Origin of the sequence: Streptomyces sp. NPDC002935, assembly GCF_040611295.1 — a bacterium.
Taxonomy (GTDB): domain Bacteria; phylum Actinomycetota; class Actinomycetes; order Streptomycetales; family Streptomycetaceae; genus Streptomyces.
Genome location: NZ_JBEXNW010000002.1, coordinates 170,015 through 400,700, shown reverse-complemented (window position 1 = coordinate 400,700; position 230,686 = coordinate 170,015). Strand labels below are relative to the sequence as shown.

Here is a 230,686-nt window from a genome sequence, read left to right as displayed (position 1 = left end):
CGAAGCGGTCAACGAGGCTGAGCTGAATGTCCTCGGCCAGCCCGAGGTCGACATCACCGAGCTGAAGGACGGCGAAACGCTGAACTTCACCGCCGAGGTCGACGTCCGCCCGACCATCGAGATCCCGGACTACTCCGGCATCGAGGTCGAGGTCGACGCCGTCGAGGTCAGCGACGAGGACATCGAGAAGGCCGTCTCCGACCTGCGCGAGCGTTTCGCCTCGACCTCCCCGGTCGAGCGCGCCGCCCAGGACGAGGACGTCGTCACCCTCGACCTCGAGGCCAAGGTCGACGGCGAGATCCTCGAGGACGGCGTCGCCAGCGGTGTCTCGTACACCATCGGCTCGGGCGAGCTGCTCGAAGGCATCGACGACGCCGTGAAGGGCCTGGAGGCCGGTGGCGAGACCACCTTCACCTCCGAGCTCAAGGGCGGCTCCGCCGCCGGCAAGGAGGCCGAGGTCACCGTCAAGGTCACCCAGGTCGCAGCCCGTGAACTGCCCGAGCTGGACGACGAGTTCGCGCAGCTCGCCTCCGAGTTCGACACCCTCGACGAGCTCAGGGCGGACAGCCGCAAGCGCCTCGAGAACATGAAGCAGTACGACCAGGCCACGCAGGCCCAGGAGCGCGTCCTGGAGAAGCTGCTCGAGCTGGTCGAGGTGCCCGTCCCCGAGAAGCTGCTCGAGGACGAGATCAACACCCGCAAGCACAACCTCGAGCACCACCAGCTCGGCCAGATGGGCCTCGACCTCGCGAAGTACCTGGAGATCCAGGGCAAGACCGAGGAAGAGTTCGACGCCGAGACCAAGGAAGCCGCGGTCAAGGGCATCAAGACGCAGTTCGTCCTCGACGAGCTCGTCAACAGGGAGAAGCTGAACGTCAACCAGGAGGAGCTCACCGAGCACCTCATGCGGCGCGCGGCCTCCTCCGGCATGTCCCCCGACCAGTTCGCCCAGGCCGTCGTCGAGGGTGGCCAGGTCCCGATGCTCGTCGGCGAGGTCGCCCGCGGCAAGGCCCTCGCGGTCGTCGTCGAGGCCGCCACGGTCAAGGACACCAACGGCGAGGTCGTCGACCTCGACGACGAGGAGGACGAGGCGGCCGAGACCGTCGCGGCCACCGAGGGTTCCGCCGTGGCCGAGGCCGAGGTCGAGGCCGAGGTCGAGGAGAAGCCCGAGGCCTGATCGCCTCACTTGTACGCCTGAATGCCGATGGGCCCCGGGGACGTTTTCGTCCCAGGGGCCCATCGGGCTTTTCAGGGGCGCGGGGAACTGCGCGAGCGACCCCCACCGGGCGGCAGCCGCGTTCCCGGCCTCAGGAGCCCCACGGGTGCGGCTTTCGGGGGCGCGCGGCCGACCCGCGCCGGTGAACAGGGCCGGCTTCAGCGGGTCGGGCACAGAGTCACCCCGGCCCCGTGAGAGGCGCCCCCGAGAGCCCGGTCGGGCCAGCGCAGCGCATGCGCTCACAGCGAACAGTTCCCTCTGCGGGATTCTCCGGAGGGACCCGCGCGTTAGGGTCCATGAATACGAGGGCAGGGGAGTCCCCGGACGCCGTCGGGAGGCGGCGCGGAACCCGGGGTCCCAGGTCCCTGCAGAAGACGTGAGACGGCCCGGCGCCGTCGTAAGACGAGCAGGTGGATACGTGACGAATCTGATGCCCACAGCTGCCGGCGACCCTATCGGTGGTGGCCTCGGCGACCAGGTCTACAACCGACTGCTCGGCGAGCGGATCATCTTCCTCGGCCAGGCGGTCGACGATGACATCGCCAACAAGATCACGGCGCAGCTGCTGCTCCTTGCCTCCGACCCGGACAAGGACATTTACCTTTACATCAACAGCCCCGGCGGATCGATCACGGCCGGCATGGCGATCTACGACACCATGCAGTACATCAAGAACGACGTGGTGACGATCGCCATGGGCATGGCGGCCTCGATGGGCCAGTTCCTGCTCAGCGCCGGTACCCCCGGCAAGCGCTTCGCCCTGCCGAACGCCGAGATCCTGATCCACCAGCCCTCCGCGGGTCTCGCGGGCTCCGCGTCGGACATCAAGATCCACGCCGAGCGGCTGCTGCACACCAAGAAGCGGATGGCGGAGCTGACCTCCTTCCACACCGGTCAGACCGTCGAGCAGATCACTCGTGACTCGGACCGCGACCGCTGGTTCGACCCGATCGAGGCCAAGCAGTACGGCCTCATCGACGACATCATGCCCACCGCTGCCGGTATGCCGGGCGGCGGCGGCACCGGGGCGGCGTAAAGCCGCTCCAGCGCCCCCGAGGGCGGCGCAGGGCCCCTTTCCGCCCCCGGGCGGCGCCGGGCGCCCAGCGGGCCCTCAGCCGACCGCTCAGCCCTTTTCAGGCTTTTCAGGAGACACAGTGAACGACTTCCCCGGCAGCGGCCTCTTCGCCCGCACGCAGGCCGAGTACACCGGTCCTCGCGCGGAGTCCCGCTACGTCATCCCGCGCTTCGTCGAGCGCACCTCGCAGGGCGTGCGTGAGTACGACCCGTACGCGAAGCTGTTCGAGGAGCGCGTGATCTTCCTCGGCGTGCAGATCGACGACGCCTCCGCCAACGACGTCATGGCGCAGCTGCTGTGCCTGGAGTCGATGGACCCCGACCGTGACATCTCGGTCTACATCAACAGCCCCGGTGGCTCGTTCACGGCCCTCACGGCCATTTACGACACGATGCAGTTCGTGAAGCCGGACATTCAGACGGTCTGCATGGGTCAGGCCGCCTCGGCCGCCGCGATCCTGCTGGCCGCCGGTACGCCCGGCAAGCGCATGGCACTTCCGAACGCGCGTGTGCTGATCCACCAGCCCTACAGCGAGACCGGCCGCGGGCAGGTCTCGGACCTCGAAATCGCGGCGAACGAAATCCTCCGGATGCGTGCCCAGCTGGAAGACATGCTGGCCAAGCACTCCACCACGCCGATCGAGAAGATCCGCGAGGACATCGAGCGCGACAAGATCCTCACGGCCGAGGACGCCCTGGCGTACGGCCTGATCGACCAGATCATCTCCACCCGGAAGATGAACAACTCCGCGGTCGTGTGACGTATCGCTGTATCGTCTGCCGCTCCTTGGCGTGGTTCACGACAAAGTGAACCGTGCCAAGGGGGGCCCGAACGAGGGGCTCGGCAAGGTACCGTCGGACATAAGGCAGCACCAGGAGCCGCTGGACCTAGGCGTCTCCCAGGCGAAGGGGAAGCACACCGTGGCACGCATCGGTGACGGCGGCGATCTGCTCAAGTGCTCGTTCTGTGGCAAGAGCCAGAAGCAGGTCAAGAAGCTCATCGCAGGCCCCGGTGTGTACATCTGCGACGAGTGCATCGATCTCTGCAACGAGATCATCGAGGAAGAACTCGCGGAGACGAGCGAGGTGCGCTGGGAGGAACTCCCCAAGCCCCGCGAGATCTACGAGTTCCTCGAGGGGTACGTGGTCGGTCAGGAGTCGGCCAAGAAGGCCCTCTCGGTCGCGGTGTACAACCACTACAAGCGGGTCCAAGCCGGTGAGAACAGCGCGGGCCAGAACCGCGAGGACGCCATCGAGTTGGCGAAGTCCAACATCCTCCTGCTGGGCCCCACGGGCTCCGGCAAGACGCTCCTCGCCCAGACCCTCGCGCGCATGCTGAACGTTCCGTTCGCCATCGCAGACGCGACGGCGCTGACGGAGGCGGGATACGTCGGCGAGGACGTCGAGAACATCCTGCTGAAGCTGATCCAGGCCGCCGACTACGACGTCAAGAAGGCCGAGACCGGGATCATCTACATCGACGAGATCGACAAGGTGGCTCGCAAGAGCGAGAACCCGTCGATCACGCGCGATGTCTCCGGCGAGGGCGTGCAGCAGGCACTCCTGAAGATCCTCGAGGGCACGACGGCCTCGGTGCCGCCCCAGGGCGGGCGCAAGCACCCGCACCAGGAGTTCATCCAGATCGACACGACGAACGTCCTGTTCATCGTGGGCGGGGCCTTCGCGGGCCTGGAGAAGCTCATCGAGTCCCGGGCCGGCGCGAAGGGCATCGGCTTCGGCGCGACGATCCGCTCGAAGCGCGAGCTGGAGTCCAAGGACCAGTTCGAGGACGTCATGCCGGAGGACCTGGTCAAGTTCGGCATGATCCCCGAGTTCATCGGCCGTCTCCCGGTGATCACCTCGGTCCACAACCTGGACCGCGAGGCTCTCCTCCAGATCCTGGTCGAGCCGCGCAACGCCCTGGTGAAGCAGTACCAGCGCCTCTTCGAACTCGACGGCGTGGAGCTGGACTTCGAGCGCGAGGCCCTGGAGGCCATCGCCGACCAGGCCATCCTCCGCCAGACCGGCGCGCGAGGCCTGCGCGCCATCATGGAGGAAGTCCTCCAGGCCGTGATGTACGAGGTCCCGTCCCGCAAGGACGTCGCCCGCGTCGTCATCACCGCCGACGTGGTCCTGCGGAACGTCAACCCGACCCTGATCCCGCGCGACGCGCGGGGGAGGGGACCGGGGGAGCAGAAGACGGCGTAGTCACCCACTCACGACGAAGGGGCGCCCGGCGAGCAATCGCCGGGCGCCCCTTCGCCATAGACCGCAACGATCAAGCCAACTCCTGCTCATCACCCGCATTGTGCCGACGCCTTCCATTTAATGATCATGCAAGGCGGACCACCTTGCGACGGGTGAAACGGGAGGACCGGAAGATGAGATTGAGACGTGCCGTGACGGCGTTGAGCGTGGCTGCGGCGGCAGGGGTCGTTCCCCTGGTGATGGCCGCCCCGGCGTCCGCCACCACCGCGGAGTGTCGGTCCTACGTGGCCTGGATCGGCTACAACGTCGGGCCCAAGGTGACGGCGGCGTGCGAGCACCACCACATAACGACCCCGCTCGGGGGGAGAGTCGCAAATCCGGCCTGCTACGTCGCGCTCGTCAACGCAGGCCTCAAGGCCGACGAGGCCGACAGTGCCTGCCGCCGTGCATAGCGGAGAGTTGACGACGCCGAGGCGACCGGAAAAAGGGCTTTAGCGGGAAAATCAGGGGGCTCGACCAACAGGTCGAGCCCCCTCACCGTTTGAAGCGCTCCCGCTCGGAGCGCGCACGTCAGATCTTGACGCGGATGTCCTTGCGCAGTGCCGCGGTCACCTTGGCGGACTCGTTCAGGTCCACGCCCTGGCCGCCCTCGGCGACTACGCCGAAGCCGAGCGTGCTGTAGTCGGCCCACATGCACATGTACTGGGTGTCGGTCTTGCCGGTCGCCGCGTTGGGCGCCTTCGCCTGCTGGCACTTCATGATGGCGCCGTCGAGACCGGGCGGGCTCACGGACTGCGCCGCGCCGACGAACTCGACCTTGGTGCTGGAGTCCTTGGCGGAGTCCTTCTTGATGTTCGCGAGCGCGGCGTCGAGGGCCGCCTCGGGGTCCTTCACCTTGCCGTAGAGGCCGGAGAAGGTGATGGCCTTCGACCCGGCTATGGCGGCCGGGTCCTTCAGCGTCTCCGGGTCACTGAGGTCGACCGTGGAGTAGATCCCGCCCACGGACTTGGCGTTGGTGATGCCGCTGGTGGCCAGGTCCTTCGTGTCGCCGGAGGAGGGGTCCTGCGGGCCCTGGTCCTTACCCATGCGCTGGTACTGGCCGTCGATCACCTTCGCCGGCGTCGTCAGCTTGTGCGGGCCGTCGTCGGCCACGTCGGAGCCGCTGCTGCTCCCGGCCAGGACGAGGTACGCGCCCACCGCGATCGCCGCCACCACGGCGACGCCGCCGATTATCAGGCCCGTCCTCTTCTTGCCGCCGGACGGCTCGGGCGGCATCGGGACCGTGCCGTAGGGAGGCTGCTGGCCGTACGGGGGCTGGCCGTACGGAGGGGTCGGCGGCTGGCCGCCGGGGGGAGCCTGCTGGGGGTAGCCGTAGCCGGGCTGAGCGGGGGGAGCCTGCTGCGGGTAGCCGTAGCCGGGCTGAGGGGCCTGCGGCTGCTGGCCGTAAGGGCCCGGCTGGCCCGGCTGGCCTGGCTGGCCGTACGGTCCGGGCTGCTGGGGCTGCCCGCCGTACGGGCCCGGCTGGTTGTAGCTCATTCCTGGGTTCCCCTCCAGATACTTATGTGTTGCGAACATCCTGACGCACAGGCCACGCCCCCAAGTCCCCGGGGGCCGCACCGTTACGAAGTAATCCCGTTTCGGGACAGGGGCGTGACGCCTCTAAACTGACCCCGTGACCGAAAACGCTCAGCAGCAGCCATCAGAGCCCAACACCGAACTGCCGACCCAGTACGCGCCGGCCGATGTAGAGGGGCCGCTGTACGAGCGCTGGGTGGAGCGCGGTTACTTCGAGGCGGACGCGAAGAGCGACAAGCCTCCGTTCACGGTCGTCATCCCGCCGCCCAACGTCACGGGCAGCCTGCACCTCGGGCACGCCTTCGAGCACACCCTCATCGACGCCCTCACGCGCCGTAAGCGCATGCAGGGTTTCGAGACGCTGTGGCAGCCCGGCATGGACCACGCCGGCATCGCCACGCAGAACGTCGTCGAGCGGGAGCTGGGCAAGGAGGGCAAGTCGCGGCACGACCTCGGCCGGGAGGCGTTCGTCGAGCGCGTCTGGCAGTGGAAGGCCGAGTCCGGTGGGCAGATCTCCGGGCAGATGCGCCGCCTCGGTGACGGCGTCGCCTGGTCGCGTGAGCGTTTCACCATGGACGAGGGGCTCTCCCAGTCCGTCCAGACCATCTTCAAGAAGCTCTACGACGACGAGCTGATCTATCGCGCCGAGCGCATCATCAACTGGTGCCCGCGCTGCCTCACCGCCATCTCGGACATCGAGGTCGAGTACCAGGACGACGACGGCGAGCTGGTCTCCATGAAGTACGGGGAGGGGGACGACTCCATCGTCGTCGCCACCACCCGTGCCGAGACCATGCTCGGTGACACCGCCGTCGCCGTCCACCCGAGCGACGAGCGGTACAAGCACCTCGTCGGCAAGCTCATCAGGCTGCCGCTGACCGAGCGTTTCATCCCGGTCGTCGCGGACGAGCACGTCGACCCCGAGTTCGGCACGGGCGCCGTCAAGGTGACGCCCGCCCATGACCCGAACGACTTCGAGATCGGGCAGCGCCACAACCTGCCCAACATCGCCGTGATGGACGAGCACGCGGTCATCACGGTCCCGGGTCCCTTCCAGGGCCTGGACCGTCTGGAGGCCCGTTCCGCCATCGTCGGCGCGCTGCGCGCCGACGGCCGGATCGTCGCCGAGAAGCGCCCGTACAGCCACTCAGTGGGCCACTGCTCGCGCTGCAAGACCACCATCGAGCCGCGCCTTTCCATGCAGTGGTGGGTCAAGGTCGGTCCGCTGGCGAAGGCCGCGGGCGACGCCGTCCGCGACGGTCGCGTCAAGATCCACCCGCAGGAGATGGAGAAGCGGTACTTCGACTGGGTCGACAACCTCCACGACTGGTGCATCTCGCGGCAGTTGTGGTGGGGACACCGGATTCCGGTCTGGTACGGGCCGAACGGCGAGATCGTCTGCGTCGGTCCCGACGACGAGGCCCCGACGGGCGAGGGCTGGCACCAGGACACCGACGTCCTCGACACCTGGTTCTCCTCCGGCCTGTGGCCGTTCTCCACGCTCGGCTGGCCCGAACAGACCGAGAGCCTCGCGAAGTTCTACCCGAACTCCGTCCTGGTCACCGGCTACGACATCCTCTTCTTCTGGGTCGCCCGGATGATGATGTTCGGCCTGTACGCGATGGACGGCACCCCTCCGTTCCACACCATCGCCCTGCACGGCATGGTCCGCGACCAGTTCGGCAAGAAGATGTCCAAGTCCTTCGGGAACGCGGTCAATCCGCTCGACTGGATGGACAAGTACGGCAGCGACGCACTGCGGTTCACGCTCGCGCGCGGCGCCAACCCGGGCGTCGACGTGCCGATCGGCGAGGACTGGGTCCAGGGCTCGCGCAACTTCGCCAACAAGATCTGGAACGCCACCCGTTTCGCGCTGATGAACGGCGCGACGGTCGAGGGTGAACTCCCGCCCGTCGAGGAGCTGTCGGCCACCGACCGCTGGATCCTGTCCCGGCTGAACGCCACGGTCGCCGAAGTGGACGCCCTGTACGACGACTTCCAGTTCGCCAAGCTGTCGGACGCCCTGTTCCACTTCGCGTGGGACGAGGTCTTCGACTGGTACGTCGAGCTGTCCAAGACGACGTTCATGGCGGGCGGCGAGCCCGCGAAGGTCTCCGGCCGGGTCCTCGGTGAGGTCCTGGACGTCACCCTGCGGCTCCTGCACCCGATCGTCCCGTTCGTGACGGAGACCCTTTGGACCACCCTCACGGGCGGCGAGTCGGTCGTCATCGCGGAGTGGCCGAAGGCCGTGTCCGTTCCGGGTGCCGACGCGGCGGGCGGCTTCCGCGACACCGCCGCCGAGCAGGAGATCGAGAAGCTCCAGCAGGTCATCACGGAGGTCCGCCGCTTCCGTGCCGACCAGGGTCTCCAGCCGGGCCAGCGGGTCCCGGCCCGGCTGACCCTCGACGGGACCGCGCTGGCCCCGCACGAGGCGGCCATCCGTCAACTGCTGCGTCTCCAGCCGGAGGGCGAGAGCTTCTCGGCCACGGCGACGCTGCCGGTGGCGGGTGCCACGGTCGCGCTCGACCTGTCGGGCACGATCGACATCGCCGCGGAACGCAAGCGTCTGGCCAAGGACCTCGCCGCCGCCGAGAAGGAGAAGGCCCAGGCGAACGGCAAGCTCGGCAACGAGGCGTTCCTCGCCAAGGCCCCGGACAACGTCGTGGAGAAGATCCGCGGGCGGCTCGCCAAGGCGGACGATGACATCGCCCGCATCCAGGAGCAGCTGAACCGCCTGCCGGAGGCGTGACCGCCGGTCGTCAGCACCTGAACGCGTGAAGAAGGCCCCCGGGACCTCAACGGCCCCGCGGGCCTTCGCCGTGTCCCGCCGCCGTGTCCCGCCGTCCGGGTCAGCCGCCGTGTCAGCCGCCGTGTTCAGCGGCTGTGTCCCGGCGTCCGGGTCAGCCGCCGTGTTCAGCGGCCGTGTCCAGCCGTCCGGGTCAGCCGCCGTCTCCCGCCGCCCTGTCCAGCCGCCCTGTCCAGCCGTCCGGGCTTCGCCGTGTCCGTGTGGTCCGGGCTTCGCCGTGTCCCCGCCGCCCGGGCCACCCCGACCCGCCCCGCCCCCTCGCGTACGACCCGGACCCGGGCCCGCCCCGCCCCTGGCCCCCGCCCCCTCGCGTACGACCCGGACCCGGACTCGCCCCGCCCCTAGCACCCCGCCCCCTCGCGCCCGTCCGACCCGGATCCGCCCCGCTCCGCCCCGGACCGAGCAGTCCGGGGCGGAGCGGGCGAAACCGTCACACGCGCCCACACGCACCCACATGCACCCGCACGCCCCCACACCCTCGCCACCTCCGTAGACTGGCCCCGTGAGTGACCTCCCCCCGCACGACAGCAGCGCGTCCGACGAGCCGGAACCCCGTGACCCGCACGGTCTCTTCGACGAGATCGTGGCCGCCGAGGCCGCACGCGACCCCGACCTCGCGGTGATCGAGGCCGGCAGCCGCACCCTGCGTACCCAGGGCAGCGGCGACCCGCAGGCCGATGTCCCCGGGCGTCCCTCCGACCCCGAGGTCGACAAGGCTCTGCGCGAGGTGGAGGCCGAACTCGCCACCCGCTGGGGCGAGACCAAGCTGGAGCCGTCCGTCAGCCGCATCGCGGCGCTGATGGACGTCCTGGGGGAGCCGCAGCGCGCGTACCCCTCGATCCACATCACGGGCACCAACGGCAAGACCTCCACCGCCCGCATGATCGAGGCCCTGCTCAGCGCCTTCGACCTGCGCACCGGGCGCTACACCAGCCCCCACGTCCAGTCGATCACCGAGCGGATCAGCCTCGACGGGGCGCCGATCTCCGCCGAGCGGTTCGTCGAGACGTACAACGACATCAAGCCCTACGTCGAGATGATCGACGGGCAGCAGGAGTACCGGCTGTCCTTCTTCGAGGTGCTCACGGGCATGGCGTACGCCGCCTTCGCCGACGCGCCCGTGGACGTCGCCGTCGTCGAGGTCGGCATGGGCGGCAGTTGGGACGCCACCAACGTGATCGACGGCGACGTCGCCGTGGTGACCCCCATCGACCTCGACCACACCGACCGGCTCGGCGAGACACCCGGCGAGATCGCCACCGAGAAGGCCGGCATCGTCAAGCAGGACGCCACCGTCATCCTCGCCCAGCAGCCGGTCGACGCGGCCCAGGTGCTGCTGAAGAAGGCCGTCGAGGTGGACGCGACGGTGGCCCGCGAGGGGCTCGAATTCGGTGTCGTGGCACGCCAGGTCGCCGTCGGCGGGCAGCTGCTCACGCTGCGCGGCCTCGGCGGGGAGTACGAAGAGGTCTTCCTGCCGCTGCACGGCGCCTACCAGGCGCACAACGCCGCCGTGGCGCTCGCCGCCGTCGAGGCGTTCTTCGGCGTCGGCTCGGCGCACACCCAGCGGCTCGACATCGACACCGTGCGCAAGGCGTTCGCCGCGGTCACCTCGCCGGGTCGCCTGGAGATCGTGCGGCGGTCCCCGACCGTCGTGCTCGACGCCGCGCACAACCCGGCGGGCGCCCGCGCCACCGCCGAGGCGGTGAGCGAGGTGTTCGACTTCAGCCGGCTGATCGGAGTCGTCGGCGCGAGCGGCGACAAGAACGTCCGGGGGCTACTCGAAGCCTTCGAACCGATCTTCGCCGAGGTCGTCGTCACGCAGAACTCCAGTCATCGCGCGATGGACGCGGACGAGCTGGCCGGGATCGCCGTCGAGGTCTTCGGCGACGAGCGGGTGCAGGTCGAACCGCGGCTCGACGACGCGCTGGAGGCCGCGATCACGCTCGCCGAGGAAGAGGGCGAGTTCGCGGGCGGGGGCGTCCTGGTCACCGGATCCGTCATCACGGTCGGCGAGGTCCGACTGCTCCTGGGGAGGGGCTGACTCTCGTGCGTACGCTCTGTGCTTCGACACTGATCGGCGAGTTCTTCGTCATCGGCTTCGCCGGTCTCGTCGCCATGAAGGAACCCGACCTGTCCACGGCCACGGTCTGGACGGTCTGCGGGGTCCTGATGGCGCTGAGTGTGCTGCTGTGCGGCATGATCACCCGGCCCGGCGGTGTCCAGCTCGGCTGGGCGCTGCAGATCCTGCTGATCGCCGGCGGCTTCGTCGTGCCGTCGATGTTCGTCCTGGGCGCGGTCTTCGCCGCCCTGTGGTGGGCGTCGGTCCACTACGGGCGGATGATCGACGAGGCCAAGGCCAGGTTCGCCGCACAGGCGCAGCCGCAGCCTCAGGCCGAGGCGGGCGGCACCCCGGCGTAGCCCCGGCCGAGGCGGGCGGCACCCCGGTGCGGGCCGACGGCCGGGTGGTGGTGGCTGGTGCCGGTATCACCTGACGCTGCGTGACAGCCACCCGGACACGCCCTGTAGCCTCGGTCATCCGTACAAATGTGACCCGAAGGAGCCATCCCGTGAGCCAGCGCACCCTCGTCCTTCTCAAGCCCGACGCCGTCCGTCGCGGCCTGACCGGCGAGATCATCAGCCGTATCGAGCGCAAGGCCGGCTGGCAGATCACCGCGCTGGAGCTGCGGACCCTGGACCAGGAGACGCTGGAGCAGCACTACGGCGAGCACAAGGGCAAGCCCTTCTACGAGCCGCTGGTGGAGTTCATGGCCTCCGGTCCGGTCGTGGCGCTGATCGTCGAGGGCGACCGGGTCATCGAGGGCGTCCGCGCCCTGGCCGGCCCGACCGACCCGATCGCCGCCGCTCCCGGTTCCATCCGCGGTGACTTCGGCGTCATCGTCCGCGAGAACCTGATCCACGCCTCCGACTCCGAGGAGTCCGCCGAGCGCGAGGTGAAGATCTTCTTCCCCGGCCGCGTCTGAGCGTACGGACGGCGCGGTCTCGGCCGCGGTCGCGTGCACGGACGGTCACCGAGTCGCGTACGGACGGTCGCGTCCGAGGTCCCGGGCGGTCCCGGTGAGGCCGTTCGGACGCCTTCCCGGGCACGCCGGGCGGCACATTTCGAAGAATTTTTCTGAGACTGCGTCAGCGCCGCTCGGACAGCCTGACCTGGGGCGGCCGTGAAAAATCCGGCCGTCCCGTGGCATATGCGTGCTGATCGGGGGAACGCGTGACCCCGATGGCCCGTCTCCACAAGCGAGTCGGCTCGTCATCTGCTGACAATGGCGAAGACCCTCGCGCAGTGTTCGTGCAGGCGCGTCTACGATGGAAGCCTTCACGTCGCTGCACCCACCTCGCCGTCCTAAAAAGCCGTCAAAGCTCCACTTGGGAAGGCCAGACGAATCCTGATGGGGAACTCAATGTCGTTCATCGGCCGTGACATGGCTGTCGACCTCGGGACCGCCAACACGCTGGTGTACGTCAGGGGTCGCGGGATCGTACTCAACGAGCCGTCCGTCGTCGCGATCAACACCAACACCGGCGGGATCCTCGCGGTCGGCGCGGAAGCGAAGAAGATGATCGGGCGGACCCCGGGCAACATCGTTGCCGTGCGTCCGCTGAGGGACGGTGTCATCGCCGACTTCGAGATCACCGAGCGCATGCTCCGCTACTTCATCCTGAAGATCCACAAGCGGCGCTACCTCGCCCGCCCCCGTGTCGTCGTCTGTGTGCCCTCCGGTATCACGGGCGTCGAGCGCCGTGCCGTCATCGAGGCGTCGTCCCAGGCCGGCGCCCGCCAGGTGCACATCATCGAGGAGCCCATGGCCGCGGCCATCGGCGCCGGCCTGCCGGTCCACGAGGCCACGGGCAACATGGTGGTGGACATCGGCGGCGGCACCACGGAGGTCGCGGTCATCTCGCTCGGCGGCATCGTCACCGCCCAGTCCATCCGCGTCGCGGGCGACGAGCTGGACAACGCGATCATCCAGCACATCAAGAAGGAGTACAGCCTCCTTCTCGGTGAGCGGACGGCCGAGCAGATCAAGATCACGATCGGTTCGGCGTACGACCTCGACAATGACGAGCACACCGAAATCCGCGGCCGGGACCTGGTTTCCGGACTGCCCAAGACGGTCGTCATCTCCGCGGCGGAGGTCCGCAAGGCGATCGAGGAGCCGGTCAACGCGATCATCGACGCCGTGAAGACGACGCTCGACAAGTGTCCGCCCGAGCTCTCCGGTGACGTGATGGACCGCGGAATCGTTCTGACCGGCGGTGGAGCCCTGCTGCGCGGCCTCGACGAGCGACTGCGCCGCGAGACCGGCATGCCGATCCACATCGCCGAGGACCCGCTGGACAGCGTGGCGCTCGGCTCCGGCAAGTGTGTCGAGGAGTTCGAGGCGCTCCAGCAGGTCCTGGACGCCCAGCCCCGCAGATGAAGTAACACTTCGATTCCGCCGTACGAGATCACCCCTTCTCGTACGGCGGATCGTTGGCATGGAGGCATAAACTCCTGCGACATAGAGTCATAACCTCCCCCATAACAGCCTCCCCGTCACACCCCCCCACCCCAAGCCTCATCGCACCGTGGGCATCCTTTTCGCCCAGGGTGCGCCCCTGTTGACCCATTACAACGAGGAAGGCACGGCCGCCGCACGTGAGGGACACACGAGAGAGCCGGCTGCTCCTGGTGCTGCTGATCGCCATCGCGTTCGCACTGATCACGGTGGACATCCGCGGCGGGCAGGACTCACCGGTCGACGGTGCCCGCCAGGCCGCCGCGACGGTCTTCGGCCCGATCGAGAACGGGGTGTCGTCCGCGGTCGACCCCGTCGGCAACGCCATCGCCGCGGTCCGTGACTCGGGCACGCGCCACGATCGCGTCGCCCAACTGGAGCACGACAACGCGGCGTTGAAGGCGAAGCTCGGCAGCGACGACCGCAACCGCAGCCGCCTCAAGCAGCTCGACAAGATGATCAAGGTGGCGGGCGAGGGCCAGTACGGGATCAAGGGCGCCGAGGTGATCGCCATAGGGGCGGCCCAGGGTTTCTCCTGGACCGTCACCATCGACGTCGGCGCCAACGACGGCATCAAGCGCGACATGACCGTCCTGAACGGCGACGGCCTGGTCGGCCGGGTCACCACCGTCGGACCGGACACCGCGACCGTGCTGCTCGCCAACGACCCCGACTTCACCGTCGGCACCCGCATGGAGTCGAGCGACGAACTCGGCTTCGCCTCCGGGCAGGGCGACCGCCCGCTGCGCGTCGAGCTCCTCAACGCCAAGGCGAAGATCAAGAAGGGTGACCGGCTGGTCACCTTCGGCTCGCAGGCCGACAAGCCGTTCGTGCCCGGCGTGCCCGTCGGTGTCGTCTCCCGCGTCGACCCGTCCGGCGGTGACCTGACCCGCACGATCTACGTCAGGCCGTACGTCTCCTTCACCAAGCTCGACATCATCGGCGTCGTCGTCGCGGCTCCCAAGAGCGACCCGCGCGACACCGTCCTGCCACCGAAACCCAAACCGACGCCCACGCCGACCGTGACCGTGACGGTCACCCCCTCGGCGAACACGCCCGTCGACGGCCAGCAGCAGTAGCAGGAGGAGCCGAATCCCATGCGTTTCAACCGGATGCTGCTCTCCGTCACCCTGGTGGTCGTCGCCCTGGTGATCCAGGTGAGCGTTCTTGCCCGACTTCATCTCCCGGGCGCCGTCCCGGACCTGGTGCTCCTGACCGTGCTCGCCCTCGCCCTGGTCTACGGCCATGTCGGCGGCGCGCTCATCGGCTTCGGCGCGGGTCTGCTCTCCGACCTCGCCCCGCCCGCCGACCACGCCGCCGGACGCTTCGCCCTCGTGCTCTGCGTCATCGGCTACCTCGCCGGCCTCGCCAAGCCGGAGAACGGCCGGCTCAAGTCGGCCACCGGACCGATGGTCGTGGTCGTCGCCGCCGCGGTCGGCTCCACCCTGCTCTACGCGAGTGTCGGCGCCCTCGTCGGCGACACCGCCGCCCGCCATGTCGGGCTCGGCAGCCTGCTCTTCACGGCCGCCGTCTACGACCTGCTGCTCGCGCCCTTCGTCGTCCCGGTGCTGATGGCGCTGGCCCGGCGCGCCGAGAACGATCCGCTCGCCGAGGGCGGTTCGGCGTCCGCGGCCGACGTCTCCGCGGGGTGGCTGTCCTCCGGCACCGGGCTGCGCATCGGCAGCCAGCGCGGCGGACTGCGCGTGAAGGCCGCCAAGGCGCGGGTCGCCCGCGCCGGACGCATCAAGGGGGTCAAGCGGCTGTGACGACAGTGACGAGGGCCGTCCGGCGGACACCTCAAGCACCGCACGGGTCACGGAACTTGACCGGCCGCGGTGTCGCCGCGCACAGGTTCGTCGGGTACTCGTATGTCTCGTACACACACTGAGAGGGGGAGGCAGCAGCAGTGACCAACATTCCCGAGACCGGTCGGACTCCACGGGTCCAGATCCGACTCGTCGTCATCCAGATTCTCGTACTCTCCCTTCTCGGCACCCTGGGCGGACGCCTCTGGTATCTCCAGATCCGCAACGGCGACGAGTACGCCAAGGAAGCCTCCGGCAACCACGTCCAGCAGGTCGTGCAGCCCGCCGTACGGGGCTCGATCCTGGACGCGCGAGGCGTGCCGATCGCCGACAACGAGACCCGGCTCGTGGTCTCCGCCTCGCGCACCGACCTGCTGAAGATGGCGGACGACGGAAAGGCCGTCCTCACCAAGCTCGCCGGTGTGCTGGGCATGAAGCCCGACGACGTCATCCAGAAGGTCCGTCTCTGCGACGCCAAGACGCCGCAGCCCTGCTGGAACGGCTCGCCCTACCAGCCGATCCCCATCACCGACGAGGCCACCGCGCGCCAGGCCCTGCAGATCCGCGAGCGCTCCGAGGACTTCCCCGGCATCACCGCCGAACCGGAGGCGGTGCGCCGTTACGCGGCCCCCGGCAAGTCCAACACCGCGCAGGTGCTCGGCTACCTCTCGCCCGTCACCGACGACGAGATCACCCAGGCCAAGGACACCGACTCGCCCTACCTCCGCTCCGACCAGGTCGGCCGCTCCGGCCTGGAGCGCCAGTACGACAAGGCCCTGCGCGGCAAGGCCGGCGTCACCCGCTACGAGGTCGACAACCTCGGCCGCGTCATCGGCAAGGCCAAAAGCGACAAGGCCGAACCCGGCGCCAACCTGGTCACCAGCATCGACGCCCGCGTCCAGCGCGTCGCCGAGTACGAGCTGGACTACGCGATGAAGGTCGCCCGGACCCAGTTCGACAAGATCACCGGCGAGAACTACAAGGCCGACTCCGGCGCGGTCGTGGTGATGGAGGCCAAGACCGGCCGTGTCGTCGCCATGGCGTCCCAGCCGACGTACGACCCGAACGCCTGGGTCGGCGGCATCTCCGGCAAGGACTACACCGCGCTCACCGGCAAGAAGTCCAACTACCCGCTGCTGAATCGCGCCATACAGGGTCAGTCCGCGCCCGGTTCGACGTTCAAGGTGGTCTCCACGGCCGCCGCGGTCGAGGCCGGCTACGACTTCGACGGCCACTACCCGTGCACGAGTTCGTACTCCGTCGGCAGCCAGGTCTTCAAGAACTTCGAGGGGGAGAGCTTCGGCCCCATCTCGCTCGGCCGGGCGCTGGAGGTCTCCTGCGACACCGTCTTCTACGGCCTCGCCGACAACGAGTGGAAGAAGGACGGCGGCATCAACCCGAAGAAGACCCCCAAGGACTTCTTCTACAAGACCGCCCACCAGTTCGGACTCGGCAAGGAGACCGGCATCGACCTCCCCAACGAGGTCACCGGCCGCGTCCCCGACCGCAAGTGGAAGGCCGACTACTGGAAGGCCAACAAGGACTCCTGGTGCAAGACCGGTAAGAGGGGCGGCACCTACGTCCAGCAGATCGCGTACGAGAACTGCCTCGAAGGCAACAAGATGCGCGAGGGCGACTCGATCAACTACTCCATCGGACAGGGCGACACCCTCGTCACCCCCGTCCAGGAAGCCGCCATCTACTCCGCGGTCTCCAACGGCGGCACCCTCTACGCCCCCACCATCGGCAAGGCGATCGTCAGCGCCGACGGCAAGAGCGTCCAGGAGATCAAGCCGACCGTGAACGGCAAGCTGCCGGTCAGCAAGGCGACGCTCAAGGGCATGAACGAGGCCTTCGCGGGTGTCGTCACCCGCGGTACCGCCGCCTGGAAGTTCGGAGGCTGGCCGCAGGACAAGATCCCGCTGCACGCCAAGACCGGTACCGCCGAGGTCTACGGCAAGCAGACCACGTCCTGGCTCGCCACGTACTCCAAGGAGTACACGATCATCATGACGATCTCCCAGGCCGGTACGGGTTCCGGCGCATCCGGTGAGGCCGTGCGCAAGATCTACAACGCGCTCTACGGCGTCTCCGCGGACGGGGCCATCGACAAGAAGAAGGCCCTGCTGCCGACCCCGCAGAAGAGCCTGCCGAAGGTCCAGACCGACGGCACGATCGACTCCCCGGCCATCTCCAAGGATCCGGTCAAGGACCTGCAGGCCAGCCAGGCACCCAAGGACGGGACCGCCGACCAGCAGCTGCCCGCGGGCACGACGGCCTCACCCACCGGAGGCAACCGCGACACCCGCAGGCGCACGGCCCGCCCGCACAAGAGGCGGGGGAAGAGGATCCTGACATGACGACCGCGGCGACCAAGGTGCTGAGGATCCTGACATGACCGGAGCCAACAACTTCTCCGTCTCCGGGTACGGACCCGAGCGCGCGGGCTGGACACGTCTGCTCGCCCGCGACTCGCTCGCCCGCCGGCTCGACTGGCCGATACTCCTGTCGGCCGTCGCGCTCTCGATGATCGGCGCGGCCCTCGTCTACTCGGCGACCCGCAACCGCACCGAGATCAACCAGGGCGACCCGTACTACTTCCTCATCCGCCACCTGATGAACACCGGCATCGGCTTCGGCCTGATGATCGGCACGATCTGGCTCGGCCACCGCACCCTGCGCACGGCCGTGCCGATCCTGTACGGGCTCTCGGTCTTCCTGATCCTCATGGTGCTGACCCCGCTCGGCGCCACCGTCAACGGCGCCCACGCGTGGATCGTCTTCGGCGGCGGCTTCTCGCTCCAGCCCTCGGAGTTCGTGAAGATCACGATCATCCTGGGCATGGCCATGCTGCTCGCGGCCCGGGTCGACGCCGGCGACAAGCCGTACCCGGACCACCGGACGGTGCTCCAGGCCCTCGGCCTCGCCGCCGTCCCGATCATGGTCGTGCTGCTCATGCCCGACCTCGGCTCGGTCATGGTCATGGTGATCATCATCCTCGGCGTGCTGCTCGCCTCCGGCGCTTCCAACCGCTGGGTGTTCGGCCTGATCGGCGCGGGCGCCCTCGGAGCGATCGCCGTCTGGCAGCTGCACATCCTCGACGAGTACCAGATCAACCGCTTCGCGGCCTTCGCCAACCCCGAACTCGACCCGGCCGGCGTCGGCTACAACACCAACCAGGCCCGGATCGCCATCGGTTCCGGCGGCCTCTTCGGCACCGGCCTCGGCCACGGCTCCCAGACGACGGGCCAGTTCGTGCCCGAGCAGCAGACCGACTTCGTCTTCACGGTCGCCGGCGAGGAACTGGGCTTCGTGGGCGCGGGCCTGATCCTGGTGCTCCTCGGTGTGATCCTGTGGCGCGCCTGCCGCATCGCCCGCGAGACGACCGAGCTGTACGGCACGATCGTCGCCGCCGGAATCATCGCCTGGTTCGCCTTCCAGTCCTTCGAGAACGTCGGCATGACCCTGGGCATCATGCCGGTCGCCGGCCTGCCCCTCCCGTTCGTGTCCTACGGCGGATCCTCCATGTTCGCCGTGTGGGTCGCGGTGGGCCTCCTGCAGTCGATCAGGGTGCAGCGCCCGATGTCGGCCTAGATGGACCCCGGGTGTCGCCCCGGAAAACGCGAGGCGACACCCGGTCCAACGGGAAAAGACGGTCCCTGGCCAAGTCGGGGCCGATTGGGTACTGCCCACGGCCCGCAAACGCGTCTAGATTCGGTTCATGGCGGACACGAAGCGCGAGATCGAGCGTAAGTACGAAGGTCCCGCGACCGAGGGCGGCGCCGACCTGCCAGATCTGAGCGGCGTCCCCGGAGTCGCGGGGGTCGTCGACAAGGGCGTCGCCGAACTCGACGCCACCTACTACGACACGCCCGACCAGCGACTTGCCGCCGCCTCCCTCACCCTGCGCCGCCGCACCGGTGGCCACGACGCCGGCTGGCACCTCAAACTCCCCGTCTCCGAGGGCGTACGCGACGAGATCCACGCCCCCCTCTCCGACACCGTGCCCCGCGCGTTGTCGGGCCTCCTGCGCTCCCGCGTACGCGACGCCGAACTCGTCCCCCTCGTCCGCCTGCTGTCGGCCCGCGACATCCGCCACCTCGTCGACGACTCCGGCGCCCTGCTCGCCGAGGTCAGTCTCGACCGGGTCCGCGCGGAACGGCTCAGCGGGGGCGGAGGCACCGCCGCGTGGACCGAGATCGAGGTGGAACTCGCGGACGACGGCGACCCCGCCTTCCTCGACAAGGTCGAGAAGAAACTCCGCAAGGCGGGCCTGAACCGCTCCGCCTCGCCCTCCAAACTGGCGAAGGCCCTCGACGAGACCGCCAAGCGCGCCAAGAAAGCGGCCCCCGAGAAGGAGCCCGCCCCCGAGAAGGAGCCGGTCACCGCGGGCGACCACGTCCTCGCCTACCTCCGCGCCCAGTACGACGCCATCGTCGAACTCGACCCGGCCGTCCGCCGCGACCTCCCCGACTCCGTGCACAGCCTGCGCGTCGCCACCCGCCGGATGCGCAGCACCTTCCGCTCGTACGGGAAGATCCTCGACCGCGCCGTCACCGACCCGATCGGCGACGAGCTGAAGTGGCTGGCCGGCGAGCTCGGCGTCGACCGCGACCAGGAAGTCCTCACCGAGCGGCTCAGCGAAGCCCTCGGCCAGCTGCCCCGCACCCTGCTCTCCGGCCCCGTCCGCACCCGGCTGCGCACCTGGGCGCAGGCCCGCCGCGGCGGCTCCCGGCGCCGTCTGATCGCCGTCCTGGACGGAAAGCGCTACCTGGCGCTGCTGACCGCACTCGAAGCGCTCGTGACCGACCCGCCGCTGCTCAAGGCGGCCGCGGGCGACCCCACGAAGGTGATCGCGAAGGCCGTCCGCAAGGACTTCGGCAAGGTCGCCGACCTCGTCGGCGAGGCCCTGGACCGGCCGCCGGGCGCCGACCGCGACCACGCCATGCACGAGGCCCGCAAGAAGGCCAAGCGCACCCGCTACGCCGCGGAAGCCGCCACCCCGGCCCTGGGCGGACCGGCCGCCGGCCTGGTCAAGTCGATGAAGTCACTGCAGGGCCTGCTCGGCGATCACCAGGACAGCGTGATGACCCGCGAGGCCCTGCGGGAACTTGCGGCTCTGGCGCACGCGGCGGGGGAGAGCTCGTTCACCTACGGGGTGCTGTACGGGCGCGAGGAACAGCGGGCGGCGGCGGCCGAGGCGGTGCTGCCGGAGGCCTGGGAGGCGACCGAGAGGCAGGCGGCGGTCTGACGCCGCTGCCGGGAGCCGGGGCCCGGGCCGGTGTCCGGGGGCCGGTGTCCGGTCGGCGGTGCGGCGGGTGGCTCCAGCCGCGTTAGGCTTGATGGTCACCCGCCCCAGCCTCCGGCCGGGGGTACCCCAGTCAGCTCACGAAGGTTCGCAAGATGCCTGCCGAAACCGCCGTGTCGGTCTTCCCACAGCTCGAAGCTCTGCTCCCGCATGTGCAGAAGCCGATCCAGTACGTCGGCGGAGAGCTCAATTCCACGGTCAAGCCCTGGGACGCCTGTGACGTCCGCTGGGCGCTCATGTACCCCGACGCGTACGAGGTCGGCCTGCCCAACCAGGGCGTCATGATCCTCTACGAGGTACTGAACGAGCGCGAGGGCGTCCTCGCCGAGCGCACGTACAGCGTCTGGCCGGACCTCGAGGAGCTGATGCGCGAGCACCGGGTCCCGCAGTTCACCGTGGACAGTCACCGCCCGGTGAAGGCCTTCGACGTGTTCGGCCTGTCCTTCTCCACGGAGCTGGGCTACACGAACATGCTGACCGCCCTCGACCTGGCCGGCATCCCGCTGGAGTCCAAGGACCGCACGCTCGACGACCCGATCGTGCTGGCCGGCGGCCACGCGGCCTTCAACCCCGAGCCGATCGCCGACTTCATCGACGCGGCGATCATCGGCGACGGCGAGCAGGCCGTGCTCGACATGACGGAGATCATCCGCGCCTGGAAGGCGGAGGGCCGCCCCGGAGGCCGCGAAGAGGTCCTCTTCCGCCTGGCCAGGACGGGCAACGTCTACATCCCGGCCTTCTACGACGTCGAGTACCTCCCCGACGGCCGGATCGCCCGCGTGGTCCCGAACAAGTCGGGCGTTCCGTGGCGCGTGTCCAAGCACACGGTCATGGACCTCGACGAGTGGCCCTACCCCAAGCAGCCGCTGGTCCCGCTGGCCGAGACGGTCCACGAGCGCATGTCGGTGGAGATCTTCCGCGGCTGTACGCGCGGCTGCCGCTTCTGCCAGGCGGGCATGATCACCCGCCCGGTGCGCGAGCGCTCCATCACGGGCATCGGCGAGATGGTGGAGAAGGGCCTGAAGGCGACGGGCTTCGAGGAGGTCGGCCTCCTCTCCCTGTCCTCCGCCGACCACTCGGAGATCGGCGACATCGCCAAGGGCCTGGCGGACCGGTACGAGGAAGACAAGATCGGCCTCTCGCTGCCCTCCACCCGGGTGGACGCCTTCAACGTCGACCTGGCGAACGAACTGACCCGCAACGGCCGGCGTTCGGGCCTGACCTTCGCCCCCGAGGGCGGCTCCGAGCGCATGCGCAAGGTCATCAACAAGATGGTCTCGGAAGAGGACCTCATCCGGACCGTCTCCACCGCCTACGGCAACGGCTGGCGCCAGGTGAAGCTGTACTTCATGTGCGGCCTGCCGACGGAGACGGACGAGGACGTCATGCAGATCGCCGACATGGCGATGAACGTGATCGCCGAGGGCCGCAAGGTCTCCGGCCAGAACGACATCCGCTGCACGGTGTCCATCGGCGGCTTCGTCCCCAAGCCCCACACCCCCTTCCAGTGGGCGCCGCAGCTCTCCGCCGAGGACACCGACGCCCGCCTCACGAAGCTCCGCGACAAGATCCGCGGCGACAAGAAGTACGGCCGCTCGATCGGCTTCCGCTACCACGACGGCAAGCCGGGCATCGTCGAGGGCCTGCTCTCCCGGGGTGACCGCCGCATCGGTTCCGTCATCCGCGCCGTCTACGAGGACGGCGGCCGCTTCGACGGCTGGCGCGAGCACTTCTCGTACGACCGCTGGATGAGCTGCGCCGACAAGACTCTCCCCGCCTTCGGCGTGGACGTCGACTGGTACACCACCCGCGAGCGCACCTACGAGGAGGTCCTGCCCTGGGACCACCTCGACTCGGGCCTCGACAAGGACTGGCTCTGGGAGGACTGGCAGGACTCCCTCGACGAGACCGAGGTCGAGGACTGCCGCTGGACCCCGTGCTTCGACTGCGGTGTCTGTCCGCAGATGGACACCCAGATCCAGATCGGCCCGACGGGCAAGAAGCTGCTGCCTCTGACGGTCAAGAACGCGGGTCCGACTCCGGCCGCGAGCGGTCACTCTCACTGACGTGAGCGGGGCACTCGATCGGGTAATTGAGGTGTTGGCGGGGGCTGGCGAGGACGAGGTGACGACTGCACTGTCCGCGGCCGGCGTCTCGCCCCCTCGCCCGGCGGCGTCGTCAGCGCCCCTCCGGACGCCCCGGCCGGACCCTGAGGCTTCGCTGTACATCGTTTCCGAGGTGGAGTGGGTCTGAGGCCCGTATCGGCTTGTGTGTGACTGTGTGTCGCGAGCCCCCTTTCTCGCCGGGAAGGGGGCTCGTTGACGTCTGGCGGCACGTGAATTCGTGGGCTTGACGCTGCGGAGTGCCCCGCCGCGGTGGCTGGCCCGCCGAGACAGCGATCCGATGAGATGACAGTCGGATGGGCGGGTACAATCCCACGGCTTACGCTCCGGGGCATGACCAAGTTCTACGCCACTGTGTGTCTGCCGCCGACTGCGCCGCGGAAGATTCCGCAGGCTGTAGCTGCCGCCATGGCGCCCTATAACGTCAACCTCACCGAGGAATGGAATCCGGTCGGCCATTGGGACTGGTGGGCCATCCACTCCAGCCCGGGCAATGCCTACCTCGTATTGCCTCAGCACGACGGTGACCGCAGGCTCGTCACCGCCTCAACGGTGCCGCGCAGGAAGGCCAAGCTCGATGGCCTCGGGCCGCTGGAATGCTATGGCGGGCCTCGGGGCCTGCTCGACTTCGACGGTATGCGGGACCGAGCGGCGCGCGCGCATGACGCCCTGCTCACCGCTTGGACCGAGCTGGCCGCGATACACCCGCCAGCCCGCCCGCTCGCCGACTTCCTCGCTCGCCACGAGGTCGACCCTGAGAGGTACTCCCCGGCAGACGCCAGGAAGGAGCATCTGGCCCAGCCACTGGTGCAGGACGTGGCCCAGAGGGCCGTCGCGGGAGACCCGCACTTTGATACGTCGTTCCTGCTCAACGACCCAGTCGCCTACTTCGCGCAGGAACATGAGGAAGCCCGGCTGTGGTCGGTCCGGTGCGCCGTGCCCGGCTTCGCCTTGGTCACCCTTGATGGCACGTGGATGGACGCGGACACAGACGGCCACTGGGAACAGGCCAACCGCTATCTCGACGCCCTCGACGTCGAGGCCGTCGTCCTCGACCTGCTCTGTCACTCTTGAGTCGTCAGTCCGGCCGTCCCGCGGCTGTGTGGCGGGACCCCAATGATCGCCCGGACAGGCTCTAGATGCGCAGACTCAGGGCGACTCGGCGACAACAAGGCAGCACGAGCGTGCACTTGCTGCGGCGCACCGCTCCGTAGCTCATTCCACCCACCGCCCAACCTCGTTCCCTAAAGCGGTAGTCGGCGGTTCGACACGGTATGGGTGGCTCCCTGTCCGCAGATGGACACCCAGATCCAGATCGGCCCGACGGGCAAGAAGCTGCTGCCTCTGACGGTCAAGAACGCGGGTCCGACTCCGGCTGCCAGTGGTCACTCTCACTGACGTGAGCGGGGCACTCGATCGGGTGATTGAGGCGCTGGCGGGGGCTAGCGAGGACGAGGTGACGGCTGCGCTGTCCGCGGTCGGCGCTTCGGAACCTCGCCCGTCGGCGCCGTCGAAACCCTTCAGGACGCCACTGCCGGGCCCTGAGGCTTTGCTGCACATCGTTTCCGAGGTGGAGTGGGTCTGAGGCCTGGATCGGCTTCTGCGTGACATGTACGACCCTGCGAGCTCCCCTTCCTGACCGGGAAGGGGAGCTCGTTGCTGTTCGCCGGGGAGCGAACCCGTGGGCCGACGGCTTGACTCGTCCGCTCAGGCCGAACCAGTTGCGTGCGTAGCCCGCAGGAACATGTCGGCCCCGAACCCCTCCCAGTCAACGGTCATGGTCTTCGCCGACAGCCCGTACACCCTTCCAACAGTCCGGTCGGTGTTGCCGTCATCGCACTTGAGCCTGATGACGTTCAGCCCGTCTTCTTTGGACACCTTGCCTCGACAGCGGTGAGACCCAATCAGTTCGACCCGCGGGCCATTGATGTGGAGTATGGCCATGCCTTCGGCGTCCGAGCTCATGGATGCGCGAGAGGAACCCCAGCTATCGGTGAGTGCGGCATCAGCCTTGCCGCTGTCCTTCTGAGGCTTAGGCGTGCTGGCCTCGCTGCTGGAGCTCGATGTCGGCCTCGGGGAGGACTTCACTTCCTTGGGCTTGGTACCGCTACACGCGGACAAGGCGACGAGTACCGCCAAGGTCACCCCGGCAATCTTCTGCACTCGCTTGATCACGTCACCCCTCCGAAGGACCAGCATCGGAACCGGATCCGAGACGACTGCGCTGGTCAGCGCGCTGAGGCTACAACATGCCGTCATCGTGTCGAGCACCCGCCGGGCACTGCCCAAGGGCCGGTGACGGGGGCTCGCTCAGTCGGCGCCCGGAGTTGCTGCCTCTGGCGGTCACGAGCGCTCCGAACCAATGGACTCGAGCACTGAGGTGAGGCGCCTCGTGGAGGCTCTGAAGGACGGCGGCCAGGAAGAAACAGCTGCCGTCCTCAAGGCTCTCGGCGCGCAGAGCAGATCGCAGGAGTGCCTGTGGGGAGACGCCGAGAACGCCCCTGCCGTCCCGTGGAGGCTCGACAACTATTCGTAATCGACGTTCGGCGGCGCATCGCCTCCTCGGCTGGCCTCGTACAGTCCCACTTTTCCCGGCACGCCCGTCTGTCTTTCGCCCGTGTTGCTGAGTATCAGAAGCGCGCGGTTGTCCATGTGCACGCGGTCGTCCGTCTCGACGGCCCGAACGGATCTGACGGCGAACCACCTGTCTGGGGTACCCCAGATGTGCTTCTCGATGCCGTACACGCTTCTGCACGGCGCGTTTTGGTCCGCACTCCAAACAGCTCGGCTGTAGGGGAGTTGATCCTGCAGTGGGGGGCTCAGGTCGATGCCCGACCCATACGCGTTGGTCTCGGCGAGCCTGACGATGACGCGGTTGCTGCATACGTGGCCAAGTACGTGACCAAGGGCGCGGGCGAGACGGGGGCTGGCGTCGACCACGCGCTTTCAACCTGGGGTGAGGTCGAGTCGGCACCTGTGAGTGAACACGTCCGTACGCTCATGCGGGCATGCTGGGGCCTGGGTAACCAGCCCGAGTACGCCCACCTTCGACTCCGGGACTGGACTCACACCCTCGGCTACCGAGGCCACATCTTGACCAAGTCCCGCGCTTACTCGACCACGTACGCAGCACTCCGCGCCGAACGCGCAGGCCATGTGGGCCACGCGGATCTGCCAGGCGTGGTCACTGAGAGGCAATGGTGCTACATCGGTGCTGGTCATGGTCCTGGTGCGGCGCTCATAGCGATGGGAATCGCCGACGACCTCACCGAGTCCCGGCGACTTGGTCTGGAAGCCAGACGGGCAGGGGAACAGGGGCGATGACTGCGCCGGTCGACCCCGAGCCTCAACCGCCTGGACGTTTGTTAGTGGCTCGGGAGGTCAGCGCCAGGACAACCAGTCTGGTCGAGAGCGAGATTGTGATCATTGACGAAGACGGTGCTGAAGAACCGTTCGATCCGGTCTCGTGGCTCTCGTGAAGCCGCAAGCTGCATCCCCTCCGGTCTGAGACGGCACTGCGCTCGCGAGCCGGGAGCGCTGTCCGGCAACACGGACTCAGCCATCGCTGGTAACGGTGGGTGCGTAACCTCCGTCTACGGCAACGACGTAGCGCTTCAACGCCGCCTTCTTGGACGCCGGGCCTGGTCAACGACGCCGACGTCAGACTGATGGCAAAGCCTTGGTAAAGGGATTGTCTGCGGTTAACTGCTTGGCGTGCTGTGCGGACTCTTCCCTCATGTGAGCGCTTTTGCCGGGGGTCCTCTCCGGCAACGTCCGCGTTCGCCGAGTCACATCCCGGTGAACGTGTGCGGCAACAGCATCGACGCTCCTCGGTGGTAGCGGCTGCATGTTGGGCTCCGGGCAAAGAGTCGCCGACGAGTGAAGCCGCGGGACAACCACACAGCTAGCGCACTTGCCGAACGGATCCTCCGGTCGGCAAGTGCGCTTGGCGTGCCCGTAGTCACAACTCGATTACGTAATCGGCATCACCCTAGAGTGACGTTGCGGTGACTCTCTGTTTCGTGTTTCCTCGGGTGCTAACCCTCGTTGGCGACCTGCCCGGAGCCCCGGGGGCCCTTCGCGATAGGCCAGTGGAAGGGCGGCGGCAGCGCCGACAACTGGCCAGTTGTCCCGCACCATCGCACAGATGTGAGGTATTGGCCGATGGCCGACACCAGTGAAAAGCCGCAGAGCGGTTTGATCCGCCGAACGGGTAAGTGGTCCCCGGTGGTCACTCTGACCTTGACAGAAGCCGTGCAAAGGATGGCTGGTACTTCGGGTTCCGGAGGTGCCTTTGAGTCGATCAACAGCCACGTCAACACGGCAGCCTTCGGCAGCTTGAGCCTTCAACTGCTGTTCGTAGCTGGCAAAGGTCTTGCTGATGCTTGGAAGCGAGGGGTCCTCATCGATTTCCGAGTTCGCTTCGGTGGAGGTGACAAGGCGCCAGACAGTGGGCCGGCTCTGCAGCCTTCTGTGACTCCTTCTGTAGTCTCGGAGGGTGCCACGCAGTCGACGGCAGATTCCTTGGCCATGTCGATGCCGTCCACTGCGCTGTTGGCCGGCGCAGCCTCAGGTGTGGGAACTCCCGCCGCCGTGCTTCAACAGGAAGAGCGTGGCTCCCTCTAAGCGGATTGATGAAGTCCGGTCTGGGTTCGCGGACTCCGTGAACCCGAGGCCGGACTTCGGCGAGTTCTTCGAGGCGTACTACGGGCGTGCGCTGAGGTTTGTGCGGCGACACGGCTTTCCGGTGGCGGAAGCCGAAGACGTGATCGCAGAGACGTTCACGGCGCTCCTCGTTCGTTGGCAGTCCCACGGAGAGCCTGAGCAGCCGGCAGCGTACCTGTACAGGTCGTTGTCCAATCAGATGGCTCGACGTCATGCCAAACGTGATCAACAAGCTTTTTCGCAAGCGCTTGATGAAACAATCGACGTTATAGACGCCCGGCAACTTGAGGCCTTCGACAGGGTCGAAACCATGCACGACGCCTGGCGACTGCTCTGCGCGCTTCCTGAGCGTCAGCGCGCGATCTTCTATATGCGCTTCTTCCTGGACATGTCGGGTCGTGAGATCGCCCAGCAGCTCGGGCTTGCCCCGGGATCGGTGAGCAAGCACCTGTTCATGGCGAGGAAGAGGTTGGCAGAACGTCTGCAGGAGGAGCAGGACTTCTCCAGGGCTGATCACTTGGACTGAGTCTGCGCCAGGGAACTGCTGGGCTACTGAAGTTGAACCCGTGATGTCGGCGACGGTGCTCCTGTGGCCGTCGCCGACATCACGGGGAGGCCGTCGGGTCGGTGTCAGTGGACCGGTTCGAGATGGTCGGCGCCCGGGCGGCCGGCGCTCAGGTGGGCGGTGAGGAAGCGGGCGGCGCGGTCGAGTGCGGCGTCCGCCTCGTCGAGGCGGCCGTAGTGGTGCTGGAAGACATGGGGGAGGCCGGGGCCGACTTCGAGTGTGACCTCGACGCCGTCGGCGCCCGCGCGGCCGGCCAGTCGGACCGCGTCGTCGAGGAGTACCTCGTTCGCCCCGACCTGTACAAGGAGTGGGGGCAGTCCGGTGAGGTCGGCGAACACCGGGCTGGCCAGGGGATGCGCCCGGTCGCCTGCGCCGACGTAGAGATCGGCGCAGGCGCGCACGTCGGCCGCTGTGAAAATGGGATCGGCGCTTTCCTTGGAACGGATGCTTCCCCCAGCGAGGGTGAGGTCGGCCCACGGGGAGAAGACGACCACGGCGGCTGGTTGCGGCAGCCCGGCTTCCCGGGCGGCGAGCAGCGTGGCGATGCTCAAGCCGCCTCCGGCGGAGTCACCGGCCATGACGAGGTCCCGTGGGTCGGCGCCCGACGCCAGCAGCTCGCGGTAGGCCGCGAGCCCGTCGTCGACAGCCGCGGGGAACGGGTGCTCGGGCGCCAGCCGGTAGTCCACCGACGTCGCGCGCAGCCCGGTGCGGCGGGCCAGTTCACCGACCAGCCCTGCGTGGGTGTCTGGTGAGCCGATGACGTAGCCACCGCCGTGCAGGTAGAGCAGCCGGCCGCGGCCGGAGGCTCCGGCCGGCTTCAGCTCCAGTGCCGGCCGCCCGCCCAGGACGGTCCTGCGGGTGACCACGCCCTCCGGCGCGGGGCGGGTGAGGGCCGCGGCGAAACCGCTGCGCTGCTCCTCGGGAGTGGGCCGCTTCTCGCTGCGAGGGGCGGAACGGAGTATGGCGTCCAGGGCGTCACGCTGCTGTCGGGACATGTGGGGCCTCCATGGTTCGGGGTGCGAGGATGGATTCCTGGGAATCCACCTGCCCGTCTCAACCGGATTCCAAGGAAGATGATTCCCGGGAATCTACTGGAAGGCCAATGTGAGCCACATCACCCCGATCTTCATCGACCTGGTCCGCGTCGAGACCCGGCTCTACAACGCGGTGAGCGCCCGGCTGCGCGCCGAACAAGGGCTGGGGCTGGGACAGTTCGAGCTTTTGGAGATCATCGACCGCGTGCCCGGGTGCCGCGTGCTCGACATCGTCGGCGAACTGGCGATCACCGTGGGGGCCGTCAGCAAGGCGGTCGACCGGCTGGTGGCTGCGGGCTGGTGCCTGCGGGTCGCGCACCCCCAGGACCGTCGCTCGTCCGTCCTCCGCCTCACATCCGCGGGTGAGGAGCGGTTGTCCGCATCCCGCCCCATTGTCGAAAGCGAGCTCATCTCACTGACCGTGGCGGTTCCCCCCGACGACCTGGCCCGCATCGGCTCAACCCTGGCCAGCCTTCGCGCAACCCTCGAGGCGGGCCCCCACGGCCGACCGGAATGACGGGACATGACCCGCGAATGACAGCCGACCTCCCAGAGTTGAGTGACACTGCTTGGCCGCAGATGGACACCCAGATCCAGATCGGCCCGACGGGCAAGAAGCTGCTGCCTCTGACAATCAAGAACGCGGGTCCGACGCCGGCATCGAGCGGTCACGCTCACTGACGTGAGCGGGGCACTCGATCGGGTGATGGAGGCGCTGGCGGGGGTGAGCGAGGAGGAGAAGGAGGCTGCGGCGCTGGCCGCGGCCGCCGCTTCGCCCCCTCGCCCGTCGGCGCCGCCGGCGTCCTCTCGGACGTCGCTGTCGGGTCCTGGCAGTGCCCTACACATCGTCTCCGAGGTGGAGTGGATCCGAGGGCTCGTTCCTGAGGGCTCGTTCCAGGCTTATGCGAGGCTGTGTGGCCTTTGAGCCCTTCCCGGCAGGTCAGGCCGGGGCGTCGGCGTCCTGTACGGAGGCTGCGAACGACTCGGGGCCCTGCTCCGCCGCCGCCGGGTCCATCCACATGACCTGCCAGCCGTGGCCGTCGAGGTCGAAGAAGCTGCGTGAGTACATGAAGCCGTAGTCCTCGGCTCCATCTGCCTCGGAGCCGCCCGCCGCGAGCGCGGCGGCGCTGACCGCATCGACCTCATCGCGGGACGACACGCTGAAGGAGTACAGCGCCAGCGTGTGCGTGGTGGGATCGGCCATCGGCAGTTTCGCGAACTCCGCGAACTTCTCGCGGCTGAGCAGCATGACGAAGGCGTGCTCGCCGACCAGCATGCAGGCGGCGGTCTCGTCGGTGAACTTCGGGTTGAAGCTGAAGCCGAGCTTGGCGAAGAACGCCTTGCTGCGCTCGAGGTCCGCTACGGGGATGTTCACGAACAGCATGCGGCCGGGGTGTGCGGGATTGGTCATCGTGGGTCTCCAGTCGGTGGCTCGATGGCGTACGTCCTGGTAGACCGGCGCAGCCGGCGGAACTCATCGGTGGATCTCGGCCAGGTCGCAGTCGCAGGGTTGATCAAGTCCACAACCACAGCTCAGAGACCCGGCCTTCACTTCTTCGGCTCCCGGTGGAGGTGGCCCGCCCGTCGACACACGTGCCGCGCCTGGGCGTGTTCTTGCCCGGCCGGGACCTTGCCCGTTGCGTGCCCGTTCCGGCGGGACGCAGCGGGCGGTGCGGGCGGTGCGGGCGGGGCGGGCGGTGCGACGCGGCCGGGAAAGGTACGCCGTTCGCGTGCACCCCGAGCCCCGTCCGCAGGTCCTGAGCATGGCTCCCGCTCCGACCGTGGTTGAGTCGCCGATATGACCAAGAGTGACGCCGAGGCTCTGTTCGGCAGCCGTTTCCTGACCGTGCCCGCTCCTTCGGAGACCTTCCCCGAGGAAGGCATGGCCGCGACGGATGCGATGAGGCTCGTGGATGTGGATCTCGCCATGGAGGGCGACCCGCAGCGCAACCTCGCCACGTTCGTCACCACTTGGATGGAGCCGGAGGCGCAGCGGCTGATCGCCGAGAATCTCCACCGCAATTTCATCGATCACGCGGAGTACCCGATTTCCGCCGAGATCGAGCAGCGTTGTGTGCGCATGCTCGCCGACCTCTTCAACGCGCCGGGCAGGACAACCGGATGTCGGACCCAGGGCTCGTCCGAGGCGATCATGCTCGGTGCGCTGTCGCTGAAGTGGAAGTGGCGAGAGCGCCGCCAGGCGGCCCATCTGTCGGTCGACCGCCCCAACTTGATCTTCGGCGGGGACGTCCACGTCGTGTGGGAGAAGTTCTGCCGCTACTTCGACGTCGAACCGCGGATCGTGCCGCTTGCCGAGGGCAAGTACACGATCGGCCCGGAGGACGTGGAGCCGCACCTCGACGAGAACACGATCGGCGTCGTCGCCGTCCTCGGCACCACGTTCACCGGCCACAAGGACGACGTCGTCGGGATCGACAAGCTCCTGCGGGACGTCCGCAAGGAGCGGGACCTCGACATCCCGATCCATGTCGACGGAGCCAGCGGCGCATTCGTGTGGCCCTTCCTGTACCCGGACTCGAAATGGGACTTCCGGCTCGACCAGGTCCGTTCGATCAACGTCTCGGGACACAAGTACGGCCTGGTCTACCCCGGCATCGGCTGGCTGGTCTTCCGCGAGGAGTCCGACCTGCCCAAGGACCTCGTGTTCGAGGAGAACTACTTGGGCAAGACCGACGCGACGTTCACGCTGAACTTCTCCACCGGCGCGTCGATGATGCTCGCGCAGTACTACAACTTCGTCCGGCTCGGTCGCCAGGGCTACACCTACGTCATGAAGATGTTGCAGGAGAACGCCCACGCGCTGGCGGACAACCTGCGGAGCAGCGGCCGCTTCGAAGTGATCGGGAGCGACCTGGAGCAGCTGCCGCTGGTCGCCTTCCGTCTCGCCGGCAAGCACGCCTACGACGAGTCCGACATCGCCTGGCAACTGTCGGCCGAGCGCGGCTGGATGGTGCCGGCGTACACGCTCCCGCCCAACGCGGAGCGGGTGAAGATCATGCGTGCCCTGGTCAAGGAGACCCTGAGCCGCGAGCAGATCGATCGCCTGGGCCAGGACATCGCCGACGCGTGTCGCACTTTGGACGACAAGGGTGCGACCCATGAGATCGAGCGGTCCCAGGTCAAGCGCGGCACCGGCTACTGAGGCACCTCCGCCCCCTGTCCGGCCCAGCAGAACAGCCGACTGAACGGGGGCAACCGTCAGTCGGCGACGGAGAGATGAGCGGTCGGCTCGTCGCCCCGGATGAGAACGCTTCAGCTCTGGGTGCGCGGCGGTTCAGGAGTCCTTGATCGCGGAGATCTCGAACTCAAGCACGATCTTCTCGCTGACCAGGACACCGCCCGTTTCGAGCGCGGCGTTCCAGATCACGCCGTAGTCCTTGCGGTTGATGGTGACCGACCCTTCGAGCCCCACGCGCAGGTTGCCGAACGGGTCGGTGGCGGTGCCCTCGTAGGTGAACGGGATGGTCACCGGATTGGTGACGCCTTTGACGGTGAGGTCGCCGGTGACATCGAAGCTGGTGTCGTCGCTGCGCTGGACGGAAGTGGAGACGAAGGCGATCTCCGGGTACTCGTCCATGTTGAGGAAGTCGTTGCTGCGCAGATGCTCGTCGCGCTGGGCGTTGCGGGTGTCGACGCTGGTGGCCTTGATGGTCACTTTCCCGGTCGACTTGGCGGGGTCCGCACCGTCGAAGTACGCGCTGCCCTCGAACTCGTTGAACGCGCCACGCACCTTGGTCACCATCGCGTGCCGGGCGACGAATCCGATCCGGCTGTGCGAGGCGTCGAGGGTGTAGTGGCCGGTCAGGGCAGTCAGGTCGGTCGGAGTCGTAGCCACGGGACCTCCCGAGATAAATGGGATATTAGCGACATAATCAAACCTAGCAGTCATTATTTGCGTATGGCGCGGTAGGTGATATTTGGGAAGGGGTGGCCGTACGCCGGCACTGTCCCGTCGCAGGTCAGCAGGGAATGTCGAGGCTGACGGCGGCGCCCTGTGTGGTGTTCTCGGCGCGCGCGGTGCCGCCGTGAGAGGTGACGACCGCGGCGACGAACGCCAGGCCGAGGCCTGAGCCGGGGCTCGTGCGGCTGGCCTCGGCGCGTGCGAAACGGTCGAAGGCCTTGGGCAGAAAGTCGGACGGGAAGCCGGGGCCCTCGTCGGTGACGGTCAGGCGCAGGTGCCCGTCGTCGGCCGTCGCGGTGACGTGGATGTCGCCCTGACTGTGGCGCAGGGCGTTGTCGACGAGGTTGCCGATGGCCGGGTGGATCCAGTTGGTGTCCACATTGACGGTGCCGGGCGCCACATCGACGCTGAGGTTGCGGTGTTCACGTCCGGCGGCCGCGCGGTAGGGGTCGATGGCCGAGGCGATCAGCTCGGGCAGGTCGATCGGGGAGCGGGCGAGCTGGTCGGTGCCACCGAGCTGTTCCAGGTCCAGCAGGGCGTTGGTCAGGTCGATGAGGCGCTGCACCTCGCTGTCCACCGAGCGGAGCGTGTCGGTGAGTTCGGCTGCGGGGCGTGGCCGGTGCAGGGCGACATCGACTTCGGCGCGCAGCAGGGACAGGGGGGTGCGCAGTTCGTGGCTGGCGTCCGCGAGGAAGCGCCGTTCACGTTCGGAGGCGGCTTCGAGGCGTTCGAGCATTTCGTTGAGGGTGTGTCCGAGCCGGGTGAGTTCGTCGTCACGGTCTTCGGGAACGGGGAGCCGTACTCCGGAAGTGCCGTCGGCCAGGCTCGCGGCGCGGCGGCGGTAGCGCTCCACCGGATCCAGGGCCGCGCGGGCGGTGCGGTAGCCGACGTAGGAGGCGGCGACCAGGGTCAGACTCATGGCGATGGCGAGCTGGGCGAGCAGTTCCCGCAGGGCCTCGTCGCGGTGGCCGCGGCGCACGGCAGCGACCGCGATCACGGTGCGGTCGGGCAGCTTGACCCGCTGGGCCCTGAGCCGCAGTGTGCGCGGGTCGAGCGAGGCCAGGCCTCCGATGTCGCGGCGGACCGAGGCGCCGGCCGCGACCGATCTGAGGTCTGCGCCGTTCAGCAGATGCTCGGTCCGGACCAGGTCGCTGGCCTCGATGATCTTCCCCTGCGGGGTGAGGGCCTGGTAGGCGCTGCCGTCGGGGCCGCTGAGCTTGCGGCCGGTGAGGAGGTCGCTCCGCAGGTCGTGGGAGTAGGCGGCCAGGTCCGCGTCGAGCTGTTCGTCCAGGGCCTGCTCGACCCGCCAGTACACCAATCCGGCCGCGCCGCTCAGGACGAGGGACATGGTGACGGCGACGGCCAGGACCAGGCGCAGCACGATGGGCAGGCGGTGCCAGCGACCCAGAACCCGGGGGCGCCCGAGGGTCGTCCCGGCTGCGGGCTGCGCCGGCGGCGTCATATCCGGGTTTCCAGACGGTAGCCCGTACCGCGCAAGGTGGTGATGCTGTTCCGGCCGAAGGGCTTGTCGATCTTCGCGCGGAGTTTGGAGATGTGGACGTCGACGGAGTTGCTGTTCAGGTCGGCCTCACCGTCCCATGCCTCCTCCAGGAACCGGGTTCGGCTGACGACCCACCCGGAGTTCTCCATGAGGATCTGCAGGACGGCGAACTCGCGCCGGGACAGGTCCAGTTCGACGCCCGCCCGCCAGGCGCGCTGCTCGTCAGGATCGAGGACGAGGTCACCGACCTCCAGGCGGGTGTTGAGGGCGGGCCGACGGCGGGCAGCCGCGCGCAACCGGGCGCTGAGCTCCTCCATTGCGAAGGGCTTGACCAGGTAGTCGTCGGCGCCGGCGTCCAGCCCCGCGACCCGTTCCTTGATCGCGCTGCGGGCGGTCAGGAGCACGATGGGGACGTCGTTCGCCTCGCGGCGCAGGGTGCGGCACGCCTCCACGCCGTTCATGCCGGGCAGCATCACGTCCATGATCACGGCGTCCACCCGCGGGTCACGTGAGGCGTCGAGCCCGCTGAGTCCGTCGTGCCGGGCCTCGGCGGTATGCCCTGATTCGCTCAGGTACTGAATGATCAGGCCGGCGAGCCGGACCTCGTCCTCGACGACCAGAATGTGCACCTTGGAAGGTTAGCTCTCCGCGCGGAAGGCGCCGTGCGCCCCGGGCTCGCCCGAGGCCTCGGCAAGGCTTCATGGTCTGTTAATGCGACCTCCCTAGCGTGCGTCACCTTGCGGCAGCACCGGCCCCCGACCGCCACGGGCGGCGGCCGCTGCCGGGAACGGAGACCACGACGATGCATCCCTCGATGTCCCTGCTGGCCGGCAAGTCGCTCGCCTCGGCGCTGACCGTCGGCGACCTGACGGCCCGCGCCGGTCTGGACGTACTGGCGATCCTGGTCCTGGTCGGCTGGCTGTACCGGCGACGGCGCAGCGTGGCGGAGATGCCGCTCGCGCTGACCGCGCTCAACCTGGGGTTGTTCGCGGCGATGACCGCGATCAGCGCGGGCAAGTTCCCCGCCGGGGTCGGGTTCGGCCTGTTCGGCATTCTCTCCCTGGTCCGGCTGCGCAGCGCCGCCTTCACGGTCAGGGATGTCGCGTACGCCTTCATCGCGCTGGTGATCGCGCTGAGCAACGGTCTGCCGCAGCGCGAGACGTGGATGATCATAGGCATCGACGCCCTGCTGCTCGTAGCGGTGCTGCTGGTCGACGACCCGGCCTCGTACCGGCCCACCCGCACCATGAAGGTGACCCTCGACCGCGTCTACCGTGACGCCGACGACCTGCGCGCCGACCTGAGCGCCCGGCTCGGCAGCGCGCCCCTCGCGGTCGAGGTCGACGAGATCGACTACGTACGGGAGACGACACGTGTCTCGGCCCGGTACGCGGTGGAGGAGGGCGGACAGGTCTTCCTTCCGGGGCAGCGGGATCCGCAGGATGCCTCGCCGCTCGCCGCCGATCTCCCCGGCGCAGGGAAGTCGCTGTGACCCTCACCGTCACCGCGGCGACGCCCGCGGGCACAGGGTCGGTGACCGGAATCGGCGAGGGGTTCGCACAGCTGCTGGGACTGGACGCGCTGCGCGGAGTCCCGCTCGCCGAGGTGGACGCCGTGGCCGCGCTCCAGCACCGGGTGGACCGCAAGTACCTGATAACTGTCGCGTCGGCGGCCCGGCTGGTGGGGGAGCTGGCCGGCTCCCACCACGTGCTGGACATCCGTGGGCGCCGCACCACCGAGTACAGCAGCACCTATTTCGACACCGCTCACCTGACCGCCTGGCGCGCGCACAATCAGGGGCGCCGCCGCCGGTGGAAGGTGCGCACCCGGCTGTACGCCGAAGACGCGATCTGCCGGATGGAGGTCAAGACCAAGGACGGACGCGGCGCCACGGTCAAGCACGCCCACCCCGTCGAGGCGGATGAATACGGCCGTCTGGAGACCGGCACCGAGGCAGCCGACTTCGTCGACAGGGTGCTCGGGGCCGCCGGGGTCGAGGTGACCGCCGCCGATCTCGCCACGGCCGGCGAGGTCCGCTACCGGCGCGCAGCCCTCGCCGACCTCGAAGCCGGCACCCGGCTCACCCTGGACGGCCTGCTCGCCTGCCATCGCGACGGCCGCACGGCCGCGCTGGATGACGGCTACGTCCTGGTGGAGACCAAGGGCACGGCACGGCCCGCCCCCGCCGACCGGTGCCTGCTTTCCCTGGGCGCCCGTCCGCTCTCCATCAGCAAATACGCCATCGGAATCTCGCTGCTCGTGCCGAATCTGCCCGACAACAACATGCGCCGCCTCGCCCGCACCCGCTTTCACACGGGCCCGCGCCTCCAGACTCCAGCCGCCCGAACCGTAAGGACCCTCCCCGCATGAACCGCCTCCGCCGCATCACATGGCAGTACGCCGTGATCGCGATCCTCGCTGCCGCTGCCGCCGTCTTCGGCCTGGTGCACACCACCACGAGCACGCCCGTGGCCGCCACCACCGCGGGGAAGAAGAAGCCCGGCGCGACCGACCGGATCAAGAGCGACCCTCCGCCCGCGCTCTTCGCCGACGCCGATGTCGCGGCGCTCGCCAAGCAGCAGGCGGCGCAGAAGCACACCGCGGACGCCCTGTTCGCCCAGTGGAAGGCGGCGCACGGCTCCGCGCGGGACGACAAGACCTTCACCGCCTGGGTCGCCCAGCAGGTCCCCGCGCCTCCCGCCAAGGCCGTCCGCATCGCGGAACTGCACCAGGTACAGCAGCTCGCCAAGACCCGTACCGCTGCCGGCAAGAAGGCCGCGACCTGGCTCGAAGTCCACGGCAAGGGCGACATCTGGAAGCTCTACGGACACGACCAGCGCGAACTGCTCCCCAAGGACCAGGGGGCCGTTGACAAGATCCACCTCAAGAGCGCCCTGAAGATGGCCAAGGCGATCACCGAGCAGGTCGCCGCCCTCGACAAGCAGCCCGCCCCCTACGTCCTGGACCCCTCGCTGCGCCCTGACAAGCACATCACCGCCGGCCAGAAGGGCCCGTACTCCTATCCCTCCCGGCACGCAGCCAAAGCCGCCGCCGCCGTCACCCTGCTCGGCGACCGGTCCCCGCACCGCGCCGAGGACTACCGCGCGATGGCCGCGGAGATCGTCTACTCCCGCGTCTACATGGCAGGCCACGTGCCCAGCGACATCACGGCCGGAACCCTGGTCGGCGACCTCGTCGGCGACTACTTCGCCAACGCCGCCCCGGCCCCCGGCGCGAGCAAGTAGCCCCGGCGATGAGCCTGGTCGTGCCGAAACGAGTGCCGAAACGACCCCGCCCCGGCCGGGCGGGCGTCGCGGCCGGCAGCCCGCTTCCCCTGGCGGCGCTCGCGGTCGCCTTCGTCCTGATCCAACTGCTCTTCGTGATTCCCGGGTTGAACCTGAACTGGGACGAGTCGGTGTACGCCAGCCAGGTCACTCCCCACATCCCGGCCGCGTACTTCAGCGCGCCGCGCGCCCGCGGCATTCCGGTACTGCTCGCACCGCTGACCTTCCTCACCTCGTCCACGCTCGCCCTGCGGATCTATCTCGCGGTGCTGTCCGCCACCGGTCTCTCCGTCGCCCTGTGGGTATGGCGGAGGCTGCTGCCGATGCCGGTCGTCGCCCTGGCCGGCGTGCTCTTCAGCGGCCTGTGGGTGACCCAGTTGTACGGCCCGCAGGCGATGCCGAATCTCTGGGTGGCCCTGTGCGCACTCGCCGCGGTCGGTTGTTTCCTGCGGGCCGCCGGGGACCGGCGCGACCGGCGCGCGCTCGTCGGACTGTGCCTTGCCGTCGCGGCCGCCGCGCTGCTGCGGCCCTCGGACGCGGTGTGGCTGTCCTTGCCGATGGCTGCCGCCTGCCTCTTCGTACGGCGATGGCGGCGCCCGACACTGCTCGCCGTCCTGCTCGCCGGGCTCGCGCTGGGCGGCGTGCAATGGATCGTCGAGGCGTACTTGTCCTACGGCGGAGTGGCCGCGCGACTGCATCGTTCCAGCGCCATCGAGGGAGGCATCGGATGGCATCTCGCCGTCGGCGACCAACTGCGCACCCTGGCGGGAGGCCCCGAGCTGTGCCGGCCGTGTTCGGTGCCCTGGCGACACCGTACGAGCGCGATCTGGTGGCTTGCGACGCCGCTTGCCGCAGCGGCCGGTGTCGTGCTCGCCGGCCGTGTCCGACGACTGGCCACCGCCCTGCTGCCCGCCGTGTGCGGTGCATCGGTCGCCGTCCCGTATCTCCTGCTCATCGACTATGCGGCGCCCCGCTTCCTGCTCCCCGCCTACGCGCTGCTCTCTCTCCCCGTCGCGGACGCCCTGGCCGCCTCGGCCCGATCCGTACGTCCCCGCCTGCGGCTCGCCGCCACCGCCCTTGTCGCAGCTCTCGTCGTGGCGCAGTTGGTGAGTCAGCACGTCATCCTGGACCGCGCGGTGCGGACGGCCGCCGACGGAACCGGCGACTACGCCCGCATCGCCGCCGACCTGCGCAAGCACGGCGTACGGCCGCCCTGCCTGATCACCGGCCGCCTCGCCACCCCCGTCGGATACCAGGCCCGCTGCGCCTCCGGGCAGATCACCGGGCACAACCGGAACACCACGGTCGCGGAGATCCTCGCCACGGCCCGGCACGAACCGGTCGCCGTCCTGGTCGAGCCCCACCACAAGCCGCCCGCGTACGCCCGCCACTGGAACGTGCACCGGCTGCCCGGACTGCGCGTCCATCACGGCTATCGCGTCTACCTCTCCCCTTCCGAGTCACAGAAGAAGATGTAACGCCTGATACGTTCTGCCGCGTGACGAATCGGACCCGTAGGGTGCGCTGGCTGCTGCTCGTCATCAAACTGACCGCCGAGCCGACGCGGCACCGGGTGGCCGTGTGGCGGGAGCTGCGCAAGGTCGGCGCCCTCTCCCTGGGCCAGGGAATCTGGGCCGTACCCGATGTTCCCGCCTTCGCCGATGGGGTTCAGCGCGCCATCGCGTTGACCGAGCGGGCCGAGGGCGAGGCCGTGACCCTGGAAGCGGTGGGGCGCGGACTCGCTGACGCCGTGCGCTTCGAGGCGATGTTCACGGCGGCCCGGCAGGAGGACTGGGCCGAGTTCCTGGCCGACTGCGGCACATTCGAAGCAGAACTGGCCAAGGAGATCCACCAGACCACCTTGACCCTCGCCGAGCTGGAAGAAGAGGAACAGAGCCTGGAGCGCCTGCGGCGCCGATACCGCGACCTCACGGCGCGGGACGTCTTCGGCGCGCCGGCCGCCGCCGAGGCCGGCGAACGGCTGCGCCGGTGCACGACAGCGTGTGAGCACTACGCGGAACGCGTCTTCCGTGCCCTGCACAAGACCCCGCAGGACAGCCGATGACCACCCAGCCCGCACCCGGGCGGCAGATGTGGCCCCTGTACGCGGCCGCCTTCACCACCGCCTTCGGCGCACACGGCATCGCGGCCAACCTCGGCGCCCTCTCCGGCAATGCTGTGACCTCACTCATGGCCCTCGGCGGACTGCTCGCTCTGTACGACGGAGCGGAGGTCGTCCTCAAGCCCGTCTTCGGCACCCTCGCCGACCGGATCGGAGCCCGCCCCGTCCTCCTCGGCGGATTGATCGCCTTCGCGGCGGCGTCGGCCGTCTACGCGGTGGCGGACAGTCCGGGCTGGCTGTGGGCGGCCCGGCTGGGCCAGGGAGCCGCAGCCTCGGCCTTCTCCCCCTCGGCCTCCGCGCTGGTCGGGCGCCTCAACCCGGCCGCCAAGCACGGCCGGGCGTTCGGCAGTTACGGGTTCTACAAGTCCATCGGGTACACCCTGGGCCCGCTGCTCGGCGGCGTACTGGTGTGGGCCGGCGGCCTGCGACTGCTGTTCACCGTCCTGGCCCTGCTCGCCGCAGCCGTGGCGGCATGGGCCGTGCTCGTCGTACCGCACGTACCACCGCTGCCGCGCACCCGGCAGACCGTCGCGGACCTGGCCAGGCGTCTCGCCGACCCCAGTTTCCTGCGGCCGACCGCCGCCCTCGCGGGCGCCACCGCCGCGCTCTCCGTCGGAGTCGGCTTCCTGCCCGTCTCCGGCGCGGCGGCCGGCCTCGGCACCGTGGCCACCGGCGCGGCCGTCTCGGTCCTCGCCGCATGCGCCGCCGTTGTCCAGCCCAGGGCGGGACGAGCCCTTGACACCGGCCGTCTCACCGCGGCCACCGGCATCGCGGCCGGTCTGTTCATCACGGCGGCGGGCCTGGTCTGCGCCATGCTGCCTGGGCTGACCGGAGTGCTGCTCGCTGCCGCACTGATCGGCATCGGCACTGGCCTGATCACACCACTTGGCTTCGCCACCCTGGCCACGACCACACCCCCCGAACGCCTTGGCCAGACGATGGGCTCCGCAGAACTCGGACGCGAACTCGGCGACGCCGGCGGCCCCTTGCTCGTCGCCTCCATCGCGACCCTGACCACCCTGACCTACGGCTTCGCCGCACTCGCCCTGCTGCTGGCCGCAGGGCCACTGGCCCTGCTGATCGCGCACCGCCGCACACCACCCGCACCGTGAACAGGCCGCGTGCAACCGAAAAAGGATGACTGACCGTGCGGCACGCGGGGCGTGGGTCAGCGGCGGCGGAGCAGCATGACGACAGCGACGACGACGATGATGAGGACGACGGTACCCAGGCCTATGTACACGGGTTTCTCTTTCCTTCGGGGAACGGCACCCCTTGGTGCAGCAGGGACCCGAGTGCCCCGGCCTGGGCCTTTCAGTCCGCCAGGGTGATTCTGAACGAGCCCTCCCGCCGTACAGGGCGCTAGCGCTGGCTGTTGCGGAATCCGATGACCACGGCGCCCCACCAGCAGAGCTGAGAGATCAGGGCGGTCGACGCTCCCCAGGCGAGGAGGCGCGGTGTGGGGGCGGCGGTGCCCTGCCGCGTCATACGTCTGTTCAGGAGCCCGGCCTGCAGGCCGTTGAGGGTGAGGGCGAGCACCAGTCCGAGCTTGACGCGGGTGGGGGTGGAGTCCAGGTTCGGTGGAGCATCACGCCGCTGGCCACGAGACCCGCGAGGCCGGCCCAGATCGGGACATGAAGGCAGCCCGCGCTGGTCAGAGCATTGTGAAAGGTGCACCGGCCCGTGAGGTACAGGAGCGCGTAGTAGTCGGCCATCAGAACGGCCCCGAAGCCGAGCACGAGCGAGGCGAGGTGGACGAAGAGCGCCACGGCCTGGAGGTCGGCGTCCACGCGCAGGTGCAGGGAAATCCACGTGCAGGCCGAAAGTCCCAGGCAGGCGGCGATCACGGCGGCCGCGAGTGTCCACCACGTGTCGTACAGCCCCAGCGAGAGTGGTCCTCAGGATCCCGTTCGGACTGCCGGTCAGACCTCCGAGGGCACTGCCGCGGTCGGCAGGGCGCGCTCCAGCCTGCGAAGGAGCTGCCAGACGACGATGATCGACAGCACAGCGGCACAGATGTACAAGGCATCGCTGAACATGATCTGCAGCAGGGCGTGACGAGCCTGGCCGGCGGTGGCCGCCTTCTTCAGTTCCTTCGGGGCACCGCTGTACGCATTCGCCGCGACGAGGACGGACAGCCACCATGCCGTGAGCAGGGGATGTCCGCGACGACGCTGCGGTTCCGGCCGACTGGCCGCCCACAGGTCGTTGACGAACATCTTGGGTATGAAGAGCTGCGCCACCGGTGTCACCCAGCCGAAGACCAGCCACGCCCGGCGCCGACGCTGCCCCTGACGCCAGAGCACATCCGCGACGTCGCGCATGTTGGCGAGCCAGACGCTGAACTGGAGCAGGGCCACGAAGAACAGGCCCGTCCGCCAGCCCATCAGGTTTCTGAAATACGTGTCGACCCCGATGAACGGGTTGTCGACGTACGGCGCCGACGCCGACGGTCCCGCCAGCAGTTGGTACTTGTGCCACGCCGCCAGTCCGGCCGCGACAGTCACCAGCGCGAACGCGGCGAGCGCGCCGTAGGCGAACCGGGCCTGCCCGCGCGGCAACCTGACCGCTCCAGCCACTTCACACCCCCTGGGAGCCGCCCGGTCGGACTTCCCGCAGGTCGGCAGCGGATCTTAACTCCGGTCGGGCCGGGAGCTGTATCGGGCGGTGATGAGTGGCCTCACCTGGGCGTATGCGACCCCGTTGGGGGATTTCGGCCCCGCTCCCGACGGGCCCTTGGACAAACAAGGTGTGGTGTACTCATCCGGCGATCATCACGACACTGCGTGTGGGGGACTTGATGAGCACCGAGGACGAGATGCTCGACGCCTGGGTGGACGTCGAGGAGCGGCTGCCCTGGTTGCCGCTCGATCCCTATTTCGTGGGCGAGGACCGGCGCGACCTCCTGCTGGAGGAACTGGAGCGGTCCGGTTTCTCCGTGCTGGAGATCGACCTGACGACCGTGCGCGAGGAGCGGCAGTTCCAGTCCGCGCTGGGTCGGGCGCTGGTCAAGCCGGAGGGGTACGCCGACAACTGGGACGCGCTCCGCGACCTCCTCCAGCAGCGTGGCGAGAGCAGTCCGTGGCTCATCGCCGTCGTCTTCACGGCAGCCCACTCGTTCCTCCGCGCGGACGTCCACGCTTTCGTGCGGTCCGTATCGGTGCTGCACAGTCTGGCCGAGGAGCTGTCGAGCTTCGACGAACCGTACGGCCAGCTGGAGCTGTTCTACGTGGGGGACTGGACCGCGGCCTGACCCGCCGACTCGGTCGACCTTTCCGTGCGGGATGTCGCGAGGGGTGCCCGAGTGCCGGTGGTCGGCCCGTCGGACACCCCTTCTGTGTGTCGGCTGTCCGTCCCGGCTCAGGTCCGGGAGGCACGGGGTGCACAGGGTGCACAGGGTGCACGGGATGTACGAGGCGTACGGGACGTAGGGGAAACCGGAGGCGGAGAGCCGATGGTCATACGCCGCCGTTGACGGCGTCCGGCGTCGGCTGCCGGGCGACCAGGATCCAGGGCTTGGGACGGCCCGTGCGGTCGAAGCAGTTCAGGGTCGCGGGGTGGGTGGTGGTGAACGCGACGCAGGCGGCTTCCCAGATCTGACCCGTGGTAGTGATGACGTCGAACTTGATGCGCTTCACGGTGGTGCTCCGGTTGTGCGCGTTGACGGAGACGTCGCAGGGCAGGCCCGCCGCGCCGCCCGCGGGATAGTCGGGACGGGAACTGAGGTCCGTCCACAGGAAGTTCTGCGTCTCGCCGGTCCGCTGGTCCCGGATGCCCGCGTACGTTCTTCCGCCGGTCAGCGCGACACGGATCTCGAACTCCTCCGATTCCTGCGCGGCGTCGATGCCGACGCACGGGCCCGTCGCGCCTGTGGCGCCGGTCTGGCCCTGGGGGCCGGTGGGGCCGGTGGGGCCGGCGGCTCCCGGGGTCCCCGGCGATCCGGTCTCTCCGGTCGCGCCCCGTTGTCCCTGAGGCCCGGTCGGTCCGGTCGTACCGGCGGATCCCATCGGACCCGGCGCGCCCGTCGCCCCGGTGGCGCCCTGCGGGCCCCGCGGACCCCTCGGCCCCCTGCACCCGCTCCTGCCGTCGGCAGGTTCGCCCGGGAGGGCCGCCCGGTGATCATGGTGATGGGCGGGCCTGCACCAGTCGCCGCCGTACGAGGCAGCCGTCGCGCGATCCGTCACGCCGCGAGCCGCCGGTGTCGCCGGGCTGACCACTCCCGCCACCGCCACCACTGCCAGCGAGGCGACCATGCCGGCCCTCCTGAACCGGTCACGGGCCAGTGGGCCCAGCAAGCGGGCGGTCCTGGACTCAGGATTCATGCGGGCTGCTCCTTGAATCGATCGGTGGGGAATTCCTCGAAGCCGATCGCGAGCTTGACCCGCTGATGCCGAGCAGACCGCAGAACCCCCGCGAAACGCGCCCTATATATCATCAAATCAGACCAATTCCGGGCGGGCTGATGGGCCAACTGCCTGGCTCGTGTTCGGAGCCGGATTGGTCTGCGGCCAATCGGGCGCCGTTCGGCTCCGTGTCCCGCGCGGAGGGTTCCGGGGCGTCCGGCGTGTGTCACATTGACCGCCGTGAAGCCGCAGACCATCTGCCTCTGCATGATCGTCAAGAACGAGTCGCGGGTCATCGAACGGTGCCTCGGTTCCGTCCGCCACCTGATCGACACCTGGGTGATCTCCGACACCGGCTCGACCGACGGCACCCAGGAACTGATCCGCACGGCACTCGCGGGCATCCCCGGCGAACTCCGCGAGGAACCCTGGGTCGACTTCGGCCACAACCGCACCCGGAACATCCAGCACGCCCGAGGCAAGGCCGACTTCCTCCTCACCGTCGACGCCGACCATGTACTGCGCCAGGACGCCCCGCTGCCCCGGCTGACGGCGACCTCGTACATGCTGCGCTACGACACCCCGGGCACCCAGCACCGCTTCAAACACCTGATGCGGGGCGACCGGTCCTGGCGCTACGAGGGCGTCACCCACGAGTACCCGTGCACCGACGAGCCCGACGTCCAGGAGAATCTGGACGCGCTCGTGATCGAGGACCACGCCGACGGCGGCTGCCGCAGCGACAAGTTCGAACGCGACGCGCGCCTGCTGCGGGGCGAGTTGGAGCGCGACCCCGCCAACACCCGCACGGTCTTCTACCTCGCCAACACCGAACGCGACCTCGGGCACGCCGAAGAGGCGATCGCGCTGTACGAGCGGCGCGCGGCGATGGGCGGCTGGGTGGAGGAGGTCTACTGCTCGCTGCTGGAGGCCGGTCTCCTCAAGGCCGAGAAGACCGGGGACTGGCCAGGGGCGATGGACGCGTTCTCCCGTGCCTGGGAGGCGCGTCCGGAGCGGCTCGAAGCCTGCTATGAACTGGCCTCCCGGTTGCGCGTCCAGGGCCGTCACCACACCGCGCACGCCCTGCTCGGCGCCGCCCTGGACCGGCCCGAACCCGACGACCTGCTCTTCACCAAGAGCTGGGTGTACCGCTGGGGTCTGCTCTTCGAGTACTCGATCACCGCGTACTGGGTGGGCGACCACGCGGGCTCCATCCAGGCCTGCGACCGGCTGCTCGCTCTGCCCGACCTGCCCGAGGCCATCCGGCGCCAGACCGGAATCAACCGCGAGTTCTCCGTCCAGCGCCTCGCCACCGTCCCGCCGCCGGCCTCCACCCCGCGCGGAACGAAGGTCTCCCGGGCGGGCAGGGCCGCGAAGAGGTGAAGAGGTGGCGGGGCGACGCACCGGGCCGGGTCGAGGGCGGGCCCGGTTCGCCCGGCTTCACGCCGTGCCGCCCCGGCCCACCGGGCCGATACCGCGGCTGACCCGGCCTCATGGCCGAAGCGGGCGTGGGCAGTTCGGGCGGCCGGCACCGGGAGTCCGACGGCTGATGCGGGATGCGGGATGCGCGGGGTTGGGCGGCGGGCATGGGCGGACTTCGTGCCACTGGGGACGATATTTCGCATCCATCGCGGTGGCCCCTGCGTCTACGAAGGTATGGATCTGGAGAAGTTCCCCGCCGAGCAGCCCGCAGAGCGGCCCGGTGCGCAGGCCGAGGGGTGTCTCGCCGTCGCGATCCGCATTCCGGTGCGGATCGTGGTGTTCGTGCTTGTCGTTCCGGTACGGATGGCGTGGGACGCGCTCGTCGTCGGCGGAAGGTTTCTTCGGGACACCCTGCTGCGACCGCTGGGGCGGGCGCTCGAGTGGGTGGCACGGGCGCTGTTCGTCTGGCCCTGGGTGGCGCTGTGGCGGTACGCCGTCCTGCCGGTCGGCAGGGCACTGGCCTGGCTCGGGGAGGTGCTGCTCGTCGCGCCCGCGGTGTGGCTGTACCGCACGGTCCTGACCCCGCTCGGCCACGCGATCGCCTGGGCGGCCCGGGGGATCGGAGCCGCGATCGTTTGGCTGGTCACGGGTGTCGAGGCCGTGCTCACCTGGTTCTTCGGTGGCGTCGCGGCCGTACTCACCTGGGTCGTCGGCGGTGTCGCGGCGGTGTTCGGCTGGGTGTACGCGCGGTTGCTCACGCCCGTCGGACGAGTTGCCGCCTGGCTGTTCAAGGGCATCGGGCTGGTCCTCGCGGCCATCGGGATCGGGGCGTACACCGCCCTCGCCTGGCTGGCGCGGTACCTGCTCGTCATCCCCGCCCTGTGGCTGTACGCCTGGGTCCTCACGCCCATCGGCAGGGCGATCGCCCTGCTGGCCGAGGGGCTCGTGTCGATCGTACGGATGATCTTCGTGGGCATCGGCGGCGCGCTCTACTGGACGGCGCGCGTCCTGCTGGTGCTGCCCGCGCTCGCGGTGTGGCGCTGGGTGCTCGTGCCGGTCGGGCGGGCCCTCGCCGTCGTCGCCAGGGAGGTCGGCGAGGCCCTCGGGCACGCGTGGCGGGTCGCCGGGCACGTCTCGCTCGCCGTCGGACGGTTCCTCGCGCGCCTCTTCCGGTGGACCTTCGTGGAACCGGTGCGCTGGGCCTACCGCAGCGTCCTGACGCCGGTCGGGCACGTCGTACGCGACCTGGTGCTGAAGCCCGCGGCGGAGGCGGCGCGCAGCGTCGGGCGGGCGACACGGCAGGCCCTGGCCGCCGCCCGGGACAGCGCCCGCCAGGCCCGTGCCGATTTCCGGCGCATGCTCTTCGGGACGCCCCGGGACGCGCAGCCGGTCGAACGGCGGGAGGCACGGCCGACCGACCGGCGGGAACCACAGCCCGTCGCCCGGCGGGAACCACTGGCCGGTGAGACACGTACTCTAGGTAGCAGTACGACCGCACTCACGAAGGACTGAACGACACTGGGCAAGCGACAGCCCGAAGGCCCGCCGCCCGCACCCGCGGTGCAGCGCATCCGACTGCGCTACACCAAGCGCGGCCGCCTCCGGTTCACCAGCCACCGTGACTTCCAGCGCGCTTTCGAGCGTGCCCTGCGCCGTGCCGCCGTACCGATGGCGTACTCGGCGGGGTTCACACCGCACCCGAAAGTGTCGTACGCCAATGCCGCACCCACCGGCACGGGCAGCGAGGCGGAGTATCTGGAGATCGCGCTCACCGAGAAGCGCGACCCCGAGAAGCTGCGCGAACTCCTCGACGAGTCGATGCCCCGCGGGCTCGACATCATCGAGGCGGTCGAGGCACGCATCTCGGGTCTCGCCGACCGGCTCACCGCTTCCGTCTGGGAACTGCGCCTCGACGGCGTGGACCCGGCCGAGGCGGAGCGCGCGGTGGCGGCGTTCAACGCGGCCGAGACCGTCGAGGTCAGCCGCAAGACCAAGAACGGCATGCGGACGTTCGATGCCCGCAGCGCCGTTGCCAGCCTCGAGACGACCCTCGAGACGCACAGTCCACAGGCTGATAGGCCGACCGACCAGGCCTGTGCGATACTGCGGCTGGTTGTTCGGCACGTGACGCCTGCCGTTCGACCCGACGACGTCCTGTCCGGTCTTCGCGCCGTGGCCGACCTGGCGCCGCCGGTCGCCGCTGCGGTGACCAGGCTGGCGCAGGGGCTGTTCGACGAAGAGACCGGCATGGTGACCGACCCGCTCGCGCCCGACCGCGAGGCAGTCGCAGCCGCCCCAGCCGATCGCACAGGGGCCGCCGAAACTGCCGCCGCGAAGGCGTCGGCGTAAGGAAGGTCCCGCGAAGGGACGGATGTCGTAACGCCGCCCTCGTATCCGGGAGCCACCTGGGTCGGGCAGCGCACCGACCAGAAGACTTTCGCCAGGCCGTACGCACACATGGCGTACGGAACCGGCGAGACAGGACACAGAGAGCTCCCGTGCGGCGCCCGCGCCCCGGACGGCGGCACCGCGCATCGCGCGAGCCGCGGACGTCACCGGTACTGCCGGACCAGGCGCGGCGCCCGGGAGCCTGACGGGAGATCCACCCGCATGCTCGAGCCGACCGAACCCACTGAGGGTTCCGACACCAACAACACTCCTAGCGACACCCTGCCGCCGCGGCGCCGCCGTCGCGCCGCGTCGCGCCCTGCCGGTCCGCCGGCCGCCGCCTCCGAGGCCGCGGCCGAGACCACAGCTCCGGCCATACCGGCCGTGGCATCCGCCGACCTCGTGGCGGAGGAAGCCCTCGCGCAGACCGCTGCCCCGGTGAACGCCGAGGCCGAAGAGACGGACGAGGCCGACGAGGCTCTCGAGACGGTCGCGGTCGAAGAGGTCGAGGAGACTCCGGCCGAGGCCGAGGTCCCCGCCACCACCGCCACCACCGACACCACCGACAACGAAGATGTGGCACCGCGCCGCACGCGTCGCCGTGCCACCCGCCGTGTCTCCGCTCCCGCCGGTGCGCCCGATGCGCCCGATGCGGCCGAGACCGCCGGGATCGCCGAGACCGTGGTGCCCGCCGCCGCGGTCGCGGAGCCCGAGCCCCAGCCCGTCGAAGAGGCCCCGGCCGTCGTCGAGGAGACGGCGCCCGCCGGCCGTACGCGTCGTCGCGCCACCCGCCGTGTCTCCGCGCCCACCGGTGCGCCCGCCACGGCCGAGCCCGCCGAGGCCGTGACGGCCACCGCCGAGCCGGTGACCGCCCCCGCCACCGCGGAGACAGAGGCCGAGGCGCCCGTCGCCGAAGAGGCCGCCCCGCGCCGCACCACCCGTCGTCGTGCCACCCGACGTGCCTCCGCGCCCGCCGGTGCGCCCGAGGGCGACGCCGCCGACGAGCGTGTGGAGGCGCCCGTGACCAGCGAGAAAAAGCCCGAGGATGCCGCGCGGCCGGAGGCCGTGGAGGCCGAGGCCGCGCAGCCCGAGGACGGCGGCGACGGCGCCCCGCGCCGTACCCGCCGCCGCGCCACCCGCAAGGCCGCCGTCGGTTTCTCGGCCCCCGCGCCGAAGGAGACCGACGAGTCCTCGCGGCGCCCCGGCCGTCCGGCCGTCGCCGTGTTCCAGGCTCCGGTGTTCACCGAGCCGATGTTCCAGACGCCCGAGCGGGCCGCCGCCGCGGCTGCCGCGGAGGCCGCCGAGGAGGCCGAGGAAGCCGCCGAGGCTGTGCGGGCCCCCGAGCCGGTCGAGGCCGCCGAGGAGCCGACCACTGGGCGTCGCCGCCGCCGTCGCCGGGGCGTCGAGGACGAGCCGGTGACCGTGGCCGCCGAGGAGCCGCAGCCCGAGGAGTCCGTCGAGGAGGCCGAGGACGCCGACGAGGCGGAGGACGCCATCGAGGGTGACGAGGGCGAGGAGGAGTCCGCGGGCTCCCGTCGCCGTCGCCGTCGGGGCGGCCGTCGCCGCCGCCGTGGCGAGTCCGCCGAGTCGGACAGCGAGGCCGGCGAGGACGACTACGCCGCCGAGCAGGCCGCGCAGGACGCCGAGGACACCGCCGAGCAGGCCGAGGAGGACGCCGAGGAGGGCGACGAGCGCGAGGAGTCGGGCGGCTCCAGCAGCAGCCGTCGCCGTCGCCGTCGCCGCCGTCGTGCCGGTGACTCCGGTGGCGACACCGAGCTCGGCGACAGCGATCCCGAGCGCACCGTCGTCAAGGTCCGCGAGCCGCGTGCCAAGAAGGAAGAGCGGCCCGGCGACGCCACGGACGAGGTGCAGTCCATCAAGGGCTCGACCCGTCTGGAGGCGAAGAAGCAGCGCCGCCGTGAGGGCCGCGAGCAGGGCCGTCGCCGTGTTCCGATCATCACGGAGGCCGAGTTCCTGGCCCGCCGCGAGGCCGTCGAGCGCGTGATGATCGTCCGCCAGAGCGGCGAGCGCACCCAGATCGGCGTCCTCGAGGACAACGTGCTCGTCGAGCACTACGTCAACAAGGAGCAGGCCACCTCGTACGTCGGCAACGTCTACCTGGGCAAGGTCCAGAACGTGCTGCCGTCGATGGAGGCCGCCTTCATCGACATCGGCAAGGGCCGCAACGCGGTGCTCTACGCCGGTGAGGTCAACTTCGAGGCGCTCGGCATGGCCAACGGGCCGCGCCGGATCGAGTCCGCCCTCAAGTCCGGCCAGTCGGTCCTCGTGCAGGTCACCAAGGACCCGATCGGCCACAAGGGCGCGCGTCTGACCAGCCAGGTCTCCCTGCCGGGCCGCTACCTCGTGTACGTACCCGAGGGCTCGATGACCGGCATCAGCCGCAAGCTGCCCGACACCGAGCGCGCGCGTCTGAAGACCATCCTCAAGAAGATCGTCCCCGAGGACGCGGGCGTCATCGTGCGCACCGCCGCCGAGGGCGCGAGCGAGGACGAGCTGAGCCGCGACGTCGAGCGTCTGCAGGCCCAGTGGGAGGACATCCAGAAGAAGGCGAAGAGCGGCAACGCCCCGACCCTGCTCTACGGCGAGCCGGACATGACCGTCCGTGTCGTCCGCGACATCTTCAACGAGGACTTCTCCAAGGTCATCGTCAGCGGTGACGAGGCGTGGGAGACCATCCACGGCTACGTGTCCCACGTGGCGCCCGACCTGACCGACCGGCTGTCGAAGTGGACCTCCGAGGTCGACGTCTTCGCGACGTACCGGATCGACGAGCAGCTGATGAAGGCGCTGGACCGCAAGGTCTGGCTGCCCAGCGGCGGTTCGCTGGTGATCGACAAGACCGAGGCCATGATCGTGGTCGACGTCAACACCGGAAAGTTCACCGGCCAGGGCGGCAACCTCGAGGAGACCGTCACCAGGAACAACCTGGAGGCGGCCGAGGAGATCGTGCGCCAGCTGCGGCTGCGCGACCTGGGCGGCATCGTCGTCATCGACTTCATCGACATGGTCCTGGAGTCCAACCGGGACCTGGTGCTGCGGCGCCTGCTCGAATGCCTGGGACGTGACCGTACGAAGCACCAGGTCGCCGAGGTGACCTCGCTGGGCCTCGTACAGATGACCCGCAAGCGGGTGGGCCAGGGCCTGCTGGAGTCCTTCTCCGAGACCTGCGTCCACTGCAACGGCCGCGGTGTCATCGTGCACATGGAGCAGCCGACGTCCATCGGTGGCGGCGGCAAGCGCAAGAAGCGCGGCCGTGGCGGTGCCGAGCAGGTCCACGAGCACGAGCACGAGCTCACGCACGAGTCGGTCGATGAGCCGGAGACGGTCGAGACCGAGGCCGAGGTGGCCGCCGAGGTCGCCGCGCCCGTCGCGCTCGTCGACACCGAGTTCCAGCCGGACGAGGAGTTCTACGGCAGCGCCGCCGAGGCGGAGGCCGCGGCCACCCGTGGCCGTTCGCGGCGCCGGGCCACCCGGCGCGCGTCCGCTCCGGCGGGCGCGCCGAAGGCCGAGGAGCGCGCTCCCCGCAGCAGGCGCGAGGAGCGGGCCGAGCGGGCCGCCGCCAGGTCCCGTGAGGCCGCCGAGGCCGAGCCGGCCGCGGTCGAGGACCCGGTCGTCGAGTCGCCGGCCGCCGAGCAGCCGGTGATCGAGGCTCCGGTCGAGGCCGCCCCGGCCCCCGTGGCCGCCGTGGCGACGGACGAGGCCGCTCCCCAGGGCCGTACGCGCCGTCGTGCGACCCGCAAGGCCACCGCGCCCGCCGGTTCGCCCAAGGCGGCGGAGGAGGCCGCGGTGACGGTCACGGAGTCCGCTCCGGCGCCCGTCGCCGAGGCCCCCGCGCAGGCCGCCCCCGAGGCCGAGCCGACGCCCGAGCCGGTGGCCGAGAGTGCCGCCCCGGCCCGTCCGCGCCGCCGTGCCGTCCGCAAGGCCACCGCGCCCACCGCGTCCGCGGAGGCGGCCGTCGTGGTCGTCCCGTCGGCCGCAGCGGAGCCGGTCGCCGAGCCCGCCGAGCCGGGGGCCGCCGAGGCCGACGCCGAGGCCGACGCCGAGGCCCCGGCCGCCAAGAAGGCGGCCGCGCGCAAGACGGCCAAGAAGGCGACCGCGAAGAAGGCCGCCGTCAAGAAGACGGTGGCGGCCAAGAAGACGGTCGCCAAGAAGACCACGGCCAAGAAGGCGACCGTGAAGAAGGCGGCCGCCAAGTCCACGGCGAAGAAGACCGCGGCGGCGGAGCAGACGCTCTCCTCCGTCACGGCGTCCACCGACGAGGACTGAGCCTTCACCCGACGTCCCGGGCTCGCGCACACGCGGGGCCCGGGACGTCGCGTGACCGGTGGCACACCCGCGGAGCCCGGCCTGGTTTGACCCTTTCGGCCGTGGCCCCGTAACCTTGACCGTCGGCGTGTCCCCTGACGCGCTGCACCCCCGTAAACCTCTTCCTCCTGGTGTCGAGAGCTTCGCGCTCCGTGCTCCGGGAGAGGCCGCTCGCGCAAGTCGGCGGCTGGACTGCGGGGTCCGTTCCGAGCGAAAGAGAGATCCGCGTGTACGCCATCGTGCGCAGCGGTGGTCGCCAGCACAAGGTTGCTGTCGGCGACATCGTTGAGGTTGACAAGATTCCCACCGCCAAGGTTGGCGACACGGTCGAGCTCTCGACCCTGCTCGTTGTCGACGGCGAAGCCGTGACGAGCGACCCCTGGGTCCTCGCGGGCATCAAGGTCCAGGCCGAGATCGTGGACCACCACAAGGGTGTCAAGATCGACATCCTTCGCTACAAGAACAAGACCGGCTACCGCCGTCGTCAGGGCCACCGCCAGCAGTACACGGCGATCAAGGTCACTGAGATCCCCGCGGCTGCGAAGTAAGGGTAGGGACTGAGACATGGCACACAAGAAGGGCGCATCGTCCACTCGGAACGGTCGCGACTCCAATGCTCAGCGGCTCGGTGTGAAGCGCTTCGGCGGTCAGACCGTCAACGCCGGTGAGATCCTGGTCCGCCAGCGTGGCACCCACTTCCACCCCGGCGTGAGTGTCGGCCGTGGCAAGGACGACACGCTGTTCGCGCTGGCCGCCGGTGCGGTCGAGTTCGGCACGCACCGTGGCCGCAAGGTCGTGAACATCGTTCCGGTCGCCTGATCGAGTCCCGTCGAGGCTGACCCGGTTCCACGCGGACCGGGTCGGGTGCCTCGGGGCCCAGGCTCCGTAGAACAGAGTTCTTCGCGAGGCGGACCTCACTTCCCCCACGGGAAGCAGGTCCGCCTTTCGCGTGTTACGTAAGAGACATTCCGTACGTACAGAAGTAACCGAAGTGCTGGAGGCACCCCACATGACCACCTTCGTGGACCGCGTCGAGCTGCATGTCGCCGCGGGTAGCGGAGGTCACGGCTGTGCCTCCGTACACCGGGAGAAGTTCAAGCCGCTCGGCGGCCCGGACGGCGGCAACGGTGGCCGTGGCGGTGACGTGATCCTGGTCGTCGACCAGTCCGTCACCACGCTGCTCGACTATCACCACTCACCCCATCGCAAGGCCACCAGCGGCAAGCCCGGCGAGGGCGGCAACCGCTCCGGCAAGGACGGCCAGGACCTGGTCCTGCCCGTGCCCGACGGCACGGTCGTGCTCGACAAGGCGGGCAACGTCCTCGCCGACCTCGTCGGACAGGGCACCACGTACGTCGCCGCCGAGGGCGGCCGCGGCGGCCTCGGCAACGCGGCGCTGTCTTCGGCCCGCCGCAAGGCGCCCGGCTTCGCGCTGCTCGGCGTGCCCGGAGGCATGCAGGACATCGTCCTGGAGCTGAAGACCGTCGCCGACGTGGCCCTGGTGGGCTACCCGAGCGCCGGCAAGTCCTCGCTCATCTCGGTCCTGTCCGCAGCCAAGCCGAAGATCGCGGACTACCCGTTCACGACCCTCGTCCCGAACCTGGGCGTGGTGACCGCGGGCGAGACCGTCTACACCATCGCGGACGTGCCCGGTCTCATCCCCGGCGCGAGCCAGGGCAAGGGCCTCGGCCTGGAGTTCCTGCGCCATGTGGAGCGGTGCAGCGTGCTCGTTCACATCCTGGACACGGCCACCCTCGAATCCGAGCGTGACCCGATCTCCGACCTCGACATCATCGAGGAGGAGCTGAAGCAGTACGGCGGTCTGGACAACCGTCCGCGCATGGTCGTTCTCAACAAGATCGACGTGCCGGACGGCAAGGACCTGGCGGAGATGGTCCGCCCCGACCTGGAGAGCCGCGGCTACCGCGTCTTCGAGGTGTCGGCGGTCGCCCACATGGGTCTGAAGGAGCTGTCCTTCGCGCTCGCCGAGGTGGTCGCCGAGGCGCGGGCCGCCAAGCCCAAGGAGGAGGCGACCCGTATCGTCATCCGTCCGAAGGCTGTCGACGACGCAGGCTTCACCGTGGTGCAGGAGGAGGACGGCCTCTTCCGCGTGCGCGGCGAGAAGCCCGAGCGCTGGGTGCGCCAGACCGACTTCAGCAACGACGAGGCCGTCGGCTACCTCGCAGACAGGCTCGCGCGCCTCGGCGTCGAGGAAAAGCTGATGAAGGTGGGCGCCCACTCCGGCGACGGCGTCGCCATCGGCCCCGAGGAGAATGCGGTCGTCTTCGACTGGGAGCCCACCTCCATGGCCGGTGCGGAGATGCTGGGCCGCCGTGGCGAGGACCACCGCTTCGAGGCTCCGCGCCCCGCCACCCAGCGCCGCAGGGACAAGCAGGCCGAGCGGGACGAGTCGCAGAAGGAGTACGACGACTTCGAGCCGTTCTAGGCAGCAGGAACGTCAACAGTGCGGGCCCGACCTCTACGGAGGCCGGGCCCGCGCTGCTGTGTGGCCCCGTCCGATCTCTGCGGAGGCCGGGCCCGCGCTGCTGTGTGGCCCCGTCCGATCTCTGCGGAGGCCGGGCCCGCGCTGCTGTGTGGCCGTCCGATCTCTCCGGATACCGGGTCCGTCTCTCCGGAGACTGGGCCCGCATGCAGTGCGGCCGTCCGACGCGGGGCCGGACCCGTACCCGGGGCAGGGGCGACGAGCCGGCCTCCGCGGACGGCGTCGACGGCCGCGGGTCGTGGAAAACCCCAGGGGCCGGATCGCGTGGATCCGGCCCCTGGGGTTCTGCCCGGCCGCCGGCGAGGCGGCCGAGGCGCTACGCGTTGACCGAGTCCTCGGCCCCGCTGTCCTCCGAGTCGGAGTCCGAGTCCGGGCCGAGTCCCTGGTCGGACTCGTGGGCCGTCTCCTCGGCCGCCCCGCGCTGTGAGGGGATCTCCGCGGCGATGCGGGAGTTCATGCGCGTCCGCCGCTCGTCCGCCTTCGTGCACAGGTCCCTGATGGCAGCGTCGAAGCGGGCCAGGGACGGCGGGTCCGAGGGGCCCAGCAGGTGCTCCTTGAGCTCGGCGCGGGCCGCGGTGAACTCGTCGTGCTCCGGGTGGCGGACCGCGTTCAGGAGGGCCGGGACGCCGTCCGCCGCGGGCGTGAGGATGGCGCCCGCGGACACCGTGGGGAACCCGGCGCGGAAGGCCGCCTCAGGCAGGCCCGAGGTGTTGGCGACCGCGTACGGCTTCTCGCTGGACAGCCAGTCCGAGACGACCGACGAGACGTCGCTGATCAGCAGGTCGGCCCGGTTGAAGCAGGCGAAGATCGCCGGACGCGCGCCCGTGATGATCTGGTGCTCCCACTCCGGGAAGGACGCCCAGAAGGCGGACTCCCATGCCGTCGTCGCCCGGGCGATCTCCGCCTCGCGGTCGCCCCGCGGCGCGCCCTGCAGCAGCATCCGCTCCATTTCGTCCGCGCTCTTACGGAAGGCGGTCGAGGTCAGCGTGTCCAACTCGGCTGCACGGCGGGCCAGTTCGGCCGCGGCCTCCGGGCCGGGACGGGCGCCGGAACGCCGGGTGTTGGCCTCGCGGATCATCGCCATGATGCGCTCGTTCGCCCGACCCGCGCGCGGATCGACGGAGCCGGTCATCGGGTGCGGCTTGTACAGCAGGCGCACACCTTCGTCGGCGAGCAGGTGACGCACTATGTTCTCGCCGGCCAGGACCACGGACGTGTTGCCCGGGTTGCCGTCCCAGCCCTCCCAGGTGGGGGCGTACAGGACGGTCGTGTACGTGCCGGTCGGCGGGCCCGAGTACTGGCGTATCGGCGTCAGCTGCGGTCGGCCGACCTCGACGATGTCCTTGTCCTCGACGCCGACCTCGGCGAGCGCGTACCGCTCGCGTGCGGCGGGACCGGCGACCCACACCTCGTCGTAGGCCTTCGCGTACGGGTTGCAGGAGGAGAGCTTGTCGCTCTCGCCGTGATTGATGAAGGCGTGCTTGATCGTGGGGATGCGCAGCACCTGCGAGGTCTTCGCGGCGTTGGCCGGGTGCAGCATCATCTTCAGCGTCGAGTTCTCCAGCGAGAACATCGTGGAGACCTTCGGGAAGCAGATGATCGGGACGTCGGTCGCGTCGATCTTCTGCACCATGAAACGCTCACGCAGCACGATCAGCGGCTTGGCGTCGATCTGCGAGAGCGTGGAGAGCCACATGTTCGCCTGGTACGCGGACGTGCTGCCGCCCGAGAAGTACATGGCCACCGTCGGCTGGTAGTCGGCCAGCCACTGATCGACCCACTCCACGACCTTCGCCTCGCTCTTGGCGCGCTTCTTGGGAAGCAGCCAGGTGCCGAGGTAGACGGTGCCGCCGATGGTCAGCGCGATGGCGATGCCCTCGCCGATTGCGCCCCAGACGGCGTTCGTGGTGGCGGCGGTGACCAGCAGGCCGGTCGTCGCCGGGAGGGAGAAGGTCAGCAGCCGGCTGCCCTGGCGACGGGCCAGGATGCGCGGCGGTGCGGCGGTCAGCCTCAGCGAGGTCGCGTCGATGTTCCGGGTGACGATCGGCAGCGTGCGGGTGCGGCGCACCAGGACCGAGACGGCCTGGCAGGAGAAGTGCAGCGCGTAGAAGGCGCATATCCCGATCAGCAGGGGTGCCTGCTCGTGTGTCGGGTTGATGCCGTCGATCCGCAGCAGCCCCACCAGGATCAGCATGTCGCGCAGCAGCTGGCGGACGGTGACGACGAAGTGCACCTTCCCGAGAGCCGAGAGCAGACCGGGGTCGCGATACTGCAGATACAGGTCCAGAAGGAGACCTGCCGCGCTCGCGGCGACGAACACCTGGACGTTCGGCAACAGCGCCGAGGCGATCTGGGCCATGAAGAAGGCGAGCATCGCGAGCAGCGCGGAGAGCTGCACGATACGGCGGGGGGCGAGGCCTCTGGACGGCACGGGCTGGGCTCCTGCGAGGGGTATGCAGCGGATGGGGATCAGGTGCGGCCGAGCTGTCACCAACGGAAGGCCGAGGACTGACCGTATGACCTGCAAGTCCCGCCTAGCAATCTTCCGTGGGAACAATCACTGCATAGCGCACATATTGCCCGGAGACTCTCTGGGCGGGCTGTGAGAGGACGGTTCCGGAGTGGGCGGGCCCACATCGGAAAGTGGTCACGCTCACACTCCGGGCCGGGGTTCGCTCGCGCTCCGACCGGGGCGTCCGCACACCGGAGTCCGGCGTCGTCGCCGTACGGGAACCGCGGTCGCCGCCCTACGGGAACCCGGGTCGTCCGCCCGTCGAAACGGGGAGTCGCCCGGGGCCCCCGCTCGCGTAGATTGCACACACCGGGCTGGTCGGAACATTGGGGAATCGCGTGTCAGCGGCAAGGAAAGCGGTGCGAGCGGGCGTGGCCGAGGCCCACAGGGTCGTCGTCAAGGTGGGCTCCTCGTCGCTCACCACCGCCTCCGGCGGCCTCGACGCGGACCGGGTCGACGCCCTCGTGGACGTCCTCGCCAAGGCGCGCAGCGGCGGCGAGAAGGAGATCGTCCTCGTCTCCTCCGGCGCCATCGCCGCCGGGCTCGCGCCGCTCGGACTGCGCCGCCGTCCCAAGGACCTCGCCCGTCAGCAGGCAGCCGCCAGTGTCGGCCAGGGCCTTCTGGTGGCCCGCTACACCGCCTCCTGCGCCCGCCACGGCATCCGCGTCGGACAGGTGCTCCTCACCTCCGACGACACCAGCCGCCGCGCCCACCACCGCAATGCCTCACGCACCCTCGACAAGCTCCTCGCGATGGGCGCCCTGCCGGTCGTCAACGAGAACGACACGGTGGCCACGGACGAGATCCGCTTCGGCGACAACGACCGTCTCGCCGCCCTCGTCGCCCATCTCGTACGCGCGGATCTGCTCGTCCTGCTCTCCGACGTGGACGGGGTCTACGACGGCGACCCCAGCAAGCCCGGCACCTCGCGGATCGCGGAGGTGCGGGCGCCCTCCGACCTCGCCGGCATCGAGATCGGCAGCGCGGGCAAGGCGGGCGTCGGCACCGGCGGCATGGTCACCAAGGTCGAGGCGGCCAGGATCGCCGCCGCGGCCGGCATCCCGGTGGTGCTGACCAGCGCGATCCACTCCGCCGACGCCCTCGCGGGCCGGGACACCGGCACCTTCTTCCACGCCACCGGCAAGCGGTCCGCCGACAGGCTGCTGTGGCTCCAGCACGCCTCCACCCCGCAGGGCGCGCTCACCCTGGACGACGGCGCCGTGCGCGCGGTCGTCCAGCGGCGCACGTCGCTGCTGCCCGCGGGCATCGCGGCCGTCGAGGGCGAGTTCACCGCGGGTGACCCGGTCGAGCTGCGCGACAGCACGGGACGGGCCGTCGCGCGAGGACTGGTGAACTTCGACGCCAAGGAGATCCCGCAGCTGATCGGCCGCTCCACCCGGGAACTGGCGCGTGAGCTGGGCCCCGCGTACGAGCGCGAGGTCGTGCACCGCGACGACCTCGTCCTGCTGAATCCGTGAACCGCGCACGCCACCGCCCGCACCGGTAGGACGCGCGTCCGGACGTCCGGATCCGCGAGACACGCATCCTGTGCCCGTATCAGCACCCATCCGGCGCTCGCATCAAGGGGACGCGCGAACCGCCGTACGCACCCGTAGGACGTCCCTCCCACCGCCCGCGTCCATGAGACGCGCGTCTCATCGAGCGGATGTCACGCAGTCCTCATCTGCCAGACAGCGGCTCCCGAGTCCCTGCCGCATCCCTGAAACAGCTGTCCACTACACCCGTAAACGGCCGATTCCCCCGCCCCCGCCGGGGGACGTTCCGTAAAACCGCCACACGGCGGCTTCTCACCTGCTCAACTTTGTGGCAGGGAGAGTCCGGGATCCGGTACGACCATTGGGTAAAGGAGGCCGTCGTGAGACGAGTGCGCCCTGGGGCGGCGGCGTCCCGCGGTGGTCCCGCCTCCCGAGCCGCGGGCGAGGAACGGGCCCTGACCAGTGTCGCGGCCGGTGACACCTACGAGGGCGAGCGGCCGGCCGAACAGCCCCGCTTGTGGCACGTCACGCTGAGCGTGTCGGGCGGTGAAGCTCCGCTGGGCGAGGTCAGGCGCGCTCTCGAACAGCTCGCGCACGACCACCCCTTTCTGCTGACCAGCCGCTACGCCAACGACCACGCGGAGATCCGCTACTGGGAAGAGGCCCGCGACCTGCACGACGCGGCGGCCGTCGCGCTGCGCCTGTGGGGCGAGCACCGCCAGACCGCCAAACTCCCGCCCTGGGAGATCGTCGGCCTGGAGGTCATCGACCGCGAGACGTACCACCAGCGGATCGCGGAGGGGTACGGGCCGCTGCCGGCGACACCCGTCGGAGTTCACCCCTTTTGAGCCTGTCTCGCCGTATGGGACAACCGCTGGACGGTCCCGCCGGGCCCACTACCCTTCCCTCATGACCACGCTCTCGCCGTACGACTCGATGTCCCCGGTCACCCAGGCCGCCTATCGCGCGAAGTCGGCCGCCGCCGACCTGGCGCCCCTGCCGCGGGCCGAGAAGGACGACGCGCTGCTCGCGATCGCGGACGCGCTGGAAGTGCGTACGAGCGAAATCGTCGCCGCCAACGCCAAGGACATCGAGCGCGCCCGCGAGGCCGGGACCAGCGAGACCGTCATCGACCGGCTCACGCTCACCCCCGAGCGGGTGCGCGCGATCGCCTCCGACGTCCGCGACGTCGTGGCGCTGCCCGACCCGGTCGGCGAGGTCGTCCGCGGCTCGACCCTCCCGAACGGCATCGACCTGCGCCAGGTCCGTGTCCCGCTCGGCGTCGTCGGCATCATCTACGAGGCCCGCCCGAACGTGACCGTCGACGCGGCCGCCCTGTGCCTGAAGTCCGGCAACGCGGTCCTGCTGCGCGGCTCGTCCTCCGCCTACGAGTCGAACACGGCCCTCGTCCGCGTCCTGCGCGACGCCGTGGGCGGCGCCGGACTGCCCGCCGACGCCATCCAGCTCGTGCCCGGCGAGGGCCGCGAGTCGGTCCGTGAACTGATGCGCGCCCGCGGCCTGGTCGACGTCCTCATCCCGCGCGGCGGCGCCTCCCTGATCCGCACGGTCGTCCAGGAGTCCACCGTCCCGGTCATCGAGACCGGCACCGGCAACTGCCATGTGTACGTCGACGCGCAGGCCGACCTCGACATGGCCGTCGACATCCTGATCAACTCCAAGGCCCAGCGGCCCAGCGTCTGCAACTCCGCCGAGACCCTCCTGGTCCACCAGGACATCGCCGCCGACTTCCTGCCGCGCGCCCTGGACGCCCTCGCGGACGCCGGGGTCACCGTGCACGCCGACGAGCGAGTCCTCGCCTACGCCAAGGACTCCAAGGCCACCGTCGTGGAGGCCACGGCGGAGGACTGGGACACCGAGTACCTGTCCTACGACATCGCGGCGGCCGTCGTGGACTCGCTCGACAAGGCCGTGTCGCACATCCGGCTGTGGAGTTCCGGCCACACCGAGGCCATCGTCACCACCTCGCAGCAGGCGGCCCGTCGGTTCACCCAGCTGGTCGACTCGACGACGGTCGCGGTGAACGCCTCGACCCGGTTCACCGACGGCGGCCAGTTCGGCTTCGGCGCCGAGATCGGCATCTCCACGCAGAAGCTGCACGCGCGGGGCCCGATGGGGCTGCCGGAGCTGACCAGCACGAAGTACATCGTCACGGGCGACGGCCACATCCGGCGCTGAGAGGCGCTGAGACACCGGCAGGAGCCAGGAGCCAGGAGCCAGGAGCCAGGAGCTACGGGCTATGGGCTCCGGGGCTGCGTGCCCCGGGGACACGGGGCGGGCAGTCGGGCGGCTCCGTGAGCGGCGGAGCCACGCTCCGGGCGGGCCGGGGCTCCCGGAGACCCAGGAGCACCGGGAAAGCCCGGAGGCGGGCTTGTGGGGGCGCACGAACGGCGTGCGCAGGGCGCGCGGCAGGCATCGCGTCGGGCGCCGGGGCGTGCGGTGGGCGGTGCACGGCCCGCGATCCGCGCGAGGCGCGTCTCGTCAGGTGGATGAATTTCCATACCGTCTGCCCAAATTGACCCCCCAGGTCTACTCTGGATCCGTGCCGGAGGACGTGGGGGGCACGCCGTTCCCTGACGGCTGGGAGCCCGACGACGACCACGACCGCGGGGGCGCGGACGAAGAGTTCGCCTCCGTGGTCTTCGACGAGGACTTCGTACGGGCGGCGGTGATCCACGAACCGACCGCCGTGGAGAGACTGCTCGCAGCCGCCCAGGCCCGCGCGGAAGCCTCCGAGGCCGAGGCGCAGGCGCGCCGGGCGCACGCCCGCGGCCTCCGTGGTGACGACGATCGCTACGAGGACGGCTTCGGCCCCGACGACCACGGCGATTTCGGCCACGATCCCGATCTGGACGATCTGGACGACACCGAGGTCCTGGAAGGTCGCTACGGCGCACTGGGCCTGTACGGCCGGCCCTACGGCAAGCAGACCCGCTGGCACCGTCCCGTCGCCTGGATCCTCGCCCTCGTCATGGGCATCGGCATGGTCGCCCTCGCCTTCACGGCGGTCTATCGCGGCGCTTCGTCGAGCGGTGAGGAGCAAGTCCCCTCACCCGCCTCCTCCGGTCTCGAACAGGGCCGGGAGAAAGTCACCGGCACCGGCCCCTCCGCCTCGGCCGACTACTCCCAGCCGGCGGTGTCGGCGGTACCGCGGACACCCTGAGGCCGGTCTCCCCGTCGAGGCACCGACGATCCCTCGAACAGCGTGACCGTCCTGGTGAGAACCTGTCAGAACTTGTCGCGCACCACAGCGTTTACCAGGGCTCCCGGAGACCTACTCTGAATGTATGGGCGGGCCTGGAGACCCACCTGAGGGGACACCCGAGGGCGCTCCCACTGGTGGAGAGGACGAGTACCGATCCGTCGTCTTCGACGAGTCGTTCGTCCGTGCTGCCCGTCTCCAGGAGTTCTCCGCCCAGGAACGCATGGCCGACCACAGCCCGGCCGTACGCCGCCGCCCGCCCCTTCAGCGAGGGCTGTCCCGGCAGGCGCTGATCCTCGTCCTGCTGATCGCCATAGCCTTCGGCACCGCGATCTACATGGGCGTACGCCACCCGTACCAGACCCCCGTCACCCAGCCGGCCGAACCGCTGCGGATGACGGTGATCCCCCTGGCCCCACAGACCGCCGTGCCGGGCTCCACGAACACCGACGAGCTGTACGCCGACAGTCCGGCCGCCCAGTTCCGCATCGGTGCCGACGGCATCACGCTGCCCGCCTCCCGGCGCACCGCGCACTTCTCCGAGAGCCAGGTCGTCACCGCCCTGACCACCGCGAAGGACTACCTCGTCGAGTCGTCCCTCGACCCGAGCGTCCTGACCGGAGGCGCCACCCGGCCCGTGCGGATCCTGCTCGACCCGCAGCAGCTCGACCAGTTCGACCAGAGCTTCGAGCACCCCACCGCCGACGGACGGCACGCCCCGACCGGCTGGCTGGTCCGCTTCGACGCGACCCGGGCGCAGCTCGCCGACAAGAAGATCCGGGTGCAGGGCACCCTCCAGGCCGCAGAGTCCGACGCGAACACCCTGGAGGTCATCGCCGACCACACCTTCGTCTACGCGCTCAAGCCGACCGGCGCGAACGCCGAGGCCAAGGCGTCGCTGTTCACCGTCCGGCGCGAGCTGCACTTCCGCTTCGACCGTGACGACCTGCGCATGCACCAGGCCGAGCTGTTGATGTCCTACGTCCAGGCCGGTCCGCTCACCTGCTCGGAGGACTCGGTGAGTCGGCTCCGGCCGCTGCTCGCGGGCGAGACGGCCAAGGCGGGCGGCCCGGCCGGCACCGACCCGTACGCCACCGGCAGCGCGACCGCCCTGTGCGGTTCGCTGGCCAAGAGCGCGCAGCCGAAGGTCTAGGGGTGCCGTTCGGATCGTCCAGGGTCCGCGCGCGACGCCTGGCAAGGCACCTCGCCGCGCTGTCGCCTCATCTGAGTACGTCCATCCAGCACGTCCAGCACGCCCAGTACGCGGGTGACGCTCCGTTTTGCGATGCACCGCCCGGACGCCGCAGCCTGATCCGGCCTGATCCGGGGTGATCCGAGGTGATCCGAACGACACCCCAGCCGGACCGCCGGGCGGCGCCGTGAGATCAGGGCGGCGGCACCCGGGCGGTATCCGGCGGAGCGATCAGCCGCGGCCGTCGGTGTCGGTGTCCTCGTCGCCGGAGCGGTCCTCGCGCGGCGTCTCCTCGGCACCGGCGTCCTTGGGCGCGCTGCTCCCGAAGCCTCCGAAGCCGCGCCGTACCCGGCCTCCGAGGTCGCCCGCGCCGCCCGCGATGTCGCTGACCAGCTTCATCAGCGGGTCCTTGGAGTTCTTCATGTCGCTGGCGTAGCTGGCCGCAGACTGCCGGAAGGAGTCCGACACCGAGGTGTCCTTGTCCGCGTCACGCCGCGGGTAGTGGCCGTCCATGATCCGCTGGTAGTCCCGGGACTCCGCCCACTTCTTCAGCTCGGCCGCCCGGACCGCGGTGAAGGGGTGCGTGCGCGGCAGCACATTGAGGATCTTGAGAACGGAGTCCCGCAGGTCGCCCGCCGACTCGTACTCCTCGGCCTGCGCGAGGAACGCGTCCACGTTCATCTCGTGCAGATGGTTGCCGCCCGCGATCTTCATCAGGCCGCGCATCGAGGCCCGCAGGTCCTGGCCGACCAGGAGCCCGGCGCGGTCCGCGGACAGCTCCGACTTGCGGAACCACTCACGCAGCGCGGTCACGATCGCCATGATCGCGAGGTTCCCCAGCGGGATCCAGGCGACCCGGACCGCGAGGTTGGTGAGGAACAGCAGGATCGTGCGGTAGACGGCGTGACCGGACAGCGCGTGACCGGCCTCGTGGCCGATGACCGCCCGCATCTCCTCCTCGTCCAACAGCTCGACGAGCCCGGTCGTCACCACGATGATCGGATCGTCCAGTCCGATGCACATCGCGTTCGGCTGCGGGTCCTGGTTCACGTACATCGGTGGGACCTTCTCCAGGTCCAGGATGTAACAGGCGTCCCGCAGCATGTCGTTGAGGTGCGCGAACTGGGCGTCCGAGACGCGCACCGAGTCGGACAGGAACAGCAGCCGCAGGCTGCGCTCGGGCAGCAGACCGCTCAGCGCCTTGAAGACCGTGTCGAAGCCGCTGAGCTTGCGCAGGGCCACCAGGGCCGAGCGGTCCGCCGGGTGTTCGTAGGCCCGCGAGGAGATCCCCTCGAACCGCTTGCGCTGCCTGCTCGGCACCTTCTCGTGCCCGTTCTGGTCGTGGCCGTCGTCGGACATGTGTTCCCCCATGTGCGTCTGTGTGCCCTATGTGCCCCCAAGGCAGGGACCAGCCTAGGCGGAGATACCGTTGGCGGGCAGTACAGAGAAGGAGTCGTACGTCATGGAGCACATCCCCGCAGCCGCCTGGCTCACCGAAGCCGCGAACGCGGCAGGCAAGCAGGGCCCGGGCGATCTGCTCCGTGTCGTGCTGATCGTCATGATCATCGGCGTGGTCCTGGCCGCCTGGTTCCTGCTGCGCGGCTACAAGCGCGACGACTGAGACGACTACGGCCGAAGCGGTCACCACCTCGAACGAGCCCCTTCCGGCGAGGCGGTCACGGCGACCCGGCCGGCCCGGCAGGCCGGGACAGGCCACGGCGGACGATCCCGCGAGGCGGTCACGGCAACCGGCGTCCCCAACGGCGGAGTCGGCGTGTTCGCGGCCGAGGCGCCCGCATACGATGGGCCGACGTCTTTATCCCGCCCTTCCCCACTCTCGGCTTCGGTCGAGCGGGGGACACCCATCGGATAGGTCCTGCCGAGATGAGCTTCCAGAGCACCGCTGCACAGTTGGTCACCGTTGCCGCCGAGGGCGAGAACGGCGGCAACCACGAAAGCCTCAGCCCGTACCTGACCGGCGGCGGGGCCCTGTTCATCCTGCTTCTGCTGCTGTGGATCACCACGCGCTTCAACCGGGACCGCTGAGCCCACCGGGCCCGATCGGGGCCCCTCTCCGCCGGAGCCCGTCGGCCGGGCCGGTAGGGTCTGCACGCATGGGAGAGCAGGACATGCCTACCGGTCCGGCGAGTGACACGGAGAGCGGCGCCGACGGTGCCGCCACGGGCAGTGCGAGCGGGACGGCCGGCAGCACGGTGAAGCGCCTGACGACCGGCCCCGGCAACGGCCCCTCGAATCCGGGCAAGCGCCGCCTCGGCGTCATGGGCGGCACCTTCGACCCGATCCACCACGGACACCTGGTCGCGGCCAGCGAGGTCGCCGCTCAGTTCCACCTCGACGAGGTGGTGTTCGTACCGACCGGGCAGCCGTGGCAGAAGACCGACCGCAAGGTCACCCCGGCCGAGGACCGCTATCTGATGACGGTCATCGCGACCGCCGAGAACCCCCAGTTCTCGGTCAGCCGCATCGACATCGACCGCGGCGGCCCGACCTACACGACGGACACGCTGCGCGACCTGCGCTCGCTCAACCCGGACGCGGACCTCTTCTTCATCACCGGCGCCGACGCGCTCGGCCAGATCCTCACCTGGCGCTACACGGAAGAACTGTTCTCCCTCGCGCACTTCATCGGGGTCACCCGGCCCGGCCACACCCTGACCGACCCGGGACTCCCGGAGGGCGGTGTCTCGCTCGTCGAGGTTCCCGCGCTCGCCATCTCGTCCACAGACTGCCGTGCCAGAGTCGCGAAGGGCGACCCCGTCTGGTACCTGGTGCCGGACGGTGTGGTGCGCTACATCGACAAGCGTGAGCTGTACCGCGGCCAGTGAGCCGAGAGGGGCACCCGGTGAACGACCGATACGACGGATACACGGGCGGCGACCAGTACGAACTCGTCGGCTACGACGAGTTCGGGCAGCCTGTGTACCGGCAGGTGCCGCAGCAGCCTGCCCAGGGGTACGACGGCTACGACGCCCAGCAACAGGGCTACGGCTACGACCCCTATGCGGCGGGCCGCCAGGAACCCGTCCAGTCCTACGACACGGGCCGGCAGCCGCCGGTGTCGCCGTATGACACCGGTCAGCACGAAACGGTGTCGTCCTATGACACCGGTCAGCAGCCGTCCGTCCCCTCGTACGACGCCTTCGACCCGTTCGGCACCGGCACGCCCCGAGCCGGCGGGACCACCTCGACGTCGTACGACCCCTATGGCCAGACCGCCGGCACGGCGGGCGCCGCGAGCACCGGCCGGCAGCCCCGGGTCGCCGAACAGACCGCCCACATCCCGCAGCAGGCCGGGCCGGCGGAGAACGGCGCGCCCCGGGCCGACCGGGACTACCGCACCGAGCAGTTCGCGTTCGTCGAGGAGCAGGAAACCGAGTCCGAAGACGTCATCGACTGGCTGAAGTTCACCGAGAACCGCACCGAACGCCGCGAGGAGGCCAAGCGCCGCGCCCGCAGCCGCGTCGTCGCGCTGGTCGTGGTCGTCGCCCTGGTCGCGGTCGGTGGCGCCGGCTACCTCTGGTACGCGGGCAAGCTGCCCGGCACGACCGCGGCCGACAAGCCCGGGACCACGACGGCCGTGACCGCCCAGAAGCGCGACGTGGTCGTCGTCCACCTGCACAACACCAAGGGCGGCGGCACCTCCACGGCGCTGCTCGTCGACAACTCGACCACCCAGCAGGGCACCACCGTCCTGCTGCCCAACTCCCTTGCCCTGACCGACGACGACGGCTCGACGACCACGCTCGCCAAATCCGTCGACGGCGACGGCTCGTCCGGGACGCGGGACGCGATCGACACCGTGCTCGGCACGAACATCCAGGGCACCTGGCGGCTCGACACCCCCTACCTGGACAACCTCGTCGAGCTCGTCGGCAACATCGACATCACCACCAACGCCGACGTGCCGGACCCCGCCTCCAAGAAGAAGGGCGAGGCCCCCCTCGTCAAGAAGGGCGAGGACCAGACCCTCAGCGGCAAGATGGCCGTCGCCTACGCCACCTACCGGGCCTCCGGCGAGGCCCAGAACGCGCAGCTGGAACGGTTCGGACAGGTCATGCAGGGGGTGATGCGCAAGCTGTCCTCGGACAAGCAGGCCGCGACCACCACCGTGCAGACCCTGGCCCAGATCCTCGACCCGTCCCTGACCGACCAGGACCTCGGCGCCTTCCTCGCCAAGCTCGCCGACCTCGCCAAGGGCGGCGACTACAAGACCGCGCTGCTGCCCGTGCAGCAGGACGGCACCCTCAGCGAGAGCACCTCCAACAGCGTGATCAAGGACGTCCTGGGCGGTACGGCGAAGAGCCCCGACGCCGACGCCGCGGTCCGCGTCGGCATCAAGAACGCCACCGGCGACAAGGCGGCCACCAACCAGGCCCGAATCGTCCTGGTCAACGGCGGCTACACCTACCTGGACGCCGGCACCGCCGGTGCCGCCCAGAGCGTGTCGCAGATCACCTACAGCGACGCGGCCAAGAAGGACGACGCCGTCGAGGTCGCCAAGACCCTGGGTCTGCCCACCAGCACGGTGAAGAAGGGCACGGTCACCACCAACGCGGACGTGTCCGTCGTCCTCGGCCAGGACTACAAGATCGACAGCACTCCGAAGGGGTGACCTGCACCACGCCCGGGGCTGCCCGGGGCGTGGCCGGAGAAACGCGTGGGGTGTCCTCGGCGGTCCGTGAGACCCTTGAGTCATTACTGACCGCCGACGGAAAGCCGCGTAGTGACCGCCACGGACCGCTCCATCGAGCTCATCAACACCGCCGCACAGGCGGCCGCAGACAAGCTCGCGCACGACATCATCGCCTACGACGTCAGCGACGTGCTCTCCATCACGGACGCCTTCCTGCTGGCATCCGCACCCAACGACCGCCAGGTCAAGTCGATCGTCGACGAGATCGAGGAGCGGCTGAGCAAGGAGCTCGGCGTCAAGCCGGTACGCCGTGAGGGCGACCGCGAGGCGCGCTGGGTGCTCCTCGACTACGTCGACATCGTCGTGCACGTCCAGCACAGCCAGGAGCGTGTCTTCTACGCCCTCGAGCGGCTGTGGAAGGACTGCCCCGAGTTCGACCTGCCCGCCGAGGCAAAGGCGACCCGCGGCAAGGCCGCCGAGCACGCCAAGCTCCAGGCCGAGGAGGACTCCGCCGAACTGGGGGAGCTGCGGTGAGCACCGAGGCCCAGAAGACGACGGGCACGAAGGACGGCGGCAAGCCGGGCCGGGGTCGCCGCGTCATTTTGTGGAGGCACGGCCAGACCTCCTGGAACGTGGACCGCCGCTTTCAGGGCTCCACGGATGTCGAGCTGACCGAGACGGGCATCGGGCAGGCCCGTCGCGCCGCCCGGCTGCTCGCCTCGCTCAAGCCGGACGCCATCGTCGCCTCGGACCTCCAGCGTGCCGCCGCCACGGCCGCCGAGCTGGCCGAGCTCACCGGCCTCGACGTCACCCACGACGAGGGCCTGCGCGAGACCTACGCGGGCGTCTGGCAGGGGCTGACGCACGAGGAGATCATCGCCCGCCACGGCGACGAGTACGCCGCGTGGAAGCGCGGCGAGCCGGTGCGCCGCGGCGGGGGCGAGCTGGAGACCGAGGTCGCGGACCGCGCCGCCCCCGTGGTGCTGCGGCACGCGGAGAAGCTCCCCGACGACGGCACCCTGGTCGTCGTCAGCCACGGCGGCACGATCCGCACCACCATCGGCCGGCTGCTCGGCCTGGAGTCCCATCACTGGGAGAGCCTCGGCGGACTTTCCAACTGCTGTTGGTCGGTCCTCGGTGAAGGCGCCCGCGGCTGGCGGCTCCTGGAGCACAACGCCGGCACGCTGCCGGAGCCGGTGCTCGGCGACGACGACTGAGGGGGCGCCGGACGGCCCCCGTCCGGTCCCGCGGCCCTGTCGGGACCGGATTTCACTTTCCGGCTGGTCGCAGGCTAAAGTTCTTCTTGTTCGGCCCGCAGGGCGGGGAGAACGCAAGGGGCTATAGCTCAGTTGGTAGAGCGCCTGCATGGCATGCAGGAGGTCAGGAGTTCAATTCTCCTTAGCTCCACAGATCGACTCTCTATTGAGTTGTCAAAGATCAGTGATGAAGGATCCCGTTCCCGTCAGGGAGCGGGATTTTTCGTTGTCGTTGTTGGTGTCTTGACCGTGGTTGTCGTCGGCATGGCCGTCGTTGCCGTCGTTGCCGTCGTCGACGTCGCGTTCCGCGCGGTCCGGAGCCGCGTGGCGCGCAGGCGCGACTGCTCGTCGGCCGGCTGGTAGACGACGACCCGGCATTCCGGCATGCCGTGGATCGACAGTGAGACGGACGTCATCCGCATCTCACCGACCGCCGCGTGCCGGAACGTCTTCACCCGCGGTCCCGGCGGCGCCACATCGCCGCTGCGCCACAGCCGCGCGAAGAGCGGACTGGCCCGCGACAGCCGGGATATGAACCCCTCCCAGCCGGGCTCGCCGGCATGCAGCCCGTAGGACGAACGCAGCGTCGCCACCATCACCGGGAGTTCGCACTCGGGGAACACGAGTGGGCTGTCGGGCTCGGGCACCGTGAGCAGCGTCCACAGGGCGTTGTCCATCCCCGAGTTGAGGGACTCGGGGGTGAAGAACACTTCGCGGTAGGCGCAGTTGGTGGCCAGGATGTCGAAGCGCGCGTTGTAGACCACCGCCGGATGCGGGTCGACGGCGTCGAGGACGCCCTGGACCTGCGGGCCCACGACGCGTATCGACGTCGGGGGATCAGGCTCGTACGGCACCTCGGCCAGGTGGTACAGATGCTCGCGCTCCGGCTGGTCGAGGCGCAGCGTGCGCGCCACCGCGTCCAGGACCTGAGCGGAGGCGTTGATCGGGCGTCCCTGCTCGAGCCACGTGTACCAGGTGACGCCCACACCGGAGAGCTGCGCGACCTCCTCGCGGCGCAGGCCCGGCGTGCGGCGCCGGAAGCCCGGTGGCATACCCACGTCCGCGGGTGTCACGCGGGCCCGTCTGGTCCGCAGGAAGGCGGACAGCTCCGGCCTGCGGCGCTGTGTCGTGTTCATCGCATCACATCCCCCGTTCCCCATCGTCCGCGCCGGGCCCGTTCGCTGCCAGGTGCTGTCAGTACCAGCATCGGCGGGCTCTCGTCACCCGTATCCGGTCGGCATCACGCTCGATCGCATGACGACGACAACCCCCGCGGGAACAGGTCCCGCACGCAGTCCAAGCTCTGCGACCAGTAAAGACCCCGGCACTGACAATCGCCCCGGACGACTGCTCGCGGTCGTGCTCGTCGGCCAGTTCATGGCTCTGCTCGACGTCTTCATCGTGAACGTCGCGGTGCCCACGATCGGTTCCGAACTCCACGCGAGCGGCGCCGGCCTGCAACTCGTCGTCGCCGGATACTCCATCTCGTACGCCGTGCTCCTGATCACCGGGGCGCGGCTGGGCGACCGGCTCGGGCACCGGCGGGTCTATCTGACCGGTCTCGCGCTGTTCACGGCCGCCTCGCTGGCCTGCGGACTCGCCCGGGGCACCGGCGAGTTGATCGCCTTCCGGCTCGTCCAGGGCGCTGGATCGGCCGTGATGATCCCGCAGGTGCTCAGCCTGATCCAGCGCCACTTCACCGGTGAGGCACGAGCCCGCGCGCTCGGCGCGTACGCGGCCGTCCTCGCCACCGGCGCCGCGGCGGGGCAGGTGCTGGGCGGCCTGCTCGTCAGCACCGATCTGTTCGGCACCGGCTGGCGGCCGGTCTTCCTCGTCAACGTGCCGGTCGGCGCCGTACTCCTCGTCGTCGGCGGCCGCGTACTGCCGCGTGACGACGTACGGGCCACGGGGCGTTCACGCGGCCTCGACCTGCCCGGACTCGTGCTGCTCGCGGCCGCCGTGTCCCTCTTCACCGTGCCGCTGGTGCTCGGACAGGAGGAGGACTGGCCGCTGTGGTCCTGGCTGTCGCTGACGGCGGCCGCGGTCGTTTTCGCGCTGTTCTGTGGGTACGAGTCCCGGCTCGCCCGGCGGGGCGGGGCACCGCTGATCGCGCCGAGGGTGCTGCGCCACCCCGGCATCGCCCTCGCCGTCTTCCAGCTGCTCGCCGTGATGGCCGTCAACGCGGGCTTCCTGTTCTCGCTCACGCTGCACCTTCAGGGAGGCCTCGGAGACAGCGCCCTGCGCGCCGGGCTGACCTTCGCGCCGACCGCGGTGGTCTTCGGGCTGGTCGGTCTGACCTGGCGCAACTGGCCCGCCGTCTGGCAACGCGCTCTGATCCCCGGAGGATTCCTGCTCGCCGCAGCGTCCGTGGCCGGGGTCGGCGGCGTCCTGCGGAACGGGGGAGACGGCGGCCCGTGGCTGTACGTGGCGTTGGCCGGCGTGGGCGCGGGCCTCGCGCTCGGATTCGGGCCCACGCTCGCCGGGGCGCTGGCCACGGTGCGGCCGGAGGACGCCGCGGATGCCGGCGGGCTGCTCGTGACCGTCGCGCAGCTCGGTCAGCTCACGGGTGTCGCGGTCTTCGGCACACTCTTCTTGGACCGCCTTGAGTCACTTGGGGCCCCCGGGGCGTATACCTCTGCGGACGCGCTCCTGGCGTGCACGTATGCGCTGGCCGCGACAGCTGTGCTGGGTGCTGTGTCCGGACTGGTACGAAGGCGTCGCTGACCGTATTGCTCCGGCCGTGGCAGAATCAAACGGCCGGAAGGGGGCGCGGCCCGACGGGAGGGAGAAGCGATGCCTGCCAGCATCCTCGAGGAGGTCGACGATCTCCTCGAAGTGGCATTGAACCGGAAGAAAGCCACCCTCCTCGACTGCCCTTCCTGCGGATCGGTCCACGTTGCCCAGGTCCTTGGTGACAACGGTGGAATCTCCTACGTGTGCACGGCCTGCGGCCACAGCTGGAGCTGATTGATGGGTGCGCACAGGCGGAAATGCGATTGGTGCGGCAGTGGTACGCCGATCGTCCGCGACATGGAGCCGGTCAACCACGACTACCAGTACTGGTGTGAGGAGTGCGCGCGGGCGCTGATCATAAAAGGCGACCCGATCGAGACGTACCGCGAGCTGGAGGGCGAGCCGATCTACGGACGGCTCCTCGACGAGCACTGCACCCTCAAGCGGTTCTACTCGTTCGCCACTGCCTGACCCGGCGGGTGGCCGGGAAGGCACGGGTCGGTTCCTCCGTAGAGGGCCGACAACGTCAACCCGGTGCCGTTCCGCTGCAGTTCCTGCCTGCCCTGCCCTGCCCGGTCTGCCCCGTCTGTGTGGCCTGCGCCACGACGCGCCCGCGCGGAAATCCTGGGCCGCGCACGCCACCGCCGCCCAGGAGCGGCGTCCAGAGGGTTCGGCGACCCCGAAGGTGGTCCGAGCGCCGCGAGGCCCGTGAGGCCCACCAGAGGCCGTGTGGCGGCCCCGAAGGCGCCGGCCTCCCTGCCCGGCCCGGAGCCCCGTCGACGGCCTCCCTGCCCGGCCCGGAGCCCCGTCGACGCAACGGGCGCATGGCGGCAGCCATGGAGGGTGCCGAGGATGCCGCGGGTGCCAAAACTGTGATGAAAGCCGACATGAACACCCGAATCGGTACAGGCGGGAAAGGATTTGGTGGTGCACCAGGGGAACCGTGTAATGTTGGCGTCGCCGCCGGGGAAACCGGGCGACACGGCGAATACGCGGTCTTTCCGCGTGGCCGCGAGGGGCTATAGCTCAGTTGGTAGAGCGCCTGCATGGCATGCAGGAGGTCAGGAGTTCAATTCTCCTTAGCTCCACAGACGTTGAAAGCGGGCCACCCGATCAGGGTGGTCCGCTTCTTCGTTGTCCGGCGACTCTCCTGGAACGTGTTGAAGGCGGGCCACCGATTTCTGGTGGCCCGCTCCTTCGGTGTTCAGCGGCCGCTGCCGAGCGCGCGGCGACCGCGCCCCTGGGACAGGACCGGCAGGTTGTTGCGCGCCGGAGCGGAGGACCTGGTGTCCTCCTCGATGCGCAGGGCGAGCGCCGGGCAGCGGCGCACCGCACGCAGGGCCTTCGCCTCGGCGTACCGGGGTACTGAGGCCTGCGCGACGGTCGGGAAGCCGTCGGCGCCCAGTTCGAAGACCTCGGGGAGGATGTCGGCGCACAGGCCGTGCCCACGGCACAGCGTCCAGTCGACGTAGATCTTCTGGCGGCTGGGGCCCGACTCCTGCTCGCTCTGGCCGCCCGGGATGCCCGTGGGCAGCTGGCCGCCCTCGAAGAGCGGCAGAACGCCCTCCACGGGCCTTCCGCAGCCGTTTCCGAGGACATGCGCGGCCAGGTCGTCCGTGAACGCCTTGAGGGTCGACTCGATGAACATCGCCGAGCCGTCCGGGTGGGAGCAGGCGCCGCGCCGCTTCACGGACTTGGCGACCTGCTTCACGGCCTCGAGTGCTGCAGGACCGCCGCCGTTGAGGATGTCCTCCAGGCCGCGTGCCGCGGCGGGCAGGCCGAGGTAGCAGGGACCGCACTGTCCCGCGCTCTCCTCGGCCAGCCACTGCGCCACACGCAGTGACTCGCCCAGGGGGCATGTCTGCTGGGTGATCGGGAGGATCGCGCCGGCGCCGAGCGCACCGCCGACCGCGGCCAGGTTGTCGCGCGAGACGATCGCCTCGTTGACCGTCGCCGCGTCCAGCCACTTGCCGTGGTAGCCGCCGGTCAGCACGCCCTGCGGCATCGGCGGGGCGCCGGCCAGCTGGAGTACGTACCGCAGCGGTACACCGGTGGGGACCTCGATCACCATGGGGCGCGCGACCGCGCCCGAGACGGTGAGCATGACGGTGCCGGGCTCGTCGTACAGGCCTGTGTTGCGGTAGCGGTCGGGGCCGATGCGGGCGGCGATGGCCAGCTGCGCGAACGTCTCGGCGTTCGACAGCAGCGTGGGCGCACCCCCGACACCGGTCTGGGACGCGCTGACCTTGCGGCCCGGAGGGACGGCCGGACCGCCGTCGATCGAGCGGATCAGCGAGGCGGCCGCTCCGGTCACCATCCGTACCGGATTGCGCTGCACGCGCGCGCGAAGGGGCGATCCGCGCCGGTTGCTCAGCCCTCGCTCGGCCAACGCCGCCTCCATGGAGCGCTGCGTGGACTCGCGGGTCACGCCGATCACGAGCGTGCGCGCGCCCATGGCCTCCGCGGCCAGCAGGGCGCCGTCGAGGATGAGGTGCGGGGCACGGTTGATGAGCACCGTGTCCTTGCGGCAGGCCGGTTCGTCCTCACTTCCGTTGACGACCACCACCGGGCGGATGCCCTTCTTGATGGCGGATTCGGCGACTGAGCGCAGTTTCTTGGCGAAGGGGAAGCCCGCGCCGCCGCGGCCCTTCAGGGAGATGGCTTCGGCAAGGCTCGCGAGCTGTTCTCCGCCCAGAGGTTCGAGCGGCCCGTGCACTTTGAGGTGCATGGGGAGATCAAGACGTTCAACCAGGTCGAAGCCCGACGTGAGCTGCGGAAGTCCGACTACGCGGACTTCCGGGACGTCGGGCAGGGCCTCGTTCACTTAAAAGCCTCCGGAAGGGGCGTTCCATGATTCACCGGAGCCAGGAGCGTCGTAGGCGCCCGGCAGTACGTCAGTCGTGGGACCGCTGTCGTACGTGTCGTTGGTGTTGTACGTGCGGTAGGACGCGTTCGTCTCACCGGTGTCGTACACATCACTCGTCCCGTAGGCGTTGGCGGGCGGATTGCTGTAGACCGGGACGGTATATCCGGTGTCGTTCAGCGGGTCGTACGCCGACTGCGGCGCCTCGCCGACAGGCGGCGGCGTGGGGACGGGCCAGCTGCTCGACGTGCTGCCGTTGTCGACCCGGGCGTACGTCTCGGTGGGCTGCATGTTCATGGGCATCTGGAACTGCTGCGTCGAGGAAGGCGCGGAGCCGTCGCCGGGAGTGGACACGGCCCGGTAGGCCGCCGCGAAGCCGTTCGCACCGGTGTCCGCCGCTGCGGGCTCGGGCGCGGCGGCGTACTGCGGGGGCGAGGATTGCGCGCGCTGGGACGGGACGAAGTTGTCGCCCATGGGCTGCTGCGCGGAGCGCGACTCCATCGCGGCGGCGCGGGACGCCTCCAGGTCCTCGCGGAACCCTCGGGCATCGGGGTTGTTCTTGCCCATGATCGCCAGAACCCGCGCCGCGACCTTGCGCTTGACGGGGGAGGGCGCCGTTCGCAGAGCCAGAGCCGCCATGACCGCGACCAGGCACAGGCTGTAGAGGATGGTGAAGATCGGCTTCGCCGCGCGACCCGCGTAGAGGCCGTGGATCAGTGCGGCGCACCAGGCCGGGTAGGCCAGCATGTGCACGGCGCGCCAGCGGGCCGCGATCGGTGCCGGCGAGGCGAAGGCGCTGCGCAGCGCGCCGGTGATGGCCGTGAAGATCATGAGCAAGCCGGCCAGGGAGCCGAAGCCGATGAGCCCGGCCGTGCCGGTGACGCCGAGGCCGAAGGGGACCAGGGCGGCGAGCAGGGTCGTGTGGTCGAGTGCCAGCTTGACCGTGATGTGCAGCAGCAGGAAGGCGACCGAGGAGACGGCGGTCGTCCGGTGCACCGCCTGTGCCACCAGCCGCTGGCGGGTGTTCAGGAAGATCCGGTCGGTGGCGACCAGCCCCCAGATCACGGAGCAGGACAGGGCGACCAGCGACAGGACGCCGGCGCCGAAGTTCAGGAAGTCACGGACTCCATTGCCTCCTACCAGCACGACGACGGGTATGAGGAGCAGGACGGCAGCCGTGGCCATCCCGTAGGCCGAACGGCCCGCTCGGGGAAGCGAGCTGTTGTTACGACGAGGGTTCATGGGGGGTTACTCCCAACGGTTCGGGGAAGCGGTCCCGAAGCCGCACTCTAGGTCGAGACATACGGACGAGTTCGAGATTTGAGTTATTGCGTTGTTACCAAAGGGCAATGAGGTCTTTGTGTTGTCCCTATGCGTCCGTTACGCGAAGTAAAATTTGAACTTCATTCAACTTTTTTCCGTGGTCACGACGAGTGGCACGGGGTGCCGGGCGACCCGAAAGCTCGTCGCGGCTCGCGCGGGCGCTGCGGTACCCTGACGCCATGCGTGCCGTACGCCTTCTGCTTAGCGAGCCGCGCTGATCAGTCCCGACCACTGACGCATCGTGGTCGGCATCGGCGCGGCGTCCCCTCCTGTGCGAGGGGCTTTTTCATTTCTGCTGGCAGAGACGATCGATGGAGCTTTGAGGATCATGAGCGAGACGAACACCGCTGCCACCGCCGAGGTGGCCGCGCCGCACCGCTATACGGCCGCCCTGGCCGCTGACATCGAGGCACGCTGGCAGGACTTCTGGGACGCCGAGGGCACGTACGAGGCTCCGAACCCTATCGGTGACCTGGGCGGGGACCCCGAGCTGGCCGCCAAGCCCAAGAAGTTCATCATGGACATGTTCCCCTACCCCTCGGGTGCGGGTCTGCACGTGGGTCACCCCCTGGGCTACATCGCCACCGATGTATTCGCCCGGTTCCAGCGGATGACCGGCCACAACGTCCTGCACACGCTGGGCTTCGACGCCTTCGGCCTGCCCGCCGAGCAGTACGCCGTGCAGACCGGCACGCACCCGCGCGTGTCCACCGAGGCCAACATGGAGAACATGAAGGTCCAGCTGCGCGCGCTGGGGCTGGGCCACGACAAGCGCCGGTCGTTCGCCACGATCGACCCGGAGTACTACAAGTGGACCCAGTGGATCTTCCTGCAGATCTTCAACTCCTGGTACGACGACGAGGCCCGGAAGGCCCGTCCCGTCTCCGAGCTGGTCGCTCAGTTCGAGAGCGGTGAGCGCGCCGTCCCGACCGCCGGCGGCACCACGCGCGCGTGGAACGAGCTGAGCGCCACCGAGCGCGCCGACGTCCTGAGCGGCTACCGCCTGGCCTACGCCTCCGACGCACCGGTCAACTGGTGTCCCGGCCTGGGTACCGTCCTGGCCAACGAGGAGGTCACCGCCGACGGCCGTTCCGAGCGCGGCAACTTCCCCGTCTTCAAGGCCAAACTGCGCCAGTGGAACATGCGCATCACCGCCTACGCGGACCGCCTGCTGGACGACCTGGACGCACTGGACTGGCCCGAGGCCATCAAGCTGCAGCAGCGCAACTGGATCGGCCGCTCCGAGGGCGCACGTGTCGACTTCCCGATCGACGGCGAAGCGATCACGGTCTTCACCACCCGCCAGGACACCCTGTTCGGCGCCACCTACATGGTGCTGGCCCCGGAACACCCGCTGGTCGAGAAGTTCACCCCGGTCGCCTGGCCCGAGGGCACCCACGACGTGTGGACCGGCGGTTACGCGACCCCCGCCGAGGCCGTCGCCGCCTACCGCGCGCAGGCCGCCTCGAAGTCCGACGTCGAGCGGCAGGCCGAGGCCAAGGACAAGACCGGCGTCTTCACCGGCGCGTTCGCGACCAACCCGGTCAACGGCGAGAAGGTCCCGGTCTTCATCGCCGACTACGTACTGATGGGCTACGGCACCGGCGCGATCATGGCCGTCCCGGCGCACGACACACGCGACTTCGCGTTCGCGCGCGCCTTCGAACTGCCCATGCGCTGTGTGGTCGAGCCCTCGGACGACCGCGGCACCGACGCCTCCGCCTGGGACGACGCCTTCGCGTCGTACGACGCGAAGATCGTCAATTCCGCCGGCGACGACGTCTCCCTGGACGGCCTGGGTGTGGTCGACGCCAAGGCGCGCATCACGGAGTGGCTGGAGCGCCGGGGCATCGGCGCGGGCACCGTCAACTTCCGGCTGCGCGACTGGCTGTTCAGCCGCCAGCGCTACTGGGGCGAGCCCTTCCCGATCGTCTACGACGAGGACGGCGTCGCTCACCCGCTGCCCGAGTCGATGCTGCCCCTGGAGCTGCCGGAGGTCGAGGACTACTCGCCGCGCACCTTCGACCCGGACGACGCGAACACGTCCCCGGAGACCCCGCTGTCCCGCAACGAGGACTGGGTCGCCGTCACCCTGGACCTGGGTGACGGCCGTGGCCCGCAGAAGTACCGCCGCGAGACCAACACCATGCCCAACTGGGCCGGTTCCTGCTGGTACGAGCTGCGCTACCTGGACCCGCACAACGACCAGAAGCTGGTCGACCCGGCCATCGAGCAGTACTGGATGGGCCCGCGCGAGGGCCAGCCGACCGGTGGCGTCGACCTGTACGTCGGCGGCGCCGAGCACGCCGTGCTGCACCTGCTGTACGCGCGTTTCTGGTCGAAGGTCCTGTTCGACCTGGGCCACATCTCGTCGGCCGAGCCGTTCCACAAGCTGTTCAACCAGGGCATGATCCAGGCCTACGTCTACCGCGACAGCCGCGGCATCGCGGTGGCGGCGGCCGAGGTGGAGGAGCGCGACGGCGCGTACTACTACCAGGGCGAGAAGGTCTCCCGGCTGCTGGGCAAGATGGGCAAGTCCCTGAAGAACGCGGTCACCCCGGACGAGATCTGCGCCGAGTACGGGGCGGACACCCTGCGCCTGTACGAGATGGCGATGGGTCCCCTGGACGTGTCCCGGCCCTGGGACACGCGCGCGGTGGTGGGCCAGTACCGGCTGCTGCAGCGCCTGTGGCGCAACGTCGTCGACGAGGCGACCGGCGAGGTCACGGTCGTCGACACCGAGCCGGGCGAGGACACGCTGCGTGCTCTGCACAAGGCCATCGACGGCGTACGCCAGGACCTGGAGGGCATGCGGTTCAACACCGCCATCGCCAAGGTCACCGAGCTGAACAACCACCTGACCAAGGTGGGCGGCCCGGTCGCGCGTCCGGTCGCCGAGGCCCTGGTGCTGATGATCGCGCCGCTGGCCCCGCACATCGCCGAGGAACTGTGGCGCAAGCTGGGCCACACCGCATCGGTCGTCCACCAGGACTTCCCCGTCGCCGACCCCGCGTACGTCGTCGACGAGGCCGTGACCTGCGTCGTGCAGATCAAGGGCAAGGTCAAGGCGCGCCTGGAGGTCTCCCCGTCGATCTCCGACGAGGAGCTGGAGAAGGTGGCGCTGGCCGACGAGAAGGTCGTCGCGGCGCTGGGCGGCGCGGGAATCCGCAAGGTGATCGTCCGCGCGCCGAAGCTGGTGAACATCGTTACGGCGTAGTCGCTACGGGTCGGCGGCATCGGGCATCAGGTCTCGCCTGGTCCCTGGTCCCCGGTGTCTGGTGCCTGTGCCGGTCCGGGTCCGCGTGCCGGTCCTGGTCTGGCCCGGCCGGCTCGGGGTAGTCCCCTACAGGCAGGTTCGGGGTTCTTCTGGAACTCCGAACCTGCCCGCAGCGTTTACCGTTGAGAGTGCGGCGACAGCTGCTGCGACCGGTCCGAGGAGGAGTGTGATGGGTACCGTGATCACAGTGATCGCCCTGCTCTTCCTGCTGTTCGTGGTGTTCGGCGCGTACGCGACGGTGAAGGTGATCGGCGCCGCCAAGCGCGGCGTGGACCGCACGATCTCGCAGGCCCGCCGCACGGTCGAGGACACCACCCTGCGCGCGAAGACCTTCGCCCAGCCCGGTCCCCAGGGCGAGCTCGCCCAGCTCCGGCTGAGGCTGCGCACATCGATGCGGGCCACCCAGGAGGCGCTGCACGCGAGCGTGGCGGAGGACGAGTCCCTCAAAGAGTCTCTGAGCCTCTTCGAGCGCCTCAGCGCGCACGGGCACGAGCTGGACGCCGAACTGAAGCGCCTGGAGACCGAGCCCGACCGGGGAACGCTCGCCACACGGCTGCCCGGCCTGCGTGAGCGCACCGAGCGGATCACGCAGTCGGCGGACTCGCTGCGCTGGGCCGCGCGCGACCGGGCCAACCGCTTCGCGGACGACGACCTGGACACGCTGAGCGCCCAGATCGACGTGGAGGCCGGCGCGCTGCGCCACTGGACCAAGGAGCCGGGGACCGGCTCGTCCTGGCCCGACGCTCCCGCCGCGGACGCGAGCACCTCCGGCGGACAGACCTGGCCCCAGACCCCGGAGTCCAGTTCGGCGGATCAGCCGAGGCCGTCCGCCATCACACCGCCCGGCCAACGGCCCACCTACCCCTGGCAGAAGAAGCCCCGCCCTGAGAGCACGACGTGATCAGGCCGTCCCGGCCGCAGGTGGAAGGGGCCGGGCTGCCACCCACCGGCCCCGCCAGGTAACCTCCAGCTCATGTCCCGCCATGTCGCGATCGTCACCGATTCAACGGCCTACCTGCCGCCGCGGACGATGGAGCGCCACGGCATCACAGCGGTCCCTCTGACCGTGGTCCTCGGTGACCAGGCGCTCGAAGAGGGCACCGAGATCTCGGCCCGCTCCCTGGCGCTGGCGCTGCAGAAGCGCCGCCCCGTCACGACGTCCCGGCCCAGCCCCGAGCTGTTCGCCGCGACCTACCGCAGGGTCGCCGAGTCCGGCGCCACCGGCATCGTCTCTCTGCACCTGTCCTCCGAGTTCTCGGGCACCTACGACGCGGCGGTGCTCGCGGCGCGCGAAGCCCCTGTACCGGTGCGCGTGGTCGACACCGGGATGGTCGCTATGGCCCTCGGGTTCTGCGCACTCGCCGCCGCCGAGTCCGCCGAGGCGGGGGGCACCATCGACGACGCGGTCACGGCCGCGGAGAAGAGGGCCGCGGGCACCTTCGCGTACTTCTACGTCGACACCCTCGACTACCTCCGCCGTGGCGGCAGGATCGGGGCCGCGCAGGCTCTGCTGGGCTCCGCGCTCGCGGTGAAGCCGCTGCTGCAGCTGGACGACGGCCGCATCGAACTCCTCGAAAAAGTCCGGACGGCGTCCAAGGCGATCGCCCGCCTGGAGGAGATCGTGGCCGACCGTGCGGGCAGCGCGCAGGTCGACATCGCCGTTCACCATCTGGCGGCCCCCGAGCGTGCGTCGGCTCTCGCGGACCGTTTGCGGGCGCGGGTGCCGGGGCTTGCCGAACTGCACGTGAGCGAGGTGGGTGCGGTGATCGGAGCCCACACGGGGCCCGGATTGCTCGGGGTGGTCGTGTCGCCTCGGTGAGGCCGGCTTCTGTGCCACTCGCACGCGTCGCCCGTGCGGGTGGCTGAGTTATCCACAACTGAGCCGGTTTCCACCGGAATTGAGCAAGATCATCGCGAGAGTGGCGAGATGCCGGATTCTCGTCGCATGGCATTTCGATCAAGCTCACGCACTGCCACACCGACCAGCGGACCGGGCCGCGGCCCCGTCTCCGACAGCCGCAGCCGCCATCGCCGCCGCCACCCGCGAAGCCGGGCCCGTCGGCACGAGGCATCGGCCGGGGCCCTCCGCCTGCGCGCCGAGGCGCTCTTCACGGAACGTGCCCAGGGGCGCAGGGAGTTGGGGAACGCGCCGCCGGTGGCGGACCATGATGTAGGGGACAGCCCCCGGGCGAACACGGCACTGGGTACCGGGGTCATGGCCGATGTCCGGGCACCTGGGAACCGCCCGGGAGGTGCCCGCGGCCGCGGCACCGGGCCGGATGCGGGCAGCACTCCACGGGCCGATCCCTCGCGGGCCGACAGAGCGGCGCCTGTGAGTGCGCCGGCCTTGGACCCGGGCGCATGGCGGGATCGGGCCGGGCTCGCCGTGCGGGAGCGGCTGCCGTTGTGGCTGCAGTCGAGGTGCGGCCTTGAGCGCAAGAGTGTGGCCGCACTGACCGTGCTGCTCGTCGTGGCCGCCGTCTTCGCCGTGCAGCACTTCTGGGCCGGCAGGACACAGCCGGTAGCAGCCCCCGAGGTGGTGCGCGCGGCGGCACCGTACGGCGGGAAGAGCGGACCGGGGGAGCGGCCGGGCGCGGAATCCGATCCCTCCGCAGGAGCTCCGAGCCCCGTCGGCGCCGCCGGGAGCTCGATCGTCGTCGACATCGGCGGGAAGGTGCGCGACCCCGGACTCCAGCGGTTGCCGGCCGGCTCCCGCGTCGAGGATGCCCTGCGAGCAGCCGGTGGGGTACGGCCCGGCACGGACACCGACGGCCTCAACCGCGCGCGTCTCCTCGTGGACGGCGAACAGATCGTGGTCGGCGCATCCGCGCCCCCGAGGGGAGTCGGCTCGGGTGGTCCGGGGCCGGTCGGCTCCGGGGGATCCGCAGCAGGCGCGGCACCCACCGCTCCGATCGGCCTCAACACGGCCACCGTCGACCAGCTCGACAGCCTGCCCGGCGTCGGTCCCGTCCTGGCCCGGCACATCATCGACTACCGCACGACGCATGGCGGTTTCCGCTCGGTCGACGAGCTCCGCGAAGTGACCGGAATCGGCGACCGCCGCTTCGCCGATCTCCGGACCCTGGTGCGGCCATGAGCGGTTCCGGGAGGAGTGCTGAGCGGGCCGGGCGGAGGGCGAGCAGTCGGCATGGCGGGTCGGCGGCGAGCGAGTGGTCCGGCCGGCCGGTGACCGGAAATGGGCCGGACGGCTCCGCGGGGAGAGATCGTCCGGGTGGGCGGTTAGCGATGCGCGGGTTGCGCGGGTTGCGCGGGTTCGAACGGGGGCGAGGGCTGCGCGGGCTGGAGGGGGCACGAGGGCCGCGCGGGCCAGAGGGGTTGCGCGGGCTGGAGGAGTTGCGCGGGCTGCGCAGGCCGGAGGGGGCACGCGGGCTGCGCGGGTTGGAGGGGTTGCGCGGGCTGCGCGGGCCGGAAGAGGCGAGGGAAGTGGGTCAGCCGGAAGGCCGTGTGATGGGTCCGTCAGGTGGCCCCGGTGCCGGCAGTCGGGGGTCCGTGCACGTTGCCTCGGGGAGGCGGCTGGGGGCCTCGCACCCCAGGACGGAGGGGCCGACCGATCTCCGGCTCGTGGCGCCTGCCGCGGCGGTCTGGCTCACGGCGGCCGTGACGGTAGGGGTGGCGCCGGGTTGGGTCACGGGTGTCGTGGTGGTGTCCCTGGTCGCGGGCGGCGTGCTGCTGGCGGCGGGGCGGAGAGGCGTGCGTTCGGGGCGGGGACGCGTGGCCGGGCGGCCGGGTTCGTGGCCGTGGGTGTCCGTCGCCGCCGTGCTGCTCTGCGTCGGTGCGGCCGCGGCCTCCGCGGGGTTGCACGGAGCGGACCTGCGGCGCGGGCCTGTTCCCGCGCTCGCGAAGCAGTTCGCCGACGTGACCGCCGAGGTGGAGATCACCTCCGATCCACGGCTCACCCGGCCCCGGATCAACGGGGACCACGTCGCTCCGACGGCTCTGCTGTTCGACGCGGACGTCACGCGGGTAACACGGACGGACGGCACCGCGGTCGCCACACGGACCCCGGTCCTGGTGATCGTCGACGCGCGCTCGCGACGGAATGCGCCCCGGGAGGCCGGTGGGCGCACGCCCTGGCTGTCGCTGCTGCCGTCCACCCGGCTGCGTGTGACCGCGCGGGTCGTGCCCGCGTTGTCGGACGGGGACGACATCGCGGCGGTGCTGCGGGTACGGGGGAACGCGCCGCCGGAGGTGGTGGGGGAGCCGTCCGGTCCGCAGCGGTTCGCCGGCCGACTGCGGGAAGGGCTGCGAGAGGCGACCGACAGCCTGGAACCGGACGCGCGGGCGCTGCTGCCGGGGCTGGTCGTGGGGGACACCTCACGCGTCACGCCGGAGCTGGACGACGCCTTCAAGGCCACCGATCTCACCCACCTCCTCGCAGTCAGCGGAGGCAACCTGGTCATCATCCTCGCGCTGTTCATCGGGCCACCGGGCCTCGCCCAGCGCGTCGAGCGCCGGGGTCTCGCACCCCGGCTCGGGGTCCCGCTCCGGGCGACCGCCTTGCTCGGCGGAGGGCTCACCCTCGCCTTCGTGATCGTGTGCCGACCGGATCCGAGCGTCCTGCGGGCAGCGGCCTGCGGATCGATCGCGCTGCTCGCCATCGCGACCGGGCGCCGCAGATCGCTGATTCCGGCGCTGGCCACCGCGGTTCTGCTCCTAGTGCTGTACGACCCCTGGCTGGCCCGCAGTTACGGATTCCTGCTCTCCGTCCTCGCGACCGGAGCCCTGCTCACGCTCGCCCCGCGCTGGAGCGCGGCGCTTCAGCGGCGTCGTGTGCCTCCGCGTCTGGCCGAGGCGCTCGCCGCGGCCGCCGCGGCACAGGCGCTGTGCGCACCGGTGGTCGCCGTGCTGTCGGCCCGCGTGAGCCTGGTCGCGGTGCCGTGCAATCTGCTCGCGGAGTTCGCGGTCGCGCCGGCCACGGTGCTGGGTTTCGCGACGCTCGCGACGGCTCCCGTGGCCATGCCCGCAGCCAAAGCCCTGGCGTGGTGCGCGAGTTGGCCGGCTCGGTGGATCGCGGACATCGCGCGCACGGGGGCGGCTCTGCCCGGTGGGGGAGTGGACTGGCCGGGCAGTTGGACGGGCGCGTTTCTGCTGGCCCTCGTCACGGTGGTCGTCGTGGGCGTCGGTCGACGGCTGCTGAGACATCCGTTGTTGAGCGGTGCCTGCGCTGCGCTGTTCCTGCTGGTCGTGGTCCAGCCACCGCCGCTCACCAGGGTGATCACGGGGTGGCCGCCACCCGGCTGGCGGTTCGCGATGTGCGATGTGGGGCAGGGCGACGCCACGGTGCTCGCGGTGGGCGACGGGAGTGCGGTGGTGGTGGACGCGGGGCCCGACCCGGTGTTGGTCGACCGCTGCCTGAGCGCGCTCGGCGTCACCAGAATCCCGCTCGTCGTTCTGACGCACTTCCACGCCGACCATGTCGCGGGGTTGCCGGGCGTGCTGGACGGGCGTTCGGTGGGCGGGATCGAGACGACCGGCTTCGAAGAGCCTTCGGACCAGGCCGAGTTCGTACGAAGGGAGGCGGCCGCACGGCACATTCCCATGACGCGGGCCGTGGCCGGGGAGCGCCGGCGCACGGGAAGCCTCGACTGGCGGGTGCTGTGGCCACCCCCGGAGCCGGCCCCGACGCCGGACGGTCCGAACGACGCCAGCGTCACCCTGCTCGTACGGTCCGCGGGGCTGCGGCTGCTGTTGCTCGGCGATCTGGAGCCGCCCGCGCAGCAGGCCTTGTCGAGATCGCCGGCGGCCGCGGAACTGGGAGGCGTGGACGTGCTCAAGGTCGCCCATCACGGGTCGGCCTATCAGGATCCGGAGCTCATACGCAGGGTGGCTCCGCGGGTCGCGCTCATCTCCGTGGGCAGCGACAACCCCTATGGACATCCGGCCCCGAGTACGGTCGCGGCCCTGCGGGCCGGGGGCGCGGTGGTCCTGCGTACCGACGAGGACGGGGCGCTCGCCGTCACCGGTGAGGGCGAAGGGCTGAGAGTGGCGGGACACTGAACACATGAATTCCGCACAGGCCGACGCCTACCTTCGCCGCATCGGGGCCCAGCACCCGGCGTGGCCCACGTCCGATGTGCTCCGCGAGCTTCAACTGCGCCATCTGCAGACAGTGCCGTTCGAGAACCTGTCGATCCACCTCGGCGAGGAGATCGTGCTGGAGGAGAAGAGGCTGCTGGACAAGGTGGTCGGCGCTCGGAGAGGAGGCTTCTGCTACGAACTGAACGGCGCGTTCGGGGCGTTGCTGGGGTCGCTCGGCTTCGACGTGACGTATCTCGCGGCGCGGGTGTACGGGGACGAGGGGAAACTCGGGATTCCTTACGACCATCTCGCGCTGCGGGTGCGGACGGTGGACGGGGGCGACTGGCTGACCGACGTCGGGTTCGGGGCGCACAGCCACTACCCGTTGGCCTTCGGGGACCGGGCGGAGCAGCGGGACCCCGCAGGGATGTTCCGGGTCGTGGAGTCGGGTCCGGACGCGGCGGGGGTGCGGGGTGCCGGCGGATCGCGGGAACGAGAGGACCTTGACGTCCACCTGGGCGACAAGCGCCAGTACCGCCTGGAGGTACGGCCGCGCGTGCTCGGGGACTTCGTCGCCGGAGCCTGGTGGCACGGCACCTCGCCGCTGTCGCACTTCACTCAGTCATTGGTCTGTTCGCGGGTCACGGAGGACGGAGGGCGGATCACACTCAGCGGCCGCCGGTTCACGGTGACGACGGCCGACGGCGCCAAGGAGGTGTCGGAACTGGCCACCGACGAGGAGGTGCTGGCCGCCTATCGAGAGCGCTTCGGAATCGAACTGGACCGGGTGCCGGAGGTCAGGGGCGCTCGGTAGCTCCGGCCCGACGAGCCGTACGGGTCGTCGCACAGGTCGCACAGGTCACACAGGTCACAAAGACCCACCCCGGCGTCGGCCGCGTCGGGCGTATCGGAAAATGTTCACGTGAGCGATGTGAGACATGTGCTGGTGCTGCCCGACCGTGATGCCGCGGAAGAGGCGGCGGAGGCTGTCGGCGACCGGTTCGGGCTCTTCGAGGAGCCGCAGCTGGTCCGGGACGCACTGGCGGGCGAGGACGATGCCGAGGACGCGCAGTGGCTGGTGGTTCTGACGGACCCCGAGGCGCGGCTGGACCCGAAGGAGCTGGACGAGTTCGCGGCGGAGTGGGACGGCTGGCACGAGGAGCCGTAGCCCCAAGCTGGGGGAGGGGGAGGGCGAGGGCGAGGGGCGAGGGGCGAGGGGCGAGGGGGTAAGGGGGTAAGGGCAAGGGAGCCTCACGGGGGATGCGGCTCGCGGCACGGGTTGTCAGTGGCGCGTGGGATGCTTTCGGTGATGGCCAAGAAGACCGCACAAGACGACCCTCTCGCCCCTGTCACGCTGGCAGTGGGCCAGGAGGATCTCCTGCTCGACCGTGCCGTGCAGGAGGTGGTGGCCGCCGCCAGGGCCGCCGACGCCGACACGGATGTACGGGACCTCACCCCGGACCAGTTGCAGCCCGGCACGCTCGCCGAGCTGACGAGTCCCTCGCTCTTCTCCGAGCGCAAGGTCGTGGTCGTACGCAACGCGCAGGATCTGTCGGCCGACACGATCAAGGACGTGAAGGCGTATCTGGGGGCGCCCGCCGAGGAGATCACCCTGGTGCTCCTGCACGCGGGTGGGGCCAAGGGCAAGGGGCTGCTCGACGCCGCGCGCAAGGTGGGGGCGCGGGAGGTGGCCTGTCCCAAGATGACCAAGCCGGCGGATCGGCTGGCGTTCGTGCGCAGCGAGTTCCGGGCGCTGGGCCGGTCGGCCACGCCGGAAGCCTGCCAGGCGCTGGTGGACTCCATCGGGAGCGATCTGCGCGAGCTGGCGTCCGCCGTGTCGCAGCTGACCGCTGATGTCGAGGGGACGATCGACGAGGCCGTCGTCGGGCGGTACTACACCGGGCGGGCCGAGGCGTCCAGCTTCACCGTGGCCGATCGGGCGGTGGAGGGGCGGGCCGCGGAGGCGCTGGAGGCGTTGCGATGGTCGCTGTCGACCGGCGTGGCTCCCGTCCTGATCACCAGTGCGCTCGCGCAAGGGGTGCGGGCGATCGGGAAGCTGTCCTCCGCCCGGGGCGGCAGGCCCGCCGACCTCGCCCGTGAGCTGGGGATGCCGCCGTGGAAGATCGATCGGGTGCGGCAGCAGATGCGGGGATGGACGCCGGACGGGGTCGCCATGGCCCTCACGGCCGTCGCGGAGGCGGATGCCGGGGTCAAGGGCGGCGGGGACGACCCCGAGTACGCCTTGGAGAAGGCGGTCGTCGCCATCGCGCGGGCAGCCCGCTCCCGCCGGGGCTAGGGTCTGTCCGGCGATCATGCGGGAGACGCGGGGCCAACTCGAGCCCGCTGGGCCTCCCGAGCCCGCTGGGAGACCCGACCTGCTGGGCCCACCCGGGCCCGCCGGAGCGCACCCGGGCCACCCGGGCCACCCGAGCCCGCAGGGTCGCCCGCCGCCCCAGCCCGTCCGACCGGGGATGCTCACCTGATCGGTCGCGGGACTCGCGCGCCTGGGGCACCGCGTCGCGTCGCCGACCGTATCGAGCCGCAGCCACCGCAGACACCGCCTTCGTACGTGCACCGCGCCATCGGATGACACCGACGCCAACACCCTCACCACATACCGAAGGCCCCGCTCGTTCTCCCGGGGAAGGGAGGAGGCGGGGCCTTCGGTACAAGAGGGTGGATTCACGCCCGCGTGGCGAACGCAGATCGTGCGTGAATCCGGGGGTGTCGGTCGGGAGCGGGAGAGAGGGCCTGCTCGGGTCCGCCCGACGGTCAAGTCAGGGGTTGAGCTCCGGAGAGCTCAGCCGACTCAGCCCTTGAGGGCGGCGACCTTCGAAGCAAGCGCCGACTTCTTGTTGGCGGCCTGGTTCTTGTGGATGACGCCCTTCGAGACGGCCTTGTCGAGGGCGCGCGACGCGGCGCGCGTGTACTCGGTGGCCTTCTCGACGTCACCCGCGGCAGACGCCTCGCGGGCCTTGCGGATCGCGGTCTTCAGGGAAGACTTGACGGCCTTGTTGCGCAGCCGGGCCTTCTCGTTGGTCTTGATCCGCTTGATCTGGGACTTGATGTTCGCCACGAATGAGCCTTTACAGGTTCAGGCGCGCGAGACAGCACGTCTCACTCGCCGTTTGATTTTCTTGGGTGCGTCTCCTGCTGAGAGGGCACGAGACACAGCTACCCAGGCTACCAGCCCCGGTGCGACCGGCCCAAACCGGCCGCACGCCTGCTGATCGCACGCCCCAAACCGGTCGCCCGCCTGCCGTTCGCACGCCCCAAACCGGTCGCCCGCCTGCCGTTCGCACGGTCCGAACCCGTCGCCCGCCTGCTGTCGGTACCGACGGGACCGGTCGCCGATCCCTGTTCCCGGGGCCCCGAACCGGTTGCGCCTGCCCCGCTCACGCGGCCCAAACCGGTCGCAGGTCCCCGCGCGTGGGACCATGGAACCTACGTATCGATCCGACCCGAGGCGACAGGCGCCTCAAGAGACAGGACCCTGCGTGCCCGCGACCCCTAACAATGTGCCCGAGCCGAGCCGTACCGACCCGGCTCTGATCCGCAATTTCTGCATCATCGCGCACATCGACCACGGCAAGTCCACGCTCGCCGACCGCATGCTCCAGCTGACGGGGGTGGTCGACGCGCGGCAGATGCGTGCTCAGTACCTCGACCGTATGGACATCGAGCGCGAGCGCGGCATCACGATCAAGTCCCAGGCGGTCCGGCTGCCCTGGGCGTCGACCGAGGACCCGGGGAAGACCCACATCCTCAACATGATCGACACCCCCGGGCACGTCGACTTCACGTACGAGGTGTCCCGGTCGCTCGCGGCCTGTGAGGGCACGGTCCTGCTCGTCGACGCGGCCCAGGGCATCGAGGCGCAGACTCTCGCCAACCTCTACCTGGCGATGGAGAACGACCTCAAGATCATCCCCGTACTGAACAAGATCGACCTGCCGGCCGCCCAGCCGGAGAAGTTCTCCGAGGAGCTCGCCAACCTCATCGGCTGCGACCCCGAGGACGTTCTCAAGGTCTCCGCCAAGACGGGCCTGGGCGTCGAGGCGCTGCTCGACAAGGTCGTCGCCGAGATCCCCGCCCCGGTCGGCGTCCAGGACGCCCCCGCCCGCGCGATGATCTTCGACTCGGTCTACGACTCCTACCGCGGTGTCGTGACGTACGTACGTGTCATCGACGGGCAGCTCAACAAGCGTGAGCGCATCCGGATGATGTCCACCAACGCCACGCACGAACTGCTGGAGATCGGCGTCTCGGCCCCCGAGATGAAGGCGGCCGACGGTCTCGGTGTCGGTGAGGTGGGTTACATCATCACCGGCGTGAAGGACGTCCGCCAGTCCAAGGTCGGTGACACGATCACCACCCTGCACAAGGGCGCGACCGAGGCGCTCGGCGGGTACAAGGACCCCAAGCCCATGGTCTTCTCGGGCCTGTATCCGCTGGACGGGTCCGACTACCCCGAGCTGCGCGACGCCCTGGACAAACTGCAGCTCAACGACGCCGCGCTGGTGTACGAGCCGGAGACCTCGGCGGCGCTGGGCTTCGGCTTCCGCGTCGGTTTCCTCGGGCTGCTGCACCTCGACGTGATCCGTGAGCGGCTGGAGCGCGAGTTCGGGCTCGACCTGATCGCGACCGCGCCGAACGTGGTCTACCGCGTCGAGATGGAGGACCGCAGCGAGCACATCGTCACCAACCCGAGCGAGTTCCCCGAGGGCAAGATCGACAAGGTGTACGAGCCCGTCGTGCGGGCGACCATCCTCGCGCCCTCCGAGTTCATCGGCTCGATCATGGAGCTGTGCCAGACCCGTCGCGGCACCCTGCTCGGCATGGACTACCTGTCCGAGGACCGGGTCGAGATCCGCTACACGCTGCCGCTCGCGGAGATCGTCTTCGACTTCTTCGACCAGCTGAAGTCCAAGACCCGCGGCTACGCCTCACTGGACTACGAGCCCACCGGCGAGGCGTCCTCCAGCCTGGTCAAGGTCGACATCCTGCTCCACGGCGACAAGGTCGACGCCTTCTCGGCGGTCACGCACAAGGACCAGGCGTACGCGTACGGGGTCCGGCTGGTCGCCAAGCTGCGCGAGCTGATCCCGCGGCAGGCCTTCGAGGTGCCCATCCAGGCGGCCATCGGCTCCCGGGTCATCGCCCGCGAGACCATCCGTGCCATCCGCAAGGACGTCCTCGCCAAGTGCTACGGCGGTGACATCTCCCGTAAGCGGAAGCTGCTGGAGAAGCAGAAGGAAGGCAAGAAGCGCATGAAGATGGTGGGCTCTGTGGAGGTTCCGCAAGAGGCCTTCATCGCCGTGCTGTCCAGCGACGACAGCGGCCCCGCGGCCAAGGGCAAGAAGTAGTCAGGCCGAATGCCGCAATTCAGGGCCCGTCGCGCTTCGGCGCGGCGGGCCCTGTGCTTGTCTCAGGGGTGTGTCCTGGAGGAAGAGACGTGCCGTCGCCTCTTACGCACCGGCCGGACGCGCTCTAGTCTGATCTCTGCTCGGTAGTTACTCGCGAGTTAAACAACAGCCGCAATTGAGCCAGCCGCACTGCCGCGGGCCCCGGAGGATGTCGTGAGCGACACACAGACCCTGATCGAGAACCGTCCGCCGTCCGTCGCGGCCCTCTTCCTGGAGCGCGTGGCGGCCACACCCGACGCCGAGGCATACCGCTACCCGGTACCGGCCTCGGGCGGCCCGGACGAGTGGAAGTCGCTGACCTGGGCGCAGGCCGCTGAGCGGGTCTACGCCATCGCGGCCGGCCTGATCGAACTCGGCGTAGAGCCGGAGCAGCGCGTCGCGCTCGCCTCCTCGACCCGGGTCGAGTGGATCCTGGCCGACCTGGGCATCCTGTGCGCGGGCGCGGCCACCACGACCGTGTACCCGCAGACCAACGCCGAGGAGTCGGCGTTCATCCTCTCCGACTCCGCGAGCAGGATCCTCATCGCGGAGGACGCGGCCCAGCTCGCCAAGGCCCGGGAGAAGCGCGCGGAGCTTCCCGAGCTCACGCGTGTCGTGGTCATCGACCCGGAGGGCGTGGAGACCGACGACTGGGTCCTCACGCTCACCGAGCTGGAGGCGCGCGGTGCCGCGTACCTGGAGAAGCACCCCGAGTTGATCAAGGAGCGCGTCGGCGCGATCACCGCCGACCAGCTCGCGACCCTCATCTACACCTCCGGCACCACGGGCCGTCCCAAGGGTGTCCGTCTGCCCCAGGACAACTGGTCGTACATGGCGAAGGCGATCGCCGCGACCGGGCTGGTCAGCCAGGACGACGTCCAGTACCTGTGGCTGCCGCTCGCGCACGTCTTCGGCAAGGTCCTCACCTCCGGCCAGATCGAGGTCGGGCACGTCACCGCCGTCGACGGCCGCGTGGACAAGATCATCGAGAACCTGCCGGTGGTGCAGCCGACGTACATGGCGGCCGTCCCGCGCATCTTCGAGAAGGTCTACAACGGGGTCGCGGCCAAGGCGCGTGCCGGGGGCGGGGCCAAGTACAAGATCTTCCAGTGGGCCGCGGAGGTCTCCCGCGAGTACGCGAAGGCCAGCCAGGACAACTTCCGCCGTACCGGCTCGGCCTCCGTGCCCTTCGCGCTCGGCGCCAAGCACAAGGTCGCCGACGCGCTCGTCTTCGCCAAGATCCGCGAGGCCTTCGGCGGCAACCTGCGCGCCTGTGTCTCCGGCTCCGCCGCGCTCGCACCCGAGATCGGCTACTTCTTCGCCGGCGCCGGCATCCACATCCTGGAGGGCTACGGACTCACCGAGTCCTCCGCCGCCTCCTTCGTGAACCCGGGAGAGGCCTACCGCACCGGCACGGTCGGCAAGCCGCTGCCCGGCACCGAGGTGCGCATCGCGGACGACGGCGAGATCCTGCTGCGCGGCCCCGGCATCATGGAGGGCTACCACGGGCTGCCCGAGAAGACCGCCGAGGTCCTGGAGGCCGACGGCTGGTTCCACACCGGGGACATCGGCGAGCTGTCAGCCGACGGCTATCTGAAGATCACCGACCGCAAGAAGGACCTGATCAAGACCTCGGGCGGCAAGTACATCTCGCCCGCCGAGGCCGAGGGCCAGTTCAAGGCCGTCTGCCCGTACGTCTCCAACATCCTCGTGCACGGCGCCGACCGGAACTTCTGCACCGCGCTCATCGCCCTCGACGAGCCGTCGATCCTGGAGTGGGCGAAGGACAACGGCCTGGAGGGCAAGTCGTACGCCGAGGTCGTCGCGGCACCCGCGACGGTCGCCCTCGTCGAGGGCTACGTGAAGGAGCTCAACGCGGGCCTGCAGCGCTGGCAGACCATCAAGAAGTTCCGCCTCCTGCCCCGCGACCTGGACGTCGAGCACGGCGAGATCACCCCGAGCCTCAAGCTGAAGCGCCCGGTCGTCGAGCGGGAGTACAAGCACCTGATCGACGAGATGTACGCGGGCTCCCGCGAGGCGTAGTTCACGGTTCCCGGTTCCGCGTTCCCGGTTCCGCGTTCCCGGTTCCGCGTTCCCGGTCCTCGGCCCTCGGTCCTCGTACAGGGGCGGTGTCGTGCAGGGCTTCTCCGCGATCGCGCGGGGGAGTCCTGCACGGCCCGCCCCTGCCGCGGTTCCTGCGCGCCCGTCCCTGACCCAGCTCCTACACCCCCCGCCCACGCCGCATCTCCCTCAGCAGTTCTTCCATCCTCCGTATCTGGTCGCGGAGGCCGGACGCGTCCTCATGGGTGCCGGCCGCCAGGTGGGTCTCGATCTTCCTGAGACGGTCGGCGAGGTCGTCGAAGTGTCGCTGTTCGCGGGCGAGCAGGCGCTCCAGCTGCTGGTTCTTGCGGTGCAGGTCGAGGAAGACGGTGACCTTGGCGCGCAGGACCCACGGGTCGAACGGTTTCGTCAGATAGTCGGCGGCTCCGGTCGCGTACCCGCGGAAGGCATAGCCCGCGTCGGCGTCCGTGCCTGTCAGGAAGATGATGGGCACGTCCTTGGTCTGGTCGAGCCTCTTGATGTTCGCGGCCGTCTCGAATCCGTCCATGCCCGGCATCCGGATGTCGAGCAGGACGACCGCGAACCGCTGCCGCAGCAGCGCCTTCATCGCCTCCTCGCCCGAACGCGCGCGCACCAGCGGCTCGTTGAGAGACCCCAGGACGGCCTCCAGCGCGATCAGGTTGTCCTCCATGTCGTCGACCAGGAGGATGCTCGCGCGCTCGTCGGTCGTTGCCTCAGCGCTCATGATGACGGTGCCTCACTCGCTCTGCGCTGTCTCGGTGCCTCGCCTCCGCGGCGCCTCTGCCGTCGCCGTGGGGGCGTCCGCGCTCGCCGCCTCGGCATCGGCGCGTCCCTCCGGCTCCGCGGCGGCCGTCGCGACCTCGCCGGCCTCGTCCCCCCGGCCGCCCTGGCCACCCACGCCGCCCGTGCCGTCCGCGCCCTCGGGGTCGAGGAGGGCGCAGACGACGGTGAGGAGCTGGTCGACGTCCACCGGTTTCGGTACGTAGTCGTTGGCGCCCCGGGCGATGGATTTCTCGCGGTCGCCCGGCATCGCCTTCGCGGTGAGCGCGACGATGGGCAGCCCCGCCCAGCGAGGGGTTCGGCGGATCGCGGAGATCGTCTCGTAGCCGTCCATCTCCGGCATCATGATGTCCATGAGGACGAGCTCCACGTCGGGATTGCGCTCCAGCGTCTCGACGCCCTCGCGGCCGTTCTCGGCGTACAGGACGGGCATGCCCACCCGGCCGAGCACATGGGTGAGCGCGAAGACGTTGCGGATGTCGTCGTCCACGATCAACACCCGCCGCCCCGGCAGGACATGACCGGCCCGGCCGGACTTCCAGGCCTCCAGTTTGGTGGGCGCGGGCCAGGTGTCGTCGGTGTCGTGGACGCTGTAGGGCTCGCTGGACAACTGCTCGGGGATGGGCACGAGATGGTCCTCGTGCGTCGGCCCGGTCGCCGCGTGCCCGGGGCTCACCGCGGGCACGTACAGCGTGAAGGTGGAGCCCTTGCCGGGCTTGCTCTCGGCGATGATGCGGCCGCCGAGCAGCCCGGCGATCTCCCGGCTGATGGACAGGCCGAGGCCCGTGCCGCCGTACTTGCGGTTCGTGGTGCCGTCGGCCTGCTGGAACGCCTCGAAGATCACCGGGAGTTTCTCCGCGGCGATGCCGATACCGGTGTCGGAGACGGCGAAGGCGATCACATGGTCGCTGTTCTCGCGGGTGAAGGTGTGGTCCGGGTCCTTGACGCGGCTGACGCTCAGTTCGACGCGGCCGCTCGCGGTGAACTTGATCGCGTTGGAGAGCAGGTTGCGCAGGATCTGCTGGAGCCGCTGTTCGTCGGAGTACATCTCACGCGGCACGTCCTCGCCGACGGTCACCTCGAACGCGAGCCCCCGGTCGAGGGTGAGCGGGCGGAAGGTGGCGTGGACGTAGTCGAGCAGCTTGATGAGCGGCAGCTTCTTGGGGCGTACGTCCATCCGGCCTGCCTCGATCTTCGACAGGTCGAGGATGTCGTTGATGAGCTGGAGGAGGTCCGATCCCGATCGGTGGATCGTCGTCGCGAACTGCACTTCCTGGTCGGAGAGACGGCCGTCGGGGTTGTCGGAGAGCAGCCGGGCGAGGATCAGCAGGGAGTTGAGCGGGGTGCGCAACTCGTGGGACATGTTGGCCAGGAACTCCGACTTGTACTGCGAGCTGGTGGCGAGGAGGGCCGCCTTCTCCTCCAGTTCGGCGTTGGAGCGCTGCAATTCCGCCTGCTGCGACTGGAGTTCGTCCGACCGGTCCTGGAGCTGGATGGCGAGGCGCTGGGACTCGCCGAGCAGGGACTCCGTGCGGGAGTTGGCGATGATGGTGTTGATGGCGACGCCGATGGTGTTCACGAACTGGTCGAAGAAGGCCAGGTGGACGTCGGAGAAGCGGGAGAAGGAGGCGAGTTCGATGACGCCGAGCAGCTTGTCCTCGAACAGGATCGGGATGATGACGACACTGGCGGGAGCCGCCTCGCCGAGCCCGCTGTTGATCTTTATGTAGTCCGGCGGCGCCTCCTCGACGAGGATCCGTTTCTTCTCGCGCGCCGCCTGCCGGACCAGGCCGTGCACCGGCATGCCGCCCGTGTCGACGGTCGCACCCTGTGCCGAGCCGTAGCCGGCGATGAAGGCAAGTCCCTTGCTGGGCACGGCCGTACGCAGAGACGTTCCGTCCTCCTCCGGGTCGGCCAGGAAGAAGGCGCCGTACTGCGCGTTCACCAGTGGGGTCAGCTCGCGCAGGATCAGGTCGGCGACCTCCATCAGATCGCGGTGGCCCTGCATCAGCGCGGCGAGGCGGGCGAGGTTCGACTCCAGCCAGTCCTTCGCGCGGGTGGTCTCGCGGAGGTTGGCCACCATCAGGTTGATGTTGTCCTTCAGCTCGGCGACCTCGCCCTGTGTCTCCACGGTGATGGAGCGGGACATGTCTCCCTGGGCCACCGCGGACGCCACCTCGGCGATCGCGCGGACCTGGGTGGTGAGGTTGGAGGCGAGCTCGTTCACGTTCGTCGTCAGCCGCTTCCAGGTGCCGTACACACCCTCGACCCGTGCCTGGCCGCCGAGTTGGCCCTCCGAGCCCACCTCGCGGGCCACCCGGGTGACCTCGGAGGAGAAGGACGAGAGGGTGTCGACCATCGTGTTGATGGTCGTCTTCAGTTCGAGGATCTCGCCCCGGGCGTCCACGTCGATCTTCTTGGAGAGGTCGCCCTGGGCCACCGCCGTGGCGACCTGGGCGATGTTGCGCACCTGCGAGGTCAGGTTGTCCGCCATGTAGTTCACGTTGTCGGTCAGGTCGCGCCAGACGCCCAGGACGCCGAGGACCTGGGCGCGCCCGCCGAGCCGGCCGTCGGTGCCGACCTCGCGGGCCACCCGGGTGACCTCGTCGGCGAAGGCGCGCAGCTGCTCCACCATCGTGTTGACGGTGTCCTTCAGCTCCAGGATCTCGCCGCGGGCGTCGACGGTGATCTTCTTCGACAGGTCGCCGTTGGCGACGGCCGTGGTGACCTGGGCGATGTTGCGGACCTGCGAGGTCAGGTTCAGGGCCATGAAGTTGACGTTGTCGGTGAGGTCCTTCCAGACGCCGGAGACCCCGCGGACCTGGGCCTGGCCGCCGAGGTTGCCTTCCGTGCCGACCTCGCGGGCGACGCGGGTGACCTCGTCGGCGAAGGCGGAGAGCTGGTCGACCATGGTGTTGATGGTCGACTTCAGCTCCAGGATCTCGCCCTTCGCCTCGACGGTGATCTTCTTGCCGAGGTCGCCCTGGGCCACGGCGGTGGAGACGAGCGCGATGTTGCGGACCTGCGAGGTCAGGTTGTCCGCCATGAAGTTGACGTTGTCGGTGAGGTCTTTCCAGACGCCGGAGACACCCCGGACCTGTGCCCGGCCGCCGAGGTTGCCCTCGGTGCCGACTTCGCGGGCGACGCGGGTGACCTCGTCGGCGAAGGCGGAGAGCTGGTCGACCATGGTGTTGATGGTCGACTTCAGCTCCAGGATCTCGCCCTGCGCGTCGACGGTGATCTTCTGGCTGAGGTCGCCGTTGGCGACGGCCGTGGTGACCTGGGCGATGTTCCGCACCTGTGACGTCAGGTTGGACGCCATGAAGTTGACGTTGTCGGTGAGGTCCTTCCAGACCCCCGACACACCCCGGACCTGCGCCCGGCCGCCCAACTGGCCCTCGGTGCCGACCTCGCGGGCCACCCGGGTGACCTCGTCGGCGAACGCGGAGAGCTGGTCGACCATCGTGTTCACGGTGAGCTTCAGTTCGAGCAGTTCACCGGTCGCCTCGACCGTCACCGTACGGGTCAGGTCGCCGCGCGCCACCGCCGTGGTGACCAGGGCGATGTCCCGCACCTGGGCCGTGAGCCGGGAGGCCATCGTGTTGACCGCCTCGGTCACATCCCGCCAACTCCCCGACAGGCTCGTCACCTTGGCGCGGCCGCCGAGCCGCCCCTCGGTGCCGACCTCGCGGGCGACGCGGGTGACCTCGCCGGTGAACAGCGACAACTGGTCGACCATCTTGTTGACGGCCCGCCCCAGCCGTCGTAGGTCCCCGCGCAGTTGACGGTTGCCGTCGTGCAGATCGACGCGCTGGGTCAGATCACCGCCGGCCACCGCGTCGAGGACGCGGGTCGCGTTCGCCGCGGGCGCCACCAGGGCGTCCAGCAACTGGTTCACATCATTGACGCGGCTCGTCCACGCGCCCTGGCCCGGGCTGGCCGCGAGCCGCTCGTCGAGGCGCCCGTGCCGCACCAGCTCCCTGCGGACCCGCTGCACCTCGGAGTTGAAGTGGGAGCTCCGGTCCATGATCTGGTTGAACAGGGCGCTCAGTTCGGCGACCGGTCCGTGCCCCGCCTCGGGCACTTTGCTGAAGTCGCCGTCCCGTGCCGCGGTCATCGCGGCGAGCAGCGGACGCAGGTCCGATGCTCGAATCTGTCCGTCTTCGAGCACATGCATACCACTGTTCTCACTCATGACGGCCCACTTCGGTGACTCGGTGCTTATGGGCGCCGCCAGTCTGTCACCCTGGCCGCATCGTCTGAGGTGTATTCGTCCGAACTGCTCAGGGAGCCGCACAGTGGGGGCCATTCCGACGCAACGGGAGTCCATGGCGTGCGCCCCGGACGCGCCCGCGCACCACCGCGCCGGCCAGGACGCCGTGGCACGCACATCCCTGCCGGGCACCCCGCTGGCCCCCGGAGCTGCTCGCCGGTTCCTCCACGACACCCTCGTGAGCTGGGCCGAACTGGCCCTGCCCGGCGCCGAGATCATCGACGAACGGCTCACCGACGACGCCGCCGTGGTGGTCAGTGAGCTCGTCACCAACGCCGTCGTGCACGCGGGCACCGACGTGGAGCTGCTGTGCCGTCTGGAGAGCCCGGCCGACGGTCCGCCGGGCCCGCTGGTCGTCGAGGTCTCCGACCACCATCCCTCCCGCGCCATACGGGAGGACAGCGGCGAACCCCCGTACGGCACACCGGAGTACGGGCGCGGTCTGCGCCTCGTCGCCGCGCTCTCCGAGGCCTGGGGGATCACCTACCGCCCGGGCGTCAAAACCGTGTGGTCGCGGCTGCTGTCCGACGGGACCGCCGGCGCACCACCCTCGACGGACCTCTTCGCGGACGAGAACGATCTGCACCGGGCCACCGGATTCGCGGACGCCGAAGATCTCCACCGGGCCACGGGATTCGCGGACGCGGAGGATCTGCGTCGTGACGGCGGGTTTGCGGATGCGGATGCGGATGATTTCCATCGGGCCCCCGGATTCGCGAACGAGGACGATCCGCACCGCTCGGGCGGATTCGCGGACGCCGACGACCTCGACGGAATCGACGACCTCGACGACCTCGACGAATTCGACGGAATCGACGGAATCGACGGGTTCGCGGATAGGGACGGCCGTGCGGGCGCGGGCGCGATGGACGGGGCGGACCCGGCCAGGGCCGTCGCGTACACCGAGGGGCGCGCCCCGGGACAGGGTCCGCGGACCGGCGCCGACCCCCATCACGTGATATCCGGCCCCGGGGCGACGCGGAGCACCGCGCGGGGGCACGACTGGCTCGACCGGGGAGCCCTCTCCTTCCTCGCCGAGGCGTCCGACCTGCTCGCCGGGCAGCTCGACGAGGACCTGGTCGCCGCGCTCGCCGGGCAGCTCCTGGTCCCGCGCCTCGCCGACTGGTGCGCCGTGTGGCTGGAGGACGAGGCCACCGACCGGGCGGGCGGTCTCGGACTCGCCCTCGGACCCCGCCTCGCCCGCGTCTGGCACGGCAGCGAGAACCTCATCGAGGGGCTGCGCCGCTCCCTGGAGGAGGACCCGCCGCGGCTGCCCGACGCGGTGCGGTCCCGTGCCGTCCCGGTGCCCTGGCCCGGCGAGGCGCTGGGCGCCCGCGGCGCGAGCGGGGCGGCGCTGGCGTACCGGCTGATCGCGGGCGGCCGGCCACTGGGCACGCTCGTCATCGGGCGGGCCGGGCTGCCCGCCTTCCCGGACGAGGTCAACGGGCTCGTCGAGGATCTCAGCCGCCGCATCGCCCTCGCCATCGGCGCGGCCCGCCAGTACGCGCGCCAGGCCACCATCAGCCGGGTCCTGCAACGGGGACTGCTGCCGGGCGCGGTCGCCGAGATTCCCGGGGTGCGCAGCGCCCTCGTCTACGAGCCGCTCGACAAGGGCGGGCCCAGCGGAGACTTCTACGACGTGTTCCCGGCCGGCGACGGGCGCTGGTGCTTCGCCGTCGGCGACGTCCAGGGCAAGGGGCCCGAGGCCGCCGTCGTGATCGGCCTCGCCCGGCCCTGGCTGCGGCTGCTGGCCCGCGAGGGCTATGACGTCGCGGACGTCCTGGACCGCCTCAACCAGCTCCTCCTCGACGACGCGACGGAAGCCGCGGACGCGGCGGCCCGCGCGCTGGTGGCCGCGGGCGACCCCGGGCTCGGCACCGACCTCGGCCCCCAGACGCGCTTTTTGTCCATGCTGTACGGCGAGCTGGTCCCCTTCGACGGCGGAGTGCGCTGCACCCTGGCCTCGGCGGGGCATCCGCTGCCGCTGCTGCTGGGCCCTGACGGCGACGTACGGGAGATGGCCCGGCCGCAGACCCTGCTCGGCGTCTTCGAGGACCCCGAGTACACCTCCGAGTCCTTCGAGCTGTACCCCGGCGACACCCTGCTGTGCGTCACGGACGGCGTGACGGAGCGGCGCGACGGATCCCGTCAGTTCGACGACGACGACGGTCTCGCGCAGGCCCTCGCGGGCTGCGCGGGGCTGAACGCCGAGCTGATCGCGGAACGGATCCGCGGGCTCGTCCACGATTTCGGCACGCGCCCGCCGGAGGACGACATGGCCCTGCTGGTGTTACAGGCGGAGTAGCCCGGCGGCCGCCCACCGGGGAGGGCGCCGGCGGGCGGTACGGCCGGTCCGGTCGCGGGACGGAACACCTACCCCCGCCCGTACTGGACAATGGAACGCATGCCTTCCGCACTTCCCGACGGTGAGCCCGTCCCCGACGACGGGGCACTGCCCGCGCACGCCCTGGACGGGGCGGCCGATCGGCCCCTCGGGTTCTACCTCCACGTGCCGTACTGCGCGACCCGCTGCGGCTACTGCGACTTCAACACCTACACGGCGACCGAGCTGCGGGGCACCGGTGGTGTGCTCGCCTCCCGCGACAACTACGCGGACACCCTGACCGACGAGGTCCGCCTCGCCCGCAAGGTCCTCGGCGACGACCCGCGCCCCGTCCGCACGGTCTTCGTCGGAGGCGGCACGCCCACGCTGCTGGCCGCCGACGATCTCGTACGGATGCTGGGGGCGATCCGGGACGAGTTCGGGCTCGCGGACGACGCCGAGATCACGACGGAGGCGAACCCCGAGTCCGTGGACCCGGAGTACCTCGCGACGCTGCGCGCCGGCGGCTTCAACCGTGTTTCCTTCGGCATGCAGAGCGCCCGGCAGCACGTCCTGAAGGTGCTCGACCGCACGCACACCCCCGGCCGCCCCGAGGCCTGTGTCGCCGAGGCCCGCGCGGCGGGCTTCGCACATGTGAACCTGGATCTGATCTACGGCACACCGGGGGAGTCGGACGACGACTGGCGTGCCTCGCTCGAAGCTGCCCTCGGCGCCGGTCCCGACCACATCTCCGCCTACGCACTCATCGTCGAGGAGGGTACGCAGCTCGCGCGCCGCATCCGCCGCGGCGAGGTCCCGATGACCGACGACGACGTGCACGCGGACCGCTATCTCATCGCGGACGAGGTGATGTCGGCGGCGGGCTTCGACTGGTACGAGGTGTCGAACTGGGCCACCTCCGAGGCCGGCCGCTGCCTGCACAACGAGCTGTACTGGCGCGGCGCCGACTGGTGGGGCGCGGGCCCCGGCGCGCACAGCCACGTCGGCGGTGTTCGCTGGTGGAACGTGAAGCATCCCGGTGCGTACGCGGCGGCGCTGGCCTCGGGCCGCTCGCCGGGCGCCGGGCGTGAACTCCTCTCCGACGAGGACCGCCGGGTCGAGCGCATCCTCCTCGAACTGCGGCTGCGCGAGGGCTGCCCGCTCTCCCTGCTCCGCCCCGACGGACTCGCGGCCTCCCGCCGCGCGCTGTCCGACGGGCTCCTCGAAGCCGGTCCGTACGACGCCGGTCGCGCCGTCCTCACCCTGCGCGGCCGCCTCCTCGCGGACGCCGTCGTCCGGGATCTGGTGGACTGAACACCCGCTCGCGCCGGCGGGGGTTCACTCCGGAGCGGTGACGAAGTCGATCAGCTCCTCCACCCGGCCCAGGAGTTCCGGCTCCAGGTCCTTGTAGGAGTGCACCCGGGACAGGATGTGCTGCCAGGCCGCGCCGGTGTTCTCCGGCCAGCCCAGGGCCCGGCACACGCCCGTCTTCCAGTCCTGGCCGCGCGGTACCCGGGGCCAGCCCGGGATGCCCACGGAGGACGGCTTCACGGCCTCCCAGACGTCGATGTACGGGTGCCCGAGCACCAGGGCGTGATCGCTCGTGACCGCCCCGGCGATCCGGGACTCCTTCGAACCCGGGACCAGGTGGTCGACGAGGACGCCGAGCCGGGCGTCCGGGCCCGGCGCGAACTCGGCGACGATCGCGGGCAGGTCGTCGATGCCCTCCAGGTACTCCACCACGACGCCCTCGATGCGCAGGTCGTCACCCCAGACCCGCTCGACCAGTTCGGCGTCGTGGCGGCCCTCGACGTAGATGCGTCCGGCCCGGGCGACCCGGGCGCGGGCGCCGGGCACCGCCACCGAGCCGGATGCCGTACGGCTGGGACGTACGGGCGCCGCCGCCGTCGGGCGCACCAGCGTCACCACCCTGCCCTCCAGGAGGAAGCCGCGCGGCTCCAGCGGGAACACCCGGTGCTTGCCGAAGCGGTCCTCCAGGGTCACCGTGCCCGCCTCGCAGCGGATCACCGCACCGCAGAAACCGGTGCCGGGCTCCTCGACCACCAGACCCGGGTCCGCCGGGACCTCGGGCACGGGCTTCGGCTTCTTCCACGGCGGGGTCAGGTCCGGAGAGTACTGGCGCATTCGGATGACGATAGGAGAAGCCCGGGGGCGCTCACGGCGACACGCCGAAACGCGCGGCCAGGGCGTCCCGCTGTGACCGTACGAACGCGGCGTCCACCACCGCTCCGTGACCGGGCACGTACACCGCGTCCTCGCCGCCGAGGCCGAGCAGCCGGTCGAGGGCCGCGGGCCAGCGTGAGGGAACGGCGTCGGGACCCGCCTGGGGCTCGCCGGACTCCTCGACCAGGTCGCCGCAGAACACCACCGTCGGGTCGCCGGGCACCACGACCACGAGGTCGTGCGCGGTGTGTCCCTCGCCCGTCCGCACCAGCCGGACCTCGATGCCGCCGTCGAGTTCCAGGTGCCACGTTCCCCGGACGAACAGGCCGGGACGCACGAGCGTGTCGGCCGCCTCCTCCGCCGCCCGAAGATCCAGTCCGTTGCGCACCGCGTCCGCGCACAACTCCTCGCGACCGTTCTCGTACACCCCGGACGAGCCGCCAGCGGCGAAGATCTCCACGCCCGCGAACGCCGCCGCGCCGAAGACATGGTCGAAATGGGGGTGGGTGAGTGCGAGGTGCGTCACTCGGCGACCGGGGCCGAGGAGCCGCTCGGCCTCGGCGCGCAGCCACGCGCCCTCCGCGAGGCTCGACCCCGCGTCGACCATCAGTGCCGCGCCCTCGCCTACGACGAGCCCCACGGTGCAGTCCCAGTCCGGAAGCCGCCGCCGCCCGACCCGGGGCGCCACCCTTTCCCACCCCAGCTCTTCCCAAGTCAGCCTCATGCGGCGACGCTAGCGGTGACCGGGTGCCGTGCACGACATCGCAGGCCCGCCCTTGCCGGGGTCGTGCCTCACCGCCGTACACTGGGCCGGGGGACATTGGCACTCGCGTGCGTTGAGTGCCAGGCGAAAGCCGCGAAGGCCACGAAGACCACCGAGTCGAATTCTGGAGGTGTGCGCGATGCTCAGTGAACGCAGGCTCGAGGTGCTGCGCGCCATCGTCCAGGACTACGTGGGCACCGAGGAACCGGTCGGTTCCAAGGCGCTCACCGAGCGGCACCGGCTGGGTGTCTCGCCGGCGACCGTCCGCAACGACATGGCGGCCCTGGAGGACGAGGGCTACATCGCCCAGCCGCACACCAGCGCCGGACGCATCCCCACGGACAAGGGATACCGGCTCTTCGTCGACAAGCTCGCCGGCGTCAAGCCGATGACCGCGCCCGAGCGGCGGGCCATCCAGAACTTCCTGGACGGCGCCGTCGACCTCGACGACGTCGTCGGACGGACCGTGCGGCTGCTCGCGCAGCTCACACGGCAGGTCGCCGTCGTGCAGTACCCCTCGCTGACCCGCTCGACCGTGCGCCATGTGGAGCTGCTGTCACTCGCCCCCGCGCGGGTGATGCTCGTGCTGATCACGGACACCGGCCGGGTCGAGCAGCGCATGATCAACTCTCCGGCGCCGTTCGGTGAGACGTCGCTGGCGGATCTGCGGGCCCGGCTCAACAGCAGGGTCGCGGGCCGCCCCTTCGCGGACGTCCCACAGCTCGTGCAAGACCTCCCGGACGCCTTCGAGGCGGAGGACCGGGGTACGGTCTCGACAGTGCTCTCCACTTTGCTGGAGACACTCGTCGAGGAGACCGAGGAGCGGCTGATGATCGGCGGTACCGCCAATCTGACGCGTTTCGGACATGACTTCCCTCTCACCATCCGGCCGGTGCTCGAAGCGCTGGAGGAGCAGGTTGTGCTCCTCAAGTTGCTTGGAGAGGCCGGGGATTCGAGCATGACCGTGCGAATCGGGCACGAGAACGCGTATGAGGGACTCAACTCCACGTCCGTGGTCTCGGTCGGCTACGGTTCGGGCGGCGAGGCAGTAGCCAAACTCGGCGTGGTCGGCCCGACCCGCATGGATTACCCAGGAACGATGGGAGCGGTACGAGCGGTGGCACGGTACGTCGGACAGATCCTGGCGGAGTCTTAAGTGGCCACGGACTACTACGCCGTACTCGGCGTGCGCCGCGACGCGTCCCAGGACGAGATCAAGAAGGCGTTCAGGAGGCTCGCTCGCGAGCTGCACCCGGACGTCAATCCCGATCCGAAGACGCAGGAGCGGTTCAAGGAGATCAACGCCGCGTACGAGGTGTTGTCGGACCCGCAGAAGAAGCAGGTCTACGACCTCGGCGGCGACCCGCTGTCCCAGCAGGGCGGCGGTGGCGCCGGCGGCTTCGGCGCGGGCGGCTTCGGGAACTTCTCGGACATCATGGACGCCTTCTTCGGCACGGCGTCGCAGCGCGGACCGCGCTCGCGCACCCGCCGGGGCCAGGACGCCATGATCCGGCTGGAGATCGAGCTGGACGAGGCAGCCTTCGGCACCACGAAGGACATCCAGGTCGACACGGCCGTCGTCTGCGCCACCTGCAACGGCGAAGGCGCCGCACCCGGCACCACCGCGCAGACCTGTGACATGTGCCGCGGTCGCGGCGAGGTGTCCCAGGTGACGCGGTCCTTCCTCGGCCAGGTCATGACCTCACGGCCGTGTCCGCAGTGCCAGGGCTTCGGCACCGTGGTCCCGACCCCGTGCCACGACTGCGCGGGCGACGGCCGGGTCCGGTCCCGTCGCACCCTCACGGTCAAGATCCCGGCCGGTGTCGACAACGGCACACGGATCCAGCTCGCGGGCGAGGGCGAGGTCGGCCCCGGCGGCGGCCCCGCCGGTGACCTGTACGTGGAGATCCACGAGCTGCCGCACTCGACGTTCCAGCGGCGCGGCGACGACCTGCACTGCACGGTCACCCTCCCGATGACCGCGGCGTCCCTCGGCACCAAGGTGCCGCTGGAGACCCTCGACGGCATGGAGGAGGTCGACATCCGTCCGGGCACACAGTCCGGCCAGTCGATCCCGCTGCACGGCCGGGGCGTCACGCATCTGCGCGGCGGCGGCCGCGGCGACCTCATCGTGCACGTCGAGGTCACCACGCCGACCAAGCTCGACCCGGAGCAGGAGCGGCTCCTGCGCGAGCTCGCCATACTGCGCGGCGAGGAGCGGCCCACCGGCCAGTTCCAGCCCGGTCAGCAGGGGCTCTTCTCCCGGCTGAAGGACGCCTTCAACGGCCGCTGATCCAGGCGCGGCGCGGGGTGGGAAAGCCACCCCGTGCCGGCCCATCCCGGTGGCCTATGCCGGGTGGACGGCCGGATTCGGACTTGTACTGGGGACGTGACAACATGCCGTCATGTCCTCCGCACTGACCGATCTCTTCCCTCACCCGATCGTGCAGGCCCCCATGGCGGGCGGCGTCTCCGTCCCCCAGCTCGCGGCCGCGGTGTCCGAGGCGGGCGGGCTCGGATTCCTCGCCGCCGGGTACAAGACCGCCGACGGCATGTACCAGGAGATCAAGCAGCTGCGAGGGCTGACCGGCCGTCCCTTCGGCGTCAATCTGTTCATGCCGCAGCCCGAGTACGCGGACCCCGCCGCCGTCGAGGTCTACGCCAACCAGCTCGCCGGTGAGGCCGCCTGGTACGAGACCGAGCTCGGCGATCCGGACAGCGGCCGCGACGACGGCTACGACGCCAAGCTCGCCGTCCTCCTCGACAACCCGGTGGCGGTGGTCTCCTTCCACTTCGGCGTCCCGAGCCAGGACGTCCTGGACTCCCTGCGCCGCGCCGGCACGTTCACCCTGGTCACCGCCACCACGGCCGAGGAGGCCCTCGCCGTGCAGCGGGCGGGCGCCGCCGCGGTCATCGCGCAGGGCATAGAGGCCGGCGGACACCAGGGCACCCACCGCGACAACCCGGAGACGGACGGCACGGGCATCGGCCTGCTCTCCCTGGTCGCCCAGGTCCGCGAGACCGTGCAGATCCCGGTCGTCGCGGCCGGCGGCATCATGCGCGGCAGCCAGATCGCCGCCGCCCTCGCCGCGGGCGCGAACGCGGCCCAGCTCGGCACCGCGTTCCTCGCCACCCCCGAGTCCGGCGCGAACGTCGTGCACAAGCAGGCCCTGACCAACCCCCTCTTCGTCCGTACGGAACTCACGCGCGCGTTCTCCGGGCGCCCGGCGCGCGGGCTGGCCAACCGCTTCATGCGCGAACACGGCCCCTACGCCCCCGCCGCCTACCCCGAGATCCACCACCTCACCTCGCCGCTGCGCAAGGCGGCCGCCAAGGCGGGCGACGCGCAGGGCATGGCGCTGTGGGCGGGACAGGGCCACCGCATGGCCCGCGACCTGCCCGCCGCGCAGCTCGTGGACGTACTGAACGCCGAGATCGCAGCCGCCAAGACAGCGTTGTCGGCGCCCGAGGAGACCCCGGAAGAGGGTGCGGCCCGATGACAGCACCGGTGTTCCTGGTCGAGCACTTCGACGCGGACGGCGGCGGACGTTACGTCCTCGACGGCCCCGAGGGACGGCACGCCGTCTCCGTGAAACGGCTGCGGGCCGGCGAGGACGTCAGGCTCACCGACGGGGCCGGCCGCTGGGCGGACTGCGTGGTCCTCGACACCGAGGGCAAGGACCGGCTGATCGTGCGGATGGACTCCGTGACCGAGGAACCGGCGGAGGAGCCGCGCATCACGGTCGTCCAGGCCCTGCCCAAGGGCGACCGGGGCGAGCTCGCCGTCGAGACCATGACCGAGACCGGCGTCGACGCGATCGTCCCCTGGGCCGCCTCCCGCTGCATCACCCAGTGGAAGGGCGACCGGGGTCTGAAGGCGCTCGCCAAATGGCGCGCCACCGCCCGGGAGGCCGGCAAGCAGTCCCGCCGCGTGCGCTTCCCGGAGGTCGCGGACGCGATGACGACCAAGCAGGTTGCCGTACTTCTCGCCAAAGCCGATCTCGCCGCCGTGCTCCACGAGGACACCGAACTCGGCACCGAGCCGTTCGCGACGGCCGCGCTGCCCGGCTCCGGGGAGATCGTCCTGGTGGTCGGCCCCGAGGGCGGGATCTCCCCCGAAGAGGTCGCGCTCTTCGCCGAGGCGGGCGCGAAGACGTTCCACCTGGGGCGTACGGTGCTGCGTACGTCGACGGCCGGGACCGTGGCCGCCGCACTGCTGCTCGCCCGCACCGGCCGCTGGTCCTGACCCCACCACCCGCACATCCCCCGGGGAATCCATGGAACTCGCCCAGGTACGGCTGCTCGTCTCCGACTTCGCCGCCTGCTACCGCTTCTACTCCGAGGTCCTCGGCCTCAAGCCGCAGTCGGGCGCGGCCGAGGGCCCGTACGAGAAGTTCAGCCCCGTCGCCGGGTCGGCGGGCATCGCCCTCCAGGACCGCGCGATGATGGCCGAGGTCCTGGGGGAGATCGGTGAGGTGGTGACCGGTCACCGTTCCCTGGTCGTGCTGCGGGTGGACGACCTCGACACGTACTGCGAGCAGGTCGTCTCGCGTGGCGCGACCCTGTTGCACGGCCCCGCCCCCATGACGGACCGCATGCGCGTCGCCCACCTCAAGGACCCCGAGGGGAACCTGGTGGAACTCCAGGAGTGGCTGCTGATGCTCGGCTGAGGAGCGGCCCACAGCCGACCCGCCGGGGGACACGGAACTCCTTCGGGTGGTTGTGCGCCCGATGGCCGCTTGCGGTCTACCGCGGTACGCCGTGCGGTGGCACGCTGCCGTCCATGGGGGCTTTGAGGCGTATCAGGAGCCGGGTGGGGCGCAGGCGGGTGCTGATGGCCGTCGGGCTGGGCGCGGCGGGCGTGTTCGGAGTGGCCGCGTGCGAGCCCGGGGACGGACTCAGCGCCGCCACCGTGGCCTACACGACCGACCAGACGGCGACCAAGCAACTCGAGCGGCAGAACGTGGACGTGCGCTGGCTCAGCTGCACCGCCCACTACGGCGGCGCCAACAAGGTCTACACACCCGGGAAGTCGTCCTCGCCGACCGAGAACACCGTGGCGACCGTCGACTGCCGGGGCCAGACGGGTGACGGCCGGGACATCGTCGTCAAGGGCAAGGTCACCCGCGCCGTCAACGGCGCCTGTGTACGGGGCGACCTGCGCGCCACCGTCGGAGGCAAGCAGTGGTTCCACGTGAGCGGCCTGGGCGACTGCAACGCGACCCACGGCCCCACCCCGCCGGTCACCTACAACCCCCCGAACGGACAGCCCGACCCCACCGTCACCGTCACCGTGACGAAGACCATGTGGTGCAAGGGCGACCCCACCTGCTGGCCCGCGCAGGGCAAGTGACCTGCCCGGCCGTACACCCATCAAGTGATCCAAACCCCTGTCGGGGCACGCGTCCGCTGCGTAGGGTGACCGGGTGACAGAGTCCGCACCCTCCGCGTATCTCCGGTTTCCGCATCTGCACGGCGAGTTGGTCGTCTTCACGGCCGAGGACGACATCTGGGCCGCCTCCCTCGACGGCGGCGGCCGCGCCTGGCGGGTCAGCGCCGACAACGTACCGGTGAACCATCCGCGCATCTCCCCGGACGGCACGACCGTCGCCTGGACGTCCACGCGCGACGGAGCCCCCGAGATCCACATCGCACCCCTGGCGGGCGGGCCCGCCAAACGGCTGACGTACTGGGGCAGTTCGAAGACCCAGGTACGCGGCTGGACCCCCGACGGACAGGTACTCGCCCTCAGCAGCCAGGGCCAGCCCAGCCTGCGCCGCACCTGGGCGCGGTCCGTCCCGCTCGACGGCGGCCCCGCGACCACCCTGCCGTACGGCCCCGTCGGTGAGGTCGCCCACGGCGCGCCCGGCGTCGTCCTGCTGTCCGCCCCGATGGGGCGCGAGGCCGCCTGGTGGAAGCGGTACCGCGGCGGCACGGCGGGCAAACTGTGGATCGACCGGGACGGCCAGGGCGAGTTCGTCCGGCTGCACGAGGACATCGACGGGAACCTCGAATACCCCTTCTGGGTGGGCGAGAGGATCGCCTTCCTGTCGGACCACGAGGACGTCGGGGCCCTGTACTCCTCCCTCGCCGACGGCTCCGACCTCCGGCGCCATACGCCGGGTGGGGGCACCTCCGGTTCGAGCGAAGCCGGGAGCGGGGGCACCTTCTACGCCCGCCACGCGGCCACCGACGGCACCCGCGTGGTGTACGCCTCCGCCGGCGAACTCTGGCTCCTCGACGACCTCGACAGCGCCGAGCCGCGCCGGCTGGACATCCGGCTCGGCGGTCAGCGCGTCGACCAGCAGCCCCACTCCGTGAGCGCCTCGCGCTGGTTCTCCGCCGCCGCGCCCGACCACACCGGACGCGGCAGCGCGATCTCCGTGCGCGGCGCCGTCCACTGGGTCACCCACCGCTCCGGACCGGCCCGCGCGCTCGCCACCGAACAGGGCGTCCGCGCCCGGCTGCCCCGCACCTTCCGCGCCGAGGGCGAGGAACACGTGGTGTGGGTGACGGACGCGGAGGGCGACGACGCCCTCGAATTCGCCCCCGCCACCGGCATCGCCCCCGGAGCCACCCCGCGACGGCTCGCCGCCGGCGCGCTCGGCCGGGTCCTCGGCCTCGCCATGGCACCCGACGGAAGCCGCGCCGCCGTCGCCTCGCACGACGGGCGCGTGCTGATCGTCGAGCGCGAGAGCGGCGAGGTCCGCGAGATCGACCGCAGCGAGGACGGCGAGGTCACCGGCCTCGTCTTCTCACCCGACTCGGCATGGCTCGCCTGGTCGCACCCCGGACCGCGCCCGCTGCGCCAGCTCAAGCTCGCCAACACCACCGACCTGTCGGTCACCGAGGCGACCCCGCTGCGCTTCCGGGACTACGCACCGGCGTTCACCCTCGACGGCAAACACCTCGCCTTCCTGTCGGCCCGCGCCTTCGACCCCGTCTACGACGAGCACGTCTTCGACCTGGCGTTCGTCGGCGGTTCCCGGCCGTATCTGATCACCCTGGCCGCGACGACACCGTCCCCGTTCGGGCCTCAGCGCCACGGCAGGCCCTTCGAGGCGCCCGACAAGGACGAGACGCCCGACAGCGAGGGCACCCCCAGCACCCGGATCGACCTGGACGGACTCGCCGACCGGATCGTGCCGTTCCCCGTCGAGGCCGCCCGCTACTCGATGCTGCGCGCCGCCAAGGACGGACTGCTGTGGCTGCGCCACCCGGTACGGGGCGTGCTCGGCGCCTCCCGCGCCACCCCGGACGACCCGGACCCGAAGACCGAACTGGAGCGGTACGACCTCGCCCAGCAGCGCATCGAGCACCTCGCCGCCGACGCCGACCACTTCACCGTCACCGGTGACGGCAAGCGGGTCCTGCTGTGGACCGACGGCAAGCTCAAGGTCGTCCCCAGCGACCGGCGCGCCTCGAACGACGACGAGAGCGACACGAACATCACCGTCGACCTGTCGCGGGTCCGCCAGACCGTCGACCCGGCCGCCGAGTGGCGCCAGATGTACGACGAGACGGGCCGCCTCATGCGGGACAACTTCTGGCGTCCCGACCTGGGCGGCGTCGACTGGGACGCGGTCCTCGACCGGTACCGGCCGGTCCTGGAACGGGTCGCCACCCACGACGACCTCGTCGATCTGCTGTGGGAGGTGCAGGGCGAACTCGGCACCTCGCACGCGTACGTCACCCCGCGCGGTGGATGGAGCGGCGGCGACCGGGCACAAGGGCTCCTCGGAGCGGACATCTCCCGTCACAAGGACGGCAGTTGGCGCATCGACCGGATCCTCCCCTCGGAGACCTCCGACCCGGACGCGCGGGCCCCGCTCGCCGCGCCCGGCGTCGCCGTGCGCGCCGGGGACGCGATCGTCGCGGTCGGCGGACAGCCGGTCGACCCGGTCGCGGGACCCGCGCCGCTGCTCGTCGGCACGGCGGGCAAACCGGTCGAGCTGACCGTCTCGCCCTCGGGCGGCGGCGATCCGCGCCACGCGGTCGTCGTCCCGCTCGCCGACGAGGAGCCGCTGCGCTACCACGCGTGGGTCGCCGACCGGCGCGCCTACGTCCACGAGCGGTCCGGCGGACGCCTCGGCTATCTGCACGTGCCGGACATGGTCGGGTCCGGCTGGGCGCAGCTCCACCGCGATCTGCGCATCGAGGTGGCCCGCGAGGGCCTGGTCGTGGACGTCCGCGAGAACCGCGGCGGTCACACCTCCCAGCTCGTCGTGGAGAAACTCGCCCGGCGGATCGTCGGCTGGGACCTGCCCCGTGGCCTGCGCCCCTACAGCTACCCGGAGGACGCGCCGCGCGGCCCCGTCGTCGCCGTCGCCAACGAGTTCTCCGGCTCCGACGGCGACATCGTCAACGCGGCGATCAAGGCGCTCGGCATCGGCCCCGTCGTCGGCACCCGCACCTGGGGCGGCGTCATCGGCATCGACAGCCGCTACCGGCTCGTCGACGGCACCTCCGTCACCCAGCCCAAGTACGCCTTCTGGCTGGAGGGTTACGAGTGGAACGTCGAGAACCACGGTGTCGATCCCGACGTCGAGGTCGTCCAGGCCCCGCAGGACCACGCGGCCGGCCGCGACACCCAGCTCGACGAGGCGGTCAGGATCGCGCTGGCCGCGCTGGAGGAGAACCCGGCGAAGTCCGCGCCCACGCTGCCGCCGCTGTGACCCGGCACGGGGCGTGCGGCGCCATGCGCCGCCCGCCCCGCCGGGCCGCTAGCATGCGGAGGTAATGATCGGCCGGCGTGAGGAGGCACACGCATGGTGCAGGAGCCGAGGCGGGACGAGGGCGGGGAGCCGCAGGACGACTGCCTGTTCTGCAAGATCGTGGCGGGGCACATTCCGGCGACGCTGGTGCGCGAGACCGACACGATCGTGGCGTTCCGCGACATCAACCCGCAGGCGCCGACCCACATCCTGGTCATCCCCAGGGTGCACTACCCGGACGCGGCCTCCCTGGCCGCCGCCGAACCCGCCGTCGCCGCGGAGCTGTTGCGCGAGGCGGGCGAGGTCGCGGGCGAGGAGAAGCTGGAGAGCTACCGCGTCGTGTTCAACACGGGCAGCGGTGCCGGACAGACCGTGTTCCACGCGCACGCCCACCTCCTGGGCGGCCGCGGCATGCAGTGGCCGCCGGGATAACCGGCCTTGTCCGCACGTGAACTGGTGGTCCTCGGCACCGCCAGCCAGGTCCCGACCCGGCACCGCAACCACAACGGCTACCTGCTGCGCTGGGACGGCGAGGGTCTCCTCTTCGACCCCGGCGAGGGCACGCAGCGCCAGATGCTGCGGGCCGGGGTCGCCGCGCACGATGTGCACCGCATCTGCGTCACCCACTTCCACGGCGACCACGCGCTCGGACTCGGCGGGGTGATCCAGCGCATCAACCTCGACCGCGTACCGCACGAGGTGACCGCGCACTACCCGCTCTCCGGGCAGCACTTCTTCGAGCGGCTGCGCTACGCGACGGCCTACCGTGAGACCGCCCGACTGACCGAGGCGCCGGTCGGGGACGACGGGATCCTCGCGACGACCCCGGCGTACACCCTGGAGGCCCGCAGGCTGTCCCACCCCGTCGAGTCCTTCGGGTACCGGCTGGTCGAACCGGACGGGCGGCGGATGCTGCCCGAGCGGCTCGCCGAGCACGGGATCAAGGGGTCCGACGTCGGAGTGCTGCAACGGGAGGGCTCGCTGCGGGGCGTCGCACTCGACGACGTCAGCGAGGTACGGCGCGGACAGCGGTTCGCGTTCGTCATGGACACCCGGCTGTGCGAGGGAGTGGACGCGCTCGCCGAGGACTGCGACCTGCTCGTCATCGAGTCGACCTTCCTCGACGGGGACCACCTGCTCGCCTCGGACCACGGGCATCTCACGGCGGGTCAGGCGGGCCGGGTGGCCAAGGAGGCGGGCGTACGGCACCTCGTGCTCACCCACTTCAGCCAGCGCTACGCCGATCCCGGCGAGTTCGAGCGCGAGGCCCGTGCGGCGGGGTTCGACGGGGAACTGACGGTGGCGCACGACCTGGTGAGGGTGCCGGTCCCGAAGCGACGGTGACGGCTCGACCGCTCCGGGTCCGCTCGGTGCCGCTCGGTGCCGCTCAGTGCCGCTCAGTGCCGCTCAGTGTCCCGGTGTCGGGAAGGTGCCGGTTTCGGTGTGCCGGGGAAGCGATCGTACGATGTTTCGATGTCCCTCCCCAAGGCTGAACTGCACCTCCACATCGAAGGCACTCTCGAACCCGAGCTGGCCTTCGCGCTCGCCGCGCGCAACGGCGTCACGCTGCCGTACGCGGACACCGAGGAACTGCGCAAGGCGTATCTCTTCGACGACCTCCAGACGTTCCTGAACCTGTACTACGAGCTCATGGCCGTCCTGCGCACGGAGGCGGACTTCGCCGACCTGGCCGACGCCTACCTCGCCCGGGCCGCCGCGCAGGGCGTGCGGCACGCGGAGATCTTCTTCGACCCGCAGGCGCACATCGCCCGGGGCGTGCCGATGGGGACGGTCGTCGAGGGGCTGTGGCGGGCGCTCGGGCGCAGCGAGGAGACCCACGGCGTCTCCACCCAGCTGATCATGTGCTTCCTGCGCGACGAGTCCGCCGAGTCCGCCATGGACACGCTGGAGGCCGCGAAGCCCTACCTCGACCGGATCACCGGCATCGGCCTCGACTCCGCCGAGGTCGGCCATCCGCCGGTCAAGTTCCGCGCGGTGTACGAGGCCGCCGCCGAGCTGGGTCTGCGGCGCGTCGCGCACGCGGGCGAGGAGGGGCCGCCCGCGTACATAACCGAGGCCCTCGACGTCCTCGGCGTCGAGCGCATCGACCACGGGCTGCGCTGCATGGAGGACCCCGAGCTCGTCGAACGGCTGGTCCGGGAGCGCGTGCCGCTGACCCTGTGCCCGCTGTCGAACGTACGGCTGCGCGCCGTCGACGTCCTGGCGGAGCACCCGCTGCCCGCCATGCTGGACGCCGGACTGCTGTGCACGGTCAACTCCGACGACCCCGCCTACTTCGGCGGTTACGTCGGCGACAACTTCCACGCGGTGCGCGAGGCACTCGGTCTCGGCGAGGAGCGGCTGCGGGAGCTGGCCCGCAACTCCTTCGAGGCGTCCTTCCTGGAGCACGACGAGGAGCGCCGGGCGCGCTACATCGCCGAGGTCGAGGCGTACGACTTCGGCTAGCCGGGCGAGCGCCCGCCCGTGAACCCGCCCGCACACCCGCACACCCCGCACACCCGGACGGGCGGACAGACGGACAGACGGACGTCAGACGGTCACCGGCCCCGGCGCGGACACGGTGACCGCCGGGTGCCGGGGCCCCGCCATGCCGTACGCCTCCCGCTGGGCGGGCACGCCCTCCAGCGGGAGCTCCATGACGGGGATCTCGACGATCTGGGTGGCGCGCCGGGGGCGCAGGGCCACGAGCGTCATCGGGACGCTGACCAGCAGCAGGCCGGCCGCCAGGATCGTGCCCATCGCCGGGTAGCCCGCCCGCGCGGACAGCAGGCTGCCGGTGAGCGGGCCGCACGCCGTGCCGAGCGAGGAGGCGGAACCGACGAGGACCGCCCACCGGCCGCGCGCGTCCATGGACGCCGCGAGGCCGATCACATACGAGAGCACGACCGGGTACAGCGCGTTCCAGGCGATCTCGCCCGCCGCGAAGGACGTCAGATCGGTGGCCGCCGCGCTGAGCGCGATACAGCCGGCGATCAGCGCCGTGCCCAGGCCGATCGGCAGCGCCCGGCCGAGTCGCGGGCCGAGGGCGCCCGCGCCGATGGTCCCGAGCAGTCCGGCGCCGAGCGCCACCGCGAAGACCGCGCCGACCGCCACCTCGGTGAGGCCCGCCTGTGTCAGACCTATCCGGCCGCTCACACCCCACAGGGAGTTCTGCGCGAGGGACCAGAAGAGCATCGCGGCGGCGAGGAACAGGCCGGAGCGGCGGTGCGGGAGCGGGGTGGCGACGTGCCGGGCGTGGGCGGCCGCCGTGCGCGCGGGCAGCCGTCCCGTCAGGAGCAGCGCGAGCAGGGCCGTGCACGCGATCGCGGCGAGCGGGGCACCGTGCGCCGGGCCCAGACGGGGGATCGTCAGATACAGCGCGCCCGCGAGGGCGGAGACGCCGAGCAGACCCAGGGTGGTGACCCGGTGCGGATCGCGCCGGCCCGCGATTCCGGTGGCGGCGACCGTGGTGGCCGTACCGGAACCGAAGCCGCCGACGATCGCGCCCGTGACCACGAGGGGAACGGACGCCGAGAGCGCGGCGGTGCCGTAGCCGACGGCCGCGAGGAGCAGACCGGCGCGGGCCAGCCTGCGCGGGCCGAAACGGTCGACGCGGGAGGCCAGCAGGAAGCCGGCCGAGGCCGAACTCAGCAGCAGGACACTGCCGACGGCTCCGGCCTGGGTGGCCGAGAGCGGGAGTCCCGCGTCCAGGCGGCCGACGGTGGTGGGGAGGAGATACGAGGCAAGGTACCCGGCCGTGAAAAGGGCGACGAGGGGCCAGGGCGTGGGGGTGCGGGCGGACACGGGCGTTCCCAGGGCATGCGAGAGCGGCTCAAGAAGGGGGGAGGGGGCGGCTGTCGACGGACAGGAACGCGCGGGCAATTTGTATCAAGGTGGGGGCTCCGCGAAAAAGGCGTAGCAGTGTGATCTGGGGCACTCTCCGTTTGGGGTGGGGACCCCGGGGTAAGCGAGTCCACTTTTCGTGTGCCGAGCGGAGCCGGTCGACGGCGCCGAGCGCCGGGGCGAGGGCTGGGGCGAGGGCGTTCCGGCAGGTGGGGGACCCACCCGTACCACGGACGACGGCCGCCCCGGCGTGACGCACGGCCCCGCCCGGCCGGGGTGGTGCACACTGGCCAGACCCGTACCACCCCAGGGAGCGCACCGTGATCGCGTCCAACGGCGAGGGACCGTTCCGTCAGGCCCATGTCGACCCGCTCGCCGGGCTGCGCACGCCGCAGGACCCGCCCTGGGACGTCTACCTCACGGGCACCGTCTTCCTGGACATCATCTTCACCGGGCTCGACTCCGCCCCCGTGCGCGGCACCGAGTCCTGGGCGCGCGGCATGGGGTCGAGCCCCGGCGGCGTCGCGAACATGGCGACCGCCCTCGCCCGGCTCGGGCTGAAGACCTCCCTCGCCGCCGCCTTCGGGGACGACCACTACGGGGAGTACTGCTGGGACGCCCTGGAACAGGGCGAGGGCATCGATCTGGCGCCGTCGCGGACCGTGCCCGGCTGGCACTCGCCGGTCACCGTGTCGATGGCGTACGAGGGCGAGCGGACGATGGTCAGCCACGGCCACGAGCCGCCGCCGCACGAGGAGCCGGCCCCGGACCGCCCGCCCCGCGCGCGTGCGGCCGTCGCCTCGCTGACCCCGGGAATCCGCGCGCCCTGGATCGCGCAGGCCGCCGACCGGGGCACCCGGATCTTCGCGGACGTCGGCTGGGACGACACCGGCCGCTGGGACCTGGCGGGCCTCGTCGATCTGGCGCACTGCGAGGCGTTCCTGCCGAACGCCGAAGAGGCCATGCGGTACACCGGCGCCGACTGCCCGCGCGCGGCGGCGCACGCGCTGACCGAGCACGTACCGCTGGCGGTCGTCACCCTCGGCCCCGAGGGCGCCTACGCCGTGGACGGCCGTTCCGGGGAGAGCGCCGAGGTTCCGGCGATCGACGTCGAGGCACTGGATCCCACGGGCGCGGGTGACGTCTTCGTCGCCGGATTCGTCATGGGGACCCTGGCCGACTGGCCGCTCGCCGACCGGCTCGCCTTCGCCGGGCTGACCGCCGCGCTCTCCGTCCAGGAGTTCGGCGGATCGCTGTCGGCGCCCGGCTGGTCGGAGATCGCAGCCTGGTGGCGCAAGGTCCAGTCGGTGGACGACCAGGATCCGGCGGCCCTGCGCCGCTACGCCTTCCTGGAGGGCCTGCTCCCGGAGGTCACCCGCCCCTGGCCGCTGCGGCGGGCGGTGCCGACGATCGGGTTCGGCCGCTCGGCGTGAATCCACCCGATCGTGAATCCACCCGATCGTGAGGTCACCCGCTCTCGGGGTCACCGGATCGTGAGGCCGCCCGGTCGTGCGGGGCGGCGCGTCCTCAGGTCACGGCGTCGTGACCTGAGGAAAAGCCCTACGGCTCCGCGTGTGCCGCGACGTACGCTGGGAATCGCAAGGCTGCCCGTGTGGCAAGCGTGCCGACCGAGGAGGATACGCAGGCCTACAGAGCCGGCCCATGACTCAGACACCCACAGCTCACGACCCCGCTCAGGGGCAGGCACGCGCGCACTTCACCGTCCCGGCCAAGCACCCCATGGTGACGGTTCTGGGTTCCGGAGACGCCCTGCTGCGCGTGATCGAGAAGGCCTTCCCGGCGGCCGACATCCACGTCCGGGGAAACGAGATCAGTGCGGTCGGCGACGCCGGTGAAGTCGCTCTCGTCCAGCGCCTGTTCGACGAGATGATGCTGGTGCTCCGCACGGGGCAGCCCATGACGGAGGACGCAGTGGAACGCTCGATCGCCATGCTCAGGGCGAGCGAGAACGGGGAGGGCGACGGCCAGGAGACACCGGCCGAAGTGCTCACGCAGAACATCCTGTCCTCGCGAGGCCGCACCATCCGCCCCAAGACGCTCAACCAGAAGCGCTACGTCGACGCCATCGACAAGCACACCATCGTGTTCGGCATCGGCCCCGCCGGTACCGGCAAGACGTACCTCGCCATGGCGAAGGCCGTCCAGGCGCTCCAGTCCAAGCAGGTCAACCGGATCATCCTGACCCGCCCGGCGGTCGAGGCCGGCGAGCGGCTCGGCTTCCTGCCCGGCACGCTCTACGAGAAGATCGACCCGTATCTGCGCCCGCTCTACGACGCGCTGCACGACATGCTCGACCCCGACTCCATCCCGCGGCTGATGGCGGCGGGCACGATCGAGGTCGCGCCGCTCGCCTATATGCGCGGTAGGACCCTCAACGACGCCTTCATCATCCTGGACGAGGCCCAGAACACGAGCCCCGAGCAGATGAAGATGTTCCTCACCCGGCTCGGCTTCGAATCGAAGATCGTGATCACGGGTGACGTGACGCAGGTCGACCTTCCCAGCGGTACGAAGTCGGGTCTGCGGCAGGTCCAGGACATCCTGGAGGGTCTCGACGACGTCCACTTCTCGCGGCTCACGTCCCACGATGTCGTACGGCACAAGCTGGTCGGCCGTATCGTCGACGCGTACGAGAAGTACGACAGCGAGAACGGCACCGAGAACGGCTCCCACAAGAGCCGGGGCCACAAAGGGAAGTAGACCAGCACCGCCATGTCGATCGACGTCAACAACGAGTCCGGAACCGAGGTCGACGAGCAGGCGATCCTCGACATCGCCCGCTACGCGCTCGCGCGGATGCGCATCCACCCGCTCTCCGAGCTCTCGGTGATCGTCGTGGACACCGACGCCATGGAGCAGTTGCACATCCAGTGGATGGACCTGCCGGGGCCGACGGATGTCATGTCCTTCCCGATGGACGAGCTCCGTCCGCCGTCGAAGGACGACGACGAGCCGCCGCAGGGGCTGCTCGGCGACATCGTGCTCTGCCCCGAGGTCGCCGAGCGGCAGGGCAAGGACGCCCCGACGCAGCACTCCATGGACGAGGAGCTCCAACTGCTCGCCGTCCACGGAGTGCTGCACCTGCTCGGCTACGACCACGAGGAAGCCGACGAGAAGGCCGAGATGTTCGGTCTGCAGGCCGCCATCGTGGACGGCTGGCGCGCGGAGAAGGGCATGACGGGTCCGTCTCCGGCCCCGACCGTGTCATGAGCCCTCAGCTGGTCCTCGGTGCCATCGCCCTGGTCGTCGTCGCCTGGCTCGCCGCCTGCGCGGAGGCGGGCATCGCGCGCGTCTCCAGCTTCCGCGCAGAGGAGGCCGTGCGCGCCGGCCGGCGCGGCAGCGCCAAGCTGGCGCAGGTCACCGCGGACCCGACGCGCTATCTGAACGTGGCGCTGCTCGTCCGCGTCGCCTGCGAGATGGCGGCCGCCGCGCTCGTCGTCTTCGCCTGCCTGAAGGAGTTCGACAAGACCTGGCAGGCCCTCGCCGTCGCCATCGCCGTCATGGTCCTCGTGTCGTACGTCGCCGTCGGTGTCTCGCCGCGCACCATCGGCCGCCAGCACCCGCTGAACACCGCGACGGCGGCTGCGTACGTCCTGCTGCCGCTGGCCCGGATCATGGGCCCGATCCCCTCGTTGCTGATCCTCATCGGCAACGCGCTCACGCCCGGCAAGGGCTTCAGGCGCGGCCCGTTCGCCTCCGAGGCGGAGCTGCGGGCGCTGGTCGACCTCGCCGAGAAGGAGTCCCTCATCGAGGACGAGGAGCGCCGCATGGTGCACTCCGTCTTCGAGCTCGGCGACACCCTCGTACGCGAGGTCATGGTGCCCCGCACGGACCTCGTCGTCATCGAGCGCTCCAAGACGATCCGGCAGGCACTCACCCTGGCCCTGCGCTCGGGCTTCTCGCGCATCCCGGTCACCGGGGAGAGCGAGGACGACATCGTCGGGATCGTGTACCTGAAGGACCTGGCCCGCAAGACGCACATCAGCCGCGACGCCGAGTCCGAGCTGGTGTCCACGGCCATGCGCCCGGCCACGTTCGTGCCCGACACCAAGAACGCCGGCGATCTGCTGCGCGAGATGCAGCAGGAGCGCAACCACGTCGCCGTCGTCATCGACGAGTACGGCGGCACGGCCGGCATCGTCACCATCGAGGACATCCTCGAGGAGATCGTCGGCGAGATCACCGACGAGTACGACCGTGAACTGCCGCCCGTCCAGGAGCTCGGCGACGACCGCTTCCGGGTGACCGCCCGCCTCGACATCGGCGACCTCGGCGAGCTGTACGGCTTCGAGGCCTACGACGACGAGGACGTGGAGACCGTCGGCGGACTGCTCGCCAAGGCGCTGGGACGGGTGCCCATCGCCGGTGCCTCCTCGGCGGTCGAGCTGCCCGACGGACGCGAGCTGCGGCTGACCGCGGAGGCCGCGGCCGGCCGCCGGAACAAGATCGTCACCGTCCTCGTCGAGCCGACCGGCCCGGCCGGCGGGCCGCCGAAGGAGGAGAGGACGAAGTGACCCCGCGGCAGCTGCGCGCCCTCTGTCTCTCCTTCAACGCGACCGTCGAGGACTTCCCCTTCAACCCCGAGACCTCGGTCTTCAAGGTGCTGGGCAAGCTCTTCGCGCTGACGAACCTGGACGCGCGCCCGCTGACGGTCAATCTGAAGTGCGACCCGCAGGACGCGATCCGGCTGCGCGACCAGCACCCGGGGCTGATCATCCCGGGCTATCACATGAACAAGCGGCACTGGAACACGGTGACCGTGGACGGCGAACTCCCGGACCGCCTGGTCCGGGAGCTCATCGAGGATTCGTACGATCTCGTCGTCGCCGGTCTGCCGCGGGCCGAGCGGCTGCGCCTCGACCGCCCCTGACCCTCAGCGGGTCCGGGTCGCGCCGCGGCGGCGCGGCGGGGCGAGGTATCCGGTGGCCGGGTGACCCGCCGCGTCCGGTGACCCGTCGGCGGGGGTGTCCGCCCGCACTTCGTATGCTCTGGTCATGACCGACAGCAGCGCGCTCGACCCCGAGGACCGCAAGATCGTCACCCTGGCCCGTTCCGCGCGGGCCCGCAACGGTGTGCCCGAGGGGGCGGCCGTACGGGACGAGACGGGGCGTACCTACGTCGCCGGGACCGTGGAGCTGGCGTCCCTGCGGCTGAGCGCCCTGCAGACCGCCGTGGCGATGGCCGTGGCGTCCGGGGCGAAGTCCCTGGAGGCGGCGGCCGTGGTGTCCGAGGCGGAGGCCGTCGCGGAAGCGGACCGTGCTGCCGTACGGGATCTCGGCGGGCCCGGGACGCCGGTGCTGCTGGCCGGGCTCGACGGTGTCGTCCACCAGACGCTGACGGCGGGCTGAGAAGACTTCCCCGCCCGGCCGCCCGCCCCGCCACCCCGCCGCTGCCCCACGCCGAGCCCTCGGCGTGGGCGGTGCGGCCGGGGCCGACGCGGGCGGAGGTTTCTCAGAAGCCGAGCTTGCGCAGCTGGCGGGGGTCCCGCTGCCAGTCCTTGGCGACCTTCACATGGAGGTCCAGGAAGACCGGCGTGCCCAGCAGCGCCTCGATCTGCTTGCGGGACTTGATGCCGACGTCCTTCAGGCGCTTGCCCTTGGGGCCGATGATGATGCCCTTCTGGCTGGGGCGCTCGATGTAGACGAAGGCGTGGATGTCGAGGAGCGGCTTGTCGGCGGGGCGGTCCTCGCGCGGCAGCATCTCCTCGACCACGACGGCGATGGAGTGCGGAAGCTCGTCGCGGACGCCCTCCAGGGCGGCCTCGCGGATCAGCTCCGCGATCATTACCTGCTCGGGCTCGTCCGTCAGGTCACCCTCGGGGTAGAGGGCGGGCCCCTCCGGAAGCAGCGGGACGATCAGATCGGCCAACAGACCCACCTGCGAGTCGCCCACCGCCGACACCGGCACGATCTCGGCCCACTCGAACCCCAGCTCGCGGCCGAGCTGGTCGATCGCGATGAGCTGCTCGGCGAGCGTCTTGCTGTCGACGAGGTCGGTCTTCGTGACGATCGCGATCTTCGGCGTCTTCTTGATGGACGCCAGTTCCTTCGCGATGAAACGGTCACCCGGGCCGAGCTTCTCGTTCGCGGGCAGGCAGAAGCCGATCACGTCGACCTCGGCCCAGGTGGTGCGGACGATGTCGTTGAGCCGCTCGCCCAGCAGGGTGCGCGGTTTGTGCAGGCCAGGGGTGTCGACGAGGATCAGCTGCGCGTCGGGCCGGTGCACGATGCCGCGCACGGTGTGCCGCGTGGTCTGCGGCTGGTTCGCGGTGATCGCCACCTTCTGGCCGACCAGAGCGTTCGTGAGGGTGGACTTGCCCGCGTTGGGGCGGCCCACGAAACAGGCGAAGCCGGCGCGGTGGTTCCCCACTGCCTCGAGGGCGGGAGAGGCGCCCCCGTCCTTGGACGGCTCGGATGACTGGTTGCGAACGCTCATGGCGCCCATTGTCCCTGATCGTCGGGTGCCCGCCGTACCAAGCTGTTCGATACCCGGGAAGCGAGTATTTCGACACCTGCGCACCGGGCGTTCAGGGACGCCCGCACCGGGCGGACGGGGACGCCCGCAGCGGGCGCACAGGGGCGCGCGCACTCGGCCTCCGCGGGCGCGCGAACCGGGCATTCCAGCTCCGCGCGCCGGTCTCCTCATCTGTGAGGATCCGGAAACCACGGCGCAATGAAACATGCCCGAAACGCGGGTGTACGCAACAGGAAATGCGGGCCCGTGACGCTCTGACGACGCCCCCACACCGTTGGAGAGACCGTGACTCTGGCCGCCGCCCGGATCGACACCGGCGACACAGCCTGGCTGCTCGCCGCCACCGCGCTCGTGCTCCTGATGACCCCCGGCCTCGCCCTGTTCTACGGCGGCATGGTCCGCACGAAGAGCGTCCTCAACATGCTGATGATGAGCTTCGTGTCGATCGCCCTGGTCACGGTGGTCTGGCTGACCGCCGGGTACTCCCTCGCGTTCGGCGAGGACACGTTCGGCGGGCTCATCGGCGGGCTGCGGCACGCGGGGATGGCCGGGCTCGGGCCGGACAGCGTGCAGGGCACCGTCCCCACCCTGCTCTTCGCCACCTTCCAGCTCACGTTCGCGATCATCACCGCCGCGCTGATCAGCGGGGCCATCGCCGACCGGGCGAAGTTCGGGGCATGGCTCGTCTTCGTGCCCGTGTGGACGCTGCTCGTATACGTTCCCGTCGCGCACTGGGTGTGGGGCCCCGGCGGCTGGATCCGCGACGGTCTGGGCGCGCTCGACTTCGCGGGCGGTATGCCGGTCGAGATCACCTCCGGTGCCTCCGGGCTCGCGCTGTGCCTGGTCCTCGGGCCGCGGCTCGGCTTCAAGAAGGACGCCATGCGACCGCACAACCTGCCGATGGTCATGCTCGGCGCCGGTCTCCTCTGGTTCGGCTGGTTCGGCTTCAACGCCGGGTCCGCCCTCGGCGCCAACGGTCTGGCCGCCGCGGCGTTCCTCAACACCCTCACGGCCGGCTGCACCGGACTGCTCGGCTGGCTCCTCGTGGAGCAGCGGCGCGACGGCCACCCGACCACGCTGGGCGCCGCCTCCGGCGCGGTCGCCGGTCTGGTGGCCATCACCCCGGCCTGCGGGGTGGTGTCCCTGCTGGGCGCGCTCGTCGTCGGACTCGCCGCCGGTGTCGTCTGCTCGTACGCCGTGAGCTGGAAGTTCCGCCTGAACTACGACGACTCGCTGGACGTCGTCGGTGTGCATCTGGTCGGCGGCGTGATCGGCACGCTGCTCATCGGGGTCTTCGCCGTGCACGAGATGACGGGCGGGACCGAGGGGCTGCTGTACGGCGGCGGGCTCGGCCAGCTCGGCCGGCAGCTCGTCGGTGTGCTGGCCGTCGGGGCGTACGCGTTCGCCGTCACGTACGGCCTCGGCCGACTGATCGACCGGCTCATGGGCCTGCGCGCGGACGAGGAGCATGAGCAGACCGGCCTGGACCTTACGGTGCACGCCGAGAGCGCCTACGATCACGGGGTCCTGGGCCACGGCGCCCCGGTTCCGTCGTCCCTCTCCACCGCGCAGAAGGTCAAGCCCCAGGCATGAAGCTCATCACCGCGATCGTCAAGCCCTACCGACTCGACGAGGTCAAGACCGCCCTGCAGGAGCTCGGTGTGCACGGGCTGACCGTCACCGAGGCCAGCGGATACGGGCGTCAGCGCGGGCACACCGAGGTGTACCGCGGCGCCGAGTACCAGGTCGACCTCGTGCCCAAGGTCCGGATCGAGGTCGTCGTCGAGGACGCCGACTCCGACGCGGTCATCGACGCGGTGGTGAAGGCCGCGCAGACCGGGAAGATCGGAGACGGAAAGGTGTGGTCCGTACCCGTGGAGACGGTCGTACGGGTGCGGACGGGCGAACGCGGGCCCGACGCGCTCTGATCGTCACCACCGCCGCGGCGAACGCGGCGACCACGACCACGGCCGCCAGCCACGGCAGCGCGAGGAACGACACACTCGCCGACTCCCGGGTCCCCGGCGCGCTGGCCGTCAACGTCACGTCGCCCCAGTCGAGTTGAGGTGCTCCGTCCCAGGGTGCGGTGAGCCGCACCCGCTGGCCCGGGAGCAGTTCCGAGGGGATGCCCGTGAGCCCGCGGGACAGCAGGGTCCGCCCGAAGAGGCCCTCGGCCCTCAGACGCACCTTCGGGTTCAGCGTCACGTTGCCCGTGTTGTGCAGGGTGTACGAGACGGTGGCCGCGGAGGCGCCCGTGCCGGGGATCAGCGGCTGGTGGTGGGTGAGGCGGACCTTCTCCACGGCGAGGGCGGGAACCGTCGGCCCGCCGACCCGGAGATAGACCCGGGCGGCCACGGCTCGTCGTACCCCGACCGAGAGGGAGCCTTCCCCCGTCTCGATCCGTTCGTCGAGCGCCACCAACGCGCCCGGATGGTCGCCGGGTTCGGCCCGCTCCGGGACCCGGAGCGTGAACGGCACGGTGATCTTCTCGTGCGCGGGCACGGTGACCCGGGAGCGGGCGGGCCGCGCCCACGCCCCCACCCCGCGCTGCTTCTCCTTCAGCGTGCGCACGGCGAAACCGCCGTCGCGCGCGGTGTTGTAGGCGTCGGCCGCGTACAGCCGGAACGTCAGGGGACGGCCGGTCTTGTTGGCGACGGTGACCTTGTCCCGGAGGGTCTGGCCGGGGTCGGCGGAGAGGTAGAAGTACGGCCGCGCGGCGATGCGCGAGGAGACGGGGTAGACCGACCAGCTTCCGTTGTCGGCCGCGTACGAGGGCGTCGCCAGGAAGACCGAGACGACCGAGAAGACGAGGAAGGCCGGGAGCAGGCTCAGGAGGAGGGCGTACGGCTTGCGCATGGGTGCGGACCCCCGCGGACGGCATGGGCGGCGTGGGCGGACGAGGTGGTACGAGATGTGGGGCGGGACAAGGTGGACGGGCGGGTGCGCGCCCGGCCACCGGGGTGCGGAGGGACCGGCCGAGTGGCGGACCGGTCAGCTGAGCGTCAGCGTGAGCACGCCGGAGTAGGAGCCGGGGGGCGTGAACTCCGGTACGTTCAGCGACAGTCCGGCGTCGACGGTGAACTCACCACCTGTGAGCGTCCCGTTGGGGGTGGACGCCAGGGTCGCTCCCGAGGTGCCCACCGCGCCGGACGAGCCGGCCTGGCAGGTGCTCGGGCTGCCGGCCTTGGTGGCGCAGGCCGGGCTCCAGCTCAGGGCACCGGCGTCGATCTTCGCGCCGGGGCCGGTGAAGTCGGTGACCTTGCCGGTCAGGGACCAGCCCGCGGGTCCGCCGCGGAAGTCCTTGACCGTCACCGTCTGCAGGGCGCCCGTGGAGGCACCGCCCTTGCCGAAGTCGACCGCCGACAGCGCGACGGCGTCCCCGGCCTGGGTCATCGACAGCGTTCCCGCCCTGACCGTCGTGGTGAGCTTCTGACTGCCGTCCGGGACGGGCGTGTTGTCGATGACGACATACGCGGCGGGACCCGCTCCGGTGTCCGCGTTCCAGCTTCCTCCCTCGTACGCGACCACGCCGGTCGTCGTCTTGTCGTTGACGACGAGCGAGCCGCTGAAGGAGCCCTGGGCGTTCGCGGTCACGGTCGCCGTGTCGGCGGTCTGGGTGGCCCCGGACCGTCCGGCGAGGGTGACGCTGGCGCCCGGGGTGAAGTCGCTGCCGGTGACGGTCACGCTGTCACCGGGGTTCCCGGAGGCCGAACCGAGCTGGATGGCCCGGGTGTTGGTCTGTCCGCCGCCCGTCGCGGTGACCGTCTCCGAGACCGGGGCGGGCGGGGTGATGACCGTGCACGGGGTGTCCAGTTCCATGATGTAGCTGGTGTGGATGTTGTAGTCGCTCGGCGACAGGGTGATCGCGCCGGGCGCGGTGACGGTGAACGTGCCCGTCATGCTGAACGACGGGAAGGCGCCCTTGCCGGGCACCGGGTCGTTCTTCTTGGGACCGGCGACGGTGACGCTTCCGGTCTGCGCCCCGCCGAGCGCGACCTTGCCGGTGGGCGTCATGATGTCCGCCGGAAGCGCGATGTCGACGGGGTTGCTGGCGGCCGGCTTGACCACCGTGTAGGTCACGGTGACCGTGTCGCCGACCTTGGGGCTCGCGTTGTCCACCGTGATCTTCGCGGTGGTGGTGCCGTCGATCGGCGGGATGCCCGCGATCGCCGGCGGGATGCAGTGCGTGGCGAAGTCCACGTTCGTGGAAGCGGCTCCGGCCGGGGCGGCCAGCGCACCTCCCGCGGTGAGCGCGAGGACGGTCGCCCCGAGCAGTGCCGCGAGGCGGCGTCTTCGGGTGGTCGGACCCGTGGTTGACATGGTTGTAGCCCCCTCCTGAGGGATGCGGGCGCAGCGGCTCGTCTGCGCCGACAGGGGGCCATTGATGTGCGGGTTGTGTGAGAAGTCAATGGAGTCCCGGCGCAGTGACTGATGGGCCATCAGTTTCTGTCATGGTCATCAACCGGGGCTCCTCGCGGGGGAGTTGTGGGGGGAGCCGGTGCCGCTGCGCGCGGGCGGCACCGGCCCTCACGTCGTGGCGCGGCGGGTCAGTCGAAGACGAACGGGCCAGGCGCCTGCGGCGCGTCCGCCGTGCAGGTGATGGTGATGCCGAAGACCACCATGCTCAGGGAGCCGCCGTAGGTCTCCAGGCTGTCGCCGGAGGCGACGGTGCCGTCCAGGGGGCCCACCGAGACTCCGCCGCCCGCGGCGATCGCGGGGTTCTTCGTGCCGCTGAAGGCGGTGGTCCCGCCGCTCGCGCTCACCAGGGTCAGGGTGGAGGTGACCGAGTTCTCGGAGATGGGGAGCGGGGAGGTGATGTCGGTGGAGCTGAGGGTGATGGTCGCGGCCGTGCCGTCCTGCGTGGCGGTGAGGGTGGCCGCGCCGCCGCCCCCGATGGTGCAGGTCGCGTTGATGGTGGCCGTCTGGGGAGTGACGGCCGCGGCGGCCGGCGCGAAGGCCAGACCGGTCGCGGCGAGGGTGCCGGCGGCTAACGCCGCGACGGTTCCGAGCTGCTTGCCTCTCATCGGATTCCCTTCCCTTGTGGGGGAATTGCCATGTGGGGATGGTCGGGACGGGACCGTCCGCCCTGGTCCGGGCACACGGGCTCCTCACCTCTGTGCTCGGTGAGGGTGCGGGGAGACGTGTACGCGGACCGTCCGCGCGTGGGGTGCGGGACGCCGTGCGGGGCGTATCTGACGGTCCGTCGGAATGTGCGGTTCCATTGAGGCGCGGGTGGCTCACGATTGCAAGGGAAGCGGACCCTTTCCTTCAACGGTCGGAGAAAGTGGCCGAAGTTGAACCCGGAACCGGGTCCGGCGCCCAGCACACGGGTCCGACGCGCGGGGTCACCTCTGCCCGGCGGCCGGAGCCATGTTCTGCAGGCCCACCACCCGCAGCAGTTGGAGGCGCTCGTGCGACTCGGTGCCGGGGCGTGCGGTGTGGACGAGGAGGAGCTGATTGTCGCCGGAGCTGAGCAGGAACTCGCAGTCGAGTTCCAGCAGACCCACCGTGGGGTGCAGGAACCGCTTCGTCGCGGAGCGGCGCACCGCGACCTCGTGGGATTCCCAGAGGTGCGCGAACTCCTCACTCGTGGAGCGGAGTTCGGCCACCAGGGCGGCGGGGGCCGGATCGTCGGGGCGGGCCGCCGTGACCGCGCGCAGGTTGGCGACATGGGAGCGGGCGAGCTCGGGGAGGTCCTCGGGCGGGCAGAGGGCCCGGGCCCGCGGGTCGGTGAAGAACCGCCGCACGAGATTGCGCCCGGGGCCCGTCTCGCCGGTCAGCGCCGCCGACATCGCGTTCTGCGCGAGGACGTCGCCGTAGTCGGTCATGACCAGAGCGGGCGCGTCGTGCAGCCGGTCGAGGATCAGCAGCAGCCCGGGGCGGATGTGCGACGAGGCACTCCCGGCGCGTGGCGGCTCCTCGCCGACCAGGTGGAAGAGGTGGTCCCGCTCGTCGCCGGTGAGCCGCAGTGCCCGCGCCAGCGCGCCCAGCATCTGACGGGAGGGACGCGGTCCCCGCGCCTGTTCGAGCCGGGTGTAGTAGTCCACGGACATGCCCACGAGCGCCGCCACCTCCTCCCGGCGCAGACCAGGGGTGCGGCGCCGGGCACCCGCCGTGAGCCCCACGTCGGAGGGCTCCAGACGGGCGCGGCCGCGGCGCAGGAAGTCGGCGAGTTCGGCTCGGTTCACCCCTCCAGCGTGACGCAGGCCGCCGGTCTTATCCAGGCACTGCCGGTCCCTGGATCAGGAGGTCTCTCCCGCCCGGCCCGGCACGGGGGGACGGTGGAGGGCGACGAGAGGAACAGATCATGCTGACATTGGTGACCGGAACCACCGGCGAGGTCGGACGACGCTTCGTACCCCGCCTCCTGCAGCAGGCGCCCCCCGGCGACACGGTACGGATCCTGGTCCGCGACGAGTCCCGGGCGACGGCCCTGGCCGGCCTCACCGGCCCGGCCGGCCGCGGCGTCGAGATCGCCGTCGGAGACCTGCGCGACGCCGAGACGCTCGGCAAGGCCCTCACGGGTGTCGACTCGGTCGTGAACATCGCGGCCGCCTTCCGCGGGGTCCCCGACGAGGAGGCCCGGGCGGTCAACCGCGACGCCGCGCTGGAGCTGGGCCGCACCGCCGTCTCCTCCGGGGTACGCCGGTTCGTGCAGGTCAGCACCAATCTGGTGTACGGGACCGGCCGGGGCCGCCCGCTGACCGAGGACGACCCGAGCAGGCCCGGCGGCGAGATGTGGGGCGCCTACCCGGAGTCCAAGGCGGAGGCGGAGCGCGGCCTGCTCGCCCTGGAGGGCGGCATGGACGTCCGGATCGGCCGCCTGCCCTTCGTCTACGGCGAGGGCGACCCGCATCTCGCCGCGTCGCTGCGGTGGGCCGCGCACTGGGCCGCCGGCAAGCGGCTCCAGATGGTCCACCACGCGGATGTCGCCCAGGGCCTCTGCCGTCTGCTGTACGCCCCCGGTGTGGGCGGCGGCCGGATCTACAACATCGCCGACGACGCCCCCGTCACCACCGTCGACCTCCACCTGATCAACGGCGTCGAGGTGCCGCCCGCCCTGTACGAGCGCAGCGACCCCGACCCCTGGAACGGGATCGTCTCCACCGACCGCATCCGCCACGACCTGGGCTTCCGCCCGGTGTACCCGTCGCTGTGGACGGCCAGGGACGCCGGAGCCCTGTGACCGGGCCGGGCGGCCCGCCCGAGGGGCCGCCCTGATCGCCCGGCCCGCTCAGTCCCCTCAGCTCGTCGGCTCCGCGATCAGCGCCGCGGCCACGCCCCGGGCGGATGGACCCGGACCACGGAGGCCACAACCATTCGGCGGCTTCGGCGGTCATGGTGGATGACAGCCGTACAAAGATCCGTCCGCGTGATCGCCGAGGCCCTGTGGCCGCCGTGCGAACCGATGTCAGGGAAAGGACACCGATGTCTCACCCCACCCGTCGGGCCGTTGCCGTCCCCGGTCTCTCCAAGGGAAGGGCAGGCGCACTCGCCACGGTGGGCACCTTGCTGACCGCTTCCCTGGCGGCGGTCGGCGGCCTCGCCACACCGGCCGTGGCCACGACCGCCTCGCCCGTCATCGACTTCAACGGCGACGGCTACGCGGACCTCGCCGTCTCCGCGCCCGGTGGCACGGTCTCGGGCATGGTGGAGGCGGGCTACGTCTCGGTCCTGTACGGCTCCGCGGCCGGTACCGACACGGCGCACCCGATGGTGATCACCCGGGCCACCGCGGGCGTGCCGGGGAGCGTCGAACCGTACGGCTCCTTCGGCCGTACCACCGTCGCCCGCGACCTCGACGGCGACGGCCGCACGGACCTCGTCGTGGGCGACTACACCGCACCGGCTGTGCTCTGGGGCTCCGCGAAGGGACTGACGGCGGGTGCCCCGCTCCCGGCGCCCGCCCCCACGGTCGCGACGGGCGACATCGACGGCGACGGCCACCCCGACCTGGTGACCACGACCGGGGAGGGCCTCCAGGTGCACTACGGCCCGTTCTCCCGCGCCGGAGTCCCCGCCTCCGTCCAGACGCTCCCCTTCACGGAGGGGGACGCGCCCAAGGCCATCGTCGTGGGCGACATGACGGGCGACGGCGCCGACGACATCGTCACGACCCACAGTTTCGACGACATTCAGGGAACGTCCCGCTTCTGGGCGGGCGGCCGGGACGGCCTCGGCCGCACCTCCCGCAGTTTGGGCTGGTCCACGACCGGCGGGGTCGTCGCCGATGTGAACCGCGACGGTTACGGCGACCTCGTCGCCGCGCAGGTCGACCAGGTCTCGGAGGACCGCGACTACGACGCCGGTACGGTCCGGGTCGTCTACGGCTCGGCGTCGGGTCCCTCCACCCGTACGGCGAAGATCACCCAGGACACTCCGGGCGTTCCCGGGGTGAGCGAGTCCGGCGACCACGACGTCGACTCCGGCGACCTGTTCGGCTACTCCCTGGCCGCGGGCGACGTCACCGGCGACGGCTACCCGGACGTCGCCGTGGGCGTGCCCGGCGAGAACGTCGGGTCGATCCGCGACGCGGGGGCCGTCGTCCTGCTCAAGGGCGGCGCGGCCGGTCTCACCGGCAAGGGGGCGCAGGCCTTCCACCAGTCGTCCCCGGGGGTGCCCGGCGCCTCCGAGAAGGGCGACTACTTCGGCCGGACCGTGCTCCTCGCCGACGTCAACGCCAACCACCGCGCCGACCTGGCGATCGCCACCCCCTACGAGGACGGGGCGTACGCGGACTCGGGCGCGGTGTGGGTCCTGCGCGGCTCCCGGTCCGGCCTGACCACCACCAACAGCACCGTGTTCGGCCCGCGGGCGCCGTACGCCCCGGAAAAGGACGCGCGGTTCGGGGACGGCCTCGCGCGGTAGCGGGTGACGGCCGGCGCGGGCGACGGTCCGGCGTCATCACCTCCGGCGGACCACCCGGCCGGTCGCGCCACCGCGTCCGGCCGGCAGCCGGACCTGGACTCGCCGGACTCGCCGGACTCGCCGGACCCGGCCGCCCCGGACCCGGACCCGGCTGACCCAGCCGACCCGGACCCGGCTGACCCGGACCCGACTGACCCGACCCGGCGCAGGGGCACCACCGCACACCGACGGCGCCTGCCCGGACGGCGAGAGCCGTCCGGGCAGCACTCCCGACAGAGCCCCCCGGGCCCGGACCGCCTCAGTCCACGCCCTTGATCCGCCTCACCAGCAGCGCCCCCGCGAGGCCGATCACCGCCGCGACCAGGTACAGCACCCGGTATCCGCCCAGGTACGTCACGATCGGCGCCGCCATCACCGGCGCCGCGACCTGAGGGAGGGCGTTGGCGATGTTGATGACGCCGAGATCCTTGCCGCGGTCGACGGCCTTCGGCAGGACGTCGGTCATCAGGGCGAAGTCGACGGAGGTGAAGACGCCGAAGCCGACGCCGAGGACGGCCGCGGCGGTGATCGCGCCGGGCCAGGTCTGCCAGCCGGCCAGCGCCGCCGTGGCCACCGCCATCAGGACGCCGGACCAGATCACGAACGGCTTGCGGCGGCCCAGCCGGTCCGACCACACCCCGCCCACCACGACGGTGGCCAGCAGCGTGACACCGTTCACCGCCGTGAGGATCAGAACACCCTGCTCGGGGTCGTCGTGGTGCAGCCGGTCCCGCAGGTAATAGAGCAGGTACAGCAGCACGAGGGCGTTGCTGAGGTTGATCAGGAAGCGGGTCAGCCAGGCCCACGCCAGGTCGGGGTGCTCGCGCGGGCTCAGCCGGAACGAGGTGAGGAACGTCCGCCAGGACCAGGGCGGGCGGGCCGACTCGGGCAACCGCAGGTCCGGGAAGCGGAGTACGTACGGCAGGACGCCCACCAGCGTGAACACCGCGCACGCCGCGTACCCGCCGCCGGTGCCCCCGGCCACCGTCGCGAGCCCCGTGCCGCCGACCACGCCGAGGATCTGAGCCGCGCCCAGCCAGCCGCCCACGGAACCGCGTTGCAGCCGCGGCACCCGGTCGGGGACGGCCGCGGTGACCGCGGCGAACGCGGCGTTCAGGGTCAGCTGGACCAGGCACCAGCCCGCCGCCATCGTCCAGACGCCGCCCGCTCCCGCGAGGAGCAGCAGGGACAGCGCGCCACCGGCCGCCCCGGCCACGATCCACGGCGTACGGCGGCCCCGGCGCGAGGTCGTACGGTCGGACAGCGCGCCGAAGAGCGGATTGGCGACCAGCGAGACGACCGCGCCCGCACCCGTGACCCAGGCCAGCATCGTCTCCTTGGACATGCCGGTGCCGGGCGCGAAGTCCTCCGCCTGGGAGGCGAGGAGGATCTGCAGGGGGCCGTACCAGCCCACCCAGATCGCCCCGTTGGCGAGCGAGAGCGCCGAGGTCCAGCCCCGGCCGACCCGCTCGACGGGCTCGGCGAGGGCCGTCACGGGTATGACCGCGTCGGCGGCCGTCATCTCTGCGCCCGCAGGGCGTCCCGCAGCCAGCCGTAGGAGGCCTTCGGAGTCCGTTCCAGGGTGTCGTAGTCGACATGGACGAGGCCGAAGCGGCGCGCGTACCCCTCCGCCCACTCGAAGTTGTCCATCAGCGACCAGACGAAGTAGCCGCGCACGTCGACGCCCTGCTCCAACGCCCGGTGCAGCGCCCGGACATGACCGTCCAGGAACGCGATCCGCTCCTGGTCGTCGATGCCGTCGTAACTGCAGCCGTTCTCGGTGATGACGACGGGCGGGAGCCGGTCGCCGTAGCGTTCGCGGAAGCCGACCAGCAGCTCGGTGAGCGCCTCGGGCACCACCGGCCAGCCGAAGTCGGTGACCGGGTATCCCTCCAGTTCCTTGACGGTGAAGGGCAGTTCGGCGGGCAGGGTGAGTCCGCTGAACTCGATCTCCGCGCCCTCGGGGGCGCCCACCCGCGTCGGCTGGTAGTAGTTGATCCCGTACCAGTCGACCGGCTCGCCGATGATCTTCAGGTCCGACTCGACGTCGCCGGGCATCAACTCGCCGATGCCTTCGGGGTACTTGCCGAGCAGGACGGGGTCGGCGAAGAGGCGGTTGAGCAGGAGGTCGTAGAAGTCGGCCGCCTCCACGTCCTCGGTGCGGTCCGAGGCTGGCCAGGTCGGGCCGTGCGAGTTGGCGATCCCGATGTCGCCGGCACCGGCCGCGCGCAGGGCCCGTACGGCGAGACCGTGGGCGAGGAGCTGGTGGTGGGCCACCGGCAGCGCGTCGAACAGGAGCTGCTTGCCGGGAGCGTGCGCGCCGAGCGCGTGGCCCAGAAGCGTGTGTTCGGCGGGCTCGTTGAGAGTGATCCACTTCTTGACGCGGTCACCGAGGCGTTCGGCGACGACCGAGGTGTACTCGGCGAACCGCTCGGCGGTGTCCCGGTCCATCCAGTCCAGTTCGACCGGCAGGTCCCAGTGGAAGAGGGTCGGCAGTGGCCGTATGCCTGCCGCGCACAGGGCGTCGACCAGACGGTCGTAGAAGTCGAGGCCGCCGGGGGAGTTCACCCGGGGCCAGGAGATGGAGAAGCGGTACGCGTCCACGCCGAGGCCGGCGAGGAGTGCCACGTCCTGCGGGTAGCGGTGGAAGTGGTCGCAGGCCACCGCCGCCGTGGAGCCGTCCTTGATGTGCCCGGGCCCGGCCGTGAAGGCGTCCCACACCGAGGGGGCGCGTTCGTCCGCGGCCCCCTCGATCTGGTGGGCCGAGGTGGACACGCCCCAGAGGAAGCCGGGCGGGAACTGCGGGAGGGGGTTCGTCGCCATGCGCGCGATCATCTGTACCGGCGGTAACGGAAGTCAACGGTTCGGCGTGAACCCGCGGTTTCCCGTGCCCGCCCCCGGGCGACCCCCTTCGGCGACCGTCGGGCTTCCCCCTTCGGCGGTTCCCGTCAGGCGCCCTCCTTCAGCACCCGCGAGATCAGTTCGCGCTGGTCCTCCGTGAGTCTCGGGTCGGCGGCGTACACCGTCCTCCCGTCCACGGTGATCCGGTAGCTGAAGCCGTCCGGGACGCCGGCCGGGGGCGTGCCCCGGCCGGCGTCGATCGCGCGCTCGGCCAGGGCGTGCCACTCGGAGGCGTCGGACCGCCCCGAGGTGTCCACCTCGGCACGGCGCTCGATGCCCGCGAACCCGCCCGTGCGCCTCACCTGAATACGCATGGGTCCTGTCTAGTACGACTCGGCCGCCCGCGGCTACGCGGACGGGACTCCGACCTGCTCCCAGGCCTTCGTCACGGCCAGCAGCTCCTCACCGTCGTTGTACCGGGACCGCGCCGCGGCGAGCGTGAGCCGCGCGAAGTCGGAGAACAGGGCCTCCTGGGGCAGCTCCCCGCCGGTGAGGACGTCGTACCAGATCTGTCCGGCCCGCTCCCACGCGTGGCCGCCGAGCGCCTGCGCGACGAGGTAGAAGGCGTGGTTGGGGATGCCGGAGTTGATGTGGACGCCGCCGTTGTCCCGGCCGGTGCGGACGTAGCCGTCCATCGTCCCGGGCTGCGGGTCCTTGCCGAGCGCGTCGTCGTCGTACGCCTTGCCCGGCTCCTTCATGGAACGCAGGGCGGTGCCCGTGATCCGCGGGGCGAGCAGCCCGGCGCCGATCAGCCAGTCGGCCTCGGCGGCGGTCTGGCCGAGCGTGTACTGCTTGATCAGTGAGCCGAAGACGTCCGACATGGACTCGTTCAGGGCGCCCGGCTGGCCGAAGTAGGTGAGGTTCGCCGTGTACTGGGTGACGCCGTGGGTCAGCTCGTGGCCGATGACGTCGACCGGGATGGTGAAGTCGAGGAAGATCTCGCCGTCACCGTCCCCGAACACCATCTGCTCGCCGTTCCAGAAGGCGTTGTTGTAGTTCGCGTCGAAGTGCACGGTGGCGTCGAGCGGCAGGCCCTCGCCGTTGATCGAGTCGCGCCGATAGGCGTTCAGGTAGAGGTCGAAGGTCGCGCCGAGCCCGGCGTACGCGCGGTTGACCGTGGCGTCCTTGCCCGGCTTGTCGCCCTCGCCGCGGACCTTCTTGCCGGGGAGGTCCTGGCGATGGCGGGCGTCGTAGATCGTGCGGTGCGGTTTCTGCTCGGCGGCCCCCGCGGGCGCGGCCACGGCGGGCGCGCCGATGACGGTGGTCAGCCGCCGGTGGGTGCGCTCGTACGCGTCGCGCTCCAGGGTCTGGCGCGCGGGACCGGAGAGCGCCGGGTCCTCGTGCCGGGCGAGCTTGTCGAGGACATGGGGCGGGACGATGGTGCAGTGGACGGGCTCGAAGCCCCCGGTGGTCGTCATGCCCGGCACCCTTGCACTGAGTGACATCAATGTCACTACGTGCAACCAAGATTGGTGAAATGCGGCAATGGGGAGCCTGGGATTCCGCCCGGAAGTGGTATGGCGCACGTTTTGTCCCTTTCGGGGTATGCGATCCCGCATACTGATACAGCCCCCCGTACGGAGCGCGGCTCGGCTAGGCTGCGGAGCATCATGCGTTTCGGGCTGCTTCTCCTTAGCTGCCGCGGCGAGGGCCTGTAGTCGAGGCCGACCCCCTCCCCGCGGAGTCTGGCGTTGCGCCGTCGGCCGTCCTTTCGGACATCCTGAGGAGCCCACGCATCATGGCGAACAGCCACAGCAGCGAGCAGACCCGCGCCAACCGTCAGCGTCCCACGTCGATGCCCGTCCACAAGTACGGCCGGTACGACCAGGTCGACATCCCCGACCGCGACTGGCCGAACAACCGGATCACCGTCGCCCCCCGCTGGCTCTCCACGGACCTGCGCGACGGCAACCAGGCCCTGATCGACCCCATGTCGCCCGCGCGCAAGCGTGAGATGTTCGACCTGCTGGTGAAGCTGGGCTACAAGGAGATCGAGGTCGGTTTCCCGGCGTCGGGCCAGACGGACTTCGACTTCGTCCGCTCGATCATCGAGGACGAGACCGCGATCCCGGACGACGTCACGATCTCCGTACTGACCCAGGCCCGCGAGGACCTGATCGAGCGGACCGTCGAGTCGCTGAAGGGCGCCAAGCGCGCCAACGTGCACCTGTACAACGCCACCGCCCCGGTCTTCCGCCGCGTCGTCTTCCGCGGCTCCAAGGACGACATCAAGCAGATCGCCGTCGACGGCACCCGCCTGGTCGTCGAGTACGCGGAGAAGCTGCTGGGCCCCGAGACCGAGTTCGGCTACCAGTACAGCCCCGAGATCTTCACCGACACCGAGCTGGACTTCGCCCTGGAGGTCTGCGAGGCGGTCATGGACGTCTGGCAGCCCGGCCCGGGCCGCGAGATCATCCTCAACCTGCCCGCCACGGTGGAGCGTTCGACCCCCTCCACGCACGCGGACCGCTTCGAGTGGATGGGCCGCCACCTGTCCCGCCGCGAGCACGTCTGCCTGTCGATCCACCCCCACAACGACCGCGGTACGGCCGTCGCCGCCGCCGAGCTGGCGCTGATGGCCGGCGCCGACCGCGTCGAGGGCTGCCTGTTCGGGCAGGGCGAGCGCACCGGCAACGTCGACCTGGTCACCCTGGGCATGAACCTGTTCTCGCAGGGCGTCGACCCGCAGATCGACTTCTCCGACATCGACGAGATCCGTCGTACGTGGGAGTACTGCAACCAGATGGAGGTCCACGCGCGCCACCCGTACGTGGGCGACCTGGTCTACACGTCCTTCTCCGGCTCCCACCAGGACGCCATCAAGAAGGGCTTCGACGCGATGGAGGCCGAGGCGGCCGCCAGGGGCGTCACCGTCGACGACATCGAGTGGGCCGTCCCGTACCTGCCCATCGACCCGAAGGACGTCGGCCGCTCCTACGAGGCCGTCATCCGCGTCAACTCGCAGTCGGGCAAGGGCGGTATCGCGTACGTCCTGAAGAACGACCACAAGCTGGACCTGCCGCGCCGCATGCAGATCGAGTTCTCGAAGATCATCCAGGCCAAGACGGACGCCGAGGGCGGCGAGGTCACGCCGAAGGACATCTGGTCGACCTTCCAGGACGAGTACCTGCCCAACCCCGAGAACCCGTGGGGCCGTATCCAGGTCAGGACCGGCCAGTCCACCACGGACAAGGACGGCGTGGACACCCTGACCGTCGAGGCCACGGTCGACGGCGTGGACACCGTCCTGAGCGGCACCGGCAACGGTCCGATCTCCGCCTTCTTCGACGCCCTGCAGTCCATCGGCGTCGACGTACGCCTGCTCGACTACCAGGAGCACACGATGAGCGAGGGCGCCTCCGCACAGGCCGCCTCGTACATCGAGTGCGCGATCGGCGACAAGGTCCTGTGGGGAATCGGCATCGACGCGAATACGACACGCGCCTCGCTGAAGGCCGTCGTCTCCGCCGTCAACCGAGCGGCCCGCTGACCTCGTTCACCTGCTTCTTTCCGGCCCCGTCCGCCTTTCGAGGCGGGCGGGGCCGGGTCGTGTCCCGGCCAATCTGTGTGCAGGTCACGAGCAGGTCTCGTCCTAGGTACTGACTCAGCCTCAACTATGTGGCTAACATCACGCCAGCGCGGCGATGTTGCCGTGGCGTTACGGAGGTGTGCGACGTGCTGCCAGGATGGGGACGAAACGGTCGTGCAGTTCAGGTTCCCCGCATCCTGGGCACCCGTACGGCATGGAACGCCGTCGGCGACGGCGAGTTCTTCTGCCCGGGCTGCGGAGGCGACCGCAACTACCAGCGGCTCGCCGGCCGTCGCCGCTTCACTCTTCTGGGTGTTCCCGTGCTCCCGCGCGGCGAGACCGGGCCAGTCGTCGAATGCGCCGCCTGCCGCCGCCACTACGGCGCCGACGTCCTCGACCACCCCACCACCACCCGCTTCTCCGCGATGCTCCGCGACGCCGTCCACACCGTCGCCCTCGCCGTTCTCGCGGCGGGCGGCGGCTGCGCCCGCTCGTCCCTGGAGACCGCCGCCGCGGCCGTCCGCTCGGCCGGCTTCGACGACTGCACGGAGGACCAGCTCAGCGCCCTCGTCGAGGCGCTCGCCGCCGACACGGGCCGCTTCTTCGGCGAGCCCTGCGGAGCGAGCCTGGCCATAGAGCTCCACGAGGCCCTGGACCCGCTCGCCCCGCACCTCGCCCCGACGGGCCGCGAGGCGATCCTCCTCCAGGGGGCCCGCATCGCCCTCGCCGACGGGCCCTACACCCCCGCCGAACGGGACGTCCTGGCCACCGTGGGCGCGGCCCTGACGATCTGCTCGGACGATGTGACCCGCCTACTGGCAACGGCCCGGACACCGTCGTAGGCCGGCCGGGCCCCACCCGTCCGTTACTCCCTGGGGAGTAGTCCGGCCCCCGGGCCACCCCTCGCAGTACGCCCGAACTCGCCCTTCCGCGCGACGTAACCCGTCCGTCGCGCCGGAAGTCTGGTGCCTGTCCAGACAATCCGCGAGAAGGGGAGGACCCCGCCATGGGGCCCGAGAAAGCCGGAACGACGAGGAGAGGCCCAGGGCGCCGGACGGCCGTGCCCTGGCTGCTGCTCGGGCTGTGGGTGGCCGTGCTGGCCGCCGTCGGACCGTTCGCGGCGAAGCTCGCGGACGTGCAGCACGACCGTGCCGTGGACTATCTGCCGGCGAGCGCGGACTCCACCCAGGTCGCGAAGATCGAGGACCGGCTGCCCGGTGGCGAGGCCACCCAACTGGTGCTCGTCTACCACCGCGACGGGGGCCTCCGCGCCGCCGACCGGGCCACGGCGGCCCGCCAGGTCGCCGCGATCACCCGGGCGAACCCGCTCACCGACACCCCCGAGGCCGTGCCGTCCCGGGACGGCGGCACGCTGATGTACGCGGTCGCCAGCACCGCGCCCGGCTCCGACGAGAAGAAGCGCGACGCGTTCGTGAACGACGTACGCGACGTCGCCCGGGGAACGGACGGGATGAGCGTCGACGTCGGCGGCCCCGGCGCCCTGGCCACCGACGCCGGCGAGGTGTACAACTCCCTCGGCGGACCGCTGCTCTACACCACCGTCGCCGTGGTCGCCGTCCTGCTGATCCTCATCTACCGCAGCCCGCTGCTGTGGCTCGTGCCGCTCGCCGTCGCGGGCGTCGCCGACTATCTGTCGATGGGCGTCGCCTACGGACTCCACCAGGCGTTCGGCACCAGCGTCTCCGGCCAGAGCTCGGGCGTGATGACGATCCTCGTCTTCGGCGCCGGCACCGACTACGCGCTGCTGGTCATCTCCCGCTACCGGGAGGAGCTGCGGCGCGTGGAACGGCCCTACGACGCCATGAAGGAGGCCCTGCGCGGCTGCGGGCCCGCCGTGCTCGCCTCCTCCGGCACCGTCGCCGCAGGACTCCTCTGCCTGCTCGCCGCCGACCTCAACAGCAGCCGGGCCATGGGCCCGACAGGCACCGTCGGCGTGCTCTGCGCCCTCCTCGCCATGCTGACCCTGCTGCCCGCCGTACTCGTCCTGCTCGGGCGCCGGGTGTTCTGGCCGCTCGTCCCCGCCTACGGCACCGAACCCAAACAGCGGCGGAACCTGTTCGCCGCGATGGGGACCTCCGCCGGGCGCCGGCCGCTCGTCGTCCTCGCGAGCGGGGCCGTCCTGCTCGGGGCGCTCGCCCTCGGCGCGCTGAACCTGCCGGGCCCGCTCAAGCAGCAGGACTCCTTCGCCCACCGGCCCGACTCGGTCGCCGCGATGGAGACACTCGCCCGCGCCTACCCGGGCCAGGGCACCCAGCCGATCACCGTGATCGCTCCCACCGGGCGGGCGGACACCGCGCTGGCCGCCGTGCGCGGCCACGCCGGCGTCGCGAGCGCCGAACGCGGACGCAGTGGCGGCGGATGGACGGAGATCTCCGTCATCGCGCGCGGCGCGCCCCAGTCGGCCGCCGAGACCGCCACGATCAAGGCCCTGCGGGCGGACCTCGACGGGTCGTACGTCGGCGGCCCGAGCGCCCAGCAGATCGATCTCCAGGACACCAACGCCCGCGACCGGCTCGTCGTCGTACCCCTCGTGCTCGCCTCGGTGCTGCTGATCCTGGTCCTGCTGCTGCGGTCGCTCGTCGCCCCGCTGATGCTCGTCGCCGCCGTGATCGCGGTGTGGGGAGCCGCGCTCGGCATCGGCGGCCTCGTCTTCGGACCGCTGTTCGGGTTCGCGGGGACCGATCCCGGCCTCGGCCTGCTGTCCTTCGTGTTCCTGGTCGCCCTGGGCGTCGACTACGGCATCTTCCTCATGCACCGGATGCGGGAGGAATCCCTCTCCGGTGCCGAACCGGCCGCCGCCGCGCTCACCGCGCTGCGCACCACGGGAGGCGTGATCGCCTCGGCCGGCCTCGTCCTCGCGGCCACCTTCGCGGTGCTCACGAACATGGGGCTCCTCCAGCTCGTCGAGCTCGGCTTCGTCATCTCGGTCGGGGTGCTGCTCGACACCTTCCTCGTCCGTACGTACCTGGTGACCAGCGCGAGCGTGGCGCTGGGACGGAAGGTGTGGTGGCCGGGCGGCCTCTCGCGGAAGCCGGAGACCGAGGCGGCAGGACAGCAGGAGCCCGTCCCCGTCGGCTGACCGCCCGGCCGCTCACAACCGGGACGCCGGGCAGGTCCCGGCACCCCGCACGCCGGGCGGGCCGGCCCCCACACATCGGACATCGGGCGCCCCTCCTCTCCCGGAGGGGCGCCCCCTCACGGAGGATGAAGCGGTGGACGTCAAACGCATGCTGCACCTCACCGGCTTCGGACACCGGGGGATCGTCGACCCGGCGCGGATCCTGCGCCAGGACGCGCTGCTCGCCGGCGTGCTGCTGATCCTCGACGTCACCGTGGCGCTCACCGTGCACGCCGACGGCCGGCGACCGGACGCGCTCGGCTGGACCCTGCTGGTCGCCGCGCACCTCCCGCTCGTCTGGCGACGGCGCGCCCCGCTCGCCGCGTTCCTCGGGCTCGTCGCCTGTGTCGGCCCGTACCACGCGCTCGACTTCAACCACAACGCGCCGCTGCTCGTCTCGATGACCGCGCTGTTCACCGTCGCCGTCACGGGGCGCCCGCTGCGTTCCCTGGTCATCGGCACCGGCGTCATCGGCATCATGCTCGCCGTCAAGTTCGGGCAGGGCGCCGCCGAGGGCGCCCAGGCGCTGCGCGTCACCGGCTGGATCGTCGCGTTCATCGTCCTCGGCGTGTACGTCCGGGTGCACGGCCAGTACTTCGCCTCGGTCGTCGAACGCGCCGAACGCGCCGAACGCACCCGCGAGGAGGAGGCCCGCCGCCGGGTCGCCGAGGAACGCCTGCGCATCGCCCGCGACCTGCACGATCTGCTCGCCCACAGCATCACCCTGATCGGCGTGCAGACCTCCGTCGCCGCGCACGTCCTGGCCGCCGACCCGGACCGCCTGGACCGGACGGCCGTCGCCAGGGCCCTCGACGACATCTCCGAGACCTGCCGGACCGCGCGCGGCGAACTGCGGACCACGCTGGAGGTGCTGCGCGCCTCCGAGCACGGCGGCAGCGACGGGCGGGGCCCGCTGCCCGGCCTCGACGGGGTGTCGGACCTGGTGGCGGCGGCGCGTTCGGCGGGCGCGAAGGTGGAGGCGACGACCACGGTACGGGGCGACGGCGTTCCCTCCGCCGTGGGCGCCGCCGCCTATCGCATCGTCCAGGAGGCGCTGACCAACGCGGTACGGCACGCGGGCCCCGACGTGACCGTCCGGGTGGACCTGCGCACGGACGGCTGGGCCCTGCGCGTCACGGTCACGGACGACGGCATCGGCGACGCGGGCGGCCCGCCGGGCTTCGGCCTGATGGGAATGCGGGAGCGCGCTCGTAGTGTGGGCGGCACGGTGGAGGCCGGGACGCGGGAGGAGGGGGGATTCGCCGTGGTGGCGGTGCTGCCCCTGCGGACGACGGTGCCCGAGCAGCAGACGGCGGAGGACGGTGCGGGCCGGCTCGGATCGCCGGGCACTCCCGAGGCCGTACGGGATTCCGGGGTCGTACGGGATGCCGAGGCCGTACGGGATTCCCGGGCCGTACGGGATTCCGATGACGTACTTGGTCCCGAACCCCCGGGCGGTCCCGCGGCCGTACGTGATCCCCGCGCCGTGCTGGATTCCGAGGGCGTCCGTGAGGGTGATTCCGTGCCCGGGTCCGATTCCGTGGCCGTGTCCGAACCCGGAAAGGGCGAGCCCCGATGACCATCCGTGTGCTCCTTGCCGACGACCAGAACCTCGTGCGGGCCGCGTTCGCCATGCTCGTCGAGTCGGCGCGGGACATGGAGGTGGTCGGGCAGGCGGCCACCGGGCGGGAGGCCGTCGAACTGGCGCGCAGCGCGCGGGCCGACCTGATCGTGATGGACATCCGCATGCCCGACCTGGACGGCATCGAGGCGACCCGGCTCATCGCGGCCGACGAGAGCCTGGCCAGGGTCAGGGTGCTCGTCCTCACCACGTACGACACCGACGAGCACATCGTGGAGGCACTGCGCGCGGGCGCCTCCGGCTTCCTGGTGAAGGACACCCGGCCCGCCGAACTCCTCGACGCGATCCGCACGGTGGCCGCCGGGGACGCGCTGCTCTCACCGGGCCCGACGGCCCGCCTGGTCGCCCGCTTCCTGCGCACCCCGTCGGTTCCCGCGCTCGCGGTGGGCGGCCCCGAGGGGCTCTCCGAGCGCGAGCGCGAGGTGCTGACGCTGGTGGCGCGCGGCCTCAACAACACCGAGATCGCGGCGGCGTTGGGGCTCAGTCCGCTCACCGCGAAGACCCATGTCAGCCGCATCATGGGCAAGCTGGGCGCCCGTGACCGGACCCAGCTGGTCATCGTGGCGTACGAGTCGGGCCTGGTGACCCCGGGAGACGCGGCCCAGGCCTGACCCGGCGGCGCACGGTCCACGCCTCGCCCCGGCGGCGCGCAATCCAAGCCTCGCCCCGACGGCGCACGGTCCACCTACGGAGGCGGCAGGCCCGCCCCGCTCGGGTCCCGCCCCGGACCGCCCTCGGGCCCCGCCCCGGACCGCCCCGGACCCGCCCCGGAGGGGAACCCGGTTCCCGGACCGGTCGCCGCCGACGCGGGGTGCCGTTCGCGCTGATCTGACGTGACATCAGAACGAACTGACGTCTCATCAACACGCCGTGAGGGCACGGGTATTGCTGTGGCACCCGGGGCACATTAGGTTCTCCAGGACATCCCACGTCCCACGTTCCATGTCCGATGCAGTCGACGTAGTCCAGGGAGTGCCATGACCAGCATGAGCCGCATGGTCGCGTTCGCAGCCGCCGCCGGACTCCTCGCCACCTTCACCGCCCTCACCGCCACCGGCGGCACCGCCTCGGCCGCGCCCCTGGCCGGCCGGGGCTGCACCTCCTCCGTCCCGTACACGGCGGGCCAGGAGGGCTATGACACGTACCGCATCCCCGCGACCGTCACGACCCGGGCCGGCACGCTGCTCGCCTTCGCCGAGGGACGGCACAGCGGGGCCGGTGACACCGGGAACATCGATGTCGTCCTCAGACGTTCGTTCGACGGCGGCTGCACCTGGAGCCCGCTCCAGGTCGTCGCGTCGGGCGGCGGCGACACCCGCGGCAACCCCGCGCCCATGGTGGACCGCCGGACCGGCCGGATCGTCCTCCTCACCTCCTACAACAGCGGCGCGGTGACCGAGGCGCAGATCATGCGGGGCGAGGTCACGGCGGAACAGAGCCGACGCGTCTTCGTCCAGACCAGCCGCGACGACGGGCGGCACTTCTCCGCCCCGCGGGACATCACGGCACAGACCAAGCTGCCGGGCTGGCGCTGGTACGCCACCGGCCCCGGCCACGCGATCGCGCTGCGGCACGGACCGCACGCCGGGCGCCTGGTGGTGCCCGCCAACCACTCCGCCGCTCCGCCGGCCGGGTCCGCCGACACCGGTCAGGAGCCCAAGTACTACGGAGGGCACGCGCTCTACAGCGACGACGGCGGGTTCACCTGGCGGCTCGGCTTCGTCGACGACGCGTACGACGGGGCAGACAACGCCAACGAGAGCGCCGTGGCCGAACTCCCTGACGGGCGGCTCTACTTCAGCTCGCGCGACCAGAACGGCACAAGTCCCGGCAACCGCCTCGACTCCTACTCCAGCGACGGCGCCGAAACCCTGGACCGCCCCTTCGCCGTCCAGCCCACCCTGAACGAGGTCCCCGTCGTCCAGGGCAGCGTCCTCCAGCTGGCCGGCCGCTCCGCACCCCTCCTCTTCTCCGGTCCCTCCGTCCCCACCGTCCGCCAGTCCATGGCCGTCTGGCGCAGCACGACCGGCGGCGCGACCTTCGTGAAGGCGACCACCCTGTCCACGCAGCGAGCCGCCTACTCGGACCTCGTGCAGCTCGGCGCCTCCCGGGTCGGGATCCTCTACGAGACGGGCGTCACGGGACCGTACGAAAGCATCGAGTTCAGGCGCCTGCCGGTGAGCGGGCTGCTCGGATAGCGGTGTCCGGCCCCGCTACAGCAGCCCCGCCGCCGCCACGTACTTCCCGACCCGCTCGACCTCTCCCTGCGACAGCGGCACCTGGGGTTCCGCTGTCGCGGGGCAGCCGATGACACCGCGCAGGGACAGCGCGGCCTTGAAGGCGCCGAGGGCCGAGGAGCTGCCGCCCATCCGGGCGGGGTCGCCGACGCTCACCATGCCGAACAGCTCGCACAGCCGCTCCTGCTCCGCCCGGGCCCGCTCCCAGTCGCCCGCCGCGCACAGCTCGTACAGCCGTACGTAGCCCGCCGGGTCCACATTGGCCAGGCCGGGGACCACGCCGTCCGCGCCGAGGGCCAGCGCCGAGTCGACGACCACCTCGGAGCCGGTGAGCGCGGTGAAACCGGTGATGCCGGGGTGGTTGCGAGCGCCGGTGACGACCGTGCGGAAGGCACCGAGGTCGCCGCTGGAGTCCTTGAGGCCGGCCAGGACACCGTCGGCGGCGAGTTCGAGGACCAGGTCGGGGCCCAGTTTGGTGTGGACGGAGGCCGGCAGGTCGTACGCGAAGACGGGGAGCGACGCGCGGGCGGCGACGACGCGGAAATGGCGGGCGATCTCCGCGGGATGGGTACGGGTGTAGAAGGGGGCCGTCACGACGATCGCGTCCGCGCCCGCGGCGCGGGCGGCGCTCGCGTGGTCCAGGACGCGCGGCGTCGTCATGTCGATCGCACCGGCCAGCACGGGGAGCTGACCGGCGACATGCCGCGCCGTCGTCTCCACCACCAGCCTGCGTTGCGCGTCCGTCAGATACGCCACCTCGGACGTCGAACCGAGAACGAACAGGCCGTGCACCCCGCCGTCCACCAGATGGTCGATCAGCCGGGTGAGCGACAGGACGTCCACCTCGCGGTCCGGTGTCAGGGGCGTGCAGACGGGCGGTACGACACCGGTCAGCGGGGCGGGGAAGGTCATGAGGGCTCCCTGATGTGCTGCTGGAACGGAACGTCGGCCGTGGCGGCGGCCTCCGCGGCGGACTCGGCAGCCTGCGCGACCAGGGCGCGCGTCGACCGGCCCTCCTCCACAGGATGGTGACATCGGAAGCGGTGGCCGGGCGTCGACGCGGCCGTGAAGTCGGGCATCAGGGTGGCGCATTCCTCGTCCGCCTTCCAGCACCGGGTGCGGAAGGGGCAGCCGCTCGGCGGGCGCGTCGCCGAAGGGACGGGTCCGGTCAGCGGAATCGGGTCGATCGGATCCAGCAGACCCGGAGTCGCCGAGAACAGGGCCCGGGTGTACGGATGACGGGAGCGGTCGGTGACCTCGTCGGCCGGAGACTCCTCCACGATCCGGCCGAGGTACATCGTGATCACCCGGTCGCTCATCCGCCGCACCGTCTGGATGTCGTGGGACACGAACACCAGGGCCAGGCCGAGGCGCTCCTTCAGATCGAGGAGGAGGTTGAGGATCTGCGCGCGGACCGACACGTCCAGCGCGCTGGTCGGCTCGTCGGCCACCACCAGGTCGGGATCGAGGGCCAGGGCGCGGGCGATCGCCACGCGCTGGCGCTGACCACCGGAGAGCTGGCCGGGCAGAGCGTCCGCGAGGGCCCGGGGCAAGCCGACCAGGGACATCAACTCCTTCACCCGATCGGCCCGTTCGGCCGGGGTGCCGCGCCGGTGCACATCCAGCGGGTCGCGCAGGATCCGCTGCACGGGCAGCCGGCGGTTCAGAGCCGTCGACGGGTCCTGGAAGATCATGCCCGTGCTGCTGCCGACGGCCCTGCGCCGCTCGTCCGGTTTCAGGGACCACAGGTCACGGCCGCGGAAGGTCACGGTGCCGGAGGTCGGCCGCTGCACCCCCACCAGCACCTTCGCGAGCGTCGACTTGCCGCAGCCCGACTCGCCGACGACACCGATCGTCTCGCCGGGCACGATGGTGAGATCGACGCCGGTCAGGGCGTACACCCGGTCCCGGGTGAACACACCGCCGCTGCGCGCCTTGTGGACGACATGCGCGTCGGTCAGCCGGACCAGCGCGTCCGTCCGGCTGACCTCGGTCTCCCGCACCGGCGCGGTCATGTGACGGCCCCGGGCGCCGTCGGCGGAACCCTCATGTGACGGCCTCGCTCTCCGTGGTCACCAGGTCGACGGCCGGGTGGTGGCAGGCCGCCGTGTGCGTGTGCGTGCCGACCAGGTCCGGCGCCGTCGTCCGGCACACCTCGCTCGCCATCGGACACCGGTCGGCGAACCGGCAGCCGGCCGGGAAGTCGGCGGGGGAGGGGACGACTCCCCTGATCTGCGTCATGCGCTCCGCCGCCGACTCCAGGGACAGCACGCTGCCCAGCAGCCCGCGCGTGTAGTGGTGCGCAGGGGACTCCACCAGGTCCGCCGTCACCCCCGTCTCCACGATCTGGCCGCCGTACATCACGACCACCCGGTCGGTGACCGCCGAGATCAGCGCCAGGTCGTGCGAGACGAGGATCAGGGCGAAGTCCAGCTCCGCCCGCAGCCTCAGCAGCAGCTCTATGACCTGCGCCTGGACCGTCACGTCCAGGGCCGTCGTCGGTTCGTCCGCGACGATCAGCCGGGGCTCCCGGGACAGCGCCATCGCGATCAGGACACGCTGGCGCTGGCCGCCGGAGAGCTCGTGGGGGTAACTGCGCAGCGTGCGCTCGGGATCGAGGCCGACCAGAGCGAGGAGCTCGGCCGCCGTGCGCTTGCCGCCCCGTCGTATCACCTGCTTGAGCTGCGCCCTGATCGTCATCGCCGGGTTCAGGGACGACAGTGCGTCCTGGTAGACCATCGCCATCTCGTGGCCCAGCAGCCGGCGCCGTACCCGCATCGGCTCGCCCACCAACTGCCGTTGGTTGAAACGGACATGGCCGCGCACCCGGGCGCCCTTCGGCTCCAGGCCCATCACGGTCAGGGCCGTCAGCGACTTGCCGCAGCCCGACTCGCCGACCAGGCCCAGGACTTCGCCCGGATACACCTCGAAGCTGATGCCGTCGACGATGTCCACACCGCTGTGCCGGTTGTCGAAGCCGATGGCCAGGTGCTCGACGGCGAGGACGGGCTGCCGGCCCGTGGGGAGCGGCCGGGCCCGTGAGCGAAGCCGCGCGGCGGCCTCCGCCAGACCGGGCAGTTCGAGGACCGTGCCGCTGCCCGGCTCGGGGGCTTCGAGGCGGTCCTCGGCGGGGGGCACGGACACCTCACGGGCCGCCGGAGCGGCCCACGCGTCGGAGACACCTTCGGACAGGATGTTCAGCGACAGCACGGTGACCAGCATCAGCAGGCCGGGGAAGACGGTGGCCCACCAGCCGCCGGTCAGGACCATGTTCTTGCCGTCGGCGATGACACTGCCCCAGGACGGGTCCGGGGGCCGTACGCCCGCGCCGATGAACGACAGCGAGGCCTCGAAGACGATGGCCTCGGCGACCTGCACGGTGCAGAACACCAGGATCGGGGCCGCGCAGTTGACGGCCACGTGCCTGAGGACGATGTGCGGGGTGCGGGCGCCGATCACCTGCTCGGCCGTGACGTAGTCCTCCCCGTACTGGTCGAGGACGTTCGCCCGCACGACCCGGGCGACCGGCGGGGTGAACAGGAACGCGATCGCGCAGATCAGTACGGTGATGCCGCCGCCGAACACGGCGACGAGCACGGCGGCGAGCGCGATGCCGGGGAACGCCATCACGACGTCCAGGCAGCGCATCAGCGTCTCGTCGACCGCCTTGCGCGAGGTCGCGGCGAGCGCGCCGAGCAGGGCTCCCACGACCAGGGCGAGCGCGGTGGCGCCGAGACCGATCGCCAGCGACCAGCGCGCCCCGTACATCAGCCGGCTGAGGATGTCCCGGCCGAGACTGTCCTGCCCCATCCAGTGGCCGGCCGACGGATGCCCGGTGCTGTCCACCGGCGGCTGCTGGTCGAGCGGGTCGTGCGGCGCGAGCAGGGGGGCGAACAGCGCCGTCAGGACGACCACGGCCAGGAAGCAGACCGCGATCTTCGACAGCGGCGGCAGCCTGCGCCAGCCGCGCAGCCGGACACCGGGCCGGGCGAGGACCCCCGCCAGTTCCTTCCGCGTGAACATCAGGTCGCGTCCCTCAGTCGTGGGTTGACCAGCAGATACAGGATGTCGATGACGAGGTTCACGACCACGAAACCGACGGCCGTGGTCAGGACGACGCCCTGCACGACCGCCGGGTCACCGTTCTTCACGGCGTCGATCATCAGCTTGCCCATGCCGGGCAGCGAGAAGATCGTCTCGATGACGACCGCGCCGCCCAGCAGATAGCCCACGCGCAGGCCCAGCACGGTGAGCGGGTTCATCAGGGCGTTGCGCAGGACGTTGCGGCCGACGACCACCCGGGGCGGCAGCCCGCTGCCGATCGCGGTGCGCACGTAGTCCTTGTCGAGCTCCTCGACCACGGATGTCCTGACGATCCGGGTGAGCTGGGCCGCGACCGGCAGGGAGAGCGCGAGCGCGGGCAGCGCCATGGTCTTCAGCCAGCCGGACAGCGAGTCGGCCGGGTTGATGTAGCCGCCGGTCGGGAACCAGCCCTGGTCGACGGCGAGATACTGGATCATCAGCAGCGCCAGCCAGAAGCCCGGCGCCGCGACCCCGGTCAGGGACACGACCCGGATGATCTGGTCGGGCAGCCGGTCGCGGTAGATCGCGGCCGTGACCCCGCCGAGCAGCGACAGCACCACCGCGATGCCGAGCCCCAGGAAGGTGAGCTGGAGCGTGAGCGGTAGCGCGGTGGTGACCTGCTCGACGACCGGCGCCCGGGTCAGCGCGCTGGTGCCCATGTCGCCGTGCACCAGGTCCGCCACGAAGTGGAAGTAGCGCACGGGCAGCGGATCGAGCAGGCCGTTCTGCTCTCTGAAGTCGTGCAGCTGCTGCGGGGTCGGGTTGGCGCCCTGGAAGAACGCCGACGCCGGATCGACGTCCGAGAACCGCATCACCAGGAACACGAACAGGACGATCCCGAGCATCAGCGGCACGAGCAGCGCGACACGGCGCAGCAGGATCCTGACGATGGCGACCACGTATCAACTCCCTCGGCGACTAGACCCACTTGGCTTGCAGCAGGTTGATGCCCGGGTAGGGCTGGGGCCTTATCCCCGCGAGCCGCTGCGGATTCCACGCGGTCATCAGCTCGTTGTGCACGACCGGGTAGAGCACGGCCTGTTCGGCGACGACGTCGATGTAGTCCTGGATCATCGTCTTCTTCTTGTCGGCGTCCGGCTCCTGCGTCGCCCGGTCCATGTCCTTGAAGAGCTGCTTGGCGACCGGGTCGCCGGCCCAGCGGGCGTAGCCCATCCAGAGGTTCTGCGGGCCGTAGTTGTAGTGCATGATCAGGTCGGCGTCGAGGCCGAACTGGTTGGGGTTCGAGGCGGCGGCGACGACCTGGTAGTCCTGCTTCTGGTCCATCTTGGTGAACACGGCCGTGGTCTCCTGCGGGGACAGCGTCGTCTGCACGCCGATCGCGTCCCAGGACGCCTTGATGGTCGGCAGGCAGTCGACGATCCAGCTGACGTTCACCGACAGGATCTCGATCTTCAGCCCCTTGACCCCGGCCTCCTTCAGGAGCTTCTTCGCCTTCTCCGGGTCGTAGGCGTAGACGGTCTTCGCGGGCCGGTAGGAGGGGTTGGCCTCGTTGAGGAAGGAACTCGACGGCCTCCCGTGCCCCTTGAGCGCGACCTCGACCATCTTGCCGGTGTCGATGGCGTAGTGGAGCGCCTGGCGGACGCGTACGTCGTCGAACGGCTTGTGCCGGGTGTTGAACATGAGGAACAGGTTGTTCATGCCCGCGCCGCCCTGGACGGTCATGCCGCCCTTGCGGAGCTGCTCGATGTTGGCGTACGGGATGTTGTCGGCGATCTGGGCACCGGCGCTCGCCCCGGAGATCTTGGCGACGCGGGGCGCGGCATCCACTATGGTCAGCCAGTTCATCTTCTTGAAAGCGGGCTTGCGCGGTCCGTTGTAGGCGGCGAACGCCTCGAACGTCGTGTTCGACTTCGGGTGGTGCGCGGTCTGCCGGTACGGTCCCGAGCCGATCGCCTTGCCCTTGATCGCGTCGTCCCAGGCGCCCGGCTGGGAGAAGACGTGCTTGGGCATGATCTTCGCCAGGGTGAGCCGGGAGATCCCCTCGGGAAAGGGGAACTTGAGGACCAGCTCGACGTTCTGCGCGTCGATCTTGCGGACTTCCTTCAGCCAGCTCGCGAAGAAGCCCTTGGCGAGGGTCTGGGTCTTCGGATCCAGTATCCGGTCGAAGACGAAGACGACGTCGTCGGCGGTGACCGGCTTCCCGTCGTGGAACGTGGCACCCGCCCGCAGTGTGAACTTCCAGGACGTGCCGGTGAGGTCGGCGGGCACCTGGGTGGCGAGCGCGGCGTAGGGCTCGCGGGAGATCGGGTCGGTGTCGAGCAGGCCCTCGTAGATGTGGTTGTTGGCGGCCATGCAGAAGGCGGACGCGGTCTGCGTCGGATCCCAGCTGCCGTCGTTCCCGTAGCCGATCACGGCCGTCAGCGTGGCGTTCCTGCCGCTGCCCGAGCCGCCGGTGTCGTTCGTGGACTCCGGCCCGGACGAGCAGGCGGCGAGGGACGAGGAGAGGGTGGCGGCCGCGCCCAGGGCGCCGGTGTACTTCAGGAACGACCGGCGGTGCAGCGCCGGAGTGTGGGTCACGTCGCGCACGGTTCCTCCAGCAAGGAGTGGTCCAGTTGAGCGGTCCGGTGGGGCGGTGGAGCGGGCGGTGCGATGGCCCGGGAGCAGGAGATACGACGTCCTACGTCATAGGGGGCAGCGTGACCATAAGAGGGGGCGCGGAGGGGGTCAAGGGATCGCACACGAATGGCGTATCTTCCACAGGTGCGACCAATGGCGGTATGAAACAGGGGTAGTTGGCCGAACTTGGCGTTTAATCAGCCCGGAGGTGGGACGTCCGATGTCCAGCGAGCGTACGATGCGGCGCATGCCTGAGGAGACCGGGAACCGGCGTCGGCCCGAGCGCCGGGTGAGCAGTCAGATCCAGCGCGAGGTCATGCAGCTGATCCTCGACCAGGGGCTTCCGGCCGGTGCGCCACTGCCCACCGAGACCGAGCTGATGACCGATCTCGGCGTCAGCCGCAACTCGGTCCGTGAGGCGCTCAAGGCCCTCCAGGCGCTCGACATAGTCGAGATCCGGCACGGCTACGGCACCTATGTCGGCGAGGCGTCCATGACGCCGTTCGTCGACGGTCTGACCTTCCGCACGCTCGCCCGTCCGGACGATCCGACCGGGGCGCTGGCCGAGATCCTCCAGGTCCGCGAGGTGCTGGAGGAGGGTCTGATAAGCCGGGTGGTCGAGGTGCTGACCGAGGAGGAGCTGGACCGGCTCGAAGCCGTCGTCACGGAGATGGAGTCGGCGGGCCTCGACGGCCGCTCCTTCCCCGAACTCGACAGCGAGTTCCACGAGTTGCTGTACGCGTCGCTCGGCAACCCGCTCGTGCCCCAGTTGCTCGGCGCGTTCTGGACCGTCTTCCGGCGGGTCGCCGTGGTGCGCGGCTGGACCGACGACATCACCCCGGAGGTGACGGCCCGCCGCCACCGCGACATCCTCACCGCCCTGCGGGTGCGGGATGTCGAGGGGACCCGGCGCGCGATGGCCGACCACTTCCGCGGCATCGAGTCCCGGGCAGCGCAGGGCTCCCGCGGAGTGAGCTGACCCGAGCCTGGTGTTCGTGAGCCTGCTTTCCCGGGCCTGCTTTCCCCAGGCCTGCGCTTCCCTGGCCTGCTCTGTCCCGGCCCTTGACCCTCGGGGCGACCTGGTCCCGCCCTACGCTGGTCCCGTGGCCGAAATCGAACCCGACGCGGAACCCGACGCGGACCTCGGATCGCATCCCGGCGCGCGGCCCGGCACCGGCGTCGGCGGCGGTGCCGACAGTGCTGCCGGCGGTGGTGCCTGGGACCCGGGTGGCGCGGGTGTGCTGTTCCTGCCCTCCGGGCGGCTGATCCGGGGCCGGGCCCTGCGCCGGCCGCTCCCCGCCGACGGCGGCCCGGCGCCCACGTACGCCGTTCACCTGCTCGGCGGACAGCCGCCCCCGGTCCCCTGGGAAGCGCACTGGCTGCGCTGGCCGGACTTCCGGCTGCCCGCCGACCGCGCCGAGGCCCGCGCGGTCCTCACCGAGGCCTGGCGGCGGGCGGCCGGCGAGCGCGTCGAGATCGCCTGCCGCGGCGGCCGGGGCCGCACCGGAACGGCCCTGGCCTGCGTCGCCGTCCTCGACGGCGTACCGCCCGGGGAAGCGGTGGCGTACGTACGCCGGCACTACGACCGGCACGCGGTGGAGACACCGTGGCAGCGCGCCTACGTGCGCCGCTTCGGCGCCCAGGGCTGATCCGGACGGCCCCCTCCGGGCGCACATCATCCCCACGCGTCCCGGCTTCCTGCCGCAAGCGTCCCGGACTCGGCCCCGCAGGTCTCCGACGCCCGCCTCACACGTCCCGGCGGTCCACCGCCACGATCGCGACGACGGCCGCCACCGCGGCCCAGGCGGCGAACGTGATCCAGGCGCCCGTGACCGTCGCCTGATGTCGGGGGACCAGCGTGAACGGATCGTGGGCGTAGGCGATGTCCGCCAGACGGTTCCACGCGTTGACGGGCTGGGCGTGCTTCACCGTGGCCGCCCAGGCATAGCGGTCGGTGATGAAGGTGGGGATCAGCAGGAGCACGGCGGTGGCGGCGACCATCGTGGTCGCGCTGTGCCGGATCAGGGCCCCGAGCGCCATCCCGGCGAGCGCGCAGACCGGGGCGAGGAGCGCCGAGGCACAGACGACGCGCAGCGCGCCGGGGTGAGTGAGGGAGACGCCCGCGTCCCGGGTCGAGAGGATCGCCTGGCTGGAGGCGAAGGAAGCGCCCGCGACGAACGCGCCGTAGACCGTCATCACGGCGGTCAGCAGGGTCACCTTCGCCGCCATCAGCGCACGCCGGTCGGGAACGGCCGCGAAGGTCGTACGCACCAGCCCGGTCGCGTACTCGCCCACGATCGTGATCGCGCCGATGCTCGCCACCGCCAGGACCAGGATCATCGCGGAGCCGTCGGTGAAGGCGTCCCGCAGGGCCAACCGGGCGATCTGCGCACGCATCTGGTCGTTGAAGCGCGGGTGGTCGGCGGCGTCCACCCGTGCCGCGTTCGCGTTGAACGCGATCACCGCCAGTGCACCGGCGCCCAGCGCCCAGTACGTCGAACGCAGCGAGCAGAGCTTGATCCACTCGGCGGCGACGAGGTCGCCGAAACGGGGAGCGGGGGTGGAGGCGGGGGCGGCAGGCGCGGCGGTGGTCGTCATCGGGAGTCTCCGGCGAGGAATTCGGCACTGTCGGCGGTCAGTTCCATGAAGGCCGCTTCCAGAGAGGCGGCCTGCGGGGTCAGCTCTTCGAGCAGAATCCGGTGCTGGAAGGCGAGTTCGCCGATATGCGCCGCGCTCAGCGCCGACACCTTCAACGTCCGTCCGTCGTACGGCGCCACCGCCGCACCCTCGGCGGACAGCACCGCCGTCAGCCGTCCGACGTCCGGTGTGCGGACCGTCACGGTCTGCCGGGTGCCTCGCGCCGCGAACCGCGCCACGCTCTCCGCGGCGATCAGCTCACCCCGCCCGATGACGATCAACTCGTCCGCTGTGTTCTCCATCTCCGACATGAGGTGACTGGAGACGAAGACCGTGCGGCCCTCGCCCGCGAGTCCGCGGAACAGGCCGCGCACCCACAACACGCCTTCCGGGTCGAGGCCGTTGAGCGGTTCGTCGAACAGCAGCACCGGCGGATCGCCGAGCAACGCGCTCGCGATCCCCAGACGTTGCTTCATGCCCAGCGAGTAGCCGTCCACGCGGCGGCGGGCGGCCGAGCCCGAAAGCCCCACCTCCCGCAGCACCTCGTCGACCCGGCCCGCCGGGATCCGGTTGCCGCGGGCCAGAGCCGACAGATGGGCCCGCGCACTGCGCCCGCCGTGCACATCGCCCGCGTCCAGGAGCGCGCCGACATGGCGCAGTCCGCGCGGGCGGTCCCGGAACGGGCGTCCGTCGACGGTGGCCGTCCCGGCGGTCGGCGCGACCAGCCCGAGCAGCATGCGCAGGGTCGTCGTCTTGCCCGCTCCGTTCGGGCCGAGGAACCCGGTGACGTGCCCCGGGCGCACCTGGAACGTCAGCCGTCGTACGGCCGTCGTGTCGCCGTATCTCTTCGTCAGTTCGTCGACTTCGATCACCCCCACACCGTCCCGTCGACGGCCGGTCGGACGCATCGCCCCGGCGCGGACACTCTCCGGCCAGGCCTGTCGACCCCGGTTGTACGTCCACGGGCCGATGTCCGCGCCACACCGCCTGCCTACGATCGGCGCATGCATGTCACGCCGCCGATTCCCCCGCTCAAGCGGGTGCCGCCCGGCGCCTGGGTGGCCCTGGCCTGGTGCGCCAGCACTCTGTTCACGTTCCTCGCGCGGATCCGGCTGCCCGGCGAGCAGACGGCCAACGAGCTGGTCGCCGCCCAGTTCTACCGCTGGGACGGCCTGCTGATCCTCGCGGTGTCGTGCGCCCTGGCCCTGGCCGGCGGGCGGCTGCTCACGCGCCGGCCCCTGGCGGCCTTCACTCTGCTGCTCGCGGCGGCCGCCTTCATCACCATCAACCTCGCTGTGGGCGCGATCCAGCTCGCCCAGTACCTGGCCGTCGACATCGCCCTCTACTTCATCGCGGCCGCACGCCCCCGCCGTACCGGAGTCACCGCGCTCACCATGGCGCTCGCCCTCCTGGTCGCCTGGCTGACGGTACGGCTGCTGCACGGATGGGGTGTCGGCACACTCGTCGAACTGACCGTGGCCCTGACCGTCGTCGTCTCCTGGCTGCTCGGCGACTCCGCCCACCGCACCCGCGTCCACGCCGAGCAACTGCGCGTCCGGGCCGCGGGTCAGGCCGTCACCGACGAACGCCTGCGCATCGCCCGCGAGATGCACGACATGGTCGCCCACAGCATCGGCATCATCGCCCTCCAGGCCGGCGCGGCGGCCCGTGTCGTGCACACCCAGCCTGACGCCGCCCGCGAGGCGATGACAGCGGTCGAGACGGCCGGCCGCGAGACCCTCGCCGGGCTCCGCCGCATGCTCGTCGCCCTGCGCCAGGCCGACCAGGACCGGAGCGACCGGGCCCACCCGTCCGGGGCCCCGGGGAGTGGCGCCTCCGGCACACAGAGCGGCCTGCGCGAAGAGGGCGACCCCGACGCGCCGGGCCGGTCCAGGGAACACGACCCCGCGGAGCCGGACCGTTCCCCCGCGCCCGGCGGGAACCGGTCCCGCACCCCGCAGACGGCGCCGCTCCGTCCCGCCGAGGGGCTCGCCGACCTCGACCGGCTCGCCGCCGCGACGACGGCCGCGGGGGTCCGCGTGGACGTCCGCTGGAGCGGCGAGCGGCGTCAACTCCCGCCGGACATCGACCTGTCCGCGTTCCGGATCGTCCAGGAGTCCATCACCAACGTCGTACGGCACGCGGCGACGACCGCCTGCCGGGTGACCGTCGAGCACCGCGACACGGAGGTCGCCGTCGAGATCACCGACGACGGCCGGGGGAGGGGCGCCACCACGGACACGGGATTCGGCCTCATCGGTATGCGCGAGCGAACCGCCCTGCTGCACGGCGAGTTCACCGCGGGTCCGCGCCCCGAGGGCGGCTTTCGCGTGAGCGCCCGCCTCCCGCTGCCGGCCACGAGCACGGCGGCCGCCCGATGACGGTCCGCGTGGTCCTCGCCGACGACCAGCAGCTCATCCGCACGGCCCTGCGCATGGTCATCGCCGACATCGAGGACATGGAGGTGGTGGGCGAGGCGGCGAACGGCGAGGAAGCCGTGGCCCTCGCCGGACAACTCCGCCCCGATGTGGTCGTCATGGACATCCGCATGCCCGGCATGGACGGCATCGAGGCCACGCGCCGGATCACCGCGGCCGCCGCCGGACCGAGCAGCGAATCGAGGATCGTCGTGCTGACGACCTTCGACGATGACGACTACGTGTACGGGGCGCTGCGCGCGGGCGCGTCCGGATTCCTGGTCAAGGACATGGGCCTGGACGACATCATCGCGGCGATCCGCGTGGTGGCGGCCGGGGACGCCCTCATCGCCCCCGGTGTCACCCGTCGGCTCATCCGGGACTTCACTGCCTCCCGCCCCGAACTGGCCCGGGCACAGCGCGAGTTGAAGGGCATCACCGAACGCGAACGCGAGGTCCTGACACTGGTCGGTACCGGGCTGTCCAACACGGAGATAGCCGAGCGGCTCTTCATCAGCGTGGCCACGGCGAAGACGTACCTCACCCGCCTGCTCTCGAAGCTGGACGCGCGGGACCGCGTCCAGCTCGTGATCATCGCTTACGAGGCGGGGCTGGTGTCCGTGAACCGGTGAGCGCGGGAGGACCGCGTACCCGATGGCGCCGATGATGCCCGTGACGTCGGTGACGCGAGAGGGGCGAATCGATTCACCATGATCTATTCCCGTAGAATTGCGTGAAAGTCGCACAAGTGCGGTGTCTGGGCGGCAATATGGCCTGATCTTCCTCAGAACCACGAACCCGAGGCAGCTCCATGACCAGACCGCAGTCCCCGACGGATCCCTACGCGGGGCCGCAGCGCCCGTCCCGTCCGGCCCCGGGCGACTCCCATCGGACCGCGCTCGTCGTGGCCCTGATCGGCGCCGCTGCCACGATCGTCGCGGCTGTCATCGGACTGTTCGTGCAGCTGAGCGGGGAGGTGGAACAGAGCGGCTCCCGTCCGCCGCTCGGCGGCGCGTCACCCGCCTCCGACACACCCGGCGTGCCCGATGACCCCGGTGCTCCCCGCACGTCTGGGCCACCGAGCGCGTCCACGGCACCCGGAGTGTCCGGTCCCTCCGACGGGGCCGCCATCGCTCCGGCGGCCGTCGGCGTGCCGGAGGAGTTCCTCGGGCGCTGGCAGGGCTACGCCGAGGAGGTCGACGCCACCAGGACCGACCACTACCGCGTCACCGTGGAGCTGGGCGGCGGGACCCGGCGGGAACAGGTCGGCAGCATCCACTACGCGATGGAGTCCTCCGACTGCTACGGCGTCGTCACCCTGACGGCGGTCGGCGGCGGCGACCAGGTGACGCTCGGGGAGGACATCCAGTCCGGCAACTGCGTCACGAACGGCCGCATCACCCTCACGCTGAACCCCGGGGACAGCATGGACTTCGCCTACGAGTCGACCAAGCGGGACGGCACCCGGCAGTCCGTGGAGGCCGGCCTGGAACGCGTCGCCTGACCGGTGACGAAGGCAGCCGGCCGGGCGCCCGGCGGGCAGGCCGGGACCATGCCGGGGCGGGGCCGCACACAGCCGCCGCGACGCGCCCCGTGGAGGTGCCCCGGCGCAAAGAGCCCCATCGGGGCCGGGGGGCGGGCGCCGTAGGCGAGAATGGGCCGCATGAGTCTGTTCCGCGACGACGGCATCGTGCTGCGCACCCAGAAACTGGGTGAGGCGGACCGGATCATCACCCTGCTCACACGCGGTCACGGGCGGGTGCGGGCGGTGGCGCGCGGCGTCCGGCGGACCAAGTCCAAGTTCGGGGCGCGCCTCGAACCCTTCTCCCACGTGGACGTGCAGTTCTTCGCGCGGGGTAGCGAACTGATCGGACGCGGCCTGCCCCTGTGCACACAGGGTGAGACGATCGCTCCGTACGGTAGCGGGATCGTCACGGACTACGCGCGCTACACCGCGGGCACCGCGATGCTGGAGACCGCCGAGCGGTTCACCGACCACGAGGGGGAACCCGCCGTGCAGCAGTATCTGCTGCTCGTCGGCGGCCTCCGTACGCTCGCCCGGGGCGAGCACGAGCCGCACCTCGTCCTCGACGCCTTCCTGCTGCGCTCCCTCGCCGTCAACGGCTACGCGCCCAGCTTCAGCTCCTGCGCCAAATGCGGCATGCCGGGACCGAACCGGTTCTTCTCGGTCGCCGCGGGAGGTTCCGTCTGCGTCGACTGTCGGGTGCCCGGCAGCGTCGTACCCTCGCCTCAGGCCCTCGAACTCCTCGGCGCGCTGCTCACGGGAGACTGGGAGACCGCGGACGCGAGCGAACCGCGGCACGTCCGGGAGGGCAGCGGGCTGGTGTCGGCCTATCTCCACTGGCATCTGGAGCGCGGACTGCGTTCCCTGCGGTACGTGGAGAAGTAGGCGCCACCCGGGCGCGCGAGAGCGGCAGCAGCGCACAAGAGCGGCAAGAGCACTTAAGAACAGCAAGAACAGCAAGAACAGTAAGAACAGCAAGTAGAGCAACACGAGCGCCGAGCGCACGCGAGAGGGAGACGAGAAGCACATGGTCGTACGCGGGATCCTGGGACGCCAGCGCCGCGAGTACAGGACGCCGGAACCGCACCCGTCCGGTGCCCGCGCGCCCAAACTCCCCGGCGAGCTCATCCCGAACCATGTGGCGGTCGTCATGGACGGGAACGGCCGGTGGGCCAAGGAGCGCGGGCTGCCGCGCACCGAGGGGCACCGGGTCGGCGAGGGCGTCGTCATGGACGTCCTCAAGGGCTGCGTCGAGATGGGTGTGAAGAACCTCTCCCTCTACGCCTTCTCCACCGAGAACTGGAAGCGCTCGCCCGACGAGGTGCGCTTCCTCATGAACTTCAACCGGGACGTGATCCGGCGCCGCCGCGACGAGATGGACGAGCTCGGCATCCGGATCCGCTGGGTCGGCCGTATGCCCAAGCTGTGGAAGTCCGTCGTCCAGGAGCTCCAGATCGCCCAGGAGCAGACGACGGACAACGACGCCATGACGCTGTACTTCTGCGTCAACTACGGCGGGCGTGCCGAGCTCGCGGACGCCGCCAAGGCGATGGCCGCCGACGTCGCCGCCGGCCGGCTCGACCCCGACAAGGTCTCCGAGAAGACCATCCAGAAGTACCTGTACTACCCGGACATGCCGGACGTCGACCTGTTCCTGCGCCCCAGCGGTGAGCAGCGCATCTCCAACTACCTCATCTGGCAGTCGAGTTACGCCGAGATGGTGTTCCAGGACGTGCTGTGGCCCGACTTCGACCGACGTGACCTGTGGCGGGCCTGCGTCGAGTACGCGCAGCGCGACCGCCGCTTCGGCGGCGCCGTCCCGAACGAGGACCTGCTCGCCATGGAGCAGGGCATGCGGGGCGACGGCTCGTAACACCTGCCGCCCGGGGCGTTGTCACAACCTGGCCTTACGATCATGGCTCATCACTACCGAACCGGGGAGGGGCCGTGATCGAGGGCCAGGGTGCTGCGCCGCAGCAGGAGTTGCCGGGGCAGCCGCAGGGGCACGGGGCGGATGCCGTCGAGCTGGAGTACCGGCCTACCGTCCGCGATCTGTCGTCGGCGCTGAGAGCGCGCAGAGGCGTCAGCAAGGCGGGCCGAAGGCAGTTCTGGGTGCTGGGTGGCGCCGCCGTCGTGGTCGCCCTGGAGTTCGCGCTCGCGCTGTCCGGACAGGACGCGTCCACGCTTCCCGTGATCTGGCTTGTCCTTTTCGCGCCCCTCTTCTTTCTGACGCCCTGGCTCCAGGCCCGCCAGGTGCAACGCTTCGCGGAGGTCCAGGGCACCTTCCGGGTGACCGTCACGGACGCCGGGGTGACAGTGGCCACGGACAACACCACGATGACGCTCAACTGGGTCGCACAGCCCCGCTACCGGGAGACGGCTGACACCTTCGTCATGCTCAGCCCCGACAAGAACGCCGTCGGCTTCACCGTGCTGCCCAAGCGCGCCGCGCACACCCCCGCGGACGTGGACAGGCTGCGGGCGATCCTCGACCGCAGCCTGACCCGCGTCTGACGCCCTGGGGCGTCCGCGCACAGTGGGCTCAGCCCTTCGCCGCCGCGCAGTCCGCGCACGTACCGAAGATCTCGACCGTGTGCGCCACGTTCACGTAGCCGTGCTCCGCGGCGATGGCCTCCGCCCACTTCTCGACGGCCGGGCCCTCCACCTCCACGGCCTTGCCGCACACGCGGCAGACGAGGTGGTGGTGGTGCTCGCCGCTGGAGCAGCGCCGGTAGACGGACTCGCCCTCCGACGTGCGCAGGACGTCGACCTCGCCGGCGTCGGCCAGGGACTGGAGCGTGCGGTAGACCGTGGTGAGCCCGACCGAGTCGCCCTTGTGCTTGAGCATGTCGTGGAGCTCCTGCGCACTGCGGAACTCGGCCACCTCGTCGAGCGCGGCCGCCACGGCGGCACGCTGCCGGGTGGAACGGCCCCGGACGGGCGATCCAGCGGTTGTCACCGTTGCCTCCTCGCGTCTGCCCTTGCCCGGCCATTGTGCCAGTCCGGGCTGTGCCCGGTCAGACGCCGACCGTGCTCTCCGAGCCGCGCGCGGCCGGAATGGCGCACTCGGCCGGGTCCCCGGCCGCCTGCGCCGCGGCCAGGGCACGGGCCCGGCGGCGGGCCACCGGCGCCGCCAGCGCCGTCAGCGCGATGAACGCGCCGATCGTCAGCAGCACGATCGTCGCGCCGGGCGGCACGTCCTGGTAGTACGACGTCACGGTGCCGCCGATCGTCACGGTCACCCCGATCGCCACCGCGATGGCGAAGGTCGCCGCGAAGCTCCGGGTGAGCTGCTGGGCCGCCGCCACCGGCACCACCATCAGCGCGCTCACGAGGAGCAGGCCGACCACCCGCATCGCGACGGTCACCGTGACCGCCGCCGTGACCGCCGTCAGCAGATTCAGGGCCCGCACCGGCAGACCGGTCACCCGTGCGAACTCCTCGTCCTGGCTGACCGCGAACAGCTGCCGGCGCAGCCCCAGCGTGACGAGCACGACGAAGGCGGCCAGCACACAGATCGCCGTCACGTCGGACTCGCTCACCGTCGACAGCGAGCCGAAGAGGTACGAGGTCAGGTTGGCGTTCGAGCCGCCCGGCGCGAGGTTGATGAACATGACGCCGCCCGCCATGCCCCCGTAGAAGAGCATGGCCAGCGCGATGTCGCCGCGCGTCCTGCCGTACCAGCGGATCAGCTCCATGAGCACGGCGCCCAGCACGGACACGGCCATCGCCATCCACACCGGCGACGTGGACAGCAGGAAGCCGAGGCCGACACCCGTCATCGCCACATGGCCGATCCCGTCGCCCATGAGGGCCTGGCGGCGCTGGACCAGGTAGATGCCGACGGCGGGCGCGGTGATGCCCACCAGGACGGCGGCGAGCAGAGCCCGCTGCATGAAGGCGTAGTCGAGGATGTCCATCAGCTCAGCAGTCCCGTCCGGATCGGTTCGGCGTCATGAGCCGCGTGGGGGTGTACGTGGTCGTGGCCGGGCAGGGCGTGCTGGCCGACCGCCCGCGGCGGCGGGCCGTCGTGCAGCACACAGCCGTCCCGCAGGACGACCGCGCGGTCGATCAGTGGCTCCAGGGGGCCCAGCTCGTGCAGCACGAGCAGGACGGACGTGCCCTGGGCGACCTGGTCGCGCAGCGTCGCGGCCAGCACCTCCTGGCTGGCGAGGTCCACGCCCGCCATCGGCTCGTCCATGATCAGCAGTTCGGGTTCGCAGGCCAGCGCGCGGGCGATGAGCACCCGCTGGTGCTGCCCGCCCGACAGGGCGTTCACGGAGTCCTTCGCGCGGTCCGCCATCCCGACGAGCTCCAGGGCCCGCCGTACGGCCGCGTGATCGGCCTTGCGCAGCATGCCGAAACGGGCACGCGACAGCCGTCCCGAGGCGACGATCTCGGTCACCGTCGCCGGTACACCGCCCGCCGCCGTGGTCCGCTGCGGGACGTACCCCACCCGGTGCCAGTCGCGGAAACGGCGCCGCGGAACGCCGAAGATCTCGATCTCGCCGGCGCTGACGGCGACCTGGCCGATGACACTGCGCACCGCGGTCGACTTGCCGGAGCCGTTCGCGCCGAGCAGCGCGACGACCTCCCCGCGGCGCACCGTGAGATCGATGCCGCGCAGGACCGGGCGCGAACCCAGCTCCGCCCGGACACCGCGCAGGGATACGACGGACTCGTTCACGACGTCCTCCACACTGGTCACTTGGCGCCGAGAGCCGTCTGCAGCGCCTTCAGGTTCGACTCCATGACCTGCATGTAGTCGCTGCCCCTGGACTTGTCGGTGATGCCCTCCAGCGGGTCGAGGACATCCGTCCGAAGACCCGCGTCGTCGGCGATCGTCCTGGCCGTCTTGTCGCTGACGAGCGTCTCGTAGAACACCGTCGTGACGCCGTCGGCCTTCGCCATCGCCTCCAGGCCCTTCACCCGGTTGGCGCTGGGCTCCGACTCCGGGTCCAGGCCGTTGATGGCCTCCTCGGTGAGCCCGTAACGCTCGGCGAGGTAGCCGAACGCGGCGTGCGTGGTGATGAAGGTCCTGGTCTTCGTGTCCGCGAGACCGTTGTGGAAGTCGGTGTTCAGCGCGACGAACTTCTTCCGCAGCGCCGACATGTTCTTCTCGTAGTCCGCGGAGTGCTTCGGGTCGGCCTTCTTCAGCGCGTCGGAGATCCCCTCGGCGACCTCGCCGAAGCGCACCGGGTCGAGCCAGATGTGCGGGTCGGTGGCCCCGCTCTCCTCGCCCGCGCTGTCGTCGTGGGCGGCCGCGTGCCCGCCGACCTCGTTGCCGTGCTTCTCCAGCGTCGTCAGCGAAGCGGCGTCGATCTTGGTCTTCACCTCGGCCTGGGCCACCGCGTCGTCGACGGCCGGCTGGAGGTTCTTGAGGTACAGGACGGCGTCCGCCTCCTGGAGCCGCGCGGTCTGCCGGGCGCTGATCTCCAGGTCGTGCGGCTCCTGGCCTGGCTGGGTCAGGTTCGTGACGTTCACATGCGTCCCGCCGATCTGCTCGGCGAGGTACTGAAGGGGGTAGAACGACGCCACCACGTCGAGTTTTCCGTTGTTCTTGCCGTCGGCCGAGGCGGAACCCGAGCAGGCGGTGAGAGCGCCGAGGCCGAGGGCGGTGGCCGCCACGACCGCGGACCCGGATATGAGGCGTCGTCGTACGTTCATGACACTCATTTTCAACAAATGTGGAAACGATTGTCAACAAGCCCTCGTCGAGGCGGTCGCGCACCCCCCCTGACAACAGGCATCAAGCGGATGTAAGCGGCAGTAAGCGGCCCACTCGGCGAACCGATTTGATACAGGGGTGGGCGACGCCGGTAACCTGAAGCATTCGCTGCCGTCCGTTCGTAATGAAGAGAGCACCGTGGCCGCCGACAAGATCGAGACCATCGTCAGCCTGAGCAAGCGCCGTGGCTTCGTTTTCCCCAGTAGTGAGATCTACGGCGGACAGCGTGCCGCCTGGGACTACGGTCCGCTCGGCGTCGAACTCAAGGAGAACATCAAGCGCCAGTGGTGGCGTTACATGGTCACCTCCCGTGAGGACGTCGTCGGTATCGACTCGTCGGTGATCCTGGCCACCGAGACCTGGGTCGCCTCCGGCCACGTCGCCACCTTCACCGACCCCCTCACCGAGTGCACCTCCTGTCACAAGCGCTACCGCGCGGACCACCTGGAGGAGGCCTACGAGGCGAAGCACCACCGCCTCCCCGAGAACGGCCTCGCGGACGTCAACTGCCCCAACTGCGGCAACAAGGGCATGTTCACCGAGCCCAAGCAGTTCTCCGGTCTCCTCAGCACCCACCTCGGCCCCACCCAGGACAGCGGCTCCGTCGCCTACCTGCGCCCCGAGACCGCCCAGGGCATCTTCACCAACTTCGCCCAGGTGCAGACCACCTCGCGCCGCAAGCCGCCGTTCGGCATCGCGCAGATGGGCAAGTCCTTCCGCAACGAGATCACGCCCGGCAACTTCATCTTCCGCACCCGCGAGTTCGAGCAGATGGAGATGGAGTTCTTCGTCAAGCCGGGCGAGGACGAGAAGTGGCAGGAGTACTGGATGGAGCAGCGCTGGAACTGGTACACCGGTCTCGGCATGAACGAAGAGAACATGCGGTGGTTCGAGCACCCGCAGGAGAAGCTCTCCCACTACTCCAAGCGCACCGCCGACATCGAGTACCGCTTCCAGTTCGGCGGCAACGAGTGGGGTGAGCTGGAAGGCGTGGCCAACCGCACCGACTACGACCTCGGCGCGCACTCCAAGGCCTCCGGCCAGGACCTCTCCTACTTCGACCAGGAAGCCGGAGAGCGCTGGACCCCGTACGTCATCGAGCCCGCCGCCGGTGTCGGCCGCGCCATGCTCGCCTTCCTCCTCGACGCCTACGTCGAGGACGAGGCCCCGAACGCCAAGGGCAAGATGGAGAAGCGCACCGTGCTGCGCCTCGACCCGCGCCTCGCGCCCGTCAAGGTCGCCGTGCTGCCCCTGTCGCGCAACCCGGAGCTCTCGCCCAAGGCGAAGGGCCTGGCCACCGCGCTGCGCCAGAACTGGAACATCGAGTTCGACGACGCCGGCGCCATCGGCCGCCGCTACCGTCGCCAGGACGAGATCGGCACCCCGTTCTGCGTCACCGTCGACTTCGACACCCTGGACGACAACGCCGTCACGGTGCGCGAGCGCGACTCCATGAAGCAGGAGCGTGTCTCGCTCGACCAGATCGAGGGTTACCTGGCCGGCCGCCTCATCGGCTGCTGACCCAAGCGCTCACGAAGCCCCCGGTTCCCGAGCAGGGAACCGGGGGCTTCGCGTTGTCCCGGACCATGGGGTGTCCGGGCGTCGGTGGCACCGGTGGCGTCGGTGGGCCGGGCGGCACCGGTGGCGTCATTGGCCGGCGGGGCCGGCCTCAGCGGCCCTGCAGTGCCTTCACGTTGTCGCCGAACGTCCAGTTCTTCGATCCGTCCCAGTTGACCGACCAGGTCATCAGACCCTTGAGGGCGGTGCCGTAGTGGCGCCAGGCCTGGGAGACGAGAGCCGGTGCCATGTAGCCGCCACCGGCGCCGGACTGCGCGGGCAGCCCCGGCACCTGCTTGTCGTAGGGAACCTTGATGGTGGTCCCCTGCACCACGAGCCCCTTGTTCAGGCAGTCGGTCTGGGCGGTGAAGCCCTGGACCGTTCCCGCGGAGTACGCGTCACCGGAACAGCCGTACATGCTCCCGTTGTAGTACTGCATGTTCAGCCACCACAAGCGCCCGTTGTCCGCGTACTTCTTGACGATCGGCAGATAGGCGCCCCAGATCGAGCCGTACGCGACGCTGCCGCCGGTGACATACGCCGTCTCCGGTGCCATGGTCAGCCCGAAGTTCGACGGCATCCGCGCCAGCACCCCGTCGATGATGCGGATGAGGTTGGCCTGGGAGGCGGAGGGCTGGGAGATGTTCCCGCTGCCGACGAGGCCCGTCTCGATGTCGATGTCGATCCCGTCGAAGTTGTACTTCTTCAGGATGGGCACGATCGTCGCGACGAAACGGTCGGCGACCGCGGACGAACTCAGGTCGATCCCGGCGGCCGCTCCGCCGATGGACAGCAGGATCGTCTGCCCCGACGCCTTGGCCGCGCACATCTCCGCGGGCGTCGCGACCTTCACGCCCGCCTCCATCCCGTCCTCCCACAGCGCGGTGCCGTCCGAGCGGATGACGGGGAACGCCGCGTTGATCACGTTGTAGCCGTGCGCGGAGATACGGGAGTCGGTGATCGGCGTCCAGCCGAAGGGCGGGTGCACACCGTTGGACGAGCCGTCCCAGTTCTCCCAGTACCCCTGGAGAACCTTTCCGGCGGGACGGGACTTCACGGCGCAGGTGTCCGCGGCGGAGGCGCCGGGGGCGCCCGCGATCGACAGGGGGGTGAGGACGGCCGCCGCCAGGGCGACGGCGAGCAGGCGCAGCTTGCGGCGAATCATGCGAGGCCTCCCGGTGGGGGTGCGGTGAGGTGTCGTAGCCATGACAGTCGCGCGGTCCAGACCTTTCGTCAATAGGTCTGGACCAAAGTGGCGCACGGCCCGGGCGGCGGCGTGAACCGAACGACAGCCCTCAGGCCCCTTCGACGACACCCCTCAGGAATCCCCTTCGACGACACCCCTCGGAAAGCCCCTTCGGCGGCAGCCCTCAGGCCTCTTTGGGGTCGACCGTCGCCTGGTGTTCCTCGGCCAGGTGCTCCTCCGCCTTCAACCAGGGGAGGAATTGGGCACTTTTGCGCCAGCCGCAGGTGTCGCATCTGATGGTGCGCTGTACGCCCGCTCGTTGGACGCGGACGGTGTGTTCGCGGCCGTGCTGGTCCCAGCGGCTCACTTTGCTCGTGTTGATCTGAAGCATGACACCTCCTGGTTCTCCCGCTTCGTCTGCGCAGCTAGGAGTGTGCAGCATGGTGAAGATCAACGGGGCTTCTTCAGAGGTGAGTTCGGTGACGGTGCGGTCGCGTTCAGGAGGGGGCGAGGTGTCCTTCGGCGGCCTCGACCGCGGCGGTCGTCACGTTGACCTGGTGTTCTATCTGCCGGTTCACCGGAACCCAGGTCGCCGTGAAACTCGCGGAGTAGGCGGCGCACCAGCGCGCGACGAGGGCTTCCAGTTCGGCGCGTTGGGGCGCTGTCCCCGGGGTGGGCGCGTACTCCTCCAGGAGGCGCAGCAGCATGGCGGCGGCCCGTAGCGGGGTTCGCCTGGCAAAGCCCTCGATGCTGGCCGTGCGGGCCCGGGTGAGGCCGGGAAGCGGGGTGAAGGACGGGTGCGCGGGGTCCCAGCTGTCGGCCAACGGGCTGCATACGCGCAGCGTTTCGGCCACCGCCCGGTGCATGCTGAAGCCGGGGTCCGGGCCGGGTGCCGGAAGGTGGGGGCGCGCTCGTTCGTAGTGGACGCGGACGGTGAGCGCGTAGGCCCGCAGGCGTTCCGCCCAGTGCTGCAACCGTTGTTCGGGAGCGGGGTGGGGGGTGAGGTCGGCGAACCTGGCCGCTGCCCAGACCGGGACTTCCACCACCGCGGTGACGCCACCGTGGGCGTGGGGGGCGAGCCAGGTGGAGTGGTGGGCGTTCTCCGGGAAGGCGGTGGGGCGTTCGGGTGCTCCCGGCGGTGGCAGGACGAAGACGCCGGGGGCGTTCGTGGGCCAGTGCAGGGCGTCCAGCGGGGCCCTTTCGACCGGGATGCCGAGCCGTTCGGCGGAGGCGGCCAGCGTCTGGTCGAGGCCGGGGACGTCCCGGGTGAGCTGGGCGAAGGTGCCGCCGATGTCCGTGCCGTGCAGGGAGATCTGGATGTAGGGCCGCAGCCGCTGGATGACGTCGAGCAGGGCGCGGCTCTCCGGCAGGAACCGAGGGCGGGGGAGGGCGGGGGCCCATTCGGGCTGCTCGTCGGCGGTGGGGCGGAAGAAGTGGCGGTAGTGGCCGAAGAGGGTTTCGGCGTGGTGTCCGCCTTCGTTGAGGCGGGCTCCGTCCGGGTCTAGGCACAGCATCAGGTGCCACACGGTGCCGGGCCGTTCGCCGGCCAGTGCCCGGTGGGCCAGCGCGAGGAGGGTGCCCCCGCCGACGTACTCGTTGGGGTGCGCGCCCGCGACCACGAGGGCGTGCCGTGGCCCTCTTCCGACGCTCAGCATCCGCAGGGGGACGCCGCGTCGGGAGTGGCCGACGGTGCTCAGCCGGCAGAGGTCGGGATGCCGGGCGGCCAGGGTTTCGGCGGTGCGGGTGACGTCGGCGGGTGTGGGATAGCTCAGAGTCCGGAACCGCTGTCGTCCCTGGTCTCCCTCGGGTCCAGCGCGCGGATCTTGATCTCGGACACGGAGCCTCCTCGGATCGCGGATCGGCCGGACGGAACGCACCGGGCCACCGCCGGGTGCGTTCTGTTCGACGTCAGTGCGACTCAGTACGACATGGTGCATCACCGGTGTCAACAGCCCCTGAAGAAAGGAGAGTTGGACTCATGGCCGGTGCATATGCCGGTGGCCGAGAGGGGGAGGGGCGGGTCCCGGCCGGTGCGGTCGCCCGCCGGGCCGGGGCCGGCCCCTCAGCTGATCCTGCGCGGCAGCCGCAGGCTCAGGGCCGTGGTCAGGGCCACGCCCGCCAGTTGGACCAGCAGGGTCGTCACCAGCGCGTTCCGCATGCCGTGGGCCGGGGCGAGGGACAGGAACAGGGTGCCGAGGGTGGCCACCCCGACGGCGAGGGCCGCCTGCTGGGTGGTGGCCATCACGCCGCTGCCGACGCCGGCCCGTCCGGCCGGCACCTCGGAGAGGATGATCCGGATGAGGACGGGGAGCTGGAGCGCCTGACCCGCGCCGGCGACCGCCGCGCCGGGCAGCAGTTCCAGCACTCCGAGGTCCGGCCAGGACCGCCAGGCGGCCAGTGCGATGAGGGCCACGCCCACCGCCTGGATCAGTCCGCCGGCGGTGACGACCCGGGTGCCGTAGCGGGAGATCAGCCGGGGGCCGCACAGGGACGTGACGAAGAAGACGGCCGCCATGGGCGCGAGGGCCAGCCCCGCGGGGACGGGACCGAGGCCCGCGCCGCGCTGCAGGGCCACCGCGATCACGAACATGAAACCGCTGAATCCGATCGAGAACGGCACGATCATGATCAGGCCCCGGCGCAGCGAGGTCAGCTCGAACAGACTCGGTGGGACCAGGGGGGTGCGGCCGCGGCGGTCGGCGCGGCGTTCGACGAGGTAGAAGGCGGCGGCCGCGAGCGGGAACAGGGCGAGGGACACCCAGGTCCACAGCGGCCAGCCCGCCGCCCGGCCCTCGGTGAGCGGGGCGAGCAGTGCCAGCAGGGCGACCGCGAGCAGGACGGTGCCGGGAGTGTCGACCGGCTCCGGGCGCTGCGAGCGGGTCTCGGGCACGGCGCGGGCGGCGAGGACCAGGCCGAGTACGACGACGGGCACGTTCACGAGGAACACCGAGCGCCAGCCGGTGCCCGCGATGTCGGCCGCGACCAGGATGCCGCCGAGGATCTGCCCGGCCACCATGGACAGGCCGGCCGTGGCACCGTAGAGGCCCATCGCCTTGGCGCGGCGGGGGCCGGAGGTCGCCGACTGGATGGTGGCGAGGACCTGCGGCAGCATCGCCGCGGACGCCGCGCCCTGGGCGACGCGCGCCGCCACCAGGGTCCACGCGGTGGGCGCGAGGCCGCAGGCCAGCGAGGTCAGGCCGAAGGCCGCCATGCCGCCGAGGAAGAGCCGACGCCGGCCGAAGAGGTCGCCGAGCCGTCCGCCGAGGACGAGCAGGACGGCGTACGCGACCCCGTAGCCGGCGACGACGAGTTCGAGGACGGCCTCACTCGCGTTCAGGTCATGCCCGATGGTCGGAAGGGCTACGTTGACGATGAAGAAGTCGATCAGGGGCAGTGCCGCGCCCAGCAGCACGGTGAAGAGTCCGAGGCTCCCGAGAGCGGGTGGCGCGGTGGGGGCGCGGACAGTCGTGGTGAGAGTTCCGGTTTCGGTCACGTCCTCCAGACTTCTCCTGGACTCAGGCTGGTACCAGAGTCTCCTTATCCTGGTACAAGCACTACCTGGCAACAGGCTGTGGTGAGCGGCAGGCTGGAGGCATGACGACCATGGTGCGGGACACGACGACCGGCCCGGACCCGACGCGACCGGCACCCGGGGGCGCGGAGCCCGAGGGTGCGCCCGAGCCCCCGCGGACGTCCGGCGCCGCGGCATCGCGCGGCAATGAGATCCGGCGGCACGAGCTGGCCACCTTCCTGCGCAGCCGCCGCGAACGCATCACGCCCGAGCAGGTCCAACTGCCCCGCGGCCGTCGCCGGCGCACACCCGGCCTGCGCCGCGAGGAGGTCGCCCAGCTCTCCGCGGTCGGGGTCACCTGGTACACCTGGCTGGAACAGGCGCGCGACATTCAGGTCTCCGAGCAGGTCCTCGACGCCCTGGCCCGCACCCTGCTGCTGGACACCAGCGAGCGGGCGCACCTCTTCCAGCTCGCCGGAGCCGTCGACCCCACGCCCGCCGCCCGGTGCCCGGTCATCACCCCGGCGCTGCGCCGGATCCTGACCCAGCTGGAGCCGGTTCCGGCCTGCATCCAGAACAGCCGGTACGACATCCTGGCGTACAACCGCACGTACGCGCGTCTGATGATGGGCAACCTCGACACGATCCCGCCCGCCGACCGCAACTGCATGATCCTCGCCTACACCAACGCGGAGTGGCGCGAGTCGATCGTCCTCCTCGACGAGACCATGCGCCTGATGGCCGCGCGGCTGCGGGTCTCGATGGCCGGGCACCTCGGGGAACCCGCCTGGAAGATGCTGCTGAAGCGGCTGCGGACGGAGTCGGCCGAGTTCCGCGAGATCTGGGACCGGTACGAGGTGGTCGGCACCCGCGGCAAGACCAAGAAGTTCCTGAACCCCTACGTCGGGCTCATCACCGTCGATCACACCGACCTGTGGCTCGCGCCCGACCTCGGCGCCCGCATGGTGACGTACGCGCCCTTTGACGAGGAGAGCCGCGAACGGCTGGAGAAGCTGCACGCGATCGCACTGGAGGCGGAGGCGGAGGTAGAGGTCGAGGCCGAGGTCGAAACGGCGTCGCGGGCGGAGGCGGCGGGGGCCGCCTGACCGGCGGCGGGGTCAGGCGGTGGAGGGGTCCTGGGCCCGTACGCCCGCTGTTTCCCGAATCTCCGGGGACTCCAGCAGGCGGGCCGTGCGTTCGGCCGACGCGCGGGCCCGGCGTCCGCTGGTCAGCGCGCCGAGGACGAGGACGGCGAGACCGCAGGCGGTGATGATCCACCAGCCGGGGCGGGACGCCGGGACGAAGCTGTCCCGGTAGGCGGAGGCCTGGATGCCGGAGGCGAGGGCCGCGCCGATGACGGCGACACCGAGGGTGCCGCCGATCTGGCGGCTGGTCGAGGCGACGGCGGCGGCGACGCCCGCCTGGGAGCGGGGCATGCCGGAGACGGCGGTGTTGGTGATGGGGGCGTTCACGAAACCGAAGCCGATGCCGAAGAAGACGTAACCGATGACGAGCGTGACGTTCGACGTCTCCGCCTCGAACGCGGCGAACAGCACGCCGCTCACCGTCATCGCGACACCGGCGATCAGCAGCGACGGGCGGGGGCCGCGGCTGCCGACCAGGCGTCCCGACAGGGGCGCGCAGACGAAGCACAGGGCGGCCATGGGCAGCATCCACAGGCCCGCGTGCAGGGCGTCGAGTCCGCGTACGTTCTGCAGGTACAGCGTCGACAGGAACAGGAAGCCGCTGAGGGCCGCGAACGCGCTCACCGCGATCAGGGTGGCTCCGCTGAACGGCGTCGAGCGGAAGAAGCGCAGGTCGATGAGGGGCTCGTCGCGCCGGGGCTCGTACCACAGGAGGCCGAGCAGCGCGCCGAGGGCGATCACGCCGAAGGCGGCCGTCCCCGCGGCGCCGGAGGTGGGCGCCTCGATGATCGCGTACGTGAGCGAGCCGAGCAGCGCGATGACGAGGAGCTGGCCGACCGGGTCGGGACGCCGGGCCTTCGGGGCGCGGGACTCGGGGACGAAGCGCAGGGTCAGCAGGAGCGCGGCGAGGCCGATGGGGAGGTTGATCCAGAAGATCGACCGCCAGCCGACCGTCTCGACGAGCAGTCCGCCCACCAGCGGCCCGGCGGCCATGGATATACCGACCACGGCGCCCCACACGCCGATCGCGCGGGCCCGTTCGCGCGGGCCGGTGAAGGTGTTGGTGATGATCGACATCGCCACCGGGTTGAGCATCGAGCCGCCGACGGCCTGGACCATCCGGAAGACGATGAGCATGTCGAGGTTCGGGGCGAGGGAGCAGAGCACCGAGCCGATGGTGAACAGGACCAGGCCCGCCATGAAGACCTTGCGCCGGCCGATGCGGTCGGCGGTGGAGCCCGCGAGCATCAGCAGGGAGGCCAGCACCAGGGTGTAGGCGTCGATGGTCCACTGCATGCCCGCGACGCTCGCGTGCAGTTCCCGCTGCATCGAGGGCAGGGCGACGTTCAGCACCGTGACGTCGAGGCTCACGATCAGCAGGCTCATGCAGCAGATCGCGAGCACCAGCATCCGGTGGCGGTGGCTGAGCTCAGGCATTCCCTCAGGGTACGCCGTTGTCGATAGTGCGTCTAACTAATGACCGCTACACGGTCTTCCGTGCGAGCACCCGGCGCCGTACGCCACAATGGGGGAATGTCCACGCCCACGTCCACCGTGAACCCCACGCTGTCGATCGGTCCCCACCAGGTGCAGCCGCCCGTCGTCCTGGCCCCCATGGCCGGCATCACGAACGCGCCGTTCCGCACGCTGTGCCGCGAGTTCACGGGCGGCAAGGGTCTGTTCGTCAGCGAGATGATCACCACGCGGGCGCTGGTCGAGCGCAACGAGAAGACGATGCAGCTGATCCACTTCGACGCGACCGAGAAGCCGCGCTCGATCCAGCTGTACGGCGTCGACCCCGCGACCGTCGGCAAGGCCGTCCGCATGATCGCGGAGGAGGACCTCGCCGACCACATCGACCTGAACTTCGGCTGCCCGGTCCCCAAGGTCACCCGCAAGGGCGGCGGCTCGGCCCTCCCGTACAAGCGCCATCTGCTGCGCGCGATCCTGCGCGAGGCCGTCAGCGGCGCCGGGGACCTGCCCGTCACCATGAAGATGCGCAAGGGCATCGACGACGACCACATCACCTTCCTCGACGCCGGACGCATCGCGGTCGAGGAGGGCGTGACGGCGATCGCGCTGCACGGCCGCACCGCGGCCCAGCACTACGGCGGTACCGCTGACTGGGACGCCATCGCCCGCCTGAAGGAACACGTCCCGGAGATCCCCGTCCTCGGCAACGGCGACATCTGGTCGGCGGACGACGCGCTGCGGATGGTGCGCGAGACGGGGTGCGACGGGGTCGTGGTCGGGCGCGGCTGCCTCGGCCGGCCGTGGCTGTTCGGCGACCTGGTCGCCGCCTTCGAGGGCCGCGCCGACGCCTACGCGCGGCCGACGCTGCGCGAGGTCGCCGCGGTCATGGTCCGCCACGCCACGCTCCTCGGCGAGTGGATCGGCGACGAGACGCGCGGAGTCATCGACTTCCGCAAGCATGTCGCCTGGTACCTCAAGGGCTTCGCGGTCGGCTCGGACATGCGCAAGCGCCTCGCCATCACCTCCTCGCTCGCCGAACTCTCCGACGGACTGGCCGAGCTGGACCTCGACCAGCCGTGGCCGTCGGGCGCCGACGGACCCCGCGGCCGTACCTCCGGCAACAACCGGGTCGTCCTGCCGGACGGCTGGCTGAAGGACCCCTACGACTGCGCCGGCGTGTCCGAGGACGCGGAACTGGACACGTCCGGCGGCTGAGCCGCCGGACGTGAGGTGCGCGCGCCGCCCCGCGCGCACCGGACCTTCCACCTACGGGCGCCACCCCGACTTTCTAGGCGCCGCCCACCGCCGTGAGCAGGGCCAGGGGGGCCGCCGCCGACCTCGACTCCCGTACGCAGGCGTGCGGGTAGGGCACCGGCTCGGCATGGGTGTCGCGGCCGTAGCCCGCGAGGACCTCGGGCAGGCGGTGACCGGCGGCCGTGGCGGCGTCCACGAGCGCGTGGGCCACCGTACGGGCCTCGTCGTGCAGGCCGTACCGCGCGAGCCCCAACGTGATGAGGGCGTTGTCGTGCGGCCAGACGGAACCCCGGTGATACGACAGTGGGTGGTACGCGGGCTGGCCGGAGGCCAGCGTGCGCACGCCCCAGCCGGAGAAGAAGTCCGGTTCGAGGAGCCGGCGGCCGACCAGCTCGCCGTACTCCTTGTCCAGCAGGCCCGACCACAGCAGATGACCCGCGTCCGAGGCGAGCGCGTCGACATGGCGGCCGTCGCCGTCCAACGCCAGGGCGGGGAAGGCGTGTTCGCTCATCCAGAAGTCCCGCTGGAAACGGTCGCGGAGGTCGGCGGCGGCCTGTTCGAGGAGCGCCGCGTAGACCTCGTCGCCCCAGACCGTGCGGGCCAGTTGCGCGGTCCGGCGCAGCGCGTCGTACGCGTATCCCTGCGCGCCCGCCGCCATCACCGGGCCGGTGGGGCGGCTGCCGTCGGCCGAGCAGATGGCGCCCGGGGAGTCCTTCCAGTTCTGGTTGGCGAGACCGCCGCCGTCCGCGCGGTACACGAGATAGCCGCGCGAGGTCAGCCCGCCGTGGTCCAGCATCCAGCCGATCGCCGCACGGGCGTTGGGCTCCAGCCGGCGGGCCAGGGTCACGTCGCCGGTCTGCTCGGTGTACGCGCCGAGCAGCACCAGGAACAGCGGCGTCGCGTCCACCGATCCGTAGTAACGCCCGTACGGCACCTGCCCGAAGTGCGCCAGCTCGCCGTGCCGCACCTCGTGCACGATCTTGCCGGGCTGGGCGACGGCGCCCAACCCCACCTCGACCGCCTGGGTGGCGGCCAGCGCGGGCAGGGTGGCGGCGGCGAGCTGGGGCCGGTAGGGCAGCGCGAAGAGCGAGGTGAGCAGCGCGTCGCGGCCCAGCAGGGTGAGGAACCAGGGGACTCCGGCCGCGGGGACCCGCAGCTCCTCGCCGTCCAGGCCCGTCGCCGGAACCTGGAGCACCGCCAGATCGGACAGGCCCCGCGCACAGGCCGCGGCCAGCTCCGGCCAGCCGGTCGGGAAGGGCACGCCTTCCGCGAACTCGCCCTCCAGAGCGAGGAGTCGCTCATTGGCCGCGGCGGGGGAGGCGGGTACCCGCGGCGCGTGCGCGGCGCCGTGCGGACGCGCCGCGACCCGCAGCGCCAGCTCCGCCGAGCCGTGCGGTTCGAGGTCGAGGGTCCATACGAGGCGGCGCGCGCCCGTGCCCGTCTCCTCCACCCCGTCCGGCGCGGGCTCGGAGGTGACCGTCGTACGGGACTGCCACTCCCCGCGCCGATAGCTGAACTCCACGCCGTCGTCCAGGACCTGGCGCTGGCGTACGACGCCCGTCTTGGCGTACGTGCGGTAGTCGGAGCGCAGCTCGAACTGGTCCGTGAAGTCGGCGTCCGCGGTGACCGCGATCCGGACCGTGGTGGTCGTCGGACGGTTGCTGGTGACGCGCAGCGCCTCCACGAACGCGCCCTCGGCGACGGCCTGTTCACGGAAGAGCGTGTACGCGGGCGGCTCGTTGCGGCCGCCCCGCGGCACCAGCACACAGCGTGCCGTGTCACCGTCCGCGACCGGCGTGAGTGCCTCGGGCACCGCGCCGTCCACCGTCAGCTGCCAGCGGCTGAGGTGCCGGGCGTCCCGGACGAATAACCCGTCCGGAGAGCTGCCGCCCCGTACTCCGCTGATGTCCCCGCCGTCGCCCACGGCGGCGAACGTCCCACCGTGCACGAGCAGATGATGCCGGTCCGTCATCCCCGGTCCCCTCCTTTGGCGCCCGTCTCGAACGCGAATGCGCGCTGTCCCGCAGTGCTGTGTGCCGTGTCGATCAACGCGTCGTGCCCCGTCGGGGACACGATCGGTGCCGCCCCGGAGGACTCGTGCAGCAGGTCGAGCGTCAGCGCCGCCGTCCAGCTGAAACCGAGTGCTCCGCAGGCTTCGCCGGTGTACGGGTCCACGTACTCCGCGAACCCCGACTCCCCGGCGGTGTCCAGCAGGGCGGCCCGCAGTCCGTCCGCCCGCCCGTGCTCCCCGTGCAGCCGCAGCCCGCGCTCCAGCAGCCAGTTGGTGTTGAACCAGGCCGGCCCCCGCCAGTACCGGTGCGGATCGAACGCCTCGCCGGTCAGGTCGTAACTGGGTGCGAGCCGTGTCGCCCCGCCCAGTCCGAAGTGCGGCCCGCCCGCGGTCCGTACGAGCGTGGCGGCGATGTCGCGCGGCAGCGCGGGGAGGATGAGGGGGAGCAGCCCGGCGACACTGCGCTCGGGGATCAGCGCGCTCCCGCCGCCGCCCACCCGCTCGTCGCGGCAGAAGAACATGCCCTCCGCCGGATCCCACAGCCGCTCCACGAGTGCCGCCGTCAGCCGCTCGGCGCGTGCGTGGCGGGCGGTCCCCGCCGCGCCCAGCTCCTGCGCGATACGGGCCAGCGCGTGTTCCGAGGCGATCAGCAGGGCGTTGAACGCCGGGTCCTCGACGGCGAACTCGCCGCCGCCGTCGGCGTATCCCCGGTCCCGGTAGTCCGTGGCCAGCCGCACGTACCGCCCGTAGTCGAGGTCCGTAGGCCGGTCCTCGGGGGCACCGTGGTCGAGGTCGGCGCGCCGGAAGGAGCGGGCCGGCGCCGGGGTGACACGGCCGAGCGGGGCGTCCCAGCACGGGCTGTTGTCCATGCCCTGCTCCCAGGGGTGGACCACGCTGGCGAGACCCCCGCCGCCCAGGTCCCGACGGTGCAGGAGATAGCGGTGCCAGGCCGCCAGCCGGGGATACATCCGGGAGAGGAAGGAGCGCGCCCGGGACATCCCCGGGTCCGCCCGGTGCACCAGCCACACGGCGAGCGCGTGCACCGGTGGCTGCACGATGCCCGACGTCTGTACGGTGCGCGGGGCGCCCGCGGCGCGCCCCGCGGTCGAGGAGCGCCAGAAGTCGGGGCTCGGGAAGTACGCGTCGAGCGGGACGGAGGGGTTGAACACGATGTGCGGGACACGCCCGTCGGCCCACTGGGCGCCGAGCAGGGTCTCCAGCTCCGTCTGCGCCCGCAGCGGGGACAGATGGCGCAGGCCGATCGCGATGAACGCGGAGTCCCAGGACCACTGGTGCGGGTACAGACCGCGCGAGGGCACCGTGGACGTTCCCGTCCAGTTGCCGTTCAGTACCCGGGACGCCCTGAGGTGCAGTGACCCCGACGGCCCGGCGGGATCGTATACGAGTGATCCGGTCCGGGTGATCTCGCCCGGACCGGGCGGAGAGGGCGGGCCGGAGGCATGCGCGGGTGTGCCGGAGGTACGCACGGGGGTGGTGAGCCCCGTGCGCAGTGCGGTGAGCTGGGTTGTGCTGTCCACTCAGGTCTCCCCGAAGACGTCCGACCGGCCGGTTCGGCAGTAGCTGCCGTAGGGTTACGTCTATTTAACACGCAAAACTCAATATGTAATGCAGAGTTGGGGAACGCAAGAGGGTGCGCATGACAGAAAGGGCGGGGAGGACCGTGAAGACCGGCAACCAGGCAAGCTCCGGAGAACTGCTCGAACTGGTGCGCAGCGGCCGGGCGACCACACGCGGGGCGCTCCAGCGGGCCACCGGTCTGTCGAGGGCCACGGTCGGCCAGCGTCTCGAACGGCTGTTCCGCGCGGGCTGGCTCCGCGAGGGGGCCGGCGGGCCCGTCGACTCACCGCTCGGCGGCCGCCCCTCCATCACCCTGGAGTTCGACGACGAGCACGCCATCGTCCTCGCCGCCGACCTCGACACCCGGCACGGCCGGGCCGCCGTCCTCACCCTGACGGGGGAGATCCTCGCCGAGCGCGCGGGCCTTCTGGTGATCGACGACGGACCGGAGGCCGTTCTCGACGAGCTCGGACGCTGGTTCGCCGAGCTGCTGGAGAAGTCCGGACAGGCCGCCGACGCCGTCTGCGGCATCGGGCTCGCGGTGCCGGGTCCGGTCGACAGCGACACCGGCCGTGTCGTGCAGCCGCCGATCATGCCGGGCTGGGACGGTTTCGACATACGAGGCAGGCTGGGCCGCGCCTTCGCCGAACACGCGGGCACCGGCGGCGGTGCCGCCGTACCCGTGCTCGTGGACAACGACGCCAACCTCATGGCGTACGGGGAGCAGCGCGCCGGCTATCCGGACTGCTCGGCGTTCGCGCTGGTCAAGGTCTCCACCGGTATCGGCGCGGGCATGGTCGTCGGCGGCACCGTCTACCGGGGGATCGACGGCGGGGCCGGCGACATCGGGCACATCCGGGTGGGCGTCGACGCGCTGTGCCGGTGCGGCTCGTACGGATGTCTGGCCGCCGTCGCCAGTGGTGGCGCGGTGGCGCGACGGCTCGCGGAGTCCGGGGTCCCGGCCGCGTCCGGCTCGGATGTGCGGGACCTGCTGACGGCCGGGCACCCCGAGGCGATGGCGCTGGCGCGGGAGGCGGGCCGGCAGGTCGGGGACGTCCTGGCCACCGTGGTGACGCTGCTCAACCCGGGTGTGCTCATGATCGCCGGGGATCTGGCCGGAACCCCGTTCCTCACGGGGGTCCGGGAGCTGCTGTACCAGCGGGCGCTGCCCCGCTCCACCGCTCATCTGGACGTGGTGACCTCCCGGCTCGGCGAGCGGGCCGGGCTCGTGGGCGCGGGGGCGCTGGTCGTGGAGTACCTGTACGCGCCGGAGCGGGCCGAGGAACGCCTGGCGGCCCTCGGCGTGTGACGGACGCCCGCGGTCCGGTGGGCCGGGAGTCCCGGTCTGTCCGGCCCGGAGGGGGCGACCTCCGGGCCCTTTGGCAGTCGGCGTCCGTGGCCGTTCGTGGCCGTCCGTGGCCGTTCGGGGTTCTCCGTCCCGTCGTCACCCGTGCGGGGCATCAGCGTGTGACATCCGTGTGTCGTGTCCGGATCGTGGTCCGCATGATGAAATCTGGCTCCACCAAGTGGCGTGATTCTCGCCACCCTTGATAGGGGTCACGCTCAGATGAGCGGATCTTGGGCGACTGCACTTCCCTAAGGGGTGGCACTCAGTGCCACGCTCTGATCGTTCATCGATTAAACTCAGACGTGCCGATGGTCGCTCACCTGAGCGTGCAAGGTGCTCCATGGGCATTGCTGTGTTCAAGAAGTGAAAACATCGCACCCCCATGGCTTGCCAAGCTTTGACTTTTGATCTGGTGGCGGACGAGTGGTTACAGGCGCATGACGCGCAAGTGGACGTACCCAGGCGCCTTCGATCTGGGTATGTTCCCCGTCGTCAGGGCAGCCACCGCGACGTCGAGGAGTCGAGACTCGTGTCGGAAAACAAAGATCCCCACGTAGCTGAAAGCGGCGAAAGCGGCGTCGGCGGAGCGAAGTTCGTTTACGACTTCACCGAGGGCAACAGGGACCTCAAGGACCTCCTCGGGGGCAAGGGCGCCAACCTTGCCGAAATGACCAACCTGGGCCTTCCCGTCCCGCCCGGCTTCACCATCACCACCGAGGCGTGCAAGACCTACCTCGGCAGTGGCGAGGAGCCGGTGGCACTGCGTGACGAGGTGAGTGCGCACCTCGACGCCCTCGAGGCGAAGATGGGCAAGAAGCTCGGCCAGGCCGACGACCCTCTGCTCGTGTCCGTCCGTTCCGGGGCGAAGTTCTCCATGCCCGGCATGATGGACACCGTCCTGAACATCGGGCTCTCCGACAAGTCGGTCCAGGGCCTCGCCAAGCAGTCCGGCGACGACCGCTTCGCGTGGGACTCCTACCGCCGTCTCATCCAGATGTTCGGCAAGACCGTCCTCGGTGTGGACGGCGAACTCTTCGAGGACGCGCTGGACGCGGCGAAGGACCTCAAGAAGGTCACCGTCGACACGGACCTCGAAGCGGCCGATCTGAAGAAGCTCGTCACCAAGTTCAAGAAGATCGTCAAGACCGAGGCCGGCCGGGACTTCCCGCAGGACCCGCGTGAGCAGATGGACCTCGCCATCCACGCGGTCTTCGACTCCTGGAACACCGACCGCGCCAAGCTCTACCGCCGCCAGGAGCGCATCCCGCACGACCTCGGCACGGCCGTCAACGTCTGCTCGATGGTCTTCGGCAACCTCGGCCCCGACTCCGGCACCGGCGTCGCCTTCACCCGCGACCCCGCCTCCGGCCACCAGGGCGTGTACGGCGACTACCTTCAGAACGCCCAGGGCGAGGACGTCGTCGCGGGCATCCGCAACACGGTCCCGCTCGCCGAGCTGGAGTCGATCGACAAGAAGTCGTACGACCAGCTCATGCAGATCATGGAGACCCTGGAGAACCACTACAAGGATCTCTGCGACATCGAGTTCACCATCGAGCGCGGCCAGCTGTGGATGCTCCAGACCCGCGTCGGCAAGCGCACGGCGGGGGCGGCCTTCCGCATCGCCACGCAGCTCGTGGACCAGGGCCTGATCGACGAGGCCGAGGCGCTCCAGCGGGTCACGGGCGCCCAGCTCGCGCAGCTCATGTTCCCCCGCTTCGACGACGAGGCGAAGGTCGAGCAGGTCGGCCGGGGCATCGCGGCGTCGCCGGGCGCGGCCGTGGGCAAGGCCGTCTTCGACTCGTACACCGCCGTGAAGTGGTCGCGCTCCGGTGAGAAGGTCATCCTGGTCCGCCGCGAGACGAACCCCGACGACCTGGACGGCATGATCGCGGCGGAGGGCATCCTGACCTCGCGCGGCGGCAAGACCTCCCACGCGGCCGTCGTGGCGCGCGGCATGGGCAAGACCTGTGTCTGCGGCGCCGAGGAGCTGGAGGTCGACACCAAGCGGCGCCGGATGACCGTGCCCGGCGGACGCGTCGTCGAGGAGGGCGACGTGATCTCCATCGACGGCTCGACCGGCAAGGTCTACCTCGGCGAGGTCCCGGTGGTCCCCTCCCCGGTCGTCGAGTACTTCGAGGGCCGCATGCACGCGGGCGCCGACGACGCCGACGAACTGGTCGCCGCGGTGCACCGGATCATGGCGTACGCCGACCGGGTCCGCCGGCTGCGGGTGCGCGCCAACGCCGACAACGCCGAGGACGCGCTGCGCGCCCGCCGCTTCGGAGCGCAGGGCATCGGCCTGTGCCGCACCGAGCACATGTTCCTCGGTGACCGTCGCGAGCTCGTGGAGCGGCTGATCCTCGCGGACACCGACGCGGAGCGCGAGGAGTCCCTGAAGGGGCTGCTGCCCCTCCAGAAGCAGGACTTCATCGAGCTGTTCGAGGCGATGGACGGCCTTCCGGTCACGGTCCGTCTCCTTGACCCGCCGCTGCACGAGTTCCTGCCGGACATCACCGAGCTGTCGGTGCGTGTCGCGCTCGCCGAGTCCCGCAAGGACTCCAACGAGAACGACCTCCGTCTGCTGCAGGCCGTGCACCGTCTGCACGAGCAGAACCCGATGCTGGGCCTGCGCGGCGTACGCCTCGGCCTGGTCATCCCCGGTCTGTTCACCATGCAGGTACGGGCCATCGCCGAGGCGGCCGCCGAGCGCAAGAACGCCAAGGGCGACCCGCGCGCGGAGATCATGATCCCGCTCGTCGGCACGGTCCAGGAGCTGGAGATCGTCCGCGAGGAGGCCGACCAGGTCATCGCCGAGGTCGAGGCGGCCACCGGCGTGCACCTGAAGCTGGCGATCGGCACGATGATCGAGCTGCCGCGCGCCGCGCTGACGGCCGGCCAGATCGCGGAGGCGGCGGAGTTCTTCTCCTTCGGTACCAACGACCTCACCCAGACCGTGTGGGGCTTCAGCCGCGACGACGTGGAGGCCTCCTTCTTCACCGCGTACCTGGAGAAGGGCATCTTCGGCGTCAGCCCGTTCGAGACGATCGACAGGGACGGCGTCGGCTCCCTGGTGAAGTCCGCGGTGCAGGCCGGCCGTGAGACGCGCCCCGACCTGAAGCTCGGCGTCTGCGGCGAGCACGGCGGCGACCCCGAGTCGGTCCACTTCTTCCACGAGGTGGGACTCGACTACGTCTCCTGCTCACCGTTCCGCATCCCGGTCGCCCGCCTGGAAGCGGGCCGCGCGGCCTCCAGCTCGCAGGGCAGCGACCACCGCTAGCCCGAACGGCGACAAGACCCCGGAGCCGCCGCCCGTCCCCGACCCTCAACACCGATGGGCGGCGGCTCCGGCCCACGAGAAGGGGCGGCACCCTGTGCGGGGGTGCCGCCCCTTCGGGCATGGTCTGCGGGGGCTGTCAAGGTATGTCGCTGACCAGGCAAGTTGACGTTTGCTCGCGTTGGTTGGCGCTGAACCCGAGTGAGGCCGTTGTGCCCTCGTTGTGCCCTCTGGGTGCGGCTGGGTTCCGTCCACGGCCCGTCTGTACAGGTCGAGACGAGGGTCCCAGCGTGACGCAACGCCATGGCCAGCCCGCACAGCAAACGGTCCGTGTGATGGCGCCAGGGTTCGAACCTGGGTAGGCGAAGCTGGCAGATTTACAGCGGGCCGACCCTGACCCACCTGAACAGGCGATACACCAACTTGTGGTCCTCTCGGGGGACGCCTGGGGACGCGGAGCGCCGTCTCAGGCTTTCTGATCACGTGCTGCTTCTGCCACGGCACGGCGAGCGCGGTCGAGGATGTTGCGGGCGCTGAGGGTTTTGGGATGGCCGGGTCCGAGGATGCGCTCTCGGTCGATGAGGACCCGCTCAGCGAGGCCGAGAGCATCCTGAACCCGCCCAACATCAGAACAGAGTGGCCTGCGAACCCGATGGACCGTCACGAAACTTCGCGGGTTAACTGCCTTGAACGCCTGAGGCTAAGGCGCGTCGACCGCTAGGCTCCCTCTCCACCTTCACCGTTTTCCACTGGAGCCCCTTCATGCCCGAGACCAACGAGACACCCGAGTTCTCCCCGAAGGATAGGGGCGCTCTCCTTGAGGCGAGGGCACAGAGACGACGTAGCACGGCGAACCAGCGGGTGGCAAGGGAAATGGTGAGGTCCCCGCTCAACGTTATCATCACAGGGGGGATGCTGTTCTTCGCCGTCTACACAAAGACTAGTCACGGCGGCGATACGCCAATCTGGGTATGGATCGCGGGCTCTCTGCTCGTGGTGTTGTCTCTACTGAGCATGGGCATGAACGCTTTCGAGCGGATTAAGACACTTAGACTCGAACAGAAGGAACGCGAGAGCTACTTTCAGCGCCGGGAAGCTCGCGACCGAGCTGCCCTCGACAGACTGGAAAAAGTCACTGAGCTGGCGAGCCTGCTCGACCTGAATCAGACACAGATCGAGCGCTATCACACCATTGCTACGGATCAGGCTGATCGCTCTTTCAATTCAGCCCAGAAGGCGATGACGGCAGGCATGGTCCTGATTGCCTCATGCTTCATCGCAGGATTCTGGGTCTCCACCGACGTGCGTTGGTTCATCGGCGCTCTCGGAACCGTAGGCGCGGCACTCTCGGCATACCTTAGCAAGACCTTCCTGTACCTCTACAAGGAGTCCCAGGCCCAGCTAAACCGCTACTTCGACCAACCTGTGCTCAACGGCTACTATCTGACGGCCGAGCGACTCGTCGACGGAATCAGCGACGACAATAAAGATGCGACGCGTCGCCAAATTATTTCCCAGGTCCTAGAGGCAAGCACTTTGGTCGGTAGTAACCCGACTGAACCTCGGCCCACGAAGCCGAAACCGCAGAAGTCAAAGCGCAAAACTGCTGTCCCGGCCCAGGCAGCCAGCGGCGCGTAGTCAGATGTTCTCAATCCCAGACAGTTGACACACAATGAGTTGCTCGTTGCCCTCGGGAAAAATCGCCACACGTCCGTCGGCAGTAAGCCGGAGTGGGGTGCCGGCGCCAAGGGCTTCGAACCCCATTCGGCTGTACCATCGAGCAAGTGTCGGTTTATCGAGGCCCACCTGAGCGTACAGAACCTCATAGTGGGCTGCGGTGTATTCGTTAATAAAGGCCTTAACAAGCGCCTCACCGATTTTGTCACCTCGGCGTTCAGGAGCGACGGCCACGGCCTTAAGCTTGGCAATGGAATGAGCAACATCTTTGACTATGGCGGTCGAGACTCCTGCCGCCTAAGGCAAGGCGAGCTGTTCGGTCTGGAGGACGAAGAGCCTGCCGAGACTGTGACGGTCAAACAACAGTTGATCGGTCCCGACAAGGGGGTGCCGTACCTCGGGGAACCGAAGACCAGGCAGAGCTATCGGTCGGTTCCTCAAGGACGTTCGGTCGTAGACGCGATCGCACGGCACCGTGAGGAGTTCCCGGCGCGGGTCGTGTACATCGAGGATCGGACGAACCCCCGGAAGCCCGCATGGCGCCATGCTCGGTTGCTGTACACCAGCGAGACCGGGGGAGCGATTCGGCGTGGGAGCTGGGCGAAGCTGTGGGCTCGCAACGTCAAGCGGGCGAATGCCCACCTGAAGAAGTCAGGCAGCAAGGTTCGTGTCCCCGAGGACACGACGCTGCACGATCTGCGGCACTTCTACGCCTCAGTTCTGATCAAGAACGGGGCGACGCCGAAGCAGGTGCAGATGAGGCTTGGTCATGCCAAGCCATCGATCACGCTGAACGTCTACACCCACTTATGGGAGGCGGAAGAGGATCGGACAGCCAGCATGATGGAGGCGGCTCTCAGCTAGGCCGTTTCGTTTGGATCAGCGGGCTGACCAGATGAAGATGCCTGCGAGGTGGAGTCGGGCGAGGTAGATGGTTGCGGTCTTGATGCCCCTATGGATGCCATGCAACCCCAGACCTGGCCCGGCTTAGGAGTCGAAGTGCGCCGCCCCGACTTCACCGACGCGACGGTGTCCGGCTGCCTCTTGTTCCTCCTGCATATCCAGCCCGACATGCCCGAACTCGCAGCCGTTGGCATCGGGTTCATCGCATTGCGTTGTATCCGGTACCGCCCCCGCGCGGCCCGGGGTCGAATCCCCGGGTAGTCACCGAAGGCTTCCGGCCTGGCCCTGGGGCTCCGAATCACCGCATCCGGAGCCGCGGGGCCCTCGGCATGTCGCCACCGAGACCCGCTTCCGTCGTCGGCTCCGAAGCGCTGCGATGCGCGACCCGCACCCCGCCCTGAGGCCACCAGTACGAGCGGTGCGACACCGACGTCGACCCGTCGGCCTCCAGCAGCACCTGATACGCCGTCCGCCCGTCCGGCCAGTCCTGCCGCGCCACCACCGACGCATGCCGCCACACGCCCGAGACGCGCACCCACAGTGCAGGCAAATCGTCAGGCGGCCACGTCCACACCCGCACCTTCGGGCCATCGCCCTCACGCCACGGCCGCGCCTCCACCGCGTCCTCAGGCGACGGCACGGCCGGCCCCCGGAGCGTCATCCGAGCCGCGCCGAACCAGCACAGTAATCGTTCACGCGTTCGATTCTAGGGCTCGGCAGGTCGGCGCCAGCGGGCCAGGTTGTCGATATATGTCGAAGCCCAGACAGGTGGCGCCGGAACTTGGACGGTGGTCACGCAAATGGCGCCAATTGGCTCCAGGGCAAGACGTTTTCCCGGTGGGCGGCGAAGAGCTGCTGTGAAGAGGCGCAAGAAACGCGTCTGGGCATGGTGACCTTGCTGCGGCGAGGATCCGTGTCAGCCCTGCCGAGCTTTCTACGGGGCCTTCTCTCTGTTCTGAGTGAGGGGTCAACCGGCTTCTCGACGTCGCACCCATGTGCACGGACATGAAAAGGCCTATCAATGCAAGGCAGCTCCAACGGTCCTGGCTGGTTCCACTTGGCCGTAACCGTCACCCTCGTCTTTGGCTGTTTGGCGTACGTCACGTACCAGCACCCAGCTCTCGCCCAGCCGCTCACCGTGGCTTCCGCGATGGTCGCGCTGTTGCTCACGGTGATCCTGGCCATCCGCAAATAGCGGGGCTGTGGCGACCCGGCCCCGCTTCGGGGCCGGGCAGCCGTCGACGGCCGGATATCACAGGGCGCGGATCGTCGCGGAGTCCCAGCGGTAGAACCGCTTGAACGCGACCCGCTCCCCCCAGTCCGGCCAGTCCGGCTCGAAGAACCGCACCGTCACCCACGCCACGGCCCGCCCGTCCGACCCCTCGAAGAAGTACCGCAACGTTCCCGGATGCCACCGGCCACTCACCCGCACCTCGGCATCCCGGTGCGGCCGGACCGGCGCGCCCTCACCGGTGAAACGGTCGGCCATTGCACGGTGCCCTGAGAGTGCCCTCGGGTACGAGGGAACGGCTGACTTCCCAGCTCAGGAAGTCAGCCATCCTCCCTGTGCGGGGGTGCCGCCCCTTCGGGCATGCGGCCGAAGCCGTTCGCGGTGAGCGTTGTCTCCGGGGCCACGTCCAGGAACGGTTCGGTCGTCGTCGGTGATGCCCCGGTGAGGAACAGCCTCGATCGGATCGCTCGGATGGCGGTTGCGGAGCGCTCCTGTGGGTGCGCTTGTCCACGCCGCGTGTTCCGATCGGATCGGCGGGGCCCCGTTCGTCAGAAAGGCTGGAATCCCATGTCAACGTCGACCGATCGCATGGCGGCACTCTCGGAGAAGGCGCGCGAAGCGCAGGAGCAGGTGCAGAACGCGATCTCCGAGGACAGGAAGCGACTGTCGGACTCGGTCACCAAGGCCAAGCAGGTCTCGATACAGAGGGCGGACAAGCTCCAGCACGATGTGTCGGAGAAGAAGGCCGAGGCCTCCGCCTCGCTGGCGGGTGTGGGCAACAAGTGGCAGGAGCACGTCCAGTCCGTGAAGTCCCGCATCGAGGAACGGAAGGCGGAAATCGACGTGAAGCGTGCCGACCGTGCGGCGGACGATGCGGAGTCCTACGCGTTGGACGCGATCGACTTCGCCGCCGCCGCGATCGAGGAGGCCGAGTACGCCACGCTCGACGCGGCGCTGGCCCGTACGGATGCCGACGCCAAACACACGAGGTAATCCGGAACATCAACACGACCCCTCCGAGAATCCTCGGAGGGGTCGTTTTCCCCTTTCAGGGGCTGTGGCTCGGGGCAGGGGTCGAACCCCGGCGACCTACGCCTTCCGCTGCTTGCGCCTCGGCTGACACCCAGGGCCCGTGGGGGCTGCTCGCCGCTCGGTTCCGGGGGCCGAACGGGGTAGCTCCGCGTGCACCGGGCCGTCGCGGGTTCCAGCCTGGGATCATGAGGAGCATCCGTCCCTGGGTCGTTGTCGAACCACCGGACAGCCGTGGGCTGCGGCGAGTCGTCGTGGGCGGAGAGCTGGTGGGCCGTGCCTGGTCGGCGGGCGAACTGCGGAGGATCCTCGGGCGCCTCGGTCACCCCGAGGACCTGGATCTGGACGATCCGGCAACCATCTGCTGGCGCGGAGGCGACAGCGGGACGTGGCCCGACCGCGCGGGGAGAAGGCACGCGGTCACCGTGCTCATGGTGGCCGGGCTGCTCGCGTCCATGGCCCTCAGCGCGGTCGTCGGGTGGCCGGACGCCTTCGGGGCCCTGACCTTCGCGCAGCGGGTCAACGGGGTTCTGTTCGTCCTGTCGGGGGCGGTGCAGGGTGCGGCGGCCGTCGCGGCATTCGACTACGGGGGGAAACGACAGGTCCGTGCCTCTGGGGCGATCGTCCTGCTCGGCGTGCTCATCGCGCTGGCCACCGACAGTCTGCTGCTGTTCATGTGGCTCGAAGAGATGGAGTTCACGCCCTATGTGCTGGTGTTCATGCCCCTGTGGTGCTGGTCTCTGTGGGCGCTGTGCCTGCTTGTGCGCGACAGATCGTGGAAGGAAGTCCCACAGCCCAGGAGGTTCGCGGCCGGAGTGGTCGCCACCGCGCTGCTGACCGGCGTCAGCCTGGCGTATTCGACCATGTACCAACCTGCGGCGGCCCCGATGCACGTCACTCTGAAGGCGGAATTCGGGAAGTCGCGGGTGGATCGTTCGCTCGGGTTTCTCCAGGTACCGGTGACGCTTTACATGAAGAACGCCGGAGGGATTCCGGTGTACATCCTGAACGACAGCTACACGGTCTCCGGCAGAGGGGGTGTCTACTCCAAGAACCCTGCCGACAGGGACCTGATGCGGGAGTGGCGGGAGAGCGCGGGCCAGCGGGGCGAGGACTCGGGGGAAGCGGAGCTCTATGTCGGTCGGCTCGCGTACACCACGATCAGCAGCGGGCATTTCTACGGTCCCGGCAACCGGCTCGAAATCGGGGAGGAATACACGCGCAAGCATGTGGTCCAGCTGCCCAAGGATGCCGGGTACGACATCCTGAGCGTCGACCTGACGATCTCCTACATGAGGAAGGACCGAGGGAAGCTCGGCGTGGAGGAGTTCAAAACCCCTCATTATTCATGGGACGCGCACGACAGGCGATACCACTGCGCCCCGGAAAAGGGGTGTTTCCAGCAGATCTTTTATCACGGGAGAGTGCGACACAACGACAACCTCGTCAATGTGACGCGCAGGCCGCGCTATGTGACGGCGATCTGGTCTCCGGGACGCGACCCCGAGTCGTTCATTTCCCCATTCGATTTCAAAGGGGAGACGGGTTTGGTGCAGGAGGAGAAGAGGGAGCTGGAAAGATATGGGGCCGCGAGGGCACACGTGAGTTTCGAGGTGTCCCTCGCGGAACTGCTGGCTCCTCCACCTGTTCTGCTACCGCCGGGTTACTCGAGCCAGGTCCCGACGCTGACCCCGTAGTCCTCGTCGAGGTAGACGGCGGTCGACTGGCAGTAGGAAGCCCGCGTGCCGATGGCGGGCCACAGGTCGCTCCTAGGGACGATCTTGGCGAGCTCGGTGATGAGCGGTGCGATTTTGATCGGTGCGCGGACGTTTTCGTTGTTCCCCAACTCGGCGAGCACGTCGAGCACGACGTCGCTCTTTTCCTTGGTCTTCCAGAAGTCCTTGACTCCTTCTGGGCCCCAGCTGTCGGGAACCAGGTCCGTCAGCCCCTGGGTGAGTTTGTGCTGTTCCGTCGATTCGAATATGGCGCTGGTGCAGATCTCGGCCGCCTTGCCGAGAGGGCCTTCCGGCCGCCCCTGGTCCGAGGCCGCATTCTCCTGCTGGTCACTCATCCGAGCGGACCGGTCCCGCATGTCGTTTTCGGCTGCGGCGCGGTCCGCCGGTGACGACTTGGGGTCGTTGAACACCTTCAGTGTCTCGTTTTGCTCGTACACGGTCTGAACGAGCTCTTCTCGGTTCTCCGGGGACATTTCCGGGGCGGCGGCGTCGGCCTGCGCGATGCTCATCTGCTTTTCGAACCAGTGAATCTGATCCGTCTGGTGACCCGCTCCGGCCGAGTCGGCCAGCCCTCCCGAAATCGACATCAGCTGTCCCTGCAGCTCCGCCGGCGTCTGGGGGTCACAGATCATGTCCAGCGCGGCTGTCGTGCGCTTCATGACCAGGAGGACAGAGGACCGCGTCTCGGACGGCACCTGCGAGTCGTAACCCACCTTCAGCGCGGAGGACACCTGCTCCACGAGTGCGGTCAGCTGTTCCCGAAGCTTCGGAGGTGTGCTGTCGTCACCGGTGGCTGTCAGCGCGGTGGTCAGGTGTCTGACGCTCTCGATGACCCCTTGCCTGTCCCGCAGCGACGTCCCGGGGGCCTTGACCGCTTCGAGAGTGGTGGCCAATTCGTCAACAGTCGGCGCGAGTTCCTCGGGAACGTCTCCCTTCGTCTCGTCCAGGAGCGTCATGACGTCTTCGATCTGTTCCGTCTGTTCCGCAGGGGGGGTGGTGCTCCCTTGGCCTGTGTCACCGGAACCCGGCGGCTGTGACGACTCGTCAGCGGTCGGTGTGTGCCCCGGATCCGACGACGACGCATCGCCCGGTGCGGACGTGGTGCCGGTGGGCGTAGGCGTGCCGTTCGGTGCGGAGGTGGTGCCGGTGGGCGTGGGCGTGCCGTTCGGCGTCGACGCGGGAGGCGGCTTGTCCCCCGGTGAAGGAGGCGGTGTTGTCCCAGCCGCCGTTCCGCTCGCGCCGGGGGCCTGAAGCGCTGATATCGCACTTGTCAGACCTGCGGGAAATGCGAGCGTCGCAGCCAGGAGGGATGCGTTGACGCTGTGGACGGCCCGTCGCCGGGAGGTTCTGGCCATGATGGTTCCAGATGCGCTTGGCGTGGTGCTTGCTTCATCCGTTGCGGACCGGCCCCTGTATCCACTGTTCACCCGGTCGGTGCACCCCGCAACGCGGACGCCGGGCCCGGTGTTGTCCTTCGGACCGCGTCCTGGTCGACTCCGATGGGAGTCGTCGGTCCCCGCCCGTGAGATATGCCGGGCGGGCCGGTGCTCGTAGGGTGGGGCCGAGGCAGCGGGAGGAGCAGGGCATGGGTGGCTGGAGCGCCAAGGACATACCCGGGCAGCGGGGGCGGGTCGCCGTCGTCACCGGGTCCAACAGCGGGCTCGGTTTCGTCACCGCGCGCGAACTGGCGCACCGCGGGGCCCGGGTGGTGCTCGCCTGTCGCAGCGAGACGCGCGGCAGGGCGGCGGCCGACCGTATTGCCGCCGAAGTGCCCGGCGCCGAGGTGGAGTTCGCCGCTCTCGACCTCGGGGACCTCGCGTCCGTAAGGGAGTTCGCGGACTCCTTCTCCTACGACCGCCTCGACCTGCTCGTCAACAACGCGGGGGTGATGGCGCTGCCGTACGGGACGACGGCGGACGGGTTCGAGACGCAGTTCGGCGTGAACCACCTTGGGCACTTCGCGCTCACCGGACTGCTGTTCCCGGTGATCGCCGAGACGCCCGGCGCGCGGATCGTCACCCTGTCGAGCATGGTCCACGCGCTCTCGAACATCGACATCGACGATCTCAACAGCGAGAAGGGGGCCTATCGCCGCTGGATCGCCTACGGCCGGTCCAAGACCGCCAACCTCCTCTTCACGCACGAGCTCGCACGGCGGCTGTCCGCCGCCGGATCCGACGTCGTCGCGGCCGCGGCGCACCCCGGGTACGCCTCCACCAACCTGCAGACCGCAGGGCCCCGGCTGGAGGGGCGCAAGGGCGCCGAGCGGCTGATGGAGATCGGCAACCGCGTCTTCGCGCAGAGCGCCGAGGCCGGGGCCCTGCCGTCGCTGTACGCGGCCACCGCGCCCGGCGTGCGGCCCGACACCTTCGTCGGACCGTCCTTCGCGATGTGGCGCGGCTCGCCCGCGACGTCCTGGCGGGCCCGCTGGACCCGCGACGACACCGCGGGAGAGCGGCTCTGGACCGCCTCGGAGCGGCTGACGGGCGTCACGTACGAAGGGCTCAAGGGCTGACACCCGCGACACCCGTCCCCGGGAGCCGAGGGGCGGGGTGGGGCCGAGGGGCGACGCGGTCCGGGTCCGGGGCGGTCCGGGTGGGTGCCCGGTTCAGGCCGCCCGCACCTCGTACGTCGCCACGCGTACATCCTCGTCGTCCAGGCACCGCCCCGACTCCAGGTCGAAGCGCTGCTTGAGCAGCGGGGAGGCCACGAACGGGCGGCCCTGGTGGGTGCCGGTCAGTCCGCGGGAGAGCACCGCGGCCCCGGTGAACGGATCACGATTGTCGATGGCGTACGTCCGCCCCGCGCGGTCGGTGAACAGGGCGGCCTGACGGCCGTCCGGAAGGAGGGCGGCGACGCCCCGTCCCGGGGTCAGCAGGGACAGCTCGCAGATCGTGAACCAGTCGTCCTCCAGCAGGAGTTGGAGGCTGAGGGCCGTCGTCCGGGTCGTCTCGGGTGCCAGGGTCATCGCTGGGCACTTCCTTCCAGGGCTTGCAGGACTGGGGTCTCCCCTGCTCGAGCGGAGCCGAGAGCTTGGGGACGGTGTCCGATGGTCAGCAGCGGCAGGTCGGGCTTGATCTGGTCGCGCTCGGGAACGAAGCCGACGACCGGGTCCGGGGTGTCCGGGGCGTTCACGAAGGACACGAAGCGGGACAGCCTCTCCGGGTCGTTGATGGTCTCGGCCCACTCGTCCCGGTAGTTCGCGACGTGCGCGGTCATCAGCGACTCCAGCTCCTCGCAGATGCCGAGGGAGTCCTCCACCACCACCTCCCGGACGTGGTCCAGGCCGCCGGGAATCCGCTCCAGCCAGGTCGAGGTGCGCTCCAGACGGTCCGCCGTGCGGATGTAGAACATCAGGAAGCGGTCGATGAGGCGGATCAGTTCGGCGTCGCTCAGATCCTGTGCCAGCAGGTCCGCGTGGCGCGGGGTCGCGCCGCCGTTGCCGCCGACGTACAGGTTCCAGCCGTTGGAGGTGGCGATGATGCCGAAGTCCTTGGACTGGGCCTCGGCGCACTCGCGGGCGCACCCGGAGACCGCCGACTTGAGCTTGTGCGGGGAGCGCAGACCCCGGTAGCGCAGCTCCAGGTCGATCGCCATCCGGACCGAGTCCTGCACGCCGTACCGGCACCAGGTCTGCCCGACACAGGACTTCACCGTCCGCAGCGACTTCCCGTACGCGTGCCCGGACTCGAAGCCGGCGTCCACCAGCCGCGCCCAGATCAGCGGGAGTTGCTCCACCCGCGCGCCGAACAGGTCGATGCGCTGACCGCCCGTGATCTTCGTGTAGAGCCCGAAGTCCCGTGCCACCTCGCCGATCACGATGAGTTTCTCGGGAGTGATCTCGCCGCCGGGGATGCGCGGCACGATCGAGTACGAGCCGTTCTTCTGGAGGTTGGCGAGGAAGTGGTCGTTGGTGTCCTGGAGCGCTGCCTGTTCGCCGTCGAGGACATAGCCGCCGGCGCCGATCGTCGGGGCCAGGGAGGCGATGATCGAGCCGACGGCGGGCTTGCAGACCTCGCAGCCGTCACCGCCCCGGGCGTCCTCGCGGCCGTACCGGTCGAGCAGTGTCCGGTACGAGGTGATCCGGAGCGCCAGGACGATCTCGTACAGCTCCTCGCGGGTCCGACCGAAGCAGCCGCACAGTCCGTGGTCGACCTCGACACCGCTCGCGGTCAGTTCCTCGTTGACGAGCTGACCGAGGACCTTGACGCAACTCCCGCAGCCCGTACCGGCCTTGGTGCACTTCTTGACCTCGGGGACGGTCGTGCAGGAGTGCTCGGTGACCGCACCTCGGATCGTGCCCTTGGTGACGTTGTGGCAGGAGCAGATGACCGCGGAGTCGGGGAGGGCGGAGGGGCCGAGGGCCACCGGGGCGCCCGCGCCCGCAGGCAGCACCAGCTGCTCGGGGGCGATCGGCGGCACCGTGCCGGTGAACGCGCGCAGGGTGCCGTAGGCGTCCGCGTCACCGACCAGGATGCCGCCGAGGAGCTGCCCGTCGCGGCCGATGACCAGCTTCTTGTAGGTGCCCGAGCGCGAGTCCGAGTAGACGACGTCGAGGCAGTCGGCGGTGGCCCCGTGCGCGTCGCCGAAGGAGGCGACGTCGACACCGAGGAGCTTCAGCTTCGTCGACAGGTCGGCGCCGGTGAAGCTCGCCTCGTCGGCGGCGATCGTCGCGGCGGCCGTCGCGGCCATCTCGTAGCCGGGCGCGACGAGTCCGTACACCCGGCCGTCGGCGGCGAGGGCGCACTCGCCGATCGCGAACACGGACGGGTCGGAGGTGCGGCACTGCTCGTCGACCGTGATGCCGCCGCGCTCGCCGACCGTGAGTCCCATGTCACGGGCGAGCTGGTCGCGCGGACGGACTCCCGCCGAGAACACCACCAGATCCGCGCCCAGTTCGGACCCGTCGGACAGTTTCATGCCGGTCACGGCGCCGTCGTCGCCGGTGACGATCTCCTGGGTCCCCGTGCCGGTGTGCACGCTCAGGCCCATGTCCTCGATGGTGCGCAGGAGCGCGGCGCCGCCGCCGTCGTCCACCTGCACCGGCATCAGACGCGGCGCGAACTCCACGATGTGCGTGGTCAGTCCGAGCCCCTTGAGCGCGCCGGCCGCCTCCAGGCCGAGCAGCCCGCCGCCGACGACGGCGCCGGTCGTCGCCCGCGCCTTCGCGTACTCCTCGATGGCGAGCAGATCCTCGATCGTGCGGTAGACGAAGCAGCCCTCGGCGTCCTTGCCGGGGACCGGCGGTACGAAGGGGTAGGAGCCGGTGGCGAGGACGAGGGTGTCGTAGCCGACCGTCAGACCGGACCGGGCGGTCACGGTGCGCGCGTCCCGGTCGATCGACTCGGCCGGATCGCCGAGATGCAGCTCGATGCCGTGCTCCTTGATGAACTCCCCGTCCGTGAGCGAGAGTTCGTCGGGCGTGCGGCCCGAGAAGTACGAGGTGAGCTGGACCCGGTCGTAGGCCGGGCGGGGCTCCTCGCAGAGCACGACCACGCGGTGCGTGGCGGTCAGGCCGCGTTCGGCGAGCGACTCCAGGAAGCGCTGGCCGACCATGCCGTGGCCGACGAGCACGATCGTGTGCGCGTTCCCGGCCGCGGCGTCCGGGGCCGTCGCCGTCCCTGTCGTCGCATTCGCCGCCGTCATCGTCGTCGTGTCCGGGGACATTCAGGAGCCTCCGTCGTTGGTGAGCAGGTGGAGCAGCGGTGCGCCGTCCGCGGGGAGCGGCTCCGCTCCCTCCCAGGCGCGGGCGAGGGCACCGACGGTGCCGAGTTCGCCGACGAGCACGCCACCGACCAGCCGGTCGTCGCGGACGACGACCTTGCGGTAGGTGCCGCGGGTGGCGTCGGCGAGCTGGACCACGTCGTCGCCGGGCAGGGGATCGGTCTCGCCGAACGCGGCGAGGTCGAAGGGGGCGGTGCCGCCCGCCAGGGTGAGGCGGGTGAGGGAACGGGTGCCGGTGTAGCGGGCGGGGGCGCCGGTGTCCGCGCGGTGCGCCGACAGGGCCTCGGCCGCTATCGACTCGGCGAGGACATCGGCCTGTTCGAGGGCAGCGGTCGCCAGGCCGTAGACCGTTCCGTCGTGCTGGGCGCAGTCGCCGACGGCCCGGATACGGGGGTCGGACGTCCGCAGTTCGTCGTCGACGAGGATGCCCTTGTGGACGGCGAGTCCCGCGTCCTGGGCGAGGCCCGTGCGGGGATGGACGCCGCAGGCCAGCACGACGAGGTCGGCGCCGAGGGCGTACCCGTCGGCCATCTCGACCGAGCGGACCGCGCCGCCGACCGAGCGCACGTCGCGTACCCGGCACTCGGTGTGCACCTCGACGCCCAGGTCCGTGAGGTGCCGGCGGACCAGACGGGACGCGGCCGGGTCGAGCTGGCGCTCCATGAGCCGTTCGGCCTGCTGTGCCAGCACCACCTGGGCCCCGCGCAGGGCCAGCGCCCGGGCGGCCGACACCCCGAGCAGGCCGCCGCCGATCACGACGGCTCGGGTGCCGGGCCGGACGGCCTTCGACAGGCCCAGGCAGTCGTCCATGGTGCGGAACGCGTGGACGCCTTCGGGGAGTTCGTGCCCGCCCTGGGCGAACAGGCCGCGCAGCGGCGGGAGTACGGGGTTGGAGCCGGTCGCGAGAACCAGCGTGTCGTATGCGATCACCGCGCCGTCCGCGCAGTGCAGGGTGCGTGTGGCGCGGTCGATGCGGGTGACCCGGGCCCGGGTGAGACGGTCGGCGCCGGGAAGGGCGATCACCTCGGGGGCGTACCGTCCCGCCAGGACCTCGGCGAGCAGCACGCGGTTGTACGGGGCGTGGTCCTCGTCGCCGATCAGCGTGACGGAGACGGGGGAGACGGCGGACCGGGCGCCGCCGGTCGCGCCGAGCTCGTCGAGCCGCCGGGCGAGCCGGACGCCCGCGAGTCCGGCGCCGATCACCACCACACGCGTATTCGAGGTCATGTCCACACCGTGCGGTGCCGGTGTTACCCGGTGGCATCACGTCTGTTTCCCGGGAGGAACGCTGCCCTCAGCGGGGGCGGGACCGCAGTGTGAGGGTTCGGGGGGCCGGTGCGGGGCGGGCTGTGAGGGTTCGGGGGCGGGGACGACGGCGGGACCCGGCCGGGCCGCGGGGTTCGGCTGTCTCCTCAAGGAACGCGTCGTCGACATCGGCGAGTTCGTGGACGCCATGGAGCGGGTCGCCGCGGGCGGTACGGCCCTCGACCCCGAGGTCGTCTCGCAGTTGTTCGGCGCGAGCCGTCGCGTGCGGGCCCTCGACGCCCTCACACCCCGCGAGCGCGAGGTCCTCGCCTGATGGCCGAGGGCCGCACCAACCACGGGATCGCCGCCGCCCTCACCGTCTCCGAACGCGCCGTCGAGAAACACATCGCCAACATCTTCCTGAAGCTCGACCTGCCCCCGTCGGACACCGGTCACCGGCGGGTCCTCGCGGTCCTGCGCTACCTGGACTCGGTGGGCTGAGAGCCCGGACCGGCGGACGCGCCCCCGGGAGGCCGCTGGTGCGAACCTCTGAACTCGCTCAAGGTTCCCAAGATCGATGGACGGCACATCTACCGTGTCCATAGGGTCGCGATCATGCCCGACATATCGCTGACCATGGTTCTTGTGCTCTGCGCCGCCGCCCTGGCGGCCGGTTGGATCGATGCCGTGGTCGGCGGCGGAGGGCTGCTTCTGCTGCCCGCCATGCTGCTCGGGCTGCCCGGTGGCACCCCGGCGGCGTACGCGCTCGGCACGAACAAGGCGGTGGCGATCGTCGGCACGACGGGGGCCGCGGTGACGTACGCGCGGAAGGCGCCGGTCGACGTGCGCCTCGCCGTACGGATCGGGCTCGCGGCGCTCGTCGGTTCGACGGCGGGGGCGTTCGTCGCGGCCGGGCTGAGCACCGAGGTGCTCAAGCCGGTCGTCATGGTCGTCCTGGTCGGCGTCGGCACCTTCGTGATCCTGCGGCCCGCCTTCGGTACGGCGCCGCCGACCACCCCGGTCTCCCCGCGCCGCGTCCTCGCCGCGATCGGCCTCGCGGGCCTCGGCATCGGCTTCTACGACGGGCTCATCGGCCCCGGCACGGGCACGTTCCTCGTCCTCGCCCTCACCGCCCTGCTCCACCTCGACCTGGTGACCGCCTCCGCCACCGCCAAGATCGTCAACTGCTGCACCAACGCGGGCGCCCTCGCGACCTTCGCCTGGAAGGGCACGGTGTTCTGGCAGCTCGCCGCCCTGATGGCCGTGTTCAATCTGGCGGGCGGCATGGTGGGGGCGCGGACCGCGCTCAAGAAGGGCAGCGGGTTCGTCCGGGTGGTGCTGCTGACGGTGGTGTTCGCGCTGGTGGCCAATATGGCGTACCAGCAGTGGCTCGCCTGAACGCTCAGCGGCTGCCGGTGAGGTGGGCGAAGACGACCACGTTCCCCTGGTAGCCCGTCGTCTCCGAGTAGCCGCCGCCGCAGGTGATGACGCGCAACTCGGGCCGCCGCGCGGCGCCGTACACCTTCGCGTCGGGGAAGGCGCGGGAGTCGTACACCTCGACCGCGTCGACGGTGAAGACGGCCGTTCTGCCGTCGAGCCGGTCCACCTCGACGGTGCTGCCTTTGCCGAGGGAGCCCAGGTCGTAGAAGACGGCGGGGCCGTCGGCGTTGTCGACGTGCCCGGCGACGACGGCCGTGCCGCGCTCACCGGGGCTGGTCCCGGCGTCGTACCAGCCGGCCAGGTTCTTCTTCTCGGCGGGCGGCACGTTCAGGCTGCCCTGCGGGGTGAGGCCGAGGCCCATCAGAGGGGCGTCCACACCGATCGCGGGGATGCGGATGCGGCTCGGCGGGGAGTGCGGCATCGCGGGGGCGACGGACCGCGCGCGGTCCCCGGCGGTCGCCGCCTGGGCCGCGGACGGCTGGGGTGGCGGGTGCGCCTCGGAGCCGCTGCGCAGCAGCCAGGCGCCGGAGCACAGGGCCACGGCGGTGACCGACGCTATGGCGACATTGCTGACCCGGCGCACGCGAGCCTCCTCACGGGGTCCTTTCCGGGGCCGGGGCCGGCCGGGCCCGACGGCTGGGTGCTGATGGGGATGCTGATGGGGTGCTGAGAGGGTCGGTCCCGTCCCCCTCCGGGCCGCGAGGGGCGTCGGGCCACGGAGGGGGAGGGACGGCGGTACCGGCGGACGGACGGCGGAGGGTGTCCGTCAGATCCCGTCGCCTCTCGCCCGGCGATGCAGGAGCCAGGTACCGCCCGCGGCGGCGACGGCCAGCGCCGCCACTCCCGCCGCGGTCTGTACGGGGTCGGGGCCCAGCGCGCCGCCGACACCGGTGTTCACATGCCCGCGCGGCTGGATCTGCTCGCGCGTGGAGGTCAGGGTCACCAGCAGGTCGCCGGTGACCCGCCGGCCCTGGGAGCACCTCGCGACGATCTCGTACGTCCCCGGCTGCGCGCTCGGCGGTACCCGGAACTGGCCGATCACGTCCTGCTCGTGGGCGCTGGCGGCGAGTGTGAAGGTACCGGCGCCCACCGCGCCGGCGTCCCCGGTCGCGGTGCCGTCCGCACCGCAGGCGGCCGTGTTGACCGTTACTTCGGCCCCCGGGACGACGGTGGAGGGGAACACCTCCAGGCTCCCGCTGTCATCGCCGTACACGGGCGCGGTGGCCAGACCCGCGGCGGCGACGGCCAGCGCGGTGCCGGTCAGCAGACGGGCGGTACGTCGCATGGTGCTAGCTCCTCCGAGGGGGCACGGCCCGCGACACCCCCAAGTGCCGCTGCGTCGGTCGTGCCCCTGCCCTTCCGAGGTAAGTGGCACATGACCGCGCCCGCTCTCTGATGGAGTGTCAGAAACGATGTGAACGGGTGTCAGGCGGGCGGCCGGAAAAGGCGGAACCCTCGGTATTCCGGCAGGTCATCGGTGTGTGCCGGGCGTGTCGTACAAGAGAACCCGAAGGGTGGAGGGCCGGGGGTGTGAACGGGTGACCGGTGCTCGCGCGAGGATCGGGGCCGACACGGCCCGGGCTTGACCTCAAGAAAGGTTGAGGTGTGAGGCTGTCCGTCATGAAGACAGTCACAGCCGAAAACACCGTCCCCGAGCCGATGTCCGAGCCGATGTCCGAGCCGATGTCCGAGTCGCCCGTACGGGTCGCCGTCGTCATCGGCAGCAATCGTGAGGGCCGTTTCGGTCCCGTCGTCGCCACCTGGCTGCTGGACCGGATCGGCGAACGGGACGACTTCCTGCCCGAGGTCCTCGACGTGGCCTCCGTCGAGCTCCCGACGGCTCTGTCCCACTCCCCGTCCCCCGCGGTGGCCGCCGAACTGGCGAAGGTGACCCCCGCCCTCGCCGACGCGGACGCCTTCGTCGTCCTCACCCCCGAGTACAACCACTCCTTCCCCGCCGGCCTGAAGAACCTCATCGACTGGCACTACGGCGAGTGGCGGGCCAAACCCGTCGCCCTCGTCTCCTACGGCGGTGTCTCCGGAGGTCTGCGGGCCGTGGAGCACCTCCGTCAGGTCTTCGCCGAACTGCACGCGGTGACCGTGCGGGACACGGTGTCCTTCCATGGGGCGGGCGCCGCCTTCGACGAGGCCGGCCACCCCCGCGACCCCGTGGGCCCCGCGGCGGCGGCGAAGACGATGCTGGACCAACTGGCCTGGTGGGCCAGGGCATTGAGGGATGCCAAGGGGAGGCGGCCGTACGGGGCCTGAGGGCCGCTCGGGCCCGGGTCGGCCCGTAGGGTGGCGAGGCGGAGCTGCGGCACGACCCGGGCGGTCGGCCCGAAGGCGCGCCAGAATGTGTGCCGCGTCACACCATGGCGTCGGCCGGGAGCGATGATTTCGGAGCGGTGCGCCGGTCTTCACCGACGTAACCGAACGCGAGAGAAGAACGACCGCGTGACGTGGTCGAGACACAGCGACGAGGAGCGAGTCCCCATGCGCATCGTGATCAGCGAGTTCATCAGCCTGGACGGTGTCGTGCAGGCGCCCGGCGGTCCCGAGGAGGACACCGACGGCGGGTTCGCGCACGGCGGCTGGTCCCACCCGTACTTCGACCCGGAGGTCGTGGGCGGCGCGTTCGCGGCGGGGCTCTCCAGCGCCGAGGCGCTGCTGTTCGGGCGCCGCACCTGGCAGACGATGGCCGGTGCGTGGCCCGAGCGGGCGGGAGATCCGTTCGCCGACCGGATGAACTCCCTCCCCAAGTACGTGGTCTCCAGCACCCTCGGGGAGGCGGAGCTGTCGGCCTGGGAGAACACCACGCTCATTCCCGGCGACGCGAGTGTCGCCCGCATCCGAGAGCTGCGCGCGACCGGTGACGGCGACCTCGCGATGATGGGCAGCCCCACCCTCGTACGCACCCTGCTGGCCGAGGGCCTGGTCGACGAGCTTCAGCTGATCCGTATGCCGGTGATGCTCGGCGGCGGCAAGACGATCTTCCCCGAGGACGGCATGAAGCGCCCGCTCGTCCACGTCTCCACGGTCACCGCGAAGACCGGCGTGGACGTGAGCGTGTACCGGCCGGCGGACAGGCCCTAGGACACGCCCTGGGGCGAGCCGTGGGCAGGCGAATCCGGCGGCGCCTGCCCACGGGGACCGGAGGGGGTGTCCGGGTCGAAGGGTGTCCAGGGCCGGTCAGGCCACGGAGACCGCCGACCAGGCCGCCGCCACGGCGTTGTACTCGGTGCTGCCCGCGCCGTACAGGTCCTTGGCCGCGTTCAGCGTGGCGGTGCGCGCGCCCGCGTACTTCGTCGACGAGGTCATGTAGACCGTCAGCGCGCGGTACCAGATCTTGCCCACCTTGTCGTGCCCGATGCCGGACACCGTGGAGCCGTTGCAGGTGGGGGAGTCGTAGCTGACGCCGTTGACGGTCTTCGCCCCGCTGCCCTCCGAGAGGAGGTAGGCGAAGTGGTTGGCGACGCCGGAGGAGTAGTGGACGTCGAGGTTGCCGACCGAACTGCTCCAGCAGTCGGCCGAGTTGCCGTCCCTGGAGGGCTTGTCCATGAAGCGGAGGGCCGGCTTGCCGAAGCCGGAGCGGACGATCTTCTCGCCGATCAGATAGTCACCGGCATCCGAGGCGTTGCCCGCGTACCACTCCACCATGGTGCCGAAGATGTCGGACGTCGCCTCGTTCAGGCCGCCGGACTCGCCCGAGTACGTCAGCGCGGCCGTCTTCGAGGTGACGCCGTGCGACATCTCGTGCCCGGCGACGTCCAGCGCGACCAGCGGCCCGAACGTCGAGCCGTCACCGTCCCCGTACGTCATGCAGAAGCAACTGTCGTCCCAGAAGGCGTTGTTGTAGTTGCTGCCGTAGTGCACGCGGTTGTACGACCCCTTGCCGTCACCCGCGATGCCGTTCCTCCCGTGGACGTTCTTGTAGTAGTCCCAGGTCTCATTGGTGCCGTACTGCGCGTCCACCGCGGCGGACGAGCGGTCCGCCGTGGCGCCGGTGCCCCAGTGGTTGTCCGCGTCGGTGAAGAGCGTCGCGGGCGCCCGGCTGATGCAGATCCCGAAGATGCACAGGTCCGTCTTGTTCGCCGCGTCGCCCGTGTACGTGTTCCCGCGCGTCGGGTCCTTCAGCTGGTACGTCGATCCGGACAGCGTCGTCTCCAGCGGAACCGTGCCGCTGTAGAGCGAGTTGCCGTCCCCCGTCGCCGTCTCGATGCTGTCCCACGCGTCGATCCGGGCGCCGGTGCGGGCGTCCGTCAGGATCGTGCGGGCGACCGGGTTGCCGAGCGAGTCCTGGGCCACCGCGTCGGTGCGCCAGGCGAGCCTCGGGGTCCCGTGGAGGGCGTCGACGACCAGGCGCGGCTTGGCCGTCACCTTCTTCAGCGGCTCGCCCGGGTTGGCGGCGCGCAGCGCGCTCACCGCCAGGCCGGCCGCCTCCGGGGCGGACAGCCGGGGGGTGACGCTGCTCAGGGAGATGGCCTTCCTCGTCGCGCGGTTCGCGCTGCGGTACGCGCCGTCCGGGGCCAGATGGACCACGAAGTCACCGCCGAGCACCGGGAGTTCACGGTAGGTCCGGTCGTAGCGCACATGCTGGGTGCCGTCCTTGTCGACGACGACGTCCCGCACGGAGGTGTTCTGCGCGGAGGTGAGGCCCAGGTTCGTGGCCTGGGCCACCAGCGCCGAGGCGGCACTCGCGATCGCGCTGGCCCGGTTCGGCCTGCTGTCGGCGTGCGCGCCGGGGGCGAGCGCGGCGGCCAGCAGGGTGGCCGTGATCACGGCTGCGCCGACGGCGGCGGGAGAGGAACCTCGGATGTGCCGTATTCGACTCATCGGTCTCCTTGGGAAGGCGCCTTGGGGAGGGCGCGCGTGGGGGGTGGCGCGTGGAGGGGCGCTGAAACTGACTTAGATTTAAAGGTCCATGACATGTCATGTCCATAGCGCCTGCTCGGTGCGTACCGGATGCGGCGAGAATCGTTTCCGTACCCTCACGAATGGAGACCAGCATGGAATCGCCGGCCTGCCTGGCCGTCCTGACCACGACGGATGCCGCCGAGAAGGCCGCGGAGCTGGCCCGAGGCGCGGTGGCCGCGCGGGTCGCGGCCTGTGCGCAGATCTCGGGTCCTGTCACCTCCGTCTACCGCTGGGAGGGCGCCGTGCGGACCGACTCCGAGTGGCAGATCCAGTTCAAGACGACCGCGGCGCGCTACCCGGCGCTGGAGGCGTATCTGCTGGACGCCCACGACTACGACACACCCGAGATCATCGCGACCCCGATCGTGGCGGGAAACCCGGACTATCTGCGCTGGCTGGAGGAGGAGACGTCCTCTTGAACACGCCGGACCCCTTGAAAGAAGCGGGACTGCCCTTCTTCGTCTACGGCACCCTGCGCCCCGGCGAGCACAACCACGACCTGTTCCTGCGCGGCCGGACCCGGTCCGAGGAGCCGGGGCGGATGCGGGGGCTCGTGCTGTACGCGGGGCCCGGATACCCGTACGCCGTCGAAGAACCCGGCGGCGTGGTGAGCGGCGAACTCGTGACCGCGCTGCCCGAGGCGTACGAGGAACTCCTCGCGGCGCTGGACGCGTTGGAGGAGTACGCGCCGGGTGATCCGCGCAACCTCTACGAGCGGGTCGCGCGCGACGTCGTACGAGCGGACGACGCCGCGGTCGTACGAGCCTGGGTGTACGTCGCCGCACCGGCGGTCGCGGCGCGCCTGCGGGCCGACGGCAAGCTGATCGAGGACGGGGACTGGCGCGGCGCCGGGGGGAGACACCCCGCCGCACCGGCCCGGCTGAGGGGCGCTCGCGCGGGCGTGCTGGCGTGGGCCGGTCGGGGTGCGGGGGGCCATGGGCCGGGGGGCGCTTGCGAGGGCGCTGGAGGATGACAATCGGCTCGCCGGTGGCGGGGGACGGGCCCGCGCGGCGGTGCGAGGCCGTGCCCACCGCGGCCCGGTGCACCCGTGCGGGTGGCCGCCCCGTGCGCCCCCGGTGCCGGGAGCGTCCTCGCCCCTAGGGTCCGGCCATGACCGACCGTGACTTGACCAGGCGACGTGTTCTCGCGCTCAGCGGGGCGGCCGTCGGCGCCGCCCTGGGTATCGGGCTCAGCTCCTGCTCCGCCGACCCCGAGCCGGGCAGGCCCACCGGTTCTCGCTCGGGGGAGGCCCCCAAGTCCGTTGAGCGGGCCGGGTCGGACGGCCAGAGAGGGGACTGACCGTGGGGGACCGACGCGCGCCCACACATCCGGGCACGGCGTCCGGCGCCGCTCCCGGCATGACACCCGGCACCGCGTCAGGCGCCGCGTCCGAGATCGCGCGCCCCCGGAAGCCGGACCCCGTCGTCAAGCGCGTCGTCACGCCCGTCCTCACCCCTCGCGGACGGCCTCCACTCGTACCGCGCACGCCTTGAACTCCGGCATCCGGGAGATCGGGTCGAGGGCCGGGTTGGTCAGCGTGTTGGCGCGGCCCTCGCCCGGCCAGTGGAAGGGCATGAACACGGTGTCGGGGCGGATGGCGGTGGTGATCCGGACCGGTGCGACGGCCCGGCCGCGCCGCGACACCAGCGCCACGGCGTCCCCGTCCGCCGCGCCGAGCCGTTCGGCCAGCCGCGGGTGCATCTCCACGAACGGGCCGGGCGCCGCGGCGTTCAACTCGTCGACGCGCCGGGTCTGTGCCCCCGACTGGTACTGCGCGACCACCCGCCCGGTGGTCAGCAGCACCGGGTACTCGTCGTCCGGCTCCTCCGCGACGGGCCGGTGCGAGACGGGCACGAACCGGGCCCGGCCGTCCTCGGTGGCGAACCGGTCGAGGAAGAGGCGGGGCGTGCCCGGGTGCGGCGCGTGGCCGGTGGTGCCCTCCCCCGCCGGGTCGTCCGGCAGGACGTCCGGAGAGACGCCCTCGGGGCCGATCGCTCCCGGGGCCAGGTCAGTGCCGGGGGCAGGGTCCGCCTTCGTGCCCGCCTCGGCGCCCGCCTCCGGGCCCACGCCCGCACCCCGCGCCTCGGGGGCCGGGCAGGGCCAGAACACCCCGTTCTCCTCCGCCAGTCGGCGATAGGTGATCCCCGAGTAGTCCGCCGGCCCGCCCGCGCTCGCCCGGCGCAGTTCCTCGAAGACCTCCTCCGGGTCGGTGGGAAAACCCTTCTCCACGCCGAGAAGGGCGGCGAGTTCGTGCAGGACATCGAGGTCGCTGCGGACCCCCTCGGGCGGGGTGAGGGCACGCCGGCGCAGCAGCACGCGGCCCTCCAGGTTCGTCGTCGTGCCCGTCTCCTCGGCCCACTGGGTGACCGGCAGCACGACGTCCGCGAGAGCGGCGGTCTCGGAGAGGACGACATCGGCGACCGCGAGGAAGTCCAGCGACTTCAGGCGTTCCTCGATGTGCCCGGCATGGGGCGCGGACACCACCGGGTTCGACCCCATCAGCAGCAGGGAGCGGATGTCCGTCCCCATCGCGTCGAGGAGTTCGTACGCACTGCGCCCCGGACCGGGCAGGCTGTCGGGGTCGATGCCCCACACCTCGGCCACATGCCGTCGCGCCGCCGGGTCGGTGAGCTTGCGATAGCCGGGCAACTGGTCAGCCTTCTGGCCGTGTTCGCGCCCGCCCTGCCCGTTGCCCTGCCCGGTGAGACAGCCGTAGCCGGACCGCGGCCTGCCCGAACGCCCGGTGGCCAGACACAGGTTGATCCAGGCGCCCACGGTGTCGGTGCCCTTGGCATGCTGCTCGGGCCCGCGCGCGGTGAGCACCATCGCGTCCTCGGGCTCGCAGAACATCCGCACGGCTTCGCGGAGTTGTGGAACGGACACCCCCGTGATCCGTTCCACGTACTCCGGCCAGTGCGCCATCGCCGCCGCCCGCGCCTGTTCCCAGCCGCTCGTACGGTCCCGGATGTACTCCTCGTCCGTCCGTCCCTCGGCGACCACCAGATGGAGCATCCCCAGCGCGAGCGCCAGATCCGTCCCCGGGCGCGGCGCCAGATGCAGGTCCGCCTGCTCGGCCGTGCGGGTGCGGCGCGGGTCGATGACGACGAGCGTGCCGCCGTTCTCCTTCAGCTCGGTGATGAAGCGCAGCGCGGGCGGCATCGTCTCGGCGAGGTTGGAGCCGACGAGGATCACACAGCCGGTCCGCGGAATGTCCTCCAGGGGAAAGGGCAGCCCCCGGTCGAGACCGAAGGCCCTGACACCGGCCGCCGCCGCGGACGACATGCAGAAACGGCCGTTGTAGTCGATCTGCGAGGTGCGAAGGACGACGCGGGCGAACTTCCCGAGGGAGTAGGCCTTCTCGTTCGTCAGTCCGCCGCCGCCGAACACCCCGATCGCGTCCGGGCCGTGCTCCCCGCGCGTGCGGTCCAGCCCCTCGGCGATCCGGGTCAGCGCCTCGTCCCAGCCGGCGGGCTCCAGGACACCCGCGGTGCGGACGAGCGGCGAGGTGAGCCGGACCCGGGAGGACAGCAGCGCGGGCGCCGTGCGCCCCTTGCCGCACAGAGCGCCCCGGTTCACCGGGAAGTCCGCGCGCTCGGTCACCACGACGCTTCCGCCGGGCGCGGGCGTCAGGTTCATCCCGCACTGCAGGGCGCAGTACGGGCAGTGGGTGGGCGTGACGGAGGCCTTCATGACGCCCAGCGTGCGGTGGGCGTGTTACGCGCCGGGGAGGGAGGCGTTACGTGGCCGGGGCGGAGACCTCCCGGCCGGGGCGGACCCGCGGTGAGGTCTCCCCACGAGGCGCGGACGCCCTGACGTGGCGGATCACGTGTCTCACGCCCGCCCGCGCCCGGAAGCCAGTCCGTCCCGCGCTCAGTACAGCGCTCAGTACAGCGCTCGGTACCGCTCCTCTAGCGAGCCGCCGCCAGCGCCCGGGTCACCCCGTGCTCCTTCGGGCCCAGGAAACGCGGATCCGGTTCGAACACCGCGTCCAGCGCGGCCTTGCCCGCCGCGAAGATCTCACGGGTGCCGCCGTAGTACCAGGTGGCGTCGTGCTTGGCGTCGACGCCGATGCCGTACGAGCGGACGCCCGCCGCCCGGCACAGGGCGAGAGCGCGGCGGATGTGGAAGTCCTGGCTGATCAGGACGGCCTCTTGGACACCGAAGATCTTGCGGGCGCGGACGCAGGAGTCCCAGGTGTCGAACCCGGCGTAGTCGCTGACGATCCGCCGGCCGGGCACCCCGCGCGAGGTGAGGTAGGTGCGCATGGCGTCGGGCTCGTCGTAGTCCTCGCGGCTGTTGTCGCCGGTGACGAGGACGACGTCGATCCGGCCGGCCCGGTACAGCTTCGCGGCCGCGTCCAGGCGGTGGGCGAGATACGGGGACGGCTCGCCTTTCCACAGACCGGCGCCGAAGACGATCGCGACCTCGGTGCGCGGTGCGTCCGCCGTCGTCCGCAGCCGGTCGCCCGTCGTCACGTACATCCACGTCGCCGGGAGCAGCGCCAGCACACACACGGCCATCAGCGTCTGAACGGCCCGCCGTTGTCCTTTGCGCGTACGCGGCATCCGCAGCATCCGCAGCATCCGCAGCAGGGGCAGCGGGCGGGGCAGGCGTGGGCTGCGGAAGCTCGGGCGCTTCGGGCGCGGCATGATCGATGTCCCCCAGGTGCTGTCACTCGCGGCGGTGCGCGGCCCGGTACGCGTGTCGGCGCTCGCACCGGGTGCCGTTCGGCCTCCGCAGCGGATTTCGGTTCGGTTCTCGCGTCGGTTCTCGCGCCGGACTTCGTGTTCCCCTTCGCCAGATCAGGACGCATCGTAAGGCCGTTCGGTTCATCCGGGTGCTTCGACCCGGGGCACCCGGCAGGAGAGAGCCGCAGGTCGGAACCGCTCACACCGTGCCGCCGCCGTGCGGTGAACCGCCGGAAAACACCCGTCATACCCGCGCAACGGCCCGGCAATCTCCTACCGCCAGGATCACCTCATGACGGCGTCGAACCCAGCTCGCGACGAGTCCTCCCACCGCCCCGGCGGCCCGCCGCCGCGCGGCGCGCACCTCGAAGGCCACCTCGACAGTACGGCGCAACTCATGAACCGGATCACCAGCCAGCTCGGCAGTCAGCTCAGCCTCGTCTCGCTCGACGGCACCCGCCGTCCGCCGCCGCCCGCGCTGGTCCTGGTCGCCCACGGCAGCCGCGACCCGCGCGCGCTCGCCACCGTGCGCACCCTGATCGAACGCGTCCGCGAGCTGCGCCCGCACCTGTCCGTGCGCCTCGGCCACATCGAGCTGAACGAGCCCCTGCTCCGGGACACGCTCGCCTCCCTGGCCGGTCAGGAGAACGCCGTCCTCGTACCGCTGCTGCTCGGCCGCGGCTACCACGTCCGGCGCGACATCCCCGAGACCGCGGCCGCCGTCCCCGGCGTGCGCACCCGCGTCGCCGCCCCGCTCGGCCCGCACCCGCTGCTCGTGGAAACCCTCTACGCGCGCCTCGTCGAGGCTGGATGGCGGACCAGGATGAACGACTCGGCCCGCCGTGCGAGCGCCGTCGTCCTCGCGTCCGCCGGCTCCCGTGCCCCCGACTCGGCCGCCGACACCCGCCGTACGGCACAACTGCTCGCCGAACGCCTCGGTGTGCCGGTCGTCCCGGCGTACGCCTCCGCCGCCGCACCCACCGTCCCCGCCGCCGTGCGCGCCCTCGCCGCCCGGGGCCGCCACCGGATCGCCGTCGCCTCGTACTTCACCGCTCCCGGCCGCTTCGCCACACAGTCCGCCGAGTCCGCCCCCTGGATCTGCGCCGAACCGCTGGGCGATCACCCGGCGATGGCCCGCCTGGTCCTGCACCGCTACGACCAGGCAATCGCGGCCCCCGAACCCGCCCCGGAGCGCACTCTGGTCCCGGCCTGAACCCGACGGTTCCCCCCTCGCCCGGCACGGTGCCCTCGGCGACCGTGTCCCGATTGTCATTGCCTGCGTCTACTGTCGGTGCATGGAAGGCATGGCACCGAACACCCAGGACACCGCACCGCAGACACCACAGACACCACAGACACCACAGACATACGAGAACCACACGGCTCACCACGAGTACGACGTGTCGGCCGTCGAGCGCTGGGCCGTCGAACCCGACAAACGCCCCGGCCGCACCGCCTTCCAGCGCGACCGCGCGCGCGTGCTGCACTCCGCCGCCCTGCGCCGCCTCGCGGGCAAGACCCAGGTGGTCACCCCCGGCACCCTTCCCCAGGTGCTCGGCTTCGCCGGATCGGGCGGGGCGCCCATCCAGGTGTGGGACGCCAGTCCGCGCACCCGGCTGACCCACTCCCTGGAGTGCGCCCAGGTGGGCCGCGAGCTGGGCGCCGCCCTCGGCTGCGACCCGGACCTGGTCGAGGCGGCCTGTCTCTCGCACGACCTGGGCCACCCGCCCTTCGGGCACAACGGCGAACAGGCGCTCAACGAATTCGCGGAGGACTGCGGCGGATTCGAGGGCAACGCCCAGTCGCTGCGCCTGCTCACCCGGATCGAGCCCAAGCGCTTCGTGCGCAGCGACATGGTGACGTCGGCCTCCGCCTCGGCGGGTGACGACCTCGTCAGCGTCGGCCTCAACCTCACCCGCGCCGCCCTCGACGCCGCCACCAAGTACCCCTGGCCGAGAGGCGCCCGTCCCACCGACCCGAAGTCGCCGAAATTCGGGGTCTACGAGGACGACCGGCCGGTCTTCGACTGGATCCGCAAGGGCGCCCCCGGCACCCGTACGTGCTTCGAGGCCCAGGTCATGGACTGGGCCGACGACGTGGCGTACTCGGTGCACGACTTCGAGGACGGCCTGCACGCCGGACACATCGACCCCGGCAGCCTGTACGCCGCACCGGAACGCCAGGAGATCTTCGCCGTCGCCCTCGGGCGGTACGTGCCCGAGGACACCGATCCGGCCGAGCTGTCCGAGGCCCTCGACCGGCTCCTCGACCAGGAGTGGTGGCCGCACGGGTACGACGGATCGGCCGTCACGCAGGCCCGCCTGAAGGACGCCACCAGCCAGCTCATCGGCCGCTTCTGCCTGGCCGCGGAGGGTGCCACCCGTGCGAGCTACGGCAGCGGTCGGCTCACCCGGTACGCGGCGGAGCTGGTCGTCCCGTCGGACGCCCGGCACGAGTGCGCCGTCCTCAAGGCGGTCGCCGACCGGTACGTGATGCAGCGCGCCGAGCAGGAGCGACTCCGCGCCGACCAGCGGATCGTCGTCGCCGAGCTCGCCGAGGCGCTCACCGCCCGCGCCCCCGAGGTACTCGATCCGCAGTTCCGGGCGCTGTTCGACCACGCGACCGACGACCGCGCGCGCAAGCGGGTGATCGTCGACCAGATCGCATCCCTCACGGATGCCTCGGCGCGTTCCCTGCACCTCAGGCTCACCACGCGTTCCCATGGGGGCGGAGGAGTGTGACCCTGCGTGGCCTGATCGGGCCACTCCCCCTTCCCGCATCACGCTCCGTGCGGGACGCTCGCATATGGCGACATCCTTACGAGGAGGCATCAAGTGGTCGACGCGGATCAGACATTCGTCATCGTCGGAGGAGGCCTGGCAGGCGCCAAGGCGGCCGAGACGCTCCGAGCGGAGGGCTTCACCGGCCGCGTGATACTGATCTGCGACGAGCGCGACCACCCCTACGAACGCCCGCCGCTGTCCAAGGGCTACCTCCTCGGCAAGGAGGAGCGCGACAGCGTCTTCGTGCACGAACCCGCCTGGTACGCGCGTAACGACATCGAGCTGCACCTCGGCCAGACCGTCGACGCGATCGACCGTACGGCCAAGACCGTGCGCTTCGGCGACGACGGCACCCTCGTCCACTACGACAAACTGCTCATCGTGACCGGCGCCGAGCCGCGCCGCCTCGACATCCCGGGCACCGACCTCGCCGGCGTCCACCACCTGCGCCGCCTCGCCCACGCCGAGCGGCTCAAGGGCGTCCTCGCCGCGCTGGGCCGGGACAACGGACACATCGTCATCGCCGGCGCCGGCTGGATCGGCCTGGAGGTCGCCGCCGCGGCCCGCGAGTACGGCGCGGAGGTCACCGTCGTCGAACCCGGGCCGACCCCGCTGCACAGCGTGCTCGGCCCCGAGCTGGGCCAGCTCTTCGCCGAGCTGCACCGCGAGCACGGCGTCCGCTTCCACTTCGGTGCCCGGCTCACCGAGATCGTCGGCCAGGACGGCATGGTGCTGGCCGCCCGCACCGACGACGGCGAGGAGCACCCCGCCCACGACGTCCTCGCGGCCATCGGCGCCGCCCCGCGCACCGGCCTCGCCGAGGCCGCGGGCCTGGAGATGGCCGAACGCGCGCACGGCGGCGGCATCGCCGTCGACGACCGGCTGCGCACCTCCGACCCCGACGTGTACGCCGCCGGTGATGTCGCCTCCTTCCACCACGGCCTCTTCGGCACCCGGCTGCGCGTCGAGCACTGGGCCAACGCCCTCAACGGCGGACCGGCCGCCGCCCGCTCGATGCTGGGCCGCGGGACGACGTACGACCGCGTGCCCTACTTCTTCTCCGACCAGTACGACGTCGGGCTGGAGTACTCGGGCTGGGCGCCCCCGGGGTCGTACGACCAGGTGGTGATCCGCGGCGACGCGGGCAAGCGGGAGTTCATCGCCTTCTGGGTGAAGGAGGGAAGGCTGCTGGCCGGGATGAACGTGAATGTGTGGGACGTCACGGAGCCGATCCAGCAGCTGATCCGCTCCCGGGCCCGGGTGGACACCGACGCGCTCGCCGACCCGCACGTTCCGCTGGAGAGCCTGGCCCCCTGACCGACGGCGCCGCCCGGCTCCCACACCGTTTCCGCGCCGGGATTCCCGGGGCGCCGCCCCGGACCCCGGCCGCGGGTCGTTCACCTGCCCCAGGAGTGTCGGTGCGGCCCCGTAGAATCACCACGTGGCAGGCAGGATCAATGACGAGGACGTGAAGGCTGTTCGGGACGCGGTCCCGATCGACGCCGTGGTGTCCGAGTACCTCCAGCTGCGCAACGCGGGCGGCGGAAACCTCAAGGGTCTCTGCCCCTTCCACGACGAGAAGTCACCGTCCTTCCAGGTCAGCCCCAGCAAGGGACTCTTCCACTGCTTCGGCTGCCAGGAAGGCGGCGACACCATCACGTTCGTGATGAAGGTCGACCACCTCACCTTCTCCGAGTCGGTCGAGCGCCTCGCCGCCCAGGCCGGCATCACCCTGCGTTACGAGGAGGGCGGGTACAACCCCGCCCACCAGCGCGGCGAGCGCATCCGCCTGGTCGAGGCGCACAACGCGGCCGCCAAGTTCTACATCGAGCAGCTCGACACCAGCCCCGAGGCCGACACGGGCCGCTCGTTCCTCGCCGAGCGCGGCTTCGACCAGGCCGCCGCCGCCCACTTCGGTGTCGGCTACAGCCCCCAGGGCTGGGACCACCTCACCCGCCATCTGCGCGGCAAGGGCTTCAGCGACAAGGAGCTGGTCCTCTCCGGCCTCTCCCAGGAAGGCCGCCGCGGCCCCATCGACCGCTTCCGCGGCCGGCTCATGTGGCCGATCCGCGACATCGGCGGCGAGGTCGTCGGCTTCGGCGCCCGCAAGCTGTACGAGTCCGACAACGGCCCGAAGTACCTGAACACGCCCGACACCGCGATCTACCGGAAGTCCCAGGTCCTGTACGGCATCGACCTCGCCAAGAAGGACATCGCCAAGAGCAGCCGGGCGGTCGTCGTCGAGGGTTACACCGACGTCATGGCCTGCCACCTCGCCGGCATCACCACGGCCATCGCGACCTGCGGCACGGCGTTCGGCGGCGACCACATCAAGATCCTCCGCCGGCTGCTGATGGACAACGGCTCGGCCCGGGTGATCTTCACCTTCGACGGCGACGCGGCCGGCCAGAAAGCCGCCCTGCGCGCCTTCGAGGACGACCAGAAGTTCGCCGCCGAGACCTACATCGCCATCGCGCCCGACGGCATGGACCCCTGCGAGCTGCGCCTCGCCAAGGGCGACGCGGCGGTCGCCGACCTGGTCGAACCCCGCACCCCCCTCTTCGAGTTCGCGCTGCGCCAGATCGTCCTGCGCTACGACCTGGAGACCCCGGCGGGGCGCGCGGCCGCCCTCGACGAGGCCGCCCCGATCGTCGCCCGCATCAAGAACAGCGGCGCTCAGCACGAGGTTGCCGTGCAGCTCGCCGGCATGCTCGGCATCCTCGACACCCAGTTCGTCGTCAAGAGGGTGTCCCAGCTGGCCCGTTGGGCCCGCGACCGAGGCGGCATGGGACCCGCGCCGGCCGGCGGCCGCGCCCAGCAGACCTACGCCGCCGCCCAGGCGCCCACCGGTGGCGGCCCGGCCCTCACCCTGCGCAACCCCGTCTTCGCCACCGAGCGCGAGCTGCTCAAACTCGCCCTCCAGCGACCGGAGTTGGTCGCCCCCGCGTTCGACGCGTACGGCATGGACGAGTTCACCGCCGCGCCCTACGCCGCCGTGCGCCAGGCGGTCATGGACGCGGGCGGCGCCGAGTACGGCGTCCAGGACCCCCAGGAGTATCTGATCCGGGTCCGCGACGCCGCCCCGGACGACGTGGTGCGCGCGATGGTCACCGAGCTGGCCGTCGAGGCGATCATGCGCAAGACCGTCGACGAGACCTACGCGAGCGACCAGCTCGTCGCGGTCCGCCGCCGCGCCGTCGACCGCCGCATCCGGGACGTCCAGGGCTCCCTGTCCCGCCTCAGCGCGGGCGGCGACCCGGCCCAGCTGGCCGCCGTGCAGAACGAGTTGTGGGTCCTCCAGCAGTACGGCCAGGCACTCCGCGAGCGGGGCGCCGAAGCCCTCTGAGGCCGGACGGCGGCGTTCCGGGGCTGTTCCGTGGGCGAACCGGCGTGACCGCTGGGACAGCGCGGGCGGTCGGAGCGGTCGGCAGGGCTCTGCGCACATGCCAATACCGGGCGCGCTTCCCCTGGTTTCGTCTTCGCTGAGCTGCGCACTCGTACAAGACAGTAACCACGCGGTCACGGACCGGACGCAAAAAGTCACCGCACGCCCCTCGTGGCAGCGATGTGTCGTACTCCACACTGGGTTCCGGTGCCTGAGTCCTCGGAGCGCGGCCGACCCGCACGCGACGGGTTCCCGATCCCCGCGGTTCCGCTAAACGACTACGGGATGGACAGCGGCGAGGCCGTCGACCCCATCCCCGACGTACCGCTGCCGCACGCCTCAGCAGCGACATTCCTGGAGGTCGCCCCCGTGCAGACCCAGACCCTCGCCCAGACCGACAACACCATCGACACGGACGCGGATACCGACGTCGTCGCGGCGGTCCCCCCGCAGCGCCGCGCCGCGCACCACCCCGAGGCCGAGCCGGAAGGTCCGCCCGAGGCTCCCGGGGCAGAGGTGGAAGTGGAGACCGAGGCCGAGGCCCCCGAACCCGTCGCACCGCCCCGAAGCCGCGCAGCCGACACCGGTGGCCCCTCGTCCGACCTGTTCCGCCAGTATCTGCGCGAGATCGGCCGGATTCCGCTGCTCACCGCGGCCGAGGAGGTCGATCTCGCCCGCCGCGTCGAGGCCGGGCTCTTCGCCGAGGAGAAGCTCCGGCTCGCCCCCGACCTGGACGACCGGCTCGCCCTGGACCTGGACAAGATCGTCGTCATGGGCCGGATGGCCAAGCGCCGGCTCATCGAGGCGAACCTGCGACTCGTCGTCTCCGTGGCCAAGCGCTATGTGGGCCGCGGCCTGACCATGCTCGACCTGGTCCAGGAGGGCAACCTCGGCCTGATCAGGGCCGTCGAGAAGTTCGACTACGCCCGCGGCTACAAGTTCTCCACCTACGCCACCTGGTGGATCCGGCAGGCCATGTCGCGCGCGCTCGCCGACCAGGCACGGACCATTCGCGTCCCGGTGCACGTGGTCGAGCTGATCAACCGGGTGGTCCGCGTACAGCGGCGGATGCTCCAGGAGCGCGGCTACGAGCCCAGCCCCGAAGAGGTCGCCGCGCACCTCGACCTGCCCAGCGAGCGGGTGAGCGAAGTCCTGCGGCTGGCACAGGAGCCGGTGTCCCTCCACGCCCCCGTGGGAGAGGAGGACGACGTGGCCCTCGGCGACCTCATCGAGGACGGTGACGCGACGTCCCCGGTGGAGTCCGCGGCGTTCCTGCTGCTCAGGCAGCATCTGGAGGCGGTGCTGTCCACGCTCGGCGAGCGGGAGCGCAAGGTCGTCCAGCTCCGGTACGGGCTGGCGGACGGGCGTCCGCGCACCCTGGAGGAGATCGGCCGCATCTTCGGCGTCACGCGCGAGCGCATCCGCCAGATCGAGTCCAAGACCCTGAACAAGCTGCGGGACCACGCCTTCGCGGACCAGTTGCGGGGCTATCTGGACTGAGACCGAGGGGGCTCGCCAGGGCAACGGCTTTCTTCGCCCCCTCCGCCCCTTCCCGTCCCGTATCGGGGGCGCTGCCCCCGGACCCCCGCTCCTCAATCGCCGGAGGGGCTGGGTTTTCCGGGAGGGCGCCGCCCCCGGACCCCCGCTCCTCAAACGCCGGAGGGGCTGAATCTCTTCAGCGGGGGTCCAGGGGAGGCGGGTGTCCTCAGTCGACCTCGGCGACCGCCTGGGCGAACTGGGCCTGGTACAGGCGGGCGTAGGCTCCGCCGGACGCCAGCAGCTCCGCGTGGGCGCCCTGTTCCACGATGGAACCGTCCTCCATCACGAGGATGGTGTCCGCGTCCCGGATCGTCGACAGACGGTGGGCGATCACGAACGACGTCCTGCCGTGCGCCAGCTTCGCCATCGCCTTCTGGATCAGCACCTCGGTCCGGGTGTCCACGGAGCTGGTCGCCTCGTCGAGCACCAGGATCACCGGATCCGACAGGAACGCCCGGGCGATCGTGATCAGCTGCTTCTCTCCCGCGCTGACCCCCGATCCCTCGTCGTCGATCACCGTGTCGTAGCCGTCGGGCAGGGTTCGGATGAAGCGGTCGGCGTGCGCCGCGCGCGCCGCCTCCTCGATCTCCCCGCGGGTGACGTCCCGCGAGGCCCCGTACGCGATGTTGTCGGCGATCGTGCCACCGAACAGCCAGGTGTCCTGCAGCACCATCCCTATCCCGGCCCTCAGCTCGTCCCGGGACATGGACGCCACATCGACCCCGTCGAGGGTGATCCGGCCGCCCGTGACGTCGTAGAACCGCATGAGCAGGTTCACCAGGGTCGTCTTGCCGGCGCCGGTCGGGCCGACGATGGCGACCGTCTGGCCCGGCTCCACCTTCAGCGAGAGGTCCTCGATGAGCGGCTTCTCCGGGTCGTACCGGAAGGAGACGTTCTCCAGTGCCACGCGCCCGCGCAGCTCCTCAGGACGGGCCGACACCTTCGGGTCCGCGTCCTGCTCGTCCGCGTCGAGGACCTCGAACACCCGCTCCGCCGACGCGACACCCGACTGCACCAGGTTCGCCATCGACGCCACCTGCGTCAGCGGCATCGAGAACTGGCGGGAGTACTGGATGAAGGCCTGCACATCACCGATCGACAGCGAGCCGGAGGCCACCCGCAGACCGCCGACCACCGCCACCAGCACATAGTTCAGGTTCGACACGAACATCATCAGCGGCTGCATGACGCCGCTGTTGAACTGCGCCTTGAACCCGGCCTCGTACAGCTTCTCGTTCTGCTCGGCGAACTGCGCCGCCGACTCGTCCGCCCGCCCGAACACCTTCACCAGGTTGTGGCCGGTGTACATCTCCTCGATGTGGGCGTTGAGCTTGCCCGTGGTGCGCCACTGCTGCACGAAGTGCGGCTGCGAGCGCTTGCCGACCCGGGTGGCGACGACGAACGACAGCGGCACCGTGACCAGCGCGACGAGCGCGAGCAGCGGCGACACCCAGAACATCATCGCGAGGACACCCACGATGGTCAGCAGCGAGTTGACGAGCTGGCCCATCGACTGCTGGAGGGTCTGCTGGATGTTGTCCATGTCGTTCGTGGCACGGCTGAGGACCTCGCCGCGCTGCCGCTTGTCGAAGTACGACAGCGGCAGGCGCGACAGCTTCGCCTGCAGGTCCTCGCGCATCCGGTAGACGGTCCTGTTGACGGCCCGGTTCACCAGGCGTGTCGCCACCGCCATCAGCAGGCCGGCCAGCAGGAACGTGCAGAGCGCGAGCAGCAGGACGTTCCCGACGGCGTTGAAGTCGATGCCCTCGCCGGGAGTGAAGTCCGTCCCCGAGAGCATGTCGGCGACGCCGCCCTTGCCCTGCGCGCGCAGCGAGTCCAGAGCCTGGGCCTTGGTGGCCCCGGCCGGCATCTGACGTCCGACGATCCCCGCGAAGACCAGGTCGGTGGCCCTGCCCAGGATCTTCGGGCCGACCACCGAGAGCCCCACGCTCAGAACGACGGCGACCAGCATCACGTACAGCGTGGCGCGCTCGGGCTTGAAGTGGGTGAGGAGCCTTCTGCCCGACACCTTGAAATCCATCGAACGCTGATCAGGGCCGCCCCCGGCCATCATCCGCCCCATCGGCCCGGCCATCAGGCGGCCTCCGCTTCCGTCAGCTGGGAGAGCACGATCTCCCGGTAGGTCTCGTTGTCCGCCATCAGTTCGTGGTGCCGTCCGCTGCCGACGACCCGGCCCTCGTCGAGGACGACGATCCGGTCGGCCTCCCGGATGGTCGACACCCGCTGGGCGACGATCACCACGGTCGCCTCGGCGGTCTCGGCGGAGAGCGCAGCGCGCAGCGCCGCGTCCGTCGCGTAGTCGAGGGCCGAGAAGGAGTCGTCGAAGAGGTAGATCTCGGGGCGCTGCACGAGGGTGCGGGCGATGGCCAGGCGCTGGCGCTGGCCGCCGGACACATTCGTCCCGCCCTGCGCGATCGGCGAGTCGAGACCGTTGTCCAGCTGCTCCACGAAGCCCTTGGCCTGCGCCACCTCCAGCGCGTGCCACAGCTCCTCGTCGGTCGCCTCCGGGTTGCCGTACCGCAGGTTCGTGGCGACCGTCCCCGCGAACAGATACGGCTTCTGCGGGATCAGTCCGACCGTCCTGGCCAGCAGCTTCGGCTCGATGGTCGCCACGTCGACGCCGTCGACGAGCACCTGCCCGTCGGTGGCGTCGAACAGGCGGGGGATCATGCCGAGCAGGGTCGACTTCCCGCTGCCCGTCGACCCGATGACCGCGGTCACCTCGCCGGGGCGCGCCACGAGGTCGACGGCCTTCAGGACCGGCTCCTCGGCGCCCGGGTAGCGGAAGCCCGCCCCGCGGAGCTCCAGATGGCCGTGGCGGCGCAGCTCCAGGACGGGCGCGACCGGCGGGACCACGCTGCTCTCGGTGGCCAGGACCTCCTGGATGCGCTCGGCGCAGACCTCCGCGCGCGGCACCATCATGAACATGAAGGTGGCCATCATCACGGACATCACGATCTGCATCAGGTAGGCGAGGAACGCGGTCAGATCGCCGATCTGCATACCGCCGCTGTCGATGCGGTGGGCGCCGAACCAGACGACCGCGATGGACGACAGGTTCACCACCGTCATGACGATCGGGAACATCAGGGCCAGCATCCGGCCGGTGGCCAGCGACGTCTCGGTGAGGTCGGTGTTGGCGCCCTTGAAGCGCTCCTTCTCGTAGCCGTCGCGCACGAACGCGCGGATCACGCGGTTGCCGGTGATCTGCTCGCGCAGCACCCGGTTCACGGTGTCCAGGCGCACCTGCATGGTGCGGAACAGGGGGCGCAGCCTGCGCACGATGAGCGTCACGCAGATGCCGAGGGTCGGCACCACGGCGACGAGCACCGCGGACAGCGGCACGTCCAGGCCGAGGGCCAGGATGATGCCGCCCACGCACATGATCGGCGCCGACACCAGCAGGGTGAACGTCATCAGGGCGAGCATCTGCACCTGCTGGACGTCATTGGTGGTGCGGGTGATCAGCGACGGCGCGCCGAACTGACCCAGCTCACGTGCCGAGAAGGACTGGACGCGGTCGAAGACGGCCGCCCGGATGTCCCGGCCGACGGCGGACGCCGTACGGGCGCCGTAGTAGACGGCCCCGATGTTGCAGACGACCTGGGTCAGCGAGATGGCGATCATCACGGCGCCGAAGGACAGGATGTAACCCGTGTCCCCCTTCACGACACCGTTGTCGATGATGTGCGCGTTCAGCGTGGGCAGGTAGAGCGTGGCGCAGGTCTGCAGGAACTGCAGCAGCACCAGCAGGGCGATGGGTTTCTTGTACGGACTGAGGTGGGTCCGCAGGAGTCGTATGAGCACGCGGGGTCTCTCGGAATCGTCGACGGGAGGGTGATCGGCGGGCGGTGGATGGTGCACCACCCCCTATCGTCGGACACTCCACCTGCGTTACCTCAACCGATTAACCCAAGTGCGGTCCAAAAAAGGAGCCTGCCTCCGTCTTCGGACGTACGCCCGCGGAGGGGTTACGCCCGGAACGCCCCGGGATGCGTCTGTTCGCGTACGGACACGTACTGCTGTCGTACGGCCTGCCCCACGGCGAGTTCGTCACCCGGCTCCAGCACCTGGGCGACCGGACCCTGCCAGGCGGGCGGGGTCCGCGGGTCGAGGGCGCCCTGCGAGACGCCGAGGGCCCAGGCGGCCTGCCGGGCCGCGCCGAGCGCCGCGTAGTCCGCGGGCTGCGGCACGACGACCTGCGCGCCGAACAGAGCGGGCGCCACGGCCTGGACGGCGGGCAGTTCGGCTGCCTGGCCGAGAAGGAAGATCCGTCGTACCTCGACACCTCGCCCGCGCAGTACGTCCAGCGCGTCGGCGAGCCCGCACAGCATGCCCTCGAAGGCCGCCCGCGCCAGGTGCTCGGGCCGCATCGACTCACGGCGCAGACCGGCCAGCGTCCCCGCCGTGTGCGGCAGGTTCGGGGTGCGCTCGCCCTCCAGGTACGGCAGCAGGACGAGTCCGTGGGAGCCCGGCGTCGACTTCATCGCCAGGTCGGACAGGCCCTCCAGGTCGGACACGCCGAGGAGTTCGGCGGCCCCCCGCAGGGCCCGTACGGCATTGAGCGTGGTGACGACCGGAAGATGCATGCCGGTCGCGTCCGCCAGGGAGGTGATCATGCCGGTGGAGTCCACCAGCGCCTCGGTGTGGACGGCCATCACGGAACCGGAGGCGCCGAGCGACACCACCGCGTCACCGAGCCTGATGCCGAGCCCGAACGCCGCCGCCATGGTCTCGCCGGTCCCGGCGGATATCAGCAGCCCCTCGGGCGTGGTTCCCGCGGCGTCGGACGGGCCGAGCACGTCCGGCAGCCCCGCCTGGTGGCCGAGCGCCAGTTCGACGAGATCCGGCCGGTACGCGCCGGTCGCCGCTGACCAGTAACCGGTCCCCGAGGCACCGCCCCGGTCCGTGGTCCTGCGCACCGGCCGCCCGAGAAGCTGCCACACGAGCCAGTCGTGGGCCTGCAGCAGCATGCTGGTGCGTCTCGCGGCCTCGGGCTCGGTCTTGTTCAGCCAGCGCAGCTTGGTCACCGGCTGCGCGGCCTGCGGGACACTGCCCACCGCCTGCGCCCACGCCTCGCGCCCGCCGAACGCGTCGATCAGATCGGCCGCCGCGACCTGCGCCCGCTTGTCGCCGCCGACCATCGCGGGGCGCACGGTGTTGCCCTGCGCGTCCAGCGGGACGAGCCCGTTCTGCTGGGCGGACACACCGATGGCCTGGACGCCTTCGAGCAGCCCGCCTCCCGCGGCCTCGCCCAGGGACAGCAGCCAGGCCTGCGGATCCACGTCGGAAGGACGACCGCCGCCCTCGACGCCGTCGACCGGATGTGGCGCATACCCCTGCCTCAGCACGGCACCCGTGTCGGTGTCGCAGACAACGATACGAGTGAAATCGGGCGAACTGTCCAACCCGGCGACTATCCCCATGGCGGAAATTCTGCCGTACGGCGAGGGGTGGCGGCGCCGGGCGGGCACACCGGACCCGGCGCGGCCTTGGTTTCCCTAGGTGTTACTGGTGCCCCAGTCGTCCTCGCCGGTGCCGCCCGCGTTCCGTTCCCGCAGTGAACGCACCCGGTCGGTGACCGAGTCGGGGACGTGGTCGCCCACCTTCTCGCTCACGGTGTGCAGCGCCTTGCCCGCGAGCTCGCGGCTCTGCTGGGCGGCGGTCTCCGCGGTGTTGCGCACCGCCGGGTTCTGGGAGACCTGGCGTGCGGACTTCTTCAGCTGTTCGTAGCGCTCGCGCCCGGCCCGCGTGCCGAGCACGTAACCCAGGGCCAGTCCGGCGACGAACGTGAGCCGGTAGCGCATGACGGCCACCCTTCCCTTGCGTCGGCATCGGTGCGGAGGGAACCGATTGGCGGAGCACCCCCCTGCTTGCGCTAATGTATGTGTCGCAGCAAGCGCACGCCCCCTGGCGAATACCCAGGTAGGTGCGTTCGATGCAAAGATCAATCCTCCGTAGCTCAATTGGCAGAGCAGCCGGCTGTTAACCGGCAGGTTACTGGTTCGAGTCCAGTCGGGGGAGCTCGATCTCCTGTAGCTCAATTGGCAGAGCAGCCGGCTGTTAACCGGCAGGTTACTGGTTCGAGTCCAGTCGGGAGAGCAACGGAAGAGGGCCCCTCGGGGCCCTTTTTCATGCCCCCGGGAGCCGCTCAGGGCACGCCGAAGTCCTCATGGTCGCGCGAAGCCGACCATCCGAAGCAGGAGATCGTATGAGCGGCTATGCTGCGGCAGACGGCGCGCACAAATGTGCGCGGCGCGCCGTAACGGGGCGGTAGCTCAGCCGGTTAGAGCAGCGGACTCATAATCCGCCGGCCGTGGGTTCGAGTCCCACCCGCCCCACTACGCGCTACGCGTGCAGAATCGATGTGACCAGCAACATCCCTGGCTGGTCAGGCGAGTTGAGGGCCCCTGGTGGCGCCTCCCCGATCGTGACTCGATGATCATCGGGGCCTTTCTGAGGCCCGCGCCCCCGCCAAATCCGTTGTCACCCGGATGGCCTGACCGTCCCTCGGGTGGAGCAGACCGTCACCGGCCCACCCCCTCTGCCTGAAGCGGTTCGCGGTGCGTCGAGGGGCCTGCCCCGAAGTGCGCGGTCGTGTCGCGGCCTCAGTCCGCCGTCAGCAGGTCCGCGGCCCGTTCCCCGATGACGACGGACGGGGCGTTGGTGTGGCCCCGGATGATCGTCGGCATGATCGAGGCGTCCGCCACCCGCAGGCCCCGTACCCCCCGCACCCGAAGCTGCGGGTCCACCACGGAGGCGTCGTCGCGGCCCATGCGGGCCGTTCCGACGGGGTGGTAGAGCGTGTGGGAGTGATCGGCCAGGGCGAGCGCGTCGCGCCGGTCCCGGGGCAGGTCCTCGGCCCCGGGCGGCATGAGGAAGCGGCCCGAGGACAGCCCGCGGTCGGTGAGCCGGCCGATGATCTCCTCGCAGACGTCGAGCCCGGCCAGCAGGGCCGCGCGGTCGGCGCCGCCCGGGTCCGACAGATAGCGCGGGTCGATGACCGGCTTGGCGAGGGGGTCCGCCGAGGCCAGCGTGACCGAACCCGTGCTCCGGGGCCGCAGCAGGATCGCGCCCACGGTCAGCCCGTGCTCCGGCGCCTTGACGAGACCCTCACCGAGGAACGGCACCGGCGCGAAGATGATCTCGATGTCGGGGAGCCCGAGGTCGGGCCGGCTGCGGACGAATCCGTACGCCTCGCCGATGTTCGAGGTGAGCATGCCCCGGCGGCGGGTGAGGTACTTCAGCAGCTCGGACGGTCGCTCGGCGGCGAACAGGGTCCGGTCGGCGGCGTCGACGGCGAGGCCTGAGATGAGATGGTCAGTGAGGTTCGCGCCGACCTGGGGGGCGTCCACGAGCACCTCGATGCCCCGTTCGCGCAGATGTCCGGCCTCACCGATGCCGGACAGCATGAGCAGCTGGGGCGTGTTGACCGCGCCCGCGCTCAGGACGACCTCGCGGCGGGCCAGCACCGTGCGCGTGACACCCCCGCTGACGTACTCGACGCCGATCGCGCGGCGGTCCTCGAAGAGCACACGGGTGGCCTGCGCGTCCGTGACGACCCGCAGGTTCGGGCGGCGTCGGGCCGGCTTGAGGTAGCCGTCCGCGGTGCTGCACCGCGCGCCGCGCCGCTGGCTCACCATGGTCTGGGAGAACCCGTCGGGCGTCGCGGTGTTGGCGGGTTCGACGGTGTGGCCGAGTTCCCGGACGGCGTCCAGGAAGGCGGCCGTGTGCGGGTTCGGGTCGCGCTGCGGTTCGACGCTCATGGGGCCGGAGCGGCCGTGGTCCGGGTCGGTGGCCCCGAGGACCCGCTCCGTGCGGCGGAAGTACGGCAGCAGGCCCTTCCACGACCAGTCGGTGCCGCAGAGGTCGCCCCACTCGTCGTAGTCGGCGGCGAACCCGCGTACCCACATCATGGCGTTCATCGAGGAGGAGCCGCCGAGCATCCGGCCCCGGGGCCAGTAGACGGGGCGCCCGGAGAGTTCGGGCTGCGGGGCGGTCGAGTAGTCCCAGTCGAGCTCGGTCCTGAACAGCTGGGAGAAGGCGGCGGGAATGTGCACGGCCGCCTTCTTGTCCCGGCCGCCGGCTTCCAGGAGGACGACCGAGGCCGTCCCGCTTCCGGTCAGCCGGCCGGCGAGCGCCGCCCCGGCGGAGCCCGCGCCGACGACGACGTAGTCGGCACTTTCCGGGGCGCTCACCGGGTCACCCCGGTCGTGCTCCGGTCCGTACGGTCGGGCGTGCCCGCCGTCGGCCGGGTGGCGAGGCCGGGGGAGGTGACGCCGGAAGCGGCGATCCACCTCACCCTCCTGCGGGGCCCGAACGGTGGTGCGGCCTGTGTTGCGGTGTACGTCATGACGTCCTCCTCGTCGAGGTCCGCTCCAGAGCTTCCGGCCGGGCCGGTGCCACGGGGTAGCCCCTGGAGGTGATGAGTTCGTGGAACCGGCCGTGGAACCGGCCGCCGACGGCCGCCGATGGCCGCCGAGCGGGCTCCGTGACGCCGGTGTGCCGCCGTCACGGAGCCGGGGGTGCGGCGGGCCCGGTCACGGAGCCGGGTGTGCGTCCCGCAGCTCGCGCTTGAGGATCTTGCCCGTGGCGTTGGTGGGCAGTTCGTCGCGGAACTCCACCAGGCGCGGGTACTTGTAGCCCGCCATCCGCTCCTTGCACCACGCGATGAGCTCCGCCTCGGCGAGTTCGGTGCCCGGGGCGAGGACCACGCAGGCCTTCACCTCCTCGCCGTGGGTGGCGTGCGGCACGCCGAGGACGGCCACCGTGCGCACGGCGGGGTGGGTGAGCAGGACCTCCTCGATCTCGCGCGGGTAGACGTTGAAGCCGCCGCGGATGATCAGGTCCTTGGTGCGGTCGACGACGTAGAGCCAACCGTCGGCGTCCCGGCGGGCCAGGTCACCGGTGCGGAACCAGCCGTCGCGCAGCACCTCGGAGGTCGCCTCGGGCCGCCCGTAGTACCCCTTCATGATGTTGTGCCCGCGCACGACGATCTCGCCGATGGCCTCCGGACCCTTCACCGGCGTCCCGTCCTCGGCGATCAGGTCCACCTCCACGCCCCAGACCGGACGGCCGACGGAGCCCGCGCGCGCCGGCTCGCCGCGCGGTGTGAACGTCACCGCGGGACTGGTCTCCGACAGGCCGTAGCCCTCCAGGACGGTGACCCCGAAGCGCTCCTCGAACCGGCGGTGCGTCTCGACCGCCAGCGCCGAACCCCCGGAGCCGGCGATCCGCAGATTCCCGGCGAGCTCCGCCCGTTCCGCCTCGGACACGTCCTCGGCGAGCAGCGCCCCGTACATGGTGGGGACGCCCGCGAAGAAGGTGACGGCGTGACGCCGCATCAGGGCCAGGGCCGAACCGGCGTCGAAGCGCGGCAGCAGCACCAGCGTCGCGCGGGCGGCGAGGCCGGCGTTCATCTGCACGGACTGGCCGAAGGAGTGGAACAGCGGCAGGGCGATGAGATGGACGTCGTGCTCGACCTCGCCGAACATCTTGTGGCAGGTCAGCGCGTTCAGCGTCAGGTTCGCGTGGGTGAGTTCGGCGCCCTTGGGCCGGCCCGTGGTGCCGGAGGTGTAGAGGATGACGGCAGTGTCGTCCGCCTCGGTGGCGACCGTCTCGAACGCGGTGCTCCGGCCGGCCAGCGCCGACGTCAGGGTCCGCGTGCCCGGGATCGGGGAGGTCTCGGTCGGGGCTGCGGTCAGCAGGAAGAAGTGGTCGCAGCTCTCCGTCTCGTTGAACCCGTCCCACCCCTCCTGGCCCGTCCGGAGTTCGGGGGTGCCCTCGAAGCAGAAGTACGCCTTGGCCTCGGAGTCGGCCAGGTGGTAGGCGATCTCACGGCCCTTCAGGAGCACGTTGAGCGGGACGACCACCGCACCGGCCTTCAGGATGCCGTAGTAGACGACCGGGAACCACGGGAGGTTCGGGCAGGACAGCGCCACCTTGTCCCCGGGCTCGATGCCGCGCGAGCGCAGCAGGCCGGCCACCTGGCGGGCGGCGGTGTCCAGCTCCGCGTAGGTCATGCGCCGGTCGCCCAGGACGACCGCCGTACGGTCGGGCACGGCGCGGGCACTGTTCTCCAGCATGACGGCGAGGTTGAGCATGGGCTGTTCTCCGTAGGGGTGTTGGCGTGGACCGGCGGGCTCAGCCGCGCAGCGCGGACGCGAAGAGGGCGGGCAGCCGCAGCGGATTCGGCGCGGTGGTGAAGCGGGTGAGATGCTCCACGGTGGTCAGCGCGGTGCGGTTGGTGACGAAGTACGGCGGGCGCGGGGACAGCGACGGGTCGCCCGTGACGAGGCCGCGTGGTGCGGGCGTGAACGGGGCGCGCAGCACGGTCTTCTCGATGTCCTCGCCCCGGAGCATGAACGCGTTGTGCACGAAGCCGATGCCGCTGCCGATGTCCTGGCGGGTGTGGCCGGGGAAGGCGCCCCAGGGAGTGAAGCCGAGCAGGAAGCCCACCCCGGACCAGCAGTTGACGCCCAGGGTGCCGTAACGCAGGTCTGCGACGGCGGTCTCCACCGCGGCCCGGTCCGACCGCTCGGTCCTCGGGTGCACGAGGAGGGTGGCCCCGAGGGTGCCGGGGAGGCGGTCGTTGGCGAAGTCGACGGCGTTGCGGAGGAACGCGGCCGTGGTCGCGCCGGGCAGCCGTACGACGCCCAGCGCGCTGGCGAAGACCTCGTCGGTGACCAGGACGTCGTCGTGGCCGGTGACGTCGGGGACGAGGAGGCGGCACCCGTCGCCGTACGGCTCCGCGCGAGGGTGGGCGGCGAGAACGGCGTCGAGGCGCTCGCGGGCCCCGGGGTAGTAGTCGGCGCGGGACGGCAGGGCGCGCAGCACCCGGCGGATCTCGTTCAGCAGCTTCTCGGTGCCGTCCCAGTCACGCGGTACGACGAGGATCTGGCCGGCGATGCAGTTGTGGCCGGAGTTGTTCATCTTGCTGGTGACGATGTGCTCGGCCTGGAAGCGGAAGTCGGCGTCGCTCCACGGGCCGGGAGCGACGACGCACGGGCTGACGCCGCCGAGTTCACTGCTGAAGGGCTTGGCGACCAGGGGCCGGTCGTCGTTCCGGCGCCGTCCGGCGTCCTCGCCCGTCCCCCAGACGATGGCGTCGTGCGTACGGTCGCTGCCGGTGACGTGGATCGCGTCGACGCCCTCGTGGTGGGCGAGGTATCCGCCCTCGGCCGCGCCGCCGTCGACGAAGCGGACCCAGCCGCGGGTGACGAACTCGGCGAAGACGTGCTCGAAGTGGGGGCGCAGATAGGCGTTGACGGGGTTCATCTTGGCGACGACGACCTGGCCCTCGGCGTACAGCTTGTGCAGGATGTCGAGCGCGGTGATGGCGGCGACGTTGCCGGCCCCGAGCACCAGGGCCACGGCCGAGGGCTCCGGCCGCCCCCGGTACGGTTTTGCCGCGCGGTCGCGTGTCTCGTCGACGGTGATGCCCGGGCGCATCCACACCTGGGCGCTGAAGCGGTTGAGCAGCAGCCGGTCCCAGCCTGTCGCGGGAAACACGTCGACGCGGGTGCGGCCGGCCGTCTCACGCACGGCCTTCGCCGCGAGCGGTTCGCGGCCGGCGGCGACGCGCCGCAGTACGTGCAGATACGCCGCCGCGTTCTGCGCGAGCGCCCAGGGACCGCCGATCCAGTCCTCGGCGGCCCACGGGGAGGCGGGGTCGTAGCCCTTGGCGCGGGCGCCGGCCGCGGCCAGTTCGGTCGCGCCGGAGGCCACCCGCGGCAGTAGCCGTTCGAGCAGCGCGATGCGTTCGGTGAGCGGGGCGGCCGACCAGGACGCGGCACTGCCGCGCAACTCGTCGACGGCCCGGTCCAGGCAGGAGGTGTCGAGGGTGCTGGGGTTCACGTCGTTCCTCTCGGTGGGGACGGAGTGGGGAGGCGGTGGGGCGATCGGTGGGAGTGGCCGTCAGGCGGGTCGCAGCGGGGTGTCGTGGTCCGGGGCGAGGGGGTCGGCCCGGCGGGCGGACAGGAGGCGGGCGTCGCGGGCCGGGTCGATCAGCGTGACGGCGGCGGTTCCGCCCAGCGTGAGCAGCACTCCGGTGATCAGGAGCGCTTGCCGGTAGCCCGCGGTCCCCTGGGTGTCCACGAGATGCCCGACCAGGGTCGGGGCGATCAGACCCGCGGTGGTCACCACGGCGTTCATGATGCCCAGCGCTCCGCCGCGCCGGTCGGCCGGAGCCAGCTCGGCGACGGTGGTGGCGGCGACGCTGCCCATCGCCCCGGCGCAGCCGAATCCGGCGACCAGGAGGACGACGGTCGCGACACCGGCCGGCGCCGCCGGCAGGGCGAGGCACGCCACGGCGCCGACGAGCATCAGGATGCCGCCGACCCCGCCGCGCGCCCTTCGGCTGGAGGTCCCGCGGCGCAGCAGCCATCCGGTCAGACCGGCCTGACCGAGCACCACGACGCCGCTCAGCCCCCAGACCAGCATGAGCAGTTGGGCGGACGTGGCGGAGGAGTACCCCAGGCCGTCATGCAGGTAGGAGGGGAGCCAGACCAGGCAGAAGGCGATCACCCAGTAGGTGCCGAAGTAGGCGGCCGTGGCGCCGATCCAGGTACGGGTCGCGAGGATCCGGCGGTACGGCGTCCCGCGCGCGGCGCCGCCCGTGCCGGTCACGGTCTCCGCCCCCTCGGCCGTCTGGTCGGTTCCGCGGCCGTCGGTCGTGGGGCCGGCTCCGGAGCCGTGGGCCGACCGGTCGGCACCGGGGTCGGGGCCGTAGGCCGGGACGGGTGCCGGGGTCCCGCTGTTCCGTGCCCCCGCGTAGGGCCCCTCTGCGCCGAAGGGGATCCACAGCAGCGCCCACACCGCACCGGCGATCGCGACCACCGCGACCGCGGTGCGCCAGCCGTGCTGGTGGATGACCCAGGTCAGCACCGGGGCGGCGACCAGGACACCCAGGGTGATCCCCAGCACGATCAGCGCCCCGGGCAGGTTGCGCCGGTGGTTGGGGAACCAGGACAGGGTGGTCTGCTGGGCCACCGGGAACGCCGGCCCCTCGGCCGCGCCCAGGAGAACGCGGGAGGCGACGAGCACCGCGAGCCCTCCGCCGAGGACCAGCGGAGCCTGGGACAGCGACCACAGGACGGCCATCGTGAGCAGCAGCCACTTGGGCCGTACGCGGTCGGCGAGCAGCCCCACCGCGGCGCCGCAGATCGAGAACAGCAGGAAGAACGCGCTGTTGGCGAGGCCGAAGGCGGACGCGGACAGGCCGAGGTCCTCGCGGACGGGGTCGGCCGCCAGGCCCAGTACGGACTTGTCGGCGAAGTTGACCATCATGAAGACGACGAGCAGCCCGGTGACGGTCCACGCACGGCGGCGCTGGTCGGGCGGCGTCTTCACAGGGTCGGCGGGCACAGCGGGTACGACATCGGTGTCGGTCACAGGGGCTCCGCGGGGGACAGGTTGGGAAGGGGAGAGGAGAGGCCGAGGGCACGCCCGCCCCGCGAGGGGACGCGGCCGGGCGGGGAGACGCCCCTCGGCGGGGCTGACGGGTCTCAGGACAGGGGCTCGCCGGCGATCGCGATGCGCTCCATGACGCGGCGCCGCGGGTAGTAGTCGTTGATCGCGTAGTGCTGCGTGGCGATGTTGTCCCAGATGGCGACGGAGCCGGGCTGCCAGCGGAAACGGACCTGGTACTCGGGGATGCGGGCCTGCAGGACCAGTTCGCCGAGCAGCTCACGGCTTTCGGTCTCCGACAGACCGGTGATCCGGGTGGTGAAGGGCTCGTTGACGTAGAGCAGCTTGCGGCCGGTGCGCGGGTGCCGCACGACCACCGGGTGCTCGACGGGCGGCAGGGCCTCCCGGTGCGCCGCGATCTGGCTCTCCGTCATCATCAGGCCCCAGCTGGGCACCCAGTCGTGCACGGCGGTGAGCCCCTCGATACGGGCCTTCGTCCGCTCGGAGAGGTTGTCGTACGCGGCGCCCATGTCCGCCCAGAGGGTGTCGCCTCCGGCGGCGGGGACCTCGACGGCCCGCAGGACCGAGCCGAGGGCCGGTGCGGCCATGAAGGAGTGGTCGCTGTGCCAGATGTTCTCGGTGCCGACGGCCATGGCGTCCTTGGCCAGGCGCGAGACACCGGCGGTGTCGCCGGCGGGGAAGAACGGGTTGGGCTCCGGCACGCCCCACAGGGCGGAGAGAGTGAGCTGGGAGTCCGGGTCGAAGGCGTGCTGGTCACGGAAGAAGATCACCTTCCACTCCAGCAGGGCCTGCTTCAGCTCCGCGGCGAGGTCCTCGCCGATCGGGAGCGAGAGGTCGACGCCGGCGATCTCCGCGCCGATGTGCGGGGTGAGCGGACGGATGTCCAGCAGGTGGTACTCGGCCGGGGCGGCACCGGGCGCGGTGCGCTCCAGCACCCGCTTCCCGTAGTGCATCAGGGGCTTGTCGAGGGCGGGCGCGGGAGGGGTGACGACGCTGTCCATGGGCTCTCCAGAACGACAACCGGGATTTCGTTACCAGGAGTATCGTTATTGGGGTGCGAGGTGGCAAGGGTCTGTCGCCATCGTTGTTGAAGGGGGCGGTCCGGCGGGGCCGCGACGGTCAGGAGGCCGAGCCCACCGCGCGGGCGACGAGGTCCACCAGGGCCTCCACGAACCGGGTGTCGGGCGGTTCCTGCTCGCCGATCAGCCGGAAGAGCAGCGGCGCGGCGACCAGGGTGGTCGCGGCCCGGACATCGGTGTCGGGGCGCACGTCACCCCGCGCGATGCCGCGCTCGAGGATGCGCCGGGTCTCACTCGTGATCCGCTCGGTGTACTGCGTGTACTGCGCCCTGCCCGTGCCCGCCTCGGCCGCCGCGCCGATCAGCCCCGCGAGCAGCCGGTCCGAGCCGGGCAGCCGGTACGCCTCCAGCCGGGCCGTGAGGACGACGCGCAGCTCGGCGCGGAAGTCGCCCAGGTCGGGCACCGACAGCTCGCCGATGCGGCTCTCGGCGGCGGCGATGACCAGGTCCTGCTTGGTGGGCCAGCGCCGGTAGATGGCCGGCTTGCTCACCCCGGCGCGTGCGGCGACGGCGTCCATCGTGAGGGCCCCCATGCCCTGTTCGACGACCAGGTCGACGACCGCGTTCAGCACCGCTCCGGTGACCCGCTCCTCGCGCGGCCGCCCCGGTCCCCGCTCCGTCCCCCGTGTCCGCGCACCTGTCATGCCCCGAGCCTACGGGGCTCGTGTACTGCCCAGGGGGGAGGGCTCACGCCGGAACATCCTGCTCGGAGGGTAGGAGGGGTGCCTCCGTGGGCACGATGCGGCTATGCGCGTCAGCGCGGGACGCTGGGCTCATCGTCATGAGGAGGGGTCATGAACCGTCAGATCCGGATTCGCGTCAACCGTCGGCCCGCCGCTCCGCGCGAGATGCCGATCGACCGCAGGACGCCGTCGGGGCGCCTGCTGCCGTACTGACCGCCCCACCGACCGACCCGTCACGGGCCGAACTCGCGGCGGACCGAGGGACGGGCAGACCGACGGACCGGCTCGCCCGTGTGGCCGCGTGGCCGTGTGGCCGTGACGGGGCTAACGCCCCAGTGCCGCACCGCCGTTGATGTGGAGAAGCTGGCCCGTCACGTAGGCCGCCTCCGGTGACGCCACGTACCGGATGGCCGCCGCGATCTGCGACGGGTGGCCGGGCTCTTTGGTGAGGGACTGCGCCACGCGGGCCGCGACGAACTCCGGGGTGGCGCGGGCGCCGAAGAACTCGGTGTCGCCGACGAAGCCGGGGGCGACCGCGTTCACGGTGATGCCCTCGGAGCCGACGCGCTGGGCGAGATCGTAGGTGTAGGTGTTGATCCAGCCCTTGGAGCCGCCGTACGAGCCGGGGCCGCGCAGCGAGGCGATCGAGGAGATCTGCACGATGCGGCCGCCGGGGCGGCGTACGTGGGGGAGCAGCGCCTCGGTGAGCAGGACGGCGGTCAGGACGTTGGCGTCGAAGTTGCGCCGGTAGCTGTCGGCGACGGAGGCCAGGCTCCCGTCGTGCGACACGGCGGCGTTCCCGCCCGCGTTGGCGACCAGCACATCCACCGGGGCGCCGTCCGCGACGATGAACTCCCTTGCCGCGCCGACCTGTTCGGGGTCGGCCAGATCCGCCGCGTGCCAGGACGCGGTGGCCTCGCCGTAGCGCTCGTTCAGTCCGTCGGCCGCCTCGCGCAGAACGCCCTCGCGGCGGCCGAGGAGCACCACCCGGTCTCCGTCCGCGGCGAACACCTCCGCCGTCGCCAGACCGATCCCCGTCCCGCCCCCGGACACCACCACACGCCGTCCGCCCATGTCCCGTCCCACCCGTTCTCGGTATTCCGGCATTCCTGGATATGAATCTCGGTCATGTACAGATACAGACGGGGAGGCTACGGAGCGCCTGAGGCGGCGTCAAGCGGTTGACCCGTTCACCCGGTTGACCTGCGGATTCGTTTCGCCGAACAGCTCGCCGGGCAGGGATCGGGCAACGTTGACCCAGGTCCGCGGGCTGAGGAAGGAGGCGCCGTGCACGATCATGTGCGGACGGCGGACGGGCGTCTGCTGCGCGTCGAGGTCACGGGGGACCCACGGGGCCGCCCCGTGTTCCTGATGCACGGGATGCCG

At 70.7% G+C, this 230,686-nt stretch carries 189 protein-coding genes, 5 tRNA genes and 4 pseudogenes (2 of these 198 cut by a window edge); 125 read left to right on the top strand and 73 right to left on the bottom strand.

Features of this window, described 5'->3' with window-relative positions:
- From tig to ABZX90_RS03880, 5 genes are all read left to right on the top strand, one after another.
- On the top strand, positions 1-1,177 hold the 3' portion of the coding sequence (tig, locus tag ABZX90_RS03900; RefSeq protein WP_355201254.1) for a trigger factor. The gene continues 230 nt to the left of window position 1, outside the view; 1,177 of the gene's 1,407 nt are visible here — the last part of the coding sequence; its start codon lies beyond the left edge, outside the window; the stop codon is at positions 1,175-1,177.
- Between the two features lie 469 nt (positions 1,178-1,646).
- Positions 1,647-2,252, top strand: a complete 606-nt coding sequence (locus tag ABZX90_RS03895; RefSeq protein WP_261708795.1) for an ATP-dependent Clp protease proteolytic subunit — start codon at positions 1,647-1,649, stop codon at positions 2,250-2,252.
- A gap of 118 nt (positions 2,253-2,370) precedes the next feature.
- On the top strand, positions 2,371-3,051 hold the full coding sequence (locus ABZX90_RS03890; RefSeq protein ID WP_266758730.1) for an ATP-dependent Clp protease proteolytic subunit: 681 nt from the start codon (positions 2,371-2,373) through the stop codon (positions 3,049-3,051).
- A 160-nt stretch (positions 3,052-3,211) separates the two neighbouring features.
- Positions 3,212-4,498: an ATP-dependent Clp protease ATP-binding subunit ClpX gene (gene clpX / locus ABZX90_RS03885; protein WP_351119812.1), complete on the top strand. Its 1,287-nt coding sequence runs from the start codon at positions 3,212-3,214 to the stop codon at positions 4,496-4,498.
- 173 nt (positions 4,499-4,671) lie between these two features.
- The gene (locus tag ABZX90_RS03880) at positions 4,672-4,950 is read left to right on the top strand and encodes a hypothetical protein (RefSeq protein WP_355201252.1); all 279 of its coding nucleotides are present in this window, start codon (positions 4,672-4,674) and stop codon (positions 4,948-4,950) included.
- A gap of 118 nt (positions 4,951-5,068) precedes the next feature.
- On the opposite strand, the gene ABZX90_RS03875 is transcribed toward ABZX90_RS03880, so the two are convergent.
- Entirely contained in the window at positions 5,069-6,034 is a 966-nt protein-coding gene (locus ABZX90_RS03875) for a hypothetical protein (RefSeq protein ID WP_355201250.1), read from the bottom strand.
- Positions 6,035-6,170: 136 nt separating this feature from the next.
- On the opposite strand from ABZX90_RS03875, the gene ABZX90_RS03870 reads away from it, so the two are divergent.
- The 12 genes from ABZX90_RS03870 (at position 6,171) to ABZX90_RS03815 (ending at position 23,706) form a co-directional block, all read left to right on the top strand.
- Positions 6,171-8,822: a valine--tRNA ligase gene (locus ABZX90_RS03870; RefSeq protein ID WP_351119664.1), complete on the top strand. Its 2,652-nt coding sequence runs from the start codon at positions 6,171-6,173 to the stop codon at positions 8,820-8,822.
- Positions 8,823-9,381: 559 nt separating this feature from the next.
- On the top strand, positions 9,382-10,920 hold the full coding sequence (locus ABZX90_RS03865) for a folylpolyglutamate synthase/dihydrofolate synthase family protein (protein WP_351119662.1): 1,539 nt from the start codon (positions 9,382-9,384) through the stop codon (positions 10,918-10,920).
- Positions 10,921-10,925: 5 nt separating this feature from the next.
- On the top strand, positions 10,926-11,297 hold the full coding sequence (locus ABZX90_RS03860) for a DUF4233 domain-containing protein (protein ID WP_351119660.1): 372 nt from the start codon (positions 10,926-10,928) through the stop codon (positions 11,295-11,297).
- 149 nt (positions 11,298-11,446) lie between these two features.
- Positions 11,447-11,860, top strand: coding sequence for a nucleoside-diphosphate kinase (ndk, locus tag ABZX90_RS03855; RefSeq protein WP_351119658.1), 414 nt, complete (start codon positions 11,447-11,449; stop codon positions 11,858-11,860).
- 438 nt (positions 11,861-12,298) lie between these two features.
- Positions 12,299-13,318 (top strand): rod shape-determining protein, encoded by a 1,020-nt coding sequence (locus ABZX90_RS03850; RefSeq protein ID WP_339129341.1) that lies wholly within the window; start codon positions 12,299-12,301, stop codon positions 13,316-13,318.
- A 218-nt stretch (positions 13,319-13,536) separates the two neighbouring features.
- Positions 13,537-14,475 (top strand): rod shape-determining protein MreC, encoded by a 939-nt coding sequence (mreC, locus tag ABZX90_RS03845; RefSeq protein WP_351119656.1) that lies wholly within the window; start codon positions 13,537-13,539, stop codon positions 14,473-14,475.
- Between the two features lie 18 nt (positions 14,476-14,493).
- Positions 14,494-15,162: a rod shape-determining protein MreD gene (mreD, locus tag ABZX90_RS03840; RefSeq protein ID WP_351119654.1), complete on the top strand. Its 669-nt coding sequence runs from the start codon at positions 14,494-14,496 to the stop codon at positions 15,160-15,162.
- 140 nt (positions 15,163-15,302) lie between these two features.
- Positions 15,303-17,561, top strand: a complete 2,259-nt coding sequence (mrdA, locus tag ABZX90_RS03835) for a penicillin-binding protein 2 (protein ID WP_351119652.1) — start codon at positions 15,303-15,305, stop codon at positions 17,559-17,561.
- Between the two features lie 34 nt (positions 17,562-17,595).
- Positions 17,596-18,795, top strand: a complete 1,200-nt coding sequence (gene rodA, locus ABZX90_RS03830) for a rod shape-determining protein RodA (RefSeq protein WP_351119650.1) — start codon at positions 17,596-17,598, stop codon at positions 18,793-18,795.
- 127 nt (positions 18,796-18,922) lie between these two features.
- Positions 18,923-20,452: a CYTH and CHAD domain-containing protein gene (locus tag ABZX90_RS03825; RefSeq protein ID WP_351119648.1), complete on the top strand. Its 1,530-nt coding sequence runs from the start codon at positions 18,923-18,925 to the stop codon at positions 20,450-20,452.
- A gap of 152 nt (positions 20,453-20,604) precedes the next feature.
- Complete coding sequence (locus ABZX90_RS03820; RefSeq protein ID WP_351119646.1) at positions 20,605-22,575, top strand: TIGR03960 family B12-binding radical SAM protein; 1,971 nt, start codon at positions 20,605-20,607, stop codon at positions 22,573-22,575.
- A 390-nt stretch (positions 22,576-22,965) separates the two neighbouring features.
- Positions 22,966-23,706 carry a hypothetical protein gene (locus ABZX90_RS03815; protein ID WP_355201244.1) on the top strand — a complete coding sequence of 247 codons (741 nt, stop codon included), beginning with the start codon at positions 22,966-22,968 and terminating at the stop codon, positions 23,704-23,706.
- A 633-nt stretch (positions 23,707-24,339) separates the two neighbouring features.
- Here ABZX90_RS03815 and ABZX90_RS03810 read toward each other — a convergent pair.
- Complete coding sequence (locus tag ABZX90_RS03810) at positions 24,340-24,807, bottom strand: hypothetical protein (RefSeq protein ID WP_355201242.1); 468 nt, start codon at positions 24,805-24,807, stop codon at positions 24,340-24,342.
- 217 nt (positions 24,808-25,024) lie between these two features.
- On the opposite strand from ABZX90_RS03810, the gene ABZX90_RS03805 reads away from it, so the two are divergent.
- The 4 genes from ABZX90_RS03805 to ABZX90_RS03790 all read left to right on the top strand — a co-directional run bounded on the left by ABZX90_RS03805 (position 25,025) and on the right by ABZX90_RS03790 (position 27,823).
- Complete coding sequence (locus ABZX90_RS03805) at positions 25,025-25,168, top strand: hypothetical protein (protein ID WP_355201316.1); 144 nt, start codon at positions 25,025-25,027, stop codon at positions 25,166-25,168.
- Positions 25,105-25,956 (top strand): replication initiator, encoded by an 852-nt coding sequence (locus tag ABZX90_RS03800; protein WP_355201240.1) that lies wholly within the window; start codon positions 25,105-25,107, stop codon positions 25,954-25,956. The genes ABZX90_RS03805 and ABZX90_RS03800 overlap by 64 nt, the downstream gene beginning before the upstream one ends.
- 840 nt (positions 25,957-26,796) lie before the next feature.
- Positions 26,797-27,258, top strand: a complete 462-nt coding sequence (locus ABZX90_RS03795) for a hypothetical protein (RefSeq protein WP_355201238.1) — start codon at positions 26,797-26,799, stop codon at positions 27,256-27,258.
- Between the two features lie 37 nt (positions 27,259-27,295).
- Positions 27,296-27,823: a sigma-70 family RNA polymerase sigma factor gene (locus ABZX90_RS03790; RefSeq protein WP_355201236.1), complete on the top strand. Its 528-nt coding sequence runs from the start codon at positions 27,296-27,298 to the stop codon at positions 27,821-27,823.
- 104 nt (positions 27,824-27,927) lie between these two features.
- Here ABZX90_RS03790 and ABZX90_RS03785 read toward each other — a convergent pair whose 3' ends face one another.
- Positions 27,928-28,857: an alpha/beta hydrolase gene (locus ABZX90_RS03785; protein WP_355201234.1), complete on the bottom strand. Its 930-nt coding sequence runs from the start codon at positions 28,855-28,857 to the stop codon at positions 27,928-27,930.
- Positions 28,858-28,966: 109 nt separating this feature from the next.
- Between ABZX90_RS03785 and ABZX90_RS03780 the strand changes: the two genes are divergently transcribed.
- Positions 28,967-29,413, top strand: coding sequence for a MarR family winged helix-turn-helix transcriptional regulator (locus ABZX90_RS03780; RefSeq protein WP_351119642.1), 447 nt, complete (start codon positions 28,967-28,969; stop codon positions 29,411-29,413).
- A gap of 423 nt (positions 29,414-29,836) precedes the next feature.
- Here ABZX90_RS03780 and ABZX90_RS03775 read toward each other — a convergent pair whose 3' ends face one another.
- Complete coding sequence (locus ABZX90_RS03775; RefSeq protein ID WP_351119640.1) at positions 29,837-30,307, bottom strand: VOC family protein; 471 nt, start codon at positions 30,305-30,307, stop codon at positions 29,837-29,839.
- A gap of 387 nt (positions 30,308-30,694) precedes the next feature.
- Between ABZX90_RS03775 and ABZX90_RS03770 the strand changes: the two genes are divergently transcribed.
- Entirely contained in the window at positions 30,695-32,059 is a 1,365-nt protein-coding gene (locus ABZX90_RS03770) for a glutamate decarboxylase (RefSeq protein WP_351119638.1), read from the top strand.
- Between the two features lie 132 nt (positions 32,060-32,191).
- Here ABZX90_RS03770 and ABZX90_RS03765 read toward each other — a convergent pair whose 3' ends face one another.
- The 3 genes from ABZX90_RS03765 to ABZX90_RS03755 all read right to left on the bottom strand — a co-directional run bounded on the left by ABZX90_RS03765 (position 32,192) and on the right by ABZX90_RS03755 (position 34,948).
- A complete protein-coding gene (locus ABZX90_RS03765; RefSeq protein WP_351119636.1) occupies positions 32,192-32,752 on the bottom strand; it encodes a YceI family protein in 561 nt (186 codons plus the stop codon).
- Positions 32,753-32,876: 124 nt separating this feature from the next.
- On the bottom strand, positions 32,877-34,280 hold the full coding sequence (locus tag ABZX90_RS03760) for an ATP-binding protein (RefSeq protein ID WP_355201231.1): 1,404 nt from the start codon (positions 34,278-34,280) through the stop codon (positions 32,877-32,879).
- A complete protein-coding gene (locus ABZX90_RS03755; RefSeq protein WP_355201229.1) occupies positions 34,277-34,948 on the bottom strand; it encodes a response regulator transcription factor in 672 nt (223 codons plus the stop codon). The genes ABZX90_RS03760 and ABZX90_RS03755 overlap by 4 nt, the downstream gene beginning before the upstream one ends.
- Before the next feature lie 173 nt (positions 34,949-35,121).
- Here ABZX90_RS03755 and ABZX90_RS03750 point away from each other — a divergent pair, with 173 nt between their 5' ends.
- The 6 genes from ABZX90_RS03750 to ABZX90_RS03725 are packed head-to-tail and all read left to right on the top strand — an operon-like array spanning position 35,122 to position 40,837.
- The gene (locus tag ABZX90_RS03750) at positions 35,122-35,811 is read left to right on the top strand and encodes a DUF4956 domain-containing protein (protein WP_351119630.1); all 690 of its coding nucleotides are present in this window, start codon (positions 35,122-35,124) and stop codon (positions 35,809-35,811) included.
- Positions 35,808-36,689 carry a VTC domain-containing protein gene (locus ABZX90_RS03745; RefSeq protein WP_355201227.1) on the top strand — a complete coding sequence of 294 codons (882 nt, stop codon included), beginning with the start codon at positions 35,808-35,810 and terminating at the stop codon, positions 36,687-36,689. The genes ABZX90_RS03750 and ABZX90_RS03745 overlap by 4 nt, the downstream gene beginning before the upstream one ends.
- Positions 36,686-37,564 carry a phosphatase PAP2 family protein gene (locus ABZX90_RS03740; RefSeq protein ID WP_355201225.1) on the top strand — a complete coding sequence of 293 codons (879 nt, stop codon included), beginning with the start codon at positions 36,686-36,688 and terminating at the stop codon, positions 37,562-37,564. The genes ABZX90_RS03745 and ABZX90_RS03740 overlap by 4 nt, the downstream gene beginning before the upstream one ends.
- A gap of 20 nt (positions 37,565-37,584) precedes the next feature.
- On the top strand, positions 37,585-39,081 hold the full coding sequence (locus ABZX90_RS03735; protein ID WP_355201223.1) for a hypothetical protein: 1,497 nt from the start codon (positions 37,585-37,587) through the stop codon (positions 39,079-39,081).
- Between the two features lie 20 nt (positions 39,082-39,101).
- Positions 39,102-39,668, top strand: a complete 567-nt coding sequence (locus ABZX90_RS03730; RefSeq protein ID WP_355201221.1) for a Chromate resistance protein ChrB — start codon at positions 39,102-39,104, stop codon at positions 39,666-39,668.
- A complete protein-coding gene (locus ABZX90_RS03725; protein WP_355201219.1) occupies positions 39,665-40,837 on the top strand; it encodes an MFS transporter in 1,173 nt (390 codons plus the stop codon). Before ABZX90_RS03730 ends, ABZX90_RS03725 begins: the two co-directional genes overlap by 4 nt.
- 250 nt (positions 40,838-41,087) lie before the next feature.
- Here the strand turns inward: ABZX90_RS03725 and ABZX90_RS03720 are convergent, their stop codons facing one another.
- Positions 41,088-41,264 (bottom strand): hypothetical protein, encoded by a 177-nt coding sequence (locus tag ABZX90_RS03720; RefSeq protein WP_355201217.1) that lies wholly within the window; start codon positions 41,262-41,264, stop codon positions 41,088-41,090.
- A gap of 383 nt (positions 41,265-41,647) precedes the next feature.
- Positions 41,648-42,304 (bottom strand): DUF4328 domain-containing protein, encoded by a 657-nt coding sequence (locus ABZX90_RS03715; protein WP_355201215.1) that lies wholly within the window; start codon positions 42,302-42,304, stop codon positions 41,648-41,650.
- Positions 42,305-42,525: 221 nt separating this feature from the next.
- Between ABZX90_RS03715 and ABZX90_RS03710 the strand changes: the two genes are divergently transcribed.
- Positions 42,526-42,978 (top strand): barstar family protein, encoded by a 453-nt coding sequence (locus ABZX90_RS03710; protein WP_351119614.1) that lies wholly within the window; start codon positions 42,526-42,528, stop codon positions 42,976-42,978.
- Positions 42,979-43,183: 205 nt separating this feature from the next.
- On the opposite strand, the gene ABZX90_RS03705 is transcribed toward ABZX90_RS03710, so the two are convergent.
- A complete protein-coding gene (locus ABZX90_RS03705) occupies positions 43,184-44,047 on the bottom strand; it encodes a hypothetical protein (RefSeq protein ID WP_355201213.1) in 864 nt (287 codons plus the stop codon).
- A 261-nt stretch (positions 44,048-44,308) separates the two neighbouring features.
- Between ABZX90_RS03705 and ABZX90_RS03700 the strand changes: the two genes are divergently transcribed.
- The 7 genes from ABZX90_RS03700 (at position 44,309) to obgE (ending at position 54,650) form a co-directional block, all read left to right on the top strand.
- On the top strand, positions 44,309-45,451 hold the full coding sequence (locus tag ABZX90_RS03700) for a glycosyltransferase (RefSeq protein ID WP_355201211.1): 1,143 nt from the start codon (positions 44,309-44,311) through the stop codon (positions 45,449-45,451).
- Positions 45,452-45,724: 273 nt separating this feature from the next.
- Positions 45,725-47,002: a hypothetical protein gene (locus ABZX90_RS03695; RefSeq protein ID WP_355201209.1), complete on the top strand. Its 1,278-nt coding sequence runs from the start codon at positions 45,725-45,727 to the stop codon at positions 47,000-47,002.
- 48 nt (positions 47,003-47,050) lie between these two features.
- Positions 47,051-47,839, top strand: a complete 789-nt coding sequence (locus tag ABZX90_RS03690; protein ID WP_355201207.1) for a TIGR03936 family radical SAM-associated protein — start codon at positions 47,051-47,053, stop codon at positions 47,837-47,839.
- Between the two features lie 261 nt (positions 47,840-48,100).
- The gene (locus tag ABZX90_RS03685) at positions 48,101-52,165 is read left to right on the top strand and encodes an Rne/Rng family ribonuclease (protein WP_355201205.1); all 4,065 of its coding nucleotides are present in this window, start codon (positions 48,101-48,103) and stop codon (positions 52,163-52,165) included.
- Between the two features lie 266 nt (positions 52,166-52,431).
- A complete protein-coding gene (rplU, locus tag ABZX90_RS03680) occupies positions 52,432-52,752 on the top strand; it encodes a 50S ribosomal protein L21 (RefSeq protein ID WP_164320786.1) in 321 nt (106 codons plus the stop codon).
- Positions 52,753-52,768: 16 nt separating this feature from the next.
- The gene (gene rpmA, locus ABZX90_RS03675; RefSeq protein ID WP_037618784.1) at positions 52,769-53,023 is read left to right on the top strand and encodes a 50S ribosomal protein L27; all 255 of its coding nucleotides are present in this window, start codon (positions 52,769-52,771) and stop codon (positions 53,021-53,023) included.
- 190 nt (positions 53,024-53,213) lie between these two features.
- Positions 53,214-54,650, top strand: coding sequence for a GTPase ObgE (gene obgE, locus ABZX90_RS03670; RefSeq protein WP_351119602.1), 1,437 nt, complete (start codon positions 53,214-53,216; stop codon positions 54,648-54,650).
- A gap of 373 nt (positions 54,651-55,023) precedes the next feature.
- Here the strand turns inward: obgE and ABZX90_RS03665 are convergent, their stop codons facing one another.
- Complete coding sequence (locus ABZX90_RS03665) at positions 55,024-57,138, bottom strand: hypothetical protein (protein WP_355201202.1); 2,115 nt, start codon at positions 57,136-57,138, stop codon at positions 55,024-55,026.
- A 452-nt stretch (positions 57,139-57,590) separates the two neighbouring features.
- Here ABZX90_RS03665 and proB point away from each other — a divergent pair, with 452 nt between their 5' ends.
- The 5 genes from proB (at position 57,591) to ABZX90_RS03640 (ending at position 63,088) form a co-directional block, all read left to right on the top strand.
- A complete protein-coding gene (gene proB / locus ABZX90_RS03660; protein WP_351119809.1) occupies positions 57,591-58,697 on the top strand; it encodes a glutamate 5-kinase in 1,107 nt (368 codons plus the stop codon).
- A 407-nt stretch (positions 58,698-59,104) separates the two neighbouring features.
- Complete coding sequence (locus ABZX90_RS03655; RefSeq protein ID WP_351119806.1) at positions 59,105-59,563, top strand: hypothetical protein; 459 nt, start codon at positions 59,105-59,107, stop codon at positions 59,561-59,563.
- A gap of 61 nt (positions 59,564-59,624) precedes the next feature.
- Positions 59,625-60,911 (top strand): glutamate-5-semialdehyde dehydrogenase, encoded by a 1,287-nt coding sequence (locus tag ABZX90_RS03650; RefSeq protein ID WP_351119598.1) that lies wholly within the window; start codon positions 59,625-59,627, stop codon positions 60,909-60,911.
- 364 nt (positions 60,912-61,275) lie between these two features.
- A complete protein-coding gene (locus ABZX90_RS03645; protein ID WP_351119596.1) occupies positions 61,276-61,896 on the top strand; it encodes a hypothetical protein in 621 nt (206 codons plus the stop codon).
- A gap of 124 nt (positions 61,897-62,020) precedes the next feature.
- The gene (locus ABZX90_RS03640) at positions 62,021-63,088 is read left to right on the top strand and encodes a hypothetical protein (protein ID WP_351119594.1); all 1,068 of its coding nucleotides are present in this window, start codon (positions 62,021-62,023) and stop codon (positions 63,086-63,088) included.
- Between the two features lie 270 nt (positions 63,089-63,358).
- Here ABZX90_RS03640 and ABZX90_RS03635 read toward each other — a convergent pair whose 3' ends face one another.
- A complete protein-coding gene (locus ABZX90_RS03635; protein ID WP_351119803.1) occupies positions 63,359-64,486 on the bottom strand; it encodes a M48 family metallopeptidase in 1,128 nt (375 codons plus the stop codon).
- A 70-nt stretch (positions 64,487-64,556) separates the two neighbouring features.
- On the opposite strand from ABZX90_RS03635, the gene ABZX90_RS03630 reads away from it, so the two are divergent.
- From ABZX90_RS03630 to ABZX90_RS03600, 7 genes are all read left to right on the top strand, one after another.
- Positions 64,557-64,748, top strand: coding sequence for a hypothetical protein (locus tag ABZX90_RS03630; RefSeq protein WP_351119821.1), 192 nt, complete (start codon positions 64,557-64,559; stop codon positions 64,746-64,748).
- Positions 64,749-65,011: 263 nt separating this feature from the next.
- Positions 65,012-65,173: a hypothetical protein gene (locus tag ABZX90_RS03625; RefSeq protein WP_266758661.1), complete on the top strand. Its 162-nt coding sequence runs from the start codon at positions 65,012-65,014 to the stop codon at positions 65,171-65,173.
- Positions 65,174-65,241: 68 nt separating this feature from the next.
- Positions 65,242-65,973, top strand: a complete 732-nt coding sequence (gene nadD, locus ABZX90_RS03620; protein WP_351119592.1) for a nicotinate-nucleotide adenylyltransferase — start codon at positions 65,242-65,244, stop codon at positions 65,971-65,973.
- Between the two features lie 17 nt (positions 65,974-65,990).
- Positions 65,991-67,760 carry an LCP family protein gene (locus ABZX90_RS03615; protein WP_355201199.1) on the top strand — a complete coding sequence of 590 codons (1,770 nt, stop codon included), beginning with the start codon at positions 65,991-65,993 and terminating at the stop codon, positions 67,758-67,760.
- Positions 67,761-67,871: 111 nt separating this feature from the next.
- Complete coding sequence (gene rsfS / locus ABZX90_RS03610) at positions 67,872-68,315, top strand: ribosome silencing factor (RefSeq protein ID WP_351119588.1); 444 nt, start codon at positions 67,872-67,874, stop codon at positions 68,313-68,315.
- Complete coding sequence (locus ABZX90_RS03605; RefSeq protein WP_351119586.1) at positions 68,312-68,998, top strand: histidine phosphatase family protein; 687 nt, start codon at positions 68,312-68,314, stop codon at positions 68,996-68,998. The genes rsfS and ABZX90_RS03605 overlap by 4 nt, the downstream gene beginning before the upstream one ends.
- A gap of 117 nt (positions 68,999-69,115) precedes the next feature.
- Positions 69,116-69,188 (top strand) — tRNA-Ala (locus ABZX90_RS03600).
- Positions 69,189-69,243: 55 nt separating this feature from the next.
- Here the strand turns inward: ABZX90_RS03600 and ABZX90_RS03595 are convergent.
- A complete protein-coding gene (locus ABZX90_RS03595) occupies positions 69,244-70,173 on the bottom strand; it encodes a helix-turn-helix transcriptional regulator (protein ID WP_351119585.1) in 930 nt (309 codons plus the stop codon).
- A gap of 118 nt (positions 70,174-70,291) precedes the next feature.
- Here ABZX90_RS03595 and ABZX90_RS03590 point away from each other — a divergent pair, with 118 nt between their 5' ends.
- From ABZX90_RS03590 to ABZX90_RS03575, 4 genes are all read left to right on the top strand, one after another.
- On the top strand, positions 70,292-71,761 hold the full coding sequence (locus ABZX90_RS03590) for an MFS transporter (protein WP_355201197.1): 1,470 nt from the start codon (positions 70,292-70,294) through the stop codon (positions 71,759-71,761).
- A gap of 69 nt (positions 71,762-71,830) precedes the next feature.
- Complete coding sequence (locus tag ABZX90_RS03585; RefSeq protein ID WP_261702676.1) at positions 71,831-72,004, top strand: hypothetical protein; 174 nt, start codon at positions 71,831-71,833, stop codon at positions 72,002-72,004.
- 3 nt (positions 72,005-72,007) lie between these two features.
- Positions 72,008-72,241, top strand: coding sequence for a hypothetical protein (locus ABZX90_RS03580; RefSeq protein ID WP_010986886.1), 234 nt, complete (start codon positions 72,008-72,010; stop codon positions 72,239-72,241).
- Between the two features lie 544 nt (positions 72,242-72,785).
- A tRNA-Ala gene (locus ABZX90_RS03575) sits at positions 72,786-72,858 on the top strand.
- Positions 72,859-72,974: 116 nt separating this feature from the next.
- Here ABZX90_RS03575 and ABZX90_RS03570 read toward each other — a convergent pair.
- Complete coding sequence (locus ABZX90_RS03570) at positions 72,975-74,594, bottom strand: NADH-ubiquinone oxidoreductase-F iron-sulfur binding region domain-containing protein (protein WP_351119579.1); 1,620 nt, start codon at positions 74,592-74,594, stop codon at positions 72,975-72,977.
- Complete coding sequence (locus ABZX90_RS03565) at positions 74,595-75,875, bottom strand: ferric reductase-like transmembrane domain-containing protein (protein ID WP_355201194.1); 1,281 nt, start codon at positions 75,873-75,875, stop codon at positions 74,595-74,597. It lies immediately after the preceding gene.
- A 409-nt stretch (positions 75,876-76,284) separates the two neighbouring features.
- Here ABZX90_RS03565 and leuS point away from each other — a divergent pair, with 409 nt between their 5' ends.
- The 8 genes from leuS to holA all read left to right on the top strand — a co-directional run bounded on the left by leuS (position 76,285) and on the right by holA (position 87,568).
- Entirely contained in the window at positions 76,285-79,173 is a 2,889-nt protein-coding gene (gene leuS / locus ABZX90_RS03560; protein ID WP_355201192.1) for a leucine--tRNA ligase, read from the top strand.
- A 229-nt stretch (positions 79,174-79,402) separates the two neighbouring features.
- Entirely contained in the window at positions 79,403-80,134 is a 732-nt protein-coding gene (locus ABZX90_RS03555; RefSeq protein WP_355201190.1) for a hypothetical protein, read from the top strand.
- 72 nt (positions 80,135-80,206) lie between these two features.
- Positions 80,207-81,052: a DegV family protein gene (locus ABZX90_RS03550; protein WP_351119571.1), complete on the top strand. Its 846-nt coding sequence runs from the start codon at positions 80,207-80,209 to the stop codon at positions 81,050-81,052.
- A 126-nt stretch (positions 81,053-81,178) separates the two neighbouring features.
- The gene (locus ABZX90_RS03545; protein WP_355201188.1) at positions 81,179-82,330 is read left to right on the top strand and encodes a ComEA family DNA-binding protein; all 1,152 of its coding nucleotides are present in this window, start codon (positions 81,179-81,181) and stop codon (positions 82,328-82,330) included.
- Between the two features lie 371 nt (positions 82,331-82,701).
- Complete coding sequence (locus tag ABZX90_RS03540; protein ID WP_355201186.1) at positions 82,702-85,251, top strand: ComEC/Rec2 family competence protein; 2,550 nt, start codon at positions 82,702-82,704, stop codon at positions 85,249-85,251.
- 4 nt (positions 85,252-85,255) lie between these two features.
- On the top strand, positions 85,256-86,086 hold the full coding sequence (locus tag ABZX90_RS03535; protein ID WP_351119565.1) for an arylamine N-acetyltransferase: 831 nt from the start codon (positions 85,256-85,258) through the stop codon (positions 86,084-86,086).
- Between the two features lie 108 nt (positions 86,087-86,194).
- Positions 86,195-86,440, top strand: a complete 246-nt coding sequence (locus tag ABZX90_RS03530) for a hypothetical protein (protein ID WP_351119563.1) — start codon at positions 86,195-86,197, stop codon at positions 86,438-86,440.
- A 141-nt stretch (positions 86,441-86,581) separates the two neighbouring features.
- Positions 86,582-87,568 carry a DNA polymerase III subunit delta gene (gene holA, locus ABZX90_RS03525; protein ID WP_355201184.1) on the top strand — a complete coding sequence of 329 codons (987 nt, stop codon included), beginning with the start codon at positions 86,582-86,584 and terminating at the stop codon, positions 87,566-87,568.
- A gap of 513 nt (positions 87,569-88,081) precedes the next feature.
- Here holA and rpsT read toward each other — a convergent pair.
- Positions 88,082-88,348: a 30S ribosomal protein S20 gene (gene rpsT, locus ABZX90_RS03520; protein ID WP_261702665.1), complete on the bottom strand. Its 267-nt coding sequence runs from the start codon at positions 88,346-88,348 to the stop codon at positions 88,082-88,084.
- Between the two features lie 421 nt (positions 88,349-88,769).
- Here rpsT and lepA point away from each other — a divergent pair, with 421 nt between their 5' ends.
- Together lepA and ABZX90_RS03510 are read left to right on the top strand one after the other, a co-directional pair.
- Positions 88,770-90,638: a translation elongation factor 4 gene (lepA, locus tag ABZX90_RS03515; protein WP_351119558.1), complete on the top strand. Its 1,869-nt coding sequence runs from the start codon at positions 88,770-88,772 to the stop codon at positions 90,636-90,638.
- A 213-nt stretch (positions 90,639-90,851) separates the two neighbouring features.
- Entirely contained in the window at positions 90,852-92,720 is a 1,869-nt protein-coding gene (locus tag ABZX90_RS03510; protein ID WP_351119557.1) for an AMP-dependent synthetase/ligase, read from the top strand.
- Between the two features lie 178 nt (positions 92,721-92,898).
- Here the strand turns inward: ABZX90_RS03510 and ABZX90_RS03505 are convergent, their stop codons facing one another.
- Together ABZX90_RS03505 and ABZX90_RS03500 are read right to left on the bottom strand one after the other, a co-directional pair.
- The gene (locus tag ABZX90_RS03505; protein ID WP_355201181.1) at positions 92,899-93,483 is read right to left on the bottom strand and encodes a response regulator; all 585 of its coding nucleotides are present in this window, start codon (positions 93,481-93,483) and stop codon (positions 92,899-92,901) included.
- Positions 93,484-93,495: 12 nt separating this feature from the next.
- Positions 93,496-97,734 carry a HAMP domain-containing protein gene (locus tag ABZX90_RS03500; protein ID WP_355201179.1) on the bottom strand — a complete coding sequence of 1,413 codons (4,239 nt, stop codon included), beginning with the start codon at positions 97,732-97,734 and terminating at the stop codon, positions 93,496-93,498.
- Between the two features lie 103 nt (positions 97,735-97,837).
- On the opposite strand from ABZX90_RS03500, the gene ABZX90_RS03495 reads away from it, so the two are divergent.
- Together ABZX90_RS03495 and hemW are read left to right on the top strand one after the other, a co-directional pair.
- On the top strand, positions 97,838-100,117 hold the full coding sequence (locus ABZX90_RS03495; RefSeq protein ID WP_355201177.1) for a SpoIIE family protein phosphatase: 2,280 nt from the start codon (positions 97,838-97,840) through the stop codon (positions 100,115-100,117).
- A 99-nt stretch (positions 100,118-100,216) separates the two neighbouring features.
- The gene (gene hemW / locus ABZX90_RS03490) at positions 100,217-101,449 is read left to right on the top strand and encodes a radical SAM family heme chaperone HemW (protein WP_351119553.1); all 1,233 of its coding nucleotides are present in this window, start codon (positions 100,217-100,219) and stop codon (positions 101,447-101,449) included.
- A 24-nt stretch (positions 101,450-101,473) separates the two neighbouring features.
- Here hemW and ABZX90_RS03485 read toward each other — a convergent pair whose 3' ends face one another.
- Both ABZX90_RS03485 and ABZX90_RS03480 read right to left on the bottom strand, forming a co-directional pair.
- A complete protein-coding gene (locus ABZX90_RS03485; RefSeq protein WP_351119551.1) occupies positions 101,474-102,280 on the bottom strand; it encodes a DUF3097 domain-containing protein in 807 nt (268 codons plus the stop codon).
- A 31-nt stretch (positions 102,281-102,311) separates the two neighbouring features.
- The gene (locus ABZX90_RS03480) at positions 102,312-103,043 is read right to left on the bottom strand and encodes an MBL fold metallo-hydrolase (protein ID WP_351119549.1); all 732 of its coding nucleotides are present in this window, start codon (positions 103,041-103,043) and stop codon (positions 102,312-102,314) included.
- Between the two features lie 178 nt (positions 103,044-103,221).
- On the opposite strand from ABZX90_RS03480, the gene hrcA reads away from it, so the two are divergent.
- From hrcA to ABZX90_RS03430, 10 genes are all read left to right on the top strand, one after another.
- Positions 103,222-104,238 (top strand): heat-inducible transcriptional repressor HrcA, encoded by a 1,017-nt coding sequence (gene hrcA, locus ABZX90_RS03475; RefSeq protein ID WP_351119547.1) that lies wholly within the window; start codon positions 103,222-103,224, stop codon positions 104,236-104,238.
- Positions 104,239-105,375: a molecular chaperone DnaJ gene (gene dnaJ, locus ABZX90_RS03470; protein ID WP_351119545.1), complete on the top strand. Its 1,137-nt coding sequence runs from the start codon at positions 104,239-104,241 to the stop codon at positions 105,373-105,375.
- 112 nt (positions 105,376-105,487) lie between these two features.
- Positions 105,488-106,582: a nitronate monooxygenase gene (locus tag ABZX90_RS03465; protein WP_351119543.1), complete on the top strand. Its 1,095-nt coding sequence runs from the start codon at positions 105,488-105,490 to the stop codon at positions 106,580-106,582.
- Positions 106,579-107,328 carry a 16S rRNA (uracil(1498)-N(3))-methyltransferase gene (locus ABZX90_RS03460; RefSeq protein ID WP_351119541.1) on the top strand — a complete coding sequence of 250 codons (750 nt, stop codon included), beginning with the start codon at positions 106,579-106,581 and terminating at the stop codon, positions 107,326-107,328. Before ABZX90_RS03465 ends, ABZX90_RS03460 begins: the two co-directional genes overlap by 4 nt.
- 31 nt (positions 107,329-107,359) lie before the next feature.
- Positions 107,360-107,752, top strand: coding sequence for a VOC family protein (locus ABZX90_RS03455; RefSeq protein ID WP_355201173.1), 393 nt, complete (start codon positions 107,360-107,362; stop codon positions 107,750-107,752).
- 164 nt (positions 107,753-107,916) lie between these two features.
- A complete protein-coding gene (locus tag ABZX90_RS03450; RefSeq protein ID WP_351119800.1) occupies positions 107,917-108,435 on the top strand; it encodes a hypothetical protein in 519 nt (172 codons plus the stop codon).
- 73 nt (positions 108,436-108,508) lie between these two features.
- A complete protein-coding gene (locus tag ABZX90_RS03445; RefSeq protein ID WP_355201171.1) occupies positions 108,509-111,757 on the top strand; it encodes a S41 family peptidase in 3,249 nt (1,082 codons plus the stop codon).
- A 93-nt stretch (positions 111,758-111,850) separates the two neighbouring features.
- Positions 111,851-112,228, top strand: a complete 378-nt coding sequence (locus tag ABZX90_RS03440) for a histidine triad nucleotide-binding protein (RefSeq protein WP_351119537.1) — start codon at positions 111,851-111,853, stop codon at positions 112,226-112,228.
- A gap of 6 nt (positions 112,229-112,234) precedes the next feature.
- Complete coding sequence (locus tag ABZX90_RS03435; RefSeq protein ID WP_351119536.1) at positions 112,235-113,140, top strand: ribonuclease Z; 906 nt, start codon at positions 112,235-112,237, stop codon at positions 113,138-113,140.
- Between the two features lie 129 nt (positions 113,141-113,269).
- Positions 113,270-114,262: an adenosine deaminase gene (locus tag ABZX90_RS03430; RefSeq protein ID WP_351119535.1), complete on the top strand. Its 993-nt coding sequence runs from the start codon at positions 113,270-113,272 to the stop codon at positions 114,260-114,262.
- An 84-nt stretch (positions 114,263-114,346) separates the two neighbouring features.
- Here ABZX90_RS03430 and ABZX90_RS03425 read toward each other — a convergent pair whose 3' ends face one another.
- Positions 114,347-115,600 carry an MFS transporter gene (locus ABZX90_RS03425; RefSeq protein WP_355201168.1) on the bottom strand — a complete coding sequence of 418 codons (1,254 nt, stop codon included), beginning with the start codon at positions 115,598-115,600 and terminating at the stop codon, positions 114,347-114,349.
- Between the two features lie 359 nt (positions 115,601-115,959).
- Between ABZX90_RS03425 and ABZX90_RS03420 the strand changes: the two genes are divergently transcribed.
- From ABZX90_RS03420 to ABZX90_RS03400, 5 genes are all read left to right on the top strand, one after another.
- Positions 115,960-117,072, top strand: a complete 1,113-nt coding sequence (locus tag ABZX90_RS03420) for a PfkB family carbohydrate kinase (RefSeq protein WP_355201166.1) — start codon at positions 115,960-115,962, stop codon at positions 117,070-117,072.
- Between the two features lie 229 nt (positions 117,073-117,301).
- A complete protein-coding gene (locus ABZX90_RS03415; protein ID WP_351119529.1) occupies positions 117,302-118,360 on the top strand; it encodes a PhoH family protein in 1,059 nt (352 codons plus the stop codon).
- A gap of 12 nt (positions 118,361-118,372) precedes the next feature.
- Entirely contained in the window at positions 118,373-118,870 is a 498-nt protein-coding gene (gene ybeY, locus ABZX90_RS03410; protein WP_351119528.1) for an rRNA maturation RNase YbeY, read from the top strand.
- Positions 118,867-120,174, top strand: a complete 1,308-nt coding sequence (locus ABZX90_RS03405) for a hemolysin family protein (RefSeq protein ID WP_351119527.1) — start codon at positions 118,867-118,869, stop codon at positions 120,172-120,174. Before ybeY ends, ABZX90_RS03405 begins: the two co-directional genes overlap by 4 nt.
- Positions 120,171-120,530: an MmcQ/YjbR family DNA-binding protein gene (locus ABZX90_RS03400; protein ID WP_351119526.1), complete on the top strand. Its 360-nt coding sequence runs from the start codon at positions 120,171-120,173 to the stop codon at positions 120,528-120,530. Before ABZX90_RS03405 ends, ABZX90_RS03400 begins: the two co-directional genes overlap by 4 nt.
- Before the next feature lie 3 nt (positions 120,531-120,533).
- Here the strand turns inward: ABZX90_RS03400 and ABZX90_RS03395 are convergent, their stop codons facing one another.
- Entirely contained in the window at positions 120,534-120,656 is a 123-nt protein-coding gene (locus tag ABZX90_RS03395; protein WP_351119525.1) for a hypothetical protein, read from the bottom strand.
- On the opposite strand from ABZX90_RS03395, the gene ABZX90_RS03390 reads away from it, so the two are divergent.
- Entirely contained in the window at positions 120,655-121,008 is a 354-nt protein-coding gene (locus ABZX90_RS03390) for a cytidine deaminase (RefSeq protein ID WP_351119524.1), read from the top strand. The two genes, ABZX90_RS03395 and ABZX90_RS03390, sit on opposite strands and share 2 nt — an antisense overlap.
- 103 nt (positions 121,009-121,111) lie before the next feature.
- Here ABZX90_RS03390 and era read toward each other — a convergent pair whose 3' ends face one another.
- A complete protein-coding gene (gene era / locus ABZX90_RS03385; protein ID WP_351119523.1) occupies positions 121,112-122,104 on the bottom strand; it encodes a GTPase Era in 993 nt (330 codons plus the stop codon).
- A 315-nt stretch (positions 122,105-122,419) separates the two neighbouring features.
- On the opposite strand from era, the gene ABZX90_RS03380 reads away from it, so the two are divergent.
- Positions 122,420-123,727, top strand: coding sequence for an ammonium transporter (locus ABZX90_RS03380; RefSeq protein WP_351119522.1), 1,308 nt, complete (start codon positions 122,420-122,422; stop codon positions 123,725-123,727).
- Entirely contained in the window at positions 123,724-124,062 is a 339-nt protein-coding gene (locus ABZX90_RS03375; protein ID WP_037746418.1) for a P-II family nitrogen regulator, read from the top strand. The genes ABZX90_RS03380 and ABZX90_RS03375 overlap by 4 nt, the downstream gene beginning before the upstream one ends.
- On the opposite strand, the pseudogene ABZX90_RS03370 reads toward ABZX90_RS03375, so the two are convergent.
- The 4 genes and pseudogenes from ABZX90_RS03370 to ABZX90_RS03355 all read right to left on the bottom strand — a co-directional run.
- Positions 123,959-124,990, bottom strand: a pseudogene (locus ABZX90_RS03370) (DUF916 domain-containing protein); the annotation flags it as partial. The gene ABZX90_RS03375 and the pseudogene ABZX90_RS03370 overlap by 104 nt on opposite strands.
- A gap of 135 nt (positions 124,991-125,125) precedes the next feature.
- Positions 125,126-126,454: a beta-xylosidase gene (locus tag ABZX90_RS03365; RefSeq protein ID WP_355201161.1), complete on the bottom strand. Its 1,329-nt coding sequence runs from the start codon at positions 126,452-126,454 to the stop codon at positions 125,126-125,128.
- 227 nt (positions 126,455-126,681) lie between these two features.
- Positions 126,682-127,158, bottom strand: coding sequence for a hypothetical protein (locus tag ABZX90_RS03360; protein WP_351119520.1), 477 nt, complete (start codon positions 127,156-127,158; stop codon positions 126,682-126,684).
- Between the two features lie 321 nt (positions 127,159-127,479).
- Positions 127,480-128,322, bottom strand: coding sequence for a helix-turn-helix transcriptional regulator (locus tag ABZX90_RS03355; RefSeq protein WP_355201159.1), 843 nt, complete (start codon positions 128,320-128,322; stop codon positions 127,480-127,482).
- 119 nt (positions 128,323-128,441) lie between these two features.
- Here ABZX90_RS03355 and ABZX90_RS03350 point away from each other — a divergent pair, with 119 nt between their 5' ends.
- Complete coding sequence (locus ABZX90_RS03350; protein ID WP_355201157.1) at positions 128,442-129,320, top strand: NAD(P)-dependent oxidoreductase; 879 nt, start codon at positions 128,442-128,444, stop codon at positions 129,318-129,320.
- Between the two features lie 242 nt (positions 129,321-129,562).
- On the top strand, positions 129,563-131,002 hold the full coding sequence (locus ABZX90_RS03345; protein WP_355201155.1) for an FG-GAP-like repeat-containing protein: 1,440 nt from the start codon (positions 129,563-129,565) through the stop codon (positions 131,000-131,002).
- Between the two features lie 298 nt (positions 131,003-131,300).
- Here the strand turns inward: ABZX90_RS03345 and ABZX90_RS03340 are convergent, their stop codons facing one another.
- From ABZX90_RS03340 to ABZX90_RS03325, 4 genes are all read right to left on the bottom strand, one after another.
- Positions 131,301-132,563, bottom strand: a complete 1,263-nt coding sequence (locus tag ABZX90_RS03340) for an MFS transporter (RefSeq protein ID WP_355201153.1) — start codon at positions 132,561-132,563, stop codon at positions 131,301-131,303.
- Positions 132,560-133,876 carry a GH1 family beta-glucosidase gene (locus tag ABZX90_RS03335; RefSeq protein WP_351119515.1) on the bottom strand — a complete coding sequence of 439 codons (1,317 nt, stop codon included), beginning with the start codon at positions 133,874-133,876 and terminating at the stop codon, positions 132,560-132,562. Before ABZX90_RS03335 ends, ABZX90_RS03340 begins: the two co-directional genes overlap by 4 nt.
- Positions 133,877-133,989: 113 nt before the next feature.
- Positions 133,990-134,256 (bottom strand): protealysin inhibitor emfourin, encoded by a 267-nt coding sequence (locus ABZX90_RS03330; RefSeq protein ID WP_351119514.1) that lies wholly within the window; start codon positions 134,254-134,256, stop codon positions 133,990-133,992.
- Positions 134,257-134,289: 33 nt separating this feature from the next.
- Positions 134,290-135,360 carry a M4 family metallopeptidase gene (locus tag ABZX90_RS03325; protein ID WP_355201151.1) on the bottom strand — a complete coding sequence of 357 codons (1,071 nt, stop codon included), beginning with the start codon at positions 135,358-135,360 and terminating at the stop codon, positions 134,290-134,292.
- Positions 135,361-135,680: 320 nt separating this feature from the next.
- On the opposite strand from ABZX90_RS03325, the gene leuA reads away from it, so the two are divergent.
- The 6 genes and pseudogenes from leuA (at position 135,681) to ABZX90_RS03295 (ending at position 144,450) form a co-directional block, all read left to right on the top strand.
- Positions 135,681-137,432, top strand: coding sequence for a 2-isopropylmalate synthase (gene leuA / locus ABZX90_RS03320; RefSeq protein WP_355201149.1), 1,752 nt, complete (start codon positions 135,681-135,683; stop codon positions 137,430-137,432).
- Between the two features lie 185 nt (positions 137,433-137,617).
- On the top strand, positions 137,618-138,313 hold the full coding sequence (locus tag ABZX90_RS03315) for a TerB family tellurite resistance protein (RefSeq protein ID WP_351119511.1): 696 nt from the start codon (positions 137,618-137,620) through the stop codon (positions 138,311-138,313).
- Between the two features lie 164 nt (positions 138,314-138,477).
- Positions 138,478-140,571: an MMPL family transporter gene (locus ABZX90_RS03310; protein WP_355201146.1), complete on the top strand. Its 2,094-nt coding sequence runs from the start codon at positions 138,478-138,480 to the stop codon at positions 140,569-140,571.
- Positions 140,572-140,719: 148 nt separating this feature from the next.
- A pseudogene (locus ABZX90_RS03305) lies at positions 140,720-141,895 on the top strand (histidine kinase); the annotation flags it as partial.
- A 290-nt stretch (positions 141,896-142,185) separates the two neighbouring features.
- Complete coding sequence (locus ABZX90_RS03300; RefSeq protein WP_355201144.1) at positions 142,186-142,863, top strand: response regulator transcription factor; 678 nt, start codon at positions 142,186-142,188, stop codon at positions 142,861-142,863.
- Between the two features lie 366 nt (positions 142,864-143,229).
- Positions 143,230-144,450, top strand: coding sequence for a sialidase family protein (locus tag ABZX90_RS03295; protein WP_355201142.1), 1,221 nt, complete (start codon positions 143,230-143,232; stop codon positions 144,448-144,450).
- A 15-nt stretch (positions 144,451-144,465) separates the two neighbouring features.
- On the opposite strand, the gene ABZX90_RS03290 is transcribed toward ABZX90_RS03295, so the two are convergent.
- The 5 genes from ABZX90_RS03290 to ABZX90_RS03270 are packed head-to-tail and all read right to left on the bottom strand — an operon-like array spanning position 144,466 to position 151,119.
- Positions 144,466-145,401 (bottom strand): dihydrodipicolinate synthase family protein, encoded by a 936-nt coding sequence (locus ABZX90_RS03290; RefSeq protein ID WP_355201140.1) that lies wholly within the window; start codon positions 145,399-145,401, stop codon positions 144,466-144,468.
- On the bottom strand, positions 145,398-146,504 hold the full coding sequence (locus ABZX90_RS03285) for an ABC transporter ATP-binding protein (protein ID WP_355201138.1): 1,107 nt from the start codon (positions 146,502-146,504) through the stop codon (positions 145,398-145,400). The genes ABZX90_RS03290 and ABZX90_RS03285 overlap by 4 nt, the downstream gene beginning before the upstream one ends.
- A 31-nt stretch (positions 146,505-146,535) precedes the next feature.
- The gene (locus ABZX90_RS03280) at positions 146,536-148,512 is read right to left on the bottom strand and encodes a dipeptide/oligopeptide/nickel ABC transporter permease/ATP-binding protein (RefSeq protein ID WP_355201136.1); all 1,977 of its coding nucleotides are present in this window, start codon (positions 148,510-148,512) and stop codon (positions 146,536-146,538) included.
- The gene (locus tag ABZX90_RS03275; RefSeq protein ID WP_351119504.1) at positions 148,512-149,471 is read right to left on the bottom strand and encodes an ABC transporter permease; all 960 of its coding nucleotides are present in this window, start codon (positions 149,469-149,471) and stop codon (positions 148,512-148,514) included. The genes ABZX90_RS03280 and ABZX90_RS03275 overlap by 1 nt, the downstream gene beginning before the upstream one ends.
- Positions 149,472-149,490: 19 nt before the next feature.
- Positions 149,491-151,119: an ABC transporter substrate-binding protein gene (locus ABZX90_RS03270; protein WP_355201134.1), complete on the bottom strand. Its 1,629-nt coding sequence runs from the start codon at positions 151,117-151,119 to the stop codon at positions 149,491-149,493.
- 268 nt (positions 151,120-151,387) lie between these two features.
- On the opposite strand from ABZX90_RS03270, the gene ABZX90_RS03265 reads away from it, so the two are divergent.
- Together ABZX90_RS03265 and ABZX90_RS03260 are read left to right on the top strand one after the other, a co-directional pair.
- The gene (locus ABZX90_RS03265; protein WP_351119797.1) at positions 151,388-152,128 is read left to right on the top strand and encodes a FadR/GntR family transcriptional regulator; all 741 of its coding nucleotides are present in this window, start codon (positions 151,388-151,390) and stop codon (positions 152,126-152,128) included.
- 259 nt (positions 152,129-152,387) lie between these two features.
- The gene (locus ABZX90_RS03260; protein ID WP_351119794.1) at positions 152,388-152,798 is read left to right on the top strand and encodes a protein phosphatase; all 411 of its coding nucleotides are present in this window, start codon (positions 152,388-152,390) and stop codon (positions 152,796-152,798) included.
- A 97-nt stretch (positions 152,799-152,895) separates the two neighbouring features.
- On the opposite strand, the gene ABZX90_RS03255 is transcribed toward ABZX90_RS03260, so the two are convergent.
- Positions 152,896-153,747: an ABC transporter permease gene (locus ABZX90_RS03255; protein WP_355201132.1), complete on the bottom strand. Its 852-nt coding sequence runs from the start codon at positions 153,745-153,747 to the stop codon at positions 152,896-152,898.
- Complete coding sequence (locus ABZX90_RS03250; protein ID WP_355201130.1) at positions 153,744-154,658, bottom strand: ATP-binding cassette domain-containing protein; 915 nt, start codon at positions 154,656-154,658, stop codon at positions 153,744-153,746. The genes ABZX90_RS03255 and ABZX90_RS03250 overlap by 4 nt, the downstream gene beginning before the upstream one ends.
- 132 nt (positions 154,659-154,790) lie before the next feature.
- Between ABZX90_RS03250 and ABZX90_RS03245 the strand changes: the two genes are divergently transcribed.
- The 6 genes from ABZX90_RS03245 to ABZX90_RS03220 all read left to right on the top strand — a co-directional run bounded on the left by ABZX90_RS03245 (position 154,791) and on the right by ABZX90_RS03220 (position 160,242).
- Entirely contained in the window at positions 154,791-156,167 is a 1,377-nt protein-coding gene (locus tag ABZX90_RS03245) for a histidine kinase (RefSeq protein WP_355201129.1), read from the top strand.
- A complete protein-coding gene (locus tag ABZX90_RS03240; RefSeq protein ID WP_355201127.1) occupies positions 156,164-156,835 on the top strand; it encodes a response regulator transcription factor in 672 nt (223 codons plus the stop codon). Before ABZX90_RS03245 ends, ABZX90_RS03240 begins: the two co-directional genes overlap by 4 nt.
- Before the next feature lie 179 nt (positions 156,836-157,014).
- Positions 157,015-157,707, top strand: coding sequence for a hypothetical protein (locus ABZX90_RS03235; RefSeq protein WP_355201125.1), 693 nt, complete (start codon positions 157,015-157,017; stop codon positions 157,705-157,707).
- A gap of 159 nt (positions 157,708-157,866) precedes the next feature.
- Positions 157,867-158,613, top strand: coding sequence for a DNA repair protein RecO (recO, locus tag ABZX90_RS03230; protein ID WP_351119496.1), 747 nt, complete (start codon positions 157,867-157,869; stop codon positions 158,611-158,613).
- 142 nt (positions 158,614-158,755) lie between these two features.
- A complete protein-coding gene (locus ABZX90_RS03225) occupies positions 158,756-159,601 on the top strand; it encodes an isoprenyl transferase (protein WP_351119495.1) in 846 nt (281 codons plus the stop codon).
- 74 nt (positions 159,602-159,675) lie between these two features.
- Entirely contained in the window at positions 159,676-160,242 is a 567-nt protein-coding gene (locus ABZX90_RS03220) for a YcxB family protein (RefSeq protein WP_351119494.1), read from the top strand.
- A gap of 28 nt (positions 160,243-160,270) precedes the next feature.
- On the opposite strand, the gene ABZX90_RS03215 is transcribed toward ABZX90_RS03220, so the two are convergent.
- The 4 genes from ABZX90_RS03215 to ABZX90_RS03200 are packed head-to-tail and all read right to left on the bottom strand — an operon-like array spanning position 160,271 to position 163,395.
- A complete protein-coding gene (locus tag ABZX90_RS03215; RefSeq protein WP_351119493.1) occupies positions 160,271-160,687 on the bottom strand; it encodes a transcriptional repressor in 417 nt (138 codons plus the stop codon).
- A 58-nt stretch (positions 160,688-160,745) separates the two neighbouring features.
- Positions 160,746-161,648: a metal ABC transporter permease gene (locus ABZX90_RS03210; protein ID WP_351119492.1), complete on the bottom strand. Its 903-nt coding sequence runs from the start codon at positions 161,646-161,648 to the stop codon at positions 160,746-160,748.
- Positions 161,648-162,415 carry a metal ABC transporter ATP-binding protein gene (locus tag ABZX90_RS03205; RefSeq protein WP_355201122.1) on the bottom strand — a complete coding sequence of 256 codons (768 nt, stop codon included), beginning with the start codon at positions 162,413-162,415 and terminating at the stop codon, positions 161,648-161,650. Before ABZX90_RS03205 ends, ABZX90_RS03210 begins: the two co-directional genes overlap by 1 nt.
- A 17-nt stretch (positions 162,416-162,432) precedes the next feature.
- Positions 162,433-163,395, bottom strand: coding sequence for a zinc ABC transporter substrate-binding protein (locus ABZX90_RS03200; RefSeq protein WP_351119490.1), 963 nt, complete (start codon positions 163,393-163,395; stop codon positions 162,433-162,435).
- Between the two features lie 199 nt (positions 163,396-163,594).
- Here ABZX90_RS03200 and ABZX90_RS03195 point away from each other — a divergent pair, with 199 nt between their 5' ends.
- Positions 163,595-164,977, top strand: a complete 1,383-nt coding sequence (locus ABZX90_RS03195) for a glycine--tRNA ligase (protein ID WP_351119489.1) — start codon at positions 163,595-163,597, stop codon at positions 164,975-164,977.
- Positions 164,978-165,125: 148 nt separating this feature from the next.
- On the opposite strand, the gene ABZX90_RS03190 is transcribed toward ABZX90_RS03195, so the two are convergent.
- The 4 genes from ABZX90_RS03190 to ABZX90_RS03175 all read right to left on the bottom strand — a co-directional run bounded on the left by ABZX90_RS03190 (position 165,126) and on the right by ABZX90_RS03175 (position 169,692).
- The gene (locus ABZX90_RS03190) at positions 165,126-166,178 is read right to left on the bottom strand and encodes a chitinase (protein ID WP_355201119.1); all 1,053 of its coding nucleotides are present in this window, start codon (positions 166,176-166,178) and stop codon (positions 165,126-165,128) included.
- Positions 166,179-166,383: 205 nt separating this feature from the next.
- Entirely contained in the window at positions 166,384-166,590 is a 207-nt protein-coding gene (locus ABZX90_RS03185; protein ID WP_266758517.1) for a hypothetical protein, read from the bottom strand.
- Positions 166,591-166,696: 106 nt separating this feature from the next.
- On the bottom strand, positions 166,697-167,926 hold the full coding sequence (locus ABZX90_RS03180) for a M14 family zinc carboxypeptidase (RefSeq protein WP_351119791.1): 1,230 nt from the start codon (positions 167,924-167,926) through the stop codon (positions 166,697-166,699).
- A gap of 335 nt (positions 167,927-168,261) precedes the next feature.
- Positions 168,262-169,692 (bottom strand): MFS transporter, encoded by a 1,431-nt coding sequence (locus ABZX90_RS03175; RefSeq protein WP_355201117.1) that lies wholly within the window; start codon positions 169,690-169,692, stop codon positions 168,262-168,264.
- A 101-nt stretch (positions 169,693-169,793) separates the two neighbouring features.
- Between ABZX90_RS03175 and ABZX90_RS03170 the strand changes: the two genes are divergently transcribed.
- Positions 169,794-170,816 (top strand): helix-turn-helix transcriptional regulator, encoded by a 1,023-nt coding sequence (locus ABZX90_RS03170; protein ID WP_355201115.1) that lies wholly within the window; start codon positions 169,794-169,796, stop codon positions 170,814-170,816.
- 12 nt (positions 170,817-170,828) lie between these two features.
- Here ABZX90_RS03170 and ABZX90_RS03165 read toward each other — a convergent pair whose 3' ends face one another.
- A complete protein-coding gene (locus tag ABZX90_RS03165) occupies positions 170,829-172,292 on the bottom strand; it encodes an MFS transporter (RefSeq protein WP_351119485.1) in 1,464 nt (487 codons plus the stop codon).
- Positions 172,293-172,388: 96 nt separating this feature from the next.
- Between ABZX90_RS03165 and dusB the strand changes: the two genes are divergently transcribed.
- The gene (dusB, locus tag ABZX90_RS03160; RefSeq protein ID WP_351119484.1) at positions 172,389-173,543 is read left to right on the top strand and encodes a tRNA dihydrouridine synthase DusB; all 1,155 of its coding nucleotides are present in this window, start codon (positions 172,389-172,391) and stop codon (positions 173,541-173,543) included.
- A 73-nt stretch (positions 173,544-173,616) separates the two neighbouring features.
- Here the strand turns inward: dusB and ABZX90_RS03155 are convergent, their stop codons facing one another.
- Together ABZX90_RS03155 and ABZX90_RS03150 are read right to left on the bottom strand one after the other, a co-directional pair.
- Positions 173,617-175,554 (bottom strand): glycogen debranching N-terminal domain-containing protein, encoded by a 1,938-nt coding sequence (locus ABZX90_RS03155; RefSeq protein ID WP_351119483.1) that lies wholly within the window; start codon positions 175,552-175,554, stop codon positions 173,617-173,619.
- Positions 175,551-177,017 (bottom strand): hypothetical protein, encoded by a 1,467-nt coding sequence (locus tag ABZX90_RS03150; RefSeq protein WP_355201311.1) that lies wholly within the window; start codon positions 177,015-177,017, stop codon positions 175,551-175,553. The genes ABZX90_RS03155 and ABZX90_RS03150 overlap by 4 nt, the downstream gene beginning before the upstream one ends.
- Positions 177,018-177,250: 233 nt before the next feature.
- Between ABZX90_RS03150 and ABZX90_RS03145 the strand changes: the two genes are divergently transcribed.
- The 3 genes from ABZX90_RS03145 (at position 177,251) to ABZX90_RS03135 (ending at position 183,434) form a co-directional block, all read left to right on the top strand.
- The gene (locus ABZX90_RS03145) at positions 177,251-178,480 is read left to right on the top strand and encodes an ROK family protein (protein WP_355201112.1); all 1,230 of its coding nucleotides are present in this window, start codon (positions 177,251-177,253) and stop codon (positions 178,478-178,480) included.
- 568 nt (positions 178,481-179,048) lie between these two features.
- A complete protein-coding gene (ppdK, locus tag ABZX90_RS03140; protein ID WP_355201110.1) occupies positions 179,049-181,799 on the top strand; it encodes a pyruvate, phosphate dikinase in 2,751 nt (916 codons plus the stop codon).
- 909 nt (positions 181,800-182,708) lie between these two features.
- Entirely contained in the window at positions 182,709-183,434 is a 726-nt protein-coding gene (locus ABZX90_RS03135) for a hypothetical protein (protein ID WP_351119479.1), read from the top strand.
- Here the strand turns inward: ABZX90_RS03135 and ABZX90_RS03130 are convergent, their stop codons facing one another.
- Positions 183,435-183,707, bottom strand: coding sequence for a GNAT family N-acetyltransferase (locus ABZX90_RS03130; protein ID WP_355201108.1), 273 nt, complete (start codon positions 183,705-183,707; stop codon positions 183,435-183,437). It lies immediately after the preceding gene.
- 21 nt (positions 183,708-183,728) lie between these two features.
- On the opposite strand from ABZX90_RS03130, the gene ABZX90_RS03125 reads away from it, so the two are divergent.
- Positions 183,729-184,337: a site-specific integrase gene (locus ABZX90_RS03125; protein ID WP_351119477.1), complete on the top strand. Its 609-nt coding sequence runs from the start codon at positions 183,729-183,731 to the stop codon at positions 184,335-184,337.
- Positions 184,338-184,674: 337 nt separating this feature from the next.
- On the opposite strand, the gene ABZX90_RS03120 is transcribed toward ABZX90_RS03125, so the two are convergent.
- Entirely contained in the window at positions 184,675-185,016 is a 342-nt protein-coding gene (locus ABZX90_RS03120; RefSeq protein ID WP_351119476.1) for a hypothetical protein, read from the bottom strand.
- Between the two features lie 612 nt (positions 185,017-185,628).
- Positions 185,629-185,865: a hypothetical protein gene (locus ABZX90_RS03115; RefSeq protein ID WP_351119475.1), complete on the bottom strand. Its 237-nt coding sequence runs from the start codon at positions 185,863-185,865 to the stop codon at positions 185,629-185,631.
- A gap of 309 nt (positions 185,866-186,174) precedes the next feature.
- On the opposite strand from ABZX90_RS03115, the gene ABZX90_RS03110 reads away from it, so the two are divergent.
- On the top strand, positions 186,175-186,600 hold the full coding sequence (locus tag ABZX90_RS03110) for a hypothetical protein (protein ID WP_355201105.1): 426 nt from the start codon (positions 186,175-186,177) through the stop codon (positions 186,598-186,600).
- A gap of 290 nt (positions 186,601-186,890) precedes the next feature.
- Entirely contained in the window at positions 186,891-188,333 is a 1,443-nt protein-coding gene (locus ABZX90_RS03105) for a hypothetical protein (protein WP_355201103.1), read from the top strand.
- On the opposite strand, the gene ABZX90_RS03100 is transcribed toward ABZX90_RS03105, so the two are convergent.
- Positions 188,300-189,328, bottom strand: a complete 1,029-nt coding sequence (locus tag ABZX90_RS03100) for a hypothetical protein (protein WP_355201101.1) — start codon at positions 189,326-189,328, stop codon at positions 188,300-188,302. The two genes, ABZX90_RS03105 and ABZX90_RS03100, sit on opposite strands and share 34 nt — an antisense overlap.
- A 629-nt stretch (positions 189,329-189,957) precedes the next feature.
- Between ABZX90_RS03100 and ABZX90_RS03095 the strand changes: the two genes are divergently transcribed.
- Positions 189,958-190,887 carry an oxidoreductase gene (locus tag ABZX90_RS03095; RefSeq protein WP_351119471.1) on the top strand — a complete coding sequence of 310 codons (930 nt, stop codon included), beginning with the start codon at positions 189,958-189,960 and terminating at the stop codon, positions 190,885-190,887.
- A 93-nt stretch (positions 190,888-190,980) separates the two neighbouring features.
- On the opposite strand, the gene nirD is transcribed toward ABZX90_RS03095, so the two are convergent.
- From nirD to ABZX90_RS03080, 3 genes are all read right to left on the bottom strand, one after another.
- On the bottom strand, positions 190,981-191,340 hold the full coding sequence (gene nirD, locus ABZX90_RS03090) for a nitrite reductase small subunit NirD (protein WP_351119470.1): 360 nt from the start codon (positions 191,338-191,340) through the stop codon (positions 190,981-190,983).
- Positions 191,337-193,928 carry a nitrite reductase large subunit NirB gene (nirB, locus tag ABZX90_RS03085; protein ID WP_355201309.1) on the bottom strand — a complete coding sequence of 864 codons (2,592 nt, stop codon included), beginning with the start codon at positions 193,926-193,928 and terminating at the stop codon, positions 191,337-191,339. Before nirB ends, nirD begins: the two co-directional genes overlap by 4 nt.
- A gap of 111 nt (positions 193,929-194,039) precedes the next feature.
- The gene (locus tag ABZX90_RS03080) at positions 194,040-195,323 is read right to left on the bottom strand and encodes an FAD-dependent oxidoreductase (protein WP_355201098.1); all 1,284 of its coding nucleotides are present in this window, start codon (positions 195,321-195,323) and stop codon (positions 194,040-194,042) included.
- Positions 195,324-195,480: 157 nt separating this feature from the next.
- On the opposite strand from ABZX90_RS03080, the pseudogene ABZX90_RS03075 reads away from it, so the two are divergent.
- Together ABZX90_RS03075 and ABZX90_RS03070 are read left to right on the top strand one after the other, a co-directional pair.
- Positions 195,481-195,842, top strand: a pseudogene (locus ABZX90_RS03075) (LuxR C-terminal-related transcriptional regulator); the annotation flags it as partial.
- Positions 195,843-195,956: 114 nt separating this feature from the next.
- Positions 195,957-196,739 carry a sulfite exporter TauE/SafE family protein gene (locus tag ABZX90_RS03070; protein WP_355201096.1) on the top strand — a complete coding sequence of 261 codons (783 nt, stop codon included), beginning with the start codon at positions 195,957-195,959 and terminating at the stop codon, positions 196,737-196,739.
- A 4-nt stretch (positions 196,740-196,743) separates the two neighbouring features.
- On the opposite strand, the gene ABZX90_RS03065 is transcribed toward ABZX90_RS03070, so the two are convergent.
- Both ABZX90_RS03065 and ABZX90_RS03060 read right to left on the bottom strand, forming a co-directional pair.
- On the bottom strand, positions 196,744-197,364 hold the full coding sequence (locus ABZX90_RS03065) for a class F sortase (RefSeq protein ID WP_351119467.1): 621 nt from the start codon (positions 197,362-197,364) through the stop codon (positions 196,744-196,746).
- Between the two features lie 183 nt (positions 197,365-197,547).
- Entirely contained in the window at positions 197,548-198,066 is a 519-nt protein-coding gene (locus tag ABZX90_RS03060) for a hypothetical protein (protein ID WP_351119466.1), read from the bottom strand.
- A 374-nt stretch (positions 198,067-198,440) separates the two neighbouring features.
- Here ABZX90_RS03060 and ABZX90_RS03055 point away from each other — a divergent pair, with 374 nt between their 5' ends.
- Positions 198,441-199,049, top strand: a complete 609-nt coding sequence (locus tag ABZX90_RS03055; protein ID WP_355201307.1) for an NAD(P)H-dependent oxidoreductase — start codon at positions 198,441-198,443, stop codon at positions 199,047-199,049.
- 225 nt (positions 199,050-199,274) lie between these two features.
- Positions 199,275-199,874, top strand: coding sequence for a dihydrofolate reductase family protein (locus tag ABZX90_RS03050; protein ID WP_351119464.1), 600 nt, complete (start codon positions 199,275-199,277; stop codon positions 199,872-199,874).
- A gap of 96 nt (positions 199,875-199,970) precedes the next feature.
- On the opposite strand, the gene ABZX90_RS03045 is transcribed toward ABZX90_RS03050, so the two are convergent.
- The gene (locus ABZX90_RS03045) at positions 199,971-201,614 is read right to left on the bottom strand and encodes a M4 family metallopeptidase (RefSeq protein ID WP_355201093.1); all 1,644 of its coding nucleotides are present in this window, start codon (positions 201,612-201,614) and stop codon (positions 199,971-199,973) included.
- Positions 201,615-201,787: 173 nt separating this feature from the next.
- On the opposite strand from ABZX90_RS03045, the gene cutA reads away from it, so the two are divergent.
- The 3 genes and pseudogenes from cutA to ABZX90_RS03030 all read left to right on the top strand — a co-directional run bounded on the left by cutA (position 201,788) and on the right by ABZX90_RS03030 (position 202,994).
- Positions 201,788-202,114 (top strand): divalent-cation tolerance protein CutA, encoded by a 327-nt coding sequence (gene cutA, locus ABZX90_RS03040; RefSeq protein ID WP_351119462.1) that lies wholly within the window; start codon positions 201,788-201,790, stop codon positions 202,112-202,114.
- Between the two features lie 14 nt (positions 202,115-202,128).
- Positions 202,129-202,539, top strand: a pseudogene (locus ABZX90_RS03035) (gamma-glutamylcyclotransferase family protein); the annotation flags it as partial.
- Positions 202,540-202,805: 266 nt separating this feature from the next.
- Positions 202,806-202,994: a twin-arginine translocation signal domain-containing protein gene (locus tag ABZX90_RS03030; protein ID WP_351119461.1), complete on the top strand. Its 189-nt coding sequence runs from the start codon at positions 202,806-202,808 to the stop codon at positions 202,992-202,994.
- Between the two features lie 150 nt (positions 202,995-203,144).
- Here the strand turns inward: ABZX90_RS03030 and ABZX90_RS03025 are convergent, their stop codons facing one another.
- Positions 203,145-205,385, bottom strand: coding sequence for a molybdopterin oxidoreductase family protein (locus ABZX90_RS03025; protein ID WP_355201090.1), 2,241 nt, complete (start codon positions 205,383-205,385; stop codon positions 203,145-203,147).
- Between the two features lie 218 nt (positions 205,386-205,603).
- Entirely contained in the window at positions 205,604-206,278 is a 675-nt protein-coding gene (locus ABZX90_RS03020; RefSeq protein ID WP_355201305.1) for an ElyC/SanA/YdcF family protein, read from the bottom strand.
- 397 nt (positions 206,279-206,675) lie between these two features.
- On the opposite strand from ABZX90_RS03020, the gene ABZX90_RS03015 reads away from it, so the two are divergent.
- From ABZX90_RS03015 to ABZX90_RS02995, 5 genes are all read left to right on the top strand, one after another.
- Positions 206,676-207,596 (top strand): sirohydrochlorin chelatase, encoded by a 921-nt coding sequence (locus ABZX90_RS03015; protein WP_351119458.1) that lies wholly within the window; start codon positions 206,676-206,678, stop codon positions 207,594-207,596.
- Between the two features lie 82 nt (positions 207,597-207,678).
- Positions 207,679-209,124: a deoxyguanosinetriphosphate triphosphohydrolase gene (locus tag ABZX90_RS03010; protein ID WP_355201088.1), complete on the top strand. Its 1,446-nt coding sequence runs from the start codon at positions 207,679-207,681 to the stop codon at positions 209,122-209,124.
- Positions 209,125-209,217: 93 nt separating this feature from the next.
- Positions 209,218-210,483 (top strand): FAD-dependent oxidoreductase, encoded by a 1,266-nt coding sequence (locus ABZX90_RS03005; protein WP_351119456.1) that lies wholly within the window; start codon positions 209,218-209,220, stop codon positions 210,481-210,483.
- Between the two features lie 124 nt (positions 210,484-210,607).
- Positions 210,608-212,512, top strand: a complete 1,905-nt coding sequence (gene dnaG / locus ABZX90_RS03000; RefSeq protein ID WP_351119455.1) for a DNA primase — start codon at positions 210,608-210,610, stop codon at positions 212,510-212,512.
- A 246-nt stretch (positions 212,513-212,758) separates the two neighbouring features.
- Positions 212,759-214,051, top strand: coding sequence for an RNA polymerase sigma factor (locus tag ABZX90_RS02995; protein ID WP_351119453.1), 1,293 nt, complete (start codon positions 212,759-212,761; stop codon positions 214,049-214,051).
- A 205-nt stretch (positions 214,052-214,256) separates the two neighbouring features.
- On the opposite strand, the gene ABZX90_RS02990 is transcribed toward ABZX90_RS02995, so the two are convergent.
- The 4 genes from ABZX90_RS02990 to ABZX90_RS02975 all read right to left on the bottom strand — a co-directional run bounded on the left by ABZX90_RS02990 (position 214,257) and on the right by ABZX90_RS02975 (position 219,918).
- Complete coding sequence (locus ABZX90_RS02990) at positions 214,257-216,185, bottom strand: ABC transporter ATP-binding protein (RefSeq protein WP_351119452.1); 1,929 nt, start codon at positions 216,183-216,185, stop codon at positions 214,257-214,259.
- Positions 216,185-217,918 carry an ABC transporter ATP-binding protein gene (locus tag ABZX90_RS02985; RefSeq protein WP_351119451.1) on the bottom strand — a complete coding sequence of 578 codons (1,734 nt, stop codon included), beginning with the start codon at positions 217,916-217,918 and terminating at the stop codon, positions 216,185-216,187. The genes ABZX90_RS02990 and ABZX90_RS02985 overlap by 1 nt, the downstream gene beginning before the upstream one ends.
- A gap of 164 nt (positions 217,919-218,082) precedes the next feature.
- Positions 218,083-219,537 (bottom strand): FGGY family carbohydrate kinase, encoded by a 1,455-nt coding sequence (locus ABZX90_RS02980; protein WP_351119450.1) that lies wholly within the window; start codon positions 219,535-219,537, stop codon positions 218,083-218,085.
- A gap of 75 nt (positions 219,538-219,612) precedes the next feature.
- Positions 219,613-219,918: a YtxH domain-containing protein gene (locus tag ABZX90_RS02975; protein ID WP_351119449.1), complete on the bottom strand. Its 306-nt coding sequence runs from the start codon at positions 219,916-219,918 to the stop codon at positions 219,613-219,615.
- Between the two features lie 144 nt (positions 219,919-220,062).
- Here ABZX90_RS02975 and ABZX90_RS02970 point away from each other — a divergent pair.
- From ABZX90_RS02970 to ABZX90_RS02960, 3 genes are all read left to right on the top strand, one after another.
- Positions 220,063-220,135, top strand: a tRNA-Asn gene (locus ABZX90_RS02970).
- A 5-nt stretch (positions 220,136-220,140) separates the two neighbouring features.
- A tRNA-Asn gene (locus ABZX90_RS02965) sits at positions 220,141-220,213 on the top strand.
- Between the two features lie 165 nt (positions 220,214-220,378).
- Positions 220,379-220,452 (top strand) — tRNA-Ile (locus ABZX90_RS02960).
- Positions 220,453-220,719: 267 nt separating this feature from the next.
- Here the strand turns inward: ABZX90_RS02960 and ABZX90_RS02955 are convergent.
- From ABZX90_RS02955 to ABZX90_RS02920, 8 genes are all read right to left on the bottom strand, one after another.
- Positions 220,720-222,309 carry an FAD-dependent oxidoreductase gene (locus tag ABZX90_RS02955; RefSeq protein ID WP_355201084.1) on the bottom strand — a complete coding sequence of 530 codons (1,590 nt, stop codon included), beginning with the start codon at positions 222,307-222,309 and terminating at the stop codon, positions 220,720-220,722.
- Complete coding sequence (locus ABZX90_RS02950) at positions 222,306-222,464, bottom strand: hypothetical protein (RefSeq protein ID WP_355201082.1); 159 nt, start codon at positions 222,462-222,464, stop codon at positions 222,306-222,308. Before ABZX90_RS02950 ends, ABZX90_RS02955 begins: the two co-directional genes overlap by 4 nt.
- A gap of 187 nt (positions 222,465-222,651) precedes the next feature.
- Positions 222,652-224,214, bottom strand: coding sequence for a long-chain fatty acid--CoA ligase (locus ABZX90_RS02945; RefSeq protein ID WP_355201080.1), 1,563 nt, complete (start codon positions 224,212-224,214; stop codon positions 222,652-222,654).
- A gap of 40 nt (positions 224,215-224,254) precedes the next feature.
- A complete protein-coding gene (locus tag ABZX90_RS02940) occupies positions 224,255-225,967 on the bottom strand; it encodes an aldehyde dehydrogenase family protein (protein ID WP_355201078.1) in 1,713 nt (570 codons plus the stop codon).
- A 60-nt stretch (positions 225,968-226,027) separates the two neighbouring features.
- On the bottom strand, positions 226,028-227,503 hold the full coding sequence (locus ABZX90_RS02935; protein WP_355201076.1) for an MFS transporter: 1,476 nt from the start codon (positions 227,501-227,503) through the stop codon (positions 226,028-226,030).
- Positions 227,504-227,616: 113 nt separating this feature from the next.
- On the bottom strand, positions 227,617-228,540 hold the full coding sequence (locus ABZX90_RS02930; protein WP_355201074.1) for a TauD/TfdA family dioxygenase: 924 nt from the start codon (positions 228,538-228,540) through the stop codon (positions 227,617-227,619).
- Positions 228,541-228,658: 118 nt separating this feature from the next.
- A complete protein-coding gene (locus ABZX90_RS02925) occupies positions 228,659-229,261 on the bottom strand; it encodes a TetR/AcrR family transcriptional regulator (protein ID WP_351119438.1) in 603 nt (200 codons plus the stop codon).
- Positions 229,262-229,624: 363 nt separating this feature from the next.
- A complete protein-coding gene (locus ABZX90_RS02920; RefSeq protein ID WP_351119436.1) occupies positions 229,625-230,374 on the bottom strand; it encodes an SDR family oxidoreductase in 750 nt (249 codons plus the stop codon).
- 213 nt (positions 230,375-230,587) lie between these two features.
- Between ABZX90_RS02920 and ABZX90_RS02915 the strand changes: the two genes are divergently transcribed.
- On the top strand, positions 230,588-230,686 hold the 5' portion of the coding sequence (locus ABZX90_RS02915; protein ID WP_355201071.1) for an alpha/beta fold hydrolase. It continues 840 nt past the right edge of the window; the window shows 99 of its 939 coding nt (coding positions 1-99); its start codon is at positions 230,588-230,590; the stop codon falls past the right edge of the window.

Excerpts from the sequence above, each read along its gene's own strand:
- ABZX90_RS03895 (WP_261708795.1), top strand. The coding sequence starts at position 1,647 with ATGCCCACAGCTGCCGGCGACCCTATCGGTGGTGGCCTCGGCGACCAG.
- ABZX90_RS03880 (WP_355201252.1), top strand. The coding sequence starts at position 4,672 with ATGAGATTGAGACGTGCCGTGACGGCGTTGAGCGTGGCTGCGGCGGCA.
- ABZX90_RS03875 (WP_355201250.1), bottom strand. The coding sequence starts at position 6,034 with ATGAGCTACAACCAGCCGGGCCCGTACGGCGGGCAGCCCCAGCAGCCC.
- ABZX90_RS03850 (WP_339129341.1), top strand. The coding sequence starts at position 12,299 with ATGTCGTTCATCGGCCGTGACATGGCTGTCGACCTCGGGACCGCCAAC.
- mreD (WP_351119654.1), top strand. The coding sequence starts at position 14,494 with ATGCGTTTCAACCGGATGCTGCTCTCCGTCACCCTGGTGGTCGTCGCC.
- rodA (WP_351119650.1), top strand. The coding sequence starts at position 17,596 with ATGACCGGAGCCAACAACTTCTCCGTCTCCGGGTACGGACCCGAGCGC.
- ABZX90_RS03825 (WP_351119648.1), top strand. The coding sequence starts at position 18,923 with ATGGCGGACACGAAGCGCGAGATCGAGCGTAAGTACGAAGGTCCCGCG.
- ABZX90_RS03820 (WP_351119646.1), top strand. The coding sequence starts at position 20,605 with ATGCCTGCCGAAACCGCCGTGTCGGTCTTCCCACAGCTCGAAGCTCTG.
- ABZX90_RS03815 (WP_355201244.1), top strand. The coding sequence starts at position 22,966 with ATGACCAAGTTCTACGCCACTGTGTGTCTGCCGCCGACTGCGCCGCGG.
- ABZX90_RS03795 (WP_355201238.1), top strand. The coding sequence starts at position 26,797 with ATGGCCGACACCAGTGAAAAGCCGCAGAGCGGTTTGATCCGCCGAACG.
- ABZX90_RS03785 (WP_355201234.1), bottom strand. The coding sequence starts at position 28,857 with ATGTCCCGACAGCAGCGTGACGCCCTGGACGCCATACTCCGTTCCGCC.
- ABZX90_RS03775 (WP_351119640.1), bottom strand. The coding sequence starts at position 30,307 with ATGACCAATCCCGCACACCCCGGCCGCATGCTGTTCGTGAACATCCCC.
- ABZX90_RS03770 (WP_351119638.1), top strand. The coding sequence starts at position 30,695 with ATGACCAAGAGTGACGCCGAGGCTCTGTTCGGCAGCCGTTTCCTGACC.
- ABZX90_RS03760 (WP_355201231.1), bottom strand. The coding sequence starts at position 34,280 with ATGACGCCGCCGGCGCAGCCCGCAGCCGGGACGACCCTCGGGCGCCCC.
- ABZX90_RS03750 (WP_351119630.1), top strand. The coding sequence starts at position 35,122 with ATGCATCCCTCGATGTCCCTGCTGGCCGGCAAGTCGCTCGCCTCGGCG.
- ABZX90_RS03740 (WP_355201225.1), top strand. The coding sequence starts at position 36,686 with ATGAACCGCCTCCGCCGCATCACATGGCAGTACGCCGTGATCGCGATC.
- ABZX90_RS03725 (WP_355201219.1), top strand. The coding sequence starts at position 39,665 with ATGACCACCCAGCCCGCACCCGGGCGGCAGATGTGGCCCCTGTACGCG.
- ABZX90_RS03710 (WP_351119614.1), top strand. The coding sequence starts at position 42,526 with ATGAGCACCGAGGACGAGATGCTCGACGCCTGGGTGGACGTCGAGGAG.
- ABZX90_RS03705 (WP_355201213.1), bottom strand. The coding sequence starts at position 44,047 with ATGAATCCTGAGTCCAGGACCGCCCGCTTGCTGGGCCCACTGGCCCGT.
- ABZX90_RS03695 (WP_355201209.1), top strand. The coding sequence starts at position 45,725 with ATGGATCTGGAGAAGTTCCCCGCCGAGCAGCCCGCAGAGCGGCCCGGT.
- ABZX90_RS03685 (WP_355201205.1), top strand. The coding sequence starts at position 48,101 with ATGCTCGAGCCGACCGAACCCACTGAGGGTTCCGACACCAACAACACT.
- rpmA (WP_037618784.1), top strand. The coding sequence starts at position 52,769 with ATGGCACACAAGAAGGGCGCATCGTCCACTCGGAACGGTCGCGACTCC.
- obgE (WP_351119602.1), top strand. The coding sequence starts at position 53,214 with ATGACCACCTTCGTGGACCGCGTCGAGCTGCATGTCGCCGCGGGTAGC.
- ABZX90_RS03650 (WP_351119598.1), top strand. The coding sequence starts at position 59,625 with ATGACCACGCTCTCGCCGTACGACTCGATGTCCCCGGTCACCCAGGCC.
- ABZX90_RS03640 (WP_351119594.1), top strand. The coding sequence starts at position 62,021 with ATGGGCGGGCCTGGAGACCCACCTGAGGGGACACCCGAGGGCGCTCCC.
- ABZX90_RS03635 (WP_351119803.1), bottom strand. The coding sequence starts at position 64,486 with ATGTCCGACGACGGCCACGACCAGAACGGGCACGAGAAGGTGCCGAGC.
- ABZX90_RS03625 (WP_266758661.1), top strand. The coding sequence starts at position 65,012 with ATGAGCTTCCAGAGCACCGCTGCACAGTTGGTCACCGTTGCCGCCGAG.
- nadD (WP_351119592.1), top strand. The coding sequence starts at position 65,242 with ATGGGAGAGCAGGACATGCCTACCGGTCCGGCGAGTGACACGGAGAGC.
- ABZX90_RS03595 (WP_351119585.1), bottom strand. The coding sequence starts at position 70,173 with ATGAACACGACACAGCGCCGCAGGCCGGAGCTGTCCGCCTTCCTGCGG.
- ABZX90_RS03590 (WP_355201197.1), top strand. The coding sequence starts at position 70,292 with ATGACGACGACAACCCCCGCGGGAACAGGTCCCGCACGCAGTCCAAGC.
- ABZX90_RS03585 (WP_261702676.1), top strand. The coding sequence starts at position 71,831 with ATGCCTGCCAGCATCCTCGAGGAGGTCGACGATCTCCTCGAAGTGGCA.
- ABZX90_RS03580 (WP_010986886.1), top strand. The coding sequence starts at position 72,008 with ATGGGTGCGCACAGGCGGAAATGCGATTGGTGCGGCAGTGGTACGCCG.
- ABZX90_RS03565 (WP_355201194.1), bottom strand. The coding sequence starts at position 75,875 with ATGAACCCTCGTCGTAACAACAGCTCGCTTCCCCGAGCGGGCCGTTCG.
- leuS (WP_355201192.1), top strand. The coding sequence starts at position 76,285 with ATGAGCGAGACGAACACCGCTGCCACCGCCGAGGTGGCCGCGCCGCAC.
- ABZX90_RS03555 (WP_355201190.1), top strand. The coding sequence starts at position 79,403 with ATGGGTACCGTGATCACAGTGATCGCCCTGCTCTTCCTGCTGTTCGTG.
- ABZX90_RS03550 (WP_351119571.1), top strand. The coding sequence starts at position 80,207 with ATGTCCCGCCATGTCGCGATCGTCACCGATTCAACGGCCTACCTGCCG.
- ABZX90_RS03545 (WP_355201188.1), top strand. The coding sequence starts at position 81,179 with ATGGCATTTCGATCAAGCTCACGCACTGCCACACCGACCAGCGGACCG.
- ABZX90_RS03540 (WP_355201186.1), top strand. The coding sequence starts at position 82,702 with ATGGGTCCGTCAGGTGGCCCCGGTGCCGGCAGTCGGGGGTCCGTGCAC.
- ABZX90_RS03535 (WP_351119565.1), top strand. The coding sequence starts at position 85,256 with ATGAATTCCGCACAGGCCGACGCCTACCTTCGCCGCATCGGGGCCCAG.
- holA (WP_355201184.1), top strand. The coding sequence starts at position 86,582 with ATGGCCAAGAAGACCGCACAAGACGACCCTCTCGCCCCTGTCACGCTG.
- ABZX90_RS03505 (WP_355201181.1), bottom strand. The coding sequence starts at position 93,483 with ATGAGCGCTGAGGCAACGACCGACGAGCGCGCGAGCATCCTCCTGGTC.
- ABZX90_RS03500 (WP_355201179.1), bottom strand. The coding sequence starts at position 97,734 with ATGAGTGAGAACAGTGGTATGCATGTGCTCGAAGACGGACAGATTCGA.
- hemW (WP_351119553.1), top strand. The coding sequence starts at position 100,217 with ATGCCTTCCGCACTTCCCGACGGTGAGCCCGTCCCCGACGACGGGGCA.
- ABZX90_RS03485 (WP_351119551.1), bottom strand. The coding sequence starts at position 102,280 with ATGCGCCAGTACTCTCCGGACCTGACCCCGCCGTGGAAGAAGCCGAAG.
- ABZX90_RS03480 (WP_351119549.1), bottom strand. The coding sequence starts at position 103,043 with ATGAGGCTGACTTGGGAAGAGCTGGGGTGGGAAAGGGTGGCGCCCCGG.
- hrcA (WP_351119547.1), top strand. The coding sequence starts at position 103,222 with ATGCTCAGTGAACGCAGGCTCGAGGTGCTGCGCGCCATCGTCCAGGAC.
- ABZX90_RS03465 (WP_351119543.1), top strand. The coding sequence starts at position 105,488 with ATGTCCTCCGCACTGACCGATCTCTTCCCTCACCCGATCGTGCAGGCC.
- ABZX90_RS03460 (WP_351119541.1), top strand. The coding sequence starts at position 106,579 with ATGACAGCACCGGTGTTCCTGGTCGAGCACTTCGACGCGGACGGCGGC.
- ABZX90_RS03455 (WP_355201173.1), top strand. The coding sequence starts at position 107,360 with ATGGAACTCGCCCAGGTACGGCTGCTCGTCTCCGACTTCGCCGCCTGC.
- ABZX90_RS03450 (WP_351119800.1), top strand. The coding sequence starts at position 107,917 with ATGGCCGTCGGGCTGGGCGCGGCGGGCGTGTTCGGAGTGGCCGCGTGC.
- ABZX90_RS03440 (WP_351119537.1), top strand. The coding sequence starts at position 111,851 with ATGGTGCAGGAGCCGAGGCGGGACGAGGGCGGGGAGCCGCAGGACGAC.
- ABZX90_RS03430 (WP_351119535.1), top strand. The coding sequence starts at position 113,270 with ATGTCCCTCCCCAAGGCTGAACTGCACCTCCACATCGAAGGCACTCTC.
- ABZX90_RS03415 (WP_351119529.1), top strand. The coding sequence starts at position 117,302 with ATGACTCAGACACCCACAGCTCACGACCCCGCTCAGGGGCAGGCACGC.
- ybeY (WP_351119528.1), top strand. The coding sequence starts at position 118,373 with ATGTCGATCGACGTCAACAACGAGTCCGGAACCGAGGTCGACGAGCAG.
- ABZX90_RS03405 (WP_351119527.1), top strand. The coding sequence starts at position 118,867 with ATGAGCCCTCAGCTGGTCCTCGGTGCCATCGCCCTGGTCGTCGTCGCC.
- ABZX90_RS03390 (WP_351119524.1), top strand. The coding sequence starts at position 120,655 with ATGACCGACAGCAGCGCGCTCGACCCCGAGGACCGCAAGATCGTCACC.
- ABZX90_RS03395 (WP_351119525.1), bottom strand. The coding sequence starts at position 120,656 with ATGACCAGAGCATACGAAGTGCGGGCGGACACCCCCGCCGACGGGTCA.
- era (WP_351119523.1), bottom strand. The coding sequence starts at position 122,104 with ATGGGCGCCATGAGCGTTCGCAACCAGTCATCCGAGCCGTCCAAGGAC.
- ABZX90_RS03375 (WP_037746418.1), top strand. The coding sequence starts at position 123,724 with ATGAAGCTCATCACCGCGATCGTCAAGCCCTACCGACTCGACGAGGTC.
- ABZX90_RS03365 (WP_355201161.1), bottom strand. The coding sequence starts at position 126,454 with ATGTCAACCACGGGTCCGACCACCCGAAGACGCCGCCTCGCGGCACTG.
- ABZX90_RS03360 (WP_351119520.1), bottom strand. The coding sequence starts at position 127,158 with ATGAGAGGCAAGCAGCTCGGAACCGTCGCGGCGTTAGCCGCCGGCACC.
- ABZX90_RS03350 (WP_355201157.1), top strand. The coding sequence starts at position 128,442 with ATGCTGACATTGGTGACCGGAACCACCGGCGAGGTCGGACGACGCTTC.
- ABZX90_RS03345 (WP_355201155.1), top strand. The coding sequence starts at position 129,563 with ATGTCTCACCCCACCCGTCGGGCCGTTGCCGTCCCCGGTCTCTCCAAG.
- ABZX90_RS03340 (WP_355201153.1), bottom strand. The coding sequence starts at position 132,563 with ATGACGGCCGCCGACGCGGTCATACCCGTGACGGCCCTCGCCGAGCCC.
- ABZX90_RS03335 (WP_351119515.1), bottom strand. The coding sequence starts at position 133,876 with ATGATCGCGCGCATGGCGACGAACCCCCTCCCGCAGTTCCCGCCCGGC.
- ABZX90_RS03330 (WP_351119514.1), bottom strand. The coding sequence starts at position 134,256 with ATGCGTATTCAGGTGAGGCGCACGGGCGGGTTCGCGGGCATCGAGCGC.
- ABZX90_RS03325 (WP_355201151.1), bottom strand. The coding sequence starts at position 135,360 with ATGACGACCACCGGGGGCTTCGAGCCCGTCCACTGCACCATCGTCCCG.
- leuA (WP_355201149.1), top strand. The coding sequence starts at position 135,681 with ATGGCGAACAGCCACAGCAGCGAGCAGACCCGCGCCAACCGTCAGCGT.
- ABZX90_RS03310 (WP_355201146.1), top strand. The coding sequence starts at position 138,478 with ATGGGGCCCGAGAAAGCCGGAACGACGAGGAGAGGCCCAGGGCGCCGG.
- ABZX90_RS03300 (WP_355201144.1), top strand. The coding sequence starts at position 142,186 with ATGACCATCCGTGTGCTCCTTGCCGACGACCAGAACCTCGTGCGGGCC.
- ABZX90_RS03295 (WP_355201142.1), top strand. The coding sequence starts at position 143,230 with ATGACCAGCATGAGCCGCATGGTCGCGTTCGCAGCCGCCGCCGGACTC.
- ABZX90_RS03290 (WP_355201140.1), bottom strand. The coding sequence starts at position 145,401 with ATGACCTTCCCCGCCCCGCTGACCGGTGTCGTACCGCCCGTCTGCACG.
- ABZX90_RS03285 (WP_355201138.1), bottom strand. The coding sequence starts at position 146,504 with ATGACCGCGCCGGTGCGGGAGACCGAGGTCAGCCGGACGGACGCGCTG.
- ABZX90_RS03280 (WP_355201136.1), bottom strand. The coding sequence starts at position 148,512 with ATGTTCACGCGGAAGGAACTGGCGGGGGTCCTCGCCCGGCCCGGTGTC.
- ABZX90_RS03265 (WP_351119797.1), top strand. The coding sequence starts at position 151,388 with ATGCGGCGCATGCCTGAGGAGACCGGGAACCGGCGTCGGCCCGAGCGC.
- ABZX90_RS03255 (WP_355201132.1), bottom strand. The coding sequence starts at position 153,747 with ATGACGACCACCGCCGCGCCTGCCGCCCCCGCCTCCACCCCCGCTCCC.
- ABZX90_RS03245 (WP_355201129.1), top strand. The coding sequence starts at position 154,791 with ATGCATGTCACGCCGCCGATTCCCCCGCTCAAGCGGGTGCCGCCCGGC.
- ABZX90_RS03240 (WP_355201127.1), top strand. The coding sequence starts at position 156,164 with ATGACGGTCCGCGTGGTCCTCGCCGACGACCAGCAGCTCATCCGCACG.
- ABZX90_RS03235 (WP_355201125.1), top strand. The coding sequence starts at position 157,015 with ATGACCAGACCGCAGTCCCCGACGGATCCCTACGCGGGGCCGCAGCGC.
- recO (WP_351119496.1), top strand. The coding sequence starts at position 157,867 with ATGAGTCTGTTCCGCGACGACGGCATCGTGCTGCGCACCCAGAAACTG.
- ABZX90_RS03225 (WP_351119495.1), top strand. The coding sequence starts at position 158,756 with ATGGTCGTACGCGGGATCCTGGGACGCCAGCGCCGCGAGTACAGGACG.
- ABZX90_RS03210 (WP_351119492.1), bottom strand. The coding sequence starts at position 161,648 with ATGGACATCCTCGACTACGCCTTCATGCAGCGGGCTCTGCTCGCCGCC.
- ABZX90_RS03200 (WP_351119490.1), bottom strand. The coding sequence starts at position 163,395 with ATGAACGTACGACGACGCCTCATATCCGGGTCCGCGGTCGTGGCGGCC.
- ABZX90_RS03190 (WP_355201119.1), bottom strand. The coding sequence starts at position 166,178 with ATGATTCGCCGCAAGCTGCGCCTGCTCGCCGTCGCCCTGGCGGCGGCC.
- ABZX90_RS03185 (WP_266758517.1), bottom strand. The coding sequence starts at position 166,590 with ATGCTTCAGATCAACACGAGCAAAGTGAGCCGCTGGGACCAGCACGGC.
- ABZX90_RS03170 (WP_355201115.1), top strand. The coding sequence starts at position 169,794 with ATGACGACCATGGTGCGGGACACGACGACCGGCCCGGACCCGACGCGA.
- ABZX90_RS03165 (WP_351119485.1), bottom strand. The coding sequence starts at position 172,292 with ATGCCTGAGCTCAGCCACCGCCACCGGATGCTGGTGCTCGCGATCTGC.
- dusB (WP_351119484.1), top strand. The coding sequence starts at position 172,389 with ATGTCCACGCCCACGTCCACCGTGAACCCCACGCTGTCGATCGGTCCC.
- ABZX90_RS03155 (WP_351119483.1), bottom strand. The coding sequence starts at position 175,554 with ATGACGGACCGGCATCATCTGCTCGTGCACGGTGGGACGTTCGCCGCC.
- ABZX90_RS03145 (WP_355201112.1), top strand. The coding sequence starts at position 177,251 with ATGACAGAAAGGGCGGGGAGGACCGTGAAGACCGGCAACCAGGCAAGC.
- ABZX90_RS03135 (WP_351119479.1), top strand. The coding sequence starts at position 182,709 with ATGCTGTTCTTCGCCGTCTACACAAAGACTAGTCACGGCGGCGATACG.
- ABZX90_RS03125 (WP_351119477.1), top strand. The coding sequence starts at position 183,729 with ATGAGCAACATCTTTGACTATGGCGGTCGAGACTCCTGCCGCCTAAGG.
- ABZX90_RS03115 (WP_351119475.1), bottom strand. The coding sequence starts at position 185,865 with ATGGCCGACCGTTTCACCGGTGAGGGCGCGCCGGTCCGGCCGCACCGG.
- ABZX90_RS03110 (WP_355201105.1), top strand. The coding sequence starts at position 186,175 with ATGTCAACGTCGACCGATCGCATGGCGGCACTCTCGGAGAAGGCGCGC.
- ABZX90_RS03100 (WP_355201101.1), bottom strand. The coding sequence starts at position 189,328 with ATGACGCTCCTGGACGAGACGAAGGGAGACGTTCCCGAGGAACTCGCG.
- ABZX90_RS03095 (WP_351119471.1), top strand. The coding sequence starts at position 189,958 with ATGGGTGGCTGGAGCGCCAAGGACATACCCGGGCAGCGGGGGCGGGTC.
- nirD (WP_351119470.1), bottom strand. The coding sequence starts at position 191,340 with ATGACCCTGGCACCCGAGACGACCCGGACGACGGCCCTCAGCCTCCAA.
- nirB (WP_355201309.1), bottom strand. The coding sequence starts at position 193,928 with ATGGTCGGCCAGCGCTTCCTGGAGTCGCTCGCCGAACGCGGCCTGACC.
- ABZX90_RS03080 (WP_355201098.1), bottom strand. The coding sequence starts at position 195,323 with ATGACCTCGAATACGCGTGTGGTGGTGATCGGCGCCGGACTCGCGGGC.
- ABZX90_RS03070 (WP_355201096.1), top strand. The coding sequence starts at position 195,957 with ATGCCCGACATATCGCTGACCATGGTTCTTGTGCTCTGCGCCGCCGCC.
- ABZX90_RS03060 (WP_351119466.1), bottom strand. The coding sequence starts at position 198,066 with ATGCGACGTACCGCCCGTCTGCTGACCGGCACCGCGCTGGCCGTCGCC.
- ABZX90_RS03055 (WP_355201307.1), top strand. The coding sequence starts at position 198,441 with ATGTCCGAGCCGATGTCCGAGCCGATGTCCGAGTCGCCCGTACGGGTC.
- ABZX90_RS03050 (WP_351119464.1), top strand. The coding sequence starts at position 199,275 with ATGCGCATCGTGATCAGCGAGTTCATCAGCCTGGACGGTGTCGTGCAG.
- ABZX90_RS03045 (WP_355201093.1), bottom strand. The coding sequence starts at position 201,614 with ATGAGTCGAATACGGCACATCCGAGGTTCCTCTCCCGCCGCCGTCGGC.
- cutA (WP_351119462.1), top strand. The coding sequence starts at position 201,788 with ATGGAATCGCCGGCCTGCCTGGCCGTCCTGACCACGACGGATGCCGCC.
- ABZX90_RS03030 (WP_351119461.1), top strand. The coding sequence starts at position 202,806 with ATGACCGACCGTGACTTGACCAGGCGACGTGTTCTCGCGCTCAGCGGG.
- ABZX90_RS03025 (WP_355201090.1), bottom strand. The coding sequence starts at position 205,385 with ATGAAGGCCTCCGTCACGCCCACCCACTGCCCGTACTGCGCCCTGCAG.
- ABZX90_RS03020 (WP_355201305.1), bottom strand. The coding sequence starts at position 206,278 with ATGCTGCGGATGCTGCGGATGCCGCGTACGCGCAAAGGACAACGGCGG.
- ABZX90_RS03015 (WP_351119458.1), top strand. The coding sequence starts at position 206,676 with ATGACGGCGTCGAACCCAGCTCGCGACGAGTCCTCCCACCGCCCCGGC.
- ABZX90_RS03010 (WP_355201088.1), top strand. The coding sequence starts at position 207,679 with ATGGAAGGCATGGCACCGAACACCCAGGACACCGCACCGCAGACACCA.
- ABZX90_RS02990 (WP_351119452.1), bottom strand. The coding sequence starts at position 216,185 with ATGGCCGGGCCGATGGGGCGGATGATGGCCGGGGGCGGCCCTGATCAG.
- ABZX90_RS02980 (WP_351119450.1), bottom strand. The coding sequence starts at position 219,537 with ATGGGGATAGTCGCCGGGTTGGACAGTTCGCCCGATTTCACTCGTATC.
- ABZX90_RS02975 (WP_351119449.1), bottom strand. The coding sequence starts at position 219,918 with ATGCGCTACCGGCTCACGTTCGTCGCCGGACTGGCCCTGGGTTACGTG.
- ABZX90_RS02950 (WP_355201082.1), bottom strand. The coding sequence starts at position 222,464 with ATGACGTACACCGCAACACAGGCCGCACCACCGTTCGGGCCCCGCAGG.
- ABZX90_RS02945 (WP_355201080.1), bottom strand. The coding sequence starts at position 224,214 with ATGCTCAACCTCGCCGTCATGCTGGAGAACAGTGCCCGCGCCGTGCCC.
- ABZX90_RS02930 (WP_355201074.1), bottom strand. The coding sequence starts at position 228,540 with ATGGACAGCGTCGTCACCCCTCCCGCGCCCGCCCTCGACAAGCCCCTG.
- ABZX90_RS02925 (WP_351119438.1), bottom strand. The coding sequence starts at position 229,261 with ATGACAGGTGCGCGGACACGGGGGACGGAGCGGGGACCGGGGCGGCCG.
- ABZX90_RS02920 (WP_351119436.1), bottom strand. The coding sequence starts at position 230,374 with ATGGGCGGACGGCGTGTGGTGGTGTCCGGGGGCGGGACGGGGATCGGT.